General features: G+C 67.4%; 218 protein-coding genes, 3 tRNA genes, 1 other RNA gene and 1 pseudogene (1 of these 223 only partly in view). 102 read left to right on the top strand and 121 right to left on the bottom strand.

Annotation, left to right across the window (positions count from 1 at the left end):
* Positions 1-225 precede the first annotated feature (225 nt).
* The 5 genes from BP68_RS07415 to BP68_RS07395 form a co-directional block, all read right to left on the bottom strand.
* On the bottom strand, positions 226-3,192 hold the full coding sequence (locus BP68_RS07415) for a KAP family NTPase (RefSeq protein ID WP_496370196.1): 2,967 nt from the start codon (positions 3,190-3,192) through the stop codon (positions 226-228).
* A gap of 517 nt (positions 3,193-3,709) precedes the next feature.
* Positions 3,710-3,928, bottom strand: a complete 219-nt coding sequence (locus BP68_RS07410; RefSeq protein WP_496370194.1) for a hypothetical protein — start codon at positions 3,926-3,928, stop codon at positions 3,710-3,712.
* 317 nt (positions 3,929-4,245) lie between these two features.
* Positions 4,246-5,421: an acetyl-CoA C-acyltransferase gene (locus BP68_RS07405; RefSeq protein ID WP_496370192.1), complete on the bottom strand. Its 1,176-nt coding sequence runs from the start codon at positions 5,419-5,421 to the stop codon at positions 4,246-4,248.
* Positions 5,422-5,469: 48 nt separating this feature from the next.
* Entirely contained in the window at positions 5,470-7,581 is a 2,112-nt protein-coding gene (locus BP68_RS07400) for a 3-hydroxyacyl-CoA dehydrogenase NAD-binding domain-containing protein (RefSeq protein ID WP_496370190.1), read from the bottom strand.
* A gap of 317 nt (positions 7,582-7,898) precedes the next feature.
* Positions 7,899-8,786: a helix-turn-helix domain-containing protein gene (locus tag BP68_RS07395; protein WP_496370188.1), complete on the bottom strand. Its 888-nt coding sequence runs from the start codon at positions 8,784-8,786 to the stop codon at positions 7,899-7,901.
* 168 nt (positions 8,787-8,954) lie between these two features.
* On the opposite strand from BP68_RS07395, the gene BP68_RS07390 reads away from it, so the two are divergent.
* The 4 genes from BP68_RS07390 to BP68_RS07375 are packed head-to-tail and all read left to right on the top strand — an operon-like array spanning position 8,955 to position 13,099.
* A complete protein-coding gene (locus tag BP68_RS07390; protein ID WP_496370186.1) occupies positions 8,955-9,662 on the top strand; it encodes an ABC transporter ATP-binding protein in 708 nt (235 codons plus the stop codon).
* Entirely contained in the window at positions 9,659-11,059 is a 1,401-nt protein-coding gene (locus BP68_RS07385) for an ABC transporter permease (protein ID WP_496370184.1), read from the top strand. Before BP68_RS07390 ends, BP68_RS07385 begins: the two co-directional genes overlap by 4 nt.
* A 10-nt stretch (positions 11,060-11,069) precedes the next feature.
* Entirely contained in the window at positions 11,070-11,840 is a 771-nt protein-coding gene (locus tag BP68_RS07380; protein WP_496370182.1) for an outer membrane lipoprotein-sorting protein, read from the top strand.
* Positions 11,840-13,099 carry a hypothetical protein gene (locus BP68_RS07375; protein WP_496370180.1) on the top strand — a complete coding sequence of 420 codons (1,260 nt, stop codon included), beginning with the start codon at positions 11,840-11,842 and terminating at the stop codon, positions 13,097-13,099. Before BP68_RS07380 ends, BP68_RS07375 begins: the two co-directional genes overlap by 1 nt.
* Positions 13,100-13,162: 63 nt before the next feature.
* Here the strand turns inward: BP68_RS07375 and BP68_RS07370 are convergent, their stop codons facing one another.
* From BP68_RS07370 to BP68_RS07345, 6 genes are all read right to left on the bottom strand, one after another.
* Complete coding sequence (locus BP68_RS07370; protein WP_496370178.1) at positions 13,163-13,858, bottom strand: ABC transporter ATP-binding protein; 696 nt, start codon at positions 13,856-13,858, stop codon at positions 13,163-13,165.
* 2 nt (positions 13,859-13,860) lie between these two features.
* On the bottom strand, positions 13,861-14,658 hold the full coding sequence (locus BP68_RS07365) for an ABC transporter ATP-binding protein (protein ID WP_496370176.1): 798 nt from the start codon (positions 14,656-14,658) through the stop codon (positions 13,861-13,863).
* The gene (locus tag BP68_RS07360; RefSeq protein ID WP_496370174.1) at positions 14,658-16,001 is read right to left on the bottom strand and encodes a branched-chain amino acid ABC transporter permease; all 1,344 of its coding nucleotides are present in this window, start codon (positions 15,999-16,001) and stop codon (positions 14,658-14,660) included. Before BP68_RS07360 ends, BP68_RS07365 begins: the two co-directional genes overlap by 1 nt.
* A 5-nt stretch (positions 16,002-16,006) precedes the next feature.
* Positions 16,007-16,960 (bottom strand): branched-chain amino acid ABC transporter permease, encoded by a 954-nt coding sequence (locus BP68_RS07355; protein WP_496370172.1) that lies wholly within the window; start codon positions 16,958-16,960, stop codon positions 16,007-16,009.
* Positions 16,961-17,035: 75 nt separating this feature from the next.
* A complete protein-coding gene (locus tag BP68_RS07350) occupies positions 17,036-18,271 on the bottom strand; it encodes a branched-chain amino acid ABC transporter substrate-binding protein (protein ID WP_496370170.1) in 1,236 nt (411 codons plus the stop codon).
* Positions 18,272-18,419: 148 nt separating this feature from the next.
* Positions 18,420-20,057, bottom strand: a complete 1,638-nt coding sequence (locus tag BP68_RS07345; RefSeq protein WP_496370168.1) for a 3-(methylthio)propionyl-CoA ligase — start codon at positions 20,055-20,057, stop codon at positions 18,420-18,422.
* 189 nt (positions 20,058-20,246) lie between these two features.
* Between BP68_RS07345 and BP68_RS07340 the strand changes: the two genes are divergently transcribed.
* From BP68_RS07340 to BP68_RS07320, 5 genes are all read left to right on the top strand, one after another.
* A complete protein-coding gene (locus BP68_RS07340; protein ID WP_496370166.1) occupies positions 20,247-21,737 on the top strand; it encodes a protein adenylyltransferase SelO in 1,491 nt (496 codons plus the stop codon).
* On the top strand, positions 21,734-22,147 hold the full coding sequence (gene msrB / locus BP68_RS07335) for a peptide-methionine (R)-S-oxide reductase MsrB (RefSeq protein WP_496370164.1): 414 nt from the start codon (positions 21,734-21,736) through the stop codon (positions 22,145-22,147). Before BP68_RS07340 ends, msrB begins: the two co-directional genes overlap by 4 nt.
* Positions 22,144-22,704: a septation protein A gene (locus tag BP68_RS07330; RefSeq protein WP_496370162.1), complete on the top strand. Its 561-nt coding sequence runs from the start codon at positions 22,144-22,146 to the stop codon at positions 22,702-22,704. The genes msrB and BP68_RS07330 overlap by 4 nt, the downstream gene beginning before the upstream one ends.
* Complete coding sequence (locus tag BP68_RS07325; RefSeq protein WP_496370160.1) at positions 22,701-22,976, top strand: BolA family protein; 276 nt, start codon at positions 22,701-22,703, stop codon at positions 22,974-22,976. The genes BP68_RS07330 and BP68_RS07325 overlap by 4 nt, the downstream gene beginning before the upstream one ends.
* Positions 22,977-23,042: 66 nt before the next feature.
* Positions 23,043-23,828 carry a peptidylprolyl isomerase gene (locus BP68_RS07320; protein WP_496370158.1) on the top strand — a complete coding sequence of 262 codons (786 nt, stop codon included), beginning with the start codon at positions 23,043-23,045 and terminating at the stop codon, positions 23,826-23,828.
* 93 nt (positions 23,829-23,921) lie between these two features.
* On the opposite strand, the gene BP68_RS07315 is transcribed toward BP68_RS07320, so the two are convergent.
* Positions 23,922-24,644 carry a heparan-alpha-glucosaminide N-acetyltransferase gene (locus BP68_RS07315; RefSeq protein ID WP_496370156.1) on the bottom strand — a complete coding sequence of 241 codons (723 nt, stop codon included), beginning with the start codon at positions 24,642-24,644 and terminating at the stop codon, positions 23,922-23,924.
* Between the two features lie 403 nt (positions 24,645-25,047).
* Here BP68_RS07315 and BP68_RS07310 point away from each other — a divergent pair, with 403 nt between their 5' ends.
* Positions 25,048-25,323, top strand: a complete 276-nt coding sequence (locus BP68_RS07310) for a hypothetical protein (RefSeq protein WP_496370154.1) — start codon at positions 25,048-25,050, stop codon at positions 25,321-25,323.
* A 78-nt stretch (positions 25,324-25,401) separates the two neighbouring features.
* On the opposite strand, the gene BP68_RS07305 is transcribed toward BP68_RS07310, so the two are convergent.
* The 18 genes from BP68_RS07305 to BP68_RS07220 form a co-directional block, all read right to left on the bottom strand.
* Positions 25,402-25,737, bottom strand: coding sequence for a hypothetical protein (locus BP68_RS07305; protein ID WP_496370152.1), 336 nt, complete (start codon positions 25,735-25,737; stop codon positions 25,402-25,404).
* A 41-nt stretch (positions 25,738-25,778) separates the two neighbouring features.
* Positions 25,779-26,297 (bottom strand): hypothetical protein, encoded by a 519-nt coding sequence (locus BP68_RS07300; RefSeq protein WP_496370150.1) that lies wholly within the window; start codon positions 26,295-26,297, stop codon positions 25,779-25,781.
* Complete coding sequence (locus BP68_RS07295) at positions 26,294-26,875, bottom strand: lysozyme (protein ID WP_496370148.1); 582 nt, start codon at positions 26,873-26,875, stop codon at positions 26,294-26,296. The genes BP68_RS07300 and BP68_RS07295 overlap by 4 nt, the downstream gene beginning before the upstream one ends.
* Positions 26,872-27,177, bottom strand: a complete 306-nt coding sequence (locus BP68_RS07290) for a holin (RefSeq protein ID WP_496370146.1) — start codon at positions 27,175-27,177, stop codon at positions 26,872-26,874. Before BP68_RS07290 ends, BP68_RS07295 begins: the two co-directional genes overlap by 4 nt.
* Positions 27,178-27,217: 40 nt before the next feature.
* Positions 27,218-27,739 (bottom strand): hypothetical protein, encoded by a 522-nt coding sequence (locus BP68_RS07285; protein ID WP_496370144.1) that lies wholly within the window; start codon positions 27,737-27,739, stop codon positions 27,218-27,220.
* Between the two features lie 2 nt (positions 27,740-27,741).
* Positions 27,742-28,233 carry a hypothetical protein gene (locus BP68_RS07280; protein WP_496370142.1) on the bottom strand — a complete coding sequence of 164 codons (492 nt, stop codon included), beginning with the start codon at positions 28,231-28,233 and terminating at the stop codon, positions 27,742-27,744.
* A 12-nt stretch (positions 28,234-28,245) separates the two neighbouring features.
* The gene (locus BP68_RS07275; protein WP_496370140.1) at positions 28,246-28,578 is read right to left on the bottom strand and encodes a hypothetical protein; all 333 of its coding nucleotides are present in this window, start codon (positions 28,576-28,578) and stop codon (positions 28,246-28,248) included.
* A gap of 4 nt (positions 28,579-28,582) precedes the next feature.
* Positions 28,583-29,092 carry a hypothetical protein gene (locus tag BP68_RS07270; protein ID WP_496370138.1) on the bottom strand — a complete coding sequence of 170 codons (510 nt, stop codon included), beginning with the start codon at positions 29,090-29,092 and terminating at the stop codon, positions 28,583-28,585.
* Positions 29,093-29,101: 9 nt separating this feature from the next.
* A complete protein-coding gene (locus BP68_RS07265) occupies positions 29,102-29,632 on the bottom strand; it encodes a hypothetical protein (RefSeq protein ID WP_496370136.1) in 531 nt (176 codons plus the stop codon).
* Complete coding sequence (locus BP68_RS07260) at positions 29,629-30,063, bottom strand: hypothetical protein (RefSeq protein WP_496370134.1); 435 nt, start codon at positions 30,061-30,063, stop codon at positions 29,629-29,631. Before BP68_RS07260 ends, BP68_RS07265 begins: the two co-directional genes overlap by 4 nt.
* 58 nt (positions 30,064-30,121) lie before the next feature.
* Entirely contained in the window at positions 30,122-30,667 is a 546-nt protein-coding gene (locus BP68_RS07255) for a hypothetical protein (protein ID WP_496370132.1), read from the bottom strand.
* Positions 30,668-30,670: 3 nt separating this feature from the next.
* A complete protein-coding gene (locus tag BP68_RS07250; protein WP_496370130.1) occupies positions 30,671-32,563 on the bottom strand; it encodes a tudor domain-containing protein in 1,893 nt (630 codons plus the stop codon).
* Entirely contained in the window at positions 32,563-34,584 is a 2,022-nt protein-coding gene (locus tag BP68_RS07245) for a hypothetical protein (RefSeq protein WP_496370128.1), read from the bottom strand. Before BP68_RS07245 ends, BP68_RS07250 begins: the two co-directional genes overlap by 1 nt.
* A gap of 290 nt (positions 34,585-34,874) precedes the next feature.
* Positions 34,875-35,324 carry a hypothetical protein gene (locus BP68_RS07240; protein ID WP_496370126.1) on the bottom strand — a complete coding sequence of 150 codons (450 nt, stop codon included), beginning with the start codon at positions 35,322-35,324 and terminating at the stop codon, positions 34,875-34,877.
* A 20-nt stretch (positions 35,325-35,344) separates the two neighbouring features.
* Positions 35,345-35,782 carry a hypothetical protein gene (locus BP68_RS07235; protein ID WP_496370124.1) on the bottom strand — a complete coding sequence of 146 codons (438 nt, stop codon included), beginning with the start codon at positions 35,780-35,782 and terminating at the stop codon, positions 35,345-35,347.
* An 8-nt stretch (positions 35,783-35,790) separates the two neighbouring features.
* Entirely contained in the window at positions 35,791-38,547 is a 2,757-nt protein-coding gene (locus tag BP68_RS07230; protein WP_496370122.1) for a CAP domain-containing protein, read from the bottom strand.
* A gap of 4 nt (positions 38,548-38,551) precedes the next feature.
* On the bottom strand, positions 38,552-39,151 hold the full coding sequence (locus BP68_RS07225) for a hypothetical protein (RefSeq protein WP_496370120.1): 600 nt from the start codon (positions 39,149-39,151) through the stop codon (positions 38,552-38,554).
* Entirely contained in the window at positions 39,148-40,392 is a 1,245-nt protein-coding gene (locus BP68_RS07220) for a hypothetical protein (RefSeq protein WP_496370118.1), read from the bottom strand. Before BP68_RS07220 ends, BP68_RS07225 begins: the two co-directional genes overlap by 4 nt.
* A 102-nt stretch (positions 40,393-40,494) precedes the next feature.
* Between BP68_RS07220 and BP68_RS07215 the strand changes: the two genes are divergently transcribed.
* Complete coding sequence (locus tag BP68_RS07215; protein ID WP_496370116.1) at positions 40,495-40,665, top strand: hypothetical protein; 171 nt, start codon at positions 40,495-40,497, stop codon at positions 40,663-40,665.
* Here BP68_RS07215 and BP68_RS07210 read toward each other — a convergent pair.
* Genes BP68_RS07210 through BP68_RS07170 form a run of 9 tightly spaced genes read right to left on the bottom strand, consistent with a single transcriptional unit; the run spans position 40,655 to position 48,359 of the window.
* Positions 40,655-43,225, bottom strand: coding sequence for an LPD38 domain-containing protein (locus BP68_RS07210; protein WP_496370114.1), 2,571 nt, complete (start codon positions 43,223-43,225; stop codon positions 40,655-40,657). The two genes, BP68_RS07215 and BP68_RS07210, sit on opposite strands and share 11 nt — an antisense overlap.
* Positions 43,206-45,203, bottom strand: coding sequence for a hypothetical protein (locus tag BP68_RS07205; RefSeq protein WP_496370112.1), 1,998 nt, complete (start codon positions 45,201-45,203; stop codon positions 43,206-43,208). The genes BP68_RS07210 and BP68_RS07205 overlap by 20 nt, the downstream gene beginning before the upstream one ends.
* Entirely contained in the window at positions 45,200-45,658 is a 459-nt protein-coding gene (locus BP68_RS07200) for a hypothetical protein (RefSeq protein ID WP_496370110.1), read from the bottom strand. The genes BP68_RS07205 and BP68_RS07200 overlap by 4 nt, the downstream gene beginning before the upstream one ends.
* The gene (locus BP68_RS07195) at positions 45,655-46,155 is read right to left on the bottom strand and encodes a hypothetical protein (protein ID WP_496370108.1); all 501 of its coding nucleotides are present in this window, start codon (positions 46,153-46,155) and stop codon (positions 45,655-45,657) included. The genes BP68_RS07200 and BP68_RS07195 overlap by 4 nt, the downstream gene beginning before the upstream one ends.
* Before the next feature lie 30 nt (positions 46,156-46,185).
* Positions 46,186-46,443, bottom strand: coding sequence for a hypothetical protein (locus tag BP68_RS07190; RefSeq protein ID WP_496370106.1), 258 nt, complete (start codon positions 46,441-46,443; stop codon positions 46,186-46,188).
* Positions 46,440-46,979 carry a hypothetical protein gene (locus BP68_RS07185; protein ID WP_496370104.1) on the bottom strand — a complete coding sequence of 180 codons (540 nt, stop codon included), beginning with the start codon at positions 46,977-46,979 and terminating at the stop codon, positions 46,440-46,442. Before BP68_RS07185 ends, BP68_RS07190 begins: the two co-directional genes overlap by 4 nt.
* Positions 46,976-47,128, bottom strand: coding sequence for a hypothetical protein (locus BP68_RS07180; RefSeq protein ID WP_496370102.1), 153 nt, complete (start codon positions 47,126-47,128; stop codon positions 46,976-46,978). The genes BP68_RS07185 and BP68_RS07180 overlap by 4 nt, the downstream gene beginning before the upstream one ends.
* A complete protein-coding gene (locus tag BP68_RS07175; protein ID WP_496370100.1) occupies positions 47,125-47,643 on the bottom strand; it encodes a hypothetical protein in 519 nt (172 codons plus the stop codon). The genes BP68_RS07180 and BP68_RS07175 overlap by 4 nt, the downstream gene beginning before the upstream one ends.
* 2 nt (positions 47,644-47,645) lie before the next feature.
* Positions 47,646-48,359 (bottom strand): hypothetical protein, encoded by a 714-nt coding sequence (locus BP68_RS07170; protein ID WP_496370405.1) that lies wholly within the window; start codon positions 48,357-48,359, stop codon positions 47,646-47,648.
* Between BP68_RS07170 and BP68_RS07165 the strand changes: the two are divergent.
* The 6 genes and pseudogenes from BP68_RS07165 to BP68_RS07140 all read left to right on the top strand — a co-directional run.
* Positions 48,258-48,783: pseudogene (locus tag BP68_RS07165) on the top strand (RecT family recombinase); the annotation flags it as partial. The gene BP68_RS07170 and the pseudogene BP68_RS07165 overlap by 102 nt on opposite strands.
* Before the next feature lie 586 nt (positions 48,784-49,369).
* A complete protein-coding gene (locus tag BP68_RS07160; protein ID WP_496370098.1) occupies positions 49,370-51,064 on the top strand; it encodes a hypothetical protein in 1,695 nt (564 codons plus the stop codon).
* Positions 51,065-51,238: 174 nt separating this feature from the next.
* The gene (locus tag BP68_RS07155) at positions 51,239-51,880 is read left to right on the top strand and encodes a 3'-5' exonuclease (RefSeq protein WP_496370096.1); all 642 of its coding nucleotides are present in this window, start codon (positions 51,239-51,241) and stop codon (positions 51,878-51,880) included.
* Positions 51,877-53,667, top strand: coding sequence for a DNA cytosine methyltransferase (locus BP68_RS07150; RefSeq protein WP_496370094.1), 1,791 nt, complete (start codon positions 51,877-51,879; stop codon positions 53,665-53,667). The genes BP68_RS07155 and BP68_RS07150 overlap by 4 nt, the downstream gene beginning before the upstream one ends.
* A gap of 654 nt (positions 53,668-54,321) precedes the next feature.
* Positions 54,322-54,939 carry a hypothetical protein gene (locus BP68_RS07145; protein ID WP_496370092.1) on the top strand — a complete coding sequence of 206 codons (618 nt, stop codon included), beginning with the start codon at positions 54,322-54,324 and terminating at the stop codon, positions 54,937-54,939.
* On the top strand, positions 54,936-55,961 hold the full coding sequence (locus tag BP68_RS07140) for a site-specific integrase (RefSeq protein ID WP_496370090.1): 1,026 nt from the start codon (positions 54,936-54,938) through the stop codon (positions 55,959-55,961). Before BP68_RS07145 ends, BP68_RS07140 begins: the two co-directional genes overlap by 4 nt.
* 69 nt (positions 55,962-56,030) lie before the next feature.
* Here BP68_RS07140 and BP68_RS07135 read toward each other — a convergent pair.
* The 3 genes from BP68_RS07135 to BP68_RS07125 form a co-directional block, all read right to left on the bottom strand.
* A tRNA-Pro gene (locus BP68_RS07135) sits at positions 56,031-56,107 on the bottom strand.
* Positions 56,108-56,171: 64 nt separating this feature from the next.
* Positions 56,172-56,441: a translation initiation factor IF-1 gene (gene infA, locus BP68_RS07130; RefSeq protein WP_496370088.1), complete on the bottom strand. Its 270-nt coding sequence runs from the start codon at positions 56,439-56,441 to the stop codon at positions 56,172-56,174.
* A gap of 240 nt (positions 56,442-56,681) precedes the next feature.
* The gene (locus tag BP68_RS07125; protein ID WP_496370086.1) at positions 56,682-57,851 is read right to left on the bottom strand and encodes an HPP family protein; all 1,170 of its coding nucleotides are present in this window, start codon (positions 57,849-57,851) and stop codon (positions 56,682-56,684) included.
* A 225-nt stretch (positions 57,852-58,076) separates the two neighbouring features.
* Here BP68_RS07125 and asd point away from each other — a divergent pair, with 225 nt between their 5' ends.
* Positions 58,077-58,928: an archaetidylserine decarboxylase gene (gene asd / locus BP68_RS07120; RefSeq protein ID WP_496370084.1), complete on the top strand. Its 852-nt coding sequence runs from the start codon at positions 58,077-58,079 to the stop codon at positions 58,926-58,928.
* A 57-nt stretch (positions 58,929-58,985) separates the two neighbouring features.
* Here the strand turns inward: asd and BP68_RS07115 are convergent, their stop codons facing one another.
* The 19 genes from BP68_RS07115 to dsdA all read right to left on the bottom strand — a co-directional run bounded on the left by BP68_RS07115 (position 58,986) and on the right by dsdA (position 79,958).
* Positions 58,986-59,246, bottom strand: a complete 261-nt coding sequence (locus tag BP68_RS07115; protein WP_496370082.1) for a hypothetical protein — start codon at positions 59,244-59,246, stop codon at positions 58,986-58,988.
* 17 nt (positions 59,247-59,263) lie between these two features.
* On the bottom strand, positions 59,264-60,091 hold the full coding sequence (gene hutG, locus BP68_RS07110; protein WP_496370080.1) for an N-formylglutamate deformylase: 828 nt from the start codon (positions 60,089-60,091) through the stop codon (positions 59,264-59,266).
* 12 nt (positions 60,092-60,103) lie between these two features.
* Positions 60,104-61,495, bottom strand: a complete 1,392-nt coding sequence (locus tag BP68_RS07105; protein ID WP_496370078.1) for a formimidoylglutamate deiminase — start codon at positions 61,493-61,495, stop codon at positions 60,104-60,106.
* Entirely contained in the window at positions 61,492-62,748 is a 1,257-nt protein-coding gene (gene hutI, locus BP68_RS07100) for an imidazolonepropionase (RefSeq protein WP_496370076.1), read from the bottom strand. The genes BP68_RS07105 and hutI overlap by 4 nt, the downstream gene beginning before the upstream one ends.
* Before the next feature lie 71 nt (positions 62,749-62,819).
* Entirely contained in the window at positions 62,820-63,398 is a 579-nt protein-coding gene (locus tag BP68_RS07095) for a HutD/Ves family protein (protein ID WP_496370074.1), read from the bottom strand.
* A 17-nt stretch (positions 63,399-63,415) separates the two neighbouring features.
* Positions 63,416-64,279: a phytanoyl-CoA dioxygenase family protein gene (locus BP68_RS07090; RefSeq protein ID WP_496370072.1), complete on the bottom strand. Its 864-nt coding sequence runs from the start codon at positions 64,277-64,279 to the stop codon at positions 63,416-63,418.
* A 22-nt stretch (positions 64,280-64,301) separates the two neighbouring features.
* Positions 64,302-65,084 (bottom strand): amino acid ABC transporter ATP-binding protein, encoded by a 783-nt coding sequence (locus BP68_RS07085; protein WP_496370070.1) that lies wholly within the window; start codon positions 65,082-65,084, stop codon positions 64,302-64,304.
* On the bottom strand, positions 65,081-65,749 hold the full coding sequence (locus tag BP68_RS07080; protein ID WP_496370068.1) for an amino acid ABC transporter permease: 669 nt from the start codon (positions 65,747-65,749) through the stop codon (positions 65,081-65,083). The genes BP68_RS07085 and BP68_RS07080 overlap by 4 nt, the downstream gene beginning before the upstream one ends.
* Positions 65,750-65,779: 30 nt before the next feature.
* Positions 65,780-66,529 carry a glutamine ABC transporter substrate-binding protein gene (locus BP68_RS07075; protein ID WP_496370395.1) on the bottom strand — a complete coding sequence of 250 codons (750 nt, stop codon included), beginning with the start codon at positions 66,527-66,529 and terminating at the stop codon, positions 65,780-65,782.
* Positions 66,530-66,583: 54 nt separating this feature from the next.
* Complete coding sequence (locus BP68_RS07070; protein WP_496370066.1) at positions 66,584-67,333, bottom strand: IclR family transcriptional regulator; 750 nt, start codon at positions 67,331-67,333, stop codon at positions 66,584-66,586.
* A 118-nt stretch (positions 67,334-67,451) separates the two neighbouring features.
* The gene (gene hutU, locus BP68_RS07065) at positions 67,452-69,170 is read right to left on the bottom strand and encodes a urocanate hydratase (RefSeq protein WP_496370064.1); all 1,719 of its coding nucleotides are present in this window, start codon (positions 69,168-69,170) and stop codon (positions 67,452-67,454) included.
* Positions 69,171-69,194: 24 nt separating this feature from the next.
* On the bottom strand, positions 69,195-70,763 hold the full coding sequence (gene hutH / locus BP68_RS07060; protein WP_496370062.1) for a histidine ammonia-lyase: 1,569 nt from the start codon (positions 70,761-70,763) through the stop codon (positions 69,195-69,197).
* Positions 70,764-70,881: 118 nt separating this feature from the next.
* Positions 70,882-71,652, bottom strand: a complete 771-nt coding sequence (gene hutC / locus BP68_RS07055; RefSeq protein ID WP_496370060.1) for a histidine utilization transcriptional repressor HutC — start codon at positions 71,650-71,652, stop codon at positions 70,882-70,884.
* A 150-nt stretch (positions 71,653-71,802) separates the two neighbouring features.
* Positions 71,803-73,305, bottom strand: coding sequence for a M81 family metallopeptidase (locus BP68_RS07050; protein WP_496370393.1), 1,503 nt, complete (start codon positions 73,303-73,305; stop codon positions 71,803-71,805).
* 49 nt (positions 73,306-73,354) lie between these two features.
* Positions 73,355-75,019 carry an ABC transporter ATP-binding protein gene (locus BP68_RS07045; RefSeq protein WP_496370058.1) on the bottom strand — a complete coding sequence of 555 codons (1,665 nt, stop codon included), beginning with the start codon at positions 75,017-75,019 and terminating at the stop codon, positions 73,355-73,357.
* Between the two features lie 38 nt (positions 75,020-75,057).
* Positions 75,058-75,963: an ABC transporter permease gene (locus BP68_RS07040; RefSeq protein WP_496370056.1), complete on the bottom strand. Its 906-nt coding sequence runs from the start codon at positions 75,961-75,963 to the stop codon at positions 75,058-75,060.
* Positions 75,964-75,971: 8 nt separating this feature from the next.
* Entirely contained in the window at positions 75,972-76,913 is a 942-nt protein-coding gene (locus tag BP68_RS07035) for an ABC transporter permease (protein ID WP_496370054.1), read from the bottom strand.
* 31 nt (positions 76,914-76,944) lie between these two features.
* Positions 76,945-78,522: an ABC transporter substrate-binding protein gene (locus tag BP68_RS07030; protein WP_496370052.1), complete on the bottom strand. Its 1,578-nt coding sequence runs from the start codon at positions 78,520-78,522 to the stop codon at positions 76,945-76,947.
* 116 nt (positions 78,523-78,638) lie between these two features.
* Positions 78,639-79,958, bottom strand: a complete 1,320-nt coding sequence (gene dsdA, locus BP68_RS07025; protein ID WP_496370050.1) for a D-serine ammonia-lyase — start codon at positions 79,956-79,958, stop codon at positions 78,639-78,641.
* A 126-nt stretch (positions 79,959-80,084) separates the two neighbouring features.
* Here dsdA and BP68_RS07020 point away from each other — a divergent pair, with 126 nt between their 5' ends.
* Positions 80,085-81,098 (top strand): LysR family transcriptional regulator, encoded by a 1,014-nt coding sequence (locus BP68_RS07020; RefSeq protein WP_496370048.1) that lies wholly within the window; start codon positions 80,085-80,087, stop codon positions 81,096-81,098.
* Positions 81,099-81,207: 109 nt separating this feature from the next.
* On the top strand, positions 81,208-81,987 hold the full coding sequence (xth, locus tag BP68_RS07015) for an exodeoxyribonuclease III (RefSeq protein WP_496370046.1): 780 nt from the start codon (positions 81,208-81,210) through the stop codon (positions 81,985-81,987).
* Between the two features lie 17 nt (positions 81,988-82,004).
* Here xth and BP68_RS07010 read toward each other — a convergent pair whose 3' ends face one another.
* Entirely contained in the window at positions 82,005-82,955 is a 951-nt protein-coding gene (locus tag BP68_RS07010) for a LysR substrate-binding domain-containing protein (protein ID WP_496370044.1), read from the bottom strand.
* A 168-nt stretch (positions 82,956-83,123) separates the two neighbouring features.
* Here BP68_RS07010 and BP68_RS07005 point away from each other — a divergent pair, with 168 nt between their 5' ends.
* The 3 genes from BP68_RS07005 (at position 83,124) to BP68_RS06995 (ending at position 86,847) form a co-directional block, all read left to right on the top strand.
* The gene (locus tag BP68_RS07005) at positions 83,124-84,320 is read left to right on the top strand and encodes an acyl-CoA dehydrogenase (RefSeq protein WP_496370042.1); all 1,197 of its coding nucleotides are present in this window, start codon (positions 83,124-83,126) and stop codon (positions 84,318-84,320) included.
* A gap of 207 nt (positions 84,321-84,527) precedes the next feature.
* Positions 84,528-85,793: a CaiB/BaiF CoA transferase family protein gene (locus BP68_RS07000; protein ID WP_496370040.1), complete on the top strand. Its 1,266-nt coding sequence runs from the start codon at positions 84,528-84,530 to the stop codon at positions 85,791-85,793.
* 85 nt (positions 85,794-85,878) lie between these two features.
* Positions 85,879-86,847 carry a tripartite tricarboxylate transporter substrate binding protein BugE gene (locus tag BP68_RS06995; RefSeq protein WP_496370038.1) on the top strand — a complete coding sequence of 323 codons (969 nt, stop codon included), beginning with the start codon at positions 85,879-85,881 and terminating at the stop codon, positions 86,845-86,847.
* 40 nt (positions 86,848-86,887) lie between these two features.
* Here BP68_RS06995 and BP68_RS06990 read toward each other — a convergent pair whose 3' ends face one another.
* On the bottom strand, positions 86,888-87,907 hold the full coding sequence (locus BP68_RS06990; RefSeq protein ID WP_496370391.1) for a linear amide C-N hydrolase: 1,020 nt from the start codon (positions 87,905-87,907) through the stop codon (positions 86,888-86,890).
* 273 nt (positions 87,908-88,180) lie between these two features.
* Here BP68_RS06990 and BP68_RS06985 point away from each other — a divergent pair, with 273 nt between their 5' ends.
* Genes BP68_RS06985 through BP68_RS06975 form a run of 3 tightly spaced genes read left to right on the top strand, consistent with a single transcriptional unit; the run spans position 88,181 to position 90,825 of the window.
* Entirely contained in the window at positions 88,181-89,656 is a 1,476-nt protein-coding gene (locus BP68_RS06985; protein ID WP_496370036.1) for a metal-dependent hydrolase family protein, read from the top strand.
* Positions 89,657-89,664: 8 nt separating this feature from the next.
* On the top strand, positions 89,665-90,432 hold the full coding sequence (locus tag BP68_RS06980) for a porin family protein (RefSeq protein ID WP_496370035.1): 768 nt from the start codon (positions 89,665-89,667) through the stop codon (positions 90,430-90,432).
* A 21-nt stretch (positions 90,433-90,453) separates the two neighbouring features.
* Positions 90,454-90,825 (top strand): hypothetical protein, encoded by a 372-nt coding sequence (locus tag BP68_RS06975; RefSeq protein ID WP_496370033.1) that lies wholly within the window; start codon positions 90,454-90,456, stop codon positions 90,823-90,825.
* A 4-nt stretch (positions 90,826-90,829) separates the two neighbouring features.
* Here the strand turns inward: BP68_RS06975 and BP68_RS06970 are convergent, their stop codons facing one another.
* The 16 genes from BP68_RS06970 to rpsB form a co-directional block, all read right to left on the bottom strand.
* On the bottom strand, positions 90,830-91,609 hold the full coding sequence (locus BP68_RS06970) for a TrmH family RNA methyltransferase (RefSeq protein ID WP_496370031.1): 780 nt from the start codon (positions 91,607-91,609) through the stop codon (positions 90,830-90,832).
* A gap of 37 nt (positions 91,610-91,646) precedes the next feature.
* A complete protein-coding gene (gene rnhB / locus BP68_RS06965; RefSeq protein ID WP_496370029.1) occupies positions 91,647-92,279 on the bottom strand; it encodes a ribonuclease HII in 633 nt (210 codons plus the stop codon).
* Positions 92,254-93,414, bottom strand: a complete 1,161-nt coding sequence (gene lpxB / locus BP68_RS06960) for a lipid-A-disaccharide synthase (RefSeq protein WP_496370027.1) — start codon at positions 93,412-93,414, stop codon at positions 92,254-92,256. The genes rnhB and lpxB overlap by 26 nt, the downstream gene beginning before the upstream one ends.
* A 17-nt stretch (positions 93,415-93,431) precedes the next feature.
* Entirely contained in the window at positions 93,432-94,220 is a 789-nt protein-coding gene (gene lpxA, locus BP68_RS06955; RefSeq protein ID WP_496370025.1) for an acyl-ACP--UDP-N-acetylglucosamine O-acyltransferase, read from the bottom strand.
* A 13-nt stretch (positions 94,221-94,233) separates the two neighbouring features.
* Positions 94,234-94,674, bottom strand: coding sequence for a 3-hydroxyacyl-ACP dehydratase FabZ (gene fabZ, locus BP68_RS06950; protein ID WP_496370023.1), 441 nt, complete (start codon positions 94,672-94,674; stop codon positions 94,234-94,236).
* A gap of 12 nt (positions 94,675-94,686) precedes the next feature.
* Positions 94,687-95,667 (bottom strand): UDP-3-O-(3-hydroxymyristoyl)glucosamine N-acyltransferase, encoded by a 981-nt coding sequence (lpxD, locus tag BP68_RS06945; RefSeq protein ID WP_496370021.1) that lies wholly within the window; start codon positions 95,665-95,667, stop codon positions 94,687-94,689.
* A gap of 25 nt (positions 95,668-95,692) precedes the next feature.
* On the bottom strand, positions 95,693-96,217 hold the full coding sequence (locus BP68_RS06940) for an OmpH/Skp family outer membrane protein (protein WP_496370019.1): 525 nt from the start codon (positions 96,215-96,217) through the stop codon (positions 95,693-95,695).
* The gene (gene bamA, locus BP68_RS06935) at positions 96,217-98,514 is read right to left on the bottom strand and encodes an outer membrane protein assembly factor BamA (RefSeq protein WP_496370017.1); all 2,298 of its coding nucleotides are present in this window, start codon (positions 98,512-98,514) and stop codon (positions 96,217-96,219) included. The genes BP68_RS06940 and bamA overlap by 1 nt, the downstream gene beginning before the upstream one ends.
* Before the next feature lie 45 nt (positions 98,515-98,559).
* Entirely contained in the window at positions 98,560-99,924 is a 1,365-nt protein-coding gene (gene rseP, locus BP68_RS06930) for an RIP metalloprotease RseP (RefSeq protein ID WP_496370015.1), read from the bottom strand.
* Between the two features lie 135 nt (positions 99,925-100,059).
* A complete protein-coding gene (gene ispC, locus BP68_RS06925) occupies positions 100,060-101,232 on the bottom strand; it encodes a 1-deoxy-D-xylulose-5-phosphate reductoisomerase (protein WP_496370013.1) in 1,173 nt (390 codons plus the stop codon).
* Positions 101,233-101,235: 3 nt separating this feature from the next.
* A complete protein-coding gene (locus BP68_RS06920) occupies positions 101,236-102,084 on the bottom strand; it encodes a phosphatidate cytidylyltransferase (RefSeq protein ID WP_496370011.1) in 849 nt (282 codons plus the stop codon).
* A 33-nt stretch (positions 102,085-102,117) separates the two neighbouring features.
* Positions 102,118-102,852 (bottom strand): polyprenyl diphosphate synthase, encoded by a 735-nt coding sequence (gene uppS / locus BP68_RS06915; RefSeq protein ID WP_496370009.1) that lies wholly within the window; start codon positions 102,850-102,852, stop codon positions 102,118-102,120.
* Positions 102,853-102,880: 28 nt separating this feature from the next.
* A complete protein-coding gene (frr, locus tag BP68_RS06910) occupies positions 102,881-103,441 on the bottom strand; it encodes a ribosome recycling factor (RefSeq protein WP_496370007.1) in 561 nt (186 codons plus the stop codon).
* A gap of 51 nt (positions 103,442-103,492) precedes the next feature.
* A complete protein-coding gene (pyrH, locus tag BP68_RS06905; protein ID WP_496370005.1) occupies positions 103,493-104,215 on the bottom strand; it encodes a UMP kinase in 723 nt (240 codons plus the stop codon).
* A 59-nt stretch (positions 104,216-104,274) separates the two neighbouring features.
* Positions 104,275-105,171 carry a translation elongation factor Ts gene (gene tsf, locus BP68_RS06900; protein WP_496370003.1) on the bottom strand — a complete coding sequence of 299 codons (897 nt, stop codon included), beginning with the start codon at positions 105,169-105,171 and terminating at the stop codon, positions 104,275-104,277.
* Positions 105,172-105,278: 107 nt separating this feature from the next.
* Complete coding sequence (gene rpsB, locus BP68_RS06895; RefSeq protein ID WP_496370001.1) at positions 105,279-106,031, bottom strand: 30S ribosomal protein S2; 753 nt, start codon at positions 106,029-106,031, stop codon at positions 105,279-105,281.
* Positions 106,032-106,201: 170 nt separating this feature from the next.
* On the opposite strand from rpsB, the gene BP68_RS06890 reads away from it, so the two are divergent.
* From BP68_RS06890 to BP68_RS06875, 4 genes are all read left to right on the top strand, one after another.
* Positions 106,202-107,572 (top strand): amidase, encoded by a 1,371-nt coding sequence (locus BP68_RS06890; protein WP_496369999.1) that lies wholly within the window; start codon positions 106,202-106,204, stop codon positions 107,570-107,572.
* A gap of 50 nt (positions 107,573-107,622) precedes the next feature.
* Positions 107,623-108,870, top strand: coding sequence for an FAD-dependent oxidoreductase (locus BP68_RS06885; RefSeq protein WP_496369997.1), 1,248 nt, complete (start codon positions 107,623-107,625; stop codon positions 108,868-108,870).
* Positions 108,871-108,912: 42 nt separating this feature from the next.
* Positions 108,913-110,463 (top strand): NAD(P)H-hydrate dehydratase, encoded by a 1,551-nt coding sequence (locus tag BP68_RS06880; RefSeq protein WP_496369995.1) that lies wholly within the window; start codon positions 108,913-108,915, stop codon positions 110,461-110,463.
* A gap of 195 nt (positions 110,464-110,658) precedes the next feature.
* On the top strand, positions 110,659-110,832 hold the full coding sequence (locus BP68_RS06875; protein ID WP_496369993.1) for a hypothetical protein: 174 nt from the start codon (positions 110,659-110,661) through the stop codon (positions 110,830-110,832).
* A gap of 73 nt (positions 110,833-110,905) precedes the next feature.
* Here BP68_RS06875 and BP68_RS06870 read toward each other — a convergent pair whose 3' ends face one another.
* The 4 genes from BP68_RS06870 to BP68_RS06855 form a co-directional block, all read right to left on the bottom strand.
* Positions 110,906-111,598: a hypothetical protein gene (locus BP68_RS06870; RefSeq protein ID WP_496369991.1), complete on the bottom strand. Its 693-nt coding sequence runs from the start codon at positions 111,596-111,598 to the stop codon at positions 110,906-110,908.
* The gene (locus BP68_RS06865) at positions 111,595-112,599 is read right to left on the bottom strand and encodes an MlaD family protein (protein WP_496369989.1); all 1,005 of its coding nucleotides are present in this window, start codon (positions 112,597-112,599) and stop codon (positions 111,595-111,597) included. The genes BP68_RS06870 and BP68_RS06865 overlap by 4 nt, the downstream gene beginning before the upstream one ends.
* A gap of 23 nt (positions 112,600-112,622) precedes the next feature.
* Positions 112,623-113,423 (bottom strand): MlaE family ABC transporter permease, encoded by an 801-nt coding sequence (locus BP68_RS06860; protein WP_496369987.1) that lies wholly within the window; start codon positions 113,421-113,423, stop codon positions 112,623-112,625.
* A gap of 114 nt (positions 113,424-113,537) precedes the next feature.
* Positions 113,538-113,996: a MerR family transcriptional regulator gene (locus BP68_RS06855; protein ID WP_496369985.1), complete on the bottom strand. Its 459-nt coding sequence runs from the start codon at positions 113,994-113,996 to the stop codon at positions 113,538-113,540.
* A 40-nt stretch (positions 113,997-114,036) separates the two neighbouring features.
* Between BP68_RS06855 and BP68_RS06850 the strand changes: the two genes are divergently transcribed.
* The 11 genes from BP68_RS06850 (at position 114,037) to BP68_RS06800 (ending at position 124,738) form a co-directional block, all read left to right on the top strand.
* Complete coding sequence (locus tag BP68_RS06850) at positions 114,037-116,076, top strand: heavy metal translocating P-type ATPase (protein WP_496369983.1); 2,040 nt, start codon at positions 114,037-114,039, stop codon at positions 116,074-116,076.
* On the top strand, positions 116,073-116,468 hold the full coding sequence (locus tag BP68_RS06845; RefSeq protein ID WP_496369979.1) for a DUF3703 domain-containing protein: 396 nt from the start codon (positions 116,073-116,075) through the stop codon (positions 116,466-116,468). The genes BP68_RS06850 and BP68_RS06845 overlap by 4 nt, the downstream gene beginning before the upstream one ends.
* Positions 116,469-116,612: 144 nt before the next feature.
* Positions 116,613-117,236 (top strand): YitT family protein, encoded by a 624-nt coding sequence (locus tag BP68_RS06840; RefSeq protein WP_496369976.1) that lies wholly within the window; start codon positions 116,613-116,615, stop codon positions 117,234-117,236.
* Positions 117,237-117,298: 62 nt separating this feature from the next.
* Positions 117,299-117,733 (top strand): hypothetical protein, encoded by a 435-nt coding sequence (locus BP68_RS06835; protein ID WP_496369975.1) that lies wholly within the window; start codon positions 117,299-117,301, stop codon positions 117,731-117,733.
* 98 nt (positions 117,734-117,831) lie between these two features.
* Positions 117,832-118,173 carry a hypothetical protein gene (locus BP68_RS06830; protein ID WP_496369973.1) on the top strand — a complete coding sequence of 114 codons (342 nt, stop codon included), beginning with the start codon at positions 117,832-117,834 and terminating at the stop codon, positions 118,171-118,173.
* The gene (locus BP68_RS06825; protein ID WP_496369972.1) at positions 118,170-119,606 is read left to right on the top strand and encodes a TolC family protein; all 1,437 of its coding nucleotides are present in this window, start codon (positions 118,170-118,172) and stop codon (positions 119,604-119,606) included. Before BP68_RS06830 ends, BP68_RS06825 begins: the two co-directional genes overlap by 4 nt.
* Before the next feature lies 1 nt (position 119,607).
* Positions 119,608-120,990, top strand: a complete 1,383-nt coding sequence (locus tag BP68_RS06820) for a multicopper oxidase family protein (protein ID WP_496369971.1) — start codon at positions 119,608-119,610, stop codon at positions 120,988-120,990.
* A gap of 14 nt (positions 120,991-121,004) precedes the next feature.
* Positions 121,005-121,490, top strand: a complete 486-nt coding sequence (locus BP68_RS06815; protein ID WP_496369969.1) for a cupredoxin domain-containing protein — start codon at positions 121,005-121,007, stop codon at positions 121,488-121,490.
* A gap of 44 nt (positions 121,491-121,534) precedes the next feature.
* On the top strand, positions 121,535-122,023 hold the full coding sequence (locus BP68_RS06810; RefSeq protein WP_496370389.1) for a DUF411 domain-containing protein: 489 nt from the start codon (positions 121,535-121,537) through the stop codon (positions 122,021-122,023).
* 29 nt (positions 122,024-122,052) lie between these two features.
* Positions 122,053-122,439 (top strand): copper-binding protein, encoded by a 387-nt coding sequence (locus tag BP68_RS06805; protein ID WP_496369967.1) that lies wholly within the window; start codon positions 122,053-122,055, stop codon positions 122,437-122,439.
* 223 nt (positions 122,440-122,662) lie between these two features.
* Positions 122,663-124,738 carry a copper-transporting P-type ATPase gene (locus BP68_RS06800; protein WP_496370387.1) on the top strand — a complete coding sequence of 692 codons (2,076 nt, stop codon included), beginning with the start codon at positions 122,663-122,665 and terminating at the stop codon, positions 124,736-124,738.
* A gap of 84 nt (positions 124,739-124,822) precedes the next feature.
* Here BP68_RS06800 and BP68_RS06795 read toward each other — a convergent pair whose 3' ends face one another.
* Positions 124,823-125,665, bottom strand: a complete 843-nt coding sequence (locus tag BP68_RS06795) for a MetQ/NlpA family ABC transporter substrate-binding protein (protein ID WP_496369965.1) — start codon at positions 125,663-125,665, stop codon at positions 124,823-124,825.
* A gap of 314 nt (positions 125,666-125,979) precedes the next feature.
* Here BP68_RS06795 and BP68_RS06790 point away from each other — a divergent pair, with 314 nt between their 5' ends.
* Both BP68_RS06790 and BP68_RS06785 read left to right on the top strand, forming a co-directional pair.
* Positions 125,980-126,993: a P1 family peptidase gene (locus tag BP68_RS06790; protein ID WP_496369963.1), complete on the top strand. Its 1,014-nt coding sequence runs from the start codon at positions 125,980-125,982 to the stop codon at positions 126,991-126,993.
* Between the two features lie 2 nt (positions 126,994-126,995).
* Positions 126,996-128,333 carry a TAXI family TRAP transporter solute-binding subunit gene (locus BP68_RS06785; RefSeq protein ID WP_496369961.1) on the top strand — a complete coding sequence of 446 codons (1,338 nt, stop codon included), beginning with the start codon at positions 126,996-126,998 and terminating at the stop codon, positions 128,331-128,333.
* A gap of 15 nt (positions 128,334-128,348) precedes the next feature.
* Here BP68_RS06785 and BP68_RS06780 read toward each other — a convergent pair whose 3' ends face one another.
* On the bottom strand, positions 128,349-130,490 hold the full coding sequence (locus BP68_RS06780; protein WP_496369959.1) for a DUF1631 family protein: 2,142 nt from the start codon (positions 130,488-130,490) through the stop codon (positions 128,349-128,351).
* 134 nt (positions 130,491-130,624) lie between these two features.
* On the bottom strand, positions 130,625-132,286 hold the full coding sequence (gene ettA, locus BP68_RS06775; RefSeq protein WP_496369957.1) for an energy-dependent translational throttle protein EttA: 1,662 nt from the start codon (positions 132,284-132,286) through the stop codon (positions 130,625-130,627).
* 244 nt (positions 132,287-132,530) lie between these two features.
* On the opposite strand from ettA, the gene BP68_RS06770 reads away from it, so the two are divergent.
* From BP68_RS06770 to bamC, 4 genes are all read left to right on the top strand, one after another.
* Entirely contained in the window at positions 132,531-134,255 is a 1,725-nt protein-coding gene (locus BP68_RS06770; protein WP_496369955.1) for a DEAD/DEAH box helicase, read from the top strand.
* A gap of 142 nt (positions 134,256-134,397) precedes the next feature.
* The gene (locus BP68_RS06765) at positions 134,398-136,230 is read left to right on the top strand and encodes a M14 family metallopeptidase (protein ID WP_496369953.1); all 1,833 of its coding nucleotides are present in this window, start codon (positions 134,398-134,400) and stop codon (positions 136,228-136,230) included.
* Positions 136,231-136,423: 193 nt separating this feature from the next.
* Complete coding sequence (gene dapA / locus BP68_RS06760; RefSeq protein WP_496369951.1) at positions 136,424-137,335, top strand: 4-hydroxy-tetrahydrodipicolinate synthase; 912 nt, start codon at positions 136,424-136,426, stop codon at positions 137,333-137,335.
* Positions 137,336-137,395: 60 nt separating this feature from the next.
* Positions 137,396-138,484 carry an NlpB/DapX family lipoprotein gene (gene bamC, locus BP68_RS06755; RefSeq protein ID WP_496369949.1) on the top strand — a complete coding sequence of 363 codons (1,089 nt, stop codon included), beginning with the start codon at positions 137,396-137,398 and terminating at the stop codon, positions 138,482-138,484.
* 221 nt (positions 138,485-138,705) lie between these two features.
* Here bamC and BP68_RS06750 read toward each other — a convergent pair whose 3' ends face one another.
* The 3 genes from BP68_RS06750 to BP68_RS06740 form a co-directional block, all read right to left on the bottom strand.
* Positions 138,706-138,978, bottom strand: a complete 273-nt coding sequence (locus BP68_RS06750) for a hypothetical protein (protein ID WP_496369947.1) — start codon at positions 138,976-138,978, stop codon at positions 138,706-138,708.
* Positions 138,979-139,189: 211 nt separating this feature from the next.
* Positions 139,190-139,702 (bottom strand): hypothetical protein, encoded by a 513-nt coding sequence (locus tag BP68_RS06745; protein WP_496369945.1) that lies wholly within the window; start codon positions 139,700-139,702, stop codon positions 139,190-139,192.
* A 38-nt stretch (positions 139,703-139,740) separates the two neighbouring features.
* A complete protein-coding gene (locus BP68_RS06740) occupies positions 139,741-140,868 on the bottom strand; it encodes a JmjC domain-containing protein (protein WP_496369943.1) in 1,128 nt (375 codons plus the stop codon).
* A gap of 53 nt (positions 140,869-140,921) precedes the next feature.
* On the opposite strand from BP68_RS06740, the gene BP68_RS06735 reads away from it, so the two are divergent.
* On the top strand, positions 140,922-141,446 hold the full coding sequence (locus BP68_RS06735; RefSeq protein ID WP_496369941.1) for an FKBP-type peptidyl-prolyl cis-trans isomerase: 525 nt from the start codon (positions 140,922-140,924) through the stop codon (positions 141,444-141,446).
* A 73-nt stretch (positions 141,447-141,519) separates the two neighbouring features.
* Here the strand turns inward: BP68_RS06735 and BP68_RS06730 are convergent, their stop codons facing one another.
* The 4 genes from BP68_RS06730 to coaBC form a co-directional block, all read right to left on the bottom strand.
* On the bottom strand, positions 141,520-142,014 hold the full coding sequence (locus BP68_RS06730; protein ID WP_496369939.1) for an outer membrane lipoprotein: 495 nt from the start codon (positions 142,012-142,014) through the stop codon (positions 141,520-141,522).
* A 195-nt stretch (positions 142,015-142,209) separates the two neighbouring features.
* Positions 142,210-142,656 carry a dUTP diphosphatase gene (gene dut, locus BP68_RS06725; RefSeq protein WP_496369937.1) on the bottom strand — a complete coding sequence of 149 codons (447 nt, stop codon included), beginning with the start codon at positions 142,654-142,656 and terminating at the stop codon, positions 142,210-142,212.
* Positions 142,657-142,754: 98 nt separating this feature from the next.
* Positions 142,755-143,204 (bottom strand): hypothetical protein, encoded by a 450-nt coding sequence (locus BP68_RS06720; protein ID WP_496369935.1) that lies wholly within the window; start codon positions 143,202-143,204, stop codon positions 142,755-142,757.
* A gap of 21 nt (positions 143,205-143,225) precedes the next feature.
* Complete coding sequence (coaBC, locus tag BP68_RS06715) at positions 143,226-144,437, bottom strand: bifunctional phosphopantothenoylcysteine decarboxylase/phosphopantothenate--cysteine ligase CoaBC (protein ID WP_496369933.1); 1,212 nt, start codon at positions 144,435-144,437, stop codon at positions 143,226-143,228.
* Between the two features lie 102 nt (positions 144,438-144,539).
* On the opposite strand from coaBC, the gene pyrG reads away from it, so the two are divergent.
* The 6 genes from pyrG to BP68_RS06685 all read left to right on the top strand — a co-directional run bounded on the left by pyrG (position 144,540) and on the right by BP68_RS06685 (position 149,538).
* Positions 144,540-146,198: a CTP synthase gene (pyrG, locus tag BP68_RS06710; protein ID WP_496369931.1), complete on the top strand. Its 1,659-nt coding sequence runs from the start codon at positions 144,540-144,542 to the stop codon at positions 146,196-146,198.
* Positions 146,199-146,230: 32 nt separating this feature from the next.
* Positions 146,231-147,088: a 3-deoxy-8-phosphooctulonate synthase gene (gene kdsA / locus BP68_RS06705; protein WP_496369929.1), complete on the top strand. Its 858-nt coding sequence runs from the start codon at positions 146,231-146,233 to the stop codon at positions 147,086-147,088.
* A gap of 1 nt (position 147,089) precedes the next feature.
* Positions 147,090-147,380, top strand: coding sequence for a DUF1330 domain-containing protein (locus BP68_RS06700; protein WP_496369927.1), 291 nt, complete (start codon positions 147,090-147,092; stop codon positions 147,378-147,380).
* A gap of 84 nt (positions 147,381-147,464) precedes the next feature.
* Positions 147,465-148,751, top strand: a complete 1,287-nt coding sequence (gene eno / locus BP68_RS06695) for a phosphopyruvate hydratase (protein ID WP_496369925.1) — start codon at positions 147,465-147,467, stop codon at positions 148,749-148,751.
* 27 nt (positions 148,752-148,778) lie between these two features.
* Positions 148,779-149,063: a septum formation initiator family protein gene (locus BP68_RS06690; RefSeq protein ID WP_496369923.1), complete on the top strand. Its 285-nt coding sequence runs from the start codon at positions 148,779-148,781 to the stop codon at positions 149,061-149,063.
* Positions 149,041-149,538 carry a hypothetical protein gene (locus tag BP68_RS06685; protein WP_496369921.1) on the top strand — a complete coding sequence of 166 codons (498 nt, stop codon included), beginning with the start codon at positions 149,041-149,043 and terminating at the stop codon, positions 149,536-149,538. The genes BP68_RS06690 and BP68_RS06685 overlap by 23 nt, the downstream gene beginning before the upstream one ends.
* A gap of 3 nt (positions 149,539-149,541) precedes the next feature.
* Here BP68_RS06685 and hslO read toward each other — a convergent pair whose 3' ends face one another.
* Together hslO and BP68_RS06675 are read right to left on the bottom strand one after the other, a co-directional pair.
* Positions 149,542-150,528, bottom strand: coding sequence for an Hsp33 family molecular chaperone HslO (hslO, locus tag BP68_RS06680; protein ID WP_496369919.1), 987 nt, complete (start codon positions 150,526-150,528; stop codon positions 149,542-149,544).
* 31 nt (positions 150,529-150,559) lie between these two features.
* Entirely contained in the window at positions 150,560-151,084 is a 525-nt protein-coding gene (locus BP68_RS06675; protein ID WP_496369917.1) for a gamma carbonic anhydrase family protein, read from the bottom strand.
* Positions 151,085-151,136: 52 nt separating this feature from the next.
* Between BP68_RS06675 and BP68_RS06670 the strand changes: the two genes are divergently transcribed.
* From BP68_RS06670 to BP68_RS06660, 3 genes are all read left to right on the top strand, one after another.
* Entirely contained in the window at positions 151,137-151,943 is an 807-nt protein-coding gene (locus BP68_RS06670; RefSeq protein WP_496369915.1) for a ferritin-like domain-containing protein, read from the top strand.
* 110 nt (positions 151,944-152,053) lie between these two features.
* Complete coding sequence (locus BP68_RS06665; protein WP_496369913.1) at positions 152,054-153,328, top strand: EAL and HDOD domain-containing protein; 1,275 nt, start codon at positions 152,054-152,056, stop codon at positions 153,326-153,328.
* 49 nt (positions 153,329-153,377) lie between these two features.
* On the top strand, positions 153,378-154,676 hold the full coding sequence (locus BP68_RS06660) for an EAL and HDOD domain-containing protein (RefSeq protein WP_496369911.1): 1,299 nt from the start codon (positions 153,378-153,380) through the stop codon (positions 154,674-154,676).
* Between the two features lie 42 nt (positions 154,677-154,718).
* On the opposite strand, the gene BP68_RS06655 is transcribed toward BP68_RS06660, so the two are convergent.
* The 3 genes from BP68_RS06655 to BP68_RS06645 all read right to left on the bottom strand — a co-directional run bounded on the left by BP68_RS06655 (position 154,719) and on the right by BP68_RS06645 (position 157,706).
* Complete coding sequence (locus tag BP68_RS06655; RefSeq protein WP_496369909.1) at positions 154,719-155,696, bottom strand: Bug family tripartite tricarboxylate transporter substrate binding protein; 978 nt, start codon at positions 155,694-155,696, stop codon at positions 154,719-154,721.
* A gap of 80 nt (positions 155,697-155,776) precedes the next feature.
* Positions 155,777-156,676, bottom strand: a complete 900-nt coding sequence (gene xerD / locus BP68_RS06650) for a site-specific tyrosine recombinase XerD (protein ID WP_496369907.1) — start codon at positions 156,674-156,676, stop codon at positions 155,777-155,779.
* A 67-nt stretch (positions 156,677-156,743) separates the two neighbouring features.
* Positions 156,744-157,706: a tripartite tricarboxylate transporter substrate binding protein BugE gene (locus BP68_RS06645; protein WP_496369905.1), complete on the bottom strand. Its 963-nt coding sequence runs from the start codon at positions 157,704-157,706 to the stop codon at positions 156,744-156,746.
* A gap of 186 nt (positions 157,707-157,892) precedes the next feature.
* Between BP68_RS06645 and BP68_RS06640 the strand changes: the two genes are divergently transcribed.
* The gene (locus BP68_RS06640) at positions 157,893-158,810 is read left to right on the top strand and encodes an AEC family transporter (protein ID WP_496369903.1); all 918 of its coding nucleotides are present in this window, start codon (positions 157,893-157,895) and stop codon (positions 158,808-158,810) included.
* Between the two features lie 66 nt (positions 158,811-158,876).
* Here the strand turns inward: BP68_RS06640 and queG are convergent, their stop codons facing one another.
* Positions 158,877-159,947 (bottom strand): tRNA epoxyqueuosine(34) reductase QueG, encoded by a 1,071-nt coding sequence (gene queG, locus BP68_RS06635; protein WP_496369901.1) that lies wholly within the window; start codon positions 159,945-159,947, stop codon positions 158,877-158,879.
* Between queG and tsaE the strand changes: the two genes are divergently transcribed.
* The 4 genes from tsaE (at position 159,930) to BP68_RS06615 (ending at position 162,622) form a co-directional block, all read left to right on the top strand.
* Positions 159,930-160,457 carry a tRNA (adenosine(37)-N6)-threonylcarbamoyltransferase complex ATPase subunit type 1 TsaE gene (tsaE, locus tag BP68_RS06630; protein ID WP_496369899.1) on the top strand — a complete coding sequence of 176 codons (528 nt, stop codon included), beginning with the start codon at positions 159,930-159,932 and terminating at the stop codon, positions 160,455-160,457. The genes queG and tsaE overlap by 18 nt on opposite strands.
* Entirely contained in the window at positions 160,454-161,875 is a 1,422-nt protein-coding gene (locus BP68_RS06625; RefSeq protein ID WP_496369897.1) for an N-acetylmuramoyl-L-alanine amidase, read from the top strand. The genes tsaE and BP68_RS06625 overlap by 4 nt, the downstream gene beginning before the upstream one ends.
* Positions 161,876-161,912: 37 nt before the next feature.
* Complete coding sequence (locus tag BP68_RS06620) at positions 161,913-162,245, top strand: cupin domain-containing protein (RefSeq protein ID WP_496369895.1); 333 nt, start codon at positions 161,913-161,915, stop codon at positions 162,243-162,245.
* A gap of 143 nt (positions 162,246-162,388) precedes the next feature.
* A complete protein-coding gene (locus tag BP68_RS06615) occupies positions 162,389-162,622 on the top strand; it encodes a YMGG-like glycine zipper-containing protein (protein ID WP_496369893.1) in 234 nt (77 codons plus the stop codon).
* Positions 162,623-162,669: 47 nt separating this feature from the next.
* Here the strand turns inward: BP68_RS06615 and rimO are convergent, their stop codons facing one another.
* From rimO to ompA, 7 genes are all read right to left on the bottom strand, one after another.
* Complete coding sequence (gene rimO, locus BP68_RS06610) at positions 162,670-164,061, bottom strand: 30S ribosomal protein S12 methylthiotransferase RimO (protein ID WP_496369891.1); 1,392 nt, start codon at positions 164,059-164,061, stop codon at positions 162,670-162,672.
* A gap of 27 nt (positions 164,062-164,088) precedes the next feature.
* Entirely contained in the window at positions 164,089-164,658 is a 570-nt protein-coding gene (gene phaR, locus BP68_RS06605) for a polyhydroxyalkanoate synthesis repressor PhaR (protein ID WP_496369889.1), read from the bottom strand.
* A gap of 734 nt (positions 164,659-165,392) precedes the next feature.
* Positions 165,393-166,724: a tyrosine-type recombinase/integrase gene (locus tag BP68_RS06600; protein ID WP_496369887.1), complete on the bottom strand. Its 1,332-nt coding sequence runs from the start codon at positions 166,722-166,724 to the stop codon at positions 165,393-165,395.
* Between the two features lie 218 nt (positions 166,725-166,942).
* Positions 166,943-167,321, bottom strand: a transfer-messenger RNA (tmRNA) gene (ssrA, locus tag BP68_RS06595).
* Positions 167,322-167,333: 12 nt separating this feature from the next.
* Positions 167,334-167,999 carry an HAD family hydrolase gene (locus tag BP68_RS06590; protein ID WP_496370385.1) on the bottom strand — a complete coding sequence of 222 codons (666 nt, stop codon included), beginning with the start codon at positions 167,997-167,999 and terminating at the stop codon, positions 167,334-167,336.
* 8 nt (positions 168,000-168,007) lie between these two features.
* Positions 168,008-168,721: a bifunctional 2-polyprenyl-6-hydroxyphenol methylase/3-demethylubiquinol 3-O-methyltransferase UbiG gene (gene ubiG, locus BP68_RS06585; RefSeq protein WP_496369885.1), complete on the bottom strand. Its 714-nt coding sequence runs from the start codon at positions 168,719-168,721 to the stop codon at positions 168,008-168,010.
* A gap of 80 nt (positions 168,722-168,801) precedes the next feature.
* Complete coding sequence (ompA, locus tag BP68_RS06580) at positions 168,802-169,443, bottom strand: outer membrane protein OmpA (protein ID WP_496369883.1); 642 nt, start codon at positions 169,441-169,443, stop codon at positions 168,802-168,804.
* 237 nt (positions 169,444-169,680) lie between these two features.
* On the opposite strand from ompA, the gene gyrA reads away from it, so the two are divergent.
* From gyrA to mnhG, 16 genes are all read left to right on the top strand, one after another.
* Positions 169,681-172,317, top strand: a complete 2,637-nt coding sequence (gene gyrA / locus BP68_RS06575) for a DNA gyrase subunit A (RefSeq protein ID WP_496369881.1) — start codon at positions 169,681-169,683, stop codon at positions 172,315-172,317.
* A gap of 72 nt (positions 172,318-172,389) precedes the next feature.
* Complete coding sequence (serC, locus tag BP68_RS06570) at positions 172,390-173,499, top strand: 3-phosphoserine/phosphohydroxythreonine transaminase (protein WP_496369879.1); 1,110 nt, start codon at positions 172,390-172,392, stop codon at positions 173,497-173,499.
* A 69-nt stretch (positions 173,500-173,568) separates the two neighbouring features.
* Positions 173,569-174,666, top strand: coding sequence for a prephenate dehydratase (gene pheA, locus BP68_RS06565; protein ID WP_496369877.1), 1,098 nt, complete (start codon positions 173,569-173,571; stop codon positions 174,664-174,666).
* Between the two features lie 9 nt (positions 174,667-174,675).
* On the top strand, positions 174,676-175,560 hold the full coding sequence (locus BP68_RS06560) for a prephenate dehydrogenase (protein ID WP_496369875.1): 885 nt from the start codon (positions 174,676-174,678) through the stop codon (positions 175,558-175,560).
* Positions 175,560-177,593 carry a bifunctional 3-phosphoshikimate 1-carboxyvinyltransferase/cytidylate kinase gene (locus tag BP68_RS06555; RefSeq protein ID WP_496369873.1) on the top strand — a complete coding sequence of 678 codons (2,034 nt, stop codon included), beginning with the start codon at positions 175,560-175,562 and terminating at the stop codon, positions 177,591-177,593. The genes BP68_RS06560 and BP68_RS06555 overlap by 1 nt, the downstream gene beginning before the upstream one ends.
* A gap of 146 nt (positions 177,594-177,739) precedes the next feature.
* A complete protein-coding gene (gene rpsA / locus BP68_RS06550; protein WP_496369871.1) occupies positions 177,740-179,443 on the top strand; it encodes a 30S ribosomal protein S1 in 1,704 nt (567 codons plus the stop codon).
* 119 nt (positions 179,444-179,562) lie between these two features.
* Positions 179,563-179,856 (top strand): integration host factor subunit beta, encoded by a 294-nt coding sequence (locus tag BP68_RS06545; RefSeq protein ID WP_496369869.1) that lies wholly within the window; start codon positions 179,563-179,565, stop codon positions 179,854-179,856.
* 155 nt (positions 179,857-180,011) lie between these two features.
* The gene (locus tag BP68_RS06540) at positions 180,012-180,329 is read left to right on the top strand and encodes a LapA family protein (protein ID WP_496369867.1); all 318 of its coding nucleotides are present in this window, start codon (positions 180,012-180,014) and stop codon (positions 180,327-180,329) included.
* Positions 180,319-181,476: a lipopolysaccharide assembly protein LapB gene (lapB, locus tag BP68_RS06535; RefSeq protein WP_496369865.1), complete on the top strand. Its 1,158-nt coding sequence runs from the start codon at positions 180,319-180,321 to the stop codon at positions 181,474-181,476. Before BP68_RS06540 ends, lapB begins: the two co-directional genes overlap by 11 nt.
* A gap of 73 nt (positions 181,477-181,549) precedes the next feature.
* Positions 181,550-181,879, top strand: a complete 330-nt coding sequence (locus BP68_RS06530) for a ComEA family DNA-binding protein (RefSeq protein WP_496369863.1) — start codon at positions 181,550-181,552, stop codon at positions 181,877-181,879.
* Positions 181,880-182,026: 147 nt separating this feature from the next.
* Positions 182,027-185,002, top strand: a complete 2,976-nt coding sequence (locus tag BP68_RS06525; protein ID WP_496369861.1) for a monovalent cation/H+ antiporter subunit A — start codon at positions 182,027-182,029, stop codon at positions 185,000-185,002.
* The gene (locus BP68_RS06520) at positions 185,002-185,367 is read left to right on the top strand and encodes a Na+/H+ antiporter subunit C (protein WP_496369859.1); all 366 of its coding nucleotides are present in this window, start codon (positions 185,002-185,004) and stop codon (positions 185,365-185,367) included. Before BP68_RS06525 ends, BP68_RS06520 begins: the two co-directional genes overlap by 1 nt.
* Entirely contained in the window at positions 185,364-187,091 is a 1,728-nt protein-coding gene (locus BP68_RS06515; protein ID WP_496369857.1) for a monovalent cation/H+ antiporter subunit D, read from the top strand. The genes BP68_RS06520 and BP68_RS06515 overlap by 4 nt, the downstream gene beginning before the upstream one ends.
* Complete coding sequence (locus tag BP68_RS06510) at positions 187,088-187,579, top strand: Na+/H+ antiporter subunit E (protein WP_496369855.1); 492 nt, start codon at positions 187,088-187,090, stop codon at positions 187,577-187,579. Before BP68_RS06515 ends, BP68_RS06510 begins: the two co-directional genes overlap by 4 nt.
* A complete protein-coding gene (locus BP68_RS06505) occupies positions 187,576-187,857 on the top strand; it encodes a K+/H+ antiporter subunit F (RefSeq protein WP_496369853.1) in 282 nt (93 codons plus the stop codon). Before BP68_RS06510 ends, BP68_RS06505 begins: the two co-directional genes overlap by 4 nt.
* Positions 187,854-188,225, top strand: a complete 372-nt coding sequence (gene mnhG, locus BP68_RS06500; RefSeq protein ID WP_496369851.1) for a monovalent cation/H(+) antiporter subunit G — start codon at positions 187,854-187,856, stop codon at positions 188,223-188,225. Before BP68_RS06505 ends, mnhG begins: the two co-directional genes overlap by 4 nt.
* 67 nt (positions 188,226-188,292) lie before the next feature.
* On the opposite strand, the gene BP68_RS06495 is transcribed toward mnhG, so the two are convergent.
* Positions 188,293-191,958 carry a hydantoinase B/oxoprolinase family protein gene (locus BP68_RS06495; RefSeq protein WP_496369849.1) on the bottom strand — a complete coding sequence of 1,222 codons (3,666 nt, stop codon included), beginning with the start codon at positions 191,956-191,958 and terminating at the stop codon, positions 188,293-188,295.
* Positions 191,959-192,080: 122 nt separating this feature from the next.
* On the opposite strand from BP68_RS06495, the gene BP68_RS06490 reads away from it, so the two are divergent.
* Positions 192,081-193,871: a M14 family metallopeptidase gene (locus BP68_RS06490; RefSeq protein ID WP_496369847.1), complete on the top strand. Its 1,791-nt coding sequence runs from the start codon at positions 192,081-192,083 to the stop codon at positions 193,869-193,871.
* Between the two features lie 7 nt (positions 193,872-193,878).
* Here BP68_RS06490 and BP68_RS06485 read toward each other — a convergent pair whose 3' ends face one another.
* Positions 193,879-194,439: a winged helix DNA-binding protein gene (locus BP68_RS06485; RefSeq protein ID WP_496369845.1), complete on the bottom strand. Its 561-nt coding sequence runs from the start codon at positions 194,437-194,439 to the stop codon at positions 193,879-193,881.
* A 187-nt stretch (positions 194,440-194,626) separates the two neighbouring features.
* Here BP68_RS06485 and BP68_RS06480 point away from each other — a divergent pair, with 187 nt between their 5' ends.
* From BP68_RS06480 to BP68_RS06460, 5 genes are all read left to right on the top strand, one after another.
* Positions 194,627-195,604 (top strand): TRAP transporter substrate-binding protein, encoded by a 978-nt coding sequence (locus BP68_RS06480; RefSeq protein ID WP_496369843.1) that lies wholly within the window; start codon positions 194,627-194,629, stop codon positions 195,602-195,604.
* Positions 195,605-195,628: 24 nt separating this feature from the next.
* A complete protein-coding gene (locus BP68_RS06475) occupies positions 195,629-196,138 on the top strand; it encodes a TRAP transporter small permease (protein ID WP_496369841.1) in 510 nt (169 codons plus the stop codon).
* Between the two features lie 30 nt (positions 196,139-196,168).
* On the top strand, positions 196,169-197,473 hold the full coding sequence (locus tag BP68_RS06470) for a TRAP transporter large permease (RefSeq protein WP_496369839.1): 1,305 nt from the start codon (positions 196,169-196,171) through the stop codon (positions 197,471-197,473).
* 60 nt (positions 197,474-197,533) lie between these two features.
* Positions 197,534-197,929: a fluoride efflux transporter CrcB gene (gene crcB / locus BP68_RS06465; protein ID WP_496369837.1), complete on the top strand. Its 396-nt coding sequence runs from the start codon at positions 197,534-197,536 to the stop codon at positions 197,927-197,929.
* A 146-nt stretch (positions 197,930-198,075) separates the two neighbouring features.
* Positions 198,076-198,939 carry an LOG family protein gene (locus BP68_RS06460; protein WP_496369835.1) on the top strand — a complete coding sequence of 288 codons (864 nt, stop codon included), beginning with the start codon at positions 198,076-198,078 and terminating at the stop codon, positions 198,937-198,939.
* An 18-nt stretch (positions 198,940-198,957) separates the two neighbouring features.
* On the opposite strand, the gene BP68_RS06455 is transcribed toward BP68_RS06460, so the two are convergent.
* The 6 genes from BP68_RS06455 to BP68_RS06430 form a co-directional block, all read right to left on the bottom strand.
* Positions 198,958-200,145: an MFS transporter gene (locus tag BP68_RS06455; protein ID WP_496369833.1), complete on the bottom strand. Its 1,188-nt coding sequence runs from the start codon at positions 200,143-200,145 to the stop codon at positions 198,958-198,960.
* Position 200,146: 1 nt separating this feature from the next.
* Positions 200,147-201,748 carry a DNA recombination protein RmuC gene (locus BP68_RS06450; protein WP_496369831.1) on the bottom strand — a complete coding sequence of 534 codons (1,602 nt, stop codon included), beginning with the start codon at positions 201,746-201,748 and terminating at the stop codon, positions 200,147-200,149.
* A gap of 63 nt (positions 201,749-201,811) precedes the next feature.
* Positions 201,812-202,792: a 2-hydroxyacid dehydrogenase gene (locus BP68_RS06445; RefSeq protein WP_496369829.1), complete on the bottom strand. Its 981-nt coding sequence runs from the start codon at positions 202,790-202,792 to the stop codon at positions 201,812-201,814.
* A 25-nt stretch (positions 202,793-202,817) separates the two neighbouring features.
* Positions 202,818-204,233 (bottom strand): sodium:proton antiporter, encoded by a 1,416-nt coding sequence (locus tag BP68_RS06440; protein ID WP_496369827.1) that lies wholly within the window; start codon positions 204,231-204,233, stop codon positions 202,818-202,820.
* Between the two features lie 74 nt (positions 204,234-204,307).
* The gene (pncB, locus tag BP68_RS06435; RefSeq protein WP_496369825.1) at positions 204,308-205,507 is read right to left on the bottom strand and encodes a nicotinate phosphoribosyltransferase; all 1,200 of its coding nucleotides are present in this window, start codon (positions 205,505-205,507) and stop codon (positions 204,308-204,310) included.
* Positions 205,508-205,657: 150 nt separating this feature from the next.
* Positions 205,658-206,158 (bottom strand): acyl-CoA thioesterase, encoded by a 501-nt coding sequence (locus tag BP68_RS06430; protein WP_496369824.1) that lies wholly within the window; start codon positions 206,156-206,158, stop codon positions 205,658-205,660.
* A 307-nt stretch (positions 206,159-206,465) separates the two neighbouring features.
* Between BP68_RS06430 and BP68_RS06425 the strand changes: the two genes are divergently transcribed.
* Both BP68_RS06425 and BP68_RS06420 read left to right on the top strand, forming a co-directional pair.
* On the top strand, positions 206,466-207,284 hold the full coding sequence (locus tag BP68_RS06425) for a hypothetical protein (protein ID WP_496369822.1): 819 nt from the start codon (positions 206,466-206,468) through the stop codon (positions 207,282-207,284).
* Positions 207,285-207,383: 99 nt separating this feature from the next.
* Complete coding sequence (locus BP68_RS06420) at positions 207,384-208,625, top strand: BaiN/RdsA family NAD(P)/FAD-dependent oxidoreductase (RefSeq protein ID WP_496369820.1); 1,242 nt, start codon at positions 207,384-207,386, stop codon at positions 208,623-208,625.
* Positions 208,626-208,628: 3 nt separating this feature from the next.
* Here BP68_RS06420 and BP68_RS06415 read toward each other — a convergent pair whose 3' ends face one another.
* Positions 208,629-209,351, bottom strand: coding sequence for an ArsR/SmtB family transcription factor (locus BP68_RS06415; protein WP_496369818.1), 723 nt, complete (start codon positions 209,349-209,351; stop codon positions 208,629-208,631).
* Between the two features lie 111 nt (positions 209,352-209,462).
* On the opposite strand from BP68_RS06415, the gene BP68_RS06410 reads away from it, so the two are divergent.
* The 4 genes from BP68_RS06410 to BP68_RS06395 all read left to right on the top strand — a co-directional run bounded on the left by BP68_RS06410 (position 209,463) and on the right by BP68_RS06395 (position 211,091).
* Positions 209,463-209,816, top strand: coding sequence for an NIPSNAP family protein (locus BP68_RS06410; RefSeq protein WP_496369816.1), 354 nt, complete (start codon positions 209,463-209,465; stop codon positions 209,814-209,816).
* Entirely contained in the window at positions 209,813-210,205 is a 393-nt protein-coding gene (locus BP68_RS06405; RefSeq protein ID WP_496369814.1) for an antibiotic biosynthesis monooxygenase family protein, read from the top strand. The genes BP68_RS06410 and BP68_RS06405 overlap by 4 nt, the downstream gene beginning before the upstream one ends.
* A 128-nt stretch (positions 210,206-210,333) precedes the next feature.
* Positions 210,334-210,546 (top strand): 30S ribosomal protein S21, encoded by a 213-nt coding sequence (rpsU, locus tag BP68_RS06400; RefSeq protein WP_007833691.1) that lies wholly within the window; start codon positions 210,334-210,336, stop codon positions 210,544-210,546.
* Positions 210,547-210,644: 98 nt separating this feature from the next.
* Positions 210,645-211,091: a GatB/YqeY domain-containing protein gene (locus BP68_RS06395; RefSeq protein WP_496369805.1), complete on the top strand. Its 447-nt coding sequence runs from the start codon at positions 210,645-210,647 to the stop codon at positions 211,089-211,091.
* A gap of 101 nt (positions 211,092-211,192) precedes the next feature.
* On the opposite strand, the gene BP68_RS06390 is transcribed toward BP68_RS06395, so the two are convergent.
* Positions 211,193-212,098 carry a LysR substrate-binding domain-containing protein gene (locus BP68_RS06390; protein ID WP_496370383.1) on the bottom strand — a complete coding sequence of 302 codons (906 nt, stop codon included), beginning with the start codon at positions 212,096-212,098 and terminating at the stop codon, positions 211,193-211,195.
* Between the two features lie 103 nt (positions 212,099-212,201).
* Between BP68_RS06390 and BP68_RS06385 the strand changes: the two genes are divergently transcribed.
* The 5 genes from BP68_RS06385 to BP68_RS06365 all read left to right on the top strand — a co-directional run bounded on the left by BP68_RS06385 (position 212,202) and on the right by BP68_RS06365 (position 216,041).
* Positions 212,202-213,293 (top strand): tartrate dehydrogenase, encoded by a 1,092-nt coding sequence (locus tag BP68_RS06385; protein ID WP_496369803.1) that lies wholly within the window; start codon positions 212,202-212,204, stop codon positions 213,291-213,293.
* 276 nt (positions 213,294-213,569) lie between these two features.
* Complete coding sequence (locus BP68_RS06380) at positions 213,570-213,842, top strand: HU family DNA-binding protein (protein ID WP_011805814.1); 273 nt, start codon at positions 213,570-213,572, stop codon at positions 213,840-213,842.
* Positions 213,843-213,856: 14 nt separating this feature from the next.
* Positions 213,857-213,932 (top strand) — tRNA-Val (locus BP68_RS06375).
* 59 nt (positions 213,933-213,991) lie between these two features.
* Positions 213,992-215,917: a SurA N-terminal domain-containing protein gene (locus tag BP68_RS06370; protein WP_496369800.1), complete on the top strand. Its 1,926-nt coding sequence runs from the start codon at positions 213,992-213,994 to the stop codon at positions 215,915-215,917.
* A 48-nt stretch (positions 215,918-215,965) separates the two neighbouring features.
* Positions 215,966-216,041, top strand: a tRNA-His gene (locus BP68_RS06365).
* 325 nt (positions 216,042-216,366) lie between these two features.
* Here BP68_RS06365 and BP68_RS06360 read toward each other — a convergent pair.
* Entirely contained in the window at positions 216,367-218,028 is a 1,662-nt protein-coding gene (locus BP68_RS06360; protein WP_496369798.1) for a phosphoethanolamine transferase, read from the bottom strand.
* A 101-nt stretch (positions 218,029-218,129) separates the two neighbouring features.
* On the opposite strand from BP68_RS06360, the gene BP68_RS06355 reads away from it, so the two are divergent.
* From BP68_RS06355 to BP68_RS06335, 5 genes are all read left to right on the top strand, one after another.
* On the top strand, positions 218,130-218,825 hold the full coding sequence (locus BP68_RS06355; protein WP_496369796.1) for a response regulator transcription factor: 696 nt from the start codon (positions 218,130-218,132) through the stop codon (positions 218,823-218,825).
* Between the two features lie 46 nt (positions 218,826-218,871).
* Positions 218,872-220,083 carry a sensor histidine kinase gene (locus tag BP68_RS06350; protein ID WP_496369794.1) on the top strand — a complete coding sequence of 404 codons (1,212 nt, stop codon included), beginning with the start codon at positions 218,872-218,874 and terminating at the stop codon, positions 220,081-220,083.
* A 93-nt stretch (positions 220,084-220,176) separates the two neighbouring features.
* Positions 220,177-220,569: a diacylglycerol kinase gene (locus tag BP68_RS06345; protein WP_496369792.1), complete on the top strand. Its 393-nt coding sequence runs from the start codon at positions 220,177-220,179 to the stop codon at positions 220,567-220,569.
* A 346-nt stretch (positions 220,570-220,915) separates the two neighbouring features.
* On the top strand, positions 220,916-221,506 hold the full coding sequence (locus BP68_RS06340; RefSeq protein ID WP_496369790.1) for a hypothetical protein: 591 nt from the start codon (positions 220,916-220,918) through the stop codon (positions 221,504-221,506).
* Positions 221,507-221,591: 85 nt separating this feature from the next.
* On the top strand, positions 221,592-222,236 hold the full coding sequence (locus tag BP68_RS06335; RefSeq protein ID WP_496369788.1) for a DUF4124 domain-containing protein: 645 nt from the start codon (positions 221,592-221,594) through the stop codon (positions 222,234-222,236).
* 24 nt (positions 222,237-222,260) lie between these two features.
* On the opposite strand, the gene BP68_RS06330 is transcribed toward BP68_RS06335, so the two are convergent.
* Positions 222,261-223,199 carry an NAD-dependent epimerase/dehydratase family protein gene (locus BP68_RS06330; RefSeq protein WP_496369786.1) on the bottom strand — a complete coding sequence of 313 codons (939 nt, stop codon included), beginning with the start codon at positions 223,197-223,199 and terminating at the stop codon, positions 222,261-222,263.
* 68 nt (positions 223,200-223,267) lie between these two features.
* Between BP68_RS06330 and BP68_RS06325 the strand changes: the two genes are divergently transcribed.
* On the top strand, positions 223,268-224,329 hold the full coding sequence (locus tag BP68_RS06325) for a CDP-6-deoxy-delta-3,4-glucoseen reductase (protein WP_496369784.1): 1,062 nt from the start codon (positions 223,268-223,270) through the stop codon (positions 224,327-224,329).
* 38 nt (positions 224,330-224,367) lie between these two features.
* On the opposite strand, the gene BP68_RS06320 is transcribed toward BP68_RS06325, so the two are convergent.
* Positions 224,368-224,718, bottom strand: coding sequence for a four-helix bundle copper-binding protein (locus BP68_RS06320; protein ID WP_496369782.1), 351 nt, complete (start codon positions 224,716-224,718; stop codon positions 224,368-224,370).
* Between the two features lie 171 nt (positions 224,719-224,889).
* On the opposite strand from BP68_RS06320, the gene BP68_RS06315 reads away from it, so the two are divergent.
* Positions 224,890-225,861: a Bug family tripartite tricarboxylate transporter substrate binding protein gene (locus BP68_RS06315; protein ID WP_496369780.1), complete on the top strand. Its 972-nt coding sequence runs from the start codon at positions 224,890-224,892 to the stop codon at positions 225,859-225,861.
* 208 nt (positions 225,862-226,069) lie between these two features.
* Here the strand turns inward: BP68_RS06315 and folK are convergent, their stop codons facing one another.
* A complete protein-coding gene (gene folK, locus BP68_RS06310) occupies positions 226,070-226,591 on the bottom strand; it encodes a 2-amino-4-hydroxy-6-hydroxymethyldihydropteridine diphosphokinase (RefSeq protein ID WP_496369778.1) in 522 nt (173 codons plus the stop codon).
* Positions 226,588-226,618 carry the 3' end of a polynucleotide adenylyltransferase PcnB gene (pcnB, locus tag BP68_RS06305; protein WP_496369776.1) on the bottom strand. It continues 1,556 nt past the right edge of the window, so the window shows 31 of its 1,587 coding nt (coding positions 1,557-1,587); its start codon lies off the right edge, out of view — the gene reads right to left on this strand; it ends in the stop codon at positions 226,588-226,590. Before pcnB ends, folK begins: the two co-directional genes overlap by 4 nt.

Genomic DNA, 226,618 nt, shown 5'->3' with positions numbered 1-226,618 from the left:
GGTGGGTGACGTGCGGGAGGCCTGCTTGCGGCGATTGATTCGGGAATGGACGGCGGGAGCCGACCCGAAGCGGACCTTCGCTGTTTTGAATACGCCGCGCTGGAGCGGCCGTCCAATCGGCGTGCCGACGCACCTCTTGATCGACGATCGGACCCGCGGCATCATCGCAAGGGCCAGCCTCGCAATCACCTTCGAGGAGCGCGCGACAACCTGCCGCCGGCTTCACTATCCAGCAGGGTTTGGAGTTGCTTCCTCAGCCAGTTCATCCAGTACAGCAAAGACCCTATCGAGATCGTCACGATAGAAGGCTGTGTAACTAGGCATAAAGACGCATCGCCCGCTGTCTTTGAGGGCCAGCCCCCGAATGTGATCGCCATGCGTCAGCCAATACCTTCCCACAGCCTTCGGATCCAACCCACCTGGTATTCCAGACTTGGTTGCGACATAGCCCTCTTCGTCTCGCCCCGTATAGAACGGGCTGCTCAAGTGGGCGAGGCAATGGTCAATGAACAGCAGCGCGTTGTTAACGTCGACCTCCGGGTTAAAGCAGAAGCCAAAGACGTACTCGTTCATCAACATGGAGATGCCGCCGCCGTCTTCGGCACCGCTTTCATCGTAGTAACCGCATCCAACACCAGAGCCATTCGGGGGCTGCGAATTGCTGAGCTGATAGATGACGAACGACGTGGCAAAGGACCGTGCGGCCATAACTCGACGGGCAATCGTTGAATCGCCTTGCTCGGATGCGGGGTTGAGCGAAGCCTGCTCATGAAGATGCACAAATGCCTGGCCGAGGAACGCATCGACAGACACTTCACGCGCTTCATCGAAGAGGTTCCTTCCACTCTCAATGTAAGTGCGCTTGAAGTGCGCGAAGACCTGCTGAGACAACGATCTCATCCCCATCAGCGCCAACTGACTGACCAACCCGGACCTTGGAGCAGACATGTCCTGGTGGACGATGAGCGCAGTGTGCAGGTTGTACAACTGGCCCCCGCGATCCGCTGAGCACTGCAACCTGAAGAGCATAAGGTCGTTCCAACCTAGAACGCCGCGGTCTGGGCTAGCAAGCCGCTCCAGCAGGCCTCTTCCAACGAAGGCGTGCTCGCCAAAGATGCGCCACGCGATCTCGATGACGTTCTCCGGACTGTTCACGCGTCGCCGGCCCGCAGTACGCCCCCAGCCCGCGCGATCCAAGAGCCGCAATAGCGAGTAGATCGACCTCGGCCGCAGTCCACGGTCATCGTTGTCAAACGACGAGTAGCGTGGCAGGTACTCAACGAGCGTTTCGATGGCGTCTTCTGCGGTCGGGCTGGTGAAGTCGTGGGCCTGATTGACCAGTACCCGCCAGAACTGGTCGTGTGCGGTCTCTGCTCGCTCCAGGGCGAACTCAGCCTCCGCGAGAACCGAGGCAATCGACCGACCCTTGCGAACCCGATCCACCGCTGTTTGGTAGAGAACAAAGGTCTCCTGCGGCTCCGGCGTGGCAAAGCGAACGATGAGCTTCAGAAAGCCTTCCAGGTTTCTGGTATCGCCCTTGTTGAAGCACGCCCGAGACCGAAGAACGGACTCTTCAATGTTGCGCCCGTCGCCCAGCTCCAAAACCTCCACGTCAAACAACTGCTCCAGCAAGAACCTGGCAGAACCTGGGTGCTCTTCCTTGACCTCTGAAAATCCATCGGCGTTCTTGAAATCTGGTTCGTCGTACTTGCGCCGAATCGAGAAAGTACCACTGCGCCCCTCTGTCTCCTCAGCGTATATGCGCCTGAACAACCCTGGATAGTTCAGGTGCAGCAGCATCAAATTGATGAGGTCACGCTTGTTGAAGTCGGTCCGGCCCAGATTGGTCTTCTCAATCTGCATGAGCACGATCGCGTTGATGAAGCGCTTGACCTTGCGCAGATCACCGAGCAAAGGCAGGTACTTGGCGGCAAGATCACCGCTCAAGATTTCCACTAGCTCATTTAGAACGGCACCAAGCTTCAACATCGTGTCCGATGGCACGGACCCGAGCTGGCTCTCGCTCTTTTCCCAGTCGCGTTGCAAGAAGTTGCGGATGCTGGAGCTGTCCACGAACAAGCTCAGTTTGACTGTCACAAACTTCTCAAGGAACTCACGCGCCCTGGATCCTTCCTCTTTGCCACCGGCCAGTACCTCGGTGTCATAGCAAAGGACGTAGGTCGCTTGCGACAGCTTGAAGGTGCGTCGCGTTGCGAATAGGACGTTGTTGACGGTCTTCGCGTCCAGCCGATCCAGGTCGTCGATGACTACGATCACACGTCGACCGATACGTCGAAGGACCTCGTCAATGTCGTCGAGCAACTCATCGACCGTTTCCTGAGAAGGCTCCAGCGAGAGCTTGAAGCCCAGGAACGAAACGTCAGCCTTACCCTTGATGAGCCGAGAGTATCGGGAGGCCGCAGGACGGAACTCGGGTGCAAAGACCTTGCTCTGAATCGCGGCGGACAGGTCGCGAATCAAGCGATCAGCGAGATCTGGCTCGGATGCGTATCGAAGGGGCTCAAACCGACAAACAATCACCTTGTCCGCGGCTTGTTCCCAGTAACGTTCGGCAAGATTGATGAAGCTTGTCTTGCCTACGCCCCACGGTCCATCCACACCGAACACCAATCCTGCGTGAGCGCCGCTCGCGAGGACGGTTTCCGCGAACGACTTCGCCTGTGACTCGTTGGAGAGCAAGTCGTCCGTCTCGCGCCCGATTTCCTCGTCCGCAAGGAACTGGAGCTGCGAGGCGGTCTGCCGTTTTCTCGGCCAATGACGTTGAACGAGTGGTGACAACAGCACCGTGGAGAGCAGCAGAAGAGCAACTGGCGCCCAATGCGGGTTTGCAGCCTTCAAGGCGGCGTGAAACTTGGAAAGCCAAGGCATGATCAACTCGTTCGCCCAAGCCCCAAGACAAACTGCTATGAGTAGGTCGAGACGGATGCTCCGGCCCATTTGTACGGCGGCAGTGTGTGCGCCACGATTCACCGCGTAGACCACACAGATCGCCAGTCCGGCGAGAACCGCGCTGCCTCTTGCCCAGAAATCCAGATCAGCCACTGCCGGCGCGAATGCGGTCCCCAGGTAATAGGCCGCCCTGCAGACCTCAGCGCCAACCAAGCCAACGACGAACATCCTGGCGAAGACCAGGAGTTCGGGCATCTTCATCGTTGGCTTGGTATCCGCCATTCACCTTTCCTCCCTGTGCAGCGTGCACGCTGTAACCAGCCTGCCATGTCGAGGCGCGTTATGCGCCCCCTATTTACTCAGTGACTACCGTAGCCTAAGTCCCGTGGCAAGCAACAACGCGTTCAATCTGAGTCGCGACCCCTGCCGCTGCGACTAGTGCCGGGGTTTGGGCGCGGCGGCACCGTGACTGATGTACGTGCTCTTCCAGAAAGTCGACCCATAGGTTCTCCAGGGCGTCCCTGATGAGGTGCCCGACCGCTTCTATGGGTTCTTGCGCTGCATGCTTTCGCCTCGGTTGGCGCTTCAGGTGGCTTCATACCCATAACAAATCTGCTCGGCCAGCATGCCGCTTGGGCGTCGATTGACGAAAGTTTACGTTCTGTCGGAGGCCATGGCTGTAGCACGCTTCCGCCAGCGCATGATGGAGCAGACTCGACCGGATTGCTGTAGCGACAGAACGTTCCGTAGCTGCCGCTCGTCGATGGCCGTTAATGGCCGAATCCCGCCACCCCGAAACCTACCCCAGCAGCACATTGCCCGCATCCAAGGACGGCGGCCGCAACAGATCCTCGTTGATGCCCATGGCCTGGCTGGCGCGCTCCACGGCCTGCCACAGCGGGGGCGGCATCTGCAATATGTCCTCGGGCGAGCCAGAGCGCGCAATCCAGGCGCTGATTTGCAGGTGCTGCTCGTGGGTGAGCAGGTCCAGGTGCAGCATCTCGTCTATGGTTTTCATCGTGGTCCGTTGGTGGTGTCTTGCTGGCGCGCAGGGGTGAGTGCGCCAGTCTGCCTACCGAATATGTAGCCCAAAACTCCCAGGTCAAGGTGGACTACGGCCATGGGGCTTGCCCTCAGCGGGGGTCATTCCATGGGTTTGGCCGTCTGTGATGCGCTTGCGCCGGCCCATTTCCGTGTGGATTGATCAAAAAAAATAGTTAAACAAGGCTCCAAGGTCCATTGGGTAAGCGCGAATAGCTATCGTACTAATAGCAAACACCCCGCGCAAACCTTGCGGTCTGCGCGGGGTGCAGGTCTTCAAGGCGTGATCAGCGCCTACAGCACTTCAAACACGCCGGCTGCGCCCATGCCGCCGCCGATGCACATGGTGACGCATACGCGCTTGGCACCGCGGCGCTTGCCTTCGATGAGGGCGTGGCCCGTAAGGCGCTGGCCGCTCACGCCGTAGGGGTGGCCCAGGGCGATGGCGCCGCCGTTGACGTTCAGGCGGTCAGCGGGAATGCCCAGCGTGTCGCGGCAGTACAGCACCTGCACGGCGAAGGCCTCGTTCAGCTCCCACAGGTCGATGTCCTGCACCGTCAGGCCCAGTTTCTTGAGCACCTTGGGCACGGCGAACACGGGGCCGATGCCCATTTCATCGGGCTCGCAGCCGGCCACGGCAAAGCCCAGGAAGCGGCCCAGAGGCTGGAGGTTGTTACGGGCGGCGTAGTCTTCGCCGACCACCACGCAGGCGCCAGCGCCGTCGCTGAACTGGCTGGCGTTGCCCGCCGCGATCACGCCGCCGGGCGTGGCCGGGCGGATGCCGCTGATGCCTTCCTTGGTGGTGCCCTCGCGCGTGCCTTCGTCGCGGCTCACGGTGACCTGCCTGGTGATCAGGCCCAGGGTCTTGTCGGCGATGCCGGCGGTGACGGTGATGGGGGCGATCTCGGCGTCGAACAGACCGGCGGCCTGGGCGGCGCAGGCCCTTTGCTGGCTGGCTGCGCCGTACTCGTCCATGGCGTCGCGGCCGATGCGGTAGCGCTGGGCCACCTGCTCGGCGGTCTGCAGCATGCTCCAGTAGATCTCGGGCTTTTGCTTGGCCAGGGCCAGGTCCTGGATCATGTGCAGGTTCATCTCCTGCTGCACGCAGGAGATGCTTTCCACGCCGCCGGCCACGTACACCTCGCCCTCGCCCGCGATGATGCGCTGGGCCGCGGTGGCGATGGTCTGCAGGCCCGAGGAGCAGAAGCGGTTGATGGTCATGCCCGAGGTGGTGACGGGCAGGCCGGCCTTGAGCGCGATCTGGCGCGCGATGTTCATGCCGGTGGCGCCTTCGGGGTTGGCGCAGCCCATGATGACGTCATCGACCGCCGCCGGGTCAATGCCCGCGCGCTGCACGGCGTGCTGCACGGCATGGCCGCCCAGGGTGGCGCCGTGGGTCATGTTGAACGAGCCCTTCCAGCTCTTGGCGAGCGGGGTGCGGGCGGTGGATACGATCACTGCGGATGTCATGCTTGTCTTCCTGGTTCTATGGCGTTGGGGCGGATGCCGGGGCGGCCATCAGGCGAAGGCCTTGCCTTCGGCGGCGAGCCGGGCCAGCAGCGGCGCGGGCTCCCAGGCGCGGGCGTCGTCCATGGGGTTCTGGGCGAAGCGCTTCATGGACTGCACCACGTTGAACAGGCCCACCTCGCTGGCGTAGTGCATGGGGCCGCCGCGGTGGATGGGGAAGCCGTAGCCGGTCAGGTACACCATGTCGATGTCGCCCGACTTGCCGGCGATGCCCTCTTGCAGGATCTTGGCGCCCTCGTTGACCAGCGCATACACCAGGCGCTGCACGATCTCCTCGTCGCTGATCTTGCGCGGCGCCGTGCCCAGGGCCTGGCGGTGCGCCTCGATCATGGCCTGCACTTCGGCGCTGGGGATGGCGTCGCGCTTGCCGGCCTGGTAGTCGTACCAGCCCTTGCCGGTCTTCTGGCCGAAGCGGCCCATCTCGCACAGCAGGTCTGCCGTCTTGCTGTACTTCATGTCGGGCTGCTCCACGGCGCGGCGCTTGCGGATGGCCCAGCCGATGTCGTTGCCCGCCAGATCGCCCATGCGGAACGGGCCCATGGCAAAGCCGAACTTCTCGATGGCCTTGTCCACTTGGCCAGGCGTGCAGCCTTCGTCCAGCAAAAAGCCGGCCTGCTGGCTGTAGCGCTCGATCATGCGGTTGCCGATGAAGCCGTCGCACACGCCCGACACCACGGCCGTCTTCTTGATCTTCTTGGCCAGCGCCATCACGGTGGCCAGCACGTCCTTGGCGGTCGCCTTGCCGCGCACCACCTCCAGCAGCTTCATCACGTTGGCGGGGCTGAAGAAGTGCATGCCCACCACGTCCTGCGGACGCTGGGTGAAGGCGGCGATCTTGTCCACGTCCAGCGTGGAGGTGTTCGATGCCAGGATGGCGCCGGGCTTCGCCACAGCGTCGAGTTGCTTGAACACGGCCTCCTTCACGCCCAGCTCTTCGAACACGGCCTCGATGATGAGGTCGCAGTCCTTCAGGTCGCCATAAGACAGCGTGGTGGACAGCAGGGCCATGCGCTGCTGGTACTTGTCTTCCTTGAGCTTGCCCTTCTTCACCTGGGCTTCGTAGTTCTTCTTGATGGTGGCGATGCCGCGGTCCAGTGCCTCCTGCTTCATCTCCAGGATGGTCACAGGAATGCCGGCGTTCAGAAAGTTCATGCTGATGCCGCCGCCCATGGTGCCGGCGCCGATCACGCCCACCTTCTGGATGGCGCGCTTCGGGGTATCGGAGGGCACGTCCGCGATCTTGCTGGCCGCGCGCTCGGCAAAGAACAGGTGGCGCAGCGCGCGCGATTCGGGCGTCCACATCAGGTGAATGAACAGCTCTCGTTCCGTGGCCAGGCCCTCTGCGAATTTCTTCCTCGTGGCGGCCTCCACAGCGTCCACGCATTTGGCGGGCGCGGGGAAGTTCTTGGCCATGCCCTTGACCATGTTGCGCGCGAACTGGAAGTAGGCGTCGCCCTCGGGGTGCTTGCACGGCAGGTTGCGCACCAGGGGCAGCGGGCCACCCTTGACGTGTTCTTCGGCCACGCCCCGCGCGAAGGCCAGAGCCTCCTCGGCCAGCGATTCGGGCGAAGCCGCCATCTTGTCGAACAGCTTCTGGCCGGGCACGGCGCCAATCAGCTCGCTCTTGACCGGCTCGCCGCTCACGATCATGTTGAGCGCCGCCTCCACCCCCACCACGCGCGGCAGGCGCTGCGTGCCGCCGGCGCCAGGCAGGATGCCCAGCTTCACCTCGGGCAGGGCCACGCTGCAGCCGGGCGCGGCCACGCGGTAGTGGCAGCCCAGCGCCAGCTCCAGCCCGCCGCCCATGCAGACGGTGTGAATGGCGGCCACCACGGGCTTGGCGCAGTTTTCTACCGCGTTGATGACGGAGTGCAGGTTCGGCTCCTGCAGCGACTTGTCGGTGCCGAACTCCTTGATGTCCGCCCCGCCCGAGAAGGCACCGCCCGCGCCGGTGATGACGATGGCCTGGATGGCGGCATCGGCCTGCGCACGCTCCAGCCCCTCGACGATGCCCTGGCGCGTGACCAGGCCAAGCCCGTTGACAGGTGGGTTGTTGAGGGTGATCACGGCCACGTTGCCGTGGGCCTGGTATTCAGCCGTCATGCTGTTGTTCCTCGGTTGGATGGAAAAAAGTACGGTCGTGCGTTTCTTGTCTCGGCGAATTCTGACCGCTTTACCAGAGAGGATTTGTCCCGCCCGAGACAGAAGTGCTGGACATGGGCCGGCTGGACACAGCCAGCGCTCCCGAAATCACCTATCCATGGGCCAGGTCACCGCTCGGCAGTGCGGGCATTCCGCCACGTAAAGCCCTCCGCAACGCCCAACACCAAAGCGCAAAGAAAGCCAGCCCGCCGCAAAGCACCACGACCAGTGGTGACCGATTGGGAGCTCCAGCGCTCGGAGCATGCCGCCACCCTCTTTCAATCCCCCATCAGCCCCGCACTGAAGGCCCACAACCGGTAGGCCCACAGGCTCTCCTCCGTGGAGATGCGCCGGCGCAGTTCCTCGGGGCTGAAGCCGGTGACGCGCCGCGTCTCGCGGCATAAGTGGGACTGGTCGGCGTAGCCGCTTTGCTCGGCAATGTCGCTCCAGTTCACGGCATCCGACCGGTGGGCTACTGTGCTATGGAAGAACGCGCGCTCCGAGCGGCTCAGTCCCAGCAGGTTGCGGTGGGTCTGGCCGGTCCATTGCTTGATGCGGCGTTCGGCCTGGCGCAGGCTGCGGCCCAGGCCCGAGGTGGCCGCGTGCAGCGCCAGGCTGCGCGACCAGTCGGTGAGCCTGTGGCTCGACAGGGGCGATGCCGGCCGCGCCTGTTGCCAGCGCGGCAGCAGGAAGGCTTCCACCAGCGCCACCCGCTTGTCATCGTCCGCAGCGGCCTCCACCTGCCGGAACATGGCCTGCCAGTCGGAGCCGAACAGCTCGTCGGCCGGGACGATGCGGTCGAGCAGCGCCGTGGTGTCCAGGCCCGTCATGCAAGCCAGGGCGTCGGGCATGAGCAGCACCATGAAGGCGTGGATCGGCCCGGGGTTCCAGCTGACGGTGGGTTGCGTGAAGGGGCCGCAGAACGCAGTGCGTGCAATGGGCACGCGCGGGCTCTCGGGGTGCGCGGGGGCGCCCTGCTCCAGCACCTGGCAGTCACCCTGCAGGTACCACAGCAGCGCACAACTGGGCGCGGCGGGCAGGTGGTTGTAGCGCTGGGCATCGTCCAGCGCCTCGGTGCGGGTGTCGCGCGCCATCACGCCGCGCACGCATGAGGCCAGGGTGCTGCGCGGAATCCACAGCTCCGAGCGCGCGTGGCTGTAGGTCATGCCGGACGTGCGGGGCCAGGGCGCCACCTTGCGCATGTGGCGGGCCGGGCTCGGGGCAGGCACCGCGCGCTGCGATGTCGAAATCATTCAAGCCCCCCGGTGGATCGGTTCCTAGGATGCGGCTTGTCCCGGCACGCCCTCACGCCGGAACCCTTTGATGGAGCAAGCATGCATCCCGTGAGTTTACGCAACGTGACCAAGACCTACCGGCTCGACACCGTGGCGGTGCCGGCTCTTGATGGCGTCAGCCTCGACATCCGGCCCTGCCGGTTCACCGTGCTCTGCGGCCCCTCGGGCAGCGGCAAGACCACCCTGCTCAACATGATGGGCTGCATCGACCGGCCCGACGCCGGCGAGGTCCATGTGGGCGGCCAGGCCGTGCAGGCCCTGCCCGACGATGCGTTGTCGGACTTTCGTGCGCGGAACGTCGGGTTCGTCTTCCAGCACTTCAACCTGCTGCCGGTGCTGACCGCGTTTGAGAATATCGAATACCCGCTGGTGCTGGCCGGCGTGGCGGCGCCGGAGCGCAAGGCGCGCGTGCGCGCGCTGCTCGACGCCGTGGGCCTGACCACGCGCGCGGGCAACCTGCCGGGGCAGCTCTCGGGCGGGCAGCGCCAGCGCGTGGCCATCGCGCGGGCCCTGGCCACCGAGCCGGCGCTGGTGCTGGCCGACGAGCCCACGGCCAACCTCGACAGCCAGACCGGCGCGGAGATCATCGCGCTGATGCGCCGCCTGCAGCGCGCGCGCGGCGCGAGCTTCGTGTTCTCGTCGCACGACCCGATGGTGCGCGCCGAGGCGGACGACGTGGTGCTGATCCGCGACGGCAGCATCGAGTCCATCGCGCAGCGCGACGCGGCCAGGGAGGTTGCGGCATGAACCTCTGGATGCTCGCCCGGCGCAACCTGCTGCGCAATCGCCGCCGCTCGCTCGCCACGCTGCTGGCCATGGTGGTGGGCCTTACCGCCATCCTGCTGTTCGGAGGCTACCGCTCCAACATCCTCTACGGCATGGAAACGGGCTTCGTGCAGTACAGCGGCCATCTGCAGGTCCAGCGGCGCGGCTATTTCCTCGACGGGGGCGACAACCCCACGGCCTATGGCATCGCGGGCTACCAACGCGTCATCGACGCCATCACCGGCGACGCGGCGCTCGCCCCCCTGCTGCGGGTGGCCACGCCCACGCTGCAGCTCGGCGGCATCGCCGGCCACATGGAATCGGGCCCGTCGCGCTCGGTGTTGGCCACCGGACTGGTGGCGCGCGAATACGACCGGCTGCACGAGTGGAACGACTACGGCATGGTCAGCTACGCGCAGTCGCTGGCCCTTGACGGCACCACGCCCGACACCGTGGTGGTCGGCACCGGGGTGGCACGCAAGCTGGGGCTGTGCGCCGCGCTGGCCGTGACAGACTGTCAGGGCACACCGGCGCAGGCCCCCTCCCCGAAGTCCGGAGAGTCCGACGATGCGCCCGACGACGTGATGGCGCTTTCCGCGCTGGAGCGGGCACCAGCCACGGCGGCCTCGGCACGCCGCATCGAGATGCTGGCGGCCACCGCGCGCGGCGCGCCCAACGTGGCCAGCCTGCAAGCGCTCAAGGCGCACAACATGGGCATCAAGGCCATTGACGACACCTATATGGCCATGCACCTGCCCCAAGCACAGCGCCTGCTGTACGGCACGCAGCCGCCCGAGGCAACGGCCATCGTCGTCCAGTTGCACCACACGGCCCAGATCCCGGCGGCGCGTGAGCGGCTGCTGGCGCTGCTGGCCCGGGACTTCGGCGCGCAGGACCTGGAGGTGCAGGACTTCCGGGTGCTCAACCCGCTGTTCGGCCAGACCGACGAGTTCATGGCCTCCATGTTCGGCTTCATTGCCCTGCTCATCGGCATCATCGTGCTGTTCACCATCGCCAACACCATGGGTACGGCCGTGGTGGAGCGCACGGTGGAGATCGGCACCCTGCGCGCCATGGGCCTGCGACGCGGCGGCATTCGGCAGCTGTTCCTGTGCGAGGCGCTGCTGCTGGGCGCGGCGGGCACGGCGCTGGGCCTGATCGCCACGCTGGCGCTGGCATCCGCCATCAACCACAGTGGCTGGACCTGGACGCCGCCGGGCTACTCCTACTCCTACCTGGTTCTGGTGCGCGTCTGGCAGGACATGCCCCTGCTGGTCGGCAGCATCGCGGGCCTGGTGGCGGTGACGCTGGCCTCGGCCTGGTGGCCCGCGCGGCGCGCGGCGCGGCTGGAGATCGTGGACGCGCTGCGCCATGCCTGAGAAACGCCACATGCAACCCCGCCAACTCCTCCTGGGCGCCCTGGCCGCATGGCCGGCCGCCGCTCTCGCACGCCCCAACCCGCAGGACATCCTGATTGCGAGCGACGCCATCCGCAACCCCGGCTTCGCCTTCGGGCTGACGAACACCCTGGTCGAATACCGCCAGGGCCGGCAGACCGACTCCAGCCAGCTTGCCATCTATTCACGGCCCAACGCCGCCGGCGGGCTGTTTCGCAGCCTGGTGCGCTACGTGGCACCGGCGCGCGATGCCGGCAAGCTCATCCTCTACAACGGCAAGGACCTGTGGTTCTACGACCCTGCCAGCCAGGCCAGCATCCGCCTGTCGCCGCAGCAGCGCCTGCTGGGCCAGGCATCCAACGGCGACGTGGTCACGGTGAACTTCGCACGCGACTACCAAGCCACCAGCGCCGAGGAGGAACCCGTGCAGGACGGCGACCGCCAGCCCCGGCACGGCCTGAAGCTGCTCCTGGAGGCAGCCACACCCGACGCCAGCTACCAGCGCATCGAAATGTGGGTGGATGCCGCCAGCCACCAGCCGGTAAAGGCACGCTTTTTTGCGCAGAGCAGCGCACTGCTCAAGACTGCCTATTACCGCCGCTACCAGACCGCTTTCGGCATTGAGCGCCCCACCGAGACCGTGATCATCGACGGGCTGGACCCGGGCTGGGTGACGGTGATGCGCTATTCCGCCTGGGTGCGGCGCGAGGTGCCGGAGGCCTGGCTCCAACGCGACTACCTGCCGCGCTTTCGGCCCGAGTGATGCGCGCGCTGTGCACCGCCCTGCTGCTGTGCGCCTGCCGCGCCGCCGTGGCCGACGATGCGGACCTGGACGCGCTGGCGCTGGCCGATGAGGCGCCCTCCGCCGCCCCCCTTGCCCGCGCCCGCGCCTGGCGCGCCTTTGCCGAGGCGACGGGCGCCACCATCCAGCCCCGGGGCCACGGCCCGACGCGACGCGACGGAAGGCTGTCGCTGGACCTGCGGCTGGAGTATGGCGACAGCGGCCCCTGGCGCGTCGTGGCGGCCAGCCGGATCGACCTGCACTCGCGTCCCGCGGCCTTCGGGGACCATGCGGTGCACACGCTGAAGGAGGCCTACCTGAGCCACGCCGTGGCGCAGGGCACGGTGCTGGACCTCGGCCGCGTCAACGACCGCCAGGGCGTGGCCCTGGGCTACAACCCCACGGACCTGTTCCGCGACGGCGCCGTGCGCTCGGCCGTGTCGATGGACCCGGCCAGCCTGCGCGAGAACCGGCAGGGCAGCGCCATGTTGCGGGCCCAGCACCTCTGGGACGGCGGTGCGCTCACGCTGGCCCTCTCGCCCCGGTTGGCCGGGCGCGGCGCGGCGCGCGGCGGCTGGAATCTGGACTGGGGCGCCACCAACCACCGCCACCGCGCACTGTTGGCCTACACCCAGCGCTGGAGCGAAATGCTCAGCCCACAATGGCTGCTGTTGGCCCGGCAGGGCCAGCCCGTGCAAGGCGGGCTGAACCTCTCCACACTGGTCGGCGACGCCACCGTGGTCTATCTGGAATGGGCCGGCGGCCCCTCGCCAACGCTACTGGACCAAGCGCTGGAGCGCGCAGCACCCACGCCCTGGCGCAACCGCCTGGCCCTGGGGGCCACCTACACCACGGCCTCGCGGCTCTCGTTCACGGCCGAGGCGCACTACAACGGCGCGGCGCCCGAGCGGGCCGCCTGGCAGGCCCTGCGCACGGGGCCGCCCCTGCTCTATGCACGGTATCGGTTGTGGACGCTCAGGGCACAGGAACCACCCACGCGGCATGCGCTGTTCTTCCACGCTGCGTGGAAGGACGCCTTCGTGCAGCGCCTGGACCTGAGCGCCCTGATGTATCTGGACCGCATTTATGCCAGCCGCCGCTTCTGGATTGAGGCCCGCTACCGTGCCGATGGGTTCGACCTCGCCCTGCAATGGCAGCGCAGCCGGGGAGCGCCGCTGAGCCAGTTCGGCGCCTGGCCCGAATCTGGACGCTGGGAGCTGGCGCTGCGGCGCTATTTCTGAGGCCATGAGAAGAAAACGCCCTGCACGCAAGGCGGCTGGGCATCTGCACGGCGCCTCAGGAGCTCAGACCTCCAGCCACTCCTTGCGCACGTAGCTGTTGGCGCGCAGCTCATCCGGCGTGCCCTGGAAGACGATGCTGCCATGGCCCATGACCAGCGCGCGGTCGGAGACCGTCATGGCGATGGTGAGCTTTTGCTCGATCAGCAGCACCGAGATGCCGCGCTCCTTGAGGCGGGTGAGGTACTCGCCCACCAGCTCCACGATCTTGGGCGCCAGGCCCTCGGTGGGCTCGTCGATGATGATGAGGTCGGGGTCGCCCATGAGCGTGCGGCACAGGGTCAGCATCTGCTGCTCGCCGCCGGACATCACGCCCGCCTCGACGTTGCGCCGCTCCTTCAGGCGCGGGAACATGGCGTACATGTCGTCGAACGACCAGCGGCTGCCCTTGCCATTGCCCTTCTGGCCCAGCAGCAGGTTCTGATGCACGGTGAGGTGGGGAAACACGTCGCGGCTTTCGGGCACGTAGCCCAGGCCCAGGTGGGCGATCTCGTAGGCCTTCTTGCCCGCCAGGCTCCTGCCCTTCCAGGTGATGCCGCCCTCCCAGTCCACCAGGCCCATGATGGCCTTGGCCGCTGTGGAGCGGCCCGAGCCGTTGCGCCCCAGCAGCGCGACGATTTCGCCGGGCTGCACGTCGAACGCCACGCCGTGCAGCACATGGCTCTTGCCGTAGTAGGCGTGCAGGTTGTCGATCTTGAGCATGTTCAGTGGCCCTCCGCCTGCTGCGCCGCCTGCTCAGCCGCAATGGCGGAGCCCAGGTAGGCCTCCTGCACGCGCGGGTTGGCGCGCACGGCCTCGGGCGTGTCGAAGGCGATGACCTCGCCATAGACCACCACGGCGATCTTGTCGGCCAGGCCGAAGACCACGCCCATGTCGTGCTCCACGGTGAGCAGCGTGCGTCCTTCGGTCACCTGCTTGATGAGATGGATGAAGCGCGTGGTCTCGCTCTTGCTCATGCCGGCCGTGGGCTCGTCCAGCAGGATCACGCTGGCACCGCCGGCGATGGTGATGCCGATCTCCAGCGCCCGCTGTTCGGCATAGGTGAGGTTCATGGCCAGCGTGTCGCGTTTCTTGTCGAGCTTGATCATCTCCATGAGCTGCTCGGCGCGCTCGTTGGCGTCCTGCAGCCTGGACAGGAAGCGCCAGAACGCATAGCGGTAGCCCAGGCTCCAGAGCACGCCGCAGCGCAGGTTCTCGAACACGCTGAGCTTAGGAAAGATGTTGGTGATCTGGAAGCTGCGCGACAGGCCCATGCGGTTGATCTCGAACGGCTGCTTGCCGTCGATGCGCGCGCCGTGCAGCAGCACCTCGCCGCTGGTGGGCGCAAAACGCCCGCTGATCAGGTTGAACAGCGTGGACTTGCCCGCGCCATTGGGGCCGATGATGGCCACGCGCTCGCCAGGCCGCACGGCCAGTTGTGCGCCGCGGATGATCTCCGTCTTGCCGAAGCTCTTGCGCAGGTCGCGCAGCTCCAGCGCGTAGGTGTTGGCGTCGTGGCCCATCAGCTTGCCTCCCCGCGCTTGATCTCGTGCTCTATCGCCTCCTGGATCTCGCCCCACTGCCGCAGGAACTGGCGCCGGCACAGCTCGAACAGCCCCAGCCCCGTCACGGCCACGAAGCCCGCGCCGAACCAGCTCGTCGCGCTCCTGGCGTTGAGCGTGGCGCCCAGAAACTCCAGCTCGGGCCCCAGCGCGGAGTTGAGCTGCAGGTGGTAGGTCATCTCGACCATCGCGGCAGCGCCCAGCAGCGCCACCAATGCCGTTGCGCCCAGCGCCAGATAGGCGCTGATGATGCCGCGCAGCCTGCCGTACTTGGCCAGGCGCAGGTTCATCATGATCAGGCTGGCGATGCCGCCCGGCGCATACATCACCATAAACAGGAACACCAGGCCCAGGTACAGCAGCCAGGCCTTGGTCAGCTCCGACAGCAGCACCGACGCCAGCACCAGCAGCACCGCGCCGATGATGGGCCCGAAGAAGAACGTGGCGCCACCCAGGAAGGTGAACAGCAGGTACGAGCCCGAACGCAGCACGCTCACGCTGTCGGCGCCGGTGACGATCTCGAAGTTGATGGCCGCCAGCGCCCCGCCAATGCCGGCGAAAAAGCCCGCGATGATGAAGGCGAAGTAGCGCACACGCTGGGTGTTGTAGCCGATGAACTCCACACGCTCGGGGTTGTCGCGCACGGCGTTCAGGATGCGCCCGAGCGGCGTGCCGGTGAAGGCGAACATGGCCGCCGTGCACAGAAAGCAGTACACCGCGATCAGGTAGTACACCTCGATGCCCGGACCGAAGGTGAAGCCCAGCAGGCCCTGGCCGTACACCCGATCGGTGGTCACGCCGCCCTCGCCGCCGAAGAACTCGGGGAACATCAGCGCCATGGAAGCCACCAGCTCGCCAATGCCCAGCGTGATCATGGCGAAGGTCGTGCCCGACTTCTTGGTCGTCACGAAGCCCAGCAAGATGGCGAAAAACATGCCCGCCAGCCCGCCCACGAGCGGCATCAGCACCAGCGGAATGGGCAGATCGCCCCGGCCCGCCATGTTGATCGCATGGACGGTGATGAACGAGCCCAGCCCCGTGTACACCGCATGGCCGAAGCTCAGCATGCCGCCCTGCCCCAGCAGGATGTTGTAGGACAGGCAGATGATGATGATGTAGCCGATCTGCGAGAGCATGGTCAACGCCAGGCCGCTGGTGAACAACTGGGGGGCGATGATCAGCGCGATGGCGAACAGGCTCCAGATGAAGATGCGGCCCACGTTCAGGGGCTTGAAGCGGTAGTAGCGCGTGGAGCCATGCGCTGCGGCCCTGGTCGCAGTGGGCAAGGTGGTGGTCGTTTGCATGGCCTTCAGTCCTCCCGCGTGCCCAGCAGGCCCTTGGGGCGGAAAATCAGAATCAGGACGAGGAACAGGTAGGGCAGGATGGGCGCCACCTGCGAAATGGTGAGCTTGAGCACCGGGTAGCCGAAGGTCTGCTCGGTAATGGACAGCCCCAGCCCGGCAAAGGCGTGCACCAGCGAATAGTCCAGCGCCACGGCGAAGGTCTGCACCAGGCCGATGAGCAGCGAGGCCAGGAACGCCCCCGCCAGCGAGCCCATGCCGCCCACCACCACCACCACGAAGATGATGGAGCCCACCGATGCGGCCATGGCCGGCTCGGTCACGTAGGTGTTGCCGCCGATCACGCCGGCCAGCCCGGCCAGCGCACAGCCGCCGCCGAACACCAGCATGAACACGCGCGGCACGTTGTGCCCCAGCGCCTCCACCATGTGGGGGTGCTTGAGCGCCGCCTGGATCACCAGGCCAATGCGTGTGCGCGTGAGCAGCAGCCACACCGACAGCAGCATCAGCACAGCCACCAGCATGACGAACGAGCGCGACTTGGGAAACTGCGTGCCATACAGCGTGAACAGCGGGCCCTGAAGCTGCTCGGGCAGGCCGTAGGGCACGGTGGAACGCCCCCACACCAGCTGCACGACCTCGAGGATCAGGTACGACAGGCCGAAGGTGACCAGCAGCTCGGGCACATGGCCGAACTTGTGCACGCGGCGCAGCGCATAGCGCTCGAAGGCGGCCCCCAGGGCGCCCACCAGCAGCGGCGCCAAAACCAGCGCCGGCCAGAACCCGACGACGCCGGAAATCGTGTAGGCGAAGTAGGCCCCCAGCATGTAGAAGCTGGTGTGCGCGAAGTTGAGCACCCCCATCATGCTGAAGATGAGCGTCAGGCCTGAACTCAGCATGAACAGCAGCAGCCCGTAGCTGATGCCGTTGAGCAAGGAGATCACGAAAAACTCAAGGTTCATCGGGAAGCACCGTGACAGATAAAAAAAAGGCCCGAGACAAGTCGGGCCTCGAAGGTCATCCCACCAGGAACAACGTCAAGAGGGCCGCTTCATCTGGCACGCCGTGGGCGTGCTCGCGACATACGGCTCGAAATACTTTACCGGGACGAAGGTGTGGCCCGTGTTCTCGGAGTCGAGCGGGTGCTTGGCATCTGCCTTCTCCCAGCGGGTGATGTACAGGCCCTGCTGCAGTTGGTGGTCGGACTTGCGCATCTCGACCTCGCCGTTGAAGCTGTTGAACTTCATGCCCTCCATCACGGCGGCCACCTTCACGGGGTCGGTGCTCTTGGCGCGCGCCATGGCCTCGCTGAGCATGGAAAAGCCGTGGTACACGGACGACGTGTACATGTCGTCATTGAACTTGGCCTTGAAGTCCTTGACGATCTTGTTGAGCGGCCCGGGGGCGTTCAGGTGGCCGTAGCTCACCATGTAAACCTTGCCCGCGGCGGCAGCGCCCAGCGCCGTCGGCGCGCCGGTGGCGATGCCGTAGTAGGTGTAGAACTTCACGTTGTTCAGGCCCGCATCGTTGGCCGCCTTGATAAGCAGAGCCAGATCGGAGCCCCAGTTGCCGGTGATCACGCTGTCGGCGCCCGACTGCTTGATCTTGGCGATGTAGGGCGCGAAGTCGCGCACCTGGGCCAGCGGCGCCATGTCGTCGCCGACGATCTCCACGTCGGGGCGCTTGCGCTTGAGCATCTCCTTGGCGTACTTGCTGACCTGGTGGCCGTGCGCGTAGTTCTGGTTGATCAGGTAGACCTTCTTCACATCGGGAAGGTCCTTCATGTAGGTGGTCAGCGCCTCCATCTTCATGGAGGTGTCCGCGTCCAGGCGGAAGTGCCAGTAGCTGCACTTGCTGTTGGTGAGGTCCGGGTCCACGGCGGCGTAGTTCAGGTACACCACTTCCTTGCCCTTGTTGCGGGCGTTGTGCTTTTCCAGCGCGTCCATGATGGCCAACGCCGGGCCGGAGCCGTTACCCTGCACCACGTAGCGCACGCCCTGGTCCATCGCCGAGCGCAGCGCGCTGGTGGTTTCCTGCGGGCTGAGCTTGTTGTCGATGGGCACGATCTCGAACTTCACGCCGGCGGCGTTGTTCTTGCTGAACTCCTCGGCCAGGAACTGCCAGCTCTTCATCTGGTTGGTGCCCAGCGCCGCCATCAGCCCGGACAGCGGATCCAGCCAGGCGATCTTGACCGTCTCCCCCTTCTGAGCAAATGCGGCCCCAGCGCACGCAACCAAAGCGCCAGCAGCTACCATTTTGATAGTAAACCTCATGCCTTGTCTCCTCTTATAAGAATGGGTATGCCGCAGAGTACAGGCTTGCATGGGCCCCCCATTCAGGGATTGCCCCTAGCAGCTATCGCCCAAGTGACTGACGCGCCGCCGGGCCGTGCCGATGCCGGCTGGCGGCGCGTGGCGGCGCTTACAGCCCCGGCAGCTTGTAGCCCGCCAGTTGCTCGCGCAGGCGGGTCTTGAGCATCTTGCCGGTGGCGCCCAGCGGGATCGCATCGACGAACACCACGTCGTCCGGGATCTGCCACTTAGCCGTCTTGCCCTCGTAGAACTTGAGCAGCTCCTCGCGCGTGACCTCGGCGCCCGGGCGCTTGGCCACGGCGACGATGGGGCGCTCGTCCCACTTGGGGTGCGGCATGCCGATGCACGCCGCCATGGCCACGGCGGGGTGCGCCATGGCGATGTTCTCGATGTCGATGGAGCTGATCCACTCCCCGCCGGACTTGATCACGTCCTTGCTGCGGTCGGTGATCTGCATGAAGCCGTCTTCGTCGATGGTGGCCACGTCACCCGTGGGGAACCAGCCCACGCCGTGCTCGTCCTTCACCAGCGGGCTCTCGCCCTTGTAGTACGTGTCCAGGATCCAGGGGCCGCGCACCAGCAGGTCGCCGTAGGTCTTGCCGTCCCAGGGCAGCGAACGCCCTTCGGCATCGATGATCTTCATGTCCACGCCGTAGATGGCCCGGCCCTGCTTTTGCAGGATGTGCATCTGCTCGTCCTTGCCCATCTGCAGGTGCTTGTTCTTGAGCGTGCACAGCGTGCCCAGCGGACTCATCTCGGTCATGCCCCAGGCGTGGAGCACCGACACGCCGAACTCATCCTGGAAGGCCGTGATCATGGCCGGCGGGCAGGCCGATCCGCCGATCACCGTGCGGCCCAGCGTGCTGAACTTCAGGCAGCCCGCCTTCACGTGGTTGAGCAGCATCTGCCACACCGTGGGCACGCCGGCGGCAAAGGTCACGCCCTCGGCCTCGACCAGCTCATAGACCGACTTGCCATCGAGCGCCGGGCCGGGGAACACCACCTTGCAGCCCGTGAGCGCGGCCGAGTACGGAATGCCCCAGGCGTTGACGTGGAACATGGGTACCACCGGCAGCACCGCGTCGCGCGCCGACAGGTTCATCACGTCGGGCAGCGCGGCCGCATAGGCATGCAGCGTGGTGGAGCGGTGGCTGTACAGCGCCGCCTTGGGGTTGCCCGTGGTGCCGCTGGTGTAGCACATGCTGGACGCCGAGTTCTCGTCGAACGTAGGCCACTGGTATTCGCTGGAGGCGCCGCCGATCCAGTCCTCGTAGCTCACCAGGCCCGGAATGCCGGAATCCGCGGGCAGCCGGTCGGCGTCGCACAGCGCCACCCATTTCTTCACCGTGGGGCACTTGGCGTGCACAGCCTGCACGATGGGCAGGAACGTCATGTCGAAGCACAGCACCTGGTCTTCGGCGTGGTTCACGATCCAGGCGACCTGATCGGGGTGCAGGCGCGGGTTGATGGTGTGCAGCACGCGGCCCGAGCCGCTCACGCCAAAGTACATCTCCATGTGGCGGTAGCCGTTCCAGGCCAGCGAGGCCACGCGGTCGCTGAACTGCAGGCCCATGGTGTCGAGCGTATTGGCCAGCTGACGCGCGCGCCGCGCGAGATCACGGTAGGTGTAGCGGTGAATGTCGCCCTCCACCCGGCGCGAGACGATTTCCCCGTCGCCATGGTGCCGCTCGGCAAACGAGATCAGCGAGGAAATCAAGAGGGGTTGGCTCTGCATCAGGCCCAGCATGGGTGCTCCTTTGGAATTGTGTGAGAAACCGCATCATCGTAGCGGCGAACGGGCGCCGCTTTGCCCACGCCGCCCTCGGGAGAAACCCAGCGCGCAGCCGCCGCCCATAGCGCCGCTGCATGCGCCGCCGGGTGCCTGCGCAAGGCCCTTGCGCGGGCGGGACATCGTCGCGCAGGGGACAATCCTTTCATGACTTCGCCCCTGGTCACACCCTCCTCCTTCGCGCCAAGGCCTCTGCTGGCCGCCTGGCACAACGGCTTTGCCGCGCTGGGCCCGGCGTTCCATACCGAATTGCGCCCCACGCCCCTTCCCGCACCCTACTGGGTGGGCACGAGCGCCGACGTGGGTGCGTTGCTGGACCTGCCCGAGGGCTGGCAGCAGTCCGACAACGCCCTGCACGCCTTCACCGGCAACGCCGCGCTGCCGGGCAGCCGGCCGCTGGCCAGCGTGTACAGCGGCCACCAGTTCGGCGTGTGGGCCGGCCAGTTGGGCGACGGCCGCGCCATCCTGCTCGGCGAGACCGCCGGCGGCCAGGAGCTGCAGCTCAAGGGCAGCGGGCGCACGCCCTACTCCCGCATGGGCGACGGCCGCGCCGTTCTGCGCTCGTCCATCCGCGAGTTTCTCTGCAGCGAAGCCATGCACGCGCTGGGCATTCCCACCACCCGGGCGCTGTGCGTGACCGGCTCGCCCGCGCCCGTGCAGCGCGAAGAGGTGGAAACCGCCGCCGTGGTCACGCGCGTGGCGCCAAGCTTCATCCGCTTCGGCCATTTCGAGCATTTCGCCGCGCGCGGCCAGCACGGCGAGCTGCGCGCCCTGGCCGACTACGTGATCGACCGCTACTACCCCGCCTGCCGCGCCACCCAGGCCTTCGGCGGCAACGCCTATGCCGCGCTGCTGCAGGCGGTGAGCGAGCGCACGGCCCGGCTGCTCGCGCAATGGCAGGCCGTGGGCTTTTGCCACGGTGTGATGAACACCGACAACATGAGCATCCTGGGCCTGACCATCGACTACGGGCCGTTCCAGTTCCTCGATGCCTTCGATCCCGGCCACATCTGCAACCACAGCGACTCCATGGGCCGCTACGCGTTCGACCGCCAGCCCGGCGTGGCCTACTGGAACCTGCTGTGCCTGGCGCAGGCGCTGCTGCCGCTGATCGACGATGTGGACACGGCCCGGGCGGCACTGGAGTCCTACGAGCCCACGTTCTTGGCGCAGTTCCTGGAGCGCATGCGCGCCAAGCTGGGCCTGCTGCAGGCGCGCGACGGCGATGCCGCCCTGGTGGACAGCCTGCTGCAGCTGCTGGCCGCCGGCCGCGTGGATTACCCCATCTTCTGGCGCCGCCTGTCGCACGCCGTGGCCTCCAACCAGTTCGAGCCCGTGCGCGACCTGTTCGCCGATCGCGCCGCCTTGGATGCCTGGTTGCTATCGTATCGAGAGCTGCTAGCGCATGATGGACAAGCGCAATCGGCCGATTTGATGCTCAAATCCAACCCCCGGTTCGTGCTGCGCAACCACCTGGGCGAGCAGGCCATCCGCGCCGCGAAACTGGGTGACTTCCGGGAACTCCAAACCCTGCAGACGCTGCTGGCGCGCCCGTTCGACGAGCACCCGGGCCACGAGGCCTACGCCGGTTTTCCGCCCGACTGGGCGTCCACCATCTCCATCAGCTGCTCCTCATGACCTACCCCATCCAGAAAACCGATGCCGAATGGCAGGCCCTGCTGCAGGCCAAGGGCGCCGAGCCCGCCGCCTTCCAGGTCACACGCCATGCCGCCACCGAGCGGCCATTCACCGGCAAGTACGAGGGCCATTGGGCCGACGGCAGCTACCACTGCATCTGCTGCGGCACCAAGCTTTTTGACGCCGACACCAAGTTTGACGCAGGCTGCGGCTGGCCCAGCTTCTGGCGCGCCGTGCCCGGCGCCATCCAGGAGATCGAGGACCGCAGCCACGGCATGGTGCGCACCGAGACCGTGTGTGCACAATGCGGGGCGCATCTGGGCCATGTCTTCCCCGACGGCCCCGGCCCCACCGGCCTGCGCTACTGCATGAACTCCGCCTCGCTCGCTTTCGACCCCTCGGCGCCATGAAACTGCTCATCGACTTCTTCCCCATCATCCTGTTCTTCGCCGCCTACAAGGTGTGGGGCATCTATGCGGCCACGGGCGTGGCCATCGTCGCCACCATCGCGCAGATCGCCTACATTCGCTTCAAGCACGGCAAGGTCGAGCCCATGCAGTGGCTCAGCCTGGGCGTGATCGTGGTCTTCGGCGGCGCCACCTTGCTGGCCCACAGCGAGACCTTCATCAAGTGGAAGCCCACGGTGCTGTACTGGCTCATGGGCGGCACGCTGCTCATCGGCCAGCTGGTGTTCCGCAAGAACTTCATTCAGTCGCTCATGGGCGCGCAGATCGAACTGCCTGCCCCCGTGTGGCGCAACCTGAACTGGGGCTGGGCGGGCTTCTTCGCCGCCATGGGCGTGCTCAACCTCTGGGTGGCCTACAACTTCGACACGGACACCTGGGTCAACTTCAAGCTGTTCGGCGGCATCGGTTTGATGTTCGCCTTCGTCATCGCCCAGGCGCTGTACCTGAGCCGCCACATCAAGGAAGGCGACGCCGCCGCGCCCAAGGACGCCCAGCCATGACCGCCGCCCCCGTCGCCATCACCGCCGAAGCCATGGCCGCCCGCCTGCAGGAGGCCTTGGCCCCCACCCACCTCGAAGTGCTCGACGAAAGCTGGCAGCACGAGGGCCATGCGGGCGCCAACGGCACCGGCTCCGGCACCCATTTCCGGGTGCGCATCGCGTCACCGTTGTTTACAGGCAAGCGCCGGGTGGCGCAGCATAGGCTTGTGTATGATGCGCTGCAGATTTTTATTGACCATGGCGCGCACGCCATCGCCATTGAAACTCTCTGACACAGCCCGATCTAAAGGGCTTGCGGGCCAGTCGCCCGCAACCCATTTCCTATTTGTGGATTCCCAATGAAGAAAAAGCTCTTGTCCGGCCTCGTGGCCGCAGCCGTGCTGGGCACGATGGCCTTGCCCGTTGCCGCGCAAAACCTCGCCATCGTCAATGGCAAGGCCGTTCCCAAGGAACGCGCTGAAGTCCTGAAGCAGCAAGTGGAGCGCTCGGGCCGTCCCATCACCCCTGAGATCGAAGGCCAGATCAAGGAAGAAGTGATCGCCCGCGAAATCTTCATGCAGGAAGCGCAAAAGCGTGGACTGGAAGGCTCGGCCGACTACAAGGCCCAGATGGAACTGGCCCGCCAGACCATCCTGATCCGTGAACTGTTCGTCGACTTCCAGAAGAACAGCCCGGTGACCGACGCCGAAATCCAGGCCGAATACGACAAGTTCGTGGCCGCCAACGCCGGCAAGGAATACAAGGCCAGCCACATCCTGGTCGAGAAGGAAGAAGAGGCCAAGGCCATCATCGCCTCCCTCAAAAAGGGCGGCAAGTTCGAAGACATCGCCAAGAAGCAGTCCAAGGACCCCGGATCCGGCGCCCGTGGCGGCGACCTGGACTGGGCCAGCCCCAACAGCTATGTGCCCGAGTTCACCGAGGCCCTCGTGAAGCTCGAAAAGGGCAAGCTGACGCAAGCCCCCGTGAAGAGCCAGTTCGGCTGGCACGTGATCCGCCTGGACGACGTGCGCGAGGCGCAGCTGCCCAAGCTGGACGAGGTCAAGCCCCAGATCGCCCAGCAGCTGCAGCAGCAAAAGCTGGTCAAGTTCCAGGAAGACCTGCGCGCCAAGGCCAAGGTGGAGTAATCCTCTCCCGCCATCACGCGAGTGGTTGGCGGGCTGCTTCGCACAACGCGGCCCCGTGCCGCGTTTTTTATTGCCCGGCTCTCAGGGCCGCCGCTAGAGCCAGAGCCAGCCCCAAAGCATCAACGCACCGATCATCACCGGCTGGTGCAGCATGTAGTAACTCAGGCTGTAGCGCCCCAACACCACCAACGGGGCCGCAACGCGCGGCAAAGGCCGGGAAAGCCAAGACGCATGGCGGGCCAGCAGCCACTGCCCGCAGGCCATGCCCCACCACATCACCCCCAGCCAGGGAAAAACAGGCACGTAGTCTTCGGTGAAGGGTTTCTGCGACACCCATCCCAGCCAGTTCAACGCCCGGCCGTTGAACGCCCCCGACAGCATCGCCAACGGTCCCTCCAATGCCCACGCCGCCAGCCAGGGCGACGCCACGGCCAGCCCCCCCGCCAACCAGAGCCAACGCCCCCATCCCGCCGTCAGACGCACGATGAGCAGCATGATCGCCATGCCGTGCAACACGCCGAAATAGATGAAGCTGCGGGGAAACATGAGGAAGGAGCCGGCCGTCACCAGCAATGCGCAGCCTGCGATCCGTCCCCAGCGCCGGGCAAACCGCTCCCAGCCCAGGCCCCGCTGCCAGGCCACCGCCTGCCCCAGACCGGCACAGAACAAGAACAGACTGACGATCAGCGTGCGCTGCACCGTCCAAAAGGCATCCGCGCGAAAGTCCTGCGGCCAATAGCCAAAGTGGCTGAGATCGAAGCAGAAGTGGAAGACCGTCATCCACACCATGGCGAAACCGCGCAGGGCGTCGACCATCCCATACCGTGCGGCGGATTCGGCGCCGCCTTTTCGTCCACTCAGACTGGCAATGTTCACCCTGCCCCCTTGATGATCCGAGCCAAAACGAAAAAGGGGTTAGCTCTTCAGAGCTAACCCCTTGCGTTCGATGGTCGGAGCGGCGGGATTCGAACTCGCGACCCTCTGCTCCCAAAGCAGCTGCTCAGACCAATGAAATCAATGCTTTAGCGAAATTCCTTCTAACGCGCAGCTATCTGAGGTTGGCTCGTTTTCAGAGTAGCGGCAAAACTTCGTTAGACAGGATTATGCCAACCGAATCTTGCCAACAATATGTCGACCCAACCATTCTTCTCGAGCGATTCTGAGCGCCCGCATGGCGCGCGACAATCGGGCCATGAATCTCCCTCCCTACCGCCCCTCCATGGCGACCATCTTCCGCATCGCAGGAAGCGCCATCAGGGCCCACTGGAAAACCCACAACAACGCTTACCACCAGAAGCTGGTCTTGACCCCCGAGCAGGTTGACGACCTGGTGGCCTGCCAGCTCTACGGCCAGGTGGCTTTCCCAGGCGCGATCCCGCCTCGACGTGACATGTACATGGGCCGCCCTATAGAGATCCGCCATGACACCCAGGGCGAGATCGTGGCTCATGACGGGACATCAACCCCGCTTTCCTCCTACGACGCCACTGCGTAAAAAAGCCCGCCGAAGTGGGCAATCTATTCAGGCGCCCTACCCTGCCAGCTTGTCGCGCAGGCGGAAGCCCAGCAGCGATCAGGGCGCGGTTGAGACGTTCGCTGAAGGCTGCCCAACCTTGTCTGGAAACACACGGTCCACGATGCGACCGAGCACCCAAACCAACGGCGTTCCCACCAAGACACATGTGTGGAGTGCGACTCCCAGCACTTGTCCTCGAGTAATAGGCTCAGCCGCTTCGTAGAACAGCCAGAGTCCAGCAATCGAATTCACGATGGCGATCACAGGAAAGACTCGAACTGCCCAGCGCCATGCCACAGAGGCAGTGCGACGAATGCGGACAATCGCCGTATCGCTCAGCCCATAAATGGTCAGCACCAGGGATACCACCGCAATCCACGTCGTCAAATCCATAGCCCCTCTCCTTTGAGGACGGATTTTGCGACAGAGAAAGCCTAATCCAGGAAGATGGCCCGATCCGTGTCAATCTGCCGTCGCAGCAGGGCTACCTCGGCGTCACGCCGCTCAAGATCCGCTCGGAGTCCTCCAACCACTGAGACCCCTTCGACAACGTGACGGTCGAGGGCTTGGTGTCGATCTGCAAGATCGCGGCAGGCAACGGCGCCGGCCTCGGCCATCGCGCGGTAGGTAGCAGCTCGGCGCTCGGCGTCTGTGCGCAGCCGGTCAGCGCGAGCAGCATCAGCGCGAGCAATGGCATCGCGCACAGGCGCGGAAATCGTGAACGCATCGGAGTTCTCCTGGGTCTTGCTGGCATGGCCGAATTCCTTGAGGCCCAGTTGGACCTCGTGCTTGAGCATGCCGGTGACGCGCGCGCGGTCGTTCTCGGCCACCGTCGCGCGGAGCCGGGCGTGATCGCGCTGCTCGGTGTGCAGGCGCCAGGTCTGCGTCAGCAGCAGGCCTAGCAGCACGGCGCAGGCTACCTGCAGCGCGTAGGCTTTGATGGCTGCGATCACAGCAGGTCTCCCATGCACTTAGCCGTCTCGTCGCCCCGGCGGTTGGCCAGGCCCTGCACGAACGTGTAGACCTTCTGGCCGGTCTTCGGGTCAATGTGGCTGGTGAAGCTCCAGACGACGCGGCCGTCATCTCCGCGGCTGATGCGCTGACAGCCGCGCTCCCACTCGCCGCGGTTCCAGGCCAGCATGGCGCCGCTGGTGCAGGTGCTGGCGGCGCCCAAGTTCCACGCATGAGAGCTGGCCATGTCCAGTACCGAGGGTGGCGGCAGGCGCCTGAAGCACGGCAGCAGCGCGCGCTGCACGCGCTCAATTGCCGAAGACTCCTCCTGGATGCACTGATCATCGGTCCAGCGGTCGCCAACGCGGATGGGCGTGGCGGTGACATGGCGGGTGAGGCCATTGCACACGGTGGGCAGGCCGCCGGCCAGCTTGTCGGCATACACGGTGAGCACACGGCCCTTGCCGCTCTCCCACTGCTGTAGGTGGTCGATCAGGGCTGGCGACAGCAGCGTCACGAATCCGCCCAGGGCGGCCACCCACACCACCTTGGGTTGGATGCCGCGGGCTGCGGTGCTCATTCGTCGTACTCCAGCCGGCCCAGGTCCGAGTCTGCCGCCACGCTGATGGGATGGCCCGTTGCGCGCATCATGTCCATGCGCATCTGCCGCTCTTGCTGGCGCAGCGCATGCTCGGCCGCATGACGGCGATTGGCCTCTCGCTTGTAGTACCAGTTCACATACGCGCCGAGCAGCGCAATGCAAAGGCCCAGCAGGCCGACTGCCTGTGAAGATGCGAGCCAGCCAAGAAACCCAACGACAGCTCCGCCGCCGGTGGTGCGACTGCCGGCCGTTGCGATGGCGTCAATGGTTTCGGTTTTCATGAGCCCGGATGATTCCGGGCGGCAGCGTAGCCGTCGAACCCTATACGGGGGCAGCGCGTTTGAGCGCCGCGTACAGCACACATGGGTCAAAGCGCTCCGAGTCATCAAATCCCAGCGCCGCAGCCGAGGCCTCACCACAGGTCCAGCGTGAACGCTTGTGCGGAATGAACCATGCCAGAAATCCCAGGATCATCTGCCAGTCGTACAGCGCACCCTGGTGTGCGTGGAACCAGCGTGCCGCGGCCACAGCGTCGCCGCTCACGGGCACCACATCCCAGTTGCCAGAGTTCAGCACGATGCGCTTGAGTCGCACGCCGCCGGACTCGCCGGCACGGCGCGGTGAGAAGGCTGGCAACCGCTCTGCCGCAACGCTGGAGGCGCACCACAACGCCCCGTTGGCGTCAGGATCGCAAGTGCCATCGGGCATCAGGTGCCCTACCCCGTCACCAGGTTCGAACACCACCTCGCTGTGGCTGTGGATGCCTCGCAGCCGCAGACGGATCAGTCTGTTGGCTATGCCTTGAAACCCTGGGCGAGTGGACTTGTAGGAGGCGAGTAGCACGGCTAGCCCTCCTGCTGGAGGCCCTTGATATGGCGCTCGTATTCAGTTGTTGGCTTCTCTAGGATCAGAGCCTTCTTTTCAGCGATCATAGGCCCACTGCCTGGCGCCCAAGGCTGTGCCGCGGGCTGGCCGGTGGCAATCAGCATGTCGATCATGTCGGAGACCTTCGGATCGCGCAGGTCAATGTACTTGCGTACGCCCGTCAGCGTCTGCACGGCCTTACAAGCACCGTGGTCGCTAGCGGCAATAGCCAAGGCATCGGGCCCAAAGCGGTCGTAGAACGGGCCTACATCGACCCACCACATACGTGGATCATTGAGGGGAGAGGACTGCTGTGGCGCAGTCCACTCGCCACTGGCCTCGTCATAAAGTTTCCCGAGAAGTGACGTATCAAACGACTGCAGAGGTATCAGACGCACCCCCTGCACAGGCAGATGGTGCTGAGTAACAGAGCAGGCTACCCCTGAGTCATTGAGCTGGGCATAAAAATACATGCGTGATCCCGTTCAATAGAACTCGACAACTTCCCAGCTGACTTCCAACGCAGTCGTGCTGTTGGATGAGCGGTTCGCCCTAACAGTCAATGTGGTTCCATTGGTCAGTTCTAGCTGCGCAAGCGAGTTGCTGGACTGGTTTGGCACGGCGTATGAATACGATGTGAGCAGGTTCAGCATTGTTTTTGCAGGATTTACCTCCGCAATCGCCACTGCTGCGGAAGATGACGTACTGGTCTTGCCACGCTGCACTGACTTGACGACCCACCCTCCTGGGAGGGTGTCGCCGTCAGGCAGCTCCTGCACCACTCCGTCAATGACAACCAGCGGACGCCGCTCAGCCATGGCGTCAGGCCAGCGTCACAGCCACGCCGCGCTCGAAGTTCACGGCCGTGGCCGACACCGCCACACCGATCTGCTGCACCACGTTGCCGGCTGCACTGGGCACCGTCGCGCCGCCGGCGCCTGCCGTCGTCTGCAGAAACACGGTGCCCGGCGTCTGGCCAGTCACCTGGGTGTTCGTGCCCTCGAAGTACACGGTAGCGCTGGCGCCGCTGGCCACGGCCGCGAGCACAAAGCCGTGCGCATCCTTGCCGGCAACCGTGGCATCGGCCTTGCGCACCTTGAACGCCCCCGCATCGCTCCAGATGTTCACCCAGTCGCCCGCGGCTAGCGCCTCGCTGGCCTCGATCAGTGCAGTGTCGGCGCCGATGCCGACAGGCATCATGCTGGTGTGCAGGCGCCCCGTGTTATCCAGCGCGGGGATGTCGCCGGCATTCGCCGCTCCAGCGCTGGTCTGGATGCCCAGGACTTCGGTGATGACGCCCCCGACGAGGCGAAGCAGTTTCTTGGCAGCCATGGCGGCCTCCTATGCAATGGTGATGGGTGGTTGAACGTCGATGAGCACGCGCGTCGCTGAGACGGCATAGCCCACGACCTGAGAAAACTTCGCGCCCGCGGGCAGCGCCTGGGTGAGCCCGCCGGCGGCGCCGACGAACACCGGGCCGGAGGCCCAGGCCCAGCCGGCGTGCTCCAGCGGAATGTTGTTGGACACCACGGCGTCGGCGCCCGCGGCATAGGCATTGGCCACGACACCCAGCACGGCGCCGAGGTGCGCAGCCAGCGTGCAGTCGGCCGGCTGCAGCGCGCCGTCGGCACCCAGCGCCACTGCGCTGTGCCCGCTCAATGGCATGGCACCAACAGGGATCAGCGTGGCGCCGCCTGCTGGCCCGGGAACGCCCTGCTGGCCGCGGGGGCCGGGAATGCCGCGCGTGACGAACACCGCCGCCGGCGCGGGCTGGCGCACCACCACCGTCTCGCCGCGCTCGCGTGTGACGACGACGGCCGCTTCCCTGTGGACGACGACCGGCTCCAGGCCAGGGGTGACGGCAACACTCACCGCGTGCCCTCCGGGTGCAGCACGAACGTCAGTTCGTACTGGCGCTCCACCTCGCCGCCGGAGCGCACGACTTCAACATGGCCGATGCAGGTCTCCCAGCCCGGCGGCGTGTGGCCGTACGCAAAGGCAGCCGTCTGCGCCGCGCTCAAGTTCAGGCGCAGCCGTGCGCCATCCAGCGCGATGCCGTCGTTCTCCGTGGTCAGCTCGGCAATCACGGCTGGCGCGTCGATATCGCGCCGCAGCTGCATGCGCGCCGTGCAGCCGGTGTAGTCCTCGGCCGTGGCATCCGCCAGCGGCGCCGGCGTGCCGCAGTCCTTGACCAGCCGGCCGCACTCCCACCGCACCGGGTAGGGGTACGTCACGCGCTCCAGGGACTCCGAGAAGGTCGCGCCCTGGTAGATATCGAAGGTCAGCCGTGCCGGGGTGGTCATGCCCGCCACTGTCGCGGGCAAAGCCGATGGCGTCGAACCCTATACGGGGGCCCCGGGATCAGGCCGGCATTTCCTGGCAGTGCCGCAGCCTCGTCCAGAACTGTGGCGCTGGGGGCGCCGCTCCGGGGCCAAAGATCTTGAGCGTGTACTCGGTCCCCAGGGGCAAAGTGTCCGGGAACAGTATTGCGTTGCCCCCCTCGTACAAGATCCCCTGCTCATCACCAACCCGAATCCCCGAGAGGTCTTGCCCCTCTACGCTGATGAACGTAGCGCCCTTGCTGACTTCCGCCCCGCTTCCTTCATCCTCTGGAACCTGTTCTCCGACAAGGATGTCCGTGAACCCCGCCTCCGAAGCATTTTTCTGCCCGATCCACCCGCTGCGCAGGACTATTGGGTAGAACGCCTGAGGGTTCTCGTCGGGCAGAACAGGCCGGTCAGGAATCAGAAGCCAATCGCTGCTGGGAGTGCCTTGCTCGCCTGGGACAAACTCGCGCACAGCGGTGCACGACAGCAGCAAGTTCCCCATGGGCACCTCCGACTGCAGCGCCTCGCGCGCCTGCGTCGTCCACCTGTCCTCACTGAAAAACCGGAAGTACTTGGCCATGCTTTACCCCAGCGGCATCGAATGATTGACTTGGCTGCTCCCGCTGGCCGTCGTGCCCGCGCTGCCATTGAGCGAAGACCCGAACGACACGCCCGCCGTCGCCCCGGCCGCCAACGTGCTGTGCGCCTGCGCGATGGCCTTGAATCCGTCCATCTGCAGGCTGGCAACGCGGATCATCTGCTCCATGTCCGCAAGCACCTTGCGCATTTCCACCTCATACAGCGCCACCGATGTCCGCATCTGCGCCTCGTAGGTCTTTTGCTCCAGCTCGGCTGCGGCCTGGTGCGCCTGCACCTGGGCGGTGTAGCGAGCGACATTCGTGCGGTGCGCCTCCGCGTTGGCCTGAACGGCCGCCACCTGCGACTGCAGCATCGCCTTGTCCGCGTCCAGTCCGGCAACGAACGCCCGCAGCGCCAGCTCCTGCTGATCGATCTCCGCGCGCTGGTTCTTGATGCCAATCTCGGCCACAGTGCTCTTGCCGGACACCAGTGCTCCATAGGCCCGTGCCTGGCTCTCCAGCAACCCGGCCTTGGCCGTCTCGCCCTTCACGCGCGAGTCGTAGGCGTCATAGCGCAGCTTGTCCGCCTGGATCGTCTCGGCCGTGGCCTGCACCTGCGCCTTGTACTTCTCCACCTCATTACGCTGCAGCTCCGACTCGAGCTTCGCCCCTTCCATTTCGGCCTTGTACAGCTCCACGTCCGCCTGCAGCGCACGGTACAGCTCAGCGAACACCTTCACCCGCTGCTCGTTGATCTGGCCCTTGGCCAGCTCGGCATCGAGCTGCGCCTTGTGCGCCTCCAACCCCAGCCGGCGCTCATCCAGCTCAAGGCGCCGCACGTTCGCCGCGTTCTGCCACGCACCCTGCCGGGCGTTGAAGATGGCGACCTGGGCGTTGAGCATCGCCAGCTCGCTATCGAGCTGGTACTTGGCCGCCTCCAGCGCGCGCTGCGCCATCTGGCTCCACAGCCCGATCAGCACGTTCTCGGCCGCCAGCGCCTGAGTGCAGGCGAAGCGCAGGTTCTCGACATGCGTGTCGGTGACCTTGATCAGGATCTCCCGCCCCAGCCCTTGCTTGCGCAGCGCCCCTTCCGTGCGGATGGCGTCAACGCGCGCCACCAGCGCCCCCGGCGGCAGTGTGTAGCCACGCCCGGAGAACTCCACGGCGGCGGCCGACACGTCGCGCGCGATGGCCACATCCTCGCGGCTGGCAGCGCGCTCCCACAGCGCCTGCTCCACGGCGGGCGGCAGGCCCGTGCCACCGGCCCACATGCGGCGGATGACGGCGATCTCCTCATCGATCAGCACCGTCTGGTAGGGCCGCTCTGCCCACTGCAGCACCGCAGACACGGAAGACCCCTGAAACTCCGGGCTGCTCTCATTCCATGGCGCCAGCGGCGTGAACGTGAAGCCCGGGATCGCCAGCTCCACAAGATTCGGCATGGCCGGCCGGTTCAGCACGGGCTTGTCCGGCAGCGCAACCGCCTGGCCCACGGGCGCCGCGGGAAACACGGGGTCGGGGCGCGGCGCCGGCGCGTCCGGGATCTGGAGCTGGTCGAACGCCGGGTCGAAATCAGGGATGTGCACTGGGGCGACAGGGCTCACCGGCTGCAGCACGAACCGCTGGCGCCCCAGGGGCGTCACCGTCCCGAAGCTGTCCGTTCCCAGCTCCGGCAAGTCGGCGTTGTAGAAGCGCATGCCCGGGAACCTGGGCGCCTCGGGCGGCGTGATGCCGCTGAGGTTGAGCCGGGGCAGCGCCTTGGCCAGGTTGTCCACCGCATTCTTTGCAGCATCCCCCAGCGCGCGCGCACGCTCCACGGCCGCAAGCTGCTGCTCCATGACATGGGTCTTGATCTCGCGCGTCAGGATCGGCGCGTCTTCAAACGGATTGAGCGACATCAGAGTCTCCTCGAACTGGTTGCGATTTCCGCGGAAATGGAGTGCACCTCAAAGGCGCATCCGCAGGCGTTCTCCACGCCGATGCGCCAGTAGCGGCTGTTGAGCCCCTTGCCGACCTGGATGCGGTTGTTGCGCGGCTGGCGGGCCGCGCGCGGCTCCATCGCGTAGCGATAGACCCCGTAGCCCTGCCCGTAGGTCTCCACCGTGGCGCGCAACGCGCCCGCCGCGTGATAGCCGAACCACAGGGACGGCAAGCGCTTCTTCGGCTCCGATGGCTTCGGGCTGCCATCCTGGTGGTAGCCCCCGAACTCGCTGAACCCATACTCCACGCGCGCGTCAATGGCGTCACTGCCGTCGGCATCGCCGCCCAGCACCACCAGCCCATCCGGCCCGCTGGCGAACACCTTCCCGCCTACCACAGCCATGTCCGTGAAGGCCCAGTTCCCGTACCAGGACACGGCGCCCGTATCGGCGTTCATCACCCAGGCCACCAGGCCCGGCTGCTTCATAAGCAAGTCGTCGCCGGCCAGTGCCGCGTCCTGCACATCGGCCACGGCCACCGTCGTGTGCAATGCCCCATCGCCAGCCTCGGCCCCGTCCTGCACCCACAGCACCGTCGCCCAGGACTGCACACTGGCCGTGTCACCCGCCTGGGCGCCGTCTTCCACCCAGGCGCTGGCCGCGATCTCCACGGCATCCCCAGCGGCCGCGGCGTCCTGCACCTCGACCAGCAGGAAAGGTGCAGCCGCGTCACCCGCCAGGGCTGCATCGCCCACCAGCACCCACGCATCGGACTGCGCTGCCGCCGCATCCCCCGCCAGAGCCCCATCCACGGCCAGTACGTCCGCATCCGCGCTGGCCGCATCACTGGCCAGGGCCACGTCGCTCACCACCACGATGGCCGACAGGCGCACCATGTCGCCCGCCATGGCCTCGTCCGCGCACGCGGCCTGCACCTGCACACTGCCCCAGGCGGCGTCGCCCGCGACGGCCGTGCTCTGCGCCAGCACATAGCGCTGGGCACTGGCGCCATCACTCGCCCATGCGCCATCCACCGCGTCCATCGGCGCCGGCAGGTCCCCGGACAGCCGGGCGAACTCGCCATCAAACTTCGGCCCTCCGCTCGCATGCCCCGCAGAGCGCACGCGCATCGGCGGCAGAAAAACGAACCCTTCGCTGAACGCGGCATCCGCGGCGCTCACCAGCAGCGGATGCGACACGATGTCCACGGCGGCCGTCCCCGGCCCGGATCCGCTCGCCACCGGGTACTGCAGGGAGACATCCACCCCCTGCAGCGTTGGCGGCCCATAGACCGCCCGCGCCGTCATGGGCTCGAACCGAAGCACCGCGGCATGGTGCTGCACCTGCGAAGCGCGCACCTGCGGCGCAAGCATGGACAGATCCGCGCCCTGACCGTTGTCCGCAACCACCTGCGGCGCAAGGAACTCCACGGAGACTCCCGCCCCCGAGCCCTCGGAGGCCGACACCTGCAGCGGCTCAAGCGCCACCTGGCACCCGGCGCCAATCAGCGTCAGCGAGGCGTCGCGCACCTCGTCCCCACCGGCAAGCAGCGCGGCATCCAGGAACAAGGGCGCACCCGTCGTCCAGGCCTCCAGGCCAGGCGCCCAGGCACGGCCGGCAGGGGGCACCCAGTCCAAGGCGTTCGCATGCACCGTGCGCAGCACCGTGCCGGGCAGCGCGAAGGGAACGCCGGGCACATGCACGGGCGTGCTGCCGATGCAGTAGTAGAACGTGTCCGCGTGCCGGGCCAGATGGAACACCTGGCCGTCCGAATACAGCACCGCCGTGGATCGGGCGACGCCACGCTCCACGAGCTTGTAGGTGCCGCTGCCGAACACGAATCCGAGGAGCGGTTCATCTGGGTCTTCGGACTTGTCGTCCTGCACCAGGCCCACGCTCACGCCGCTGGCGCCCACGGGCACGGCGAAGCTGAACCAGCCATCGCCCTCGAGGGGCTCCATGCTGTGCGCGCCGGCAGTCCAGGAAGGATTGTTGGTCATGGTCGTCTACATGGGAATGATGGTGAACCCATCCCCGAAAAGCTCCCGCGGGTCCTGGTCGGCGTCGATCTCGAAGTCATCGCAAGTCGTCGTCGTGTGGTGCACGGGCTTGCCGTTGCGGAAGAAGACAGAGGTATTCTCACTACACACCCGCACCTTCCTCTTGCGCTTTTGCGGCTCCCCCCCCCCGCCGCCGCCAACGGGCGGCTTCGGCGGTGGTGGTGGAGGCGGCGGGGGCGGAGGGGGTGGCGGCGGGGGCGGAATGACGTCCCGCGTCAGGACTGCCATGGCTACATCGTCGGCAGGCCGACGTTGAAGTAGTTGAGCGTCCATGGCGTGCCCGCGGTGACGTTCAGGCTCGTCAAATTCATATCCGCGCCCACCACCCCCACATTGCCCTGCACGCGCGGCGCCGTCGTGCTTTGCGTCCCGTCGTCGCCCTGGGCCACGAAGCGGAAGTACGCGCACTGGCCAGAGGCATCGACGGAGCTCGTCATCCAGACCTGCGCCACGCTCTTGCTGATGACGCCATCCGCCGGGTCGCCGAAGGTCAGGCCCGTCACGCCATCGCCGCCGGCCGTGAGCGTCATGAGCAGCGTGCCGGTTTCCGCGTCGTCGGCCGTCGTGGGGATGCTGCCCGCCGGTGCCGCGAAGATCTTGAGCAGCCCGCCGTCCAGAGCCGGCTTGAGCCCCGCCGCGTTGAGCATGCCGTTGCGCAGCCCGGTAGAAAACTTTGCCATGGTGAAACTCCTTCGGTAGGTCAGGCAGGAAAGCGCAGAGAAAAGCCTTCGACGACCAGGGTCGTCGCGGCGGTAATGGAAGGGGGAATGCTCAGCAGGCTCTCGCCCACGGCGCCGTCGATGCGGCAGGCCGTCGTGGATTGCTGACCGGGGTCGATGTCCAGCGCAACGAAGCGCCACCACCCGGGCGTGCCGGGCGCCACGCCCTTGAGCACCCATTCGCCCAGGTTGGCGAGCTCTCCGGTCCGGGCGCCGGCCTTGAGCTGCAGCCCGCCCGCGTCGCTGCCAGGCACGGGGGCGGGCAGACCGTTCTGGGTCACGCGCGCCACCAGCGTGCCCGGTGGCGCATCGTCGGCCGATGCGGGCTGTGCGCCCGAGAAGATCAAGATGTGGCCGTACTGCATCATGATGCCGACGCCGTAGTTCGTCACCACCGCGGTGCGCAGCCCAGAGCTCATGCGGATGGTCATGCAACCCCCATGGGAAAAATGTTGTCCTTGAGATCCGGCAGGCCCGTGATCGCCTTGAGGTCCAAGGAGGCCTCCAGGAAATAGGCCTCATCGCCCGTCCAGCCGCGGCCGTCCAGCCTCAGCGGGCTGCCGATGCGGCCCGCCGCGATAACCTCGCCGCCGTAGAACTCGACCTGGCACACGTCGTCGCTGGCGCGCAGCGGAGCGAAGATCTCCGGCCCCACTAGGTCGTAGAAGTGGCCCGGCTCGCCATAGCCGCGCCGCATGTAGTCGAACCCGATGCCGCCCTTGACCAAAGCCGCCTTGTAGGGCCGCGCCGGCGAAAGCCGCTCCACGCCACTCGCCCCGCCGCCGCTGATCGCGCCGATCAGTGGGACGAAGGAAAACGCCGTACTCGAGAGCCGCCGGTAGGTGCCCAGACCGGCCACGAGCCGGACATCGGGCATCCCGGCATTGGCCAGCACATCCAGCCCGCGGTCGTGGCCGCTCTCCTCGATCACGTCCTCCTTGACGCGCAGCACCTTGCCGCGCGCAACCACGCTGCAGCGCGACGCCGGGCGCAGGCCCTTGCGCGTGCCGTAGATATCCGTGATGGTGGTTTCCTCGCAGCGCCATTCGTGGCGCAGGTACACCATGTCCTGCGGGCGCAGGATGTCCAGCCACAGGATCTGCGCGAAAGTGCCCGACTCCCCCACGCTCCAGCCCATCTGGCCGGCGTTGAAGACGAACTCCGTGCCATCGGGAAACACCAGCCGGCTGTTGAGCGTGCGGTGCCCCGAAGGCTTGCTGCCGGTCGCCATCTGCAAGGCGAACTCGGAATCGACGTGGACGCGGGCATACACCAGTTCCTCCCCGTCGTAGTCCGCAAACAGCCGGTAGCTCCCCCGGCACGCCACGGTTGCCAGCAGCGAATCCTGCCCGCTGTTCGAAGGCACGATGTCCAGGGACTCGGTGAACAGTTCGGCAAACCCAGCGCCGCCGCGCCACTCGATGAAGTGCAGCTCATGCCCCCACACGAACCGCTTGTAGGTGGCATACGGGTCATCGAAATCCAGCACGTCCGTGACGATCTCCGACTCGTCCCATTTGGACCCCCTGAACCGCTGCAGGTTCGGCACCGGCACGGTGTAGCAAAACACCGCCTTGGCGCCGGACAGCGACACCTTCACCGTCGAGGTCTCGCTGGTGTCGTCGGGAAAGCGGAAGCTGTCCACCACCCGCTGGGTGTTCTCGTAGTCGTGCAGCAGGCCCTCGCGCACGACGATGTGCGCCGGCGGGAGCGAGGCCGCATTCACCGCGCGCTCCAGGGTGAAGATCCGCAGCCAATCCTTGCCCTCTGCATCCACGACATGGTGCGCGGCAAGCACCGTGACGATGGGACCGTCAATATCGGTCTGCACGGTGATGTCCCGCCCCTTGCATGCGACGTACACCGGCAAGCGGAACATGTCGCTCGCGCTGGTCGAGAAGTCGAACGGCGAGAAGAACGTCGCGCAGTGCGACACATGCGACTCCAGGCCCAAGCGGACCCGCACCCCCTTGCGCTCCCTGCCGCACCGGCCGAAGTGAACGAAGTTCCAGTCGGCCCCGAAGATCTGCACCGCCATGGAGCCCCGCACCGGCGGCTGGAGCGGCGCGGTCGGCGCGTCCAGGCCGTAGGGCGGCAGCTGCTCCGTGTGGACGGCGGCGCCCGCGAGGTGGCGGGTGGCCGAATCCAGCGAGGCATACAGGTACGGGTCCCCGTGCAGCAGCCCCCTCCAGTCATTGATGATGTTGGCGTAGTGCCCGGGCGAATTCCTCCAGCTCGCCATGGCATGGTCGGTGAACGCCTTGCCCGTCTCCATGGACGCCAGGTGCAGGTTCTCGCCCGCCGCGTTGCCGTGTGCGCTGCGGCGCTGGTGCCGGAACTCGAAGCTGATGTGCCCGTCGCGGAAGCGATAGCTGTCGTGCCCGATCACGCCAGACCACCTGGCCATGTAGATGGGCGACTCGCTCAGCTCCCCCTCGCGCCCCCGCAGGACGGGGAACAAAGGCTCCATGTCCGCGGCGGCGCGGAGCAGGTTGGTCTGCTCGCGCAGATAGAGGTCTTCGGCCCGCTCGTGCGCGAATTGTGGCCGGTGGCAGTGCCATGCAGCGCTCGGCGGCTCCTGGAAGTTCACGTCGAATCGGCCCGCGAACTGGGCACGCCAGACCATCCGCCCCTCCTGGGGCAGCGGCATACCGATGCCGAACTTCCCCTTCTCCATCTCCCAGTCCATGAAGAACAGGTTCGCCGCGCACACGCGCGTGCCCGCCTCCGGCGCACCGTGGACGCGGCGGTACAGCGCATCCGGGTACTGGTTGTCATAGAACCGGTTGATGATGACCTCACGCACCGGCCCGCCGGCGGTGCCCCGGCCGTTGGGCGTCGGCGGCATGCCATAGCCCTGCGGCGCCTCGGCCGTGCGCGGCGTGATGACGAAGCCCTCGGGCAGCCAGACCAGCCGCACAAGCGCGGGCACCGGCTCGTCCTCGAGTTCCTCGTCCTCCGGCTCCGCGCTCGCCCCCTTGAACGCCAGCAGCCCGTGCACAGAGGCCGTGGCCTCGCCATAGGGCGTCTGCCTGCGCAGGCCGAACACCGGCACGCCGGCCGACTCGGCGAGCAGGTTGGTGAAAAACAGCAGGCGCGCAGCATCCCCCACGGCCTCGTCAGGGGCCTCCGGGTCCATGCGCGTGCCATGGACGGGAAACGGGAGCCGCGGCGCGTCGGTCACTGCATCACTCCGGGCGCAGGCGCACCAGGTAGCCCAGGTTGAACACGTTGCCCGCGCTTTCCTTGCGGTCCGCGGCAAAGCGGACGATGGAGATCAGCACACCGTTCGTGCCGCCCTTCACCGGGTCGGACAGCAGCGCCGCGCCGCGGATGGTCAGCTCCGTGGCCGTGGCGATGGTGAACGCCGCGCGGTCGGCGGCGTTGTCCATCACCCCGTTCGTGGCCGCAGCCGGCGTCCACGGGCGGCGGGTGTATTCCGTGTAGCCCTCCGTCGCCGAGGTGATCTCGGTGGCGGTGGCGGAGAACGTCGCCGCCGTCACGCTGTCCGTCGGCGTGTAGGCCCCGGAGAACAGCGCCAGGTGAAACTGCGTCTGCGCAGCGCCGCCGCGCAGCCCCGTCTCCAGCAGGTAGTTCAGCCCCTGCACCGGAATGCGATTGCGCGCCGTGCCGGGGCGCTCGCCCTCGTTCGTGTCGAAGGAGTATTCGCCAAAGGCCAGGGCCCCGGCCTTGGGAAACAGGATGCCTTCGGGCCCCACCTCGTACTGGTGGCGGTCGAGGTAGCCCTTGAATTCGCCGGCGTGGCGGGTCAGGTCGCGGTCGATCATGGTGTGCCTTTCGTATCCACGGCAGCACCGAAGACGTGCGCCGGCCCATGGGAAGCAGTCAGCGTGATGACCTGGGCAATGCCATCGCGCTGCAGAAAAACGGAACGCCCCGCCTGGCCGGGGGCGATGCGGATGCGGTCGCTGTTGAGTGCGGAAACGGAGCCATCGGCCATGCCGACCATGTGCCCCTCGGTGCTGAGCCACACGGCGCAGTCGCGCGTGGAGCGGCTCTCCAGCACGCCCAGCAGGTGGGCCGGCACCAGCACGCTGGAGCGCGCCACGGCCTGGGCCTTGCTGGCCGGCTCGGCCGTCCATGCGGTCGGGTCCGTTCCAGCGAGCCACCACACGCCGCGGTCGTCACCCACGAAGGCGCCGCCGGCCAGGAACTCCATGAAGCGGATCGCGCCGACAAAGCGCACGAAGTTGTGCTGCGGCGCCGTGAGGTGCGGGCGCAGCGCGTCGGAGTACCACAGCGTGTCGCCCGCGGCCACGTACAGGCGCCCGGCCCAGCCGCGCACGAAGTGGCCGCCCGGCATGCTGGCGCGGTGCAAGGTCTCGCAAGGCGCGCCGCCGGGATACACCGTCACCGCATACTGCGGCCACACCGCGGCGAACTCCTCGGCCAGGTACAGCACGTCGCCATCGGGCGGCGAAACGTAGACGCGCCAGCGGCAGTCCGGCAACACGGGCAACCCTTCCAGCCGCAGGCCTGCCGCAGATTGCACGGCCCCCAGGAGCCCGGCGGGCGATTCCTCGCCGCGCCCGTCCACCAAGGCCACGGCCACCATGTAGCGGCCCGGCGTCAGCGTCCCCGCATCGGAGGCCTTCAGGTCGGGCAGCGTGTCCGGCAGGCGCACGCCCGCAGGGTGCGCCTCGTCCTCGCCCGCGCGCAGGCGCCACAGACCCGCGGGACTGCACAAGTACAGATCGCCGTTGTATTCGGCAAAGTCCACGGGCGCATCGCTGCCCAGCACGCCCACCACGGCCTCGGCCATCGTGTCGGGGTCGATGCGCAACACCTGCGCGCCGCGCTGCGCCATGAGCCGGCCGGCCCAGGCGTGCAGCGAAGACCAGGGCGCGGCCCCGGGCGTGGCACTGGCCCACCCGCCGCGCCGGCGGAACTGGCCCGCGCGGTCGATGTCCACGTTCACCGCCGCACGCACGGCCCCCGCGCGCATCTGCGTCTCGTCGGAGACGAGATCGATGCCGAGGCGAGGCAGGGGCACGGGGATGCTGCTCATGCCCGGCAGTGTTCCGGCTGCCCGGTTTTCGCGCACTCCCTACGGGGGTGCATCCACCGTGTGCGGATTGCCCCGGCGCCGTCGCCCGCCTACGATCCCGGCATGCCCACCCTGATCTTCTGGCTGCTGGTGATCGCGGTCATCCTGTTCTTCAAGCTGACCACGAAGGAAGAGCGCCGCTCGATGGTCGAGACCTACTGGGTCGTCATCATCCTGGTCGGCGCCGTCGGGTTCATCTGGCAGCTCCTCGAATGGAGCGGGCTCACCCGGTGACCGCAACGCGCTGGGCAATCTGGTGCTTGCGCGCTTCGATCGCGTCCAACTGCCGCCGCTTCTCCTCGGCCGGCAGGAGCCTGTTGGCCTCGATGCGCTTGGCCTGCTGGCCCAGCTCCGCGAGCTGGCCCTTGGCATTGGCCACCACAAGCCGGTTGCGCAACTTCGGGGCATCCTTCGCCTGGATGGCTCCGGCCTTCTCCATGTCGCCGGACTTCACGGCCGCCTGGTACGACGCCCAGGCCTGCTCCACATCGCGCGCCTGCTCATACATCGCCGACACGTAGCGGCTGCTGCCGGTGGGCAGAGACTCCACGAAATTCCCCGCCAGGAAGGTGTCGCGCATGCGCATCGCAGGCCGCTCGCCGCGATCAAGCAGCGGCCGGGCCGCCATGTCCGTCGCCGTGGTGGTCACCGTAGCCAGCCAGCCGAAATACCCGCGCATCAGGAAATCAATCTGCTTCGGGCTCAACCCCGTGTACTCGCCCTTGGCCAGGCGCACAGGATCCGGCAGGCCCCACGATCCCAACAGCCGCGCGATCTCCGAAGTGCGCTCGTTGTAGCGATCCTGGGGGCGCTGCCGCTCATCAGCCATGCCCTCGATGGCCCGGCCGCTGAAGCTATCCTTGTTCGCGTAGACGTCGATGAATGGCTTGATGAACTGGGGTGTCGGGTCCATGGCAAACGTGTTGAACACCATGTCGCTGATGCGCTGTCCGAAACGCTTGCCCGTCATCTCCTCGCTCATCATGAGCTCGGCGGTACGCTCGGCCAGCGTGCCGATGGAGCCCAGCTCGAAAGGCTTGGGGACGCGGAATGCGGTGTTGCCGACCTTGAACCACCAGTAGGCATCCCTGTCCCAGTCCTCGCGCTTCTTCCAGTCGTCGTCATCGCCGTAGGCCGCCAACAGACCCAGGCTGGCCATCGACACCGCGCCGGCCATGGCGGCGAAGCGCCGCGGATCTTCTTTGGCTGCGCGGCCCAGCTTGTAGAGCCCCTGCAGGCGCGCGTTCAGAAACGGCACCGTCTGCGCCAGAAAGCGCACCGTCTCCCACTTGCCGGACATGCTGAAGTCCATGAGGTCGCGCGCCATGAACGACGCCTCGGCGTGGCTGTGCCCCTTGGCGATCAGGCGCTCGTACAGCGCTGCCCGGTTCACGTTCTCCGTTCGGTCGCCGAACTCTTCGTAAGCGTCCCACAGGGATCGCATCTGGCCCTTGAACTTGTCGAAGCCCTGCTTGTCCAGCATCTGGCCGCCCAGCTTTTCGATCTGCGCGCGCACGCGGCCGGTGTTCTCCTGCGTTCCGAACTTGATGACACCCCCGCTGGCCAGCATTGAGGCATAGGTCTGGCTGTCGCGCGCCGTGGCCTTCCAGCCGCCTGCCACGTTGGCGAGCGGGTTGTAGCCCAAGTCGCTCTGGGACACCGCCGACAGGCTGTCGCGGATCAGGTTGCGAATCTTGAAAGTGGGGTTGACGGTCACACCGAAGGTCAGCAGGCGCTTGAAGGGCGCCATCACCTTCACCAGCCCGCCGGGGGCGTAGCTCATCGCCATGATGGCATCCAGCAGATGCGGGTCCTCCACGGCCCAGTGCTCGGCCACGCCATCGCGCATCACCTTCACGGCGCCCTTCGTGTCGGCCGGCACCTGGTAGGCGATGCCCATCTTGTCCGCCGCGGCCATCGTTTCCAGCGACGCCCGGTTGCGCGCCGCCGCCGCGTACAGGTGGCTCCAGTTCATCAGCGTGTTCTGCAGCAGGTCCGCGTTGAGCTGCTGCGTGCCACCCTTGAGCTTCTTCCAGGCCTGCTGGTTCACCAGGCCGGAGCTGAAACGCGGACCCCGCATGTCGCCGTCCTCCATCAGGCGGTAGAACGGCACGTAGGGCTGCTCCTTCATCAGCTCGAAGGCGGCCTGGTCGATCAGGCCCGATTCCATAGCCACCTTCAGCGTCGCCTCGTTGAAGGCGTTGAGCTCGCGCAGCGCCGCTGCGTAGGCCGGCATGCGCGCCGTGCCGTCCGCCATGCGCCCGGCATTCAGGCTCTTGAGCGCCGTGATGTCCTGGTCCGTCAGCAGGTTCTCCTTGCCCTCCGCCTTCAGCCGCTCCGCGCGCTGGGCCGCCACCCACTGAAAGAAGCGATCGTGCTCACCCTTCAGGCCAGCCAGCACCTGGGAGAAACCGCCGTCCTTGATATCCACGTCGTACACGCCATCACGCAGGAAGGGCTTGCCGTACAGCAGCGCAGCCTCGACGGCGCCATCCGCCCCCTTGGACATCCGCGCCAGCATGTATGCATGCTCGCTCACCTCCTTGATGGGCGCAAACTGGTCGAACAGCCCTTGGCGCATCTTGGTGCCCAGGTTGGCCCGGAAGGAATGGGCGCGCTCGGCCCAGGTCTGCTTGGCCATGGCGCCGAAGACGCGCTCGGCGGCCTGCTGCTGGGATGGGGTGTAGCCGGACGTCGCTGGCGCGGCGGTACGGCTGAACAGCGGCTCACCGCGCACCGCGGCCAGCGAACGCTCCAGCGCCTGATCCGTCGTTTCATTGCTGCGCGTCTCCATGGCGAGCCTCGATGTGCGTCAGCCCCCACGCCTCATTGCCCTGGCGCAAGCGAATCTTCCCCACCTGCCTGCGCATCTCCTTGCCCATCGCTGGCGTGATTTCTCCGTAGTCCAGCCCGCCGTCGGCGTTCGGCACGAAGTCCGTGGACTTGCGCAGGCCACGGCTGAACTTTGGCGCCTCAGGTGAGCGCCCCCGCGCCGCCTTCAACCTCTCCATCCCCAACTTCTGCCCGGCCGCCGGCTCCCGCCCCACCACGGCGAAGCCGTTCTTCAGGGAGGAGTCCTCCTCCACCGTGTAGATCACGCCCGGGTTCTTGCGCGCCAGCTCGGCCCGCACCTGGTTGGCGCGGAACTCGCTCAAGCCCTCCTTGTACCTGCCGACCTCACGCGATACCTCGCGGCCCTGCGCCGCTACGCCGGCAGTCTGTTGGCCGGCGCCACCTGCAGCAGGTACACCTTCTCGCACAGCGGTGCGAGGCTGGGCGGTACCACCTCCCTGCCGCTGTCCAGCAACGACAGCAGGTGTCGCACCTCCAGCCGCTGGGCTTGCCCCGTTCGGCGCAGCAACGCCAGCGCCCGATGCGCGCTCATCTGCCAGCCGTAGATCTCGTGCAATTGCATTCGGTTCTCCTGGGGACGCGCCGGCCGCTGTACTGATGCTTGGGAATTCACCCACTTGAGCGAGAACCTCGCGAATGGGGGCCTGCAGCCGAATCACCCTCACCGCCTCGCCATTGGCGCGCTTGGCCAGCCACTGGTGATGGCCGTCCACCACGTAGCCGTCCGACGACACCAGGATGGAGCGATCGCCCCCCTGGAACACGCGGGCCTTCGCCACTTTGGACGGCGAGAACTCCGCCTGCGTCGGCTTGAGGTCATTGGCCGGCACCTCGGCGGCGCGGCTGCCGATGCCACGTGCCTTGAGGAAGTTCACCAACGCGCCGCGGTGCTCGGCCCGGATCTGCGGCATCTCGGCGCGCGGCACGCCCAGGGTGCCGGTTTCCGGCGCGAAGGCGCTCCACTCGCGGTCGATCTGGCCTGCGGACAGGTCGGCCCCGTCCTGCACCACGCCCGCACGCTGCGCGTCCGCTGCATCCACCTCGGCCACCACCTGCGCCAGGCGCTTGCCCTTGGGATCAATGCCCATGCCCTTGGCCACAGGTCCGGCGCGCAACATGCTCGTGCGCCAGTTATCGGGCCGCTCCGCTACCGTTTCCGTAGCTGCTTGCGCTTGTCCCGTCTGCGTTGTCGCTGGCGCTGCTTGCGCTCCAAGGTGCGCAATCGAGGTGCCGCCATCGGTCAGCCCCTGCCCTGCTGGCTGTCCTGCCGGCGCTGCTCGTCCTTGCGCTGGTTGCGCCGCTGCTTGCTGGGCTTGATCGGCTTGAGGGCCATTGGCTACTCCATTGGGGAAGGATTGGGGAATGCTTGCTTCTGAATTAATAGCAACCTGCGCTTTTGGGGTAAGCGCCGCGACCTGCTGCGCATCCACTCCATTGGCTGGCGCAACATCCACGGCCTGAGCAGCAACGCGCGACAGCGGGCCGGCGGCCGGATCAATGCCCATGCGCTGCGACGGCGTGCGCGTGTCCAGTTCCAGCGCGCTGGTGTCGATCTCGGGCACCAGCATGTCCAGGCCCGGCTGGCGCGCGGGTGCAGCCCCTGCGGCGGTATCCCATTGGGGCGTGGCCGCAGTCGGCTCGTAGTCGATGGTGGCGGCACGGGCTCGCGCGACCTCGGCCGGGTCCTCGAGGGTCAGGCCTCCATCATCAAATTCGCGGGTGAAGTCGATGCCGTCGCGCGGCGCCTGCGCACCTGGCGCGGTTTCCGCCTGTAACGCCTCAACACCGACTGCAGTGGGGCCAGTTCGCGCGGCGTCCGGGTCAGCTGCTCCTGGCGAAGTGGTCACCTCGGCAGGCTCCGGCGCGTATCCGGGCCAGTGCGGATCGGTCTGCGCCGCCGTGCAGTTCGGGCACGTCATCGAGTTGCCCTCTGGATGCGGGCCATCTGATCCATGGACCAGCGCGCGGCGCGCTCGGCGATCCCGTGGCGATCCATGCCGATCAGCCCGTCCATCACCTCGGCAGCGTTCTTGGCGATCTGCAGCTCGGGGCCGCTGAGCCCTACCCTGCCGGTGCGCCGCAGCCGCGCGCAGATTGGCTCGTAGGTCTCCAGCTGCAGCGCCAGCGCGGCCATGGCCTCGTCGGTGAACTGCTCGCCGTCCTCGGCCAGCATGCGCATCATCTGGGTGTAGGTGAAGCCGGTCTCCATCCAGTCCCAGAGGTCCCCCACGGAGGCCGTGCCCGTGGCCAGGCGGTTCACCAGGTCGTTGTGCACGATGCGGGCGTCCAGCACCTGGCTCGCGGAGATCTTGGGGCGCCAGAACTTGGGCAGCGCGTGCGGACGGTGCTGCAGGGAAAAGGTGCGAGTCTTCATCGCGCGCCCCCCAGCAGCCCTGCGAACGGGCTGGAATAGTCCCGCCATGACCGGCCCGCCATGATGTCGGCCGCCGCGCTCTGCCCGCAACCGAATGCCGCAGCGGCCGCCCGCGTGGAAAGGCCACTGGCGCGCATCTTGGCCACCGTCTCCTCCGACAGATGGGAGCGCTGGCGGCGCGCCTGGGATAGCTTGGCGCTGCGCGCCAGCGATCGGCCGTACTGCGTCACCTTGGCGGTGCGCTGCTGCAGCTGCTGGCGCGACAGGCCCACGGCGTGCGCAGGCGCGACGCAGCGGTCGTTGAGACATTTCGCGCAGGCCAGGCGCCCCTCGACAGTCTTGCCGCTCAGCTGGAGCACCACACGGCGCACCGGCACCAGCTTGCGGCTGCCAGCCGGGCGCATCACGGGTGCGGTGCCGTCCAAGGCGCCACGCCATTCCCAGCAGTCACCCACCTCGTCGCAGTGGGCGCGTATGGCTTCAAGGGAGACTTCCATTCTTACTCCTGATTTAATAGCTACCAGCGCTTACTGCATAAGCCGTGCAACCGTCACGGATAGCGCATCCAGTTCATCCATCTTTTTGATTGCCCACATACGGCGCTGGCCGTGAAGGCCCATCAGCGCGCCGCGGTGGCAGCTCTCGCACAGAGCCACAGCGGTGTACTGGCGACCCTGCTTGATGTGGTGCGCCTCGCTGGGAGCTGGTGCGTCGCACACGCTGCAGGGAAGCGCCTTGACTCTCCCCAGATGGGCTCGCTCCTTGGCGGTGAGGCGGTTGTTCACGCGTCCTCCTGAGGGGAGGCCAGCACGCTTTCCAGCATCGCGGCACGCCCGCGCGCGTCCAGGTGCGGCCACAGCAGGCGCTGCGCATGCGCGGTGTGCAGGAACGCCACCATGGCCTCATGCACCTCGCGCATCTCGTCATCGCTGCAGCTCTCGTAGCTGGTGGATCGGGGCACGGCCACGATGCCGCCGCGCGGGCCGGGCAGCCAATCCACCCAGCCAGCACCCGTTTTCAGCCAGTCGCGCATCGCCGTCAGCGTCAGCCAGCGCTCCTGGTGGTCGAACAGGCGCTGCTCCAGCGCCATGTGTCGGCGATGGAACTGGCCGGAGCGCTCGACCACGCTGGCCAGCTCGAACACCTCGCCCGGCTCGGCGCGCAGCAGGCGGTTGATGAACCGGCGCCAGCGGCTGTCGTGCGTGCTGTCCAGGCCGCCCACGGCGTCCAGCAGCACATGACGCACCGTGGCGCGCTGGGGCTCGGGCATGCCGGCCAGGGAGGCACGCTTGGTGATGAGGATCGGGCTAGCCTTGGTCACGGCAACACCTGTGCAATCCTGAACGTCACCCCGCCCAGCTCGAAGCGCTGGCCCACGCGCACGAGCATGGGCGGCACATGGCGTTCATCCACCGTGAAGGTCTGGGGCCGCCAGTTGCCACGGCCAACGGGGCGCAGGATCAGGGTCATGCCATCTCCATCTGCGCATACCGCGCGATCAGAATGGATTCGGCCCGGTTGTGGTCCTTCGCGCGGCTGATGTCCGCGCAACTCGGAAAGCAGCGCCGTGCCGTCTCCAGCGCCTTGGCCTTGCGCTCGGTCTGCTTCAGGTTCGGGTCGATGAGCCCGTAGGTGCGCTTCCAGGTCTGGGGCGCCACGTAGACCACCTTGCACTTCAGGCATTCAGCCACCGTCTCGATGGCGCCCAGGGAGCGCAGCAGGGAACCCTGCGTCTGCACGGCGTTGTTCGCGCCGCCCATGGTCCCCACCGCCTCAATGACGATGGTGGGCCGGGCCTCGCCCGCCGGGCAGGTCTTGAGCAGCAGGTCCAGCAGCGCGCGGCCGTCGATCTTGCGCTGCACCATGGCCTTCGGGCCCACGCCCGGAATCGGCATGGTGGGCAAGTCGAAGACACCGCGCAGGCCCTGCGGGCCCACGACCGCGCACGCGCCAGTCAATCCGGGGTCGATTCCAACGAACAGCATGATCAACGCGCGTCCGATTCCAGCGCTGCCGCTTCCGCTTCTTCGTCCGACGGCCCGGAAGCGCCGCCGATGAACAGATCCTCGGCCGTGGGCGCGGGCCCTTCGTCCGCATCCACCGGGAACGGGTTCTCCATCGGCTCCTCGCCCTCCGGTTCGTTCACGGGCACGACAGGCGGGATCAGGCGGATGGCGATCAGGTCCTGCTCCAGCAGCGCCAGCTTGCCGCAGGTCTCCTGATCCAGACGGTCGCCGCTGTACTGCACCTGCCACGACAGATGCACGGTGCCGCCCTCCTTCGTTTCGATGACGCGCCTCACGAGCTTGCAGCAGTCGAACACCATGTTGCTGCGCTCGTCGCCCAGGCCGTACTCGATGAAGAGCTCGTAGCCGGCCAGCTTGTTCTTCTTGTCGTCCAGGGCGAACTTGCCGCCGTTCAAGCGCGGGAAGCGCAGGTTGGGCAGCGTGGCCTCCACGCCTTCGATCTGGCCCTGGCCGGCCGCGGCGTCGGCATTCCAGTACAGGGCCTCGCGCAGGCCCGGCTGGATGGTGTCCAGCAGCGTGTTGGGCACATCCACGGCCATGGTCAGGTCGACGGCCTGGACGTGATCGTCGCCATGCAGCTCCTTGCGGAAATTGACGTGGGTGACTGCTTCGCCGTCTGCCTCCAGTCCATGCAGTGGGGCATGAACCCCTTCTCCGTGGCCCAGAAGACCCACCTCGTGAACGGAACGCTGGGCTATGAGGCACAACTGGTAGCCGCCGTCATCAACAGCAGCGGTGTCGTCAAAGACCGATTTCACTTCGAGTGGTTTGGCGAGTGGGAGAAGATCGTCGGCCGCTTCAAGGAAGTCGAGTCGCGCACCAAGAAGGACGACAACGGCAACCCAAAGAAGTTCATCGTCCCCGACTGGAAGCAGGAAGACGAGCGCGGCCTGGGCATCAAGGTGTGGGCAACGCTGCGCGGCGAATCCCAGCCCCGCGTGCTCACGCTGCTGCTGACTCAAGCCCGCACCCGCAACAGCACGCTCTGGACCGAAGACCCCAAGCAGCAGATCGCCTACCTGGTGCAGAAGCGCTGGGCGCGCCTGTACGCCCCCGACGTGATCCTGGGCGTCTACACCCGCGATGAACTGGAGCTGGGTGGCGAGGTGTTCATGGGAACGGCCGAGGAAGTGCATCCCGGCGATGGATCGCCGCCACCCAGCGAAACGGCGTCCCACGTCGAAGAGCGGAAGACCGACACCTTCAGCTACTACCCCAAGGCCGACTTCGAGAAGAACCTGCCAAGCTGGGTGAACGTGGTCATGAGCGGTCGCAAGAGCATCGATGAAATGGTCACGTTCGTCTGCGCCAAGGCCCAGCTCTCCCCTGAGCAGCAGCAGGCATTCAAGGATGCCGTGAAGGCCGCACAGCAAGCCAGCGCGCAGGACGTGGCCGCCAAGGACGCACCAGCGGTCAGCGTGGAGAAGCTCATGGCCGACATGAAGGCCGCAATGACCATGGACAGCCTCTGCGAAGTGGCGGCCCTAGGCGATGCCATCACCGCCCCCGCCGCTCGCGCGCAACTGGATCAAGCCTTTGATGCCCGCGCGGCAGAACTGAAGGAACAAGCATGACCACCTTCCAAGTCGTCAACCTGAAACAGGGCACTCCCGAGTGGAAGGCACACCGCGCCTCTCATCGGAATGCCTCTGACGCGCCGGCCGCATTGTCCTGCAGCCCGAACATGACCCGCACCGAGCTGATCCGTCAGCTCGCATCGGGCATCGAGCGCGACTTCTCCGACTACGTGCAGGAGCGCATCCTGGACAAGGGCCACGTATTCGAGGCCTATGCGCGCCCCATGGCCGAAGGCATCGTGGGCGAAGAACTCTTCCCGGTGGTGGGCAAGAACGGCAAGTACAGCGCCAGCTATGACGGCCTCACGATGCTGGAGGAAAAGGGCTTCGAGCACAAACGCCTGAATGCCGCGCTGCGCGAAGCCATGCACGAAGACTGCACGGGCGCTGACCTTCCCTTGTGCTACCAAGTGCAGATGGAGCAACAGTGCATGGTGTGCCCCACCATCGAGAAAGTCCTGTTCATGGCCAGCGAGTGGGATGCCCAGGGCAATCTGATCGAAGAGCGCCACTGCTGGTACTACCCCAATCTGCAGCTGCGCGCCGAGATCGTGGCGGCCTGGGAGCTGATCGAACAGGACGTGGCAGCCTATGACCCGGCCGCCGAGTCCGCGCCCGAGGTTGTCGGCCAGGCCCCCGACCTGCTGCCTGCGCTGCGCATCGACGTGCAGGGCATGGTCACGGCGTCCAATCTGGAGTCCTTCAAGGCCGTGGCCTTGCGCACCATCGGCAGCATCAATACCAAACTGGTGACGGACCAGGACTTTGCCGATGCCGAGAAGACCATCAAGTGGTGCGGCAACGTCGAGAGCAGCCTGCACGCGGCCAAGCAGCATGCACTGTCGCAGACCGAGAGCATCGAGCGCCTGTTCCGTACCATTGACGACATCCACGAGCAGGCCCGCCAAGTGCGCCTCAAGCTGGAAAAGCTGGTCAAGAGCGAGAAGGATGCGCGCCGCCAGCAGATCGTCACTGACGCCCAGCAGAAGCTGGACGAGCACATCAACGGGCTGAACGATGCCATGGGCGCGAACTACATCCCACGCCAGTCCGGCGTGTTCGCGCCGGTCATCAAGGGCTTGAAGTCGCTGGACAGCATGGCCGACAAGGTGAATGCCGAGCTGGCCCGCCAGATCACAGCAGCGGATGCCCTGGCCGCACGCCTGAAGGAGAACCGCGATCACCTGGAGCACGAAGACGGAAGCTGGTTGACGCTGTTCCCGGACTTCGCCACCGTAGGCACCAAGGCCGCCGAAGACTTCCAGGCCCTGGCCGCGCTGCGCATCGGCAACCACAAGCAGGCAGAAGCGCAGCGCCTCGAAGCCGAGCGCGAGCGCATCCGCCGTGAAGAGCAAGAGCGGGCCGACCGCGAAGCGCGCGAGAGGCTGATCGCCGAAGAGCATGCAGCCCAAGAGGCCATCGCACAGGCCGCCCGGGAGGGCCAGATCGGCGAGCCCGTGGCGGCCGACCTGGGCGCCCTCGCCGCAGAGCGCCGCGCGGTGGCCGTGTCGCAGATCGACGCTGCCCAGGCCATCAACACCGCTCAGCGCACCGCTGCAGCTGCGCCTGCACTGGCTCCGCAGCGCGCCGCACCTTCGCCAGCCACGCCCGCAACCCTGAAGCTGGGCGTCATCGCCGAGCGCCTGGGCTTCCAGCTGTCTGCCGACTTCCTGCGCTCGCTGGGCTTCGAGCCCGCCGCCAAGGTCGGCGCCCACGGCGTCTATCACGAGACCCAGTTCCCTCACATGCTGGCCGCCCTGGTGCGCCACATCGAGGGTGTGCAGGCCAAGGCCACAGCCTGAAACCGTTTCGGACGAAAGCGGAGCGCGCGCATGACTGGATCTGGCTGGCTAGTTCCCAGCCCGGAAGCAGTGACAACACCCCGGCCTGGCCGGTATCGAGATTGCGCTCAATCACGAGAAGTGAAGGTAGCCCGCGCGCTCCGCAAGTAGTCCACCCATTCACAGAAAGCACCTATGAACATCGCCCTCTTCTACGATTCGGAGACGTCTGGCCTGCCACTTTTCAGCGAGCCCTCCGAGCATCCCGCTCAGCCGCACATCGTGCAGCTCGCCGCTTGCCTGGTTGACCTGGACACGCGCCAGACCATCGCCAGCATGGACGTGATCGTGCGCCCCGACGGCTGGACCATTCCCGACCAGGTCGCAGCCATCCACGGCATCACCACCGAACACGCCTGGGACGTGGGCGTCCCCGAGGCCCAGGCCGTGGACATGTTCATGAGCTTGTGGGGCGGCCGCACGCGCATCGCGCACAACGAGAGCTTCGATGCCCGCATTCTGCGCATCGCCTTGAAGCGCCACGTCGATCCGCGCGACACGAACCTGGCCATCCCGCCCTCTGACGACTGGAAGGCCAGCCGCGCCGAGTGCACGCAGCTGCTCTCCACCCCGATCCTGAAACTTCCACCCACCGAGAAGATGAAGGCAGCCAAGCGCTTCCACCACAAGAGCGCCAACCTGGGCGAGGCCTACAAGCACTTCACCGGCAAGGAGCTGCAGAACGCGCACAGCGCTATGGCGGACGTGCAGGGGTGCATGGAGGTGTACTTCGCTATCAAGGGCACACCCGCCCAGTCGGCAATGGGGGCGGCATGAGCACAGCAGAAGTTCGCCACTTCCACCTCTTTTGCGGCCTCGGGGGCGGCGCCAAGGGATTCAACCAGGCCCGGCCGCGCGTCGGCAACATGGTCGCGCAGTTCCGCTGCATCGGTGGCATTGACGTGGACGCCGCCAGCATTCGCGACTTCGGCCGCCTGGCCGGCGTGCCCGGCACTGTGCTGGACCTTTTCGACCGCGACCAATACCGTGATTTCCACGGCGCAGAGCCCCCGGCAGACTGGCGCGAGGCCGGCACCGCCGACATCCACCGTGCCGCCGGCGGCGAACGGCCGCATATCGTGTTCCTGTCGGCGCCCTGCAAGGGCTTCTCCGGCCTGCTGTCCGAGGGCAAGAGCAAGACCGACAAGTACCAGGCCTTGAACCGCCTCACGCTGCGCGGCGTCTGGCTGATGTTGGAAGCCTGGCGCGATGAGCCGCCGGAGCTGGTGATTTTCGAGAACGTGCCCCGTATCGCGACGCGCGGCCGGCACCTGCTGGACCAGATCGTCGACCTGCTGCGCGCCTATGGCTACGCCGTGGCCGAAACCACGCACGACTGCGGCGAGCTCGGCGGCCTGGCCCAGAGCCGCAAGCGCTTCCTGCTCGTGGGCCGCCACATTGAGAAGGTTCCGCCCTTCCTCTACGAACCTCACAGCCGCCCGCTGCGTGCCGTGGGCGACGTACTGGGCCGCATGCTGATGCCCGGTGACGTGCGCGGCGGGCCCATGCACCGCGTCCCCGCACTGCAGTGGAAAACCTGGGTTCGCCTGGCGTTCGTCGAGGCAGGGAGCGACTGGCGCTCGCTCAACCGCCTGGCGGTCGAGGATGGGCAACTGCGCGACTACCTGATCGTGCCCGAGATGCATGGCGGCATGCTGGGCGTGCAGAGCTGGACGCGGCCCAGCTCCACCGTGACCGGCAAGGGCCGGCCCAGCTGCGGCAATTTCGCCGTGGCAGATCCACGATTCGAGCAGTCGGCCCTGTGGTCCGATGGCCAAGCCTACGGCGTGCGCCGCTGGGATGCCAGCACGGGCACGGTGGCCGGCCAGCAAGGCCCTGGCCAGGGTGCCTACAGCGTGGCCGACCCTCGCACGCCGGTGAAGCACAACAACTGCTTCCGCATCGTGCGCATGGACCAGACCGCGGGCACCGTCACCGGCGGCACCGGACCCAGCGCTGGTGGCCAAGGCGTTGCCGATCCGCGCGGCGGGCCTGACCCAGACCTGCTGCACGGCAAGTACCCGATCACCGGCTGGGACGAGACAGCGCGCACCGTGATCGGTGGCAACGCCAACGGCGCCTTCGCCGTGGCCGATCCCCGCAGCGGCATTCAGCGCGGCCAGGGCGACAGCTATCTCACAGCCGGCCACTACGGCGTGGTGCCATGGACTGGCCCTTCGGGCGCCGTGAGCGCGGCGGCCGGGCACGACAACGGCCGCTGGAGCGTTGCGGATCCGCGCATGCCTTCGGCAAGTGACAAGCTGGTGTGCCGCATCACCGCCGAGGACGGTACATGGCACCGTCCCTTCACGACCCTGGAACTCGCGGCGCTGCAGTCGCTGGTGGACCCTGAGGACCTGCTGGAGCTGGACGGCTTGAGCGATCAGGCGTGGCGAGAGCGGATCGGGAACGCTGTTCCTGCAGCGGCTGCGACGGCGATTGCAGAGGTGATGGGGACGACGCTGCTTCTGGCCTGGTCAGGAGAGACATTCCTGCTTTCGTCTCAGCCGATCTGGGTTCGGCAGGTAGCAGTAGCACTTGCGGTGCAGGGGGCGGGGACATGATGCTCCAAATCGTACCGGCGCCGGTTGCAATTGTTCCTCCAGCAGCTGCCAGCGCTGCGATCATCGTCCACTTGGCTGATAAGCGGGCTGCATCCGCAGCGTCCCTGGCGGCCGTCAGGCCCTTCTCTGCTCGCTCGTCAACGCGGCGAGCTTCCTCCTTTGCTAACCACACATTGGCAAATCGCCGAGACATGTCGTCAGCTTCGGGCCGAGTCAGCCACAAGCGAAGCGCCGGCTCACCCTCTTCTCCATGGCTGCGCACCCACTTCGCCACTTCATCAAGGCTTTTGAACTCCGCCGGAAGTCTTCCTTCGGCCACCGCAGCAGGGACGTTGCGGAAAAAGAATTTGAACAAACTGCCGGATTGCGTTGAGTCTCCGGGCGGGCTTTTTTCACTACTTTCGTCCATCTCACCTCCTTCTGAGGACAGAGTATGACCACCGCCGCCTTCTCCGCCCTCGCCGGCCCCACAGCAAGGGCCATCGCCTCAGTGCGCAACACGCACTGCAAGCCTCCGACCTACCGGCCCAGCTCTCCAGTGTCAGCCCACATGAACTGCCCCAAGTGCGGCAGCCGCCTCAACTTCACGGTGACGGCCGACGGCCACACCTCTGGCCGCTGCGTGGCGGCGGCCTGCGTTCGATGGAGCATGCAATGAGCACACCGATCCAAGACCCTATCGCCCACGCCGTGCGCTTGTTGCGCGAGACCGCCGAAGAACTCAAGAGCGGCCACACGCTCGCGGCAACCGGACATGACTGGACAGGCGAGCCTGAGGCAAAGGCTGCCTATGACGAGCACCACGCCGTCGCTGATGCCCTGGAGCAGTGGGAGTCCGCCATCGGCGCGGGTGGCGTAGAGCCCCTGCGCTCGCGCCAGTGCCTGCACCAGATTGCGGAGCCGGTGGGCGAGCATCCGCCTCAGGTTACCGGCGCGCGGTATGTCGCGGACTACTTCGCCGCGCGCGGGCATTACCCATCGCTGGTGCAGGCTTTCGATGCAGGCCACGCCATGCGGGCACAGGCACCGGAGTGCAACGCCATGAGCATCATCCTCACCGACAACGAAGTCGAGCAGATTACTGGCTACAAGCGCGCCAGCGAGCAGATTCCAGAACTGCATCGCCAGGGCTTCTACCGCGCCCGCCGCTCAAAGACAACCGGCGACGTGATTCTGGAGCGTGCGCACTACGATGCCATTTGCGCCGCCGGCCATGCGGCCAATGACCACCGTGCCCGTGAACCCATGCTGAGAAAGCTGAAGGCGGTATGAGCAAGCGAAGCGATTTGCCCAAGCGGGTGTACGCCAAGAACGGCGCCTATTGGCACGTCGCTGCGAATGGGCCCAAGCGAATCTGGACGCGCCTGTGCTCCATTCGCGAAGGGCTGCCCGCAATGTATCGGGCCTTGGCCGACATCGAGGCGCGCGACGTACTGGACGACTCCATGCCAGGGCTGATCGGTGACTGGCTGCGGGATGTCGGCAGCACGCACAGCAAGAAGACGCAAGCCAACGACGCCTACCAAACGCGCACGATCTCACAGGCGTTCGCGGAATTCAGGGCTCCCCAGGTGCGCGCGCCGCACATCGTGGAGTTCCTGAAGGATTTCCGCGACAAGCCGCGCACGCACAACGCCTACCGGGCGATGCTGCGCGAGTTGCTGCGCTACGCCGAGGAGCGTGGCTTTCGTGAGCCTGGCACGAACCCAGTGGACAGCCTGCGCACCATGTCGATCAAGGCTCGGCGCCGCTACATCACAGACTCGGAACTGCGCAGGATCAAAGTCGGGATCTGCTATGGGAAGGACGGCAAGCGCACGCCATCGGGGCCCATGATCTGCTGCCTGGTGGAAATGGCCTACCTGACGGGCCAGCGCGCCAGCGATCTGCTCTCAATGGAATGGTCAGAAATCGGCAAGGAGGGCATCAGGTTCCAACCCGGCAAGACGCTGGCCTCCACCGGGGTCGCAGTGCTGATTGGCTGGACGCCTCGACTGGAGAAACTGGTCGCCCGACTCAAGGCCTTTCCCCGTTCCAACATGCGCTACGTGTTCTGCAAGCAGGACGGCCAACGGTACACCTATTCAGGGGCGGTGACGGCCTGGAAACGAGGAATCAAGCGCGCCGGCATTCCGGACACCCAGTTCCGAGATCTGCGGGCAAAGGCTTTGACGGACGTCGATTCGAAGCGCGGGATCATCGACGCTCAGCGGATGGGGGCCCACTCGACACAGGCACAGACGGCGGATTACGTGCGCCACAAGAAGGCCATCACAACGCGCGCGACGCGCTAGCCGTTAGACAGGTGCCGTCTGGTTAGACAAAAGGCCTTGCACCAAATTGATGCAAGGCCTTGATTTCATTGGTCGGAGCGGCGGGATTCGAACTCGCGACCCTCTGCTCCCAAAGCAGATGCGCTACCAGGCTGCGCTACGCTCCGACAGCTCGCATTCTAACCCGTCAAACCATGCTGCTCGGCTAAACGGGAGTGATATTTGTCGCGCTCAGCGCTTCTTGCCCGGCGGCGTGCCGGCACCAGGGCCCGGGCCCCGGCCTGCCAGGTGACGGAAGGTGATGCGCCCCTTGGTCAGGTCATAGGGCGACATCTCGAGCGACACCTTGTCGCCCGCAAGAATGCGGATGTGGTGCTTGCGCATCTTGCCGCCGGTGTAGGCAATGAGCTGGTGCCCGTTGTCCAGCGTCACGCGAAAGCGTGAATCTGGCAGGACTTCGGTCACGCTACCCTGCATCTCAATCAATTCTTCTTTGGCCATGTGTGGTCAATCTCTAAATAACAAATGTCTTTGGCGGCACCTGGAGAAGCCGATGCGCCCGTCCACCACCAGGGACCGCCCCAGCCCCTTTGCGGGCTCGAGGCACGGTGCAATGCAGGCAGGAGAGTCGCTGCGCCCAGGGCGCAGGAGGCCAGAAGGCCAGGGAGAAGACGTCTTCAATGGACAGGCGTAGCGCTGTGCATGAGCGGCGCAATTGTACTGCCATGTCAAGACGCTCGCCTATGGCCGTGCCACCGCCGCCGCCAGTGTCTTCACCAGATCGGTCTGGGTGATGATGCCGACCAGTTCCTGCGCCTCGTTCACCACGGGGATGTGATGGTGGCCCGCCTCGGAGAACAGCGGCACCAGGTCCATGACATGCTGGTCGGCCTGCACCTGCTGCACCGGAGAGGACATCAGCCCATGCACCTGATCCGGGCGCTTGGGCCTGCCCATGATGAGCGAGCGCAGGCGCTGCCCCATGCCCTCGTGCATCTCGAGGCTGGCCAGCCGCATGAAGTCCGAGACGGTGACGATGCCGACCACCCTGCGCTGCGCGTCCACCACGGGCAGTGCCTTGACCGCTTCCTTGCGCATCAGCGCCCAGGCCTCTTTCAGCGGGGTGTCGGCCGCCACGGCATGCACGGGTGACGACATGATCTCCTGACAGCGCAGCTCACCCAGCGTGCGCTGGAACGCCGCCTTGCCGGCCAGGTGCAACAGGCCCTCCAGATCGGCACGGCTCACGTCCAGTACCTGGTTGTAGTGCGACAGCGCCGCGTCCAGGTCTGCCGAGGTGAAGGCACCGGAACCCTTGTGCGTGGTGCTTGCACGCCTCTGCGCTTGGGGGTAGCTGCGGCCGGTCAGGTGATTGAACGCGATACCCACCAGCACCAGCATCAGCGCATTGAACACAATGGGAAACACGGCCATGGCCGCCCCCTCGTGCGGATTGAGCACGGCAAACAGCGCCAGGGCGCCCCCGGGCGGGTGCAGGCAGCGCAGCGCCAGCATCACGGCCGCCGCCAGGCCCACCGCCAGCCCGCTGGCCAGGGCGATGTCGGGCACCAGCGACACGCAGGCCACGCCCACCAGATAGGACAGCACGCTGCCCGCCAGCACCGGCCATGGCTGCGCCAGCGGGCTGGAGGGCATGCCGATGACCAGCACGGCGCTCGACCCCAGCGAAGCCACCATCCACGGTGCAGGCAAAGCCGCGCCAAACCAATGCGCCAGGGCAGCCACAACGGCCACGCTGAGGACGATGCCCGACACCATGCGCAGGCGCTCACGCCGGTCGATGCCTACAGATGCCGGCCAGAAGCGGCGCAGCCACGCCAGGACCCGCCGGGCACCAGTGTCTGGCGAGCCGGTATCCGGGTTGGCGTTCGGGGAAGGGGAAGAAGACATGACTCAAAGACACGCTCCGCACCGGCCCCTCAGCCATCCAGGGGGCACTTCCGCGGGAACCGGGGAATTATCGGCACAACGCTCGGGCCACGGGCCTGCATGGCTTTCGCGCACCGCCGCCCTGCCCGCCATGAAACCGCCCAGGCAAGCGACATGATGCCCTCGGCGTCGGCCCCTCGGGCCGCCATTAGAATGGCCCAGCTTTTCTGTAAGGAATGTCGCTACGTGTCTGATCGCCTCGCCGTATTGCCCCAATACCTGCTACCCAAGCAGGCGCTGACCACCCTCGCCGGCCGGCTGGCGTCGGCCCGCGCAGGCAGCCTGACGACGGCGACCATCCGCCGCTTCGTGGCCCGTTACCGGGTGAACATGGAGGAGGCGGCCAACCCCGACATCGCCAGCTACGCCACCTTCAACGACTTCTTCACGCGCGCGCTGCGTCCCGGCCTGCGCCCGCTGGCCGATGCCGCCGCCGTGTGCCCGGTGGATGGCGCGGTCAGCCAGCTCGGCCCCATCGAACGCGACCAGATCTTCCAGGCCAAGGGCCACCATTACTCCACCACGGCGCTGCTGGGCGGCGACGCATCGCTGGCCGCGCAGTTCCAGGACGGCAGCTTTGCCACCATCTACCTGAGCCCGCGCGACTATCACCGCATCCACATGCCCTGCGACGGCCGCCTGCTGCGCATGGAGCATGTGCCTGGCGCCCTGTTCTCGGTGAACCCCACCACGGCGCGCGGCGTGCCCGGGCTGTTTGCGCGCAACGAACGTGTGGTGTGCCTGTTCGAGACCCCGCTCGGCCCCATGGCGCTGGTGCTGGTGGGCGCCACCATCGTGGGCAGCATGGCCACCGTCTGGCATGGCCAGGTCAACCCGCCGCGCACCGGACAGCCGCGCAGGTGGGACTATGCGGACCAGCAGATCCTGCTGCGCCAGGGCGAAGAGATGGGACGCTTCCTGCTCGGCTCCACCGTGGTGCTGCTGTTCCCGCGTGGTGCCCTGCGGTTCGAACCCGGCTGGGCGGCGGCGCGTCCCGTGCGCCTGGGCGAAGCCATGGCGCAGCGGCCCGGCGCCTGAGCCTCGCCTGCGGCGCGCGGCACGGGCCGCTCGCCATCGCACCAGCAGGGGTGAAGATCAGTGCCGGTCCGGCACGCGCACGGTGGTGAACACCGTGGGTTCAAGCTCCAGCTCCATGGGATCGACCGGCTCGGCACGGCCGACCAGGTACACGGAAAGATCATGCCGGCGCAGCGAGACATGGCTCACCGTCTCCCAGCTGCCGGCACATTTCACGCGGGTGCCCGGTCGGTACACCGGCATGCGGAAATGCTTGGACCAGCCCCAGGGCGCCTCGGACGGGTCTTGGACGGCAAGCGATGGCTCGGAAACCTGCATGCCGCCATCTTAGCGCTTCAGGCCTGCGCGCGTTGCCGGGCGAAGGCCAGCGTCGCCTCCACCATGCGCCGCAGCGTGGGCTGCACTCGGGCCGCCACCTCGGGCAGATAGTCGAAGGGCAGCGCTTCCTGCATGTAGCTGCACTGCGTCATCTCCAGCTGCACGGCGTGAATGTTGCGCGCAGGCTCGCCATAGTGGCGCGTGATGTGGCCGCCCTTGAAGCGGCCGTTGAGCACGCTGGTGTGGCCCGGCGCCGTCTTGGCAATGGCCAGCAGCTCGTCGGCCAGGGCGGCATCGCAGCTCGTGCCATCGCCCGTGCCCAGATTCAGGTCGGGCAGCTTGCCCTCGAAAAAGCGCGGCAGCACCGAGCGGATGGAATGCGCGTCCCACAGCACGGCCACGCCATGGGCGGCGCGCAGGCGGTCCAGCTCCGTGCGCAGCTGCGCGTGGTACGGCGCCCAGAGGGCGTCGCGCCGGGCGGCGACCTCGGCCGCCTGCGGCACGTCGTCGCCATGGGCGTAGAGCGGCGTGTCGTCGAACGAGTCCACGGGGCACAGGCCGGTCACGCTCTGGCCGGGGTAGAGGCTGGCGCCGTCGGGCGAACGGTTCAGGTCGATCACGTAGCGCGAATGCGTGGCCACGAGGATGGAGGCGCCCAGCTCCCTGGCAAAGGCGTAGAGGCGCTCCAGGTGCCAGTCGGTGTCGGGCACCTGGCGGGCCTCGTCGGTCAGGCGCGCGGCGATGGCGGGCGGCACATGGGTGCCGACATGGGGCATGGAGATGAGCAGCGGCTCGGTGCCCTGGTGGAAGGTGAAGGCGGGGCGATCGGTCAATGCGGTGGTCATGGCTCTAGGGGTTCACAGGGAGTTCAGCAGCGCCTGGCGCGCCGCGGCAAAGGCCCGGGCCGCCGCGTCGTGCAGCGTGTGGCGGCCGGCGGCGACCTGCCGGACGCCTCCCACCCAGACACTGTACAGCGCCGAGCCGCGCTGGCTGGCAAACACATGGGAGGCCAGCATCTGCTCGGGCGGCAGGCCGGCCAGCGCCACATGCCCGGCATCCAGCACGATGCAGTCGGCGCGCTGGCCCACGGCCAGGCCGGCCACGGCCCGCCCTGCCGCCTGCGCCCCGCCCTGCACCGCCGCCAGCCACTGGGCCGTGGCCACCTGCGGCTGCGCTGCGCTGGCCATCACGTTGCGCTCACGCCGTGCCAGGCGCTGGCTGTATTCCAGCAGCATGAGTTCCTCGGCCGCGTTCACGCAGGCATGGCTGTCGGAGCCCACGCCCCAGACGCCGCCGGCGGCCAGCCAGCGCGGCGCGTCGAAAATGCCGTCGCCCAGGTTGGCCTCGGTGGTGGGGCACAGGCCGGCCACCGCGCCGCTGCGGGCGGCGCGCTCGTATTCGTCGGGCGTCATGTGCGTGGCGTGCACCAGGCACCAGCGCGCATCAACGGGCGCGTGTTCCAGCAGCCACTGCACGGGGCGCAGGCCGCTCCAGGCGATGCAGTCCTGCACCTCCTGCTCTTGCTCGGCCACATGGATGTGCACGGGCGCCCGCGGTGACAGCGCCTGCAGGCCTTCGACGGCCCAGCGCAGGCTGTCCGGCGGCACGGCGCGCAGCGAATGGGGAGCAAGACCCAAATTGGCCTCTTGCGCCCGTGTGGCAGGCGTGAGCAGCTCCAATAATGAGAGCATGTTGTCGGTGGAGCGGATGAAGCGCGCCTGGTCCGCGCGCGGCGGCCGCCCGCCAAACCCACTGGTCTGGTACAGCACCGGCAGCAGCGTCATGCCCATGCCCGCCGCCCGCGCCGCGCGCAGCAGCGCCAGCGACAGGGTGGCGTCGTCCGCGTAGGGCCGGCCGTCCACGTCGTGGTGCAGGTAGTGGAACTCGCAGACACTGGTGTAGCCGGCCTCCAGCATCTCCACATACAGCCAGGTGGCCACGGCCTCGAGCTGCTCGGGCGTGATGCGGCCCGCGAAGCGGTACATGAGATCGCGCCAGCTCCAGAAGCTGTCGCGGCCCGCGCCGCGATATTCGGTAAGCCCCGCGAAGGCGCGCTGGAAGGCGTGCGAATGCAGGTTGGGCATGCCGGGCAGCACCGGGCCTGCCGCGCGGGGGGCGCTGCCGGGCGCGGCGTCCGGCGTGATGGCGGTAAAGCTGCCCGCCGAATCCCACTGCAGCAGCACGTTGTGCGCCCAGCCATGCGGCAGCAGCGCATGTTCGGCAAAAAGCTGGCCTGCCTGCGCGCTCATGCTGCCCCCTTCACCACGCGGCCCTGGCGCACGATGGTGTGCGCCGGGTTGTGGCCGAACCAGTAGGCCAGCTCCGCCGCCTCGCCCACGGACCAGAGCACGAAGTTGGCGGGCCGCCCCGCCGCGATGAGGCCGTGCGTGTCCGAGAGGCCCAGCGCGCGCGCCGCATGCGTGGTGATGCCGGCCAGGGCCTCGGGCACCGTGAGGCGAAACAGTGTGCAGGCCATGTTGGCCATGAGCAGCAAGGAGAGCGCGGGCGAGGTGCCGGGGTTGTGGTCGGTGGACACGGCCATGGGCACGCCCGCTGCACGCAGCTGCGCGATGGGCGGCAGGTGCGTGTCGCGCAGCGTGTAGTAGGCGCCGGGCAGCAGCACGGCCACGGTGCCGGCGGCCTGCATCGCGTCGATGCCTTCCTGCGACAGGTGTTCGATGTGGTCGCACGACAGCGCGCCGTAGCGCGCCGCCAGCTGCGCGCCGCCCATGTCGGAAAGCTGCCCGGCATGCAGCTTGACCGGGAGGCCAAGCTTGTGCGCGGCCTGGAAGACCTGCCCGGTCTCGGCCAGCGTGAAGGCGATGCGCTCGCAGAACACGTCCACCGCGTCCACCAGCCCCTCGGCCGCCAGCGCGGGCAGCATCTCGTGGCAGACCAGGTCGGTGTAGTCCTGGCTGCGACCGGCGTACTCGGGCGGCAGCGCGTGGGCGCCCAGGAAGGTGGTGCGCACCGTCACGCCCAGCGCCTCGCCCAGGCGCCGGGCCACGCGCAGCTGCTTGCGCTCGTGTTCCAGGGCCAGGCCGTAGCCTGACTTGATCTCGATGGCGCACACGCCCTCGTCCAGCAGCGCCTGCATGCGCGGCAGCGCGAGCGCGAACAGCGCGTCCTCGCTGGCCTCGCGCGTGGCGCGCACGCTGGAGACGATGCCGCCGCCGGCCTGGGCCACCTCTTCGTAGCTGGCGCCGGCCAGGCGCATGGCGAATTCGTGGGCCCGCTGGCCGCCATAGACCAGATGGGTGTGGCAGTCCACCAGGCCGGGCGTGGCCAGCCGCCCGCCCCCGCCGTGGCGCGGCAGCGGCGCGTAGCCGGCGGGCAGGGCCGGGGACGGCCCCACCCAGCGCACCACACCGCCCTGCACCACCACGCTGGCGTCCTCATGGGGGGCCACGGGCACATCGGCGCGGGCCAGGCCGGGCGCGAGGCGCAGGCCTTCCCAGACGCCGTCGGCGCTGGGGGGCTGGAAGGTGTTGGTGTCGTCCATGGTCAATTCAATTTGCTACCAAATAAATAGCTGCCAGCGCTTACCCATAAAGCGCTGGAGGCCAATTTCTCTTAAATATGGGGTTCCAGCCCCACCCAGGCGAGCACGGGCGTCTCGCCGCCCTGCTCCGCCAGCGGCGTGAGCGCCGGGCCGGCCTCGGCCGCGCTCCACCAGAAACCCTGGCCCGGCGTCAGCGTGTCGCCGCCCCGGCGCCAAAGGCCCGCGAGCACCATGCACAGGCCCGCCGGCGTGCTGCCGGGCACGCGCGCCTCGCGCACGGGCTCCACGGCGCCCTGCCAGCGGCCGCGCCGCAGCATGAGATTGAAGTCGGTCGAGGCGCCGCCGAGCAGGGTGCAGTCCACGGCCGCCTCGCCCGCGAAGGCCAGCGGCTGCCAACGCCGGTCCAGCCGGTGCTGCAGGCTGCCGTCCTGCGTGCGCAGGTGCACGCCGTCGCCGCCGAGCAGCATGATCTGGCGATCCACGCCCGCGAAGGCCGAGAACGGCCCCGGCGCCGCGATGGTGGCCACGCTCACGCGCCACTCGAAGCCGTCCATGCCGGCGCCGGGCGGCCAGCAGGCCAGTTCGCGCGTGTGGCCGCCGCCGTTTTTCCAGGGGGTGGGCGGCACGGCCGCGAGATCGAAGCGTTGCATGGGCACGTGGTTGGACATCAGGCGGCCTGCGCCACCAGCAGGGGGAACAGGGGGTGGGCCATGGGCGCGCCCGCGGGCAGTTCGCCCGCCAGGCCCGGGAATTCGGGCGAGGTCTTCCAGGCGCGCGGCGCGTGCCGCGTGTCCTCGCCCATGAAGCGCACCGAGAACACGCGCCGCCGCCCCGGCCCCTCGAAGCCGCCGGCGCCGTGCAGCGTGAGCATGTGGAAGCACACCACGTCGCCGGGCTCGGTGGCCCAGCCCAGGATGGGGTGGGCCGCGCGGTCGGCCTCTATGTCGGGCAGGTCCTGCAGGCTGCCTTCGGGGAACCACTTCGCCTGGTGGTCCATGAAGGTGCGCGGCATGAGCCAGGGCCCCCGGTGCGAGCCAGCCACAAATTCAAGCGTGGACGCGCGCGGCACGGGGTCCACGGGAATCCACAGGCTGATGTTCTGGCGGCCCTCGATGTTGTAGTAGGGCTGGTCCTGGTGCCAGGGCGTGCGCTGGCGCGTGCCCGGCTCCTTCACCAGCACATGGTCGTGGTACAGGCGCACGGTGGGCGACTGCATGAGCCGCTGCGCGGCCCAGGCCACGGGCGTCTCGCGCACGAAGCGCTCGAATTCGCCGATGTCCTGCCAGTTGCAGAAGTCCTCGAAGAAGCGGCCCGGGTCGTCGGGCCGGCTGGCCACCTTGGCGCGCGGGCTGGGCGCGGCCAGGTTGGCGTCGATGCCGCTGCGCAGCAGCGCCACCTCGTCCGGCGTGAGCAGTTGGCGGATGCACACGGCGCCGTCGCGCGCGAAGTCGGCCACCAGGGCATCCGTGACGCGCTCTTGCAGCCGGCGCTGCAGATCCGTGCCGGGAACCAAGGGTGCGGTGAATGCCATGGTGACTTGCTCCGTGGTGGGTTCAGGCGCGCGTGAGCACGGCCTGCAGGAAGCTGCGCGTGCGCTCCTGCGTGGGGTTGGTGAAGATGGTGGCCGGCGGGCCGGCTTCGATAATGCCGCCGCCGTCCATGACGACGACCACGTCGCCCACCTCGCGCGCGAAGTCCATCTCGTGGGTCACGACCATCATGGTCATGCCCTCGCGCGCCAGCAGCTTCATGACCTGCAGCACCTCGCCCACGAGCTCGGGGTCGAGGGCCGAGGTGGGCTCGTCGAACAGCATCACGCGCGGCTTCATGGCCAGCGCGCGGGCAATCGCCACGCGCTGCTTCTGGCCGCCCGAGAGGCTGCCCGGCATGGCTTCGGCTTTGTGGGCCAGGCCCACCTTTTCGAGCAGCACGCGCGCCTGCGTTTCGGCCTCGGCGCGCGGCACGTTGTGCAGCTTGCGCGGGCCCAGCGTCACGTTGTCGATCACCGACAGGTGCGGGAACAGGTTGAACGACTGGAACACCATGCCCACCTCTTCGCGCAGCGCGTTGAGGTCGCGGTCGGGCAGCATGCGGCCTTCATCCACCAGCGTGCGCCCGCAGATGTCGATGCGCCCGCCCTGGGGCTGCTCCAGGCCGTTGCAGCAGCGCAGAAAGGTGCTCTTGCCCGAGCCGCTGGGGCCGATCACGACCACCACCTGCGAGGGCTGCACATCGAAGTCGATGCCATTGAGCACCACATGCTCGCCGAAGGCCTTGCGCAGGCCGCGAATGCGCACCATGGGCTCGGCGGCCCGGGAAACAGGTTGCTTTGTCATTGCACCATTCCTCCGGCGCGCAGGCGCAGTTCCATGTGGCGCAGCACCAGCGTGGTGGCGCCCGTGAGAATGAAGTACACGACCGCGATGGCCAGGTACACCTCCAGCGAGCGGTACGACACGCTGATGATCTTCTGCCCCTCGTGCATGAGGTCGTGGATGGTGAGCAGCGACACCAGGGCCGAGTTCTTGATCAGCGCGATGAACTCGTTGCCCAGCGGCGGGATCATGCGCACGATGGCCTGCGGCAGCACCACGCTGCGCATGGCCTGGCCCGACGACATGCCGATGGAGCGCGCGGCCTCCATCTGGCCCTTGTCGATGGACTGGATGGCACCGCGCACGATCTCGGACACATAGGCGCCCGAATAGATGCCCAGGCCGATCACGCCGCACACGAAGGCCGGCAGCAGGATGCCGAACTGCGGCAGGCCGAAGAACAGGATGAACAGCTGCACCAGCAGCGGCGTGCCGCGAATGGCCGCCACATAGGCCGTGCACAGGCCATACACGATGCGGTTCTTGGGGTTGAGGCGGCCGATGCCCACCAGCAAGCCCATGACGCAGCCCAGCAGCAGCGAGGCGGCCGTGATTTCCACGGTCACCGCCGCGCCCTGCAGCAGCTGGGGCCAGCCGGCCCAGACGGGGGAGAAGTCGAGTTCCATCGCTCAGGTCGTCGTCGGTTCAGTCCGGGTTCACTTGGCCGCGGGGGCGCTGAACCACTTCTTCACGATGGCGGCATAGGTGCCATCGGCCTTGAGCTTGGCGATCGCGCCGTTCACGGCCTTCGTCAGCTCGGGCGTGTCCTTGCGCAGGGCCATGCCGTATTCCTCGGTGGTGATCTGCTCGTCCAGCACGCGCAGGCCGGGGCGCGTGCGCACGTACTGGAAGGCCGCGGGCTTGCCGGTCACGGCGGCATCGGCACGGCCGATGTCCACGAGGTTGAACATCTCCTGGTTCTTCTCGACCTCGACGCGCTGCACCTTGGGGTAGTGCTGCGTGAGGTAACCCACCGACTTGGTGCCCACCTGCACGGAGACCTTCTTGCCGTCCAGGTCGGCCAGCTTCTTGATGGAGGTGTTGCCCTCCTTCACCATGGCCACCAGGCCGCCCGCGTAGTAGGGCTCGGTGAAGTCCACCACCTTCTTGCGCTCGTCAGTGATGTAGATGGCGGAGACGGCCATGTCGAAGCGCTTGGAGATCAGGCCCGGAATCAGACCCTTGAAGTCGATGTCCACCCACTCGACCTGCTTGCCCATGGCCTTGCCGATGGCCTCGACCAGTTCGATGTCGAAGCCCGTGCGCTTGCCGTTCTCGACGAACTCCATGGGCGGGAACGTGGCGTCGGTGCCCACGCGCAGCACGTTGTCCTGGGCGTGCACGCTGGCGCCGCCCAGAGCCAATGCGGCCATGCCGGCGAGAAGAAGGTTGCGGCGAATGCTCATCATGGGGAAGTCTCCTGTGGGAAGGTTGAGGGATGGGGAACAAAAAATGGGGGCTCAGTGCAGAACCAGCTGGCGCGATATGCGCGCGGCGGCCACGACGGCCATGCGGATCAGCGCCTGCTCCTGCCCCTGGGCTCGCAAGATCGGTGCCATGAGCGTGATGGCGCCGGCGGCCTGGCGCGAGGCGCCGAACAGCGGCACGCTGCAGCCCCACACGCCGGGGTCCACCTCGCCCGCGCTCACGGCGTAGCCCGCCTTGCGAATGGCCTCCAGCTCGTCCTGCGCGGCCTGGCGCTGGGGCGTGCCGGCACCCCACTGGGCGTCCAGCACGGCCGCGCGCGCGGCCTCGGGCAGGTGGGCCAGCACGCACTTGGCCGATGCCCCCGCACGCAGGGGCACGCTGCGCCCCTTCTCGAACGAGCAGCGCAGCGAATGCTGGCTTTCCACCATGTCGAGGCAGATCGCCTGGTCGTTCACGGCCACGATCAGGCCCACGCTCTCGTGCGACTGCTGCGACAGCTCCACCATGCCGGGGCGCGCCTGGCGCACCAGGTGCGAGGCCAGGTCGAATCCCAGCGCGAGCTGCAGGCTCAGCGGCCCGGGCGCGTAGTCGCCGTCGCTCTCGAGTACGAAGCCCCAGCGCTTGAGCCGCGCGAGCTGGCGGTACAGCGTGCTGCGCGCCAGGCCCGTGTGCTCCATGAGCTCCGCGGCGGACAGCGCCCTGCCCTGCTGGGCCAGCACGGCCAGCACCTGCAGCACACGGTCGGCCGTGGGAATGGCAGCGGACGGAACACTCTTGGACATGGCTGCAGTATCAAAGCAAGCGGCGGCCAATCACAGCCCCTCATTCCCAACTCTTGGGAATGCAGTTCCCTTTTTTGGCGTTTTAAGGGATTACCCTCCCCCTCCTTTTCTCAGCGCCTCAACGCACCATGGGCAGGTTCAGACCATTGCGCTGGGCACAGGCAATGGCGCTCTCGTAGCCCGCGTCGGCATGGCGCATCACGCCCGAGGCAGGGTCGTTCCAGAGCACGCGCGACAGGCGCGCCGCGGCCGCGTCGGTGCCGTCGGCCACGATGACCACGCCCGCGTGCTGCGAGTAACCCATGCCCACACCGCCGCCATGGTGCAGGCTGACCCAGGTGGCGCCACCCGCGGTGTTGAGCAGCGCGTTGAGCAGCGGCCAGTCGCTCACCGCGTCGCTGCCGTCCTTCATGGCCTCGGTCTCGCGGTTGGGGCTGGCGACCGAGCCGGTGTCGAGGTGGTCGCGGCCGATGACGATGGGCGCCTTCAATTCGCCGCTCTTCACCATCGCGTTGAAGGCCAGGCCCGCGATGTGGCGTTCGCCCAGGCCCAGCCAACAGATGCGCGCGGGCAGGCCCTGGAAGGCGATGCGCTCGCCCGCCATGTCGAGCCAGCGGTGTACGTGCTTGTTCTGGGGGAACAGCTCCTTGATCTTGGCGTCAGTCTTGCGAATATCCTCCGGGTCACCCGAGAGCGCCACCCAGCGGAACGGGCCCTTGCCCTCGCAGAACAGCGGGCGGATGTAGGCCGGCACGAAACCGGGAAAGTCGAAGGCGTTCTTCACTCCCTCGTCGAACGCCACCTGGCGGATGTTGTTGCCGTAGTCCACCACCGGGATGCCCATGGCCTGGAAGTCCAGCATGGCCTGCACATGCACGGCGCAAGATCGGGCGGCGGCTTTCTTCAAGACCTCGTGCCGCGTCAGGTCCTGCTGCGCGGCGCGCCATTGCGCCACCGTCCAGCCGCTGGGCAAATAGCCGTTGACAAGGTCGTGGGCCGAGGTCTGGTCGGTGACCAGGTCGGGCCGCAAGCCACCGGCCCTGGCGCGGCGCACCAACTCGGGCAGGATGTCGGCGGCGTTGCCCAGCAGCGCGATGGACACCGCCTCCTTGGCTGCCGTGTGCTGCTGGATGAGTTCAAGCGCATGGTCGATATCGCGCGCCTGCTTGTCCACGTAGCGCGTACGCAGGCGGAAATCGATGCTGCTTTGCTGGCATTCGATGTTGAGCGACACCGCGCCCGCGAACGTGGCCGCCAGCGGCTGCGCGCCCCCCATGCCGCCCAGGCCGGCCGTGAGGATCCACTTGCCAGCCAGAGAGCCGCCGTAGTGCCTGCGGCCGGCCTCGGCAAAGGTTTCGTAGGTGCCTTGCACGATGCCTTGCGTGCCGATGTAGATCCAGCTGCCGGCCGTCATCTGGCCGTACATGAACAGGCCCTTGCGGTCCAGCTCGCTGAAGTGCTCCCAGTTGGCCCATTGGGGTACGAGGTTGGAATTGGCCAGCAGCACGCGCGGCGCGTTCTCATGGGTCTTGAACACGCCCACGGGCTTGCCCGACTGGATCAGCAGCGACTCGTCGGCCTCCAGCTTCCTGAGCGATGCGAGGATCTGGTCGAAGCACTGCCAGTCGCGCGCGGCGCGGCCGATGCCGCCGTAGACCACGAGATCCTGCGGGCGCTCGGCCACCTCGGGATCCAGGTTGTTCTGGAGCATGCGGTAGGCCGCCTCGGCCAGCCAGTTCTTGCAGTGCAGCTCTTGGCCGCGCGGTGCGCGGATCACGCGGCTGGCGTCATGGCGCGGGTCGGCAACAGTGTTCACGGTGGCGTCATTGGCGTTCATCACGGAATCTCCTTCAGGGTGCAATCACTGGTGGCTGGGCAGGCAGGCGGCCAGCGGCGCCGGCCACACGGTGTCCATGGCCCACTGGCGCATGGCCTCGATGTCGGGCGCCAGGTAGCGGTCCTGTTCCAGGAAGGCCACGCGCTCGCGGATGGCTGCCAGCTGCGCCTCCATGAGCGGCGAGCTGTGTAGCCAGGGCCTGGCTGCGGCGCCCGGCGCCGGCACGCGGTCGAAGTCGATGCCCTGGGCCGCGGCCATGGCCTCAATGCCGACCATCACCGCGGCATTGCGCACCATGTCGGCCAGGCGCCTGGCGCCATAGGTGGCCATGGAGACATGGTCCTCCTGGTTGGCCGAGGTGGGCAGGCTGGTCACGCTGCTGGGGTTGGCCAGGCATTGGTTCTCCGCCGCCAGCGCGGCCGCCGTCACCTGGGCGATCATGAATCCCGAGTTCACGCCGCTGTCGCGGATCAGGAAGGCCGGCAGGCCGGACAGGCCGGGATCGAGCAGCAGCGACAGGCGCCGCTCGGAAATCGCGCCGATCTCGGCCACGGCCAGCGCAATGATGTCGGCCGCGAAGGCCACGGGCTCGGCGTGGAAGTTGCCGCCCGAGATCACCTCGCCGGTGTCGGTGAACACGAGCGGGTTGTCCGACGCCGCGTTGGCCTCGATGCACAGCACACGCGCCGCATGCCCGAGGTTGTCCAGGCAAGCACCCATGACCTGGGGCACGCAGCGGATGGAATACGGGTCCTGCACCCGGCCGCAGTGGGGGTGCGAGGGGTCGATCTCGCTGCCTTCGAGCAGGGAACGCACGGCCGCGGCCACCGCAATCTGGCCGGGCTGGCCACGCGCCTCGTGGATGCGCGCATCGAACGGCTTGACCGATCCCTTGATCGCCTCCAGCGACAGCGCCCCCGCCATCAGCCCGGCGGCCAGCACGCTCTCGGCGCCGAACATGCCCGCCAGCGCCAGCGCCGTGGATACCTGCGTGCCGTTGAGCAGCGCCAGCCCCTCCTTCGGCCCCAGCACGAAGGGCTGCAGCCCCACGGCGGCCATGGCCTCGCGGCCTGGCACGACCCGGCCCCCCACCTGCGCCTGGCCCTCGCCAATCAGCACGCAGGCCAGGTGCGCCAGCGGCGCCAGGTCGCCCGATGCCCCCACCGAGCCCTGCGCCGGAATGACCGGCAGCACATTGGCATTGGCCAGCCGCAAGAGCGCATCGACGATCTCGGGGCGGATGCCCGAATGCCCACGCGCCAGGCTCACGGCCTTGGTGGCGAGCACCAGGCGCACCACGCCGTCGGGCAGCGCCTCGCCCGTGCCCACGCTGTGCGAGAGCACCAGGTTGCGCTGCAGCTCCGCCAGACGCTCATGGGCGATCTTCGTGCTGGCCAGCTTGCCGAAGCCGGTGTTGATGCCATAGACCACCTGGTCCTCTTCGACGATCCGATCCACCGTGGCTTTGGCCCCCAGCATGACCGCCACCGCGCCGGCCTCCAGTTCCAGTTGCACTCCGCCCGCACTGATGCGGCGCAATTGGGCCAGCGTCACCCGGCCAGGCTGCAAGACAAGAGGGGGCATCGGCATCATCACAGCTTCCTGTATATACAAGTATTCAGCCAAAAATCCATGCAATCTGGCATTCCTGTAGCTATTGGAACATGGACGGCCAACCCTGTATATACAGGTTTAACCCGTATTGCTGCCGTCACCCCACCAGCGGGTTCCCATCCGCCCGGAAGCGGCTGCCAAGACGGTAGCGCGAACCGGGATGCAGGCAGCGCACCATGGTGACGGGGACGCCATGGGACCAGGTACGCCGCGTGAGCAGCAGGCAGGGGTCGGCAGGCCCCATCTGCAACAGCTGCGCCTGCTCGGCGGTGGGCAGCACGGCATCCACCACATGCTCCATCTGGTCGAAAGGCACGTTGCGCACCAGGAACTCCGAAGGCTGCAGGCGCGAGAAGTCCTGCGCGCCAAAGGCGGGCACCAGCCTGGGGTTCACGTACCGGTCCTCCAGCTGCACCGGCACACCATCCTCCAGGTGCACGCACAGGGTGTGGAAAACCGATGCGCCGGCACGCAGGTCCAATGCCGCGGCCACGTCCACGGGTGCGGAGATGCGCTCCACCACCAGCACCTTGCACTGGTAGTCGTGGCCGCGCTGGCGAATCTCCGCCGCCAGGTTGGCAATCTGCAGCAGCGTGGACTGCGGTTTGTCCTCCGCCACGAAGCTGCCGACCCCCGCCACCCGCACGATGCGGCCCTGCTCCACCAGCTCACGCAGTGCGCGGTTCACCGTCATGCGGGACATGCCGAACTGCGCGACCAGTTCGTTCTCCGACGGCAGGCGATCGCCCGCGCGCCAAGTGCCGTCCTGGATGCGCCGCGCAATGAAGTCCTTGACCTGCGCATACAACGCCAGATCAGGCTGTGCCTGCCGGCTGGCGGATTTTGTGGTGGGATGTCTGGCGCTCATGACGGGATTGTGCCGGCGGCATCAAGCTCCCCGCATCCCACTGCTGCAGCAAGCGGGCTGCCAAGCCACGGACGCCGCTTAAAGGCCGCCGTGCGCCACGGCCTCTTTGGATATAGAGAGGAGAACAGGCCCTGGGCCCGCCCTCCCCTGTCAGGCCATGGCAGGCTCGAACGCCTTGCCGCAGGGATCAATGCGTATGCCGGGCTTCAGCTTGGTCCAGGGCAAGTTTTCCAACACCATCGGCATGGACCCAGGGGCCGTGGCCACGATGATCTCGCGGGCAATCGGCGTGTAGTCCGCACGGAAATGCACGGCACTCTTCACCACGAGAATGTCCTGCGCCGTCGGCTCGATACCCACCACACGGAACATGGCCTGGTCCGCCATCTGCACCTTCTGCGACGCGACCACGATGCGCACGCCATCGATACGCAGGCATGCGGACGGCCCCAGATCCAGCCTGAAGCCCCGGTAGTAAGGCCCCGTGGCGTTGACCTTGCCGTCAGAGATTTTCTCGACCACAAACTCGGCCTCGAATGGCGCATCGCCTTCGACGCCCGATTTGCCGCCCAGCGACAGGCGCACCCGCGCGCCCTCTCCTGCCTGGTGCGCCCTGTCAGCCGATGCCGGATCGACGATGAGCCCGATGGCGGCGTTCTGCGCCTTGCAAGCGACCAGGGCGCGCAGCATGCCGGTCGAGTCGGAATTGCTGCCTGCGCCAGGATTGTCCTGCGCGTCGGCAATGATGGTGGGCTTGCCACCGCCCGCATGTGATTGCGCGTACTGAACGGCCTCCGCAGGCCCATACAGCTTGCCCGCAAAACGCGACTCCGCCTCCAGTGCCGCCTGCGCCAATGGTGCAAGCAGTGCCTCGGCCTGCTCCTGGGTATCCGCATAGGCCCACAGAACAGGAGAGCACTCCTCGAAGTCCGCCGCAGGAAACCCCGTGGCGAATGAGATATGCGTTCCGGCAGTTTCGCGGGCCTCCAGCTGCTGGTACAGGGTCTTGGCCGGCTCGATATCGGTGCATTGCCAGCAGATCGGCACCAGATACGGCAAACGCTGCACCGCCAGCGCGGGCCTGCGCCCCGTCTCCAGGCGACGCTTGAGCTGGTGATAGGCGCGCACGCCCGTGTCGGCCATGTCCACATGCGGATAGGTACGGTAGGCCACCAGGATGTCGGCCTCGCTCAGCATCTGGCTCGTCACGTTGCCATGCAAGTCCAGGCTGGCGACCACGGGCACATGCGCGCCGACCAGCGCACGCACGCGGCGCAGCAACTCACCCTCCCCGTCATCGTAGTGCTGCGCCACCATCGCGCCATGCAGGTCGAGGTAGACCGCATCGACAGGCAACGCGTTCCTGATGCCATCCAGGATCATTCCGGCGATGCGCTCATAGGTCTCCTGCTCCACATGGGCCGATGGGCTTGCCGCACACCAGGCCGTGGGCACTACCTCATCGCCGGCTTCCAGTGCGGATTGGACAAAGCCCGCTGCGGGAATGTTGGATCCCCGGATCGCATCCCACAAGCGATCACCCGAAACCAATCCGGGCCAGCCCCCACCCGCCTGGAATGCCGCCCAATCCGCCAGATCAGGGGCAAAGGTGTTTGTCTCATGCTGAAAACCACCGTACACAATTTTGGCCATGTCTTTTTTCTCAAGGGATAAAGAGGCACCCGCACGGATGCCGACAAACTCAAGCGGCAAGCGCTTCTTCAGATACAGGTCGGAAATTCTGGAAGTCCCAGTGACGGCCGGGTGCGGCATCGATCAATGCCTGGGTGTAGGCCTGCTGTGGCGCTCCGAGCACCTGCTGCACCGTGCCTGACTCCACCACCCGGCCACTCTTCATGACCATGATGGTGTCGCAGATCTGGGCTGCCACGCGCAGGTCGTGCGTGATGAACAGCACCCCGATACCCACGCGCTGGCGTACCTCTTCAAGCAGCTCCAGCACCTGCGCCTGCACCGAGACATCGAGCGCGGAAACCGCTTCGTCTGCCACCAACACGTCGGGTTCCATCACCAGTGCGCGGGCAATGCAGATGCGCTGGCGCTGGCCACCGGAGAACTGGTGCGGAAAGCGCTCCAGCGCCTGCCGCGGCAGACCCACCAGATCCATGGCCTCGATCGCCTTGGCCATGGCCTGCTCACGCGGCATGCCATAGTTCAGCAGGCCTTCGATCACCGAGTCGCCAATGCGGCGGCGCGGGTTCAGGCTGCGGTACGGATCCTGGAACACGATCTGGATGCGCTTGCGCAGCGGCGCCAGCGCGCCGCGCCCCAAATGGGTGATGTCATCTTGCTGCAGACGGATAGCGCCACCACTGGGGTCAATCAGGCGCACGATGCAACGCGCCACCGTGGACTTGCCTGATCCCGATTCACCCACGATGCCCAGGATCTCGCCCCGGCGCAGCGTGAGCGACACGTCGTTGGCCGCATGCACCATCTCGGGCTTGCGCCACAGGCCCTTGGATTTGGGGTATGTCTTTTCCAGGCTGCGCACCTGCAAGATGGCTTCGCCCTCCGGCTGCGCGCGGGAATGCGGCACCAGGCTGGGCACGGAAGACACCAGCATGCGCGTGTAGTCCTGCGCGGGATGGGCCAGGATCTGCTCACGCGTCCCCGACTCCACCACCTTGCCACGGTGCATCACCAGGATGCGGTCGGCGATTTCTGCCACCACGCCGAAGTCGTGGGTGATGAAAATCACCGCCGTACCGTTCTTTTCCTGCAGCTCACGGATCAGCGAGAGGATCTGCTTTTGCGTGGTCACATCCAGCGCCGTGGTCGGCTCGTCCGCAATGAGCAGACGCGGCTTCAGAATCAGCGCCATCGCGATGACGATGCGCTGGCGCTGCCCCCCCGAAAGCTGGTGGGGATAGGACGCATAGATGCGTTCCACATCTGGCAGATGCACCGACTCCAGCATTTCCAGGACCTTGGCGCGGCGCTGCGACGCGGACAGGCTGGAATGGAGCTTCAGCACCTCTTCGATCTGCGCGCCCACGCGATGCACGGGATTCAAGGCCGTCATGGGCTCCTGAAACACCATCGCCAACTGTGATGCACGCAGCGCGCGCATCTGGCTGGCACTCATGCGCAACAAGTCCTGTCCGTCCAGCTCGATGGCGCCCGAAGACACCTGCAGGCTGTCGGCCGGCAGCAGCCCCATGGTGGCCAGCGAAGTGAGGGACTTGCCCGATCCCGACTCGCCCACGATGCACAGCGTTTCGCCTGCGTGCACCTGGAGGTCGAGGTGACTGACCAGCGTTTTGCCTTCGGCTGCACCCTTGAGCTGCACCGAAAGGTTCTTGATGGTGAGCACGGCCTGTTGGGTTGTAGTGGTTTGTGTCATTGCTTGATCCACAAGAAATTGAACATGGCAATGGCGCGTCACATGCGCTTGGCCATGCGCGGGTCGAGCGCATCGCGCAGCGCATCGCCCAGCAGGTTGACACTCAGCACCGTCAGGGACAGCAGCAGACCGGGGTACAGCACCAGCCCCGGGTACAGCTGGAAGTAGGCGCGTCCCTCGGCCATGATGTTGCCCCACGATGAAGTCTCTGGCGGCACCCCGGCCCCGAGGAAGCTCAGGATGGCTTCGGTCAAGATGGCGGAGGCGAAGATGTACGTGCATTGCACGATCAGCGGAGCCATGGTGTTGGGCACCAGGTGGCGCAGCATCAACGTGGGCAGCGGCGTCCCCAGGGTGAGCGCTGCCTCCACATACGGTTCGTTGCGTACGCTCAGAATCACGCCACGCACCAGACGGACCACGCGCGGCACCTCGGGGACCGTGATTGCAATCAACACGGTGAGCAGGCTGGCTCCCGAGATCGACACCAGCGCGATGGCCAGCAGGATGCCGGGAATGGCCATCAGCCCATCCATGACGCGCATGACGATCGCATCGACCCATCGGAAGTAGCCCGCCAACACGCCGATGAACAGGCCAATCACCAGGCTGAATGCCGCCACGCCTAAACCGACCACCAACGAGACGCGGGCCCCGTAGAGGATGCGGCTGAAAACGTCCCGGCCGTAGGCATCGGTGCCCAGCCAGTGCTCTGCCGTGATCGGGCGCAGGCGCTGCGCAGGGTTGATTTCCGTCGGATCGGAGCCCGCCAGCAGCGGCGCGGCCATGGCCATGCACACAACGGCGGCCAGCACGATGAGCGAGAGCATCACCGGCCAGCTCTTGAGCGTGTTCCACAGCTGGGAGCGCTTGGGCGGCGCTTCGTCAATGGCAACCGCGGCGTGGCCCAGGTCGGCAGGATGAGAGGGAGAGAGTTGCGTCATGCCAGACCTCAGTAGCGGATTCGGGGATCGAACAAGGTGTAGGACATGTCCACCACCAGATTGATCAACACATACACCAGCGCGAACAGCAGGATCAGCGCCTGGATGACGGGGTAGTCACGCGCCAGCACGGCCTCCACCACCAGCCGGCCCAGGCCCGGGAGGTTGAAGACCGACTCGGTCACCACCACACCGCCAATCAGCATGGCAATGCCCACGCCAATGATGGTGACGATGGGCACCGCCGCGTTGCGCAGTGCATGGCCCAGCAGTACCCCCCGCTCGTTCAGCCCCTTGGCACGGGCCGTGCGGATGAAGTCCTCGTTCATCACCTCGATCACACTGGTACGCGTGATGCGGGCAATCAGGGCGATATAGACCGTGCTCAGCGCCATGGTCGGCAAGGCGATGGAGCGCAGGAAGGGCCATACGCCTTCCGACAGCGGCTTGTAGCCCTGCACCGGGAACCAGCCCGCGCCCAGCGACAGCGTGAGGATCAGCACATAGCCCGTGACAAACACGGGAATGGAGAAGCCCAGAACCGACAGCGCCATCACGGCGCGGTCCAGCAGCTTGCCCTGCCGCCAGGCGGCGAGCACACCCAGCGGCACGGCCACCACGATGGCCACGACGATGGTGCTCAGGCACAGGGCGATGGACGGCCCCATGCGCTGACCGATCATCTCCACCACCGGCGTTCCCGAAAGCAGCGAGGTGCCCAGGTCACCACTCAGCAACTGAGCGATCCAGTGGAAGAACTGCTGGTGCAGCGGCTGGTCCAGCCCGAGGTTCTGGCGGATGGCATCCAGCTGCTCTGGCGTGGCAGAGTCCCCCGCCAGAATCGCGGCAGGGTCTCCCGGCGTGAGACGCAGGATGGCAAAGACAACGGCAGCAACCACGGCCATCACTGGCAATGCTGCGGCCATGCGTTTGATGACGAATGCGATCATGGCGAAAGACCCTTTTTCATGTGCCGCTGGCTTACTTCTTCTGCAGGTTCCAGAACACCGGCACCGGAGACTCCAAGGCGCCGCTCAGGCTGTTGCGGTACGCAGCCGGCACGTAGTACTGCCCCATCGGCAGGAGCACGCCTTCGGCGATCACCAGCTTCTGAATCTGTCCCGCCAGCTCTTTGCGCTTGGCCTCGTCTGCCGTGCGCGAGAACGCCACGCGCAAGCGCTCGATCTCTGGCACATCGGGCCAACCGAACCAGGCGCCCTTGCCATTGGCCGCCACACCGAAGGCCCGCAACGGATCGGAGGCCTCCGCCATCACGTTGTTGGTGGCGAAGATGTTCCAGCCGCCTTCCTTGGGCGGTGTCTGCACCGCACGACGGGTCACTACGGTCTGCCAGTCCATGGCCTGCATCTCGACCTTGAAGCCTGCGGCGCGCAATGCCTGGCCGATCACCACGGGCTGCGTGTTGACGGAAGGGGTGTCGGTGGGCTGCAGGATCACGACCGGCGTGCCGTCGTAGCCCGCCTCTTTCAGCAACTCCTGGGCCTTCTTGGGGTTGGCCTTGATGGTGACATCGGCCCCCTCCTGGCTGGCGTAGGGCGCATCGCAGCCGAACAGCGCGGCGCAGGTCTTGAAGTACTGCTTGTTGCCGATCATGGCCTGCAGCACCGCTTCCTGGCCCACGGCGTACATGGCAGCCTCGCGGACCTTCTTGTTGTTGAACGGCGCATGCAGGTGATTCATGCGCATGACGGTCTGGTAGCCCTGCGGATCCAGCACCTTCACGGCGATGTCCTTGTTGGGGCGGACGATAGGCTCCAGGTCGAACGGCAGTTGCTCCAGGTAGTCGATTTCGCCGCTGACCAGGGCGTTCACGGAGGTCATCGCGTCCGGCGTAGCGATCCACTTCACGCGCTCGACCAGCACCTTCTTGCCTCCCGCCAGGCCCGATGGCGGCTCGGAGCGGGGAACGTAGTCGGCGTTCTTTTCATAGACGGCCTGCACCCCCGGCTTGAACTCGGCAGTCACGAACTTGAATGGACCGGAGCCGATGTACTGCGTAATGGCCTGCGTGGGAGGCGTTTGCGCGATGCGCTTGGGCATCATGAACGGCGCCACGCCGCTCGGCTTGGCCAGCGCCCGCACGGCCAGGTCACTGGGCTCCTTCATGGTGATGGTGAAAGTCGATGCATCCACCACCTTCATCCCGGCCATCTCGCTGGTCAGCAACTGACCCATCTTGTCCTGGGTGGCCCAGCGCTGGATGGAGGCCACGCAATCCTCGGCGGTCACCGCGCCGCCATCGTGCCACTTCAGGCCGTCACGCAGCTTGAAGGTATAGGTGCGGCCATCGGCCGAAGCCTTCCACTCCTGCAGCATCTGCGGACGGATCTGGTTGTCCTTGTCCGTCGCCAGCAGCGTGTCGTAAATCATGTAGCCGTGATTGCGGGTGATGTGCGCGGTCGTGATGACCGGGTCCAGCACCCGCAGTGGCGAGTGCATGACGGCATTGATCGTCGTCTTGGCCTGCGCATGGCCTGCGCCCATGAGGCCACAGGCCAGCAGCGAAGCCGCCAACGCCGCGCGTGCGAAGGAATTCATTTTTTTACTCATCGCCAGTCTCCTTGGTTGAAATAATGAAAGGCATGGCTTGCATGCCAAGAACGTGAATGGGCTTCCCCATTCAGCGGGCCTGCACAGGTGCTGCCCTGCGCGCTTCAAAGTGCGGGGAAAAGCCGTTGATGGGCCAGCCGGCCCTCTTCGAGCAGGACGCCATACTCCTGCGCGGGCATCAGGGCGCCCCCGGTGGTCCATACGATGTGATTGGCGCTCGACAGCAGCGCATCCAGCCCGTGCCGGGCCAGGTATTGCCGGCCGGCCTCGGTACCCAGCAAGGCGCGCGGCCCGCTGACGGCCGCCGCCGCGGAGGGCTCGACCTGGAGGCCGGCCAGCGCATGCAGCCGCCACAGGTCGGCCCGCATGACATCGTCCGTCACCAGTGCCACGCCCGAAAGCCGCTCACGCATCAGCGGATAGACGAAGTCCGATGCGCAGGGCACGGCCAGGCCGTCGGCAATCGTCTGGTTGCGCTGCCCCACGTCATAAATGCTGATGCCGGGCCTGTCCGGGTGCTGCATCTGCACGAGAAAACATGCGGAATCGGCGGGCTCCACAAAGAAGCAATGGACGGCCGCACCAAACACATGCTTGAGCCCGTAGCACACGCCGCCGGGCGCGCCGCCGACCCCGCAGGGAATGTAGACAAACAGCGGATGCGCGGAGTCGACCTGCACGCCCTGCTTGTCGAACTGCTCTCGCAAGCGAAACGCCGACACCGCATAGCCGCTGAACAGCGAGGACGAATGCTCGTCATCCACGAAGTGGCACATCGGGTCGCGGCCTGCCAGCGCCCGGCCTTGCGCCACCGCCTTGCCGTAGTCGCCCTCGTACTCGTGGACAACCACGCCGTGGTTACGCAGCTTGCGCTTCTTCCATTCCTTGGCCTCGGCAGACATGTGTACCGTGGCCCGGAAACCCAGCGCTGCGGACATGATGCCGATACTCATGCCCAGGTTGCCTGTGGAGCCCACGGCCACCTCGTAGCGGGAAAACACCTCACGCGCGGCGGGCGACCCCAACGCCTCGTAGCTGGTATCGCCCACCAGCAGGCCGGCTGCGCGCGCAACCTTCTCCGCAAACTCCAGCACTTCGTGAAAGCCGCCGCGCGCCTTGACCGAACCCGCCACGGCCAACTGGTGGTCGGCCTTGACCCAGAAACGCCCTGCCGCCAATGCCTCCCTTCCGACCGCTTCGGCCGGCAACGGAATCAGCTGCGACTCGACGATGCCGCCACTGTTCACCAGTTCGGGGAACAGCTGCCGAAGCAAGGGCGCGAAGCGTGCAAGGCGCCTCTCGGCCGCTTCAATATCACTGACAATAATGCAATCAGCATCTGAACAGGCCACCTCACGCACATGCCCCGGATTCACCCAGAGCCGTGAAGCATGATCCATAACGCCTTGTTCATTTTGTAACATAGGTGATTTCCCTATATAAATTCACCACTTGCAAGAGATCAGCGATTTCGTGCGAGAGCCTGCATTCTGTGGATGATGTGCCATACCGACAAGTCAACCTTGTCAATCAATTCATTAGCAACATCAATGAATGAAAACCACCTATCACCCTCTTTGCTCACCTGGTTGCGCTGCTTTGATGCCGTCGCCAGGCACAACAGCTTCACCAGGGCGGCCAGAGAGCTGCACGTCACGCAAGGCTCGGTCAGCCAGCAGGTCAAGAAGCTGGAGGAATACCTGGGCACCCCCTTGTTCCACAGGGAGGGCAAGGCGCTCTCCCTGACACGCGAGGGCACACGCCTGTCCCTGGTGTCCGAGCAATCGTTCGAGGCGCTGAACCACGCCGTGGGCAAACTGCGCCGCGACCAACGCAGCCACAACGCGCCGCTCAACCTCAGTTGCTCACCATCCTTTGCCATGCTGTGGCTCACGCCGCGCGTCAGCGATCTGCTGCAAGGCAAGTCCGGCGTGGCGGTCCGCATCTACGGCGAGTACCACATGCTCGATCGCGTGGGCATGGGGCTGAGCGGGATCCAGGCCGGCATACGCTTCGACCCGGGGCAATACGCGGACCTCAACGCGGAGATGTTTCTTGACGAATGGATCGTGCCCGTCACCACGCCCGAGTTCCTCGCGGGCAACCCACAGATACGCACCGTTGCGGACATTGATCCCCACGTGATGCTGCATGACGAGAACCCATGGCATGCCGCCCCGCAGAACATCGAATGGGACACCTGGCTGCAAGCCATGGGCGAGCCCCCCACCCGGCGTGGCGGCACCTACTTCAACCTCTCGCAACTGGCGGTGGTCGCCGCCCTCACCGGCCACGGCATTGCAATGGGGCGCCTGGCCCTGGTCTACGACGAGCTCAAGAGCGGGCGGCTCGTGGCACCCTTTCCCACGGCGGTGCGATCAAAGGCTAGCTACCACTTCATCAGCAGCCAGAAGTCGTCGGACACCAACGAACATCTGCGCCATTGGCTGCAGGTGACCGGACAGCAGTTCGTGCACGAACGCAATGAACTGCTGGCCCGCCTGAAGATCCAGCAAAGGCCGGGCGCCACCCCGCCGACGGATTCGGCGCCCGGCCGAAGCTGAGCCAGCGCGAAGATACACATGCACCCAGCGACGGCTCCCGCGCACCGCACCGCACCGCAGGGCCGTGGTATACACAACCCATTGAATCGCAAAGAGTTTTTCCAAAGAAATGAACATCGCCACGTGGAACATCAATTCCCTGTCCGTACGCCTGCCCCAGGTGCTGGACTGGCTGGAGGCCAACCCGGTCGATGCCATCGGCCTGCAGGAACTCAAGCTGGTCGACGAGAAGTTCCCGCATGACGCCTTCGAGGCCGCGGGCTACCACGCGGTCTGCTTCGGCCAGAAGACCTACAACGGCGTGGCCATCCTCAGCCGCACGCCGCTGCGCGACGTGGTGCGCAACATTCCAGGCCATGCCGACGAACAGGCGCGCGTCATCGCTGCCACGCTGGACACGGCCAGCGGGCCGCTGCGCCTGGTGAACTGCTACTTCGTGAACGGCCAGGCGCCGGGCACCGACAAGTTCGCCTACAAGATGCAGTGGCTCGACGCCCTGCACCGCTGGCTGCGCGAGGAGCTGCAGGCCCACCCCCGGCTGGCGCTGGTGGGCGACTTCAACGTGGCGCCCGAGGACCGCGACTCCTACGACCCCGTGGGCCTGAAGGACACGATCCACCACACGGTGGAGGAGCGCCAGCATTTCCGCCAGCTGCTGGAACTGGGCCTGACCGACGCCTTCCGCCTGTTCGAGCAGCCCGACAAGACCTTCTCGTGGTGGGACTACCGCATGCTGGGCTTCCAGAAGAACCGGGGGCTGCGCATCGACCACATTTTGGTCAGCGATGCCCTGCGCGCTGCCGTGACGGCCTGCCACGTTGACCGCGCGCCGCGCAAGAACCCGCAGCCCAGCGACCACGCGCCGGTCGTCGCCACGCTGGCGCCCTGACCCCCTGCCCCCCTGCGCTACACGCCCGGGGCCGCGGCCATCTCCTGCAGCCAGCGCGCAAACGCCGCCAGCACCGGCGGCTGGGGCTGCGCGGGGCTGATGAGGTAGTAGCCGCGCTCGCCGCGCAGCGGCCGGGCGCAGGCCACGACGAGGTCGCCGCGCGCGATCTCGGCCTCGATGAGCATGGGCGGCATCAGCGCCACGCCCAGACCGTGCGCGGCCGCCGCCGCCGTCATCGAGAACAGCTCGTAGCGCGGGCCATCGAGGGCACGCGGCGCGTCCGGCACGCCCATGGCATCGAACCACTGCTGCCAGCCATAGGGCCGGGTGCTCTGCTGCAGCAGCGGCAGGCTCGCCAGCGCCTGCGGCGGCAGGCCCTGGTGGGCGCGCCCCGTGCCGCGCGGCATGCCCGACTGCTGCGCGGCCGACTCGAGCAGGCGCGGGCTGCACACAGGCACCACGTCCTCCTGCATCAGCAGCTGCACCTGCACGCCGGGCCAGTTGGCCACCTGCTCGGGCGTGCCCGCGTAGAGCGCCGCATCGAAGGTGGTGTCGGTGAACAGGAACGGACGGGTCTGCGTCTCGATGTGCACCACGATCTCGGGGTGGCGCGCGGCCAGCAGCGGCAGGCGCGGGATCAGCCAGCGCGTGGCGAAGGTGGCCACCGCCGCCAGCGAGATGGCGCCGCCATGGCCCTGGTGGGCCATCACGTCCAACGTGTCGCGCTCCAGCCCCTGCAGCCAGCGCGCCACCTGGCGCCCATAGTGCCGCCCCGCGGGCGTGAGCACCACGCCATGGCGCGTGCGGCGAAACAGCTGCACGCCGAGCTGCTCCTCCAGCGCCAGGATCTGGCGCGACACCGCACTCTGCGTGAGCGACAGCTCCTGCGCGGCGCGCGTATAGCTTTCGTGCCGCGCCGCGGCCTCGAAACAGGCCAGGGCCTGGGTGGATGGCAGATGTCTTCGCATGGGTGCAATCTAACCCATACATTCCAAAAACGCATTTCTGGATGAAAACTACTCGCTTGCATCCCGGATAGTCACAGCCATACGATCCATCCGTCGCCCAATTGCATGCTGTCAACGCATGGATTGCGCCCCCACCATCCACTCAACGCCTTTCGCACCGGAGACACCATGGCCCGCACCGCTTTCCAATGGGATGACCCCTTCCAGCTCGACCAGCAGCTCACCGAGGACGAGCGCGCCGTCCGCGACGCGGCCGCCGCCTACTGCCAGGACAAGCTGGCCCCGCGCGTGCTGGACATGTTCCGCCATGAAAAGACCGACGTGACCATCTTCCGCGAGATGGGCGAGCTGGGTCTGCTGGGCCCCACCATTCCCACCGAGTACGGCGGCGCCGGCCTGAACTACGTGAGCTACGGCCTGGTGGCGCGCGAGATCGAGCGCGTGGACTCGGGCTACCGCTCCATGGCCAGCGTGCAGTCGTCGCTGGTGATGGTGCCGATCAACGAGTTCGGCACCGAGGCACAGAAGCAGAAGTACCTGCCCAAGCTGGCTTCCGGTGAATACATCGGCTGCTTCGGCCTGACCGAGCCCGACCACGGTTCCGACCCCGGCAGCATGGCCACGCGCGCCTACAAGGTGGACGGCGGTTACCGCCTCAAGGGCAACAAGATGTGGATCACCAACAGCCCCGTGGCCGACGTATTCGTGGTCTGGGCCAAGGAAGTGTCCGAGGGCGGCGCCGTCGGCCCGATCCGCGGCTTCATCCTGGACAAGGGCATGAAGGGCCTGTCGGCCCCCGCCATCCACGGCAAGGTGGGCCTGCGTGCCTCCATCACCGGCGAGATCGTCATGGACGACGTGTTCGTTCCCGAAGAGAACGCCTTCCCCGAGGTGCAAGGCCTCAAGGGCCCCTTCACCTGCCTGAACAGCGCCCGCTTCGGCATCGCCTGGGGCGCCATGGGCGCGGCCGAGTTCTGCTGGCACACCGCCCGCCAGTACACGCTGGACCGCCAGCAGTTCGGCCGCCCGCTGGCAGCCAACCAGCTCGTGCAGAAGAAGCTGGCCGACATGCAGACCGAGATCACGCTGGGCCTACAGGCCGCACTGCGCGTGGGCCGCATGAAGGACGAGCACCAGAACGTGGTCGAGATCACCTCGCTGATCAAGCGCAACAACTGCGGCAAGGCCCTGGACATTGCCCGCCTGGCGCGCGACATGATGGGCGGCAACGGCATCAGCGACGAGTTCGGCGTGGCCCGCCACCTGGTGAACCTGGAGGTGGTCAACACCTACGAGGGCACGCACGACGTGCACGCCCTGATCCTGGGCCGCGCGCAGACGGGCATCGCCGCCTTTGCCAACTGAGGCAACGCGCGGCCGCGCCCCCGCTGCGCACCGCGCGCGGGGGACGCCCTGCGCGGCCCCAACGCATGACCGCACGCCCCTGCCGCGCACCGCTCTCAAAATGAGAGCTTTTCGCGCTTTTCATTTGGCCGGTTCAGCATGATTTCATTCTGAACTGGCCACCCACTAAGCGCTGGCAGCTTCTTTTTCCATAGCACCCACACCGCCATGACCACCACTTCCGCCCCCACGCCCCGCGGCGCCCTTGCCGGCATCAAGGTGCTTGACCTGTCGCGCGTGCTGGCCGGCCCCTGGGCCACCCAGATGCTGGCCGACCTGGGCGCGGACGTGGTCAAGGTCGAACGCCCCATCGCCGGCGACGACACGCGCCACTGGGGCCCGCCCTTCCTGCAGGACGCGGGCGGCCGTGACACGCGCGAGGCCAGCTACTTCACCGCCTGCAACCGCAACAAGCGCAGCATCACCGTGGACATGGCCCACCCCGACGGCCAGGCACTCTTGCGCCGCATGGCGCAGGAGGCCGACGTGGTGGTGGAAAACTTCAAGGTCGGCGGGCTGGCGCAGTACGGGCTGGACTACGACAGCCTCAAGGCCCTTAACCCGCGCCTGGTCTACTGCTCCGTCACCGGCTTCGGCCAGGACGGGCCGTATGCCGAGCGCGCCGGCTACGACCTGATGGTGCAGGCCATGTGCGGCCTGATGAGCATCACCGGCCACGCCGACGGCGCGCCCGGCGGCGGCCCGCTGAAGGTGGGCGTGGCCGTGATCGACGTGTTCACCGGCCTGTACGCCAGCAACGCCATCCTGGCCGCGCTCAACGCGCGCGACAACGCCCGCACCGGCACGGGCCAGGGCCAGTACATCGACATGGCGCTGCTGGACGTGGGCATGGCCGTGCTCGCCAACCAGGCCGCGGGGTTCCTGGCCACCGGCCAGGCGCCGGCCCGCGCAGGCAACACCCACCCCAGCCTGGCGCCCTACCAGGACTTCAGGACCCATGACGGCAACGTGCTGCTGGCCATCGGCAACGACGGCCAGTTCGCCCGCTTTTGCGCCGCCATCGGCCAGGGCGCCTGGGCGCAAGACGAGCGCTTTGCCACCAACACCGCCCGCGTGCGCCACCGCGCCGCGCTGCTGGCCCTGATGGAGCCCGTGCTGCAGACCCGCACCACGGCCGCCTGGATCGCGCTGCTGGAAGACAAGGCCGTGCCCTGCGGCCCCATCAACACCGTGGCCCAGGCCTTCGACGACCCGCAGGTGCGCGCGCGCGGCATCCGCGTGGACCTGCCCCGCGATGCCGGCGACGGCATCGCCCGCGTGGCCACGGTGGCCAGCCCCATGCGCCTGTCCGCCACGCCCGTGCGCTACCATCGCGCCCCCCCGGCCCTGGGCCAGCACACGGACGAGGTGCTGCGCGAACTGGGCCTGGACGCCAAGGCCATTGCCGCCCTCAGGGAGGGCAAGGCCGTGTGATTCCCGCGCCGCCTGCCGGCGGCGCCCCATCCCGCCACTACTGGCAATTCACTGCTTGCTTATTTCAACTACAGGAGACAAAAGCATGATCCGTCGCAACGCCCTCACCCTGGGCCTTCTGGCCCTGCTCGGCACCGCTGCCCACGCGCAGTCCGCCTACCCGGCCAAACCCATACGCCTGCTGGTGCCCTTCGCGGCCGGCGGCACCACCGACCTGATCGCCCGCGTCGTGGCCGACCCGCTGGGCCGCGAGTTGGGCCAGCCCGTGGTGGTGGAAAACCGGGGCGGTGGCGGCGGCGCCATCGGCGCGGCCGAGACCGCCCGCGCCACGCCCGACGGCTACCACCTGGGCGTGGCCACCGTGTCCACCACGGCCACCAACCCGGCCATCAACCCCAAGATCCCCTACAACGTGTTCACCGATTTCACGCCCGTCGTGAACATCGCGGCCACGCCCAACGTCATTGCCGCCAACCCGCAGTTCGCCGGCAAGGACTACAAGAGCTTCCTGGCCGAGGTGCAGAAGAACCCTGGCAAGTACTCGTTCGGCTCGCCCGGCACCGGCAGCATCGGCCACCTGATGATGGAAATGTTCATGCTGGACACGAGCACCAAACTGGTCCACGTGCCCTACCGCGGCTCCGGCCCCGCGCTGAACGACGCCGTGGCCGGCCAGATTCCGCTGATCTTCGACAACCTGCCATCGGCCCTGCCCTTCATCAAGGACAAGCGCCTCACCGCCCTGGTGGTGGCCGCGCCCCAGCGCCTGGCCGTGCTGCCCGACGTGCCCACGCTGGCCGAGGTGGGCGCGCCCAACGTGAACCGCATGGCGTACTACGGCATCGTCGGCCCCAAGGGCCTGCCCAAGGACATCGTGGACAAGGTGAACGCCGCCGTGCACAAGGTGCTCAAGGACCCCGCCATTCGCAAGCGCATCGAGGACACGGGCTCGCTGATCGTGGCCGACACGCCCGAGAAGTTCGCCCAGGAAATCAAGGCCGAATACACCGCCTACAAGAACGTGGTGGACAAGCAAAAGCTCACGATGGACTGAGCGGGGAGCGGCAGGCCCGGCCTGGCGCCGGGCCGCCCCTTCACAGGCCCAGGAACTTGAAGGGCGCCGAAGGCTTGAATGCGCGGGTGGCATCGCCCGCAAACACATGGTTCTGGCTCGGCCCCAGGTCGAGCATGAGCACCTTGCCGGTTTCCTTGCTGAAGTCCAGGGCCTTCAGATCCACCCAGAACGTATTGGGCGTGAGCGCCGACTCGAAGAAGTACAGCTTGCGCTGGTGGTCGAACACCGTGCGCCAGCGGGTGGAGGAGATGTTGGGCTCCTCGGGCGTGTTGAGCCCGTAGGGCACGGAGACGTTGCGAATCACGCTGAACACGCTGGCCAGCGCCTTGTTCGGGTCGGTGTCCTTGGGAATGGCATCGACATAAAACGAGGCGCGGGCAAAGCGGTCCGCGGCGCGGTTGGTGCCCGGCAACATGGTGGTGCCGCCGATCCGCTGCCAATAGGTGTTGAGCGCCAGCTGCTGCTCGAACACCGGCGAATTGGTCATCACCTGGTACTTGCGGCTGTGGTGGATGACCTGGCGGCCCTCGATGTACTCGACGATGGCGCTGTCCCCGCTGGCATCCGATATCGACAGGTGCAGCGTCGTCAGCCGGTTCTCGCCGGGCACGTTGTCCGTGACGATGGTGAACGGGTCCAGCTTCAGCGCCGCCACGGCCTCCTCGACGGTGGCGAAGTTGTCCAGCACGTACTGCGCCCAGGCGGCGATGGTCAGGCCCGGCTTGCTGCCGGCGTCGAAGGCCGGGTACTTGGACTCCACCAGCCACAGCAGGTTGGCGTTCAGGCCAGCCTCGTTGACGCCGTCGGTGGTGGACACGTCGTAGCCCGAGGTGACCACGCTGCCGTACCGGGACGTCCAGCGCAGGGAATTGGGCCCAGCCTCGCCCGTGCGCGCCATGCCCCGCGGCAGCACCCACAGGTTGCTGGTGATGTCGCTTTTCCAGTCCATCGAGCGCGCCGTGACCACCTGGCCGTTGGCACCGTGGAAAACCAGCCGGGTGCAGGCCCAGGCACCCGACAGTGCGGACAGACCGGCCATGCCGATCAACAGTGCGCCCGCCAGGGGACGCAGCTTAGGGGATGACTTCATTTTCGGACTCGCTGAAACACAAGGACAAGGGGGAACGGACCGGCAGGATTGTCGAACCCGTCTATGACCGCCTGAAGAAATGCCGTGCGGTGCGCGCAACGCGCCGCGCCCGTGCATGACTCGGCAGTGAAACAAGCACACGTATCATAGGCAACCACATGTACAAGCAAGAGCACACAGACCGCGCCACGCGGCCGTGCTCTTTTTCTGAGGGAGGGACAGATGCAACAAGCCTTGGAACAATCGCGCGATTTCCCCTGGCGCCTGGGCCCCGTCCAGGCCCGTGCCTGCACCTGCGGCAGCGTGGTGTGCCACCTGTTGCACGAGCGGGTGATGCACGACATGTCCCGCAGGGCGTTCATGGGCGGCGTGGCCGCCACGCTGGCGCCCTTTGCCGCCGCGCAGACCGGCAGCGGCGCCACCCGCCAGCCCCGGCAGGCCGACCGACCGCTGCTGTTCACCAACCTCCGGCTCTTCGACGGCTCTGGCAAGGCGCCCACAACCGGCACCCAGGTGCTGGTGCAGGGCAAGGTGATCACGGCCCTGCCATCGGCCACCGAGAAGGTGGAGGGCGCCCAGGTGATCGACTGCCAGGGCCGGCTCTTGATGCCGGGGCTCATCGACACCCACTGGCACACCATGCTGGCCGCCATCGCCCAAACCACGGCCATGACGGCCGATCTGGGCTACCTGTACCTGGCCGCCGCGCAGGAGGCGCAGCGCACGCTGCTGCGCGGCTTCACGTCGGTGCGTGACGCGGGCGGGCCGGCCTTCGCGCTCAAGCGCGCCATCGACGAGGGCATGGTGGCCGGGCCGCGCATCTACCCGAGCGGGGCGATGATCTCGCAGACCTCGGGCCACGGCGACTTCCGCCTGCGCAGCGAGATTCCGCGCGCGGCCAACGAGCCGCTGAGCCTGGTCGAGCGCGTGGGCGTGTCCATGATCGCCGACGGCGAGGCCGAGGTGCTGCGCCGCGTGCGCGAGCAGCTGATGCTGGGCGCCTCGCAGATCAAGATGCTGGCCGGCGGCGGCGTGGCCTCGCTGTACGACCCGTTGGACAGCACGCAGTTCTCCGAGCGCGAACTGCGCGCCGGCGTCGAGGCGGCCGCGGACTGGAACACCTACGTGATGGCCCATGTCTACACGCCCAAGGGCATTCAGCGCGCGATCCGCGCCGGCGTGAAGAGCATCGAGCACGGCCAGCTGGCGGACGAGGCCAGCGTGCGCATGATGCGCGACGAAGGCGTGTGGTGGTGCCTGCAGCCCTTCCTGCAGGACGAAGACAGCAACCAGTACCCCGACGCCGCGCGGCGCGAGAGCCAGCGGCAGGTGGCCCAGGGCACGATCAAGGCCTACGAGATGGCCCAGAAGTACGGCATCAAGACCGGCTGGGGCACCGACATCCTGTTCAACGCCAGGAACACGCCCACGCAGGGCCGGCAACTGGCCAAGCTCACCCGCTTCTACGACCCGCTCACGCTGCTGGGCCAGGCCACCGGCACCAACGGCGAGCTGCTGGCCCTGTCGGGCGAGCGCAACCCCTACCCCCGCCCGCTGGGCCGCATTGCGCCCGGCACCTTCGCCGACATCCTGGTCGCCGACGGCGACCCATCCGCCAACCTCGACTTCCTGGCCGATCCCGAGCGCAACCTGCACCTGGTCATGAAGGACGGGGTGATCCACAAAAACACGCTGTGAGCCTTGCCATGAAGACACCCCTTTCCCCCATCGCACTCCGCACCCTTGCCGCCGGCATGGCCGGGCTGTGCACGCTGGGCGCCGCCTCGGCCCAGACCGGCGCGCAGCACGCCGACGATGCCTGGCGCTTTCAGCTCACGCCCTACGTATGGATGACCGGGCTGGACGGGCATGTCCGGCCGTTCGGCGGCGCTCCCACGGCGCATGTCGACAAGTCCTTCTCTGACATCCTGAGCGACCTGGATGCGGCCTTCTTCCTCACCGGCACGGCCCGCAAGGGGCGGCTGGTGCTGCAGGGCGACCTGAGCCATGCCTCCACCTCCGACGGCGCCACCCTGCCCATGGGGCTGTCGGCGCATGCCAAGGTGCGCCAGACCTCCCTGACGCTGACCGGCGGCTACAACTGGCAGATCGACGAGCGCTCCAGCGTGGACCTGATGGGCGGCCTGCGCCTGTGGGACATCCATGCGAAGGTCCGCGTTCCCGGCGTGGCGTCGGCGCAGTCCAGCACCACGTTCGCGGACCCGATCGTGGCCGCGCGCTGGCGCTATGACTTCGCGCCGCAATGGTCCTCCCTGGTCTATGTGGACGCGGGCGGCTTTGGGCTGGGCTCGGACTTCACCCTGCAGATGCTGGGCACGGTCAACTACCAGTGGCGCCCGAACGTCCACCTGTCGCTGGGCTACCGGCACCTGAGCGTGAACTACCGCAACGATGGCAAGCGCCTGGACTTCAGCCAAAGCGGGCCCATGGTCGGCGCCACCTTCCGTTTCTAGTCATTGACGCAACCCCTCACCATGAAGCAACAACTCCTCGTCTTCGCGACCGCCCTGTGCGCCCTGGGCGCCGCCCATGCGCAGCAGGCGCAGGTGATCGGCCAGTACGGCAGCCAGGTGTACCTCATGGTGCCCGCCGACAAGGCCGGCGACCGCGCCTATGTGCGGCGCGCGGCGGAAAGCGCCTGCGCCAGCAAGGGCGTTTGCTACGCCTCGGTGTGGGCCGAGAGCCTGGACCGCCCCGAGGGCGCGCCGCACCACCCCCGCTACGAAGAAAACAAGCTGGCCCAGTTCCAGCGCAACCGCAATATCGGCGTGGAGGCATCCTTCGCCGCGAACTGCAGGCTGTTCAAGAAGGACATCAACGTGCCCTGCCTGACGGGCACGGATTGAAGGCCTAGACGCGGGCGTGCGCGGCGGCGCTGGCGTGCAGGCAGATGGCCGCCGCCGCGCCCACGTTGAGCGACTCTTCGCCCCCGGGCTGGGCGATGCGGATGAGCTGGCGCGCGCGCTGCTGCAGCGCGTCCGACACGCCCTGCCCCTCGTGGCCCATGATCCAGCCGCAGGGCCAGGGCAGCGCCGCCCGGTGCAGGTAGTCGCCGCCGTGCGAGCTGGTGGCCAGCAGCGGCACGCGCAGGGCGTCGATGTCCGCCAGCTCCAGCCCCTCCGCCAGCCGCAGCGCGAAATGCGCGCCCATGCCGGCGCGCAGCACCTTGGCACTCCACAGGGCCGCCGTGCCCTTGAGCGCCGCGATCTGCGAGAAGCCGAAGGCCGAGGCGCTGCGCAGGATGGAGCCCACGTTGCCCGCGTCCTGCAGGCGGTCGAGCACCACGGTGGGCGCCAGCGGGTCCAGCTGCGCCGCCACGGGCAGATCCAGCACGAAGCCCATGCGCGCGGGCGATTCCAGGCCGCTGATGTCGGCCCACAGCGCATCGGCAATCACTATATTTTTAATAGCTGCTTGCGCATATTCTGCGGGCGCTACAGGCCAAAAAGACTCTGAAAACACCGCCATGGCGGGGCGCTGGCCGCGCGCCAGGGCGGCGCTGCACAGATGGTCGCCCTCCAGCCACACGCGGCCCTGCTTGCGGTAGGCCGTGCTGTCCTGCGACAGGCGGCGCAGGTCCTTGACCAGGGCGTTGTCGCGCGAATGGATGGGTACGGGTGTGGAACGCATGGGAGCAGCAGTGAAGTCGATGGCAATGCCGGGCAGGTCAGGCGCGGGCGCCCTGCGCCTGCAGGGCCCGCGCCACGGGCGCGAACGAGCGCCGGTGCTGCGGGCAGGCGCCATGCGCCTGCAGCGCGGCCAGATGCTCGGCCGTGCCGTAGCCCTTGTGGCCGGCGAAGCCGTAGGCCGGAAACTGGTCGTGCAGCTGCGCGCACCAGCGGTCGCGCGTGACCTTGGCCAGGATGGAGGCCGCCGAGATGGCCGCCACCCGCGCATCGCCCTTGACGATGGCCTCGGCCGGCACCTCGAGCTGCGGCAGCCGGTTGCCGTCCACCAGCACGCGCACGGGCTTGAGGCGCAGGCCCAGCACGGCGCGGCGCATGGCCAGCAGGGTGGCCTGCAGGATGTTGAGCCGGTCGATCTCCTCCACGCTGGCCTCGGCAATGCTGCAGCACAGGGCCTTGGCGCGGATCTCGTCGTACAGCGCCTCGCGGCGGGCGGCGGTGAGTACCTTGGAGTCCGCTAGGCCGGCGATGGGGTGGAGCTCGTCCAGGATCACCGCGGCCGCGACCACGGGCCCGGCCAGCGGGCCCCGGCCGGCCTCGTCCACGCCGGCCACGAGGCCGGGCGGATGCCAGTCGAAACTGGCCTGTTCAAGCGAGGATTTTCTGGATCGCATCGGCGGCCAATCGGGGGGTGTCGCCGCGCAGGTCTTCGTGCAGCGCGGCGAAGCGCCGCTCCAGCGCGGTGATGCGGGCAGGATCGTGGGTGCGCGCGTCCAGCCACTGCTGCACGGCCGCGGCCAGAGCCTGGGGCGTGGCGGCGTCCTGCAACAGCTCGGGCACCACGAACTCGCGGCACAGGATGTTGGGCAGGCCCACCCAGGGCTGCAGCTGCTTGCGCCGCATGAGGCGCCAGCTGATCGGGTGCATGTGGTATGAGATGACCATGGGCCGCTTGAACAGGGCCGCCTCCAGCGTGGCGGTGCCGCTGGCGATCAGCGTGCAGTCGCAGGCCGTGAGCACCTGGTGCGACTGGCCGGTGACGATGGTCAACGCGTCCAGCACCCCGCACTCGCGCGCGATCTGTTCGATGCGCGTGCGCAGCGCCGGCACCGCAGGCACTACCATTTTGATAGCTGGTCGCGCTTTCCTGATAAGCGCTGCGGCCTGAAAGAAGGGTTTGGCGATATAGGCCACCTCGGCCGATCGGCTGCCGGGCAGGATGGCCAGCACCTCGTCGTCGGCCGCCAGCCCCAGCTGCGCGCGCGCGGCCAGCCGGTCGGGCACCATGGGGATGACGTTCGCGAGCGGATGGCCCACGTAGGTGGCGGCGATGCCGTGGCGCGCGAGCAGTTCGGGCTCGAACGGGAAGATGCACAGCACATGGTCGGCACTGGCGCGGATCTTTTCGACGCGGTTGGCGCGCCACGCCCAGATCGACGGGCAGACGAAGTGCACGGTCTTGACGCCGGCGGCGCGCAGGTCGGCCTCCAGTCCCAGATTGAAATCGGGCGCATCCACGCCGATGAACACGTCGGGCCGGTCGGCCAGCAAACGCGCGCGCAGCGCCTTGCGGATCTTGAGAATGCCCAGCAGGCGGCGCACCAGCTCGATGCTGTAGCCGTGCACGGCCAGCCGCTCGCTGGGCCACCAGGCCTCGAAGCCGCGCGCCTGCATCTGCGGGCCGCCGATGCCCTGGCCCACCACGCCCGGCCACTGGGCCTGCAGGCCGTCGAGCAGCAGGCCGGCCAACAGGTCGCCGGACGTCTCGCCGGCCACCATCGCAACGCGCGGGGTGGTGTCGTGGGTCATGCCGCCGCCCTGCGCCGTCAGCGCGCGATGCCGCGCCGCGACGCGGCGATGAAGTCGCGCAGCTGGGCAATGTCCTGCGCGGCCTCGGGGTGCGACTGCGGCACCTCGGCCATGGCCGAGAGTGCGGCCTCCAGCGTCAGGCCCTGGCGGTACAGCAGGCGGTAGGCCTGCTTGATGCCGGCCACGCGCTGCGGCGAAAAGCCCCGGCGGCGCAAGCCTTCGGAATTCAGGCCGCGCACGGCCAGCGGGTTGCCGTCCACCATCATGAAGGGCGGTACGTCCTGCGAGATATGGCTGGCAAAGCCCGCCATGGCGTGGGCGCCGATCCGGGAGAACTGGTGCACGCCCGTCAGGCCGCCGACGATGACCTGGTCGCCCACATGCACATGGCCCGCCAGCGTGGCGTTGTTGGCCAGGATGGTCTGGTTGCCCACCACGCAGTCGTGCGCGATGTGCACGTAGGCCATGATCCAGTTGTCGTCGCCGATGGTGGTCGCGCCGCGGTCCTGCACCGTGCCCGTGTTGAAGGTGCAGAACTCGCGGATGGTGTTGCGGTGGCCGATCTCGAGCCGCGTGGGCTCGCCCGCGTACTTCTTGTCCTGCGGGGCCGCACCCAGCGACGCGAACTGGAAGATGCGGTTGTCCTCGCCGATGGTGGTATGCCCCTCGATCACGCAATGCGCACCCACCGAGGTGCGCGCGCCGATGCGCACATGGGGGCCAATCACCGCGTAGGGACCGACCGAAACGCTGGGGTCGAGTTGCGCGGAGGGATCGACGATGGCTGTGGGATGAATCGCGGTCACGGCATCCAGGGAATCAGGCCACCGTGCGCATGGTGCACATGATCTCGGCCTCGCAGGCCACGCTGTCGCCCACGCGGGCCACGCCCTTGAACTTGTAGATGCCGCCCTTGATGCGGTCCAGCTCCACGTCGAGGATGAGCTGGTCGCCCGGCTCCACGGGACGCTTGAAGCGCGCACCGTCGATGCCGACGAAGTAGAAAACCTTGTCGTCGCCGGGGGCCTCGCCCATCATGTCGAACGACAGCAGGCCCGCGGCCTGGGCCAGGGCTTCGAGTATCAGCACGCCAGGCATGACCGGACGGGTGGGGAAATGCCCCGTGAAGAACGGCTCGTTGATGGTGACGTTCTTGATCGCCTGGATGCGCTTGCCGCGCTCGAGCTCGACCACCCGGTCCACCAGCAGGAACGGATAGCGGTGGGGCAGGAGCTTGAGAATTTGGTGGATATCCATCATTGTTGTTGCGGTCTAGCCGTCTTTTCGTGTTTGTTCGAGAGCCTTGATGCGTTCACGCAGCCGGTACAGCTGCCTTAGTGTGGCCGCGTTCTTCTCCCACTTCGCATTGTCGTCCATGGGAAACACCCCGGTGTACTGCCCGGGGCGCGAAATCGAATGGGTCACCACCGTGTTGGTGGAGATATGCACATTGTCTGCCAACTGCAGATGGCCGACGATGGAGGCCGCGCCGGCAATCGTGCAGTGGGCCCCTATGCGGGTGCTGCCCGCGACCGCCGAGCACCCCGCCATGGCCGTGTGGCGGCCGATGTGCACGTTGTGGGCGATCTGGATGAGGTTGTCGAGCTTCACGCCGTCCTCGATCACCGTGTCGTCCAGCGCGCCGCGGTCGATGCAGGTGTTGGCGCCAATCTCCACGTCGTCACCAATGCGCACAGCGCCCAGCTGTTCGATCTTGACCCAAGCGCCCCGCTGGGGCGCGAAGCCGAAGCCATCGGCACCGATCACCACGCCGGGGTGCAGGATGCAACGCGCGCCGACCGTGCAGCGCTCACCCACCGTGACGCGCGACTTGAGCACCGTCTGCGCACCGATCACGGCCCCGCGTTCGACCACGCACAGCGGGCCGATGGAGGCCGTGGGATCCACCCGCGCCCCGGGATCGACGACGGCACTCGGGTGAATGCCCGCCGGCGAGCCATGGCCATGCGCACGCGCCCACAGTTGCGTGGCGCGCGCGAAGTACACGTAGGGCTCATCCGTGACGATGCAGGCGCCGCGCTCCAGCGCGGCCTCCCGCATCGCGGGCGCCACAATGACGCAGGCCGCCCCGGAGGCGGCCAGCTGCGACTGGTAGCGCGGATTGTTCAGGAAGGACAGATCGCCGCTCTCGGCCGACTCCAGCGGTGCGATGCGGAGGATTTCGGTGTCCCTGTCTCCCCCTTCGAGGCTGCCCCCGAGTGCATCGACGATCTGCCCGAGTCGCAAGCTCACGCGCTACCCGCCCTGTACCGAGGCTTTACTTGCCACTGCCGCCGGCAGAATTCATGGCCTTGATCACCTTGTCGGTGATGTCGTGCTTGGGGTTGATGTAGACGGCTTCCTGCAGGATCACGTCGTACTTCTCGGCCTCGGCCACCTGCTTCACGACGCGGTTGGCGCGCTCGAGCACCTGGCCCAGTTCCTCGTTCTTGCGCGCGCTCAGGTCTTCCTGGAATTCGCGGCGCTTGCGCTGGAAGTCGCGGTCCTGATCGACGAGCTGGCGCTGGCGCGTGGTGCGCTGGCTCTCGGCCATCGTGGGCGCCTCGCGCTCGAACTTCTCGGTGGCGGACTTGAGGGCGTTGCCCATGTCCATCAGCTCTTTCTCCCGGCGGGAGAACTCCTGCTCCAGCTTGGTCTGCGCCGCCTTGGCGGTGTTGGCCTCGCGGAAGATGCGGTCGGTATTCACAAAGCCGGCCTTGAACTCCTGGGCCTGAGCAGGCACGGCAGCAGCCAGGGAGCCCAGCAGGAAAACCAGGGGAATATGGCGGGAAAGGGATTTCATTAGAAAGACGTTCCGATCTGGAATTGCAGTTTCTGGATTCTATCGCCGGCGAACTTGCGCACCGGTTGCGCATAGGCGATACGTAGCGGGCCCAGCGGGGAGATCCAGCTCAGGCCCAGGCCTGCGGAGGCGCGCAGCTCGCTCAGCTCCCATTTCTCATCTTCGCCATACACATTGCCCGCGTCCACGAAGGCGAACCAGCGCAGCGTGCGGTCGTTGCCGGCGCCGGGGAACGGCGCGATGAGCTCGGCATTCAGTGTGACCTTCTTGGGCCCGCCCAGCGACGCACCGGTCACGTCACGCGGCCCCAGCGTGCCCTGGTCGAAACCGCGCACCGATCCCAGGCCGCCCGAATAGAAATTCTTGAACACGGGGAACGGCCGGCCGTTCATGCCCTTGCCCAGACCCAGCTCGCCATTGAAGGCCAGGGTGTACTGCTTGCTCAGCGGGACGTAGTGCTGGTACTGGTAGTTGGCACGCACGTAACGCGCATCCCCGGCCACGGACCATTCCGAGTTCAGGCGCTGGTAGCGTCCCGAATTGGGTGCCAGCGCGCTGTCGCGGTCGTCGCGCGACCAGCCGACCGTGAGCGGTACGGACAGGCTGCTGCTGCCGAACCTCTGGGCGTAAGCCAGATAGGCCGCGGGAATGTTGGTGCCGGCCTTGATGCGGGTCTGCTCCACCCCGCCGCCGAAGAACACGGTGTCCGTCTCGCTGAACGGCACGCCGAAACGCACGCTGGTGCCGGCCGTGACCAGCTCGTAGTTGCCGCCCTGGTCCTCGTACGGCTTGGCGGTGCGGTAGTACAGGTCCAGCGTGCGGGAAATGCCGTCCTGCGTGAAATAGGGATCGGTGGTGGAGAAGACCAGCGTGCGACGGTACTTGCTGGTGTTCACGTCCACGCCCAGGTAGTTGCCGGAGCCGAAGACGTTTTCCTGCTTGATGGCGAACGACACCGAGATTTTCTCGGCGCTGGAGAAACCCGCCCCCAGCTGCAGCGAGCCCGTGGGCTTCTCGGCCACATGCACGACCAGGTCCACCTGGTCGGGTGCGCCCGGCACCTCCTGGGTTTCCACGTTGACCTCGGTGAAGTAGCCCAGGCGGTCCACCCGGTCGCGCGAGAGCTTGATCTTGTCGCCGTCGTACCAGGACGCCTCGTACTGGCGGAACTCGCGGCGGATGACTTCGTCGCGCGTGCGGTTGTTGCCGCTCACGTTGATGCGGCGCACATAGGCGCGGCGCGACGGCTCGGCGCGCAGCACCAGGGCCACGCGGTTGTTCTCGCGGTCGATCTCGGGCACGGCCTCGACGCGTGCGAAGGCGAAGCCGAAGTTGCCGAAATGGTCCGTGAAGGCCTTGGTGGTTTCCGCCACCTTGTCCGCGTTGTAGGGCTCGCCAGGGCGGATGGTGACCAGCGACTTGAACTCGTCGTCGCGCTCGAGGTAGTTGCCCTCCAGCTTCACGCCGGAGACCACGTAGCTCTGGCCCTCGGTCACGTTGACGGTGATCGAGATGTCCTGCTTGTCGGGCGAGATCGCCACCTGCGTGGAGTCAATGCGGAACTCCAGGTAGCCGCGCGCCAGATAGTACGAGCGCAGCGTCTCCAGGTCGGCATTGAGCTTGGCGCGCGAGTAGCGGTCGGACTTGGTGTACCAGCTCAGCCAGCCGCCCGTGTCCTGGTCGAACAGGCCCTTGAGCGTGGACTCACTGAAGGCCTTGTTGCCGACGACGCGGATTTCCTTGATCTTGGCGGGCTCGCCCTCGGTCACGGTGAAGGTGAGGTTGACGCGGTTGCGCTCGATCGGCGTGACCGTCGTCACCACCTCGGCGCCGTACAGGCTGCGGTTGATGTACTGGCGCTTGAGCTCCTGCTCGGCGCGATCGGCCAGCGCCTTGTCGAAGGGGCGACCCTCGGTCAGACCGACATCGCGCATGGCCTTCTTCAGCGTGTCCTTGTCGAACTCCTTGGTGCCGGCGAAGTCCACGTCGGCAATGGTCGGGCGCTCCTCGACCACCACCACCAGCACGTTGCCCGAGGCCTCCAGGCGCACGTCCTTGAACAGGCCCAGCGCGAACAGCGCGCGGATGGCCGCCGCGCCCTTCTCGTCGTTGTATTCATCGCCCACGCGCAGCGGCAGCGACGCGAAGATCGTGCCGGGCTCCACACGCTGCAGACCTTCCACACGGATGTCCTGCACCTTGAAAGGCGCCAGCGCCCACGCTGCGTTGGTGGCAAAGGCCATGGCCACGATGGCCGACGCTGTGCGCACGCCCAGGCGATTGATGTGTTTTCTCATGAGTGAAGCTGGAGCCGACATTGCTGCGCAACAGCGGCAAAAAGGTTAGCCAAAGAGCCGGGTGAGATCGTTGAACAGGGCGATGGACATCATGAGGAGGAGTACCACCACGCCACCGCGCTGCAGCCGTTCCATCCAGGCTTCGGAGACGCCCCGCCCCGTCACCCCCTCCCAAAGATAATACATCAGGTGCCCCCCGTCCAAGACCGGCAGCGGCAGCAGGTTCAGTACGCCCAGGCTGACGCTGATGAGGGCCAGGAACACCAGGTATTGGGTCAGCCCCATGCTGGCCGAGCGGCCCGCGTAATCGGCGATCGTCAGGGGCCCGCTGAGGTTCTTGAGGGACGCCTCGCCGATCACCATGCGGCCCATCATGCGCAGCGTCAGCACCGAGACCTCCCAGGTGCGCACTGCGCCCTTCCAGAGGCCTTCGACGGGACCATAGCGCACGTTCACCATCTCGGGCGGCTCGCCCACGTAGGCGCCGATGCGGCCCACGGGGCCGGCGGTCTCCCGCACCAGTTCGGGCGTCACGCTCACGTCACGCGCCTGCCCATCGCGCTCCACGCGCCAGACCTGCGTGAGCGGCTGGTCCCCCTGCACGGACGCGCGGATGAGCTCGCGCAGCTGCGATCCGTCCACCACCTCGGCGGCGCCCAGCCGCAGCACCAGGTCGCCCGCGCGCAGCCCCGCGCGCTCGGCCGCGCCGCCCGGCACCATCTCGCCCAGCACGGGGCGCGTCCACGGGCCGGCAATGCCGATCTTGCGAAACAGCTGCGCGTCGGCCTCGCTCACATCCATCTGGTCCAGGCGCAGCACCACCTCGCGCTGCCCCACGCCACGCACGGGCTGCACCACCAGGCGCACGTTCTCGGCATCCAGCGCACCGCGCGTGAGCGTCCAGCGCAGGTCTTCGAACGAGCGCACGGGCTCGCTGTCCTGCTCGCCGATGGCGGCGCTCAGCACCAGCTCGCCGCCCTGCAGGCCGGCCTGCTGGGCGATGGAGCCCGCGACGGGGCTGGCCACGTAGGCCTTGGGCTCCTCCACCCCGCTCCAATTGACCAGGGCGTACAGCAGCACGGCCAGCAGCAGGTTGGCCAGCGGGCCCGCGGCGACGATGGCGGCGCGGGAGCGCAGGGGCTGGGTGTTGAAGGCCAGGTGGCGCTCATCCGGTGCCACGGGCGCCTCGCGCTCGTCGAGCATGCGCACGTAGCCGCCCAGCGGGAAGGCGCCGATGACGAATTCCGTCGGCGAGCCCTTGGGCTGCCAGCGCAGCAGCGGCTTGCCAAAGCCCACCGAGAAGCGCAGCACCTTGACGCCGCAGGCCACGGCCACGCGGTAGTGGCCGTATTCGTGCACCGCGATCAGCAGGCCCAGTGCGACGATGAAGGCGACGACCGTGATCAGCATGCAAGGATTCCCTACAAAAATAAGAGCGCTTTGCGCTTGTCCATGAATGGTTTCAGCATCAAAACCTATTGAGTTGCTTCAGTAACAAGCGCTAGCAGCTCACTTTTTTGAAGCCACTTCTCTCGCCATTGTCTGTCAGAGGCGGGCCATCAGCTCCGCCGCGACCGCTCGCGTCTGCGCATCCAGCGCCAGCAGGGCTTCGAGCGAGTCCGGGTTGGACGGCACGACGGCCTCCAAAGTTGCAAGGTTGAGCGCGTGGATCTGGTCGAAGCGGATGCGCCGGTCCAGAAACGCCGCCACCGCCACCTCGTTGGCCGCATTCAGCACGGCCGTGGTGCCCGGCGCCGCGCGCAGCGCCTGCCACGACAGGTGCAGGCCGGGGAAGCGCACCGCGTCGGCCTCCTCGAAGGTCAGCGCGGCCAGCTGCGCGAAGTCGAGCGGCGCGGCGCCGCTTTCCACGCGCTCGGGCCAGGCCAGGCCGCAGGCGATGGGCACGCGCATGTCGGGCGTGCCCAGCTGGGCGATGATGGACGCGTCCACGAACTGCACCATGGAATGGATGATCTGCTGCGGGTGGATCACCACCTTGATCTGCTCGGGCGCCAGATCGAACAGCCAGCGCGCCTCGATCACCTCCAGCGCCTTGTTCATCATGGTGGCCGAGTCGATGGAGATCTTGCGGCCCATGGAGAAGTTGGGGTGGGCGCAGGCCTGTTCGGGCGTCACCTCGCGCAGCGTCGCCGGATCGCGTGTGCGAAACGGGCCGCCCGATGCGGTGAGCAGCACATGCTGCACGCGCCGCGGCCAGGTGGCCGGGTCCTCGGGCAGGCTCTGGAAGATGGCGGAATGCTCGCTGTCGATGGGCAGCAGCGTCGCCCCGCCCTCGCGCACGGCGGACATGAACACCTCGCCGCCCACCACCAGCGCCTCCTTGTTCGCCAACAGCAGGCGCTTGCCGGCACGCGCGGCGGCCAGGCAGGGCGCCAGGCCGGCGGCGCCCACGATGGCGCCCATGACGGCATCCACCTGCGCGTGAGACGCTATCGTTTCAAGAGCATCTTGCGTTTGCAGCACCTCGGTTGCAAGGCCGTTTTGCTTGATCTTCTCGGCCAGCAGGCGCGCGTGGGGCGCGCTGGCCATGACCGCGTAGCGCGGGCGGAACCGGGCGCACTGGGCCAGCATCAGGTCCACCTGCGTGGCCGCGCTCAGCGCGAAGATTTCGTAGCGATCGGGGTGGCGCGCCACCACGTCGAGGGTGTTGGTGCCGATGGATCCCGTGGAACCCAGGACCGTGAGACGTTGTTTCATGCGTCAGGCAAAGTGAGAAAGCATCATGGCCAGCGGCAGCGTGGGCAGCAGCGCGTCAATGCGGTCGAGCACGCCGCCGTGGCCGGGCAGCAGACCGCTGCTGTCCTTGACGCCGGCGCTGCGCTTGATGAGCGACTCCACCAGATCGCCCACCACGCTCATCGCGGCCATGAAGACCGCGCCCAGCAGCAGCAGCCACCAGCCCTGCTGGGCCAGGCGGGTATAGAGGCTGGGCACGCCGGCCTGCCAGGCGGCATCCGCCGCCGCCCAGGCCACGGCCAGGGCGATCACACCCAGCATGCCGCCCCACACACCCTCCCAGCTCTTGCCGGGGCTGATGGAGGGCGCCAGCTTGGTCCGGGTGAAGCGCAGGCCGAAGGCCCGGCCGGCGAAGTAGGCGAAGACGTCTGCCACCCAGACCAAGGTCAGCACGGACAGCAGGAAGTTGATGCCCGCCACGCGCGCCTGGGCCACGGCCAGCCAGGCCAGCCACAGTGCCAGCACGCCGCCCACGATGCGCAGGGCACGCGGCACGCGCGGCCAGCCCTCCACGCCCACGCGCAGCAGCCAGGTGCCGCCCAGGACCCAGGCCGCCCCGCCCAGCGCCCAGAGCCACGGAAGCGGGCTGTGCAGCCAGCCGCCGGCCCAGCTCACGCCGCACAGCGCCACGCACAGCGCGCCCAGGCCCACGCTGGCGCCGCCACCCAGCCCGTTCAGCCGGCCCCATTCCCAGGCCCCGGCCGCCATGAGCACGAGCGTGACCACGGCGAATGGGACAAAGGAGGGATAAAACAGCGCCGGCAGCAGGATGGCCAGCAGGACCAGGGCGGTGATGACACGTTGCTTGAGCATCAGGGCCCCTTGTGCGGTGTGGAAGGCGGTGATTCAGGCACGCCGCGAATCACACTGCGTCGCCTGGATCTGGTCGGAGGTGCGGCCGAAACGGCGCTCGCGCGCGGCGAAGTCGGCAATGGCCTCATCGAGTGCGGCCTCGTCGAAGTCGGGCCACAGGCGATCGCTGAAGAACAGCTCGGAATAGGCGGCCTGCCACAGCAGGAAGTTGCTGATGCGCGTCTCGCCACCGGTGCGGATCAGCAGGTCGGGGTCGGGTACATGGGCCATGCCCATGGCCGCATGCAGGCTGGCCTCGGTGATCGGCTCGCCACGCGCGGCCAGCGCGGCCGCCGCCTGGGTGATGTCCCAGCGGCCGCCGTAATTGAAGCAGACATTGAGCACCAGGCGGGTGTTGCCGACCGTTGCGGCCTCGGCCTGCGCCAGGCCTTCGCGCACCTTGTCGGACAGGCCGGCCTTTTCACCCACGAAGTGCAGGCGCACGCCGTCGCGCCCAAGCTGGGGCACCTCGCGCGTGAGCGCCTTGGCCAGCAGGTCCATGAGGCCCGAAACTTCGTCGGCCGGGCGGTTCCAGTTCTCCGAGGAGAACGCAAACACGGTCAGCACGCCCACGCCGCGCTCGACACAGGCGCGCACGCAGCGCCGCAGCGACTCCACGCCCTGGCGGTGCCCCGCCAGGCGCGGCAGAAAGCGGCGCGTGGCCCAGCGGCCATTGCCGTCCATGACGATGGCGATGTGGTGGGGAATGCCCCCCTGCGCGGTGCTCATGAATTCCGGACCGATCCGCAACGCCGGATCAGATCGCCATGATTTCCTGTTCCTTGGCCGCGGCCAAGGTGTCGATCTCAGCGATGTGCTTGTCGGTGGTCTTCTGGATGTCGGCCTCGGAGCGCTTCTGGTCGTCCTCGGACGCCAGCTTGTCCTTGACCAGCTTCTTGACGGCCTCGTTGGCGTCGCGGCGCAGGTTGCGCACGGCCACCTTGGCGCCCTCGCCCTCGGTGCGCACCAGCTTGGTCATCTCCTTGCGGCGCTCCTCGCTCATGGGAGGCATGGGCACGCGGATCAGGTCGCCCAGCGAGGCCGGATTCAGGCCCAGCTCGCTTTCGCGGATGGCCTTCTCGATCTTGGCGGCCATGCTCTTTTCCCAGGGCTGCACGCTGATGGTGCGCGAGTCCAGCAGGGCCACGTTGGCCACCTGCGACAGCGGCACCATGGAGCCGTAGTAGTCGACGTGGATGGTGTCCAGCAAGGCCGGGTTGGCGCGGCCCGTGCGGATCCTGGACAGGTTGTTCTTGAAGGCGGCGATGGACTGGTCCATCTTGGCTTCGGTGTTCTTCTTGATGTCGGCAATGGTCATGTGTTGTTCCTCTGCAAGCAGGCAGTCACCGCGTCGGGCGCAGCAAAGCCTTTAAGCGTACACCAACGTGCCTTCATCCTCACCCATGACCACGCGCTTGAGCGCGCCGTGCTTGACGATGGAGAACACGCGGATCGGCAGCTTCTGGTCGCGGCACAGGGCGAAGGCCGTCGCATCCAGAATGCCCAGGTTGCGGCTCATGGCCTCATCGAACGTGAGCTTGGCATAGCGCGTGGCCGTGGCATCCTTCATCGGATCGGCCGTGTACACGCCATCCACCTTGGTGGCCTTGAGCACCACCTCGGCACCGATCTCGGCGCCGCGCAGCGCAGCCGCCGTATCGGTGGTGAAGAAGGGGTTGCCCGTACCGGCGGCAAACACCACCACCTTGCCCTCTTCGAGGTACTGCAGCGCCTTGGGGCGCACATAGGGCTCAACCACCTGCTCGATGCCGATGGCGGACATCACGCGCGCCGTCAGCCCCTGCTTGTCCATGGCATCGGCCAGGGCCAGCGCATTCATGACGGTGGCCAGCATGCCCATGTAGTCGGCGGTGGCACGGTCCATGCCCACGGAGCCGCCGGCCACGCCGCGGAAGATGTTGCCCCCTCCGATCACCACAGCCACCTGCACCCCCAGGCGCGTGACCTCGGCGATCTCCTCGACCATGCGCACGATGGTGGCGCGGTTGATGCCGAACGCGTCGTCGCCCATGAGCGCCTCACCAGACAACTTGAGCAGGATGCGCTTGTGGGCTGGTGCGGCGAGGGTCATGGGCAATTCTCCGATGGCAAAAACGAGGGGGTGTGGGGGCGGTGCGGGAGCGCGGGCGATCAGGCGGCCGACTGGGCTGCCGCGACCTGGGCGGCAACTTCGGCGGCGAAGTCGTCTACCTTCTTCTCGATGCCCTCGCCCACCACGTACAGGGTAAAGCCCTTCACGGTGGTGTTGGCGGCCTTGAGCATCTGGGCCACGGTCTGCTTGCCGTCGGCGGCCTTCACGAACACCTGGTCGGCCAGTGAGACTTCCTTGAGGTACTTCTGCACCGAACCTTCCACCATCTTGGCGGCGATGTCGGCGGGCTTGCCGGATTCGGCGGCCTTGCCTTCGGCCACGGCACGCTCCTTGGCGATCAGGTCGGCGGGCACGTCGGCGCTGGTCAGGGCCACGGGCTTCATGGCGGCCACGTGCATGGCCACGTCCTTGGCGGCCACTGCGTCACCGTCGAACTCCACGACCACGCCGATGCGCGAACCGTGCAGGTAGGCAGCCAGGCTGGAGCCGTCGAAGCGCTTGAAGCGGCGGAAGGACATGTTTTCGCCGATCTTGCCGATCAGGCCCTTGCGCACGTCTTCCAGCGTGGGACCGAAACCGTCCTGCTCGTAAGCCAGCTGGCCCAGGGCAGCGAGGTCGGCGGGGTTGTTCTCGGCGATCAGCTTGGCGGCGGCATTGGCCATGGCGATGAAGCTGTCGTTCTTGGACACGAAGTCGGTCTCGCTGTTCACTTCGATCAGCGCGCCCACGTTGCCATTGATGAACGATGCCACCACGCCCTCGGCCGTCACACGGGAAGCGGCCTTGCCGGCCTTGGTGCCCAGCTTGACGCGCAGCAGCTCTTCGGCCTTGGCCATGTCGCCATCGGCCTCCGTCAGGGCCTTCTTGCATTCCATCATGGGGGCGTCGGTCTTGCCACGCAGTTCGGCGACCATGCTTGCGGTAATTGCAGCCATCGGTATTTCTCCAGTCTCAGTTCAGTTCGTTACAGGATCAGAAGCTAAAAAAAAGGGGGCTCACCAGGGGCCCCGCTTTCTTTGCGACAAGTCGCGCGGCCCGGTTATCAGGCTGCGTTCTCGTCCACTTCCACGAATTCGTCGGAGCCTTCGGCGGCAACGGCCTTGACCACATCGGTCACGGCGTTGGCACGGCCTTCGAGGATTGCGTCGGCGATGCCGCGGGCGTACAGCGCCACGGCCTTGGCCGAGTCGTCGTTACCGGGGATCACGTAGTCGATGCCCTCGGGCGAGTGGTTGGAGTCCACCACGCCGATCAGCGGAATGCCCAGCTTCTTGGCCTCGGCCACGGCGATCTTGTGGTAGCCCACGTCGATCACGAAGATGGCGTCGGGCAGCGCGTTCATTTCCTGGATGCCGCCGATGTCCTTCTCCAGCTTGTCCAGCTCGCGGGCGAACATGAGCTGTTCCTTCTTGCTCATGTTTTCCAGGCCGGCTTCCTGCTGTGCCTTCATGTCCTTCAGGCGCTTGATGGAGGTCTTGACGGTCTTGAAGTTGGTCAGCATGCCGCCCAGCCAGCGCTGGTCCACGTAGGGCACGCCGGCGCGCTGGGCCTGCTCGGCTACCAGCTCGCGGGCCTGGCGCTTGGTGCCCACCATCAGGATGGTGCCGCGGTTGGCGGCCAGCTGCTTGGCGAACTTCTGCGCCTCCTGGAACATCGGCAGCGACTTTTCCAGGTTGATGATATGAATCTTGTTGCGATGGCCGAAGATGAACGGGGCCATCTTGGGGTTCCAGAAGCGGGTTTGGTGACCGAAGTGGACACCGGCTTCCAGCATTTCGCGCATGGTGACGGACATGATGTTTCTCCAAAGGTTGGGTCTAAAATCCAGCCCCAATACTTGCGACCTGCAACATCTGTTTGGCAGGCCGCAACACCTTGAGAGGGCTGGTTTGCGATTAGTTTTGCCGCACACCAGCGCCACAAGGCGGCCAGCTCTCGGCAAAACCCAAGGATTCTAGCACACCCATGTTGGCCGACCTCGTCTCCACCCGCAGCCAGATAGCCACCGGACATGCCAGCCCGCACGAGGCGCTGGAGCGCTGCATCGCCGTCGCCGAAGGCCCCGCCTGCGCCCACGTGTTCCACCAGACCTGCTACCCCGAGGCCCGGGCGGCGGCGGCCATGCCGGGCGTGGAGCGCCTGCCGCTGGCCGGCCTGGCGGTGTCGGTCAAGGATCTGTTCGACATCCGAGGGCTCCCCACGGCCGCCAGCTCCGTCGTGCTGGCAGATACTCCCCCGGCGCCGGCCGACAGCACGGCCGTGGCGCGCCTGCGCCGTGCGGGCGCCGCCATCCTGGGCCACACCCACATGGTGGAATTCGCCTTCTCCGGCGTGGGCGTGAATCCGCATTTCGGCACCCCTGCCGCGTACGACGCGCGCTTCGGCGCGCTGCCCGGCCCGGCGCGGGTGTGCGGCGGCTCTTCCTCCGGCGCGGGCGTGTCGGTGGCCACGGGCGCGGCCTTCATCGGCCTGGGCTCGGACACCGGCGGCTCCATCCGCATCCCGGCGGCGCTCAATGGCGTCGTGGGCTTCAAGAACACGGCCCGTCTGGTGCCCCGCGACGGCACCGTGCCCCTGTCGAGCACGCTGGACACGGCCTGCGCGCTCACCCGCACGGTGCGCGACGCCATCGTGGCGCACGAGATCCTGGCCGCGCGGACGGTCACGCGCAGCCCTGCGCCGCTGTCGGCCTGGCGCCTGGCCGTGCCCTCCACGCTGTTCCTGGACGGGCTGGACAGCACCGTCGCCACCGCGTTTGAGCGCACCCTGGCCACGCTGCGCCGCGCCGGCGCGCACATCGCCGAGATCGCCCTGCCCGAGACCGCGCAACTGGCCGAGGTGAACGCCACCGGCGGCTTCTCGGCCGCCGAAAGCTATGCCTGGCACCGCACGCTGCTGGCACAGCGCGGCAGCGCCTACGACCCGCGCGTGAGAAGCCGCATCGAGCGCGGCGCCCAGATGCCGGCCGCCGACTACATCGACCTGCTGCACGCGCGCCAAGCCTGGATCGCGCGCATGGAGGCGGCCATGGCCGGCTTCGACGCCCTGCTCTCGCCCACCGTGCCCATCACCCCGCCGCCCCTGGCCTCGGTGGCACCGGCCACGGGGCAGGACCCCGCCCAGGACGCCCTGCGCGACGCGGAGTTCTTCCGCGTCAACGGCTTGCTGCTGCGCAACACCAGCGTGGTCAACATGCTGGACGGCTGCGCGCTCTCGCTGCCCTGCCACCAGGCGGGCGAGCTGCCCGTGGGCCTGATGGTCTGGCAGGGCGCGCTGCGCGACGATGCGGTGCTGAACATAGGCCTGCTCATTGAGCGGGCACTACAAAAACAATAGCTATCAGCGCTTATCATATAAGCGCTAGAGGCCAATTTCGTCTAAATTTCATGCAGATCGCTATCGTGGGCGCCGGCATCGTCGGCGCGGCCACAGCCTATGAGCTGGCCGCCGACGGCCACGCCGTCACCGTTTTCGAGCAGCGCGGCGCCGCCGCGGAAGAGGCCAGCTTCGGCAACTCCGGCCTGCTGGCCCCCGCTGTGCTGGTGCCCTGGGCGGCGCCCGGCATCGGCGGGCCGCTGCGCCGCCAGCTGTGGGGCAGCGAGACCACGCTGCGCCTGGTGCGCGGCGCCGGCAGCGCGGGGCTGGGCTGGCTGTGGCGCTGGTCCCAGGCCGCGCACCGGCCCGAAGCGCCGGCCCTGCTCGCCGCCCTGGAGCGCCTGGGGCACTACAGCCTGGAGCGCACGCGCGAGCTGACCCGTTTGTTCGACGTGGACATCGAGGCCAGCCGCGGTACCCTGGTGCTGCTGCGCAAACCCGAGGACGTGCAGCGCGTGCAGCCGGCGCTGCAGGTGCTGCGCGACGCCGGCATGGCCGTGCGCGACGTGGACGCCGACACCGCCCGCCTGATCGAGCCCGGCCTGTCCACCGACGCCCCGCTGGCTGGCGCCCTGCACATCCCCGACGGCGAGGCCGGCAACTGCCGCCTGTTCGCCCAGTTCCTGCGCCAGGCGGCCCAGGAGCGGGGCGCGCAGTTCCTGTTCGGCGCCCCCGTGCGTTCGCTGACCACCGCCCCCGCGGGCGTGCATGTCGCAGGCGAGGACGCGCCCCGGCGCTTCGATGCCGTGGTGCTCTGCACCGGCCTGGCCAGCGCCGCCCTGCTGCGGCCGCTGGGCAAGCCACTGCCGATGGCGGCCGTGCACGGATACTCCATCAGCGCGCCGCTGCGCGAGGACACGCATGCCCCGCAGGGTGCCGTGATCGACCCACAGCACCGCATCACCATCACCCGCCAGGGCCAGCGCGTGCGCGTGTCCGGCGGCGCCGAGATCGGCCATGGCAACGGCGCCCACCACGAGCCCACGCTGCAGACGCTGTACCTGGCACTGTCGGGCTGGTTCCCGGGCGGTGCGCTCACCTCGTCGCCGCAGGTGCAGGTCTGGCGCGGCGCGCGGCCCACGCTGCCCGACGGTGCCCCGGTGATTGGCGCCAGCGGCCTGCCCGGCCTGTGGATCAACGCCGGCCACGGCGCCTGCGGCTGGGGCCAGGCCTGCGGCAGCGCGCGCGCCCTGGCCGACCTGATGGCCCAGCGCGGGCCCGCGATCGACCTGCAGCCCTTTGCGCTGCAGCGCTTCTGAAAGCCTGACCGTTCAACGGCGCATAGCGCCACAATGCCGGGCATGCAGCGCATCTCGCCCCACCTGCCCGGCACGCAGCCCCACGCCCTGTTCGACACCGCGGCCACGCGCCGCATCGAGGCCGCTGCCGCCGCGACACTGCCGCCGCACACGCTGATGCAGCGCGCCGGGCATGCCACCGCCCGCCTGGCGCTGGCGCTGGCGCCCCATGCGCGCACGATCTGGATCGCCTGCGGCGGCGGCAACAACGGCGGCGACGGGCTGGAGGCCGCCGCGCTGCTGCACCGCGCCGGCCACCCCGTGGTCGTCACCTGGCTGGGAACGCCCGCCACCGCGCCGGCCGACGCGCAGCGCTCCTGGCAGCGCGCGCACGATGCGGGCGTGCTCTTCGCCGACGCCCCGCCCCCCCTGGGCCCACAGGACCTGTGCGTGGACGCCCTGCTGGGCATCGGCCTGGCCGCCGCGCCGCGCGCTGCACGCCCGCCGCGCCCCCCGGACGAGCGGCTGACGCACTGGCTGGCCCATATGCACGCCAGCGCCGCGCCGACGCTTTGCGTGGACCTGCCCTCGGGCCTGCTGGCCGACACCGGCCAGTTCGCGCCGGGGCTCGCGCCCGCCGCAGCCACGCCCCCCGCGGCGGCCCGCCACACGCTGAGCCTGCTCACGCTCAAGCCCGGCCTGTTCACCGCCTATGGGCGCGACGCGGCCGGCACCGTCTGGCTGGACGATCTGGGCGAGGCACGGCCCGCCGACGCGCCCAGCGCCTGGCTGGCCGGCCCACCCGCCGCGCTGGCACGCGCCCATGCCAGCCACAAGGGCAGCTTTGGCGATGTGGCCATTGTCGGTGGCGAAGGCCTGCAGGCACGCGGCATGGGCATGACCGGCGCGGCCCTGCTGGCCGCCAGCGCGGCCCTGCACGGCGGCGCCGGGCGGGTCCTGGTGGCGCTGCTGGATGGCGGCACCCTCACCTCCACCGCGCAGCAGCCCGAGCTGATGCTGCGCCGCTTCGATGCGCTGGCGCTGGACCAGTCCACCGTGGTCTGCGGCTGCGGCGGCGGAGCGGCCGTGGCGGCCGTGCTGCCGCAGGTGCTGCAACAGGCGCCGCGCCTGGTGCTCGACGCCGACGCGCTCAACGCCGTGGCCGCCGACCCCGCCCTGCAGCGCCTGCTGCACGCGCGCGGCCTGCAGTCCGACCGCGCCACCGTGCTCACGCCGCACCCGCTGGAGGCCGCGCGCCTGCTGGCACGCACCACCGCCGGCGTGCAGGCCGACCGCCTCGCCGCCGCTCAGGCGCTGGCCGACCGCTACGGCTGCACCGTGCTGCTCAAGGGATCGGGCAGCGTGATCGCGGCACCGGGGCGTACCCCGCTCATCAACCCCACGGGCAACGCGCGCCTGGCCACGGGCGGCACGGGCGACGTGCTGGCCGGGCTGGTGGGCGCGCGGCTGGCCGCCGCTGCCGGCCCCCATGCCGACGCGGCCTTCGACGCCGCGGCCCATGCCTGCTGGCAGCATGGCGCGGCGGCCGATGCCTGGCCCCAGGGCCGCACGCTGACGGCGTCGGCACTCGCCGCTGCCCTGCCGCACGGCTGACCGTCCCCGGTACGGCCCACGGCGCTTGGCCGCCCATTGCATCCAGCGGTAAATCTGGTTGCAAGCATCGACAACCAGGCCCTTGTCCGCCTTGTCTGACAGACGGCGCGGGGGGCCGGCGCTTTAATCACGCCATACCCACCACCGTGCTTGCGCCCGTTTGTCCGCCCTTTCTTCGCACCTGAGGTCACTGCCATGAAACGCCATCTCCGCCCCGGATCGCGCGCCTTCGCAGCCTTCGTGGTCACCGTGCTGCTGGCCCTCGCGGCCAGCGTCCTGACGCTGGTGCCGCACCAGACCACACAGGTGGCCGACTCGCAGGTGCACCACCGCTGGGATCAGTTGGTGCCCGCGGGCGTCTTCGACTGACGGCGGCCCGGCATACGCGCCGCAACCCCCTCCCGACCGCCCGTCCAGGGCGGTTGCTTTTTTGGGGCGCGGCTCAGCGCGCCTGCAGCGGCGCGCCTTCGCTTTCGACGAGGGCCATGCGCCTGCGCAGCGCGGCCTCCAGCGGCGCGTCGCCCGCCTCTGCCGCACGCTGCGCGCGCACCAGCAGCCAGGCCAGCAACGGGCGGCGCCAGCCCTGGGCCGACGCGGTGTCGGTGGCCAGCACCAGGGTGGCGGGCGTGGCGCGACCGGCCTGGAGCGCGGCCCCGGCCGCCACCAGCCGCGCCAGCGGGTCGGCAATGCCGGCAATGGCGCCGGGGTCGGCCGCCGCGGTGCGCTGCGCCTCGGGCAGCAGCGCGGCCTGCGCCGGCGTGGCGCGGCCGGCCAGGTAGTCGGCGTAGGCCTGTTCGGGCGGCGCGGCATCGGCGCGCAACGGCTCGAAGGCCGTGCAGGGCCCGGCCTCCAGGCTGGCCACCTGGGCGGCGCAGCGCATCAGCTCCACGCGCGCCAGCAGCTCGGGGCGGCCGGTGCGCGCCACCTCGGCGCGGGCGCGGGTCCATTCCTGCCGGGCCACGCGGGCGTTGCCGGACAGGTAGGCCTCGGCGGCCTTCGCGGCCGCGCCATGGGCGTTCATCTGCCAGTCGGGCACGGGAGGCTGGCTGCCGCAGGCCGCCAGCAGCGCGGCCAGGGCCGGCGCCAGGCACCATGGTCGAAGGAGTGCGGCGCGGCGCAACAGCGTGGGGGTCATGGCAGTTTCAGCTCCGTGTCGCGGGCAAAGGGCCATTTGCGGTTGATCTCGTTGACCAGGCTTTCCACCTTGCGCAGGCTGCTCTCGACCTCGGCGCGCAGCGCGCCCAGGTCGGTCGTGGCCTCGCGCGCGTTGGCGCCCACGGCCTGGGCCTCGGCCAGCACGGCGTCCACCTGGGTCAGGCTCTGGCGCGCGTCGGCCAGCAGGCCTCCCAGCTGCACCACCGCGGCGCGCACCTCGGGCACCAAGCCGGGATCGCCCGCGGCGCCGAACACCTGCTTGTCGGCCTTGGCCGCCATACCGTCGATGCGCGCCAGCAACTGGTTGGTGCGCTCCAGCGTGGTCAGGATCTTCTTCGCGTCCGCCTCGTTGCCCATGAGCACGCCCAGGGCGCCGCCCGGCGCATTGAGCCGCTCGGTGAGCGTGCGCACGTTTGCCATGGCTCCGCCCAGGGCCGAATCCTGCGCCGTCATGGCGTTGAGGTTGTCCAGCAGCTGCCGCACCGACGACATGAGCTGGGGAATCTCCGCCGTGGCGTCGCCGCGCAGCACGGGGCGCTCGGCGCCGTCGTCCAGGGGCGGGTCGGTCAGGATGCCGCTGTAGGCCTTGATGGCGGTGCCGCCGACCAGGCCCCGGACCAGCGTGAACACGCTGGAGCTGCGCAGCCAGTGCGCGTCGCGGCGGGCCACGTCGACGAGGATGCGCACGCTGCCGCTCTCGGCCAGCTCGATGCGCCGCACGCGGCCGATGGGAAAGCCCGAGAAGGTCATGTCCATGCCCACCACCACGCCCTCGGAATCGTCGGCCGTGAGCACCAGGCGCTGCGTGGGCTCGAACGCGCCGCGCGCATACAGCAGGTACAGCCCCGCGCCCACGATGAGCACCAGGGTGAACAGCAGCAGCGCCACGGCCTTGCGCTCCAGGTGGGCCACGGGGCGCAGCAGTTCCGCCGCCGGCGGCTGCGGTGGCGGGGGGGGCGGTGCGTGATGGGGATCGGTCATCTCGGTTGCGGCTGGGGAGAGAGTCAGTAGTAGTTGCCCATGAGCGACACCACCTCGATGAGCAGCAGCACGGCGAACATGCGCGCCAAGCCGCCCAGCTCGGAGTCGGGCTGGCGCGCGTCGCCGCTGCCATAAAGCCCCGAGGCCATGGGAATGAGCGCCACGGTCAGGCTGAAGAGCACCGTCTTGAACGCGAACACCATCGTGATCTGCGGCGCGAACACATGGCCGAACATGCGCGTGTAGCCCGGCAGGCCGGCGGTGTTCAGGCCATACACACCCAGGTAGGCCATGACCAGCGCCACCACGCACGACAGCGCCGCCAGCGTGATGCTGGCGTACACGCCGGCCACCACGCGCGGCAGCAGCTCCATGCGCACGGGGTCGGCGCCGTGCCGGCGCAGGGCATCGAGGTGGCCCGACAGCCGCATCTGCGCCAGCTGCGCGCCGCTGGGAATGGTGGTGCGCATGGCCACGAACAGCGCCGCGGTGAGCGGTATCAGCTCCAGCACCAGCACGCGGATCACCATCTCCAGCGCATAGCGCGACAGGCCGTAGCTGAGCGCCGTGACGACCATGATGCGCGTGATGACCAGGCTGATGAGAGCCGCCAGCACCGTGAAGCCCAGCAGGATGGGCGCCGTGTCCTGGTACATCTGGCGCGCCAGGCGCCAGCGCGTGCCGCGGCCGTAGCTGGAGGGCGAGAGCATCAGCACCAGCACCACCGCGCCCAGGTAAATGATGCGCCACCAGGCCACGGCCCAGCGCCGGGCCAGAACCCAGAGGCGCCGGGGCAGGATGTCGGGGTGAAGGCTGCCGATCATGCGGCCATCATAGAGGAACGCCGCCGGTTTCAGGCAACAAATAGCCACCTACCGCCCACGGAATAAGCGCAGACAGCTATCAAATACATAGTAAACGTCGAGCGGTGGCGCGCATCACACATGGCGCCGCGCCAGGGGTGCCGGGGGCGGAACGGGCTCGGCGTCGGCGCGTTCGTGCAGCGCCTCGATCACATGGCACTGCCCGCCCGTGCCGTCGCAGCGCCCGCGCAGCGACAGCAGCTCGCGCTCCAGCGTGGCCAGCTCGGCCAGGCGCGTGCGCACATGCTCCAGGTGCTCGTCCAGCGTGGCGCAGGCAGCGTGGTCGGCCGTGGCGCCGTTCACGTCCAGGGCCAGCAGCGTGCGCACCTCCTGCAGCGACATGTCCATGGCCCGGCACAGCCGCACGAAGCGCAGGCGGTGCACCTCGTCGTCGCTGTAGAGGCGGTAGCTGTTGCCGGCGCGCGTCTGGGCGGGCAGCAGGCTCTCCTTCTCGTAGTAGCGGATGTTGGCGGGCGGCACGCCCGAGAGCCGGGCGGCATCTCCGATGCGGTGGCGGGGGCTTTGCGTCAGCATGGCTTGACCTTCGAGTGACTTCAAGGTTTCCAATCATGGCATGCGCCACGATCACCCCCCCCATTCCCCCAAGCACCACCACGGGCATGTCGAGGCTGCCGCCGCGCCGGCACCGGCAGCCGCCTGCTGCGGCTGCGGGTCGGCAGACAGCAACGACGCCGACCACGGCCATGACCACGGCACGCTGCCCGGCTGGCCGCGCATCGCCGCCGCGCTCGTCATGGCCGCCGGCGCCGAGGTGGCGCACTGGCTCCAGCAGGACCCTGCGGGCATGGCCCTGGCCGTGGTCGCCATTGCGCTGTCGGGCCTGGGCGTCTACCAGGCCGGCCTGAAGGACCTGGCGCGGCTGCGCCTGGGCATCCATGCGCTCATGGCCGTGGCCGTGACCGGCGCCTTCCTCATCGGCCAGTGGCCCGAGGCCGCCATGGTCATGGCGCTGTACGTGGCCGCCGAACGCATCGAGGACGGCGCCCTGGACCGCGCCCGCCACGCCATCCGCAACCTGCTGCAGCTGGCCCCCGAGACCGCCGACCTGCTGCAGCCCGACGGCAGCGTGCAGCGCGTGCCCGTGGCCCAGGTGCCGCTGGGCGCCACCCTGCGCATCGCCCCCGGCGCCCATGTGCCGCTGGACGGCACGGTCACGCAGGGCAGCAGCGCCGTGAACCAGGCCCCCATCACCGGCGAGAGCCAGCTGGCCGACAAGGCCCCCGGCGACCCGCTGTACGCCGGCAGCGTGAACCAGCACGGCGAGCTGCAGATGCAAGTGACCGCCCCGCCCGGCGACACGCTGCTGGCGCGCATCGTGCGTGCCGTGGAACAGGCCCAGGCCGGCAAGGCGCCCATCCAGCGCTTCGTGGACCGCTTCGCCGCCGTGTACACCCCCGTCGTCTTCGTGCTGGCCCTGCTGCTGGCGCTGCTGGCGCCGCCGCTGCTGGGCTGGCCCTGGCTGCAGGCCGCCTACCAGGCGCTGGCGCTGCTGGTGATCGCCTGCCCCTGCGCGCTGGTCATCTCCACGCCGGTCACGGTGGTCAGCGCCCTCACGGCGGCGGCGCGGCGCGGCATTCTCATCAAGGGCGGCGGCGCGCTCGAATCGGCGCGCGGCCTGCGCACGCTGGCGCTGGACAAGACCGGCACGCTGACCACGGGCAGCCCCACGCTCGTGGACTGGCAGGCGCTGAACGCCACCGATGCCGGCGATGCCGGCGATGCCGCCGTCGCAGCGACCGCGGCCTGGCAGCTGGCCAGCCGCTCCGAGCACCCCGTCTCGCGCGCCATCGCCGCCGGCCTACCGGCCGCCGACGCCAACGGCGTGCAGAACCTGCAGGCCCTGCCCGGCCGCGGCGTGCAGGCCGACATCGACGGCCGCCGCTGGATGCTGGGCAACCTGCGCCTGATGCGCGAAATGAACCTGGCCGACGCCGCGCTCGAAGAGGCCCTGGCCCGCCACGAGCAGCAGGGCCGCACCGTCACCCTGCTGGCCGATGCGCAGGCCGTGCGCGCGCTGTTCGCCGTGGCCGACCCGCTGCGCGGCCATGCCCGCGAGGCCATTGCCCAGCTGCGCGCCCTGGGCGTGCACCCGGTGGTGCTGAGCGGCGACAACTCCGCCACCGTGCAGGCGGTTGCCGCCGAGGCCGGCATCGAGGACGCGCGCGGCAGCCTGCTGCCGCAAGACAAGCTGGACGCCCTGGCCGCGCTGCAGCGCACCCACGGCCCCACGGCCATGGCGGGCGACGGCATCAACGACGCCCCGGCCCTGGCCCGCGCCGACCTGGGCTTCGCCATGGGCGGGGCGCACAGCACCGGCATGGCCATGGAGACGGCCGATGTGGTGCTCATGAACGACGACCTGCGCCGCATCCCCGACACCGTGCGCCTGTCGCGCCGCGCCCACGGCGTGCTGTGGCAGAACATCGCGCTGGCGCTGGGCGTCAAGGCCGTGTTCTTCGCCCTGGCGCTGATGGGCATGGCCTCCATGTGGATGGCCGTGGTGGCCGACATGGGCGTGAGCCTGCTGGTGGTCGCCAACGGCCTGCGCCTGCGCCGCTGGGCCGGCCCGGCCGCCGGGGAGCAGGCGCCATGAGCCAGGCCCGCCAACGCGCCGCCTTCGCGCACCTGCTGCGCCGCTTCCGCGCCAGCGCGGACGAGCCCACGCCCCAGCGCTGGCGCTACCTGGAGGCGGCCCATGTGCTGGGCCAGAACCGCCTGGACCTGCACTGGCGCTCGCACTGGCACATGCTGCGCTTTGCGCTGCGGCTGGGCGACGGACGGGAGGCGCGCGGCCAGCTCGCCCGGCTGGCGCTCACGCCCCTGGGCCACCTGGTGCGCCGCCTGCCCCAGGGCAACATCGGCCGCGCCAGCGTGCCGGCCCTGCAGCCCATGGTGCCCAGCCCGGCGGTGCGCGCCTGCATCACCGCTGCCATGGCCGCCACGCAGCCGCCGGGCGCCGGGGATACAAGTCAAAACAGCCTCTAGCGCTTACCCATCAAGCGCCAAAAGCTCATCTTTCAGGAGCAAAAACACCACAGCCAGCCAGGACGTTGACGCAGCGCAATGCAGCGGCCATGGCGCCATGGTGCAATCGCGCGCCCGCCGGCACCCTATTCGCTTTTGATCGCCATGTCCTCCACCACCGCCCTCCCCGCCACCATGGTCCCCCACACGCGCACCGAAGACACCGTGGCCATCTGCGTGGGTGTCATGCTGATCTCGGTGGGCGTGGCCTTTCTGGCCAGCGCCGGGCTGCTCACGGGCGGCATGGCGGGCCTGGCCTTCGTGCTGCACTACGCCACGGGCATCGGCTTCGGCAAGCTGTTCTTCGTGCTCAACCTGCCGTTCTACTGGCTGGCGCTGCGCAAGCTGGGCCTGCCCTTCACGCTCAAGACCTTCGCCGCCGTGGCGCTGCTGTCCGTGCTGTCGGAGCTGCAGTCGCAGTTCCTGCAGATCAGCCAGCTGCACCCGCTGTACGCCGCGCTGACCGGCGGCCTCATCATGGGCATGGGCTTTCTGGTGCTGTTTCGCCACCGCTGCAGCCTGGGCGGCGTGGGCATCCTGGCGCTGTACCTGCAGGACCGCTACGGCTGGCGCGCCGGCAAGGTGCAGATGGCCGTGGACTGCTGCATCGTGCTGGCGGCCCTGGTCACCGTGGAGCCCATGCGCGTGCTGTGGTCCGTGGTGGGGGCCGTGGCGCTGAACCTGGTGCTGGCCATGAACCACCGGCCCGGGCGCTACATGGCGGTCTGAGCCCCGCGACGCCGCAGCGCGCGCCGGGGAACTTCCGCCCCCGCGCCGGTATCATTCGGGCCATGCGCCGCACCGTTGCCATGATCCTGGGTCTGCTGCTGGTCCTTCGGGGCCTGCTGGGCGACGCCATGGCCATGGGCCTGGCCCCCGTGCCTCCGGTCGGCGGCATGCACGACGCCGTGGCCGCGGCGGCCATGCACGCAGGCCACGCCATGGCGGACAGCCATGCCGTGCCAGACGCCCCTTCCGGCAGCCATGCCACCATGGCCGATGGCGCCGCGCCCGCGCAGCACTGCGCCAGCGACGCCGGCGACTGCCATGCCGAACACCCCGCCGGCTGCTCGGCCTGCGGCATCTGCCATTCGGCCCTGTCGGTGCCGGCCTGCGCCGCGGGTACCCCTGTGGCCGACGCCGGCACGCCCTACCCCCAGCGCAGCGCGCGCTTTGCCAGTGCCCCTGCCGCACTGGCCATCAAACCACCCATCTCCGAGACCTGACGCCCGAAGTGCGTCCGCCGCCCGCCGCAGCCGCCCTTTGGCGGAGTTGCGGCACGGCACTGCGGACGCGGTGTTTGTCATGATCTTGGAGACTCCCCATGCGCCTCGCGCATTTCGCGGCCCTGGCCGCCGCCCTGGCCCCCAGTGCCTGGGCACAGGCCACGGGCACCCCCGCGGCCCGCCCATCCGCCCCCTCGGCCCACGCGGTCGCATCGGCACAGGCGCCCACCGCGCCCCTGCATCACCCGCCCCTGCCCGCCAGCGGCGCCATGGCCGACGGCACTGACGACTGGAAGGCCGCCAACGCCGCCGTGGGCCAATTCCCCCGCGGCCATGCCGATATCGTGCGCTGGGAGGCAGCGCAGCGCCCCGCCAGCGCGCCGGCCATGCCGCGCGGCGGCCACCCTCACCACCACGGCCAGCACGGGGGCCGGCCATGAGGCGCCCCCTGCACACCCTGTCCCTGCTGGCAGCGGCCCTGGCACTGGCCGGCTGCGCCAGCGTGGCCCCGGACGGACTGCGCGACGACGTGCAGGCCCACACGCAAAGCCGCCTGCCCGACGGTGCGCGCCTGCCCGCGCCCGACGCACAGGCCCGCGCCGACGCCCAGGCCCAGGTGGACCAATGGCTGCAGCAGCCCGTGGACGCAGACACCGCCGTGCGCGTGGCCCTGCTGAACAACCCGGCGCTGCAGGCCCGGCTGGCCCAGCTGGCCGCCCAGGACGCCGAGCGCGCCCAGGCGCTGACGCTGTTCAACCCCACGCTCACCCTGGGGCGTTTCACCAGCGGGCATGAGCGCGAGATCGAACGCCAGATCGGCTTCAGCCTGGTCCAGGTGCTCACCCTGCCGTGGCGCACCCGCTGGCAGGGCTGGCAGATGGAGCAGGCCACGCTGACCGCCGCGCAGGACGTCCTGCGGCTGGCCCTGGATACGCGCCGCGCCTGGCTGCGCGCCGTGGCGGCCCGGCAGGTGCTGGCCGCCCACGAGCGCATGCACGAGGCCGCCGACGCCGGCAGCGAGCTGGCGCGGCGCATGGCGCGCGTGGGCAACTTCAGCCGGCTGCAGCAGGCGCGTGAACTCGCCACCGCGCAGGAGGCCGCCGCGCAACTGGCCCGTGCGCGCCTGAACGCGGCGCTGGAGCACGAACGGCTGGCGCGCCTGATGGGGCTGTGGGGCACGCGGGCCGACTTCGCGCTGCCCGAGCAGCTGCCCGCCCTGCCCGCCGCCGAAGGGTTGCACAGCGGCGACGATGCCGAGGCCACGGCCCTGCGCGAGCGCCTGGACCTGCGCGCCCTGCGCCGCGAGCTGGACACCACGGCCGACCGCAGCGGCTGGGCCGGCGTGGGCGCGGTGTTCGGCGACATCGGCCTGAGCTACAGCCGCAACACCGCCACCGACCGGGCCACCGGCCACCACGAGGTCACCCGCGGCTGGGAGATCGACCTGCCCCTGCCCCTGTTCGACTGGGGCGGCTCCGCCACGGGCCGCGCGCGCGCCGAACTGCAGCGCGGCGCGGCGCAACTGCAGGACGCCGCCCTGCGCGCGCGCGGCGAGGCGCGCACCGGCTGGCTGCGCTACCGCACGGCCTGGGACCTGGCACGCCAGCAGCAGGCCGAGGTGCTGCCGCTCGCGCGCCTGATGCAGGACGAGGCCGTGCTGCGCTACAACGGCATGTTCATCAGCGTCTGGGATCTGCTGGCCGAGGCGCGCAAGGCCACCCAGGCCGTGGCCACGGCGACCGAGGCCCAGCGCGACTTCTGGCTGGCCGAAGCCGAGCTGCAGTTCGCCCTTACGGCCGCATCGCCCGGCGAGCCCGCGGCCATGCCCGCCCCCGCCGCCACCCCCACCGCCGCATCCCGAGAAGGCCACTGACATGAACCGCCGCAATTTCTTCACCGGCGCGGCCGTGGCCGCCGCCTCTGCCGCCTCCGTCAGCCGCGTGGCCCTGGCCGCGCTGCCCGAGGCCGCGACCCAGTCCTCGGCCGACACGGCCGAGCCGCTCGTGCCGCCCAACGGCCGGCCCTACCGGCCCGTGGTCACGCTCAACGGCTGGACCACGCCCTGGCGCATGAACGACGGCGTCAAGGAGTTCCACCTGGTCGCCGAGCCCGTGGTGCGCGAGGTGGCGCCGGGCTTCTTCGTCAACATGTGGGGCTACAACGGCCAAAGCCCGGGCCCGACGATCGAAGTGGTCGAGGGTGATCGCGTGCGCATCTTCGTCACCAACCGCCTGCCCGAACACACCAGCGTGCACTGGCACGGCCAGCGCCTGCCCAGCGGCATGGACGGCGTGGCGGGGCTGACGCAGCCGCACATCCCGCCGGGCAAGACCTTCGTCTACGAGTTCACCGTCCGCCGCCCCGGCACCTTCATGTACCACCCGCATGCCGACGAGATGGTGCAGATGGCCATGGGCATGATGGGCCTGTGGATCACCCACCCCAAGGCGAAGCACCCGCTCATCGCCGAGGTGCAGCGCGACTACGCCTTCCTGCTCAGCGCCTACGCGGTGGAGCCCGGCAGCATGACGCCGCGCGTCAACGAGATGACGGACTTCAACATCTGGACCTTCAACAGCCGCGTGTTCCCCGCCATCAGCCCGCTGGTCGCCAGGCAGGGCGACCGGGTGCGCATGCGCGTGGGCAACCTGACCATGACCAACCACCCCATCCACCTCCACGGCCACGAGTTCGAGGTGACCGGCACCGACGGCGGCCCCGTGCCCAGGGGCGCGCGCTGGCCCGAGGTGACCACCGACGTGGCCGTGGGCCAGATGCGGCAGGTGGAGTTCATCGCCGACGAACTCGGCGACTGGGCCCTGCACTGCCACAAGAGCCACCACACCATGGGCGCCATGGGGCACGACGTGCCCACCATGATCGGCGTGCAGCATGCGGGCCTGGTGGGCAAGATCCAGAAGATCGTGCCCGACTACATGGTGATGGGCGAGCGCGGCATGGCCGACATGGGCGCCATGGAAATGCCCCTGCCCGACAACACCTTCCCCATGATGACCGGCACCGGCCCCTTCGGCCCGCTGGAGATGGGCGGCATGTTCACCACGCTGAAGGTGCGCCAGGGCCTGGCCGCGGGCGACTACCGCGATCCGGGCTGGTACCAGCACCCGGCCGGCACCGTGGCGCGCGAATGGACGGGCGCCCCCCACGACGCCACGGCCCCGCGCCAGACCCCGCCCGGCCAGGCGCCCGGCGCGCCCCGCGTGCGCAAGCCGGACGCCGGCCACGCTCACCATTGATCCACGGAAACCCCATGAAAACTATCAAATTAATAGCTATTTGCGCTTTATTGGCGGGCGCTACGGCCAGTTTTGGCCATGAAAACGCCGCGCATGGAGGCCATGCCGCCGTCGCCCCGCAGCAGCAAGACTGGGGCATTGCGGGCCAGGCCCGGGACGCCAGGCGCACCATCACCCTGCGCATGACGGACGACATGCGCTTCACACCATCGCACTTCACCGTCAAGCAGGGCGAGACCGTGCGGCTGCGCGTGGAAAACAAGGGCCAGGTCATGCACGAGGTGGTGCTGGGCACGCAGGGCACGCTCGAGGAGCACGCGGCCATGATGCTCAAGTACCCGGGCATGGAGCATGCCGAGCCCCACATGGCCCATGTGGCCCCGGGCCGCAAGGAAGACCTGGTCTGGCACTTCAACCGCACCGGCAGCTTCGACTTTGCCTGCCTCATCGCCGGCCATTTCCAGGCGGGCATGCGCGGCACGTTCACCGTCACGCCATGAGCCGCGCCCCTCGCCATCACACCCTCAGGAGTCATCCCATGTCCATGCAACACCCCAGCCGCCGCCAATGGATGGCGGCACTCGCCGCCGGCCTGGCCGGCACCGCCCTGCCCGCCCTGGCCAGCGGCAATGCACCGAAGACCGCCGTCGAGGTCTGGAAGGACCCCAACTGCGGCTGCTGCCAGGACTGGGTGGTGCACATGGAGGCCAACGGTTTCACCGTCACCGTGCACGAGGAGGGCAACGCCGCCGTGCGCGCCAAGCTCGGCCTGCCCACGCGTCTGGGCTCCTGCCACACGGCGCTGGTGGGCGGCTACCTGCTCGAAGGCCATGTACCCGCCGCCGACGTGCACAAGCTGCTCAAGGCCAAGCCCAAGGCCCTGGGCCTCACGGTGCCCGGCATGCCCGTGGGCAGCCCCGGCATGGACGGCCCGGAATACAAGGGCCGCAAGGACCCCTACGACGTGCTGCTGGTCACCAAGAACCTGATGAACAGCGACGTCTCGACGCGCGTGTTCACCAGCTACCGCTGATTCACAAATCTCCCCGCAAGGACACAGCCATGCACCTTTCAATCCACCGCTCGACGCGCCACGCCGCCGTGCTGCTGGCCCTGCTGGGCACGGCCTGGACCGGCGCCCACGCGCAGGCCACGGACCATGATGCCCACCATGCCCCCGAGCCAGCGGCCGCCGCGCCGGCCGCCGCCGCTGCGGACGACGCCCAGGCGCTGAGCGACGGCGAAGTCACGCGGCGCGATGCGCGCACCGGCAAGCTGACCATCCGCCACGGCGAGATCGCCAACCTGGGCATGCCCCCCATGACCATGGTCTTCGCACTCCAGGACCCGGCCCAGGGCAGCGCCCTGAAGCCCGGCGACAAGGTGCGCTTTCGCGCCCAGGAGGTGAACGGCGCCCTGCTGATCACCCACATCGAAGCCGTGCGCTGAGCGCATTCCCGCGCGCCCATCCGCCCCGGTGCCTCGGCCCCGGGGCCAACCAGGAGTTCCCATGACCTCCCCGCCCCGGCCACCCGCCCATCCGCACCCGCATCCCGGCGACCAGGGAGCGCGGCCCCACCAGGCACACCACGCAGCCGCCGGCAGCCATGCATCGGCGACACCGCCCGGCCCTGCCGGTGGCGAGCCCGCGGGGACGATCTACACCTGCCCCATGCACCCGGAAGTCCGCCAGGACCACCCGGGCACCTGCCCCAAGTGCGGTATGGCGCTGGAGCCTGAACTGCCCCGCCTGGACGATGACAATCCCGAGCTGCGCGACTTCAGCCGGCGCTTTTGGTGGACGCTGCCGCTGACCGTGGTGGTGGCGGTGCTGGCCATGCTGGGGCACAGGCTGGGCTGGCTGGACATGGCCACGCAAAGCTGGCTGGAGCTCCTGCTGTCGCTGCCCGTCGTTCTGTGGGCCGGCCGGCCGTTCTTCGCGCGCGGCTGGCAGTCGGTGGTTCACCGCAGCCCCAACATGTGGACGCCGATCGCATTGGGCACGGGAGCCGCCTTTGCCTACAGCGTGGCCGCGACAGTGGCACCGCAGGCATTCCCCGCCTCGTTCGTGTCCATGGGACGCGTGGCCGTGTACTTTGAGGCGGCGGTGGTCATCATCTCGCTGACTCTGCTCGGGCAGGTGCTGGAACTGAAGGCCCGCTCCCAGACCTCGGCGGCCATCAAGGCCCTGCTGGACCTGGCCCCCAAGACGGCGCGCCGCATCAATGCCGACGGCAGTGAAGAGGACGTGCCCTTGGGCCATGTGCATACCGGCGACCTGCTGCGCGTGCGCCCCGGCGAAAAGGTGCCCGTGGACGGGGTGGTGACCGAAGGCAGCAGCTCAGTCGATGAATCCATGCTGACCGGGGAGCCCCTGCCGGTCAGCAAACGCGCCGGCGACCCGCTCATCGGCGCCACGCTGAACACCAGCGGCGCGCTGGTGATGCGATCGGAAAAGGTCGGAGCCGCCACCGTGCTGTCGCAGATCGTGCAGATGGTTGCACAGGCACAGCGATCCAAGGCACCGATGCAGCGCATGGCCGACCAGGTGGCGGGTGGGTTCGTGATCGCGGTGGTGGCGATCGCCTTGGTCACGTTCTTTGCATGGGGCCTGTGGGGGCCGCAACCGAGCTGGGTGTATGCGCTGATCAACGCCGTGGCCGTGCTGATCATTGCCTGCCCCTGCGCGCTGGGCCTGGCCACGCCGATGTCCATCATGGTGGCCACCGGACGGGGCGCGCAGCACGGCGTACTGTTTCGCGATGCGGCGGCCATCGAGAACCTGCGCAAGGTGGACACGCTGATCGTCGACAAGACCGGCACCCTGACGGAGGGCCGCCCCGCATTCGACCGCGCCGTGGGCGCGGGCACCACCAGCGCCGACGATGTGCTGCGCCTGGCCGCGAGCCTGGATCAGGGCAGCGAGCACCCCTTGGCCGACGCCATCGTGCGTGCCGCGCGCGAGCGCGGGCTGCCCCTGGAGAAGCCCGAGCACTTCGAGTCAGGCTCCGGCATCGGCGTGCGCGGCCTCGTCGGCGGGCGGCACCTGGCGCTAGGCAACACGGCGCTGATGCAGCAAGAGGGTGTGGCGGTCGATACGCTGCTCACGCAAGCCGAGGCGTTCCGCGCCGAAGGCGCCAGCGTGATGTACCTGGCCGTCGATGGCCAACTGGCCGGCGTGCTGGCGGTGACCGACCCGGTCAAGACCACCACGCCCGAAGCGCTGGCGGCGCTGCAGGCGGCAGGGCTGCGCATCATCATGGCCACGGGCGACGGCGAAACCACGGCGCGCGCGGTGGGCCGGCGCCTGGGCATTGACGAGGTGCACGGTGAAGTCCAACCCGCCGACAAACTGCAATTGGTTGAACGGCTTCAGCGCACAGGCCGCGTGGTGGCGATGGCGGGGGACGGCATCAACGATGCGCCGGCGCTGGCCCAGTCCGACGTTGGCATCGCGATGGGCACGGGCACCGATGTGGCCATGAGCAGTGCCCAGCTCACCCTGGTCAAGGGCGATCTGCGCGGCATCGCCACGGCGCGTACTTTGTCCGAAGACACGGTTCGCAACATGAAGCAGAACCTGCTGTTTGCCTTCATCTACAACGGCCTGGGCATCCCCGTGGCAGCGGGCGTCCTGTATCCGTTCTCCGGCTGGTTGCTGTCGCCCATGATCGCCGCGCTGGCGATGAGCCTGAGTTCGGCGTCTGTGATCGCGAATGCCCTGCGGCTGCGCCATGGAAAGCCCTGACCTGGCAGGAGCTTAGGGGTCCGCCACGCCTGCCTGGCGCACCGCAGACCGCTGCGGCGGACGGTGCGCCGCCGCCGATGGCGTTTACTGCAGGAAGCCGGGCTTGGCATAGCCCGCGAACTTGGTGTCCACCACGGTCTTGAATTCCTGCGAACGGAAGGCCGCCTCCAGGTCCTTGGCCCACTGCGTGTTCCGGTCCTTGGTCTTCACGGCGGCGATGTTCAGGTAATGCTCGGGGGTCTTTTCCAGCAGCACGGCCTCTTGCAGCTTCAGGCCGGAGGAGATGGCGAAGTTGCCGTTGATGATGGCGTACTGCGTGTCATCCAGCGCACGGGGCAGATGGGCGGCATCCAGCGGCACCAGCTTGATCTTGCGGGGGTTGGAGGCCAGGTCCAGCTCCGACACGCGCAGCGGGTTCACGCCCTCCTTCAGCTTCACCAGGCCCGCCTGCTGCAGGAGCAGGATGCCGCGCGCCAGGTTGCTGGGGTCGTTGGGCAGGGCCACACGGTCGCCGTCCTTCAGTTCCGCCAGGGACTTGCGCTGCTTGGAATACACGCCCATCGGAGCAATGGGGCCTTGCACCAGGGCCGACAGATCCAGCTTGCGGTCGCCCTTGAACTGGTTGAAATACACCTCGTGCTGGAAGAAATTGGCGTCCAGCGAGCCATCGGCCAGCGCCAGGTTGGGCTGTACGTAGTCGTTGAACTCGACCAGCTTGACCTTGTAGCCTTTCTTTTGCAGCAGGGGCACGATGCCTGCCTGCAGCTGGTCGATGTTGGAACCTGCGGTGCCGCCGATCACGATCTGCTTCTTGCTGGCGTCCTGGGCCATGGCCGTTGCGGTCAGGCCCAACGAGGCTGCGGTGACGGCGGCGATGGAAGCGGCAATGCTCAGCACGGAGCGGCGGGTATGGAAGCGGGCGGTCATGGGTGTCTATCTCCCGGTGCACAACGGGCACCTGCGTTCTCTGTGAATGTGATCCGGCGGCACGCGCCCTCTGCGGCCTGCCTGCCACCGGGTGCGTGTCGTCCGTGTACGGTGCGGAGCCGGCTTGTGCGGCACCAACGGGACGTAGTATCAAAAGAACAGCTCAGACACACAACAAATATAAAAACTGATGCTTATGCAAATTAATGTATTTGCAATCACAACCCCCATCCCCGCGCAGCCGCCCAACCCGAAATGCCCGTGGCAGCCAGCGCGCCGCCCCGCGCACCGGCTCCCTTGATAATCGGCGCGCTATGCCATTTGACAAACACAACCCGTCGGCCGGTGCGATCACCGATGTGCCCGGAATCGAGGTGGGCCACTACACGGACGCACGCCGCCCCACGGGCTGTAGCGTGGTCATCGCACGCGAGGGCGCCGTGGCGAGCGTGGACGTGCGCGGCGCCGCACCCGGCACGCGCGAAACGGACCTGCTGGCCCCCGGCAACCTGGTGGACAGCGTGCACGCGGTCATGCTGGCCGGCGGCAGCGCCTGGGGCCTGGACGCCGCCACGGGCGCCGTGCGCTGGCTGGAGGAGCAAGGCGTGGGACTGGACGTGGGCGTGGGCCGCCTGCCGCTGGTGCCCGCGGCCGTGCTGTTCGACCTGGCCGTGGGCGACATGAAGATCCGCCCGGATGCGGCCGCCGGCTACGCCGCCTGCGCCGCCGCCACCTGCCTGCCGCCCGCCGAGGGCAACGTGGGCGCCGGCGCCGGGGCCGTGGTGGGCAAGATGTTCGGCATGCCGCACGCCATGAAGGGCGGGCTGGGCACGGCGTCGGTACGCGTGGGCGGCGTGACCGTGGGCGCTCTGATTGCCTGCAACGCCGTGGGGGATGTGGTCGACCCCGGCACCGGCCTGCCCCTGGCGGGCGCGCGCACGGCTGATGGGCAGGCCCTGCGCGATACGCGCCGCGCCCTGCTGCGCGGTGAACCGCCCCACCCGATGCTGGCGGGCAGCAATACCACCATCGGCGTGATTGCCACCGATGCCCGGCTCTCCAAGGTACAGGCCCAGCGCCTGGCCCTGGCCGGCCACGACGGGCTGGCGCGCAGCATCAACCCCGTGCACACCATGAGCGACGGCGACACGCTGTTCACCCTGGCCACCGGCAAGCGGGCGCAGCACCCGGGCATGATGGTGCTGGCCACCATGGCGGCCGAGGCTGTGGCCCGAGCCACCGTGCGCGCCGTGCTGGCAGCACGCACGATAGCCACGGCCGAGGGCCTGGTGCTGCACTGCCACGCCGATCTGGCCGCGAAGGGATAGCCATGGGACAGATGTCGCGCCGCCTGCGCAACCTGCTGCTGTCGCTGCGCGACCTGCTGCTCTCCGCGGGCCCCCTGGCCATCCTGTGCCTGGGGCTGGTTGGCCTGGCCTATTGGTGGCTGAACCCCGCACCGCCCCGCACGGTGACGCTGGCCACCGGCCCCGCGCAAAGCGCCTACGAGGCCTTTGGCAAACGCTACCAGGAAGCGCTGGCGGCCAATGGCATCGAGGTGCGGCTGCTGCCCAGCGACGGCTCCTCCTCCAACCTGCAGCTTCTGCGTGACGGCCGCGCGGACCTGGCCTTCGTGCAAGGCGGAACGGGCGAGTTGCGCCCCGAGGACGGCGATGCCCTGCTTTCGCTGGGCAGTCTGTTCGTCGAACCCATCTGGTTGTTCTACCGCAGCGATGTGGCGCACCGCATCCATCGGTCGGGACGCCTTGACGGACTGCACCAGCTGCGCGGCCTGCGCGTGAACGTGGGCTCTCCCGGCAGCGGCGTGCCCACGCTCATGGAACGGCTGCTGGAGGCCAACCGCGTTCCGCCCGGCGCACTCACGCTCACGCAGCTGGAGCAAACGCCGGCCACGGTGGAGTTTCTGGCCGGCCGGCTCGATGCGCTGGTGTTCGCCTCGGCGCCCGAGTCGCTCATGGTGCAGATGCTGCTGCAGACGCCCGGCGTGCAGCTCATGAGCTTTGCGCAGAACGAGGCCTACAGCCGGCGCTTTCCCTTCCTGACGCCGGTGACGCTGCCGCGCGGCGTGGTCGACCTGGCGGCCAACGTGCCGCCGCGCGACGTACGGCTGGTGGCCTCCACCACCTCGCTGCTGGCGCACGAGGACACGCACCCGGCCCTGCTGCAGCTCTTCGCGCAGAGCGCGCAGACCATCCACGGCAGCGCAGGCTGGTTCAACCGTGCCCGCGAGTTCCCCAGCACACGCCATGCCGAGCTGCCCATCGCCAAGGAGGGAGAGCGCGCCATCAATGAGCCCGCGCCGCTGCTGCAACGCTACCTGCCGTTCTGGATCGCCAACCTGGTCGAGCGCATGTGGCTGGTGCTGGGTATCTTGATCGCGGTGATGCTGCCGCTGTCGCGCGTCGTGCCGCCGCTGTACCAGTTCCGCGTGCGCTCGCGCGTGTTCCGCTGGTACGGGCACCTGCGCGAGGTCGAGGACGACCTGGAGGCCGGCCAGGCCACGCCCGACGAGTTGCGCGAACGGCTCGACCGCCTGGAAGCCCAGGTGGAAAAGGTGAGCGTGCCGCTGTCCTACGCCGACGAGCTGTATGCCCTGCGCAACCACATCCAGCTGGTGCGCAGGCGGCTGCCTCGTTCGGCTGCCTGAGAGGCCTGCCGCCCCTCAGCGCTGCCTGTCCGGCTTGCCGCGCACCGCGCGCAATGCCCGGTCCACCACCGGCTGCGCCGAGATCAACCGGAAGGCGCCCTCGCCCGCCAGCTTGTCGATCATGCGCCGCGTCATCGACTGCGTGCTGCCGTCCGCCGCTGTGAACAGGAACAGCGTGTGGTGCGGGCTGCTCCAGGTGAGCTGGGTGCGCACAGCACGCTGGTTGTTGACGATCTCCACCCACTGCCCGATTCGCAGCGGCGGCTGGGCAGGCGTGGCTGGCGCGGGAGCTTCTTCGGCCACAACCGGCATGTCGTGCGGCGCGATGTCTCCCTCCCTGGTTTCCGGCCCCGTGTCCGCCACTGCCGCGCCTGCGGCCGCATATTCCAGCGCCTCGCGCTGCAGGCCGGCCAGGCGTTCCTGCACCTCGACGATGCGCTCTTCGGGGTAGGCAATGCTCTCCAGCCCGCGGCGCACCGTCGGCGCCATGTCGGCAATGGCATGGCCCAGGCGCTCGGGATCGGCACGCAACTGGTCTGGCTGGGCGCAGCACAACAGCAGCGGCACCAATGCCAGATAGCCTCCCGGATCGTCGCCGCTCCCCGGCGGCTGGCTGCTTTGCGCCAGCGCCACCACATCGGCCCAGGGCCCGGTCACGAAGGCCAGCAAGTCCTGCGGCACCTTGTCGGCATCGGGCAACTGCCCGATGTTGGCGGCGATCTTCTCGGCCAGCAGCTCGCGCTGCTCGCGCTGCAGCAGTTCGCGCTGCTGGGCCTCATGGCGCTCACGTTGCTTGCGTTCCTGCGCCGACCAGGCCTTCTCCAGTGCCTTGAGCACATGCTCGAAAGGCACGGCGTCCTTGATCTCGACCGTGGCCAGGTGCCCCACGGCCTCGTTCACCAGGCGCATGAACCGGCTGAAGCCCGGCTGCCCCTCGCTGTTGAAGGCCAGGCTGCGCTGGGTGAGTTCGTCGAGCAACCGGCGGGCCGGATGCTGCTCATCCGAGAAAAAGCGCGAGTCATGGCGCACCAGCTCCTTGAGCGCCGGCTCCAGGCTTTGCACGGCACGCTGCATGGGAGGCAACAGGCGCGAATCCTGCGCAATGTTGTCCATCATGCGGCCCACGATCTCCTGCGCCGTGCGGTCGGGCGATGCCATGGCAGGAGTTGGAGCCACGGCGGCGCTCCAGCCGCTCACCGGCACCGGAGCCCCGCCCGCCAGGCGCCCCACGATGCGTTCAAGCTGCGCAATGTCTTCCATCGCCTCTGCGGCCGCCAAGGGTACGTAGCCGCCGCCGGCCACGGCGGGCGCATACCCGCCACGCGCGGCATCGTAGGCAAACGGATCGCCCCCGCCCGCCAGCATCTGGCGCAGGATGCCCACGGTCAGCATGGCTTCTTCGGCGGCGGGTGCCAAGGGCACGTTGCCGGACGCCCCCGCCCAGCCCGAGCCATAGCCACGGCCATAGGCACTGTGCGCCCCGTGCTCGCTACCCGGAGCACCATAGGCCGACGGCGCGTAGCCCACGCCCATCTGGCTGCTGCTTGCATACGCACCGCCGTGGACGCTGCGGGCGCCATGCATGCCAGCCACCGCGTAGCCCACCGGCTCCACGCCATGCTCGCGCAGGCTTTGGGCTGCGCGCTTGTAGGTGCTGACGAGCTGCTGACCCAGCAACTCCCGCATGTGGCTCATCCACAGCTGGCGCACCTCGCCGGTCACACCGGTTTCGCCCACCACCTGCTGCAATGCGCGTATGTAGTTCTCGGGCCGGAACGGGTTGCGCTCGGGCTGCACGCTGTGCAGGCCCTGGGCGGAGCTCACCAGGGTATTGAGTTCGGCCAGTGTGGCCTCGGTGGCATGCATGGCTATCTGCTGCGCCCGCGACAGTTCCACCTGCGCCAGAACGTCGGCATCGTCCATCAGCGCCAGCTCGCCAAAGTCCATGCCCGTCTCTTGCCCCGGCCGCATCTTGGGTGCCGACGGCCCCTCGGCAAAGATCTCCAGCAAGGCCATGGGATAGGCCTTGATGAGCGCTGCCTGGTGCTCCTTGAGCAGGCGCAGCGCATCGCCGATCAGGCTGCGCTGCCGGATGTCGCGGCTGGAGGACTCTCCCTCAGTCAACGCGCCGGACGTGACGCTGATCAATTGCCCCATCAGCGCCTCGCCGTCCCTCACGGCATTGACGACGCATGCGCGAAAAACCGTTCTGGCGCGGGACGCTGATAGGGGCATGGCAAGGGAGAGAAAGAATGGGCGGGGACTCGCCCAATGCTACTACCTGTAAGCGGTTATTTGAGTGCCTTGTAGCGCATACGCTTCGGTTGGGCCCCTTCCTCGCCCAATCGTTTTTTCTTATCGGCTTCGTATTCCTGGTAATTGCCATCGAAGAAGACCCACTGGCTGTCGCCCTCTGCCGCCAGGATGTGGGTGGCGATACGGTCCAGGAACCAGCGGTCGTGGCTGATCACGAGCACCGTGCCCGCGTATTCCAGCAAGGCATCTTCCAGCGCGCGCAGCGTTTCGACATCCAGGTCATTGGAAGGCTCGTCCAGCAGCAGGACGTTGCCCCCCTGGATCAACGTCTTGGCCAGGTGCAGGCGGCCGCGCTCACCGCCCGAGAGGTTGCCCACCTTTTTCTGCTGGTCCTGTCCGTTGAAGTTGAAGCGGCCGGCATAGGCGCGCGACGCCATGGTGAACTTGCCCACGTTGATCATGTCCAGACCACCGGAGATGTCCTCCCACACGGTCTTGTCATCGGCCAGCGCATCGCGGTGCTGGTCCACAAAAGCCATCTTCACGGTCTGGCCGATGTCCACCGTGCCGGAATCGGGCTGCTCCTTGCCGGCGATCAGCTTGAACAGGGTCGACTTACCGGCACCGTTCGGGCCGATGATGCCGACGATGGCGCCGGCCGGAATGTTCATCGACAGGTTGTCGATCAGCAGACGGTCGCCAAAGGCCTTGGAGACGTTGTTGAATTCGATGACCTTGGAGCCCAGGCGCTCTGCCACAGGAATGAAGATTTCCTGGGTTTCGTTGCGGCGCTGGTATTCGTAGTCGCTCAGTTCCTCGAAGCGCGCAATACGCGCCTTGGACTTGGCCTGGCGGCCCTTGGCGTTCTGGCGCACCCACTCCAATTCCTTCTTCAGTGCCTTGGCGCGGGCTTCCTCGCCCTTCTGTTCGGCTTCCAGGCGGTTGCCCTTCTGGATCAGCCAGTCGGAGTAGTTGCCCTTGTAGGGGATGCCGTGGCCACGGTCCAGTTCTAAAATCCACTCGGCCGCGTTGTCCAGGAAGTAGCGGTCGTGGGTGATGGCCACCACGGTGCCGCTGAAGCGGTGCAGGAACTGCTCCAGCCAGTCCACGGACTCGGCGTCCAAGTGGTTGGTGGGTTCGTCCAGCAGCAGCATGTCGGGCTTGGACAGCAGCAGCTTGCACAGCGCCACGCGGCGCTTTTCACCGCCGGAGAGCTGGCCAATGATGGCGTCCCAGGCAGGCAGTCGCAGGGCGTCGGCGGCGATTTCCAGCTGGTGCTCGGAATCGGTGCCGGCGGCGGCGATGATGGCCTCCAGTTCACCCTGCTCCTTCGCCAGGGCGTCAAAGTCGGCATCCTCTTCGGCGTAGGCGGCGTACACCTCTTCCAAGCGGGCCTTGGCGTTGTTCACCTCGGCCATGGCTTCTTCCACGGCCTGGCGCACCGTGTGCTCGGGATTGAGCTGCGGCTCCTGGGGCAGGTAACCGATAGACAGGCCAGGCATGGGCAGCGCCTCGCCTTCGAACTCCTTGTCCACGCCGGCCATGATCTTCAGCAGCGAGGACTTGCCGGAGCCATTCAGGCCCAGCACGCCAATCTTGGCGCCGGGGAAGAAACTGAGGGAAATGTCCTTCAAGATCTGCCGCTTGGGCGGCACGGTCTTGGTGACATGGTTCATCGAGAAAACGTATTGGGCCATGGATCTTGTTCAGAAAACGGGCAAAAAAATTCGCGCGGAAGCAGCGATTATCGGCGCATGCGACAATAGCGCTCGCCATGGGCTCCAGTTGCCCGCGGCATCAGCCTAGAAAGGCTGGGGACGATGGAAGCACCTTCCGGGCTCCCACTCTTGAACTCATCTGCCTACTGAACTGGCTCGGCGACCCGTAAAGTCGCCCGCAACAGGCCGATACCCAGCGCCCCGGATGGGCGCATCCAACTACATGACATTTGAAGAACTGAAGCTGGCGCCGGCCATTTTGCGTGCCGTGCAAGAACAGGGTTACGAGACCCCGACCCCCATCCAGGCCCAGGCTATTCCGGCGGTACTCGCCGGCCAGGATCTGCTCGCTGGTGCACAAACCGGCACCGGCAAGACCGCGGCCTTCACGCTGCCCATGCTGCACCGTCTGGCCCAAGGCAGCGTGCCCACCAACAAGTTTGGCGGTAAGGGCGTACGCGCCCTGGTGCTGACTCCCACGCGGGAACTGGCCGCGCAGGTCGAGGAATCCGTGCGTGACTATGGCAAGCACCTGGACATCCGTTCCACCGTGATCTTCGGCGGCGTGGGTATGAACCCGCAAATCGACCGCATCAAGCGCGGTGTGGACGTGCTCGTGGCCACTCCCGGCCGCCTGCTGGACCTGCAGCAGCAGGGTTTTATGGACCTGTCCACGGTCGAGATCCTGGTGCTGGATGAGGCCGACCGCATGCTGGACATGGGCTTCATCCACGACGTGAAGAAGGTGCTGGCCTTGCTACCGGCCGACAAGCAAAGCCTGCTGTTCTCCGCAACCTTCAGCGACGACATCCGCGAACTGGCCAACAGCCTGCTGCGCAACCCGCAAAGCATCCAGGTCACGCCCCGCAACACCACGGTGCAGCGCATCAGCCAGGTGATCCACCCCGTGGGCCGCGCCAAGAAGAAGCAGGTGCTGCTGCACATCATCCAGCAACACGACTGGAGCCAGGTGCTGGTGTTCACGCGAACCAAGTTTGGCGCCAACAATGTGGCCGAATACCTCACCAAGAACGGCGTGAGCGCCATGGCACTGCATGGCAACAAGAGCCAGAGCGCCCGCACGCAGGCGCTGGATGGCTTCAAGACAGGCCAGATTCGCGCCCTGGTTGCTACAGATATTGCAGCACGCGGCATTGACATCGACGACCTGCCGCATGTGGTGAACTACGAGATTCCCAACGTATCCGAGGACTACGTGCACCGCATCGGCCGCACCGGCCGTGCGGGCCGCGAGGGCCACGCCGTCAGCCTGGTCTGCATGGACGAGGAAGGCTTCATGATGGAGATCGAACGCTTCACGAAGCAAGAGATTCCCGTGCAGGTCATCGATGGCTTTGGCCCCGACGAAGGTGAAAAGGCCGAACCCATCGCCATGGGGCGCCAGACCATCTGGGGCGGCGCCGGCAAGCCACCCAGCCGCGAGGTCATGCAGGCGGCCGCCAAGTCTGCGCGCCAGGAGATGATGGAGCGCATCCGCACCAACAAGGCCGCCCAGGGTACGCCACGGGGCGGCCGCCAAGGCGGCCAAGGCGGCCAAGGCGGCCAAGGCGATGGTCAACGTGCCGCCGGTGGCGGGGGCCGTCCCGCGAACGCGAACAGCAATGGCCGCCCCGCAGGTCCGCGTGGCCAGCAGCAGCCGCAGAATGCCGCGGGCGGACGCCGCCGCGGCGGCAGTGGTGTCGGTAATGGAGGGGGCAATCGCCGCTTCGATGACAGCCAGCCGCGCGGCGAAAACGCCCACCTGGGCACCCAGCTCGGCCACATCGGCATTGGCCCGCGCCACGGCGCGGGCGGCCGCGGCGCGCAGCCCGACCCGATGCGCACCAGCGTGGACAGCATGGCCAACAAAGACCGCCGTGGCGGCTTCCGCAACAGCGGCGGCGGAGGCTCGCGTGGTCCGCGCGGTGGCGGTGGCTTCGGCCGCTGACACGCAGCACCCCCAGCAACAAGCCCGGCACCGCCGGGCTTTTTTCTGATGCCACCCACTTTGGCACACGCAGGGTGCGCCACATGACCCGGCACCGTGCCGGGTAACATCTTCCCCCACGAGACCGCTACCGCCACCCACCATGACGATGCCGAAGACCCGCCCCTACAGCTTCACATGCCGGCCCCTGGCCAGCCCCCTTGCACGCCACCGTGGTGCCGCATTACTAGCCGTGGTGATGCTTTCCGCATGCTCGAGCACCCCGTTGCCGCCCTGGCCCGCGCAAGCACCCGCGGCCTCCTCGCCCGCCCCCGTACAGAAGGCGCCACGCACCGTACCTCCACCGCTGGGTGCAGTACAGCCCGGCACGGTTGTCACCTCACCTGTGCCGGCGTCACCACTCACGCCTGGTGTGGCAAGTGCCCCTCCCGTCCAACTGCCCTACAGCGCCGCCGTAGCGGCTCGATTCCCCGACCCATCCGTGCGCTACGAGACGCCCGGCCTGGTCGAAGGACGCCGCGCCTTCACCACCAACGCCGAACTCACGCAATGGCTGCGCAACCTGGCCGCGTCGCAAACCGGCGCCACGCGCGCGGAAATGCTGGACCTGGGACTGTCGCAACGCGGGTCCCCCATTCACGCCCTGGTACTCACCCGAGCCACCGGCACCGATGCAGCCGCACTCGACGCAAGCGGCCGCCCCACGGTGCTGCTGATCGGCCAGCAGCACGGTGATGAGCCCGCCGGCAGCGAAGCGCTGCTGATCGTCGCCCGTGAATTGGCACAAGGCCTGCTGGAACCCATGCTGGATCGCATCAACGTGATCATCGTGCCGCGCGCCAATCCAGACGGCTCCGACACAGGCCAACGCGTGACGTCCAATGGCATCGACATGAACCGCGACCATCTGTTGCTGCAGACGCCCGAGGCCCAGGCGGTGGCCAAGCTGGCGCGCAACTACCGCCCCATCGCCATCGTTGACGCGCACGAGTACACCGTCGCCGGGCGCTTCCTGGAGAAATTCAACGCGATCCAGCGCTATGACGTGCTCCTGCAGCATGCCACCACGGCCAACGTGCCCGAGTTCATGACCGAGGCGTCGCTGAAGTGGTTTCACCAGCCCATGGTGAAGGCGCTTGATGCCGAGGGGCTGAGCCAGGAGTGGTACTACACCACCTCCACACGCCCCGATGACCTGCGCGTCTCCATGGGCGGCACGCAACCCGACACCGGACGCAATGTGCACGGCCTGAAGAACGCTGTCAGCCTGCTGGTGGAGTCCCGCGGCATAGGCATTGGCCGCACGCACATCCAGCGCCGCGTGCACTCGCAGGTGGTCGCCGTCACCAGCGCACTGCGAAGCACGGTGGAGCGTGCCGACAATCTGGAGCAAGTGCGCTCCTTCGTAGCGCGCGACACCGCTGCCCTGGCCTGCCGCGGCGAGATCGTGGTGGAAGCCGGTCCCACGCCTACCCAGCACGATCTGCTCATGCTCGACCCGGCCACGGGCGCGGACCACACGCTGAACGTGGCGTGGAACTCCTCACTCCAGCTGAAAACACTGAAAAAACGCCCCCGCCCCTGCGGCTACTGGCTCGCGGCCAGCGCCGGCGACGCCGTGGAGCGCCTGAAGCTCCTGGGCGTGCAAGTCATGCGCGTGGCCGAGCCAGGGTCCGTGCTGGCAGACATCTACCAGGAAACCAGCCGTGAAACCGCCGAACGGCAAGACGTGCGCGGGGCCGTCGCCGGGGCAAGCCCCATCATCCGCGCACAGGTCACGCCAATGCGCAGCGCCATCGACGTGCCCGGCGGAAGCTACTACGTGCCTCTGAATCAGCCCCTGGCCAACCTGGCCGTGGCGGCACTGGAGCCCGATACGCAGAACAGCTACTTTGCCAACCACCTCATCGCCAACCTCGCCGACACCGCACGCGTCATGGCCACGCCCTCCCTGGTGTTTGAAGAAGGCGACTGAAGGCTTGCGCCTGGGGCAGATCGTTCCCATGAGAGCCACTTATTTGCCGGCACGCATCGACGCCACCAGTTTCATGGCAGCCTTCAGGCGGCCATGAAATCCGGCCAACCGCACAACAGCCCTGGGCCCTCGTTTGATCCACCCGATGACGGGCCATAGTTAGAATGTTCTTTTACCGTTTCTGAACGCGGACATGACCTTTTCCAGCGCCCCCCTGACCGGCAGCATCGTCGCCCTCGTCACTCCCATGCATGACGACGGCAGTGTGGACTATCCCACGCTGCGCAAACTCATTGACTGGCACATCGCAGAAGGTACGGACTGCATCGGCGTCGTTGGCACCACGGGCGAATCGCCCACGGTGAACGTGGAGGAGCATTGCGAGATCATCCGCGTATCCGTGGAGCAAGCAGCCAAGCGTGTGCCCATCATGGCCGGCTGCGGCGCCAACTCCACGGCCGAGGCCATTGAGTTGGCCAGGTTCGCCAAGAAGGTCGGCGCCGACAGCCAGCTGCAAGTGGTGCCGTACTACAACAAGCCCACGCAGGAAGGCCAATACCGGCACTTCAAGGCGATTGCCGAAGCCGTGGGCGACCTGCCCATGGTGCTCTACAACGTGCCCGGCCGCTCCGTGGCGGACATGCAGCACGAAACCGTGTTGCGCCTGACGCAGGTGCCCGGCATCGTGGGCATCAAGGAAGCCACGGGCAACATCGAGCGTGCACAGTGGCTGATCCGCGACGTGCCCAAGGGCTTTGCCGTGTACTCGGGCGACGACCCCACCGCCGTGGCCCTGATGCTCTGCGGCGGCCAGGGCAACATCAGCGTCACGGCCAATGTGGCGCCCCGGCTGATGCACGAGCTGTGCGTGGCCGCCATCGCTGGCGACACCCGCCGCGCCATGGAGATCCAGTTCCGCCTGCTGCCGGTGCACAAGCACCTGTTTGTCGAAGCCAACCCCATTCCGGTGAAATGGGCCATGCAGCGCATGGGCCTGTGCGGCGGCGCCATGCGCCTGCCCATGACGCCCCTGGGCCAAGGCAACGAAGCCGTGGTCGAGGCCGCCCTGCGCGCTGCAGGTCTGCTGCCATCCACCAACGCCTGATGCCACTTCGCCGGGCGTGCCCGCACGCTTGGCCAGTCTCGGACCAATGAGGATTTTCGCGTGAACGCTACCACCCGCTTGGGCCTGCTGGGCCTTGCCGTAACCCTGTCTGCCTGCTCCGTCCTGGAGAACGACAAGATTGACTACAAAAGCGCCACCAAGGGCCCGACGCTGGAGGTTCCACCGGACCTGAGCCAACTTTCGCGCGACACGCGCTACACAGTGCCTGGAGGAGTGGTGTCGGCAGCAGCCTTTGAGGCTGGCCAGGCACAGCAGCCCCGTGGTGCCGCCAGTGCAGCGCCCAAGTCCATCGGAGACGTGCGCATTGAGCGCGACGGCAACCAGCGCTGGCTGGTCGTGGATCGGCCCGCAGACCAACTCTGGGAGCCGGTGCGCGACTTCTGGATCGAAAACGGCTTCGTCTATACCGTGGAACAGTCCAATCTAGGCATTCTGGAAACCGACTGGGCAGAAAACCGCGCCAAGCTGCCGCAGGACATCATCCGCTCCACCATCGGCAAGGTCTTCGATTCGCTGTACTCCACGGGCGAGCGCGACAAGTTCCGCACCCGCCTGGAACGGACTGCCAACGGTGGCACCGAGATTTACGTCAGCCACCGGGGCATGATTGAGGTCTACACCAACAGCCAGAAGGAAAACACGGTGTGGCAACCGCGTCCAGCCGATCCTGAACTGGAGACCGAATTCCTGCGTCGCCTGATGGTCAAGCTCGGTGTGAGCGAGGAGCAATCCAAAGCCGCGGCGGCTGCCCCCATGCCATCCACACCCACTGCCCGCCAGGCCACGGTGAACAACGTGCCCGTGGTGCAACTGGAGGAAGGGTTTGATCGCGCATGGCGCCGTGTTGGCGTGTCGTTGGACCGCACAGGCTTCACCGTGGAAGACCGCGACCGCAGCCAGGGCGTGTACTTCGTGCGCTACGTGGCCCCGACGGAAAAGAAGGAGCAAGGCTTCTTCAGCAAGATCTTCAACAGCTCTCCCGATGCCGTGCCGCCTCTCAAGTACCGTATCGTGGTGCGCAGCGAGGGCAATCAAAGCACGGTTTCGGTGCTAAACGCGGCCGGCGCGCCTGAATCCTCGGCCAACGCACAGCGCATCGTGCGCGTGCTGGTCGACGACCTCAAGTAAGCCCTCCTACGCTGCACCCACCTGCGCAAGTGGGTGCAGCGCTTGCGTGCGCACCTGGCTTGATGCCAGCGTCATCACGCACAGCCCGACACCTCGCGAAGGCGTGTCCCGGCTCAATGCAGGCCGCTCCGCTAACGGACACACTCCAAAAGCACAAAACCCCGACCAGACGGTACGGGGTTTTGCGTGCAAGCGGGCCCTGAGGCCCGGTAGCCGTGCGCTTACTTGGCGGCGGAAGCAGCGCCAGCGGCGGCGCCAGCAGCAGCGTCGGCTGCAGCCTTGGCGGCGTCGGCAGCCGCATCGGTAGCGGCAGCAGCGGGAGCCTCTGCGGAAGCAGGTGCTTCTGCAGGAGCGGGTGCGGGTTCCGGAGCGGGCGCAGGAGCGGGAGCTTCCACGGGAGCAGGTGCCGGTGCAGGAGCGGGCTCTTCCTTCTTGCCGCAAGCGGCGAGAGCAGCAGCAGCGATCAGGGCAGCCAGAACGACGGAGTTCTTCATTGCAGTTTCCTATATGGACAAATGATTGTTATGAAATGCCATGGCACCCGCCTCTTGCAGCGGCAGGCCCGGCAGCGGTGCACAACGACACCAGGGGCTATACCAGCCGGAAATTATAGGAAGATTTCGTCAATAGTGGATAACACGAAGGACTCGCTACCCTTGTTACATCAGGGGCGTTTCGTTGCACATCAGCGGCACGGTTTTCGGCTCACAAACCCAGTACGGAAGCGGGAAAGCCTGGACTGCTTTTGCGCTCTGCCCATTCGTTGATCGACTCGCGCAACAGCACGCGCCGCTCGGGCTCCCGCCCTGTTACGCCATGGCAGCGCAATGGATCATGCCGCTGCAGCACCCAATGCGGCGACCAGATGGCGCTGGGCAGATCCTGCGGGTCCGCCACTGCAGCCCTGCGGCACACGATGATGTGGTCCCATCGCACACGCCATTGAACAAAGCGCGCATGCCGCCGCACGATCTCGTCGAAACCGGCCGCGATCATGGTGAAGCGCCGCCCAGCGCGCGCCCACTGCTGCAGCGAGTCGGCCACCGCGCGCTCGCCCAGGGGCCAGTCGTGGAAAGTCGCGTCGCACAGGAGCAGCTCCGGCCAGCCCTCAAGCGCAGCGCACGCCAGGGCATCGCGCACCAGTTGCTGGAACTCCACGCGTCCTTCGAAGCGTCCCGAAGGCAGCGCCGACTCCACATTGCTAAAACCATTGCCCATATGCCACTCCCATGGCCGGCGTGCCAATGCGCCCCGCGTCAGGCTGGCGGGCCGGCGTGGGCCCATCCCGCCTCGCACCAAGATGACAGCAGCTCCAGCGCCGCGTCGCTGGCCTGCGCCAGATCGCGCGCATCCAGATGGCGCCGATCCGCCAAGCGGCGCATCAGCGCCGCATCCCGTCCCGCGGCGCGGTAGCTGTCGCCATTGATGAAGACATGCTTGTCGTCGTACATCATGCGCGTGCGCCGGTCCAGTACCAGACTCTCCAGCATGCCTGCGACCGCCAAGGGCTCGAACCACACGTTGGGCTTGGGCTCGGTCAGCGCCTCTCCCAGGGCACATTCCAGCGCCAGTGGCTGCTGCAGCGCACGCTGCACCGCATCGCGCGCAAACGCCTGCAGGTCGGCGGGAATGGCGCCCGGCCCGCTCACGGCCTCCTGGCGCGGATCGCGATAGATGAGTGACGCATCGTCGTCCGCCGCGGCGTCTGCCATGCGCAGCAGCACCTCATGGGCCAGCCCCGCGCGATTGGGCGAACGGAAACCGACGGAATAGGTCATGCACTCCCCTTCGGCAATGCCGTCGTGCGCCCAGCGCGGCGGCAGGTAGAGCATGTCGCCCGGCTCCAGCACGTACTCCTCCTCGGGCTCGAAGTCAGCCAGGATCTTGAGCGGCAGTCCCTCGCGCAGCGCCAGGTTTTTCTGCCGGCCGATGCGCCAGCGCCGCCGGCCATGGGCCTGCAGCAGGAACACGTCATAGCTGTCGAAGTGCGGCCCCACGCCACCGCCGTCGCTGGCATAGCTGATCATCAGGTCGTCCAGCCGCGCCTCGGGCACGAAGCGGAACTGCTGCATCAGCGCATGGGTGGTGTCGTCATGCAGATCCACGCCCTGCACCAGCACCGTCCACTCGCGCGTCTGCAGCGACGGCAGGGAACGACGCGGCAGCGGCCCATGGCGCAGCAGCCACTTCCCGTCCTTGTGCTGGATAAAGCGGGACTCGACCTCCTCGCGGCCCGCCAGCTCGAACAGCGCGGCACGTGCCACCGGCGGCTTGAAGCCCGGAATGGCCTGCCGCACGAGCAGCGGCTTCTTGTGCCAGTGGCGGCGCATGAATTGCGCCGGGCTCAGGCCCCCGAGCAAGGCCAGTGGTTGTTGAACATCCATGGAATCGATAAGGCCGCCAGCGCGGCAAGGGAACGAACTGCGACAATTCTCCTATGGAAATTACCGAACAATGTGTGGTCGCCTTGACCTGGGTCTTGAAAGACACGCTGGGCGAAGAACTGGACGTGCTCGACGATCCCGTGGAGTTTCTGGTCGGCGGCGATGACTTGCTCGCCCGCATCGAGCAGGCGCTGCAGGGGCACGGCGTGGGCGCCGAACTTTCGTTGCACCTGGAGCCCGAGGAAGCCTTTGGCGACTACCAGGACAAACTCCTGTTTCTGGAGCCCCGCAAGCTCTTCCCCGAGGACATCGAGGAAGGCATGACCTTCGACGGCACAGCCTTACCCACGGGCATCCACCCCGATGCGCCGCGCGACGCGCTGTACACCGTGGCGCAGCTCTATCCGGAGCATGTGGTGCTCGACGGCAACCACCCCCTGGCCGGCATCGCGCTGCGGCTGCAGATCAAGGTGCACGGCGTGCGCGAAGCCACGGAGGAGGAAATCGGACGGGGCTCGGCCGGCACGGGTTTCTTCCGCATCCAGCCCCAGGCACCAGGCAGCGACCTGCTGCATTGAGTCCACGGCCACCCCTGACAAAACACTACGGGCCCCAAGCGGGCCCGTAGTGCTGCATAGGCCGCCCGGCGGCTCACATGCGCGAGATCTGCCCTCCGTAGAGACGCACCCGGTCGCCCGTGCGCAGGTCGCCGGGCGATGGCACCTCATAGACACGCTGGCCACCACGATCGAGCCGGACGGTGATGCGGTATGCCGCGTAGTCGGAACGGCTGTTGTTGCCCTCAATGGCATGGCCGGCGACGGCGCCACCCACGGCACCAATGGCCGTGGCCGCCGTGCGGCCTGAACCGGAGCCGATCTGGTTGCCCAGCACACCGCCCACCACGGCCCCGAGGATGGCCCCCGCGCCGGATGCGCGGTTGCGCCCCTGCATGCCCTCGATGTAGGCCACGGTGCCGTACTCGGTTCCCTGCTGATCGGGATAGGCGGAATAGCCGGGGGCCGGCTGACCCGAATAGCCCGCCCCCGGGTAGTCGGCATAGCGCGGCTGGTCGGCACAGGCGGCCAGCGCGCCCGCAAGGCACACGGCCCCGGCCCGGGCCACAAAGCGTAAAGAGGGATGCATGGTGTCACTCCTGAATCGTTCAAAAACTGTGGTGCGGGCGGCCTGCCCGCCATCCGGTCGATTGGAGCACCCGCGCGCCGCGCCGCTCGCCGGGATAACCCCGCGCCCGGCGTAGTTCCGCTGCCCCTACCCACGTAGGCGCGCACTGACACGGGGCACGGCTGCGGGCCGTGCCGGTCCGTGAAACGCGCAGGATCAGTGTTTGCCGGTGGAGCCGTAGCCGTTTTCCCCGCGCTCGCTGGCCGGGAACTCGGTCACCACATTGAACTGCGCCTGCACCACCGGCACGATGACGAGTTGCGCCAGCCGCTCCATGGGCTGGAGCGTGAACGCCACGTCGCTGCGATTCCAGGCGCTGACCATGAGCTGGCCCTGGTAGTCGCTGTCGATCAGCCCCACCAGATTGCCCAGCACGATGCCGTGCTTGTGCCCCAACCCCGAGCGCGGCAGGATCAGCGCGGCATAGCCCGGATCCTTCAGGTAGACGGCGATGCCCGTAGGCACCAGTTGCCATGCATTGGGCGCAAGCGTAAGCGGCTCATCCAGGCAGGCGCGCAGGTCCAGCCCCGCGCTGCCGGGGGTGGCGTAGGCGGGCAGTTGATCCGCCATGCGCGGGTCGAGAATCTTGACGTCGATCTTCATGGTGCAGAGGCTCCTGAGGGGCATCGCGGGCGGGCGGAATGCGCACCGCCCCGATGCCCAAAGCCCGCCATCATCGCGCAAACAGCGGGCTGTTCTCTTCAACGCCGGTCGATATCCCTGGCGCGCCTCGACCGCCAGAGGTGGTGGCCCACGCCCGCCGCCAGCACTGCGCCAATGGCCAGGGGCAGCAACGCCGGCGTGAACCACATCAACAGCACGAACAGGCACCACAGCAGCAGCGGCCACTTGGCCCACAGGCCCCGGGGCACGGCCTTCTTCGGCGCAGCCGAGCGCGGCAGCCTTTCCGCAGCTGTGGCGTGTGAGGCCGCGGCGGCGGCAACGCGCACCGGCACTGCCGGCGGAGTGGGCGACGCATCGGCACCTGCATGCGCACCGGCGCCCTGCGCCGCGGCACGCTGCAGATCCGCTCGTTGCAGCAGGCGCTCCACATAGCGGGCATAGTCCCCGTCCGGCGGCCCCTCGGGATCGCCGAGATGCGGCCGCTGCACGATGGTGGGGCGGCCGGGCTCCGGTCGTGGGCTGCTCATGGGAAGCACCAAGGCGGCCGCCTAGCGCAGGCGCCGCGCGATTTCCGCCACCAGCTGGCGGCCCAGATCGGCCTTGGGAGCGCGCGGCAGCTCCCGGTGGCCTTGATCGTCCACCAGCAGCAGCGCGTTGTCGTCCTGCCCGAAGGTGGCCGGGCCGATGTTGCCGACGAGCAGCGGCACGCCCTTGCGCGCACGCTTGGCGCTGGCGTGCGCGAGCAGGTTCTCGCTTTCGGCCGCGAAGCCCACGCAGTACAGCAGCCCCGCGCGTGCGCGCTCGGACCGCGCCACCGCGGCCAGGATGTCCGGGTTCTCCACGAAGGACAGCGCGGGCACCTCGCCCGAGCCATCCTTCTTGATCTTCTGTTCGGCGGCGCTGGCAGGCCGCCAGTCCGCCACGGCGGCAGTCGCTATGAAAATAGTAGCTATTTGCGCTTGTCCTTCAACCGCTGCAAGCATATTTTGTGCAGAACGCACATCGATGCGGCGCACCCCGCGCGGTGTGGGCAGGTGCACGGGACCGGCGACGAGCGTCACCTCGGCCCCCGCTTCGCGCGCGGCGCGCGCGATCGCAAAGCCCATCTTGCCGCTGGACAGGTTGGTGATGCCGCGCACCGGGTCGATGGCCTCGAACGTGGGGCCGGCCGTGATCAGCACGCGCTGCCCCGACAGCAGCTTGGGGGCAAAGAAGGCCACCAGCTCCTCGAAGATCTCGGCCGCCTCCAGCATGCGGCCATCGCCGGTCTCGCCGCAGGCCTGGTCGCCAAAACCCACGCCCAGCACTGTGGCGCCGTCCTGCGCCACCTGGGCCAAGTTGCGGCGCGTGGCCGGGTGGCCCCACATCTCGCGGTTCATGGCCGGGGCGATCAGCAGCGGCACGCGGTCGATGGGCCGTGCCAGGCACATCAGGCTCAGCAGTTCGTCCGCGCGCCCCTGCACCAGCCGCGCGATGAAGTCCGCGCTGCACGGCGCGATGAGGATCGCGTCGGCCTCGCGGCTCAGGTTGATGTGGGGCATGTTGTTGGGCTCGCGCGCGTCCCACTGCGAGGTGTAGACCGCGCGCCCCGACAGCGCCTGCATGGTCACCGGGGTGATGAACTGCTCGGCGGCCTCGGTCATCACCACCTGCACCGTGGCGCCGGCCTTCACCAGCAGGCGGCACAGCTCCGCAGACTTGTAACAGGCCACGCCTCCGCTCAGGCCCAGGACGATGTGTTTGCCAGCAAGCTCATTCATGGGCCGCAATTTAGCAGACGCCCTGCGGGGGCAAGGCCCGGGCCGGCCGGGCCGCGTGCGGGGCGGACTTTATAATCACAATTTCCCACCACCATCAAAGACATGACCAAATTCGTCTTCGTCACCGGCGGTGTGGTGTCTTCCCTGGGCAAGGGAATCGCCTCAGCCTCCCTTGCCGCGATCCTCGAATCGCGGGGTCTCAAAGTCACCCTCATCAAGCTCGACCCGTACATCAACGTGGACCCGGGCACCATGTCACCCTTCCAGCATGGTGAGGTCTTCGTGACCGACGACGGCGCCGAAACCGACCTCGACCTGGGCCACTACGAGCGTTTCATCGAAACGCGCATGAAGCAGGCCAACAACTTCACCACCGGCCGCATCTACCAGTCCGTGCTGGAGAAGGAGCGCCGCGGCGACTACCTCGGCAAGACGGTGCAGGTGATTCCGCACGTCACGAACGAGATCCAGGAGTACATCAAGCGCGGCGCCGGCATCGGCACCGACGATGCGGTGGACGTGGCCATCTGCGAGGTGGGCGGCACGGTGGGCGACATCGAGTCCCTGCCCTTCCTCGAAGCCGTGCGCCAGCTCTCGCTGAAGCTGGGGCCCAACAACTCGGCCTTCGTGCACCTGACCTACCTGCCCTGGATCGCCACGGCCGGCGAGCTCAAGACCAAGCCCACGCAGCACACGGTGCAAAAGCTGCGCGAGATCGGCATCCAGCCCGACGCGCTGCTGTGCCGCGCGCACCACGCCGTGCCCGAGGAGGAGAAGGAAAAGATCTCCCTCTTCACCAACGTGGCCGAATGGGGCGTGATCTCCATGTGGGACGTGGACACCATCTACAAGGTGCCGCGCATGCTGCACGAGCAGGGCCTGGACGGCCTGATCTGCGACAAGCTGCGCCTGAACACGCCGCCGGCCAGCCTCAAGCGCTGGGACGACCTGGTGCACGAGACCGAGCACCCGCAGGGCGAGGTGAAGATCGCCATGGTCGGCAAGTACGTGGAACTGTCCGACGCCTACAAGTCGGTCAACGAGGCGCTCAAGCACGCCGGCATGCAAAGCCATGTGCGCGTGAAGATCGACCATGTCGACTCCGAGGCCATCACCGACGCCAACGCCAGCGACAAGCTGGCGCTGTACGACGCCATCCTGGTGCCCGGCGGCTTCGGCTCGCGCGGCGTGGAGGGCAAGATCTCCACCGCCCGCTACGCCCGCGAGCACAAGGTGCCCTACCTGGGCATCTGCCTGGGCATGCAGGTGGCCACCATCGAATACGCGCGCCACATGGCCGGCCTGGAAGGCGCCAACTCCACCGAGTTCGATCCCCACACGCCCAACCCCGTGATCGCGCTGATCACCGAGTGGAAGGACGAGGACGGCACGATCAAGACGCGCGACGCCAACTCCGACCTGGGCGGCACCATGCGCCTGGGTGCGCAAAGCTCCGACGTGCAGCCCGGCACCCTGGCCCACAGCATCTACGGTGACGTGGTCACCGAGCGCCACCGCCACCGCTACGAGGCCAACGTGCAGTACCTGGACCAGCTGCGCAAGGCGGGCCTGGTGATCTCGGCGCTGACCCAGCGCGAGCAGCTCACCGAGATCGTCGAGCTGCCGCAGTCGGTGCACCCCTGGTTCATCGGCGTGCAGTTCCACCCAGAGTTCAAGTCCACGCCGTGGAATGGCCATCCGCTGTTCAACGCCTTCGTGAAAGCCGCCGTGAACGCCAAGCAGCAGGGCAAGAAGGCCTGAGCGCCCGCCTGCACACCGACAAGGAAACCGCCATGCAACTCTGCGGCTTTGACATCGGCCTTCACCGGCCCTTCTTCCTGATCGCCGGCCCCTGCGTGGTCGAATCCGAGCAGCTGCAAATGGACGTGGCGGGCCAGCTCAAGGAAATCACCGCCTCCCTGGGCATCCCGTTCATCTTCAAGAGCAGCTTCGACAAGGCCAACCGCTCCAGCGGCACCAGCTTTCGCGGCCCGGGCATGGACAAGGGCCTGGAAATTCTGGCCAAGGTGAAGAAGGGCATCGGCGTGCCCGTGCTCACCGACGTGCACACCGAGGCCGAGATCCCCGCCGTCGCTCAGGTGGTGGACGTGCTGCAGACCCCCGCCTTCCTGTGCCGCCAGACCGACTTCATCCGCGCCGTGGCGCAGTCGGGCAAGCCGGTGAACATCAAGAAGGGCCAGTTCCTGGCCCCGCACGACATGAAGAACGTCATCGACAAGGCCCGTGCCGCCGCGCGCGAGGCGGGCCTGCCCGAGGACAGCTTCATGGCCTGCGAGCGCGGCGCCAGCTTTGGCTACAACAACCTGGTGAGCGACATGCGCAGCCTGGCCATCATGCGCGAGACCGGCGCGCCGGTCGTGTTCGACGCCACCCACAGCGTGCAGCTGCCGGGCGGCCAGGGCACGAGCAGCGGCGGCATGCGCGAGATGGTGCCCGTGCTCTCGCGCGCAGCCGTGGCCGTGGGCGTGGCGGGCCTGTTCATGGAAACCCACCCCGACCCATGCAACGCCCTCTCCGACGGCCCCAACGCCGTGCCGCTCAAGCACATGAAGGCGCTGCTGGAAACGCTGGTGGCCCTGGACGCCGTCACGAAGAAGAACGGATTTCTCGAAAACGATTTCGGAGCCTGACATGCCCTCTGGTTACATCATCGCCTCGGTCACCGTGACCAACCCCGAGCAGTACGAGGAATACCGCAAGTGGAGCAGCGAGGCCATGCGCGTGCATGGCGCCGAGGTCTGCGTGCGCGGCGGCAAGGTCGAGGTGCTGGAGGGCGACTGGAACCCGGGCCGCACCGTGATCCTCAAGTTCCCCAGCTTCGAGGCGGCCCAGTCCTTCCACGACTCGCCCGAATACCGCAAGGCCCGCGCCGCGCGCGAGGGCGCGGCCATCATGCGGCTGGTCGTGGTCGAAGGCCTTTGATACTACGTTTTTGATAGCTGCTAGCGCTTGCTGGTAAAGCGCTTTCGGCCCAATTGGTTTGAAACTCCCGCAAAAAGGAAACCCATGAGTGCCATCGTTGACATCGTAGGCCGCGAAGTGCTGGACAGCCGCGGCAACCCCACCGTCGAATGCGACGTGCTGCTGGAATCGGGCGTGATGGGCCGCGCCGCCGTGCCCTCGGGCGCATCCACCGGCTCGCGCGAGGCCATCGAGCTGCGCGACGGCGACAAGGGCCGCTACCTGGGCAAGGGCGTGCTCAAGGCCGTGGAGCACATCAACACCGAGATCAGCGAGGCCGTGCTGGGCCTGGACGCCTCCGAGCAGGCCTTCCTGGACAAGACCCTGATCGACCTGGACGGCACCGACAACAAGAGCCGCCTGGGCGCCAACGCCATGCTGGCCGTCTCCATGGCCGTGGCCCGCGCCGCTGCCGAAGAATCCGGCCTGCCCCTGTACCGCTACCTGGGCGGCATGGGCGGCATGCAGTTGCCCGTGCCGATGATGAACGTCATCAACGGCGGCGCGCACGCCAACAACAGCCTGGACCTGCAGGAGTTCATGATCATCCCCGTGGGCGCGCCGAGCTTCCGCGAGGCCGTGCGCTGGGGCGCCGAGGTGTTCCACGCCCTGAAGAAGATCATCCACGACAAGGGCATGAGCACCGCCGTGGGCGACGAGGGCGGCTTTGCGCCTTCCGTGGAAAGCCATGAGGCCGCCATCCAGCTGATCCTGCAGGCCATCGAGGCCGCCGGCTACACCGCAGGCGAACAGATCGCCCTGGGCCTGGACTGCGCCGCCAGCGAATTCTTCAAGGACGGCCAGTACGTGCTGGAAGGCGAAGGCGGCCTGCGCCTGTCCGCCCAGCAGTGGACCGACATGCTGGCCACCTGGTGCGACAAGTACCCCATCATCTCCATCGAGGACGGCATGGCCGAGGGCGACTGGGACGGCTGGAAGGTACTGACCGAGCGCCTGGGCAAGAACGTGCAGCTGGTGGGCGACGACCTGTTCGTCACCAACACCAAGATCCTGAAGGAAGGCATCGACAAGGACATCGCCAACTCGATCCTCATCAAGATCAACCAGATCGGCACGCTGACCGAGACCTTCGCCGCCATCGAGATGGCCAAGCGCGCGGGCTACACGGCCGTGATCTCGCACCGCTCGGGCGAAACCGAGGACTCGACGATTGCCGACATCTCGGTGGGCACCAACGCCGGCCAGATCAAGACCGGCTCGCTGTCGCGCTCGGACCGCATCGCCAAGTACAACCAGCTGCTGCGCATCGAGGAAGACCTGGGCGACATCGCCCACTACCCCGGCCGCGCCGCGTTCTACAACCTGCGCTAAGACGCAGCCGCGCCACGGCGCACCGCCATGGTCACACGCATCGTTCCGCTCGTCCTGCTGCTGCTGCTCGTGGGCATCCACGCGCAGCTGTGGACGGGGCGCGGCAGTGTCGGCCATGTGGAAGACATGCGCCGCCAGATCGCCACGCAGCAGGCGGCCAACGCCCAGGCACGCCAGGCCAACGAACGCCTGGCCGCCGAGGTGAACGACCTGAAGGACGGCCTGGAAATGGTCGAGGAAAAGGCGCGCAGCGAGCTGGGCATGGTCAAGCAGGGCGAGATCTACGTGCATGTCACGCCCGCCCGGCGCTGAGGCCGCGCCCAACCCCGACCGGCCAGCCCCGCCCATGCTGCGCATCGCCGTGCTGGGCGCCGACCGCGCGCTCTGCACGGGCCTGGCGCAAGAGCTGGCGCGCCTTCGCCCCCAGGCCTCCGCTTGGGCGGGCGACCACCTCCCGCAAAACCCGGCCTTCGACCTGACGCTGCTGTGCGCGCAGGACCGGCCCGGGCCCGCCGAGATGCGGCTGCGCGCGGCACTTGCCGATGCGGGCCTGGCCTTCCAGGTGCTCTACGGGCCGCAGGCGGCGCGCCTGCGCAGCGCCCTGAATGCTATCGACTTAATAGCTACAGGCGCCTATCCAGAGGGCGCCCGAGCCACTTTTCCCTTAAAAGAACCCGACTGCGCCGGTGCGCAGCGCCAGCGCCTGCGCGCCCTGGGCTGCGAGAAATGCAGCGACCCCGTGTGCGAGCACCGGCTGTTCACCGCGCTGCGCGGCCTGGGCCGCTGAGGTTCACTGCACGCGCGAGGGTACCGGGGGCTGCTTGTCCCGCCCGGTGAACAGCTGCGCCGCGTCCACCGCGTCGAAGTGGTATTGCTGGCCGCAGTATTCGCAGCCGACCTCGACGGATTCCCGCTCGGCCAAGATGCTCTCGACCTCCTCCACCCCCAGGTTGCGCAGCATGTTGCCCACGCGCTCGCGGCTGCAGGAGCAGGCGAAGCGCGGCCCGTCCTCGCCCCGCCGGGGGACGAAGCGCAGCAGCTTTTCCTCCCAGAACAGACGGTGCAGGATGGTGTCCACGTCCAGCGTGAGCAGCTCCTCGCGCGTGAGGCTGGCGGCCAGCGTGGCGATGCGGTTGTAGTCCTCGTTGCGGCCGATCTGGTCCTCGTCCTCGCGCCCCAGCCCCCGGGCCAGGTTGCCCTCGCCCTTGAGGGGCATGCGCTGGATCAGCAGGCCCGCCGCCACCTGGTCGTTGGCGGCCAGCACCAGCGTGGTGTCCAGCTGCTCGGACTGCAGCATGTAGTGCTGCAGCACGTCGCTGAGCTTGTGCAGCTTCTCCTGGTGGTCGCCATGCAGCGGCACCACGCCCTGGTAGGGCTGCTGGCCCGGCAGGCGGTCCTTGGGGTCCAGCGTGATCGCGCAGCGGCCGCCGCCGCCCACGTTCACCATGTCCGGCAAGCCGGCGCCCGCGGGCAGCTCGCCCGTCACCGAGGCCGTGGCGCGCAGGCTCAGGTCGGACTGCACCTCGGCCACGGCCAGCTTGACCGGGCCGTCGCCGAAGACCTGCAGCACCAGCGCGCCGTTGAACTTGATGTTCGACTGCATCAGCACGCCGGCAGCGGTCATCTCGCCCAGCAGCTCGCTCACGGGGGGCGGGTAGGCGCCGGTCTCGGTGTTGCCGGCGCGGCGGCGCAGCAGCTCCGTCCAGGCGTCGGTCAGGCGCACGATCATGCCGCGCACGGGCAGGCCATCAAACAAAAACTTGTGCAGTTCGGACACGCAGAAAACCCCAGTCAAAACGCCGGGCGGTTCAGCCCAGCTTGCGCAAACCCGCCTGGAAGCGGCGCGCGTTCTCCATATAGTGCCGCGCGCTCTGGCGCAGCCCTTCGATTTGCTCCGGCGTGAGCTGGCGCACCACCTTGGCGGGACTGCCCAGGATCATGGAGCCGTCGGGAAACTCCTTGCCCTCGGTGACCAGCGAGCCGGCGCCCACCAGGCAGTTCCTGCCGATCTTGGCGCCGTTGAGCACCACGGCGCCGATGCCGATGAGCGACTCATCGCCGATCATGCAGCCGTGCAGCATGACCTGGTGGCCCACCGTGACGCGCTCGCCGATCACCAGCGGCTTGCCGATGTCGGCATGCAGCACGCTGGCGTCCTGCACATTGGTGCCGGCGCCGATGGTGATGCGCTCGGTATCGCCGCGCACCACGGTGCCAAACCACACGCTGGCCCCCTCCCCCACCGCCACATCGCCCATCACCTGGGCGCTGTCGGCCACCCAGGCCGATGCCGCCACCTCGGGTGCCACGCCATCCAGTTCATAGATCGCCATCGCGCTACCGTCTCCGTTGGTTATTGATATAGGGAAACCTAGAATTGTAGGGATGGAGCTTCGCCAACGTGCCCTGGAGGTCTTGTGCCTCGCAGACCCTGAAGAAAAATCGGCTGCAGCGCTTGATATGCAAGCGCAGGCAGCTATTTTTTCAATAGCATCAAAAACACCCATCCCGCCGCCGGACCCGCAGGCCCTGCCCGGCCGCCCCGCGCGGCCCGAGCTGCTGCACCACACGGCCGTGGCGCGCCGCTCTCCGGCCACGCCCGAGGGCCGCGCGGTGCTGATCCACGCCATCGCCCACATCGAGTTCAACGCCATCAACCTGGCGCTGGACGCCATCTGGCGCTTTGGCGGCATGCCCGACCCGTTCTACCGGGACTGGCTGCGCGTGGCGGCCGAGGAGGCGCAGCACTTTCGCCTGCTGCGCGACCACCTGCGCCAGCACCTGCACCACGACTACGGCGACTTTCCCGCGCACCAGGGCCTGTGGAGCATGTGCGAGAAGACGGCGCACGACATCGTGGCGCGCATGGCCCTGGTGCCGCGCACGCTGGAGGCGCGCGGGCTGGACGCCACGCCCCTGATCCAGCACAAGCTGCGCAGCGTGGGCACGCCCGACGCGCTGGCGGCGGTGCAGATCCTGGACATCATCCTGCGCGAAGAGGTGGGCCACGTGGCCATCGGCAACCACTGGTACGGCTGGCTGTGCGAGCGCCAGGGGCTGGATCCGGTGGCGCACTACGCGGTGCTGGTCGAGCGCCACGAGGCGCCGCGCCCCAAGCCCCCGCTCAACGAGGCCGCCCGGCGCGCCGCCGGCTTCAGCGAGGCGGAAATGCTCTGGCTGCAGCACGGCTGAGGGACCGCTGCGGCCCCATGCTTCTTACCTACAATGCCAAGCAGCGCCATGCGGCGGCCAAGGCCCCTTGGATGACCGCACCGCCGCCCGTTGCCCCGCCCCAGCCTTCCATGTCCACCATCCCCCCCGCCTCCCCCCAACCCCGCCCGACCGGCCCCGTCCAGGGCGGCAGCACCGGCGCCATGATCGCGCGCCAGGCCATCATGAACGGCCAGCAGGCGGTCATCGGCTACGAGCTCTTCAACCGCTCCCGTGCGCACGCGGCGCACACGGCCGCCAGCGACATGGTCCTGGTGTTCACCGCGCTCTCGCACGCCGGCACCGAGGAGCTGGTGGGCAAGATGCTGATCTTCGTGAACTGCACCCACGAGAGCCTGGCCGGCGGCCACCTGGAGCTGGTGAACCCCGACAAGGTGGTGCTGGAGATCCCCCCCCTGGGCCATGTGGCCGCAGCCGAGGTGCACGCCCGCCTGCCCATCTTGGCCGGCCTGCGCAACCGCGGCTTTCACCTGGCCTTCAACCACACGGTGCTGGAGTCGGCCTACGCCCCGTGGCTGCCGCTGGCGGACTACATCAAGCTCGACCTGTCGGTGCTTGCGCCCGACCAGCTGGCCGTGCTCGTCAACTACGCCGGGCGGCACTCGCAGGCCGAACTGATCGCCGAGAAGATCGAGACCGCGCAGCAGTACGACACGGTGTCCTCGATGGGCGTGGAGCTGTTCCAGGGCTACTGGTTCTCCCGCCCCACGCTGGTCGAGGCCAAGCTGCTCACCCCCGCGCAGGCCAGCATCGTGCAGCTACTCAACCTGGTGCGCAGCCAGGCCAGCACCGACGAGATCGAGGAAGCGCTCAAGAAGGACGCGGGCCTGGCCTTCAACCTCATGCGCCTGATCAACTCCGCCGGCCTGGGGTTGACGCGCGAGATCACCTCCTTTCGCCAGGCGGTGCTGCTGCTGGGCCTCAAGAAGCTGTTTCGCTGGGCGGCGCTGCTGCTCACCGCCGTGCGCACCGGCGGCACGCCGCCCGCCGTGGGCCAGACCGCCGTGGTGCGCGGCCGCTTCATGGAACTGCTGGCCCGGGAGATCCTGCCGCCCGAGGAGGCGGACCAGGCCTTCGTGATCGGCATCTTCTCCATGCTCGACCAGATGCTGGGCATGCCCATTGCGTCCGCCGTGGGCCTGCTGAACCTGCCCAGCGACCTGGCCGCCGCGCTGCTGCAGCGCAGCGGCGTGCATGGCGAACTGCTCACGCTGGTCGAAACCTGCGAGGCCGGCAACGACACCACCTTCGACCAGGCCGCGCAAACGCTGCAACTGAGCAGCCAGCAGATCAACTGGGCGCACCTGCAGGCGCTGGCCTGGGCCGACCAGATGGCCCAGCCGTGAAAGCCTGTTGACCTCCTAGAATCCCACGAACACTTCGCCCCCAAGAGCCATGTCGAGCACACCCGATTCCGTTGCGCAGCAACCCTCCGCCGCCACCACGCCGCAGCCCAGCCACACGGCCGACGCGGGGGATCTGGTCGTCATTGCCCGCCAGGCCATCCTGGACGAGCAGCGCGCGGTCTTTGGCTACGAGCTGTTCGACCGCTCCACCTCCGCCGACGCCCACACCGCCGCCAGCGACGCGGCCCTGCTGTTCAATGCCCTGTCCTATGCCGGCTCCGAGGCCCTGGTCGGCAGGAAGACCGTCTTCATCAATTGCACGCACGACAGCCTGGCCGGCGCCCACCTGGAGCTGATCCACCCCGAGAAGGTGGTGCTGGAGGTGCCCACGCTGGCCGCCGACGCCACGGCCGAGCAGATCGAGCAGTGCATCCCCACGCTGCAGTCGCTGCGCACCCGCGGCTTTCGCCTGGCCTTCAGCCAGAACGTGCTGCGTCGCGCCTACGCCGCCTGGCTGCCGCTGGCATCGTTCATCAAGCTGGACATGCAGGCCTTCAAGCCCGAGCTGGCCGAACCGCTGGTGAACTTCGCGCGCGCGCACACGCAGGCCACCCTGGTGGCCGAGAAGGTGGAAACGGCCGAGCAGCACGAGCGCATGGCCGCGCTCGGCGTGAAGCTGTTCCAGGGCTACTGGTTCGCCCAGCCGTCGCTGGTCAAGGCCCAGACCATCCGCCCATCGCAGGCGACCATCATCCAGCTCATCAACCTGGTGCGACAGCAGGCCAGCACGGCCGAGATCGAGGACCTGCTCAAGAAGGACCCCACGCTGTCCTTCAACCTGCTGCGCTTCATCAATTCCTCGGGCTTCGGCCTGTCGTGCGAGATCACCTCGTTCCGCCACGCGGTGATGATCCTGGGGCTCAAGAAGCTGTTCCGCTGGGCCGCGCTGCTCATGACCACCTCGCGCGCCAGCGGTTCGCCGCCGGCCGTGGGCCAGACCGCCGTGGTGCGCGGGCGCCTGATGGAGCTGCTCGCGGCCGAGCTGCTGCCGCCCGAGGAGTGCGACAACGCCTTCGTGGTGGGCGTGTTCTCGCTGCTGGACACCATGCTGGGCGTGCCCCTGGAGCGCGCGCTGGAAACCGTGGCCCTGCCCCAGCCGGTGCTGGATGCGCTGCTGCACAACAAGGGCGTGTTCGCCCCGTTCCTGGAACTCACCAAGGCCTGCGAAAGCGGCGACGATGCCGCTTTCGCGCGCACGGCCGAGGCGCTGCACCTGTCCAACCGCCAGGTGAACTGGGCCCACCTGCAGGCGCTGACCTGGGCCGAAAACCTGGCCGTCGAGGACTGACGCCCCAACCCGCAAGGCCGCGCCCGGCCTTGCGATGCCGCCTCAGTTCAGGCGGATGTGGGCCGCGCGGATGATGCGCGCGTTGCTCTGCGACTCCGCAGCGATCTGCTTGCGGAACTCCTCGGCGCTTCCACCCGTGGGCAGATTGTCCGAAGCCTCCAGGCGCGCCTTGATGTCGGGCAGCGCCAGCGCGCGGTTGATCTCGGCATTCAGGCGCTCCAGCACGGGCGCGGGCGTGCCCGCCGGCGCGAAGACCCCGAACACCGAGTTCAGGTTGGCGGCGGGCAGGCCCAGCTCGGCCAGCGTGGGCACGTCCGGCAGGGTCTCCAGGCGCGCGGGCGCTCCCACGGCCAGCGGATGCAGCTTGCCGGCCTTGATCTGCTGCATGACGGCCGGGCCGGCGTTGGTGGACAGCACCTCGAACTGACCGGAGAGCGCATCGTTGAGCTGCTGGCCGCCGCCCTTGTAAGGCACATGCGTGATCTGCACGCCACTGCCCTGCATGATGTGCTCGAGCATGATGTGGCCCAGCGACGCCAACCCCGACGTCGCCCAGCGCACCTGCCCCGGATGCGCCTTGGCGCTGGCCAGCAGGCTGCGGAAGTCGCGCTCCTTCGCTGCCTGCGTGCCCAGCAGCAGCACGGGCGAGTACATCACGCTGGCCACGGGTGCGATGTCGCGCGCCGCGTCGTACGGCGGCGTGCCCAGGTGCGGGTTGAGCACCAGCGGGCTGATCGCGGAAAAGCCCAGGGTGTAGCCATCCGGTGCGGCCTTGGCCACCGCGTCCATGCCGATGGTGCCGCCGGCGCCGGCCTTGTTTTCCACCACCACGGGCGTCCCCAGGCGCTCGGCCAGCTTGTCGCCCAGCGCGCGCGCCACCACGTCGCTGACGCCGCCCGCAGGATAGGCAACGACGATGCGGATGGGCTTGGCGGGCCACGATTGGGCCTGCGCCCCCAGGGGCAGCGCCACAGCCAGCGCGAGGGAGGCCAGCACACGCCGGCGCACGGAATCCTTCATGAAAACTCCAGAGATTCAAAAAAGAGCGCGATTTTTCACCGGATCGCCGCCGCCCCGCCAGCGCACGGCTCCAAGCCCCTTCAGCCGCGCGGATGGTGCTGCGCGTGCAGCGCCTTGAGCCGCTCGCGCGCCACATGGGTGTAGATGGTGGTGGTGGAGATGTCGGCATGGCCCAGCAGCAGCTGCACCACGCGCAGATCCGCACCATGGTTGAGCAGATGCGTGGCGAACGCATGGCGCAGCGTGTGGGGCGACAGCGGCGCGGTGATGCCCGCGGCCTGCGCGCATTTCTTGACGATGACCCAGAACGTCACGCGCGACATGGCCGCGCCGCGCTGGGTGACGAACAAGTCATCCGTCTGCTGCCCGGCCAGGATGGCGCCCCGGCCCTCGGCCAGGTAGCGCTGCAGCCAGCGGTGCGCCTCGTCGCCGAAGGGCACCAGCCGCTCCTTGCCGCCCTTGCCCATGATGCGCAGCACGCCCTCGGCCAGTCCCAGGTGGAAGATCTTGAGCGTGACCAGCTCGCTCACGCGCAGGCCGCTGGCGTACATCAGCTCCAGCATGGCGCGGTCGCGCAGGCCCAGCGCGGTGGCCGTGTCGGGGGCGTGCAGCAGGGCCTCCACCTGCGCCTGCGTCAGCGTCTTGGGCACGCGCAGCGGCTGGCGCGCGGCCTGCAGGCGCACCGTGGGGTCGGCGGCGATGCGCCGCTCGCGCAGCGCCCAGTGAAAGTAGCGGCGCAGCACCGTCAGGCGCCGGTTGGCCGACGTGGCCCGCGTCTGCGCATGGCGGGCGGCAAAGTAGCCGTGCAGATGGTGCTCGGCCGTGGCATCCAGGGTGAGCGGCGGCTCCTGCTGCGCCAGCCACTGCGCGTACAGCGTGAGGTCGCGCCGGTAGGCCGCCAGCGTGTTGCGCGACAGGCCATCCTCCAGCCACAGGGCGTCGATGAACAGGTCGATGGCGTTCTGGCTTTCTGGCAGCATGCGAAAACCATAGCATCAAAAAAACCGCCCGCGAACGGCGGGCGGCTTTCAGGGACGTTCGGTGCGCTTATTCCAGCGACAGTTTCTGCTTTTGCACCACCTGCTTGTAAACCTCGAACTCGGCCTTGATCTGCTCCGCGAACTGCTCGGGCGTGTTGGCGACGATGATGGAGTCGGTGTCCTCGATGCGCTTGCGCACTGCCGGGTCTTCCAGCGCCTTGCGGGTGCCGGCGCTGATCTTGTCCACCACCTCCTTGGGCAGGCCCTTGGGCCCGAGGATGCCGTAGTAGGCCATGCGGTTCACGGGCTCCAGGCCGACTTCCTTGAAGGTGGGCACGTTGGGCAGGGCCGCCACGCGCTGCGGCGCCGAGACCACGATGGGCACCAGCTTGCCGCTCTTGATGAAGGGCAGTGCCGAGGGCAGGTTGTCGAAGATGATCGGCACCTGGCCGGCCACGGTGTCGTTCAGCGCCGGACCCGCGCCGCGGTAGGGGATGTGCGTGACGAAGGTGTTGGTGAGGCTCTTGTACAGCTCCATCAGCAGGTGGCCGATGCCGCCCGTGCCGGAGGAGGCGTACGAGTACTTGCCGGGGTTCTTCTGGATCTCCGCCAGGAAGGACTTGTAGTCCTTGGCCGGGAAGCTGGGGTGCACCGCGATGATGTTGGGCGTGGCCGCGATGTTGATGATGGGCGTGAAGTCCGTGATCGGGTTGTAGGGGATCTTGGCGTTGATCGCGGGGTTGGCCGCCGTGGTGGACACAGTGGCCACGCCCAGGCTGTAGCCGTCCGGCACTGCGCGCGCCGTTTCCTGCGCGCCGATCACACCGCCGCCGCCGCCGCGATTTTCGACCACGACCGACTGGCCCAGGGCCCGCGACAGCGGGTCAGCAATGACGCGGGCGATGATGTCTGTCGTGCCGCCCGGAGCGAACGGGACCAGCAGCTTGACAGGCTTGCTGGGATAGCCCTGGGCAAAGGCCGTGCCGGCGGTGACCGCCAGAACCAGGGCCAGACAATTGCGACGATGCATGCGAAATCTCCTCATCAAATCGTGTTTGGTGAAAAAAAGCGGGGGTAGACGGCAATCCTAAAACGCTGAAGGCACCGCACAGGTCGATCCAAACCATTGATCTGTCAGTGATTTCCCCAATCACCAGCCCCTGACTCGCCCCCCGACCCACCCCGGCGCGGCCAGCGCCACCGACGGTGCCACGGTATGCTGCGCGCCGTGAATTACGCGCAGCTTCTTCTTCCGGATTTTTCACTGATTCTGTGCGGCTACCTGATCTGCCGCTACACCCCCCTCAACCGCGCGGTCTGGCAGCCGGTGGAAAGCCTGGTGTACTACCTGCTTTTTCCGGTGCTGCTGTTCCAGTCCATCGTCAAGAGCCCCATCAACGTGGGCGAGGCGGCGGGGCTGATCGTGGCCGGCGTGGTCACCGGCCTGTGCGGCGTGGCACTGGCCTACAGCCTGCCGCACCTGCCCTGGCTGGGCAGGCACATCGACCGGCGCGACCACGCGGCCGCCGCGCAGGTGGCCTTCCGCTTCAACTCCTTCATCATCCTGGCGCTGGCCGAGCGCCTGGCCGGCGCCCAGGGCCTGCTGATGGTGGCCGTGCTCATTGGCGTGTGCGTGCCGCTGTTCAACGTGGCGGCCGTGTGGCCCATGGCGCGCGCCGGCCAGCAGGGCTTTGTGCGGGAGTTGCTGCGCAACCCGCTGATCGTCGCCACGGCCACGGGGCTGATCGCCAACCTGCTGGGCTTTCGCATCCCGCCCTGGCTGGAGCCCACGGTGGGCCGCATCAGCTCCGCATCGCTGGCGCTGGGGCTCATGGCGGCCGGCGCGGGCATGCAGTTCGGCCTGCTCACGCGCGGCAAGCTGCTGTCGGCGGCCGTGCTGTCCATACGCCATCTGGTCCAGCCGCTCATCGCCTGGGTACTGGCACGGCTGCTGCAGCTGGACGCGACCCAGACCACCGTGCTGATGGCCTTCTGCGCCGTTTCCACGGCCTCCACCTGCTACGTGCTGGCGGCGCGCATGGGCTACAACGGCGCCTACGTGGCAGGCCTGGTCACGCTGTCCACCGTGCTGGGCATGGTCAGCCTGCCGTTCGCGCTGGGCCTGCTGCGTTGAGGCTATTTTGCTATTAAATATATAGCATATAGCGCTTGATACACGGGCGCAAAAGCCCTTTTTTCTTCAATTTTCCTGCGCCAGAGCCCAGGCCACATGCTCGCGCACCAGGACGCTCGGGTCCTCGGCACGGGCGAGCAGCGCGGCGCGCACGCCGGCGTCCCCCGTGGCCCGCAGCGCGTTGCCCAGCGCCACCGCCAGGTTGCGCAGCCAGCGCTCGTGGCCGATGCGGCGTATCGGCCCGCCCTCGGTCACGCGCAGGAAGGTGGCCTCGTCCCAGGCGAACAGCTGCACCAGCTGCTGCCCCACCAGGCCGGCGCGTGCGTCGAAGTCGGGCAGGCTGCTGGTCTGGGCGAACTTGTTCCAGGGGCAGATGAGCTGGCAGTCGTCGCAGCCGTAGATGCGGTTGCCCAGGAGCGGGCGCAGCTCCAGCGGAATGGGGCCCGCGTGTTCGATGGTCAGGTAGGAGATACAGCGGCGCGCATCCACGCGGTGCGGCGCAATGATGGCGCGCGTGGGGCACACGTCGATGCAGGCCTGGCAGCTGCCGCAATGCGCGCTCACGGGCGCCGTGGGTTCGAGCGGCATGTCCACGTAGATCTCGCCGAGGAAGAACATGGACCCCGCCTCGCGGCTCAGCACCAGCGTATGCTTGCCGCGCCAGCCCTGGCCGCTGCGGCTGGCCAGTTCGGCCTCGAGCACGGGCGCCGAGTCGGTGAAGACGCGGTGGCCGAACGGGCCCACGGCCTCGGCAATGCGCTCGCTGAGCTTTTGCAGCCGCGCGCGCAGCACCTTGTGGTAGTCGCGGCCCCGCGCATAGACGGAGACAATGGCCTCCTGCGGGCGCTGCAGGCGATCGAATTCGATGGCCTGCCAGCCACCGGAGGTATCCCGCGGCAGGTAGTCCATGCGCGCGGTGATCACGCTCACCGTGCCGGGCACCAACTCCGCCGGGCGCGCGCGCCGCAGGCCGTGCGCGGCCATGTAATGCATCTCGCCATGGAACCCTTGGGCCAGCCATTGCATCAATCCAGGTTCGGCGGCGGACAAGTCCACGCCGGCCACGCCGATTTGGGAAAATCCCAACTCGCGGGCCCAGCCTTGTATCCGAGGAATCAGTTGACTGCTGCACACCATCAACCCCAAATTGTAGAAACCCCGCAAAGGCCCGCAGCCTTGCGGAGCCTGTCGCTGCACTGGCAAGGCGAGGACGACACCGCCCGCTTTGCCGCGCGCCTGGCCGCACAACCGGGCCTGCGCAACGCCTTCATCGCCCTGCATGGCGACCTGGGCGCGGGCAAGACCACGCTGGTGCGCCACCTGCTGCGCGCCCTGGGCGTGCAGGGGCGCATCAAGAGCCCGACCTATGCGGTGGTCGAGCCGCACCAGACCCCGGACCTGGCCATCTGGCATTTCGACTTCTACCGTTTCAATGACCCGCGCGAGTGGGAGGACGCGGGCTTTCGCGACATCTTCGCCGGCCCCGGCCTGAAGCTCGCGGAATGGCCTGACAAGGCGGGAGCCCTTATCCCTCCTGCGGATATTGCTATTTACATTGAAGCAGAGGATGATCAGGCCCGGCATGTGCGGCTGCAGGCCCACACGCCCCATGGCAGTGCCGTACTGCAAGGACTGGACACCCCATGAGCGCTGCTCTCCCCCGACACCACACCCGCCGATCGTTGCTGCAGGCAGGCAGTCTGGTGCTGCTGCTCGGCCGGCAGCAGATCGCACGCGGCGCCACCATCGTCGCCGTGCGCGTGTGGCCCGCGCCCGACTACTCGCGGGTGACCATCGAGTCCGACCGCCAGCTCGTCACCAAACAAACCTTCGTGGCCACGCCGCCGCGCCTGGCCGTGGACATCGAGGGCATTGACCTCCACCCCTCGCTGCGCGAGCTGGTGGCCAAGGTGCAGCCCGACGACCCCAACATCGCCGGCATCCGCGTGGGCCAGAACGCACCGGGCGTGGTGCGCCTGGTGGTAGACCTGAAGCAGGCCGCCCGGCCGCAGGTGTTCACGCTGCAGCCGGTCGCCGCCTACCAGCACCGACTGGTGTTCGACCTCTACCCTGCCGAGGCACCCGATCCCCTGGAGGCTCTGATCACCGAACGCCTGCGCGACACCGCAAAGCTCGCCGCACCGCCGCAGACCGCGCCCGCTGCCGATCCGCTGGGCGATCTGATCACGCAGCGCAGCCTCAAGCCAACCGCGCCCGCGGCACCCTCCCCTACCCCCACGCCGGACGCTGCCATCGCCGCCGCGCCGGCACCGGCAGCACCCGCCACACCCGCGCGCGTGCGCCCATCCGAGCGCACGGCGCCTGCCGTGGCACGCGCCACGGACCGTCTCATCATCGTCGCCCTGGACCCCGGCCACGGCGGCGAAGACCCCGGCGCCATCGGTCCGCGCGGCACGCGCGAGAAGGATGTGGTGCTCAAGGTCGCCCACCTGCTGCGCGACCGCATCAACGCCACCAACGTGAGCGGCAACCCCATGCGCGCCTTTCTCACGCGCGACGGCGACTACTTCGTGCCCCTGGCCACGCGCGTGGACAAGGCCCGGCGCGTGCAGGCGGACCTGTTCGTCTCCATCCATGCCGATGCCTTCACCACCCCTGCCGCGCGCGGCGCCAGCGTATTCGCGCTGAGCCAGAGCGGCGCCTCAAGCTCGGCCGCGCGCTGGCTGGCCAACAAGGAAAACGAGGCCGACCTGATCGGCGGCGTGAACGTCGGCACGCAGGACCGGCATGTGCAACGCGTGCTGCTGGACATGAGTACCACGGCGCAGATCAACGACAGCCTCAAGCTCGGCCACGTGCTGCTGGGCGAGATCGGAGGCATGGCGAAATTGCACAAGCCACGCGTGGAGCAGGCGGGCTTCGCCGTGCTCAAGGCGCCGGACATTCCCAGCGTACTGGTGGAAACAGCGTTCATCAGCAACCCAGAGGAAGAGGCCAAGCTGCGCTCGGCGGCCTATCAGGAACAGTTGGCCGACGCGCTGATGCGCGGCATCATTGGGTACTTCGCCAAGAATCCACCGCTGGCGCGCAGCCGGTCCGTGTAGCCGGTACGTTGCCCGCGGCAACCGCAAGGAGACCGCCATGGCACTGCCCCACGCCCAGTCCTCCGAAGTCGTCAGCGTCCGCCCCCTGGGCCCGCGCCTGCCCGAAACCACCACGGCCGCCATCATCAAGGCGCGGCAGCTGGAGGTGATCCGCGTGGTGCTGCCCGCGGGCAAGGACCTGCGCCAGCACGACACGCCCGGCGAGATCACCGTCCAATGCCTGGAGGGCGAGGTGGCCTTCCAGGTCGGCCCGGACTCGCACCTGCTGCGCGAGGGCGACTTCCTGCACCTGGCGCCGCGCGCGCCACATGCGCTGCGCGCCGTCAAGGATGCGTCGCTGCTGGTCACCATCTGCCTCGCCCCCGGCTGACAGCCCGCCCGCCAAGTCCTACAGCACGCGACAGGATGGACCTACACCGTCGCGCCGGGATTCACGCCATAGTAGAGGCACAGCCCTGTTGTCAAAGGGCGCAGCGGGTGCCTTGTGGCCCCTCACACGACAAGGAGTTCCTCATGACCTACCGCCACCTTCTCTCCGCCGCCGCCTGTGCTGCAGCACTGGGCATGGCCGGCTGCTCGACCAACCCCACGAATGCACAAATCGGCACGGGCGTAGGCGCCGTGGCGGGCGGCGCCATTGGTAGCGCCCTGGGCGGAACAGCCGCCACGATAGGCGGCGCCGCCGCGGGCGCCCTGATCGGCAATGAGCTGGGCAAGGACCGGGATCAACGCCAAGGCCGCCGCTGATCGGCCACGCCACGCCCGCCCCTATTGAAGATCAGACTTTTGGGTGATTACACCGGCACGCCGACGAGGTCGTGTCCTTGCGTGCCCACGATGCGCGCCTTCACGAAGTCACCCACCTTGTAGGTCTTGCTGAGCTTTTCCGGCGGCAGCAGATGCACCACGCCGTCAATCTCTGGTGCATCGGCATAGCTGCGGCCCACGCCGCCTTTCTTGCCCAGGTTCACCGCCTTGTCCACGAGTACCTGCAGGGTCTGGCCCACACGGCGCTGCAGCTTGGCCGTAGAAACCTCTTCGGCCACAGCCATGAAGCGCGCACGCCGCTCCTCGCGCACCTCCAGCGGCAGCATGCCGGGCAGTTCGTTGGCGACGGCGCCGTTCACATCGCTGTAGGCGAAGCAGCCCGCACGGTCAATCTGCGCCTCGCGCACGAAATCAAGCAGGTGCTGGAACTCGTCTTCCGTCTCACCCGGAAAACCGGCAATGAACGTGCTGCGGATCACCAGCTCCGGGCAGGCCTCACGCCAACGCAGGATGCGCTCCAGGTTCCTTTCACCGCTGGCCGGGCGCTTCATGCGCTTGAGCACATCGGGGTGGCTGTGCTGGAATGGCACATCCAGGTACGGCAAAACCCGCCCCTGTGCCATGAGAGGAATCACCTCGTCCACGCTCGGGTAGGGGTACACGTAGTGCAGGCGCACCCAGGCCCCATGGGCCTCGGCGATCTCACCCAGCGCCTGCACCAGTTCCAGCATGCGCGTCTTGACAGGCTTGCCTTCCCAGAAGCCCGTGCGGTACTTCACATCCACGCCGTAGGCCGAAGTGTCCTGGCTGATGACGAGCAGCTCCTTCACGCCACCCTCGAACAGCGCCTTGGCCTCCTTGAGCACGTCGCCCACGGGACGCGAAACAAGGTCGCCGCGCATCGAGGGGATGATGCAGAAGGTGCAGCGGTGGTTACAGCCCTCGCTGATCTTGAGATAAGCGTAGTGCCGCGGCGTGAGCTTGATACCCGCCTCGCCAAAGGCGCCCGGAACGAGGTCGAGGAACGGGTCATGCGGCTTGGGCAAGTGGGTGTGGACTGCCTCCATCACCTCCTGCGTGGCGTGCGGCCCCGTGACGGCCAGCACACTCGGATGCACATCCCTCACGAGGTTGCCGCCTCCTTCGCTTGCGCGCGCACCCAGGCAACCCGTGACGATGACCTTGCCGTTCTCGGCCAAGGCCTCGCCAATGGTGTCCAGGCTTTCCTTGACGGCATCGTCGATGAAGCCACAGGTGTTGACGATGACGAGGTCTGCGCCCTCGAAGGTCTTGGAGGTTTCGTAACCCTCGGCGCTCAGCTGCGTGAGGATCAATTCGGAGTCGGTCAGGGCCTTCGGGCAGCCGAGAGATACAAAACCGACCTTGGGTGTTTTCGTGGGGGAGAGTGCTTCGCTCATCCCCATATTGTCCCAGTTCCGCCGCTGTCAGCGCTTTTTGAGGCCAAACGCACCGAGCATTTGTTCGGTCTGCTTCTGCATCTGATCCTGCATCTGCAGGAACATACTCTGAGATTGCTCGACGTAATTACCCATCAGGCCCATCATCATCGGAGACTGCATGTTCATGAACTGAGACCACATCTCAGGTGTCAGCCCCTGGGATTGCTCGGCCAGCTTGGCCTGAATCTCGGTGAACATCTGCACATTCCGCTCAAGATACGCCCCCATGAACCCCTGCATGGCATGGCCGTAGAAGCGGATGATGTTGGCCAACGCCGCCTCGCTGAACATGGGCGCTCCGCCAGCCTCTTCCTCCAAGATGATCTGCAGCAGGATGCTACGCGTAAGGTCCTCACCGCTCTTGGCATCGCGCACCACAACTGCCTCACCCCCCATCACCAATTGCTTCACCTCGGCCAAAGTGACATAGGTGGAGGTCGATGTGTCGTACAGACGGCGATTGGGGTACTTCTTGATCACACGCTGTGCGGGCTTGTTCTCATGCGCTGGATTCTTGTCTGGCACAGGCGGCTCCTCGGGTACGTTGCCCGTCATGGTTGTATTGCAGTGCAGCACATTCTAGGCAGGCCGCGTCCTCGCCATGGGCAGGAATACCCTGAGAGATCACTCCACAAATCCAACCAGGCGAGAAAGCAGACGATTGGCACTCTATGGCCGCAAGTTCATCCGAAGATTGCCAACAGCCCCAACCCGAATCGCGCATTCCGGGAAACAAATGGCCCGTGCGAATTCGGTGCGAATTTCAGGACACCACAGCACCCTACGAGGCAAGGAAAAACCTCCAGATACAGACCCAGCGAGTCGGTGAAGCGCGCTCGCTTCTTGTCAGGAAGGCAGGTGGCGTTTTTGCATTGCTTGTCAGTCAACATGCCCAAAGGTCCGAACGGGGAACTGGCAAACCGGCCCCCCCCCGTTACGCACACTTTACAGGGCTTTGTTCCCCGATACGTTCCCCGGTCAGCGCTTGGCTGCCATGGGAAACCATTGGACCAGATAGGACTGTAAGTTATTGATTTAACAAAGAAAAAAGGCATTCACTGGATTTCAGTGAACGCCTTTGGACAGTGTAGTTGCTGGCGTCAATTGAATGAAAGCTGAAAACCCGCATAGAAGCTGGATTTCACTTTTTCATTTTTTGAATTGTTCCCCCGTTTGTTCCCCCAGCGGGTTCACCATAGGCTGCCGCGTGAAAAACTGTGGATGGAGACGGGCCCGTGACCGATCAATTTGGGCAACCCAAGATGCCATCACCACATCGTCAGCGAGCTCTACATTGCTCCATCGGCTACAGACCATCCACACGCCGCGCTATCCAGTTTCGTACTGCCTTGGCTGACCATGAGGTCGCACGCTCCCCGATCTTGATAGAACCCGGAAACTGCCCTCGCGCCATTTGGTCGTAAAGGGCCGAGCGACACATCCCCGTCAAGCGGAGCACCTCCGGCAACCGCAACAGGCGGTCTTCGTCGCGTCCATATTCCAAAGACATCCTTCGCGGCGTGAGCCAGTTGCGCTTCGATGACCAGCGGGTCAACATCCAATCGTTCCGCCAGCATTGTTCGCGCCGTGGCTCGAAAGCCATGCCACGTTTGGATCTCCGGCGTATAGCCCATGGTGATGAGCGCAGTGCGCACTGAGTTCTCTGAAATAGGCCGACTGTGGTTGCGCTCACCAGGAAACACCAAGGCGCTGTGGCCCGTTAATGGATAAAGCTCCCGCAACACTTTCACAGCCTGGGTTGAAAGAGGCACCAGATGTGGGTCCCCGTTTTCCTTCCCGTCCTTCCCCCGCTTCATCCGCGCAGCCGGAATCGTCCAGAGGGCGGCATCCAAGTCCACTTCAGCCCAAGCTGCACCACGCAATTCGCCAGGACGCTGAAACAACAAAGGCGCCAACTGTAGTGCCGCCCGCACGATAGGCCCGCCCTTGTATGCCTGGATAGCGCGCAGTAGCTCACTCAGCTTGGCCGGTTCGGTAATGGCAGCGAAGTGCTTGCCGCGGTACGGAGACAGCGCGCCTTTGAGATCTCCCGTGATGTCCCGTCCTACCCGGCCTGTCGCGACCCCGTAGCGCCAAACTTGGCGAGCCAACATCAATCCACGATCGGCCGTCTCTACAGCCCCGCGCTCTTCCACCTTGCGCAGAGTTGCCAGCAGTTCCACCGGCTCAATCTCAGCTAGGCGACGCCCCCCAAGCCACGGAAAGAGATCACGTTCGAACTGGCGCAGCGAGCGCTCGGCATGAGAATCACTCCATAGAGGCTTCTGTTTGTCGTACCACTCCAGAGCGACAGCTTTGAAGGTATCCCCGGCACTGGCAGAAGCCTTCAGCCTTTCCACCTTTCTGGCATGCACAGGATTTATTCCTGTCGATTTCTGCAGCCTGGCGGTATCACGAGCCTTGCGAGCTGCCGTCAGGCTGACCGAGGGATAGCTGCCCAGAGCCATACGCCCTTCCTTGCCCTCATGCCGATACTTCCAGAACCAGCGCCTCGATCCCCCGGGAGCAACCTCCAGATACAGGCCTCCCGAGTCCGACAAACGCTCCCGCTTCGATGTGGGGGAACAGACGGCGTTACGGCACTGTGCGTCGGTCAACATGGGGGAACACCTCAAGAGGTTTAGCTCGGATTTCCCCTCTGAAACGGGGGAACAAACGTCGCCAGTCTACCCTTTTCGGATTTTGTTCCCCCGTCTGTTCCCCCGCCTCAGCCTGGCTGCCAGGAGACCGCTCCGGACGTCTCCACACCGTAACCCATTGATTTACCAAAGAAAAAGGGCGTTCACCGGATGTTGGTGAACGCCCTTGGACGTCGTAATGGTGGAGCTGGCGGGAATTGAACCCGCGTCCGCAAGCCTTCTTCGAGCAGATCTACATGTTTAGCGTTCTGTTTTAGGTCTCACACTCTACATCGCGCAGACGCACGCTATGCGGAATGCCAGTGCCCTAAATTCTCGCATCGCGCCAAGGCACCCGGCACGACACCAGCTGATGTGAATTCCCTTGCAGCCTGGAGGCTTTGCAGCCCCCTTGCCCAGCCCACCAGCGTGCTGTTGCAAGGCTCACCGGTATTTAAGCGGCGAGTGCGAAACGTTCGTCGTTTGCAGTTAGTTTTGCGAATGGAGATTTACGAGCGTCACTCAAGCTCGACATGCACCACACCGATTCCGAACCCACGTCGAAACCAGGACAGCCCCTCAGTACGCATTTTAGTCCGAACCCATCAATTTCAAGAGTTCCAAAGGGGAATAAATCAACGCATCCGCCCCCCAGCCGGTTGGCGATGCGCCAGATCCCAGATAGCCATACATCGCTGCAACCGTACCCATACCCGCAACACGCCCGGCCTGGATATCTCGCTCATCATCGCCAACGTAGATGCACTCCTGGGGCGCCAAGCCCAGCCGCCGCGCAGCCTCCAACAATGGCCCGGGGTGAGGCTTCGAATGCGGGGTGGTGTCCCCGCTGATTATCGTTCCCGCACTATCAAATAACGCCATGCGCCGCGCGATGAGCGAGGTAAAGCGCGTCATTTTGTTGGTAACGACGCCCCATTTCAGCGAGCGTCTCTCCAAGGTTGCGATGAGATCGGGGACGCCATGGAACGTGCAGGTCTGATCGTGGATGCAGTTTTCGTAGTTGGCAAAGAACTCCTCCCGCAAGCCTGGGAAATCCGGATGGTCAGGAGTGATGCCAAAGGCCACCGACAGCATGCCTCTCGCACCTGCGCCTGCCATAGGACGATAAGCCTGCAGAGGCAACGACGGCAGGCCACGATCGACACGCAATCGATCCGCAGCCGCACCAAGATCTGGCGCGCTGTCTATCAGCGTTCCATCCAGGTCGAACAGAACCGCACGTGCTGCTGCAAGCATTGGCATGCTCATGCCTCGGAGCGCCGGGCGGCGAACAAGTAGTTCACACTAGTGTCGCCACTCAACCAGTAGCGCCCGGTCAGCGGGTTGTATTGCAAGCCACGAGTGTCCAGCACATCCAACTGCGCATTGCGGCATGCTGCGGCCAATTCACTCGGACGGATGAACTTCGCATACTCGTGCGTGCCACGTGGCAGCATCTTCAGCATGTACTCCGCCCCAACAATGGCCAATGCAAAGGCCTTGATGTTGCGGTTAATGGTCGAGAAGAAAACCCAGCCACCAGGCTTTACAAGACGGGCACAGGCCGTGACCACGGATTGCGGGTCCGGCACATGCTCCAGCATTTCCATGCAGGTCACCGCATCAAAGGACGCTGGCGATTCCTGCGCCAGCGCCTCCACGCTGACCTCCCGATACTGAATCCGCGGCGTGTGCGCCTCCAAGGCATGCAGGCGGGCGACCCTCAACGCTTTCGTGGCCAGATCGATACCTGTCACCTCAGCGCCCTTGCGAGCCATGGAATCCGACAGGATGCCCCCACCACACCCTACATCGAGAACTCTCTGCCCCTCAAGCGGCGACAGCCGGTTGATCCAGTCCAGTCGCAGAGGGTTGATTTGATGCAAGGGGCGGAATTCGCTGTCTGGATCCCACCAACGGTGTGCCAGTTCCGAAAACTTGGCCAACTCGGCCGGGTCGGCATTTACAGACTCAGTCATGCTTTCATTGTCCCACTGTGGAAATGCTCCAAGCATAAAAAAAGCCCCGTTGCCGGGGCTCTTTCGATCACGGGAAATGATCAGTTGGTGCGAGTGCCAACCACTTCAATTTCCACGCGACGGTTCTTGGCGCGACCTTCCTTGGTCTTGTTGTCAGCCACAGGCTGCTTTTCGCCCTTGCCTTCGGTGTACACGCGGTTCTTCTCGATGCCCTTGGACACCAGGTAGGCCTTCACGGCTTCGGCGCGACGCACCGACAGCTTCTGGTTGTATGCGTCAGCGCCAACGGAGTCGGTGTGACCCACGGCAATGATCACTTCCAGGTTGATGCCCTTGACCTTGGAAACCAGATCGTCCAGCTTGGCCTTGCCCTCGGGCTTCAGCACAGACTTGTCGAAGTCGAAGAAAGCGTCAGCGGCGTAGGTCACCTTGCTGGCCACTGCGGGAGCGGGCTTGGCGGCCGGAGCGGGAGCGGCAGCGGCGGGTGCTGCGGGGGCGGGTGCTGCTGCGGGAGCGGGAGCTTCCTTCTTCAGGGCGCCGTCGCAGCCTTCTGCTGCAGTTGCGGGCGTCCAGTTGGCATCGCGCCAGCACAGTTCGTTCGTGCCATTCTTCCAGACCAGCTCACCGGTACCGTTCTTCCAGTTGTCCACGGTTTGGGCGCCAGCGGCGGTTGCGAGCGCAGCGGAGGCAAACAACATCGCCACTTTGTTCAGTTTCTTCATGGTTCTCCTCTTGGGGAAAAAGCCGCAGCCGCGCTGCGAATCATGCACGTCGTCAGTGACCATCACCAAAAACGTTGAAATGATTGTGCCATACGTAACAAGCCAAAGGCGGCCTTGATTGAGCGCAGACCGTAGGACAAAAGCGCAATCCCGGGAATATGTTGCTCAGCCGCGACAGGATCTTGCACCTAAAATGATCGGTTCCTGCCGCTTCTTGCCGCTTCCAGCGCAGCCGTCATGACCCAGTTCGCCAAAGAAACTCTGCCCATCAGCCTCGAAGAGGAGATGCGACGCAGCTACCTGGATTACGCCATGAGCGTGATTGTGGGCCGGGCCCTGCCCGATGCCCGCGACGGTCTGAAACCGGTGCACAGGCGCGTGCTGTTCGCCATGCACGAACTCAACAACGACTGGAATCGGCCCTACAAGAAATCGGCTCGTATCGTTGGCGACGTGATCGGTAAGTACCACCCCCACGGCGACAGCGCGGTGTATGACACGATTGTGCGGATGGCGCAAGACTTTTCGCTGCGCCACATGCTGGTGGACGGCCAGGGCAACTTCGGCTCGGTGGACGGCGACAGCGCCGCTGCCATGCGGTACACCGAGATCCGCCTGGCCAAGATCGCGCACGAAATGCTGGCCGACATCGACAAGGAAACGGTCGATTTTGGCCCCAACTACGACGGCAGCGAGAAGGAGCCGCTGGTCCTGCCCAGCAAGCTGCCCAACCTGCTGGTCAACGGCTCTGCCGGCATTGCCGTGGGCATGGCGACCAATATCCCGCCGCACAACCTCAACGAGGTGGTGGATGCCTGCCTGCACATGCTGCGCAACCCGCAGGCGACGGTGGACGAACTCATGGAGATCATCCCCGCGCCTGACTTCCCCACCGCCGGCATCATCTACGGCATCAACGGCGTGAAGGAAGGCTATCGCACGGGCCGCGGCAAGGTGATCATGCGCGCCAAGTGCCACTTCGAGGACATCGACCGCGGCCAACGCCAGGCCATCATCGTCGACGAGCTGCCCTACCAGGTGAACAAGAAAACCCTGCAGGAGCGCATGGCCGAGCTGGTGCACGAGAAGAAGATCGAAGGCATCAGCCACATCCAGGACGAGTCGGACAAGTCCGGCATGCGCCTGGTGATCGAACTCAAGCGCGGCGAAGTGCCCGAGGTGGTGCTCAACAACCTGTACAAGCAGACCCAGCTGCAGGACACCTTCGGCGTCAACATGGTGGCGCTGGTGGACGGCCAGCCCAAGCTGTGCAATCTCAAGGACCTGATCGAAGTCTTCCTGCAGCACCGCCGCGAAGTGGTGACGCGCCGCACGGTGTTCGAGCTGCGCAAGGCGCGCGAGCGCGGCCACGTGCTGGAAGGCCTGGCCGTGGCGCTGGCCAACATTGACGAGTTCATCCGCATCATCCGCGAGTCCCCCACTCCGCCCGTGGCCAAGGCCGAGCTGATGGCGCGCTCGTGGGACAGCCAGCTGGTGCGCGAGATGCTCACGCGTACGCGCGCCGACGGCGGCGTGGTCAGCGCCGACGACTACCGCCCCGAGGGCCTGGAGCGCGAGTTCGGCATGCAGGGCGACGGCCTCTACCGCCTGTCGGAAACCCAGGCCCAGGAAATCCTGCAGATGCGCCTGCAGCGCCTCACTGGCCTGGAGCAGGACAAGATCGTGGCCGAGTACAAGGATGTCATGGCGGTCATCGAAGACCTGCTGGACATCCTGGCCAAGCCCGAGCGCGTGTCCACCATCATTGGCGAGGAACTCTCCACGCTGCGCCAGGAATTCGGCCAATCCAAGGCCGGAGCCCGCCGCAGCACCATCGAGTACAGCGCGCAGGACCTGTCCACCGAGGACCTGATCACGCCCACCGACATGGTGGTGACGCTCTCGCACACCGGCTACATCAAGAGCCAGCCCCTGTCCGAATACCGCGCCCAAAAGCGCGGCGGGCGCGGCAAACAGGCGGCGGCGACCAAGGAAGACGACTGGATCGACCAGCTCTTCATCGCCAATACGCACGACTACATCCTGTGCTTCTCTAACCGGGGCCGCCTGTACTGGCTCAAGGTCTGGGAAGTACCCGCGGGCTCGCGCGGCTCGCGCGGACGCCCCATCGTCAACATGTTCCCGCTGCAGGACGGCGAGAAGATCAACGTGGTGCTGCCGCTCACGGGCGAGATGCGCACCTTCCCGGCCGACCGCTTCGTGTTCATGGCGACCAGCATGGGCACGGTGAAGAAGACGGCGCTGGACGAGTTCAGCAACCCGCGCAAGGGCGGCATCATCGCCGTGAACCTGGACGACGGCGACTACCTCATCGGCGCGGCGCTCACCGACGGCCAGCACGACGTGATGCTGTTCTCCGACGGCGGCAAGGCCGTGCGCTTTGACGAGAACGACGTGCGCCCTCTGGGCCGCCAGGCGCGCGGCGTACGCGGCATGATGCTGGAAGACGGCCAGAGCGTGATTGCCATGCTGGTGGCCGAGGACGAAACGCAAAGCGTGCTCACCGCCACCGAAAACGGCTACGGCAAGCGCACCAGCATCGTCGAGTACACGCGCCACGGCCGCGGCACCAAGGGCATGATCGCCATCCAGCAGAGCGAGCGCAACGGCAAGGTCGTGGCCGCCACCCTGGTGCACGCCGATGACGAGATCATGCTGATCACCGACACCGGCGTGCTCGTGCGCACCCGCGTGTCCGAGATCCGCGAGCTGGGCCGCGCCACGCAGGGTGTGACGCTGATCGCGCTCGACGAAGGCGCCAAGCTCAGTGGCCTGCAGCGCATCGTGGAAAACGACGCCAATCCTGCGGAAGCGGACGCCCCCGAGGACACTCCGCCCCCGGCAGACGCCTGAGATCATCACATCAAAAACCATAGCTGCCAGCGCTTACCCCATAAGCGCTGGAGGCACTTTTGAATCTTGACCATGAAACGCCCTTACAACTTCTCGGCCGGACCGGCCGCCATCCCCGAAGAAGTGCTGCAGCAGGCTGCCGCCGAGATGCTCGACTGGCACGGCTGCGGCATGGGCGTGATGGAGATGAGCCACCGCGGCAAGGAGTTCATCGCCATCTACGAACAGGCCGAGGCCGACCTGCGCGAGCTGCTGGCCGTGCCGCCCGCGTTCAAGATCCTGTTCATGCAGGGCGGCGGCCTGGCCGAGAACGCCATCGTGCCGCTGAACCTCTCGCGCGCCGCAACGGTGGACTTCGTGGTCACGGGCTCCTGGAGCCAGAAGTCGCGCAAGGAGGCCGCCAAGTACGCCGCCGAGGTGCGCACCGCCGCATCGGGCGAGGACAGCCAGTTCACCGCCCTGCCCGCCCCGGCCAGCTGGGAGCTGAGCCGCGGCGCGAGCTATGTGCACGTCTGCAGCAATGAGACCATCCACGGCGTCGAGTTCCAGGAGCTGCCGGACCTGAAGGCCCTGGGCAGCGATGCGCCGCTGGTGATCGACTTTTCCTCGCATGTGGCGTCGCGCCCCGTCGACTGGAGCCGCGTGGGCCTGGCCTTTGGCGGCGCCCAGAAGAACCTGGGCCCGGCCGGGCTCACGCTCGTCGTGGTGCGCGAAGACCTGCTGGGCCACGCTCTGCCCGCCTGCCCCAGCGCCTTCGACTACCGCGTCGTGGCCGAGAACCAGTCGATGTTCAACACGCCGCCCACCTGGGGCATCTACATGGCAGGACTCACCTTCCAGTGGCTCAAGCGCCAGCGCGAGGGCGACGCCACGGGCGTGGCGGCCATGGAGCAGCGCAACATCGCCAAGGCCCGCGCGCTCTACGACGCCATCGACCGTTCGCAGTTCTATGTGAACAAGGTGGCCGCCAACTGCCGCTCGCGCATGAACATTCCGTTCTTCCTGCGCGACGAATCGCGCAACGACGCCTTCCTGGCCGGCGCCAAGGAACGCGGCCTGCTGCAGCTCAAGGGCCACAAGTCCGTGGGTGGCATGCGCGCCAGCCTCTACAACGCCATGCCCATGGCCGGCGTGGAGGCCCTCATCGCCTACATGCGAGAATTTGAGCAGCGCCACGCCTAACGTGCGCCAGCGCCAGCACGCGACAGCGCACCAGAACACACCGACAGACAGCCCCCGCACTCCCCTCTGATGTCCACTCCGCAAGCCTCCCCCGACCTCGCCAGCCTGCGCGTGCAGATCGACAGCATCGATCAGCAGTTGCTCACCCTGTTGAACCAGCGTGCCCACGTGGCCGAACAGGTCGGCGAAGTCAAGAAGCGGGAGGGCACGCCCTACTTCCGGCCCGACCGCGTGGCCCAGGTCATCGACAAGATCCAGACCGCCAACCCCGGCCCGCTCAAGGGCGCCCATGTCGCCGCCATCTGGCGCGAGATCATGTCGGCCTGCCTGGCGCTGGAGTCGCCCCAGCGCGTGGCCGTGCTCGGCCCCGAGGGCACGTTCTGCGAGCAGGCGGCCATCGAATATTTCGGCGGCGCCGCCGACCTGATGTACTGCAACAGCTTCGACGAGGTGTTCCACGCCACGGCCGCCGGCAGCGCGCAGTACGGCGTGGTGGGCGTCGAGAACTCGAACGAGGGCGTGGTCACGCGCTCGCTCGACATGTTCCTGCACACTCCCTGCCATGTGGTGGGCGAGGTGAGCCTGTTGGTGCGCCACAACCTGCTGCGCAGCAGCAACTCGGCCGAGGGCATCGAGGCCGTGCTGGCCCACCCGCAGGCGCTGGCGCAATGCCAGGGCTGGCTGTCCAAGCATCTGCCGCACGCCGAGCGCCGCCCGGTGTCCAGCAACGCCGAGGGCGCGCGCCTGGCCGCCACCAACCCGGCCTGGGCCGGCATCTCCAGCGAGCGTGCCGCGCAGCAGTACGGCCTGCACGTGGTGGCCCACGCCATCCAGGATGACGCCTACAACCGCACGCGCTTCGCCGTCATCTGCCTGCCGCACACACTGGCCACGGCCGCGCCTTCGGGCAAGGATTGCACCAGCCTCATCATCTCGGTGCCCAACCGCCCCGGCGCCGTGCACGACCTGCTGGTGCCGCTGAAGAGGCATGGCGTGTCCATGACGCGCTTCGAATCCCGCCCCGCGCGCACCGGTCAGTGGGAGTACTACTTCTACATCGACATCGAAGGCCATCCGGCCCAGCCCCACGTAAGTGCCGCCCTGGCAGAACTGCAGCAGCTGTGCGCGTTCTACAAGGTGCTGGGCACCTACCCGGTCTCGGCCTGAGGAACGGCCATGTTTGAACAACTCGGACTGATAGGCTGCGGCCTCATGGGCGGCTCGTTCGCCCTGGCCCTGAAGAAGGCCGGCCTCGTCAAGCGCGTGGTGGGCTACAGCAAGTCACCCTCCACCACCGACCGCGCGCGCCAGCTCGGCGTGATCGACGTGGAGGCCCCGTCGGCCCTGCTGGCAGCGGCCGGTGCCGACATCGTGCTGCTGGCGGTCCCCGTGGCCGCCACCGAATCCACGCTCAAGGCCATCAAGCACCTGGTCACGCCGCAGATGCTGATCATGGACGTGGGCTCCACCAAGGCCGACGTGGTGCAGGCCGCACGGCGTGCGCTGCGCGATCAGATCGGCTCCTTCGTGCCCACCCACCCGATCACCGGTCGCGAGGTCTCCGGCGTGGAACATGCCGATGCCGACCTCTACAGCGGCCGCCAGCTCATCCTGACGCCCACGGAGCGCACGCTCACCGCCCACCTGCACCGCGCCGAAGAGCTGTGGCGTGCGCTGGGCTGCCGCGTGAGCAGCATGTCCCCCGAGGCCCATGACGCCGCCTTCGCCGCCGTGAGCCACCTGCCCCACATGCTGGCGTTTGCCATGATCACCAGCATCACCTCGCAGCCGCAGGCCGACGATCTGCTGTCGCTGGCCGGCCCCGGCTTCCGCGACTTCACGCGCATCGCCGCCAGCGACCCGAAGATGTGGCGCGACATCCTGCGCGCCAACCGCGATGAGGTGCTGGCCCAGTCGCGCCTGTTCAAGCAGGCGCTGCAAGGGCTGGAGGACGCCATGCAGGCCGAAAGCGATCAGCCCCTGGAAGACCTGATCACCCTGGCCAGCCACACCCGCGCCCACTGGCGCATGGGCGCACAGCGCACGAACAGGGACACCTGATGTTCTCCACCGCGTTCCTCGATCTGCCGCCCCTGGCCAGCGCCGGCGGCACGGTCCGGCTGCCGGGCTCCAAGAGCATTTCCAACCGCGTGCTGCTGCTCGCCGCACTGAGCGAAGGCACGACCGAGGTGCACGACCTGCTCGCCTCGGACGACACGCGCGTCATGCTGGATGCGCTGCACCAGCTGGGCTGCACCGTCCAGGAAACCGGCGACGGCACGGCGCGCATCACCGGCCTGGGCGGCGCCACGCCGCGCACGCCGACGCGGCTGTTCATGGGCAACGCGGGCACGGCCATGCGCCCGCTCACCGCGGCGCTGGCGCTGCTGGGCGGCGAATACGAGCTGTCGGGCGTGCCGCGCATGCACGAACGCCCCATCGGCGATCTGGTCGACGCCTTGCGCCAGCTCGGCTGCCGCATCGACTACCTGGGCAACGAGGGCTACCCGCCGCTGCGCATCGCCCAGGGCGACGGCCTTCCCCCGCTGCAGCTGCAGGCGCCCATCCGCGTGCGTGGCGACGTGTCCAGCCAGTTTCTGACCGCGCTGCTGATGGCACTGCCACTGGCCGCGCGCGCGCAGGACATCACGATCGAGGTGGTGGGCGAGCTGATTTCCAAGCCCTACATCCACATCACGCTGGAGCTGCTGGCGCGCTTCGGCATTGCGGTGCGGCACGAGCAATGGCAGCGTTTCACCATTCCGGCCGGCAGCCGCTACCAGTCCCCCGGACGGATCCATGTGGAGGCAGACGCCTCTTCCGCTAGCTATTTCATAGCACTTGGCGCTCTCGCACAGGGTCTTGAAGGCCAAAATGGCATCAAGATCCTGGGTGTGGGGCAGGACTCCATCCAGGGCGACATCCGCTTCGTGGAGGCCGCCCGGGCCATGGGCGCCCAGATCGACAGCGGCCCCAACTGGCTGGCCGTGCGCCGCGGTGCCTGGCCGCTGCAAGCCATCGACCTGGACTGCAACCACATCCCCGACGCCGCCATGACCCTGGCCGTGATGGCGCTCTATGCGAACGGCACCACCACGCTGCGCAACATCGCCAGCTGGCGCGTCAAGGAAACCGACCGCATCGCCGCCATGGCGACGGAGCTGCGCAAGCTCGGCGCCCAGGTGGAGGAAGGCGCGGACTACCTCCGCGTCACCCCGCCCGCCCAAGCCAGCGACTGGCGGACGGCCAGCATCCACACCTACGACGACCACCGCGTGGCCATGTGCTTCTCGCTGGCCGCCTTCAACCCGGCGGCCCTGCCCGTGCGCATCGAAGACCCCAAATGCGTGGCCAAGACCTTCCCGGATTACTTTGAAGCACTGTTCCATGTCGCCCAGGCCGACACCGCCCGCATCCCGGTGATCTGCATCGACGGCCCCACCGCCTCGGGCAAGGGCACGGTGGCCGCTGCCGTGGCGCAACGCCTGGGCTACCAGTTTCTGGATTCGGGCGCGATGTACCGCATCACGGCACTGGCCGCGGCGCGCGCCGGCCTGGCCATCGAGGCGTCTGAAGAGCAGCGCATCGCCGACATGGCGCTCCGCCTGCCCGTGCGTTTCGACAGCGGCCGCATCTGGCTGGGCGACGACGATGTCACCGACGCCATCCGCACGGAAGAAGCCGGCATGAGCGCGTCGCGCGTATCCGCCCTACCCGCCGTGCGCCAGGCCCTGGTGGCGCTGCAGCACGGCTTTCGCCGCCTGCCGGGCCTGGTGGCCGACGGGCGCGACATGGGCACGGTGATTTTCCCCGACGCCCCGCTCAAGGTGTTCCTGACGGCCAGCGCCGCATGCCGGGCCGAACGGCGCCATAAGCAGTTGATTTCCAAGGGAATTTCCGCTAGTATTTCCGACCTTCGCGCGGATCTTGAGGCGCGCGACGCGCGCGACAGCAGTCGCAGCGTCGCACCCATGAAGCCCGCGCAGGATGCCCTGGTGCTGGACAATTCCGCGCTCACGATCGACGAGGCCGTGGCGCAGGTGGTTGCCTGGTGGCAGGCACGCCAGCCTTTCGGCGCATCAGCAACGCCTTGAGGCCGGCACATGGCTCACACGGTCCCCTTCCGCGCCCTTGCAGCGCACCGGCCGTGTGGTTCGTTCAACTCTAACCGCGGCGCAATGCCGCACAACCTCCGCACGCAGTCATAGAAACGAAGGCAATAGTGCCGCCGGAAACCTGCATGCGGGCAAGGAAACACATGTCTGAATCTTTTGCCGCCCTGTTTGAAGAATCGCTGCAACGCACCGAAATGCGTCCTGGCGAGGTCATCACCGCTGAAGTCGTGCGCGTGGAGCACAACTTCGTCGTGGTGAATGCTGGCCTGAAGTCGGAGGCCTATGTGTCGATCGACGAATTCAAGAACGACCAGGGCGAGATCGAAGTCCAAGTGGGTGACTTCGTGTCCGTGGCCATCGGCTCGATCGAGAACGGCTACGGCGACACCATCCTGTCGCGCGACACCGCCAAGCGCCTGGCCTCCTGGCTGGCCCTGGAAAAGGCCCTGGAATCCGGCGACTTCGTCACCGGCACGACCAGCGGCAAGGTCAAGGGCGGCCTCACGGTGCTGGTCAACGGCATCCGCGCCTTCCTGCCCGGCTCGCTGATCGACACCCGTCCCGTGAAGGACCTGACTCCGTACGAAAACAAGACGATGGAGTTCAAGGTCATCAAGCTGGACCGCAAGCGCAACAACGTGGTGCTGAGCCGCCGCGCCGTGGTGGAAGCCTCCATGGGCGAAGAGCGCGCCAAGCTGATGGAAACGCTGAAGGAAGGCGCCATCGTCAACGGCGTGGTCAAGAACATCACCGAATACGGTGCGTTCGTGGACCTGGGCGGCATCGACGGCCTGCTGCACATCACCGACATGGCATGGCGCCGCGTGCGTCACCCGTCGGAAGTGGTCACGGCCGGTCAGGAAATCACCGCCAAGATCCTCAAGTTCGACACCGAGAAGAACCGCGTGTCGCTGGGCCTCAAGCAGATGGGCGACGACCCCTGGCTGGGCGTGTCGCGCCGCTACCCCTCAGGTACGCGCCTGTTCGGCAAGGTCACGAACATCGCCGACTACGGTGCGTTCGTGGAACTCGAGCCCGGCATCGAAGGCCTGGTGCACGTCTCCGAAATGGACTGGACCAACAAGAACGTGGCCCCGTCCAAGCTCGTGTCGCTGGGTGACGAAGTCGAAGTCATGGTCCTCGAGATCGACGAAGACAAGCGCCGCATCAGCCTGGGCATGAAGCAGTGCAAGGCCAACCCCTGGCAAGAGTTCGCGCAGAACACCAAGCGCGGCGACCGCGTCAAGGGCCCGATCAAGTCCATCACCGACTTCGGCGTGTTCGTGGGCCTGGCTGCCGGCATCGACGGCCTGGTGCACCTGTCCGACCTGTCCTGGAACGAGCCCGGCGAAGCCGCCGTGCGCAACTACAAGAAGGGCCAGGAAGTCGAGGCCATCGTGCTGGCCGTGGACGTGGACCGCGAGCGCATCTCCCTGGGCATCAAGCAGCTCGACGGCGACCCGTTCACGACCTTCGTGACGGTGAACGACAAGGGCCAGATCGTGTCCGGCAAGGTCAAGACCGTGGACGCCCGTGGCGCCGAGATCGACCTGGGCGAAGACATCGTCGGCTACCTGCGTGCTTCGGAAATCTCCCGCGACCGCGTGGAAGATGCCCGCAACGTGCTGAAGGAAGGCGACGAAGTGACGGCCGTGGTGGTGAACGTGGATCGCAAGACCCGCAACATCCAGCTGTCGATCAAGCAAAAGGACATGGCCGACGAGCAAGGCGCCATGGCCCACCTGTCGGCCCAGTCCGCCAAGGAAAATGCCGGTACCACCAGCCTGGGCGCACTGCTGCGCGCCAAGCTGGACAACTCCGACAAGTAATCCGTCGGAGCCTGGAAAGGCATTGACCTCAGCACCGCTGCCATCTGGCGGCGGACTGACAACAGCGGGCGCCCTGGTAGCGCCCGCTGTCTTATGACCCACCGCATATTTGCTGACCCATGACCCGATCTGACCTCGTCGAAGAACTCGCCGCACGCTTTGGCCAGCTCACCCAGCGCGATGCCGAATATGCCGTCAAGACCATCCTGGACGCCGTGAGCGATGCGCTGGTGCGCGGACACCGCATCGAGATCCGAGGCTTCGGCAGCTTCTCGGTCAACCACCGCCCGCCCCGCATGGGCCGCAACCCGCGCAGCGGCGAGGCCGTTCACATCCCCGAAAAGCGCGTGCCGCACTTCAAGCCCGGCAAGGCCCTGCGCGAGGCCGTGGACCAGCGCACACCGGCGCCATGAGCCTGGCAATCACACAAAAACCATAGCATTCCGCGCTTGATACACGGGCGTTAGTGCCATTTTTTACATCCAAAGCAGCCTGACCCCACAGGCCATGCGCCAGCGCCGACGTTGCGACGCTGCCCGTAGAATCTCGCGCACCACTGGGGAGACGCATGAAATACTTCCTGTGGCTGCTCAAGGCAGCCATTTTTTTCACCCTTTTTGCCTTCGCGCTGAACAACCAGCAAGACGCCACGGTGCACTTCTTCTTCGGCACCCAGTGGACCGCGCCTGCCGTGCTGGTGGTGCTCATCGCCTTCACCCTGGGCGTCGTCGTTGGCGCGCTGGGCATGGTGCCGCGCTGGTGGCACCACCGCAGCGCCGCGCGCCGCGCGCAGGCCGCCACCGCGCAGCCTGCGGCCACCGCCACCGCGGCACCACCTGCCGCCGCGGAGCCTGCCCTGCCTCAGCCCCCCATCCATGGAATTTGACCTCAGCTGGATTCTTCTCGGCCTGCCGCTGGCCTTCGTGCTGGGCTGGCTGGCCTCGCGCTTTGACCTGCGCCAGATGCGCGAGGAAAACCGCCGCGCACCCAAGGCCTACTTCAAGGGGTTGAACTACCTGCTCAACGAACAGCAGGACCAAGCCATCGACGCCTTCATCGAGGCCGTGCAGAACGACCCCGACACCACCGAGCTGCACTTTGCCCTGGGCAACCTGTTTCGCCGCCGGGGGGAATACAACCGCGCCGTGCGCGTGCACGAGCACCTGCTCTCGCGCGGCGACCTGAGCCGCGCCGACCGCGAACGTGCCCAGCATGCACTGGCCCTGGACTTCCTGAAGGCCGGCCTGCTCGACCGCGCCGAGGACGCACTGCGCCGCCTGGAAGGCAGCCCCTTCGAGGCCCAGGCGCGCATGGCCCTGCTGGCCATCTACGAGCGCTCGCGCGACTGGCCCCAGGCCACCGAGATCGCGCTGCGCATGCAGGACGCGCAGCAGGGGGACTTCAGCACCCGCCAGGCCCACTACCTGTGCGAACAGGCGCTGGCCCAGGCCGCCCACGGCGAACTGCCCGCGGCCCAGGCGCTGCTGGAGCGGGCCATCGCCACCGCGCCCCAGGCGCCGCGCGCGCGCATCGAGCTGGCCCGCCTGCAGCAGCGCATGGGCCAGGCCGATGCGGCCCTGGCCACGCTGCGGGCCCTGGCCGAGACCGCGCCCGCGGCCCTGCCCCTGGCGGCACCGCTGCTTGTGGAGACCGCCGTCGCCACCGGACACGAGGAGCAGGCCCAGGCACTGCTGCAACGGCACTACCAGGACATGCCCTCGCTCGACCTGCTCGAAGCGGTCGTGGCGCTGGATGCTGCGTCGGGCCGGCCCGACGCCCCCGGGCACGCCTGGTACGTGCGCCACCTGGAAAAGGAGCCCTCGCTCGTGGCGGCCACCAAATGGCTGTCCGGCGAGCGGCTGGCCCATGAGCAGTTCCACCCCCAGATACAGCGCGCCCTCGAACACGCCGCCAAACCGCTCACGCGCTACCGCTGCGCGGCCTGCGGCTTCGAGGCGCGCCAGCATTTCTGGCAATGCCCCGGCTGCCAGACCTGGGACAGCTACCCCGCACGGCGCGTCGAGGAGCTGTAACCGGCGCGGGCCGCGCCCTGCGCAGCGCCCGGCGGTACACAATGGCCCACCGCACACAGGACAAGGAGGAGCCATGCGCCCGACGAAAGCCCCGCTCTGGCGGGCCATCTGCCTGACCGCCCTGCTCCATGCCACCACAGCGCTGGCCGCCGTTGACGTCAATCGCGCCAGCGAGGCCGATCTGGACGGCATCAAGGGCATCGGCCCGGCGCTGTCCGCCCGCATACTCGCCGAGCGCGCCAAGGGGCCGTTCCAGGACTGGCGCGACCTGATCTCCCGCGTGAAGGGCATCGGCCCCGCCGCGGCCGGCAGGCTGTCGGCCGACGGACTGACGGTGAATGGAGCCGGCTATGCGCCACCGGGCACTGCCGCTCCCCTGCCCGCCGCCGCACCGTCGCGCTGAGCACGGCCGCCCGGCCACGGCAGGCGCCGTGGCCTGCCCTCGCCGAATTCTTCACTCCATTTGGCCTCAGGCACTGAGCCAATGGCCGGAGTTTGCTCGGGTTTTCATAGCAGCCCGCGAACGGCTTGCCCCTAGAATCAGACGCTCATGTCCCTGATTCTCCTCATCATCCTCCCCTTCGTCGGAAGCCTGGTGGCGGCCGTGCTGCCGGCCAACGCGCGCAACACCGAATCCACGCTGGCGGGCCTGATCGCGTTGTTTTGCACGGTGCAAACGGCGCTGTACTTTCCGGAGATCGCCGACGGCGGGGTGCTGCGACAGGAACTCACCTGGCTGCCGGCCCTGGGCATGAACCTGGTCATCCGCATGGATGGCTTTGCCTGGATGTTCAGCATGCTGGTGTTCGGCATCGGCTCGCTGGTGGTGCTGTACGCGCGCTATTACATGTCGCCGGCCGATCCCGTGCCGCGCTTCTTCTCGTTCTTCCTGGCCTTCATGGGCGCAATGGCCGGCGTGGTGCTGTCGGGCAACATCATCCAGCTGGTGTTCTTCTGGGAGCTGACCAGCCTGTTCTCCTTCCTGCTCATCGGCTACTGGCACCACCGCGAGGATGCGCGCCGGGGCGCGCGCATGGCACTCACCGTGACCGGCACCGGCGGCCTGTGCCTGCTGGCCGGCATGCTGGTCATCGGCCACATCGTGGGCAGCTACGACCTGGAGCATGTGCTGGGCGCGGCCGAGCTGGTACGCGACCACCCCTTGTACCTCACGGCCCTGGTGCTGGTGCTGCTGGGGGCCTTCACCAAGAGCGCGCAGTTCCCGTTCCAGTTCTGGCTGCCCAATGCCATGGCGGCGCCCACGCCGGTGTCTGCCTACCTGCACTCGGCCACCATGGTCAAGGCCGGAGTCTTCCTGCTGGCACGCCTGTGGCCCGTGATGGGCGGCACCGAGCCCTGGTTCTGGCTGGTGGGCGGCGCGGGCGTGCTCACGCTGCTGATCGGCGGCTATGCGGCCATGTTCCAGAACGACCTGAAGGGGCTGCTGGCCTATTCCACGATCTCGCACCTGGGCCTGATCACGCTGCTGCTGGGCCTGAACAGCCCGCTGGCGGCCGTGGCGGCCGTGTTCCACATCATGAACCACGCGACCTTCAAGGCCTCGCTGTTCATGGCCGCGGGCATCGTGGACCACGAAAGCGGCACGCGCGACATACGGCGGCTTTCCGGCCTGCGCACCATGATGCCGGTCACGGCCACGCTGGCCACCGTGGCCAGCGCGGCCATGGCGGGCGTGCCGCTGCTCAACGGCTTCCTGTCCAAGGAAATGTTCTTTGCCGAGACCGTGTTCATCGACACCACGCCCTTCGTGGCCACGGCCCTGCCGATTGCAGCCACCGTGGCCGGCATGTTCAGCGTGGCGTACTCGCTGCGCTTCGTGGTCGACGTGTTCTGGGGGGCCCCTGCAACCGATCTGCCGCATGAGCCGCACGAGCCGCCGCACTGGATGCGCGTGCCAGTCGAGTTGCTGGTCTGCGCCTGCTTGCTGGTGGGCGTCCTGCCCGCCTGGTCCGTGGGGCAATACCTCAACGCAGCCGCGCTGCCCGTGGTCGGGGGCGAACTGCCGGCCTTCAGCCTGGCGGTGTGGCATGGCATCAACACCCCGCTCATCATGAGCCTCGTGGCCCTGGCGGGCGGCGCCGCGCTGTACCAGGTACTGCGCTGGCAGCGCAGCCGGGGGCGGATCGATGCGCCGCCGCTGATGCACCGCATCAGCGGGCGCCGCATCTTCGAGGCGGCACTCACCCTGCTCACGCAATGGGGCCGCCGCGGCCGGCGCCTGCTGTCCACCCGGCGCCTGCAGTGGCAGATGCTGTGGCTGGTGCTCTTCACCCTGGTCGCGGGCGCCATGCCGCTGTGGACGCGGGGCCTGCAGCTGGGCGACCGGGGCACGCTGCCGCTGTCGCCCGCCTTCGTGATGATCTGGATGCTGGGCATCGTCTGCGCGATGGCCGCGGCCTGGCAGGCCAAGTACCACCGGCTGGCAGCGCTCACGCTCATGGGCGGCGCGGGGCTGTGCACCAGCGTCACCTTCCTGTGGTTCTCCGCGCCCGACCTCGCGCTCACGCAAATCGCGGTGGAACTGGTCACCACCATTCTCATCCTGCTGGGCCTGCGCTGGCTGCCCAAGCGCGACGAGAGCCTGCCCGCCTCCGGTGCCAGCGCCACGCTGGCGCGTGCGCGCCGCCTGCGTGACCTGGCACTTGCCATGGCCGCCGGCGGTGGCATGGCCTGGCTGGCCTTCGCCATGATGAGCCGCCCCTTCGCGCAGAGCACCTCCACCTTCTTCCTCGAACGCGCGCAGACCGAGGGCGGCGGCACCAACGTGGTCAACGTCATGCTGGTGGACTTCCGCGGCTTCGACACCTTCGGAGAGATCGTCGTGCTGGGCATCGTTGCCATCACGGTCTATGCACTGCTGCGGCGCTTCCGGCCCGCGCGCGAGACCATGGACCTGCCGGAGCAGCAGCGCTACCTGCCCGCCGACCTGCAGACCGACCTGCTGAACCCGCGCAACGCCACCGACACGGCCATCGGCTACCTGATGGTGCCTGCCGTGCTGGTGCGCCTGCTGCTGCCGTTCACGGCGCTGGTGTCGTTCTACCTGTTCATGCGCGGCCACAACCAGCCGGGCGGGGGCTTCGTGGCCGGGCTGGTGTTCTCGGTGGGACTGGTGCTGCAGTACATCGTCTCGGGCACCTCCTGGGTGGAGGCGCACTTACCCCTGTTCCCGCGCCGCTGGATTGCCGCCGGCCTGCTGCTGGCCCTGGGCACGGGCGTGGGCGCTGTAGCGCTGGGCTACCCCTTCCTCACCAGCCACACGGCCCATCTGCATCTGCCGGTGATCGGCGACATCCACGTCGCCAGCGCCATGTTCTTCGACATGGGCGTGTTCTCGCTGGTCGTGGGTTCCACCCTGCTCATTCTCACGGCGATCGCCCACCAGTCGGTGCGCGGCCACCGCTACCACGCCCGCCTCATGGAAGAAGAACAACAAGCCCAGGCGGCGGAGCTGGCAGACGCCGCCACCCCGCCGGCCACCACCACGCCACAAGGAGCTCTCTGATGGAAATCGTGCTGGCCATCTCCATCGGCGTGCTCACCGGCTCCGGCGTCTGGCTGCTGCTGCGCCCGCGCACCTTCCAGGTCATCATGGGCCTGTCGCTGCTGTCCTATGCGGTGAACCTGTTCATCTTCAGCATGGGCCGACTGGGCCTGGCGGTGAACAAGGAGCCCGTGCTCGTGCCCGGCGTGCCACAGGACCTGCAGCATTACGCCGACCCCATGCCCCAGGCCCTGGTGCTCACGGCCATCGTGATCGGCTTTGCCATGACGGCCCTGTTCCTGGTCGTGCTGCTGGCCTCGCGCGGCATGTCCGGCACCGACCATGTGGACGGCGCGCATTCGCGTGAGACGCAGGAGATGCCATGAGCCATCTGGCCGATCTCACCTCCGCGCTCATGCCCCACCTGATGCTGGCGCCCATCGGGCTGCCCCTGCTCACCGCAGCTTTGCTGCTGCTGCTGCGCGAGGAGCAGCAGGGCCTCAAGCTCGGGCTGAGCGTTGCCTCCACGCTGCTGGGCCTGGTCATTGCCGTGGCGCTGCTGCAGTGGACCCACCATTCGGGCGCCCCTGCCACCATGGGGGTGTACCTGCCGGGCAACTGGCCGGCGCCCTTCGGCATCGTGCTGGTGCTGGACCGCCTCTCGGCCATGATGCTGCTGCTGACCAGCGTCATCGCCCTGTGCTCCGTGCTGTTCGCCAGCGCGCGCTGGCACCGGGCCGGCGTGCACTACCAGTCGCTGTTCCAGTTCCAGCTCATGGGCCTGGCCGGCGCCTTCCTCACAGCCGACCTGTTCAACCTGTTCGTGTTCTTCGAGATCATGCTCGCGGCCTCCTACGGCCTGCTGCTGCATGGCTCGGGGCGCACGCGCGTCCAGTCCGGCCTGCACTACATCGCCATCAACCTGGCGGCCTCCTCGCTGTTCCTGATCGGCGCCTCCATGCTCTACGGCATCACGGGCACGCTCAACATGGCGGACCTGGCGCGGGCCATTCCGCAGGTGTCGGCCGCCGACCGCGGGCTGCTGCACGCGGCGGCCGCCATCTTGGCGACGGCCTTCCTCATCAAGGCCGCCGTGTGGCCGCTGAACTTCTGGCTGGTGCCGGCCTACAGCGCGGCCACGGCGCCGGTGGGCGCCCTGTTCGCGCTGATGACCAAGGTGGGCATCTACACCCTGCTGCGCCTGTGGACGCTGATGTTCAGCAGCGAGGCCGGCCCCTCGTCCCTGTTCGGCAGCCTGTGGCTCATCGGCGGCGGCATGCTCACCATGGCCTTTGGCGCCATCGGCATGATGGGTTCGCAGCGGCTCACCCACCTGGCGGGCCATGCGGCCGTGCTGTCCTCGGGCACGCTGCTGGCGGCCGCGGGCTTCGGGCAGAACGCGCTCACGGCCGGCCTGCTGTACTACCTGCCCAGCTCCACGCTGGCGGTGAGCGCCCTGTTCCTGCTGGCCGACCTGATCGACCGCTGGCGCAACGACGGCGCCACGCTGGCGCCGTACGAGCGGGACGACGACGCTCCCTTCCTGACCGCCGAGCTCGTCCCCTCCACGGGCCTGAACCTGGACGACGATGAAGAGGTGCTGGTGGGCCGCGTGATCCCGGCCGCCGCCGCCTTCCTGGGCCTGGGCTACCTGATGTGCACGCTGGTCATCGCCGGCCTGCCGCCGCTGTCGGGCTTCATCGGCAAGTTCGCCATGCTCACGGCCCTGATCAATCCGCTGGGCCTGGGCTCTTCGGCTGGCACGCAGCCGGGCCTGCCGGGGTGGACGCTGCTGGCGCTCATGATCGGCACCGGCCTGCTGGCCCTGATGGCGCTCACGCGCTCGGGCATCCGCCATTTCTGGGCCAGCCATGACCGGCCCACGCCAAAGCTGCGCGTGCTGGAGGGCCTGCCCGTCGCCGCGCTGCTGGGCTCCTGCGTGGCCCTGACGCTGCAAGCCGACGGCGTGATGCGCTTCACCGAGGCCACGGCCAATGCCCTGCACGCGCCCGGCACCTATGTGCAGGCCGTGATGTCCGCCGCACCCCGCCCCAGCCCGGCGGCCGACACCGAAGCCGGCCAGCCCGCAGGCGAGGAGGCCGCGCCATGATGAAGAAGCTCTTTCCCGCGCCGCTGATCTCGCTCGGCCTGTTCGTGATGTGGCTGCTGCTCAACCATTCGGTGAGCGCCGGCCATGTGATCCTGGCCCTGATCCTGGCGCTGGGCCTGCCGGTGATGTTCCGCGAGCTGCGCCCCCAGAGGGTGCGCGTGCGCCATTTCGGCACGGTGCTGCGGCTGTGCTTCACCGTCATGGTGGACACGACGGCGTCCAACATCGCCGTGCTGCGCTTTCTGCTGCTGCCATCGCAGCGCCGCCATCCGCCCGACTTCGTGAAGATTCCGCTGGAGCTGCGCGACCCCAACGGGCTGGCCGTTCTGGCCATGATCGTGTGCATCACGCCCGGCACGGCCTGGGCCGAGCTGTCGCTGGACCGCTCCATGCTGATGCTGCATGTGCTGGAGGTTGACGATGCGCAGGCCATCGTCAACCACGTCAAAACGCGCTACGAGCGTCCCTTGATGGAGATTTTCGAATGACCAGTCCCGTTCTTTCCTGGGCCCTGCCCGTGGCCCTGCTGCTGCTGGCCGCCGCCATGGTGCTGTGCCTGGTGCGCATGCTCAAGGGCCCCGCGGCGCAGGACCGCGTGCTGGCGCTGGACTGCATGTACCTGAACGGCATGCTGTTCATGCTGGTGCTGGGCATCTACTACGGCAGCGCCAACTACTTCGAGGTGGCGATGCTCATCGCTCTGCTGGGCTTCGCCAGCTCCACGGCCATGGCCAAGTTCCTGCTGCGCGGGGAGGTGATCGAATGACCGGGCAGGCACTGCCCCTGTGGCTGGACATCGCCATCTCGCTGGTCGTGCTGTGCGGCGCCGCCATCGCGTTCATGGGCTCGCTCGGGCTGCTGCGCCTCAAGAGCTACTTCGAGCGCGTACACGCGCCCTCCATCATCGCCACCATGGGCTGCTGGTGCATCATGCACGGCACGCTGGTGTACTTCTCGGTGGTGGGCGACGGCCTGGCGCTGCACGCGCTGCTGATCGCGCTGTTCGTGGCCATCACCGTGCCCGTCACCAACATCTTCCTGATGCGTGCCGCGCTGTTTCGCGCGCGCCGCTCGGGGGAGAAGGTGCCGCCCAGCCTGAGCCGCGTCACGGACGGCAACGAGCGCGACTCCTGATATCAAAAGCATAGCCGCCAGCGCTTACTGGATAAGCGCTAGCCGCCAATTTGACTCAAAAAACCCTTCAGGACGCGCCGAAACCACCGCCGCCCGGCGTGTGGATCTCGAACACATCGCCCTCCGCCATCTGCGCCTGGCCGATGTGCTCCAGCGGCTCCACCCGCCCGTCGGCACGCACCACGCGGTTCACGCCCGGCATGCCCGCCTGGCCGCCCGCCATGCCGAACGCGCCATGCACGCGGCCGTTGGAAAGGATGCTGGCGGTCATGGGCTCCAGGAAGCGAATGCGCCGCACGCCGCCGTTGCCGCCCTTCCAGCGCCCCGTGCCGCCCGAGCCGGCCCGCACGGCATAGCTCTCCAGCCGCACGGGGAAGCGGAACTCCAGCACCTCCGGATCGGTCAGGCGCGAATTGGTCATGTGGGTCTGCACCACGCTCGTGCCGTCGAAGCCGCCCACGAGCGCGCCCGTGTCGTCGAAGTCACCGCCCGCGCCGCTGCCGCCCGAGATGGTCTCGTAGTACTGGTAGCGCGCATTGCCGAAGGTGAAGTTGTTCATCGTGCACTGGCTGGCCGCCGCCACGCCCAGCGCCCCCAGCAGCGCATTGGTGATGCAGGTGGAGGTTTCCACGTTGCCTGCCACCACCGAGGCCGGCGGGTTCGGGTTGAGCATGGAGCCCGGCGGGATGATGACCTGCAGGGGTTTGAGGCAACCGGCGTTGAGCGGGATGTCGTCCTCCACCAGCGAGCGGAACACGTACAGCACCGCCGCCATGCACACCGCCGTGGGGGCGTTGAAGTTGTTGTGCTGCTGCGCGCTGGTGCCGCTGAAGTCGATCACCGCGCTGCGCGCCGCCGCGTCGATGCGCACGGCCACGGTGATCTGTGCGCCGTTGTCCAGCGGCAGGGTGAAGCGGCCATCGTGCAGGCGCGCGGCCAGGCGCGTGATGGCGCGGCGCACGGACTCCTCGGCGTTGTCCTGCACATGCTGCATGTAGGCCTGCACCACGGCCAGGCCGAAATGCTCCACCATGCGGCGCAGCTCCTGCACGCCCTTTTCGTTGGCGGCGATCTGCGCCTTCAGGTCGGCCAGGTTCTGCTGCGGGTTGCGGCTGGGGTATTCGCCGCTCTCCAGCAGAGCGATGATCTCGGCCTCGCGCAGCACGCCGGCATCGACCAGCTTCACGTTGTCGATCTGCACGCCCTCTTCCTCGATGCGCGTGGAGAACGGCGGCATCGAGCCCGGCGTGGTGCCGCCCACGTCCGCGTGGTGGCCGCGGCTGCCCACGTAGAACGTGGGCTCGGCCGCCTCATCGTGGCCGTCGCCGATGTAGACCGGCGTGATCACCGTGATGTCCGGCAGGTGCGTGCCGCCGTGGTAGGGGTCGTTGAGCACGAAGACATCGCCGCGCCGCATGCTGCAGCGGTTGCGCGCGATCACCGTGCGGATGCTCTCGCCCATGCTGCCCAGATGCACGGGCATGTGCGGCGCGTTGGCGATGAGCTGCCCTTCGGCGTCGAACAGCGCGCAACTGAAGTCCAGCCGCTCCTTGATGTTCACCGAATACGCCGTGTTCTGCAGCTGCAGGCCCATCTGCTCGGCGATGTTCATGAACAGGTTGTTGAACACCTCCAACAGCACCGGGTCCACCGTGGTGCCCACCGCATGGCGCGCGGCGCGCGGCACATGCCGCTGCAGCACCAGATGGTCCAGCTCCGTGAGCCGTGCCCGCCAGCCGGGCTCGACCACCGTGGTGGCGTTCTTCTCGGCAATGATGGCCGGGCCGTCCAGGCTGTCGCCCGGGCGCAGGTCCTCGCGCACCACGAGTGCCGCGTCATGCCACGCGGGTCGGCCATCCACCCCCACCGTGAAGATGGGCGCCGTTTCGCGCCGCGGCGCCTCGCGCGGCGGCTGCAGGGGCTGCGAACGCTCCGCGGGCGCATCGCCTGCCACCACGGCCTCCACCGACACCGCCTCCACGATCAGCGCCTTGCCCTGCATGAGGAAGGCGAAACGCTGGCGGTAGGCGGCCTCGAACCCGGCGACGATGGTCTCCAGCGTCCCGAAGGGCACGACCAGGGCCGAATCCGTCCCCTCGTAGCGCACATGCACGCGGCGGCGCACCTCGACCGCGCCCTCCGACAGGCGCTCCTGGGCCATTTCGGCCTGCGCCGCCTCGGCCAGGGTATCGAGCGTGGCGGCGATCGCCGGCAGCGCCTCGGCCGTCAGGCGCGCCTCCACGGCCTTCTCGCGCATCACGTTCTGGTCCGCCAGCCCCATGCCATAGGCCGACAGCACGCCCGCCAGCGGGTGCACCAGCACCTGCTCCATGCCCAGCGCATCGGCCACCAGGCAGGCGTGCTGCCCGCCAGCTCCGCCAAAACACTGCAGCGTGTAACGCGTGACGTCATAGCCGCGCGCCACCGAGATCTTCTTGATGGCATTGGCCATCTGCTGCACGGCAATCTGGATGAACCCGTGCGCCACGTCCTCCGCGCAGCGTCCTGTCTGGCCCGCCAGCTCCGCGAAGCGCTCGCGCACCACGGCCGCGTCGAGCGGCTCGTCGGCGCCATGGCCGAACACCCGCGGGAAGTAGGCCGGCTGGATCTTGCCCACCATCACGTTGGCATCGGTCACGGCCAGCGGGCCGCCGCGGCGGTAGCTGGCCGGCCCCGGGTTGGCGCCAGCGCTCTGCGGCCCCACGCGAAAGCGCGCGCCGTCGAACCCCAGGATGGAGCCGCCGCCCGCGGCCACGGTGTGGATGCTCATCATGGGCGCGCGCATGCGCACGCCAGCCACCTGGGTCTCGAACTCGCGCTCGAACTCGCCCGCGAAGTGGCTCACGTCGGTGGAGGTGCCGCCCATGTCAAAGCCGATCACGTGCACCGGCCCGGCCTCCGCACCGAACGCCAGCTGCGCCGTGCGGGCCATGCCCACGATGCCGCCCGCGGGACCGGAGAGGATGGCGTCCTTGCCCTGGAAACGGTGTGCATCGGTCAACCCGCCGGACGACTGCATGAAGTACAGCGGCACACCGGGCATCTCGGACTCCACCTGCTCCACGTAGCGGCGCAGGATGGGCGAGAGATAGGCATCGACCACCGTGGTGTCGCCGCGGCTCACGAACTTCATGAGCGGGCTGGTGCCGTGCGAGGTGCTGACCTGCGTGAACCCGGCCTCGCGCGCCAGCCGGGCCGCGGCCTCCTCATGGGCGGCGTAGCGGTAGCCATGCATGAACACGATGGCCACGCTGCGCAGGCCGGCGTCGTAGGCGGCCCACAGGCGCTCCTTGAGATGCGCCTCGTCCAGCGGCGCTATGACCTCGCCGCACGCGCCCATGCGCTCCTGCGCCTCGATCACGCGGCTGTAGAGCAGCTCCGGCAACTCGATGTGGCGATCGAAGATACGCGGGCGATTCTGGTAGGCGATGCGCAGCGCATCCCGGAAGCCCCGGGTCGTCACCAGCAGCGTGGGCTCGCCCTTGCGTTCCAGCAGCGCATTGGTGGCCACCGTGGTGCCCATCTTCACGCATTCCACCTGCGCGGGCGTCACGGGCTCGCCCGGCTGCAGCCCGAGCAGATGGCGTATGCCGGCCACGGCCGCATCGCGGTACTGTTCGGGGTTCTCGGACAACAGCTTGTGCGTGACCAGGCTCCCGTCGGGGCGTCGGCCTACGATGTCCGTGAATGTGCCGCCCCGGTCCACCCAGAACTGCCAGAGTTTTCTTGTCATGCCCGAATTCCTTCCCGCGTGGCGGTTGCAAGCATTGCAGATAAAGAGCCCACAATTTACCGATAATTTATAGGCAAGTCATGCTGATCCCTACAGGACATTCACCAGCCCCCTCCGCGCCCATGACGCACTCCACAGCCGGCACAGAAGCTTCCCTGCTCGACCTGACGCTGGAACGCACGCTCCATGCCTGGGTCAACCGCTTTTCACAACCGCAATGGCGTGGGCGCCATGTCGAGGGCTGGCTGTTCGAGGGCCTGGCGGAACGCCGGGCGGCCGAGCGGCAACTGGCCGAAGCGGGGGTGCATGCGCGCTTTCACAGCGCCTACAAACCGCTGGCGCAGCATTTCATCGACAACGTGGACCGTGCCGAGCTCGCGGCGGTCCACATCCGCTACCCGGTGCCGGCCACCGGGCCCGCGCAGCGCTTTGCGCTGGAGGCCTATCCGCTGGCGGCGCTGCTGGCGCCCGAGGCCCTGCGCCTGGAGCCCCGCGCCGATGCCCAGCCCCACTACGAGGTGGAGCTGCAGCTACGCGATGGCCGGCGCGTGGAGCAGCGCGTGCGGGCTCCCAACCGCACCCACACCGACGCCACGGGCTCCGCCATGCTGTCGCCCACGGGCTGGCTGCGCGCCGGCAGCCAGGCGGGTGCCGCCGACCTGCTCGACACCGCCGTCTGCACCGATTTCGAGCAGGCCTTCGCACAGGCGGTGCAGGCCGTGCACGGCCATGCCTGGCCGCAGCGCGAACCGTACTTCGAGCGGCTGCACCTGCGCATCGACCTGCCGGGCTTCGAGCAGGCCATCGCCTGGGCGGACGAAACCATCAGCACCGCGGAGGCGCTGCACGAAGACCTGTATTTCTCGCTGCTGGAGTTCTTCCAGCAGCACAGCGGCCGGCCCGCGGGCGACCGCCGGCTGCAGCCCGGCCAGATCGTGCCCGACGTGCGCACCGGCGCCGCCGCCCCGCGCGTGCGGGTCAGCCTGCAGCCCTTCGATGCGGCCGGCCAGGACACGCGGGCCGCGCGCGACTGGCACCATGCCACGGCCCAGCAACCCCTGGAGGCGCTGGACACCGCGCCGCCACCCGATCGCATCCTGCAGACCATGCACGCATGGCCGGCCCAGCGCTTCACCGCCCCATCGCGCCAGGGCCGCACCGTGTGGGGGCAGTACCACAGCGGCACGCAGCACCCCGTGTTCATCAGCGCCGGCCAGCATGCCAACGAGACCTCGGGCATCGTCGGCGCGCTGCGCGCCGCGCAGGTGCTGCAGGCGCAGCCCGGGGCGCACTTTGCGCTGATCGCGCTGGAAAACCCCGACGGCTACGCCCTGCACCGCGAACTGTGCGCGCACCACCCCGGCCACATGCACCACGCCGCGCGCTACACGGCACTGGGCGACGACGTGGAATACCGCGAGAGCGCACCACTGCTGGAGCGCGAGGCGCGCCAGGCCGCGCTGGCCCTGTCGGGCGCGCAGCTGCATGTGAACCTGCACGGCTACCCCGCCCATGAATGGACGCGGCCGCTCTCGGGCTACGTGCCGCGCGGCTTTGCCGACTGGATGCTGCCCAAGGGCTTCTTCCTGATCCTGCGCTACCACGCCGGCTGGCAGCAGCCGGCCCGCGCGCTGCTGGAGGCCGTGTGCGCGGACCTGGAGCAGGTGCCCGGCCTGGGCGAATTCAACGCCCGCCAGCGCGCGCTCTACGAGCGCCACGCCGGGCCGCTTCCCTTCGAGGTGCTCCACGGCATGCCCTGCATGCAGTCGCAAACGACGCGCGACGCGCCGGTGACGCTGATCACGGAGTTCCCGGACGAAACCGTGAGCGGCGACGCCTTCCGCTTCGCGCACACGGTGCAGATGCACACCACGCTGGCGGCCGTGCAGGCCTGGCAGCGGATCATGGGGTGAGGCGCCGCTACATCGATGCAGCGGCGCGCGCCGCCTGGTCGTACATGCCCGAGAGCACGCGCAGCAAGCGTGCCAGTTCGCCGATGTCGCGGTTCAGTCCATCGTCGGCATTGAGGGCGTCGATCAGGCAGCTCTCGCGGATCTCGCGGTAGCGCTGCACATGCGCGCGGCCCTCCTCGGTGGCCGCGTAGGTCACGTCCTTGCCGTTCTTGCTCGATGCCACCACGCCCAGGGCCTGCAGCTTCTTGAGCGAGTAGTTCACGATGTGCGTGTCTTCCACGTTCATGATGAAGCAGATGTCGGCCAGCCGCTTGTCACGCGCGCGGTGCGTCACGTGGTGCAGCACCACCACGTCAAGCGGTGTGAGGTCCCGCAGGCCCGCCGCCGCCATGCAGTGCACCACCCAGCGGTGAAACGCATTGCCCGCGACGATGAGGCCGAACTCGAACTCGCTCATCTCCGCGCTGCTGTCCGACACCAGATGCGCCGACGACACGATGGGCGCATGCGCGGACTTGCCCTTTGCCTGGACTGGCGTCCTGGATGCGGCCTTGGCAGAGGCGTTCATATGGTCGTTCCCCTCGTTGTGCATGGCACTGGCACGGGATGTGCATGCCGATTGATTGTGGGCAGCAGCCCGATGATTTGCCGGTAATTTATCGACATTCAGGTGAATCACCTAGGCGGCAGGCACCCGGACGCCGCTACAGTCAAGCGGCCCAATCCTTCTTCACCACCCACTGCGGAGACCCGAGATGAAGCGTAGAAACCTTGCCGCCGTTGCATTGGCATTTGCCTCCGGCCTGTGCGCGCCGGCACTATACGCCCAGACCAAATGGGACCTGGCTGCCGCCTACCCGGCCACCAACTTCCACACCGGAAACCTGGCGCAGTTCGTCAACGAAGTGGACACGGCCTCTGGCGGCAAGCTCAAGATCACGCTGCACGCCAACGCCGCGCTGTTCAAGGCCCCCGAGATCAAGCGCGCCGTGCAGGGTGCGCAGGCGCAGCTGGGCGAGATCCTGCTCGCCAACTTCCAGAACGAATGGCAGATCTTCGGCGTGGACGGCCTGCCGTTCCTGGCCGACAGCTATGACGCGTCGATGCGGCTGTACAAGGCGCAAAAGCCCTTCCTCGAGAAGAAGCTGGCCGAGCAGGGCATGGTGCTGCTGTACGCCGTGGCCTGGCCGCCGCAGGGCATCTTCACCAAGAAGCCCGTCAACAGCGCGGCAGACCTCAAGGGCATCAAGTGGCGCGCCTACAGCCCGGCCACCGCGCGCATCGCCGAGCTGGTGGGCGCCCAGCCGGTGACGGTGCAGGCGGCCGAGTTCTCGCAGGCGCTGGCCACGGGCGTGGTCGAGTCCACCATGACCTCGGGCGCGACAGGCGTGGACAGCAAGCTCTACGAGCAGCTCAAGTACTACTACGACACCCAGGCCTGGCTGCCCAAGAACGCCCTCATCATGAACAAGAAGGCCTTCGACGCGCTCGACAAGTCCACCCAGGACGTGCTGCTCAAGGCCGCGGCCGACGCCGAGACCCGCGGCTGGGCCGCCAGCAAGCGCGTGAACGAGGAAACATTGGCCAAGCTCAAGGCCGAGGGCATGCAGGTGCTGCCGCCCAGCAGCGCGCTCAAGGCCGACATGGCCAAGGTGGGCGACACCATGCTCAAGGAATGGCTGGACAAGGCCGGCCCCGACGGCAAGGCCCTGATCGACGCCTACCGCAAGTAAGCAGCCGCCGCCACGAAAGCCGCCATGCGACGCCTGTTGAACTTCGTCTACGACGGTGCCGCCGCGCTGGCGGCGCTGTGCATGGTCGCTCTGCTGGGCGCGGTGCTGCTGTCCATCGTGAGCCGGCAGCTGCACTTCCACGTGGCGGGCATCGACGCCTACGCCGGCTACCTCATGGCGGCCGCCGGCTTCCTGGCGCTGGCGCACACGCTCAAGCGCGGTGAGCACATCCGCGTGACGCTGGTGCTGAGCGCCCTCAAGGGGCGCCCGCACAAGGCGCTGGAGCTGTTCGCTCTGTCCCTGGGCACGCTGCTGGCCCTGCTGTTCGCCTACTACAGCGTGCGGCTGGCCTGGCAGTCGCATGCGTTCAACGACATCTCCACCGGCAGCGACGCCACGCCCCTGTGGCTGCCCCAGCTGTCCATGGGCCTGGGCGCTTTGGTGATGGCGGTCGCCTGCCTGGACGAGCTGGTGCTGGAGCTCCTGGGCCGCCGCACCTCGCTGCTTGCGGGCGAGGCCCTGCGCAACGAATGAAGACACCAACAACGCACCGCGAAAGCGCCCATGAGTGACCTCGCCATCACCGGCCTGCTGATCCTGTCGCTGTTCCTGATCCTGGGCAGCGGCGTGTGGATCGGGCTCACGCTCTCGGGCGTGGCCTGGATCGGCATGCAGCTGTTCTCCTCGCGCCCCGCGGGCGATGCCATGGCCGTGACCATCTGGGGCTCGGCATCGAGCTGGACGCTCACCGCCCTGCCGCTGTTCATCTGGATGGGTGAGATCCTGTTTCGCACGCGGCTGTCGCAGGACATGTTCAGGGGCCTGGCGCCCTGGGTGCAGGGGCTGCCGGGGCGGCTGCTGCACACCAACGTGGTGGGCTGCACGATCTTCGCGGCGGTCTCGGGCTCCAGCGCAGCCACCTGCGCCACCATCGGCAAGATGACGCTGCCCGAACTCACGCGGCGCGGCTATCCCGAGAAGATGGTCGTCGGCACGCTGGCCGGCGCGAGCACGCTGGGCCTGCTGATCCCGCCCTCCATCATCATGATCGTCTACGGCGTCACGGCCGAGGTGTCGATCTCCAAGCTCTTCATCGCCGGCGTGCTGCCGGGCGTGCTGCTGGCGGCGCTGTTTTCGGGCTACATCATGCTCTGGGCGCTGCGCCACCCGGATCAGGTGCCGGCTGCCGACCGCCGCATGAGCCTGCGCCAGAAGCTGCACGAATCGCGCGCGCTGATCCCCGTCGTGCTGCTGATCGCCGCGGTGCTGGGCTCCATCTACACCGGGCTGGCCACGGCCACCGAGGCCGCGGCCGTGGGCGTGGTGGGCGCGCTGATGCTCTCCGCGGCGCAGGGCTCGCTCACTCGGGCCAGTTTCCGCGACGCCCTCATGGGCGCCACGCGGCTGTACTGCATGATCGCGCTGATCCTCGCGGGCGCCGCCTTCCTCACGCTGGCCATGGGCTACATCGGCCTGCCGCGGCACCTGGCGCAGTGGATCTCGTCGCTGGGACTGACGCAGGCCCAGCTCATCGTGGCGCTGGGCGTGTTCTACATCGTCCTGGGCTGCTTCCTGGACGGCATCTCCATGGTGGTGCTGACCATGGGCGTGCTCATGCCCACGGTGAATGCCGCGGGCATCGACCCCATCTGGTTCGGCATCTTCGTCGTGATCGTTGTGGAGATGGCGCAGATCACGCCGCCGGTCGGCTTCAACCTGTTCGTGCTGCAGGGCATGACGGGCAAGCAGTTGCCCTGGATTGCCCGGGTGGCGCTGCCCATGTTCCTGCTGATGTGCGGCGCGGTGACGCTGATCTACCTGTTCCCGGCCATCGTCACCTGGCTGCCGCAGCAGATGACGGCACGCTGACGCCCCCGCGCCGCGCCGGCACCGGCCAGGCGCGCCGCGCGGCCTTTCTACAATGCCCCGATGCTCAACGTCCTTGCCATCTGCATCGGTGCCAGCTTCGGCGCGCTCGCGCGCTGGCGGCTCGGCCTGTGGCTCAACGCCCAGGGCACGCTGCTGCCCTGGGGCACGCTGGCGGCCAATCTCATCGGCGGCTATCTCATCGGCCTGTGCCTGGCGCTGTTCCAGGCCCTGCCGCAGCTCGACCCCCTGTGGCGCGCCCTGCTCATCACCGGTTTTCTGGGCGCGCTGACCACCTTCTCCACTTTCTCCGCAGAGGTAGTCGGGCTGCTGCAGCAGCAGCGCCTGGCGCAGGCCCTGGGCCTGTGCGCCCTGCATGTGGCGGGCTCGCTGTGCATGACCTGGGCCGGCTTGCACAGCCTGCCCCTGCTGTGGGCCGGCGCCCGCACAGGAGCCTAGAGCGGCGCACTTATGCTATTAATTACATAGCTTAAAGCGCTTGACCCACAAGCACCAAAAGCCCATTTGATTAAAATTCCGTTCATCCACCCGCGGTACCGATGGCGGCCCCTGGCCGACCAGCCCTCCCTTCCCTACCAAGAACCATGCAAGCCAATACCGACCTCCAAGACAGCCGCCTGGCCAACGCCTGGGCCGAGCTGCACAACTACGCCGTGGCCGGCAACCCGCTGCACGCCGACTCCTACCGCCTCGCCTTCGCCGACCCCGAATTCATGCTGCGCCGCGAGACCCGCGGCATCCGCTTCCAACTGGAGCTGCTCAAGCCCGACCTGAGCCAGGCGGCGCAGGGCATCGAGCACACCGTGGTGGTGTACGGCAGCGCGCGTTTCGTATCCCCCGAGGATGCCGCCCAGCAGCTCGCCGACGCCCAGGCCAGCGGCGATGCCGAGCGCATCGCGCGCGCCGAGCGCGCCGTGAAGAACGCCTACTACTACCAGCAGGCCCGCCAGTTCGCACACCATGTGGCTACGTACAGCGAAAGCCGCCCGCCGGCCGAGCGCATGTACATCTGCACGGGCGGCGGCCCCGGCATCATGGAGGCCGCCAACCGCGGCGCGCACGACACCGGCGCGCTCAACGTGGGCCTGAACATCTCGCTGCCGCACGAGCAAAGCGGCAACCGCTACATCTCGCCCACGCTGTCGTTCAAGTTCCACTACTTCGCGCTGCGCAAGATGCACTTCATGATGCGCGCCAAGGCACTGGTGCTGTTCCCCGGCGGCTTCGGCACGCTGGACGAGCTGTTCGAGGTGCTGACGCTGGTGCAGACCGGCAAGGCCAAGCCCGTGCCCATCGTGCTGTTCGGCTCCGCGTTCTGGAAGCGGCTCATCAACTTCGAGGCCCTGGTGGAGCAAGGCACGATCTCGCAGGACGACCTCAAGCTCTTCCACTACACCGACGACCCGGCGCAGGCCTGGGGCATCATCCGCAACTTCTACGAACTCTGAGCCCCGCGCGCCGCGCGGCTAGGAATGCCGCGGCGGCGCCGCGGCGTCGCCCTGCAGCCGCCAGGCCACGCGCGAGCCCAGTCCCACCGTGGCGCCCACCGCCCAGAACAGGCCGCTCACGCCGATCAGCGCGCCGGCCGTGCCGAACAGCACCGGCATGCACACGCTGGAGGCATTGATGGCCATGAGCCGCAGGCCCAGCGCCTCGCCATGGCGGTGCGGTGGCGTGAGCTGGTGCAGCATGCTCATGATCATGGGCTGCACCGAGCCCAGCGCGAACCCCAGCAGCACCGAACACACGCCCAGCGCCATGGCCGTGGGCAGCAGCGGATACACGCCGAACAGCAGCGCCGCCACCACCATGGCCCAGGCCACCACGCTGGCCTCGCGCAGGCGGTCGGCCACCAGCGGCATGAGCACGCGGATCACCGCCGCCGCAATGGCGAAGGCCCCCAGGATGCTGCCGATCACCGAGGCCGACAGCCCCCGCTCATAGCCCAGCAGCGGCACGACGAAGGTGTGCACGTCCCAGCAGGAGGACAGCAGCCAGTTGACGATGAGCAGCCGACGGAAGCCCGGCTCGGCCAGCAGGTCCCAGGCGCGCGAGCGCACCTGGCCCTCGGCGGCGATCACGGGCGGCAGCTCCTGCGTGCCGCGCACCCAGAACCAGGTGGCCAGCGGCAGCAGGGCCATGAGCGCGAACGCGGCGCGGTAGCCGGAAGTCGCGCCCGCCTGCGCGCCCGCATGGTCGATGAGCAGGCCCGCGCAGAACGGCCCGATGAAGTTGGACACCGCCGGCCCGATGGCCAGCCAGCTGAATACCCGGCGCAGCTGCGTGCCGTCGTGCGCGGCCCGGCCCACATGGCGCTGCAGCGCGATCGTCGCCGCGCCCGTCGCACCGCCCGTGAGCAGCGCCGCCACGCACAGCACGGGATACACGGGCCACACCAGCGCCGCGCCCGCCCCCAGGGTGGCGACCACCACCGCGTGGCGCACCGGGCGCTTCAGGCCATGCCGGTCCGCATAGCGCCCGGCTGGCAAGGCCAGGAACACCTGGGTGAGCGCGAACAGCGCCAGCAGCACGCCCACGGCCGCCGCGCTGTAGCCCTCGCGCAGCGCCAGCAGCGGCGCGGCCATGCGCATGCCGGCCATGCAGGCGTGGATGCACACCTGCCCCGCGATCAGGCGCGCGAGTGCCAGGTCCACGCTACTCGCCTTCGTCCTCGATCAGCAGCCCGGATGCGGGCGCGGGCGTCCCTTCGGACGGCTCGGGCGCGGGCAGCTCCTGTACCCCGCGCAGCCGGCGCTGGATGGCGCGCGTGCGCACGTCCACCTGCTCGAACTTCTTGGCCGCCGCGTCGATGGAGCGGCGCGTGGCCTCCACCACGTCACCGAACTTGGCGAACTCGGTCTTCACCTGGCCCAGCACGCTCCACACCTCGGAGGAGCGCTTCTCGATGGCCAGCGTCTTGAAGCCCATCTGCAGGCTGCTGAGCATGGCGGCCAGGTTGGCCGGCCCGGTGATCATCACGCGGCAGTCGTTTTGCACCGCCTCCACCAGGCCGGGGCGGCGCATGACCTCGGCGAACAGCCCCTCGGTGGGCAGGTAGAGCACGGCGAAGTCGGTGGTGTACGGCGGCGCCACGTACTTGCTGAAGATCTTCTTGGCCTCGAACTTGATCGACGACTCGAACGCATTGCCGGCCGAGGCGATGGCCGCCTTGTCCGCCGTGTCCTGCGCATCCAGCAGGCGCTGGTAATGCTCCACGGGATACTTGGAGTCGATGGGCAGCCACACGGGCTGGTCGTCGCTGCGGCCCGGCAGGCGAATGGCGAACTCCACCAGTTCGTCGCTGCCGGGCATGGTCTTGACGTTCTTGGCGTACTGCTCGGGCGTGAGCACGTTGTCGATGATGGCGCCCAGCTGCAGCTCGCCCCAGGTGCCGCGCGTCTTCACGTTGGTCATCACGCGCTTGAGGTCGCCCACGCTGCCGGCCAGGGTCTGCATCTCGCCCAGGCCCTTGTGCACCTGCTCCAGCCGGTCGCTCACCAGCTTGAAGGATTCGCCCAGGCGCTGCTCCAGCGTGGCGTGGAGCTTCTCGTCCACGGTGCGGCGCATCTCCTCGAGCTTGGTGGCGTTGTCGCTCTGGATGGCGGCCAGGCGCTCGTTGAGCGCGCCGCGCAGCGCCTCGGCATTGTTCTGGCTGCTGGCCACCAGCCCCGTGAGCTGCTGCGAGACGGCCTCCTGCAGCCCCGAGAACTGGCTGCGCAGCTGGTGCGTGTTGCCCTCGAGCTGGTCCTTGAGCGCCCCCGACATGGCGCCCAGCTGCCCCTGGATGTCGCCCTTGAGCGAGTCCAGCGTGCCGCGCGTGGAAGCGGTCAGCGCCTCAAAGCGCTCCTGGATGCGCTGGCCGAACAGCTGCGTGCTCTCGGCCATGGCGTCGCGCGACTTGAGGCTGTCGGCCGTGAGGGCCTGCGCCGTCTGCGTCAGCTCGGCGCGGAAGGCCGCCAGCGCCTGCGCCAGCTCGGTGCGGGCCACGGCGGCGTCGGAGCGCGCCTGCGCCAGCCGCTCGTCCAGCAGGGCCTGCGTGGTCTGCGTGAAGCCGCGCAGCTGCTGACCCATGCCGTCGAGCGCGCCGTCGTTCTTGGCCACGGCCAGTTGCGTGGCCTGCGCGGTGGCCTCCAGTGCCTGCAGGCGCTGCAGCCACTCGGGCGGCAGCTCCACGCGCGGGCGGCGCAGCAGCAACGCGCACAGCAGCACCGCGATCAGCACCAGCAGGGCCAGTGCGACGAGCATTTCCAGGGTCATGTTTTCACTATCAAATTAATAGCTGTCAACGCTTATCCATCAATCGCTACAGCCGTTTTGCACTCAAACCCCGACGGGCGCATTCACCGGCGTGAGCGCGGCGCGGCCGCCCAGGTAGGCGATGAGGTTGTCCGCCGCCAGCTGCGCCATGGCCAGGCGCGTGTTCACGGTGGCGCTGGCGATGTGCGGCGTGAGCACCACGTTGGGCACCTCCAGCAGGCCGGGGTGCACGGAGGGCTCGCCCTCGAACACGTCCAGCCCCGCGGCGGCGATGCGCCGCTCCTTCAGCGCCGCGGCCAGCGCCGCGTCGTCCACGATGCCGCCGCGCGCGATGTTGATCAGCGTGGCCGTGGGCTTCATGCGCGCCAGCTCCGCCGCGCCGATGGCGTGGTGCGACTCGCTCGTGTAGGGCAGCACCAGCACCAGGTGGTCGGCGTGGGCCAGCAGCTCGTCCTTGCCCACGTAGCGGGCCTTGCACTCGGCCTCCAGCGCGGGCGCCAGGCGCGAGCGGTTGTGGTAGATCACATTCATGCCGAAGCCGTGCGCGCCGCGCCGGGCGATGCCCTGGCCGATGCGGCCCATGCCCAGGATGCCCAGCGTGCTGCCATGCACCTCGCGGCCGGCGAACATGTCGTAGCTCCAGCGCGTCCACTGGCCGGCGCGCAGGTAGTGCTCGCTCTCGGTGATGCGCCGCGCCGTGGCCATGAGCAGGGCGAAGCCGAAGTCGGCCGTGGTCTCGGTCAGCACGTCCGGGGTATTCGTGCCCTGCACGCCGGCGGCCGTCATCGCGGCCAGGTCGAAGTTGTTGTGGCCCACGGTCATGTTGGCGGCGATGCGCAGCTGCGGGCAGGCCGCCAGCAGCTCGGCGTTGACGGGCTGCGTGCCCGTGAGCAGCGCGCCGTCCTTGCCCTGCAGGCGCTCGATGAGCTCGGCCTGCGACCACAGCACGTCGTCCTGGTTGGCGTACACCTCGAAGTGCTGCGCCAGGCGTTCGATGACCTCGGGAAAGATCTTGCGTGCGACAAGAACATGGGGCTTGGACATGGAACGACCGCCTTTCTTGAAAAAGTCAACGAAGCCAGATGAAGGTCATGACGACAAACAGCGGCACCAGGATGGCGCAGGACCACAGCATGTAGCCGAAGAAGCTGGGCATCTTCACGCCGCGGTCTTCCGCGATGGCCTTGACCATGAGGTTGGGCGCATTGCCGATGTAGGTGTTGGCCCCCATGAACACGGCGCCGGCCGAGATCGCCGCCAGCGTGGCCGCATGCGTGGTCATCAAAGTGGCCGGATCGCCCCCCGCGGTGTTGAAGAACACCAGGTAGGTGGGCGCGTTATCCAGGAACGAGCTGAGCACGCCGGTGGCCCAGAAGTACATGGCCGGGTCGGGCGAGCCGTCAGGCCGCGTGACGGCGGCGACGATGGCGCCGAACGGTCCGTTCCCCCCCGCCTTGAGCATGGCGATGACGGGAATGATGGTCAGGAAGATGCCCGCGAACAGCTTGGCCACCTCCTGCATCGGCCCCCAGCCGAACTGGTTGTCCACATGCACCTGGCGGGGCGTGAGGGCCAGCGACAGCAGCGCGACCGCGATCAGGCCGGCGTCGCGCACCAGGCCCGGCAGGCCCACGGGCGTGCCGGCGATCACCCATTCCACGGGCGACTTCCAGATCCCGCTCATCAGCACCAGGCCCACCACCGCCAGCAGCAGCACGAAGTTGATCTTGCCGTCGAAGCCCAGCGCCGCGGGCGGCGAATCGGGCGTGGGGTCGCTGTGGCTCATCTCCCCCGCCTGGCGAAAGTACCAGCTGTCCAGCGCATAAAACAGCACCAGCAGCACGCCGACCAGGAACAGCGTCTCCGGGAAGATGTGGTGCAGGGTCCAAGAGAAGTCCACGCCCTTCAGGAAGCCCAGGAACAGCGGCGGATCGCCCAGCGGCGTGAGCGAGCCGCCCGCGTTGGAGACGATGAAGATGAAGAACACCACCACATGGGCGACATGCGTGCGGTTGTCGTTGGCGCGGATCAGCGGGCGGATCAGTAGCATCGAGGCGCCCGTCGTGCCCATGAAGCTCGCCAGCACCGCGCCCACGGCCAGGATGCCGGTGTTGAGCGCCGGGCTGCCGCGCAGGTTGCCGCGGATGTAGATGCCCCCGGCCACGGTGAACAGCGCCGTGAGCAGGATCACGAAGGGCAGGTACTCGGCCAGCAGCGCGTGTATCAGGCCCGCCGCCGCCGCCCCCGGCCCGAACACCAGGCCGAACGGCACTAGGAACGCCAACGCCCAGGCCACCGTCACCTTGCCGAAATGGTGGTGCCAGAACAGCGGCGCCATCAGCGGCAGCAGCGCGATGGACAGCAGGATGCCGGCAAAGGGCACGCCCCACAGCACCGACAGCTGGCTGCCGTCGATGTCGGCGGCGCCGGCCAGGGCGGGTGCCAGGCACAGCGCGGTCAGCGCCAGCTTGCGAAAAGGCTTCATGGACATGTCTTCTCGGTTCTTTCCTTGTGGGGTTGCGGGGGTACGCCGCGCCGTCGCGCGGTTGCGGGCCACGCTCACGGCGGGCCGGGGATGTCGAACACCTGGCGCAGGTAGGCCAGGTATTTCTCGTCGTCGCACATGTTCTTGCCGGGCGCGTCCGACAGCTTGGCCACGGGCTGGCCGTTGCAGCGCGTCATCTTGATGACGATCTGCAACGGCTCGCAGCCCAGGTCGTTGGTCAGGTTGGTGCCGATGCCGAAGGCCAGCTGGCAGCGGCCGTGGAACTGGTGGTACAGCTCGATGATGCGCGGCACGGTGAGCGCGTCGCTGAAGATCAGCGTCTTGGTCAGCGGATCGACGCGGTTGTCGCGGTAGTGCTGCAACAGGCGCTCGCCCCAGGCGAACGGGTCGCCGCTGTCGTGGCGCGCGCCGTCGAACAGCTTGCAGAAATACAGGTCGAAGTCGCGCAGGAAGGCACTCATGCCGTACACGTCGGACAGCGCGATGCCCAGGTCCCCGCGGTACTCCTTGGCCCACATCTCGAAGCCAAACACCTGGCTGTCGCGCAGCCGCGGCCCCAGCGACTGGCAGGCCTGCAGGTATTCGTGCGCCATGGTGCCCAGCGGGGTGACGCCGAGCTTCATCGCATACAGCACATTGCTCGTGCCGGCGAACTGCCCCGGCTCGCCCGTGCGCCGCTCATCGGAACCCAGGCGCGCGCACAGCACGCGCAGCACCTCCTCGTGCCAGGCGCGGGAAAAGCGCCGGCGCGTGCCGTAGTCGGCGATCTTCAGGCTCTCCAGCCCGCTTTCCTGCAGCTGCGCGATCTTGGCGTCCAGCCGCAGACGGCCCTCGGGGAAGTTGGGCACCTTCTGCGTGTTGCGGAAGTACACCTCGTTCACGATCGCCAGCACTGGAATCTCGAACAGAATGGTGTGCAGCCACGGGCCGGTGATCGTGATGTCGATCTCGCCCGTGGGCAGGGCGCTCACGCGGATGTATTTCTCGTTGAGCCGGAACAGGCCCAGGAAGTCGACGAAGTCGCTCTTGATGAAGCGCAGCGAGCGCAGGTAGGACAGCTCGGCATCCTGGAACTGCAGGCTGCACAGGGCGCGGATCTCGTCGCGGATCTCGCTGACATAGGGCGCCAGTTCGACGCCCGGGTTGCGGCACTTGAAGCGGTACTCGACCTGCGCCCCCGGAAACTGGTGCAGCACCACCTGCATCATGGTGAACTTGTACAGGTCGGTGTCGAGCAGGCTGGTGATGATCATGGATGCGCGCGGGGCCCGGTACCCCGCCTGTCGTGGACGGCGGGCTGCCGCCGGGGCCGAAAGGGATTTGTCTCTCCCGCGATTCTGGCATCAACACCGGCGCCACGCCGCCGCCGCGCGGGGAAGCCCGCAGCGGCGCTGGATCATCGCTCAGGTCGCCGCGGTAGCCTGGGCGGCCCGGCGGATCTGCTCGAAGCGCTCGGCCTGCTCCTTGCGCAGGGCCTTGCGCAGCAGCGCTGCCTCCCAGCGCCGGCGCTCGTCGTAGCTGGCGGGCGCCAGCGGCGGCACGGGCGTGGGCTTGCCCGCATCGTCCACCGCCACCATCGAGAAGAAGCAGCTGTTCACATGCCGCACCACCTGGGTGCGGATGTTCTCCGCCACCACCTTGACGCCGATCTCCATCGACGACTTGCCCGTGTGGTTGACGCTGGCCAAAAAAGTCACCAGCTCCCCCACGTGGATGGGCTGCAAAAAAGTGACCTGGTCCACGCTGAGCGTGACCACGTAGCGGCCCGAATAGCGGCTGGCGCAGGCATAGGCCACCTGGTCCAGCAGCTTGAGGATGGCACCCCCGTGGACGTTGCCGGAGAAGTTGGCCATGTCGGGCGACATGAGCACGGTCATGCTGAGTTGGTGAGCAGGCAGATTCATGGTCCCGATTCTAAAAAGCGCGAGGCATGCAGCACGCCCAGGAGCCGCCCCGCGCACCTAGAATCCTGCGCTTTGCATATTCACCACCATTTCTATGCCGACACATCCCCGCCGTCTTCACACGCTTGCCGCGCTGTCCGTGATGTCCCTGCTGACCGCCTGCGGAGGTGGTGGCGGAGGCTCTGGTGACCCATCCCTACCCTCGTCTCCCAGCATCGGCTACGCAGAAGGCGACTCGTACACCTACGAGGTGGTCCGGCAGTACTTCTCGAACAGCAGCACCCCCGTGCGCACGGATCGTGAGTACATGACTTACACGATCAGCAACCCCCAGGCCAATCTGGAACACGACCGGATCCAAACGTCCAGCATGTCGCCGCTGCTCGTCTCCCGCATCAGCAGCACCAACACCACCGTCTCCAGTGTGCGCGGCGATATGAAGTGCACCTACTCGAATGCGAAATACAACCCGGGCTTTGCCGCCAATGTGGGCGACGCCTGGAACACCAGCCACGAAATCCGCTGCACCGACGGTACCGAGGTCTTTGTCAATCAGGTGGATGTGAAGGGCAAGGTCACGCTCAAGGAGCCCTACCAGACGGACGCAGGAACCTTCGGCACCTTCAAGGCAGAGTCCGAGCGCCTGATCTGGACCCCTGGCACCTCCGCCACCCAAACGGGAACCTACAGCCGCTACGACTGCTGGTACGACGAGAAGACGGGCGCCCTGGTGACCTGCTCGGGAGACATCAAGCAAGGCAGCGATCCGGGCGCCGCGGTCGGTACCCGCGTCATCACCAAGCTGATCGGCCAGGACGTCAAGGGTCATCCGGTCCGCAGCCTGCGGGTCGAGAGGTTCACCGGCCGATGGAAATGGACGTTCGCCGACCAACAGTTCTGCGACGTCACGATCTACCCCGATGGCGTATTGAACGGAGACTGCTACCAAGGCTCCAGCACCGTGGCGCAGGCCATGGAAGGCACCGTTTCGGTGGACGGCACGGTGACCGCCCAGACCCCGGACGGATCGGCATATGCCGGCTCGCTCAAGAGTGCCGTGACCGGCCAGGGAACATGGCGCAACCCTACCGGCGCCAGCGGCACCTGGACTGCCCGCCACAACTGATGGCCCGTGCCGGTGGCGGCGGCGGCGGCAATCTGCCGGCCGCACCCCGCCGCCGGACGGCCATGCACAATCGCGCGTTTGCACTAGAGAGCGAACAGAGTGTCCACTCCCTTCTATGACGCCGTCATCATCGGTGCCGGCGCCGCCGGCCTGTTCTGCGCCGCGCAGGCGGGCCAGCGCGGGCTCAAGGTGCTGCTCATCGACCATGCGGACAAGGTGGCCGAGAAGATCCGCATCTCGGGCGGCGGGCGCTGCAACTTCACCAACCGCGACCTGGACCCGCGCGCGCCGCACAAGCACTTCGTGGGGCAGAACCCGCAGTTCTGCCGCTCGGCCCTGTCGCGCTACCAGCCCGCCGACTTCATCGCGCTGGTGCAGCGGCATGGCATCCCGTTCCACGAAAAGCACAAGGGCCAGCTCTTCGCCGACCGTTCGGCCGAGGACCTCATCGCCATGCTGCTCGCCGAATGCGCCGACGGCCGGGTGGAGCGCTGGCAGCCCTGCGGCGTCAAGAAAATAGGCTTTTCGGCCCCCTGCACTGATGGGGTCAGCGCGCACAGCTATCAAATCGATACCGATCGCGGCCTGGTGGAAGCCGCCAGCCTGGTGATCGCCACGGGCGGCCTGTCCATCCCCAAGATCGGCGCCAGCGACTTCGGCTACCGGATCGCGCAGCAGTTCGGCCTGCCGCTGGTCGAGCGCCGCCCGGGCCTCGTGCCGCTGACCTTCGACGGCGACGCCTGGGCACCCTATGCCCAGCTCGCGGGCCTGGCCCTGCCCGTGGAGATCAGCACCGGCGCCAAGAAGGAACGCATGGCCTTCCACGAGGACCTGCTGTTCACGCACCGCGGGCTCTCGGGCCCCGCCGTGCTGCAGATCTCGAGCTACTGGCAGCCCGGCCAACCGCTGGCCATTGACCTGGCCCCGGGCATTCAGCTTTCCGCCGCGCTGGCCCAGGCCAAGGCGCGCTCCAGAAAGCTCATCGCCAACGAACTCGCCACGCTGGTGCCCGGCCGCCTGGCCGACGCCTGGGCCGGCCAGAGCCCGGATTGGCAACGCCCCATCAACGAGGCCGCCGACAAGGCCCTGGCGCGTCTGGCCGAGCGCCTGGCGCGCTGGGAACTCACGCCGACGGGCACCGAGGGCTACAAGAAGGCCGAGGTAACGCTGGGCGGCGTGGACACGCGCGCGCTGTCGCAGCAGACCATGGAATGCCGGGCACGGCCGGGCCTGTACTTCATCGGCGAGGTGGTGGACATCACGGGCTGGCTCGGCGGCTACAACTTCCAATGGGCCTGGGCCAGCGCCCATGCATGCGCGCAGGCGCTGCCGGTGCACTGAAGCTCAATCGCCCACCACCTCGTACCAGCGCGCCACGCCCAGCCAGTCGCGCAGCGCCACGGCGCCCAGCGGTGTGATCTCGAGCGCACGCGAGCCCGTCGCGCGCCGCAGCCAGCCACGGTCCAGGCAATGCGCGCACAGCATGGCCCCCAGCCGCCCCGCCATGTGCGGGCGGCGCTCGCTCCAGTCCAGGCAGGGCCGGCAGAGCGGGCGCCGCGCGGTGCCGGCGGCCCACGCATCCTGCGGCGCGAGGCCCAGCGGCCGCAGCACGGCATCGGCGCGCTCCGTGACCTGGCCGCCCGCCTCGTCGTCGAAGGCGATGGCGCCCTGCTCCAGCAGATGCGCCGCGATGGCCACGCCCAGGCGCCCCGCGATGTGGTCGTAGCAGGTGCGCGCCTGGCGCAGCGCCGCATCGCGCGGGCCCACGGCCACGGGACGCGGGGCCGGTGCCTGCCGCACGGCCAGTTGCATGAGCCCCTCGAGCAGGCGCGCCACTTCGGGCGAGGCCAGGCGGTGGTAGCGGTGGCGCCCCTGGCGCGCAAGCGTCAGCAGCCCTGCCTCCACGAGCAGCCCCAGATGGCGGCTGGCCGTGGCGGCCGACACGCACCCGGCCTCGGCCAGCTCGCGCGCCGTGAGCGCGCGCCCGTCCATCAGCGCGAGCAGCATGCCGGTGCGGGCCGGCTCGCCCACGAGCGCGGCGATGTGCGCAATCTGGTTGGTGTTCATGCGGACAGTGTGCCGCAGGGAACGGCCCGGAATGCTTCGCTCCAGGGCGAAGCATGGGCCGCCCGGCGGCGCGCACGATGGGCACATGCGCAACCACTGGAGCCACATTCCATGCCCCTCACCTGCTTCATCCGCTACGAGCTCGACCCTTTCCAGCACGATGCCTTCCGCGCCTATGCCGAGGCCTGGGGGCGCATCATTCCGCGCTGCGGCGGCCACCTGCTCGGCTACTTCCTGCCCAGCGAGGGCACAAACTACGAGGCCTGGGGCCTGATTGCCTTTGACAGCCTGGCCGCCTACGAGGCCTATCGCGCCCGGCTGCGCACCGACCCCGAGGGCCGCGCCAACTTCGAATGGGCGCAGCGCCAGCGCTTCATCCTGCGCGAGGAGCGCACGTTCACCGAGGTGGTCGATGGCACCTTCGAACGCGCGGCCCAGCCCGTGGCCACAGAGGCCCGGCCGTGATCGCCGTGATCTTCGAAGTGGAGCCCAGCCGCGACGGCCGCCAGACCTACCTGGACCTGGCAGCGGGCCTGCGCGATCGGCTGGCGGCCATGGATGGCTTCGTCTCCGTGGAGCGCTTCGAAAGCCTGTCCACGCCCGGCAAGCTGCTGTCGCTGAGCTTCTGGCGCGACGAGGCCGCCGTGGCCCGCTGGCGCGCGCTGCCCGAGCACCGCCAGGCCCAGTCGGCGGGCCGCGCGGGCGTGTTCGCGGGCTACCGGCTGCGCGTGGCCGCCGTGCTGCGCGACTACGGCCTGCACGAACGCGGCCAGGCCCCGGCCGATTCGCGCGCCAGCCACGCGCCGCAGGCGTGCCCGGACGGCGGTTTGCCAGGAAGCGCCAAGCCGCTATAATGTCGGGCTCTGCTGGCATGCCCCGTCGGCCGGATACTAGTTACAGACGGGGAAAACCGCCGCGCAAGGCTTTTGGGCCCGATCTTCCCGAAAACCCTCTGCGGGCACAAATTTGGAAACATTAGCTAATGACCACCATCCGTGTAAAAGAAAACGAACCCTTTGACGTGGCGCTGCGCCGCTTCAAGCGCACCATCGAAAAGCTGGGCCTGCTGACCGACCTGCGCGCCCGCGAGTTCTACGAAAAGCCCACGGCCGAGCGCAAGCGCAAGAAGGCCGCTGCCGTCAAGCGCCACTACAAGCGCGTGCGCAGCATGCAGCTGCCCAAGAAGCTGTACTAAGCACAGCCCGGCGTTCTCACTAACGCCCACAAAACCCGCGCTAGGGACGCCAAGCGCGGGTTTTTTGTTTTTGATCGTGTTTTGACCGGAGAAAAACCATGAACCTCAAGGACCAGATCACCGAAGACATGAAGACCGCCATGCGCGCCAAGGACAGCGAGCGCCTGGGCACCATCCGCCTGCTGCAGGCCGCGATGAAGCAAAGGGAAGTAGACGAGCGCATCACGCTCGACGATGCGGCCATCGTCGCCATCGTGGACAAGCTCATCAAGCAGCGCAAGGACAGCATCACCGCCTTCGAGGGCGCGGGCCGCCAGGACCTGGCCGACAAGGAAAAGGCCGAGATGGCCGTGCTGCAGGCCTACCTGCCCGAGCGCATGTCGGCCGAGGAAACCGTGACCGCCGTCCAGGCCATCGTGGCCGAACTGGGCGCCGCGGGCCCTGGCGACATGGGCAAGGTGATGGGCGTGGTCAAGACCCGCCTGGCCGGCAAGGCCGACATGGGCCAGGTCTCGGCCGCCGTGAAGGCAGCGCTGGCGGGTTGACCAACGCTACCCATTCGATAGCTGATTGCGCTTCTTGAACGCCGGTTTCAGATGGTTTTCATCATGAAACCATTGTCAGGAAAGCGCAGGCAGCTATCGTTTTATTCAGCGCGCTCCGCCCAGGCGCCGCGAAAGAACTCCTGCAGGAATTCCACGCACACGCGCACCTTGGCCGAGCGCTCCAGCCGCGTGGGGTAGACGGCCCACACATTGGCCTCCTGCCGCCATTCGGGCAGCACCTGCACCAGCCGCCCCGCGCGCAGGTGCGCACCCACGTCCCACAGCGAACGCAGCGCGATGCCGCGCCCATCCACGGCCCACTGCACCACCATCTCGCCGTTGTTGGCCGACAGCGGCCCCGTCACCTTCACGCCCTGCTCCACCGCGCCCGCGCGCAAGCGCCACACGCCGAACGGGTGGTCGCGCTCCTTGATGACCAGGCAGTCGTGCGCGGGCAGCTCGGCCGGCGTGCGCGGCGTGCCGCGGCGCGCCAGGTAGGCGGGCGATGCGCAGAGCACGCGGTGGTTGTCGGCCAGGCGCCGCGCGATGAGGTGCTGCGCGATCTCGTCGCCCACGCGCACGTCCAGATCGAACCCCTCGCCCGCCACGTCCACCAGCCGGTCGAACACCTCCAGCCGCACCTGCAGGCCGGGGTGGCGCTCCACCAGGCGCGAGAGCGCGGGCGCGACCAGGTTGCGCCCAAATCCGAAGCTGCTGGAGACGCGCAGCAGCCCCCGCGGCTCGCGGCGCGTGACGGCCACCTCCTGCAGCAGCTGGTCCATGTCGTCCAGGATGCGCTGCGCCCAGTGGAATACGCGCTCACCCTGGTCGGTGACAGCCACGCGGCGCGTGGTGCGGTGCAGCAGGGGCACGCCCAGCTCCCGCTCCAGCAGGCGGATGCGCTTGCTCACGTAGGCGGGCGAGGCCGCCAGCTCCTGCGCCGCCGCCGCAAAACCGGCCTTGCGCACCACGGTGCAGAAGACGCGCAAATCGTCGGCGAGCGGAATTTTGTGCACGAGTCGTGAACAGTGGAACCACGGGAGGCCGCATTGTAGGGACCCGTGACCATAGAACAATGGCGGACCAAACACCCCGCCTCCTGGAGACAACATGCAGCAACGCACTTACCAGATCGCCGTGATCGCCGGCGACGGCATCGGCCGCGAAGTCATGCCCGAAGGCCTGCGCGCCGTGCAGGCCGCCGCCCGGCGCTTCGACCTGGCACTCGAATTCCACCATTTCGACTGGGCGCACTGCGACTACTACGCGCAGCACGGCCAGATGATGCCGGACGACTGGAAGGCGCAGCTCTCGGGCATGGACGCCATCTTCTTCGGCGCCGTGGGCTGGCCGAGCGCCGTGCCCGACCATGTCTCGCTGTGGGGCTCGCTGCTGAAGTTCCGCCGCGAGTTCGACCAGTACATCAACCTGCGCCCCGTGCGCCTGTTCGAGGGCGTGCCCTGCCCCCTGGCCGGCCGCAAGCCCGGCGACATCGACTACTACGTGGTGCGCGAGAACACCGAGGGCGAGTACACATCGCTGGGCGGCATCATGTACGAGGGCACGGACCGCGAGATCTGCATCCAGGAATCGGTCTACTCGCGCAAGGGCGCCGAGCGCCTGCTCAAGTTCGCCTTCGACCTGGCCCAGAGCCGCCCGCGCAAGCATGTGACCCTGGCCACCAAGAGCAACGGCATCGCCATCAGCATGCCCTGGTGGGACCAGCGCGCCGAGGAAGTGGCCCGCGCCTACCCGGGGGTGACGCTGGACAAGCAGCACATCGACATCCTCACGGCGCGCTTCGTGCTACAGCCGGGCCGCTTCGACGTGGTCGCCGCCACCAACCTGTTTGGCGACATCCTCTCCGACCTGGGCCCGGCCACCACGGGCACCATCGGCCTGGCGCCGTCGGCCAACCTCAACCCCGAGCGCAGCTTCCCCAGCCTGTTCGAGCCCGTGCACGGCTCGGCACCCGACATCTACGGCCAGAACATTGCCAACCCGATCGCAATGATCTGGTCCGGCGCGCTGATGCTGGACTTCCTCACCCAGGGCCAGGGTGCGGGCCGCGCGGCGCACGACGGCATCGTGGGCGCGATTGAAGAGGTGCTCAGAAGCGGGCCGCGCACGCCGGACCTGGGCGGCACGGCCAACACCACGCAGGTGGGCGATGCCATTGCAGCGGAGATTGCCAAGGGCTGAAGACAACAACACCGCCTGGCGTCAACGTTTGCGAGACAAAACCGTCCACGACCCGCGGCAGACGGTCAAATACGACTAGAATCCGCTCCCATGCTGTCGCCCAGGCGGTACGTCTTATTGACACCCTGCAGAGCGATGGTTTTAATCTGAAACAGCATTTCTAGCGCTGTTTCAGCCCCTTCCGATCTGCCAGCCATTGGCCATCCGCCGGCGCAGAACCGTGAAGGCCAGATTTGCATAGGGCATTCCATCCACTCTTTTCCCGAGAGGCTTCTTGTGAATAAAACCGAACTGATTGAGCACATTGCCAACAACGCAGACATCTCCAAGGCCGCCGCAGCACGCGCCCTGGAGTCCACGATCGAGGCGGTCAAGAAGACTTTGAAGAAGGGCGGGACGGTGTCGCTGGTCGGTTTCGGTACTTTCGCCGTTGGCAAGCGCGCCGCTCGCACCGGCCGCAATCCCCGTACGGGCGCTACGATTAAAATCAAGGCTGCTAAAGTGCCGAAGTTCCGTCCAGGCAAGGCGTTGAAGGATGCCCTGAACTGATTGTGAGATATGGGGGGTGCTTAGCTCAGTTGGTAGAGCGGCGCCCTTACAAGGCGTAGGTCAGCGGTTCGACCCCGTTAGCACCCACCACCCCAAACAAAGGCGAACGCGAGTTCGCCTTTTCTTTTGCAGCCGTTGAAAGATTGACCATGTTTGAATCCATCCGCAAGCACTCCAAGATCGTGATGTTCTTGCTGTTCTTGCTGATCATTCCTTCGTTCATCCTCGTGGGCATCGATAGCAACTACTTCACCGGAGGCAGCCCGGTAGTGGCGCGGGTGGATGGCAAGGACATCACGCAAGCCGACTGGGACAACGCACACCGCATGGAAAGCGACCGCATTCGCGCGCAATCTCCAGGCATTGATGCCAAGTTGCTGGATTCGCCGCAGGCACGCTACGCCACCCTGGAACGCCTGGTGCGTGACCGCGTGCTGCAGGCGTCGGCGCAGAAGATGCACCTGCTGACCAGCGACGCGCGCCTGGCACGAGAGCTGCAGAACATTCCCCAGATTGCGGCGCTCAAGCGACCCGATGGCTCGCTCGACGGTGAGGCATACCGCGCCTTGGTCGGCTCGCAGGGCCTGACGCCGGAAGGGTTTGAGGCCCGCATGCGCCATGATCTGTCGGTCAGCCAGGTCATGGGAAGCGTGATGGCATCGGCATTCAGTGGCACGCAAGAGGCCCGGTTGGCGCTGGATGCGCTGCTGCAACGCAGGGAAATCCAGGTCGCGCGCTTCAACGCGCAAGACTTTGCCTTGAAGGTTGTCGTGACGGACGCAGACCTCGAGACCTACTACAAGGCCCATCCCGCCAAGTTCCAGCAGTCGGAGCAGGCGTCGGTCGAATACGTCGTGCTGGATCTGGACGCGGTGAAGGCAGGCCTCACGCTCAGCGAAGACGATTTGCGCACCTACTACAAGGAAAACCTCAGCCGGCTGGCCGGCAAGGAAGAGCGCCGCGCAAGCCATATCCTGATCAATGCGACCAAGGATGCCCCGGCCGCCGACCGGGAGAAGGCCAAGGCCAAGGCGCAAGAACTGCTGGCGCAGGTGCGCAAGGCACCCGGCAGCTTTGCCGAGGTGGCCAAGAAGGAATCCCAAGACCCTGGCTCGGCTCCGTCCGGAGGCGATCTGGGATTCTTTGGCCGTGGCGCCATGGTCAAACCATTCGAAGAAGCGGCCTTTGCACTGAAGAAGGGCGAGATCAGCGACGTCGTGGAAACGGATTTCGGCTACCACATCATCATGCTTGCCGACATCAAGACGCCGCCGCAGCCCAGCTTCGAGGAACTGCGCCCCTCCCTGGAGGCAGAACTCAAACAGCAGCAGGCACAGCGCAAGTTCGCCGAGGTGGCCGAGTCCTTTGCCAACGGGGTGTACGAACAAGCCGACAGCCTGCAGTCCGTGGCAGACAAGCTCAAGCTCAAGATCCACACCGCAGCAAATGTGACGCGGACGCCGGTTCCGGGCGCCAAGGGCCCCCTGGCCAATCAGCGCTTCCTGGAGGCGCTGTTCCAGCCCGATTCGCTGGAGAACAAGCGCAACACCGAGGCGGTGGAAATTGGCACCAGCACTCTTGCCGCCGGCCGCATTACAGCCTATCAGCCCGCCATGACGCTGCCGCTGGACAAGGCACGCGACCAAGTACGCGCGCTCTACGTTGCCGAGAAATCGGCCGAGCTGGCACGCCAGGAGGGCGAAGCCAAGCTGAACGCCTGGAAGGCGGCTCCGAACAGCGCCACCGGCCTGCCCGCCGCCGTGACCGTGTCACGTGATCGGCCTCAGGATCAGCCCCGTCGCGTGGTGGATGCCGCGCTGCACTCTCCGGTCGACAACCTGCCCGCCTGGGTCGGGGTGGATCTGGGGGCCCAGGGATATGCCGTACTGAAGGTCAACCGCATCCTCCAGCGCGATGCTGCCGATGACGCCATGGCACAGATGGAACGCCAACAGTATCTGCAGTCCTGGACCTCGGCCGAGGCACTTGCGTACTATGAACTGCTCAAACAGCGCTTCAAGGTACAGATCAAGGCCCAACGCCCCTCCACCGAAGAAACCGCCCCACAAAACTGACAAAGTTTTCACCAGGGGAAGTTTATCGAGCTATAATTCAAGGCTACGGTGGCTGTAGCTCAGTTGGTAGAGTCCAGGATTGTGATTCCTGTCGTCGTGGGTTCGAGTCCCATCAGCCACCCCAAATAAACAAATGCGCTGCAACTATCAAGTTGCAGCGCATTTTTTATTCCTGAGTGGAAATATTCTCCCTGCAGGGGGCTTCGCGTCAGACCTCCCTGTTTCGGTCGTAGACCACTGCCGTCAACCGCTGCAGCATGTACTTCACTGCCGTGCGGTTCCGCCCCCGATGGCTGTATTTGCCTGTGCAGACGCCGAGCTCGATACCAGCGGCGGATTGGGTTCAGCGGCGACGCTTCAGGCGTGCGAGCCGCCATGTCATCTCCAGCAACAGAGGGGCACCTTCGTTCCAGAAGGAGCCAAGAGGCCTGCTCCGGTGCAATTGCAGCTCACGAAGCCCGGAGCGGCGTGCGGCAAGCGGCAAACAAGTCCAGCTCTGCTCGGTAAACGCTGCTTTGAACGTCAAACAGGCCCAGCATGGAATGGTAAAAATTGTCGTGGCTGTAGTCCATGTGGTCCGCGTTCTTGCGCAGGCACAGCAAATCGAGGCGGGCATTCTGCGCGAACTCCGTCGAGAACCACATCACCATGGGCACCTGCGTTTGCTCGTCGGGGGCAATGATGTATGGCGTGCCGTGCAAGTACATGCCGCGTTCTCCCAGCGACTCGCCATGATCAGACAGGTAGACCATCGCCACGTCGCGCAGCTCTGCATAGGCTTGCAAGAGATCGATGGTTTTGCCCAGCATGCGGTCTGTGTAGATCAGCGTGTTGTCATAGGTATTGATCAGCGCTTCGTTGCTGCATTTCTGAATCTGGTTGCTGTCGCAGGTGGGGCTAAAGACCGCCACCTCTGGAGGGTACCGTTCGAAGTAGGTAGGCCCATGGCTGCCGAGCTGGTGCAGCACGATCAGGGCGTCGCCATGCATGGCATTGATGCGTGTGCTGAGCTCATGTAAAAGTACGTCGTCGTAGCAAGTGCCGTCCTTGTTGACGCATTGCTCTGCAACTTTCCACGCCGGCATGTCGTCGGTAAGTACGCGCGCGCACACGCCCTTGCACCCTCCATTGTTGTTGTTGCGCCAGAGTATCTGCAGACCAGTGCGGCGCAGAATGTCGAGTAGGTTTTCCTCCGTCGCCGCACGCACATCATCGTATTGCGGACGAGCCATGCGCGAAAACATGCAAGGCAATGAAATGGCGGTGGCCGTGCCGCAGGACGAAACGCTCTTGAAGCTGATGATGTCTTGGCGCCGTGATAGGTAAGGGTTGGTCGCGCGTGGATAGCCATTGAGCTGGAAATTTTGTGCCCGCGCGGTTTCTCCCACCACGACCACTACGAGCTTGGGCCGCGCGCCCGCAGCCACCGCAGGGCGCGTGGCATCCTCGGCCACGGCACGCAAGGGCTGCGATCTCGCGTTGTGCTTGCGTTTCAGGTAGCTGCTGGCGCTGCGCACGAAGTTGAAGGGCAACACCTGGTCCTTGATCTGGCGATTGTTGCGCAGCAGCGAGGCGTAGTCCTTGTAGAACGCCATGGTTACGGCGACCAGCACGGCCAGGGTCACGAGCACATTGCCAGCCCACCACAGCGCACTGGACAAGGGAGTGCCGATCTTCTTGGTGCCAGGGAGAAGCATCGCGGCCGCAGGCAGTGCACCCAGCGCAAGAATGCTGAGCAGCAAGGGAACTGAAAAGTACGAACTGAATTCCGCCTGATTGGTCTCGAAAAAGTTCTGCACCATGCTGCGGTCGATCAGCACCTTGTAATGAAGCATGAAATAGCTGCAACTGGCGCTGATGACCAAGAGCAGCGCCAACAATGGCTTGCGCACATACGGCAAGGCCAGCACAGGCGTGAGCAAGAGGTTGAAAAAGCAAAACATGAAGACCGGCAGGCTGAGTAGGAACAGCAAGCCCCGCAGGCTTTCAATCGCCACATGTGGCCACAACGTTTGCCACAGCACGCCGTTGCCCACGGTGGTGAAGAACAGCGCGGCTACCCAGGTCAGTTGCACCGGGTTGAGCCGCACGGATATCAGACGTTGAAACACGCGCAGTTCCCAAGGAGTGAAAAGTGCGCGCAGTGTGGAAAAGCGCTTGTGAGGAAATTGTTAGAATTTTTCTCGCGCTCGACCTCGCTGGCGCCTCTTTCATGACACGCCTGCTCATCATCGAAGACAACCCCGAACTGGTCGCCAATCTGTACGAGTTTTTCGAGCCACTGGGCTATGTGCTGGACGATGCCCGTGACAGTGCTACCGGCCTGCGCATGGCCACGCAGAACGACTACGACGCCATCCTGCTCGATCTGATGCTGCCGCGGCTGGATGGCATGACGCTGTGCCACCGACTCCGCCAGGACTTTCAGAAACCAGTTCCGGTGCTGATGCTGACCGCGCGCGATCCGATCGATGACCGCGTACAGGGCCTGGCGCTCGGGGCGGACGATTACCTGGTCAAACCCTTCTCACTCAAGGAGCTGGACGCACGCATCAAGGCACTGGTGCGCCGTGCGCAGGGCCGCCAGGTGCAGGGCACGCTGGCCTGGGAAGACCTGCAGGCAGACACCCGCGCGCCACAGGCTTGGCGCCAAGGCCAGGCCATCAGCCTGACACCGACCACGCACAAGCTGCTGCTGCAGTTGATGCGTGCCGCACCTGCGGTCGTCAGGCAGCAGGAAATGAAATATCTGCTCTGGGGTGACGAACCGCCCGAAAGCGGTGCCTTGCGCACCCATATTCATGACTTGCGCCAGCAGGTTGACAAAAACTTCACAACTGCGCTGATAGAAACGGTGCACGGCGTAGGCTGGCGCCTGCACAAGCCCCAGGAGTCCGCGCCAGAGTAAGCGCCCCGGCCCAAGAATCAGCCCCATGAAGTCCACTTACCAGCAGATGACGCTCAAGACGCGCATCACGGTTTCTTTCGTGTTGCTGATGGTGGCTGTCATGGCGTTTATCGTCTTGGCAGAGCAGGTGGACTACGACGAGGTCAGAGCCTACGGCATCTCGGAAAGCCTGGGCAAGGAAGCGCAGCGGCTGAAAGCAGATCTCGCCAGAGGCGATACGCCAGCGCTGGCTGCGAACAGCCAGCTGTATGACGCACACACGGTGCCCAATGCCCTGCGCCAGTACGCGCCCGGCTACCACAGCGCCAAGGAACTCGGCGACTGGCACCTGCTGGTGTTTGAAGTCCATGCCCAGCGCTACTACCTGCTGCAGCATCGCGAACATTACGAATATCTGGAGCACCTGATCGACGGCTTTGCGCTGACGGTCATCCTGCTGTGCATTCTGTTTGCGTTCTGGATTGGGCGTCTGACGGCAACGCGCGTCATTGCGCCCATCACCCGCCTGGCCGATGCCGTGCAGCACAAGCAAAAGCCCTTTCCTTTCCAGGATGCCCCCGACGAAGTCGGCGTGCTGGCACGCGCGTTTGCGCAGCACAGCGATGAACTGGAGCAGTTTCTGCAGCGCGAGCGATGCTTTGCCGGCGATGCCAGCCATGAGCTGCGCACGCCGCTGGCCATCATTGGCGGTGCGGCGGAAACCATCGTTCACCAATTGCCCGCCGACAGCCACCTGCAGACCAGCGCAGAGCGCATCGTGCGCACCACGCAAGAAATGCAACGCCAGCTGGCGTGTCTATTGCTGCTGTCGCGCGCCCCGCAAACCCTGGCCCGCGCTGATGTGCCTCTACGTCCCTTGATCAGGGAATGCATGGCGCGCTGCCACCCCTGGCTGGCCAGGAAGCCGGTGGCGCTGGTCCTGGATGCTACGCAAGACACCCACGCGCACACCAATGCCGAACTGGCGCGCAGCGTGGTCTGGAACCTGTTGCGCAATGCCTGCCAGTACACGGATACCGGCGAAGTGCGCATTGCCCTGCATGGCACAACGTTGGTCATTTCCGATACCGGCCCAGGCCTGCCGCCCAGCATCGATCCACAGCAGTTCCAACGCTTTTTGCCCAGCGCGCGCCACAGTGGAGAGGGACTGGGCCTGTCGATCGTGCAACGTATCGTCGAGCACCTGGGCTGGCGCATCGTGGTCGAGAGCTCGGACCAAGGCTGTCGCTTCACGATGGAAATGCACCGCGCCGCGTAGCCGAATCGTTCCACCCGGGCTGAGCGAGGCCTTGACGATTTCCTGACATCTGTTTTCCGATATTTCGTCCAGATGGTTTTTCAGGAGATGCCCATGCCCCCATCCAACCCGGCTGGTGCCGGCAAATACCCGCACGGCAAGACCGGCCTGGCTCGGATCTTTCATACCTTGATCTATTCGCGCGACGGCTTTCTCGCCGCCGTGCGCGGCGAAGCCGCATTTCGCCAGCTGCTGGCCTTGCATGGCGCACTCATACTGCTGGCCTTTGTACTGGAGGTCAGCCCGGTGGAGCGGGCACTGATGCTGGCGGTCTGCTTCATCAGCCTGCTGGGGGAACTGCTCAACTCCGCCATAGAGGCCGTGGTCGACCGCATCTCACTTGAGCGCCATCCGCTGTCCAAAAACGCCAAGGACATGGGCAGTGCGGCTCAGACCGTGGCGCTTTTGATGGTGGGCGCCGTCTGGGCGGTGGTATTGCTGGGGTAGCCACTCCGTTGCTGTCATCCACGGGCGCATGCGACTCGACCCTGCGGCCCGTCGACACCGACGAGAGAACGTGTGCAGCGACTGCCGAGGCAATGCGCTGTGGGCGTGCTGCTGGCGGCGGACTCCTGGTGTGGGATCGCACACCCCGGCGCCGCACGGCCCGGTCGGCAACATTGCGACACAATGGTGAAGAAACGGCAAAGGCTGACAAAGTTATCGCCGTCCAGTCAACCAAAATGCCCAAACGGGCGTCTCACACTCAGGCGTGAGTGGGTTGCCTCCACCACAGACCATGACCTTCACGACACCGGCGCCATGTGCCCGGTGCGTACACCGGGAGACCTCCATGCCCCATTTCCGATTGACCCGCCTTCGCATCGTCGCTGCCGGAGTGCTCGCTTCTCTGTCCGTGGGCTGCGCCAGCGTGCCTGGCGACCCTTATTACGATGCCGGTGGCTACTACCCTGCCCCATCGTCCGTGACTGTCTATGAGCAGCCTGGTGTGATCTACACCGCCCCACCGATGGGCTGGCGCGACTACCCCCCGCCGCCCTCGGGATGGCGCGAGGATGCCTGGCGCGAACGCCAATGGCGTGAGCACCAGTGGCGCGAGTCGCGTGAACGCGAGGCACGCGAACGCGCGCGCCGCGACGCCGACCGCCGACGCGAGGCAGAACGCCGCCGGGACGCCGAGCGCTGGGAGGCCGACCGCCGGCGCGAAGCCGACCGCCGTGATGCAGAGCGCCGTGATGCGGAGCGCCGCCGCGAGGCGGAACGCTGGGACGCCGACCGCCGACGCGACATGGATCGCCGCATCAAGGAAGAGCAGCTCCTGCGCCACCCCAACCCCGATGTCGCGCGCGAGCGCCGCCTGCAGTTCGAGCGTGACCGGCGTGCCGAACGCGAGGCCGAGCGCGAGCGCGAGCGCCGCGACTAAGCGCTCCCGGCCGGGCGATTGACCCCACCCCTACCGATGGGCGCTGACCACACCCGCTGTGAGCACTCCCGCTGAAAGGCTTGCCATGAACCTCCTGATCCAGGGTGCCGCAGGTGCGGCGCTGGCGCTCATCGCATGGCTCCCGCTGGCCGCCACGGCGCAGGTCACTCGCTGCACCGACCCGGCCACCGGGAAGGTCACCTATACCGATGGCGACTGCCGCGGGGGCGAAGCCGCCCGCGAGGTCGAGGCGCGCAAGACCCCGCAGGAAATCCAGCAGGAACGCGATCAGGCCGCCGAAGCCCTGGAGCGCAAGTACGAACGCCAGCAGTACGAGGCCCAGCAGCGCCGCGATGCCGAGCGCACCACAGGCAACGCGCCCGCCGCCGCCCCGGGCATGAGCGGCGCCGACGATCCCGCGCGCTCCCCGGATTGCCTGCGCGCCCGCAAGAACCTGCAAGACGTATTGAGCACCATGGGCCGGGGCATGTATGACGAGCAGGCCCGGCTCGACACCGCGCAGCGCCAGGCCGACCTGGCCTGCCTCAGCCCCGCAGACTATGCGCGCGCAGAGCGCGCCCGCTCCCATCGCTCCGTTCAATCACCACCCTACTACGCGCCCCCCGTGATGGTCGTGCCGCCGCGCCCCGTGCCGCAGCCACGGCGCGAGATCACGCACTGCAATGTGTTCCGCTGCTACGACAAGCAGGGCAACGTCTATCCCCGCTGATGCGGCCTGCGGCCCGCCCAGCGCTCAGGGGCGCAGCCCTTCGTGCACCGTGGGGTAGCGCAATCGCACGCGCAGCTCGCGGGCCATGCGGGCGGTGAGCAGCCTGCGCGACTCGCCCATGAAGCTCAGCAGCGACAGCGGTAGCTGCTGCTGCGCCATGCTGCGCGACACGCGCGGCGGGCGTGGCAGGCCGTAGAGGTCGGCCGCCAGGTCGAAATAGTCGCCCATCTTCAGCTGGCTGTCGTCGGCCACGTTGTAGCTGCGCTGCGGCAGCCCCCGCCACAGCGCCGCCGTGCAGGCACGCGCCAGGTCGTCGGCATGGATGTGGTTGGTATAGACATCATCCTGCGCCTCCAGCACGGGCGTGCCGCGGCGCAGCCGCCCCTCGGGTGTGCCGCCCTCGCGGTCCGGCGCGTAGATGCCGGGTACGCGCAGGATGCTGGTGCGCACGCCCGCACGGCCCAGGTGGCGCATCACCCGCTCGGCATTCACCCGGCGCTGGGCGCGCGGCGTGGCCGGCGCCACCGGCCGCGACTCCGCCACCCATTCGCCCGCACAGTCGCCATACACGCCGCTGGTGGAGACATAGACCAGCGCCTGCGGCAACGCACGCCGGCGCAGCGCGCGCGCCAGTGCCGTGCTGCGCGGGTCCAGCCACCACTGCCGCCCGGCCTCGCCTTCTCCCGGCGGCGGCGCCAGATGCAGCACACGCGTCGCCAGGCCCGCCAGGCGGGCGAGCGAGCCCGCATCGTCCAGGTTGCCCACCAACGGCGTGATGCCGGCGGCGCGCAACGCGGGCACGCGCGCCGCCGTGGACGTGAGCGCCAGCACGCGCGGGCGCGGGCCGCCCGCGCCCAGGGCGCGCGCCACGCGCAGGCCCACATCGCCGCAGCCGACGATGAGCACACGCTGGCGGCGAAAGCGCGCCGGCAAGGCGCCAAGGGGGTTTTGGTTTGAGGGCAAAATCGGCTCCGTCGAGCGATGAGCGAGGCATGGCCTCGGGAAGACAGACCTCCAAGGATACCCACAACATGACGAGCGCAGAGACCGCAGCGGCGGCATTTCAGATCACCGTGCAGCCCAGCGGCCGCGCATTCGAGACGCAGGCCGGCGAATCCATCCTGGCGGCCGCCATCCGCAGCGGCGTGGGCATGCCCTACGGCTGCAAGGACGGCGCCTGCGGCTCGTGCAAGTGCAAGAAGCTCAGCGGCTCGGTGGCGCATGGCGAGCACCAGCACAAGGCGCTGAGCGCCGAGGAAGAGGCCGCCGGCTACGTGCTGACCTGCTGCGCGCGGCCGCTGACCGACGTGGTACTGGAATCGCGCCAGGTGACGGACGAAAGTTCCTACCCCATCAAGAAGCTGCCGGTGCGCGTCTCCACGCTCACCCGCGCCTCGCACGACGTGATGCAGGTGCGCCTGCAACTGCCCGCGGCCGACACCTTCCGCTACCACGCGGGCCAGTACATCGAGTTCATCCTGCGCGATGGCTCCCGCCGCGCCTATTCCATGGCCAACGCGCCGCACACCCAGGAAGCTGCGCCGGGCATGGACTTGCACATCCGCCACATGCCGGGCGGGCGCTTCACCGACCATGTGTTCGGCGCCATGAAGGAAAAGGAAATCCTGCGCATCGAAGGCCCCTTCGGCAGCTTCTTCCTGCGCGAGGACTCGGACAAGCCCCTGGTCTTCCTCGCCTCGGGCACGGGCTTCGCGCCCATCAAGGCGCTGATCGAGCACATGCAGCACAAGGGCATCACGCGCCCCGTCACCCTGTACTGGGGCGGCCGCCGCCCCGCGGACCTGTACATGGACGCCTGGATCCGCGACCGCCTGGCCGAGATGCCCCACCTGCGCTACGTGCCGGTAGTGTCGGACGCCCTGCCCGAAGACGGCTGGACGGGCCGCACGGGCTTCGTGCACCGGGCGGTGATGGAGGACTTTGCCGACCTCTCGGGCCACCAGGTCTACGCCTGCGGCGCGCCCATCGTGGTGGATTCGGCCCGCGCCGCCTACAGCGCCGAGCGCGGCCTGCCCCCGGACGAGTTCTACGCCGACGCCTTCACCTCCGAGGCCGACAAGCACGGCGGCTGACGGCCCGTTGACTGGCCGCTGACGGGGCGGCCCCTCGCTCAGGCAATCATGTCGCGGCACAGCCGCGCACAGTGCTTGCAGGCATCGGCGCAGTCCTGGCATTGCTCCGGCTCGTGGAGCACGCACTCCTGGGCACAGCTCTCGCACAGCCGCGCGCACAGCTCGCACACCCAGTCCGCGTGCGGACTTTCACGCGCCATGGCGGCCGCTGCCAGATGCGCAGCGCCGGCGCAGTCCATGCACAGCGCGATGCACCGGGCCAGGTGGTGCGGCTCCTGTTCGCGCAGGCAGGCCGCTGCGCAGGCATCGCACGCCGTGGCGCATGCGGTGCAGGCCGCGATGCAGTCGCCATGGCCGGGGGCATCCAGAAGAACGGGTGCATCAAGCATGTCATTCCTTTCTCGCAAAGGACTGGCAGCATGCGTGGTACCCGCACGCTGCCCGGCCCCGCCTTTATAGAAGGATGCTCCGGCATGCGCCGTAGGACATGGCTGGAAACTGCGGCCCGGTGGCTACGCGCGCTCCGGCCTGCTCCATTTTTTTTTGCACAATGAAGACCTATGAACCGTAGAACCCTCCTCCTCTCGGCCGCCGCCATCGGCGCGGCATTCGCAGCCCCCCTGAGCCACGCGCAGGACGCGCCCATCCGCCTGGTGGTGCCCTATGCGCCCGGCGGCCCGCTGGACGTGACATCCCGCGCCCTGGCCGAGCGCGTGCGCGACACGCTCGGGGTGGTGGTCGTGGACAACAAGGCCGGCGCGGGCGGCAACATCGGTGCCGACCTGATCGCCAAGTCCGCCCCCGACGGGCTGACCATCGGCCTGGCGGCCACGGCCACGCACGCGGTGAACCCCTGGCTCTACAGCCGCATGCCCTACGACGCGGCCAAGGACTTCGCCGGCATCACGCAGATGGTGCGCGTGCCCAACGTGCTGGTGGTGAACGCCGCCCGGGCCGAGCAGCTCAAGATCAACGATGTGCAGGACCTGATCGCCTACGCCAAGGCCAACCCCGGCAAGCTCAACTACGGCAGCGGCGGCAATGGCAGCGCCGGCCATCTGGCGGGCGAGATGTTCAAGCAGAAGGCCGGCATCTACGCGCTGCACATCCCCTACCGCGGCGCCAGCCCCGCGCAGCTGGCCCTGCTGGCCGGCGAGGTGGACTTCAACATCGACAACCTGGCGGCCGCCGCGCCCAACATCAAGTCGGGCAAGCTCAAGGCGCTGGCCGTGACCTCGCTGACAGCCAGCCCCATGCTGCCCGGCGTGCCGCCGCTGTCGACCATGTTCAAGGGCTTCGCCATCGACACCTGGTGGGGCCTGGTGGCGCCCGCGGGCACGCCCAAGCCCGTGATCGCCAAGCTCAACAAGGCCTTCACCGATGCGCTCAAGGCCCCGGAGACCAAGGCCCGCTTCGAGGCCCTGATGGCCGAACCCGTGCCCACCACGCCCGAGCAGTTCGACGCCTTCATGGCCGCCGAGCGCGCCAAGTACCAGCAGGTGGTGAAGGCCTCCGGCGCCAAGGTCGATTGAGGACCAGGGCCCGCACGCCCTGGCGGCGGCGGGTCGCTCCTGAAAAGAGAGCTGCCAGCGCTTGATGGACGGGCGCTGGCAGCTTTTTTCATATCAATCGCCAAGGCATGGCCGCAACATCCAGGCGCAGAGCGGTGCGCATGGATATAAGGAAAATCAGCCCCCAGCGCCCGCCCATCAAGCGCCAATAGCTATCAATTCAGGAGCATTAAGACACCACGGCCGCTGGGCACCAGTCCTGCGCAGCCAACACGCGCTCGATACGCTGGCCGGCCACAGCCTGCAGCGCCGCCGCGTCCACCCGCTGCGGCGCCAGCTCGGCCAGCGGCAGCAGCACGAAGGCGCGCTCGTGCATGCGCGGGTGCGGCACGGTGAGCTCTGCGCTCTCCAGGCGCTCGTCGCCGTAGAGCAGCAGATCCAGGTCGAGCGTGCGCGGGGCGTTGCGGTAGGGGCGCTCGCGCCCCGCCGCCTGCTCGATGGCCTGCAGCGCATGCAGCAGATCCAGCGGCGTCAATGTGGTCTGCAGCTGCGCCACGGCGTTGAGGTAATCGGGCCCGCCCGCATCCACGGGGGCACTGCGGTAGAGCGACGACAGCCCCTGCACGCCCGTTCCCGGCAATGCCGCCAGTGCCCGCACGGCGTCGCACAGCGCTGCACGCGCATCGCCCAGATTGGCGCCCAGGCCCACCCAGGCGCTGGCCGGCAGGCGTTGCACTGCGGCGGCGCTCACGCGTCGGGTGCGCCGCCCGCTGCGCCG

It is taken from the genome of Diaphorobacter oryzae DSM 22780, assembly GCF_059568935.1.
This window is presented reverse-complemented; position numbering and strand designations above follow the sequence as displayed.

Coding starts and splice junctions, on each gene's coding strand:
- BP68_RS07415 (WP_496370196.1), bottom strand. CDS start 3,192: ATGGCGGATACCAAGCCAACGATGAAGATGCCCGAACTCCTGGTCTTC.
- BP68_RS07410 (WP_496370194.1), bottom strand. CDS start 3,928: ATGAAAACCATAGACGAGATGCTGCACCTGGACCTGCTCACCCACGAG.
- BP68_RS07405 (WP_496370192.1), bottom strand. CDS start 5,421: ATGACATCCGCAGTGATCGTATCCACCGCCCGCACCCCGCTCGCCAAG.
- BP68_RS07400 (WP_496370190.1), bottom strand. CDS start 7,581: ATGACGGCTGAATACCAGGCCCACGGCAACGTGGCCGTGATCACCCTC.
- BP68_RS07395 (WP_496370188.1), bottom strand. CDS start 8,786: ATGACCTACAGCCACGCGCGCTCGGAGCTGTGGATTCCGCGCAGCACC.
- BP68_RS07390 (WP_496370186.1), top strand. CDS start 8,955: ATGCATCCCGTGAGTTTACGCAACGTGACCAAGACCTACCGGCTCGAC.
- BP68_RS07385 (WP_496370184.1), top strand. CDS start 9,659: ATGAACCTCTGGATGCTCGCCCGGCGCAACCTGCTGCGCAATCGCCGC.
- BP68_RS07380 (WP_496370182.1), top strand. CDS start 11,070: ATGCAACCCCGCCAACTCCTCCTGGGCGCCCTGGCCGCATGGCCGGCC.
- BP68_RS07375 (WP_496370180.1), top strand. CDS start 11,840: ATGCGCGCGCTGTGCACCGCCCTGCTGCTGTGCGCCTGCCGCGCCGCC.
- BP68_RS07370 (WP_496370178.1), bottom strand. CDS start 13,858: ATGCTCAAGATCGACAACCTGCACGCCTACTACGGCAAGAGCCATGTG.
- BP68_RS07365 (WP_496370176.1), bottom strand. CDS start 14,658: ATGGGCCACGACGCCAACACCTACGCGCTGGAGCTGCGCGACCTGCGC.
- BP68_RS07360 (WP_496370174.1), bottom strand. CDS start 16,001: ATGCAAACGACCACCACCTTGCCCACTGCGACCAGGGCCGCAGCGCAT.
- BP68_RS07355 (WP_496370172.1), bottom strand. CDS start 16,960: ATGAACCTTGAGTTTTTCGTGATCTCCTTGCTCAACGGCATCAGCTAC.
- BP68_RS07350 (WP_496370170.1), bottom strand. CDS start 18,271: ATGAGGTTTACTATCAAAATGGTAGCTGCTGGCGCTTTGGTTGCGTGC.
- BP68_RS07345 (WP_496370168.1), bottom strand. CDS start 20,057: ATGCTGGGCCTGATGCAGAGCCAACCCCTCTTGATTTCCTCGCTGATC.
- BP68_RS07340 (WP_496370166.1), top strand. CDS start 20,247: ATGACTTCGCCCCTGGTCACACCCTCCTCCTTCGCGCCAAGGCCTCTG.
- msrB (WP_496370164.1), top strand. CDS start 21,734: ATGACCTACCCCATCCAGAAAACCGATGCCGAATGGCAGGCCCTGCTG.
- BP68_RS07330 (WP_496370162.1), top strand. CDS start 22,144: ATGAAACTGCTCATCGACTTCTTCCCCATCATCCTGTTCTTCGCCGCC.
- BP68_RS07325 (WP_496370160.1), top strand. CDS start 22,701: ATGACCGCCGCCCCCGTCGCCATCACCGCCGAAGCCATGGCCGCCCGC.
- BP68_RS07320 (WP_496370158.1), top strand. CDS start 23,043: ATGAAGAAAAAGCTCTTGTCCGGCCTCGTGGCCGCAGCCGTGCTGGGC.
- BP68_RS07315 (WP_496370156.1), bottom strand. CDS start 24,644: ATGGTCGACGCCCTGCGCGGTTTCGCCATGGTGTGGATGACGGTCTTC.
- BP68_RS07310 (WP_496370154.1), top strand. CDS start 25,048: ATGGCGACCATCTTCCGCATCGCAGGAAGCGCCATCAGGGCCCACTGG.
- BP68_RS07305 (WP_496370152.1), bottom strand. CDS start 25,737: ATGGATTTGACGACGTGGATTGCGGTGGTATCCCTGGTGCTGACCATT.
- BP68_RS07295 (WP_496370148.1), bottom strand. CDS start 26,875: ATGAGCACCGCAGCCCGCGGCATCCAACCCAAGGTGGTGTGGGTGGCC.
- BP68_RS07290 (WP_496370146.1), bottom strand. CDS start 27,177: ATGAAAACCGAAACCATTGACGCCATCGCAACGGCCGGCAGTCGCACC.
- BP68_RS07280 (WP_496370142.1), bottom strand. CDS start 28,233: ATGTATTTTTATGCCCAGCTCAATGACTCAGGGGTAGCCTGCTCTGTT.
- BP68_RS07275 (WP_496370140.1), bottom strand. CDS start 28,578: ATGGCTGAGCGGCGTCCGCTGGTTGTCATTGACGGAGTGGTGCAGGAG.
- BP68_RS07270 (WP_496370138.1), bottom strand. CDS start 29,092: ATGGCTGCCAAGAAACTGCTTCGCCTCGTCGGGGGCGTCATCACCGAA.
- BP68_RS07260 (WP_496370134.1), bottom strand. CDS start 30,063: ATGACCACCCCGGCACGGCTGACCTTCGATATCTACCAGGGCGCGACC.
- BP68_RS07255 (WP_496370132.1), bottom strand. CDS start 30,667: ATGGCCAAGTACTTCCGGTTTTTCAGTGAGGACAGGTGGACGACGCAG.
- BP68_RS07250 (WP_496370130.1), bottom strand. CDS start 32,563: ATGTCGCTCAATCCGTTTGAAGACGCGCCGATCCTGACGCGCGAGATC.
- BP68_RS07245 (WP_496370128.1), bottom strand. CDS start 34,584: ATGACCAACAATCCTTCCTGGACTGCCGGCGCGCACAGCATGGAGCCC.
- BP68_RS07240 (WP_496370126.1), bottom strand. CDS start 35,324: ATGGCAAAGTTTTCTACCGGGCTGCGCAACGGCATGCTCAACGCGGCG.
- BP68_RS07235 (WP_496370124.1), bottom strand. CDS start 35,782: ATGAGCTCTGGGCTGCGCACCGCGGTGGTGACGAACTACGGCGTCGGC.
- BP68_RS07225 (WP_496370120.1), bottom strand. CDS start 39,151: ATGATCGACCGCGACCTGACCCGCCACGCCGGCGAATTCAAGGGCTAC.
- BP68_RS07220 (WP_496370118.1), bottom strand. CDS start 40,392: ATGAGCAGCATCCCCGTGCCCCTGCCTCGCCTCGGCATCGATCTCGTC.
- BP68_RS07215 (WP_496370116.1), top strand. CDS start 40,495: ATGCCCACCCTGATCTTCTGGCTGCTGGTGATCGCGGTCATCCTGTTC.
- BP68_RS07210 (WP_496370114.1), bottom strand. CDS start 43,225: ATGGAGACGCGCAGCAATGAAACGACGGATCAGGCGCTGGAGCGTTCG.
- BP68_RS07205 (WP_496370112.1), bottom strand. CDS start 45,203: ATGACGTGCCCGAACTGCACGGCGGCGCAGACCGATCCGCACTGGCCC.
- BP68_RS07200 (WP_496370110.1), bottom strand. CDS start 45,658: ATGAAGACTCGCACCTTTTCCCTGCAGCACCGTCCGCACGCGCTGCCC.
- BP68_RS07195 (WP_496370108.1), bottom strand. CDS start 46,155: ATGGAAGTCTCCCTTGAAGCCATACGCGCCCACTGCGACGAGGTGGGT.
- BP68_RS07180 (WP_496370102.1), bottom strand. CDS start 47,128: ATGACCCTGATCCTGCGCCCCGTTGGCCGTGGCAACTGGCGGCCCCAG.
- BP68_RS07175 (WP_496370100.1), bottom strand. CDS start 47,643: ATGCTGTTCGTTGGAATCGACCCCGGATTGACTGGCGCGTGCGCGGTC.
- BP68_RS07160 (WP_496370098.1), top strand. CDS start 49,370: ATGACCCGCACCGAGCTGATCCGTCAGCTCGCATCGGGCATCGAGCGC.
- BP68_RS07155 (WP_496370096.1), top strand. CDS start 51,239: ATGAACATCGCCCTCTTCTACGATTCGGAGACGTCTGGCCTGCCACTT.
- BP68_RS07150 (WP_496370094.1), top strand. CDS start 51,877: ATGAGCACAGCAGAAGTTCGCCACTTCCACCTCTTTTGCGGCCTCGGG.
- BP68_RS07145 (WP_496370092.1), top strand. CDS start 54,322: ATGAGCACACCGATCCAAGACCCTATCGCCCACGCCGTGCGCTTGTTG.
- BP68_RS07140 (WP_496370090.1), top strand. CDS start 54,936: ATGAGCAAGCGAAGCGATTTGCCCAAGCGGGTGTACGCCAAGAACGGC.
- infA (WP_496370088.1), bottom strand. CDS start 56,441: ATGGCCAAAGAAGAATTGATTGAGATGCAGGGTAGCGTGACCGAAGTC.
- BP68_RS07125 (WP_496370086.1), bottom strand. CDS start 57,851: ATGTCTTCTTCCCCTTCCCCGAACGCCAACCCGGATACCGGCTCGCCA.
- BP68_RS07115 (WP_496370082.1), bottom strand. CDS start 59,246: ATGCAGGTTTCCGAGCCATCGCTTGCCGTCCAAGACCCGTCCGAGGCG.
- hutG (WP_496370080.1), bottom strand. CDS start 60,091: ATGACCACCGCATTGACCGATCGCCCCGCCTTCACCTTCCACCAGGGC.
- BP68_RS07105 (WP_496370078.1), bottom strand. CDS start 61,495: ATGAGCGCGCAGGCAGGCCAGCTTTTTGCCGAACATGCGCTGCTGCCG.
- hutI (WP_496370076.1), bottom strand. CDS start 62,748: ATGGACGACACCAACACCTTCCAGCCCCCCAGCGCCGACGGCGTCTGG.
- BP68_RS07095 (WP_496370074.1), bottom strand. CDS start 63,398: ATGCAACGCTTCGATCTCGCGGCCGTGCCGCCCACCCCCTGGAAAAAC.
- BP68_RS07090 (WP_496370072.1), bottom strand. CDS start 64,279: ATGGCATTCACCGCACCCTTGGTTCCCGGCACGGATCTGCAGCGCCGG.
- BP68_RS07085 (WP_496370070.1), bottom strand. CDS start 65,084: ATGACAAAGCAACCTGTTTCCCGGGCCGCCGAGCCCATGGTGCGCATT.
- BP68_RS07080 (WP_496370068.1), bottom strand. CDS start 65,749: ATGGAACTCGACTTCTCCCCCGTCTGGGCCGGCTGGCCCCAGCTGCTG.
- BP68_RS07075 (WP_496370395.1), bottom strand. CDS start 66,529: ATGAGCATTCGCCGCAACCTTCTTCTCGCCGGCATGGCCGCATTGGCT.
- BP68_RS07070 (WP_496370066.1), bottom strand. CDS start 67,333: ATGTCCAAGAGTGTTCCGTCCGCTGCCATTCCCACGGCCGACCGTGTG.
- hutU (WP_496370064.1), bottom strand. CDS start 69,170: ATGAACGCCAATGACGCCACCGTGAACACTGTTGCCGACCCGCGCCAT.
- hutH (WP_496370062.1), bottom strand. CDS start 70,763: ATGATGCCGATGCCCCCTCTTGTCTTGCAGCCTGGCCGGGTGACGCTG.
- hutC (WP_496370060.1), bottom strand. CDS start 71,652: ATGAGCGCCAGACATCCCACCACAAAATCCGCCAGCCGGCAGGCACAG.
- BP68_RS07050 (WP_496370393.1), bottom strand. CDS start 73,305: ATGGCCAAAATTGTGTACGGTGGTTTTCAGCATGAGACAAACACCTTT.
- BP68_RS07045 (WP_496370058.1), bottom strand. CDS start 75,019: ATGACACAAACCACTACAACCCAACAGGCCGTGCTCACCATCAAGAAC.
- BP68_RS07040 (WP_496370056.1), bottom strand. CDS start 75,963: ATGACGCAACTCTCTCCCTCTCATCCTGCCGACCTGGGCCACGCCGCG.
- BP68_RS07035 (WP_496370054.1), bottom strand. CDS start 76,913: ATGATCGCATTCGTCATCAAACGCATGGCCGCAGCATTGCCAGTGATG.
- BP68_RS07030 (WP_496370052.1), bottom strand. CDS start 78,522: ATGAATTCCTTCGCACGCGCGGCGTTGGCGGCTTCGCTGCTGGCCTGT.
- dsdA (WP_496370050.1), bottom strand. CDS start 79,958: ATGTTACAAAATGAACAAGGCGTTATGGATCATGCTTCACGGCTCTGG.
- BP68_RS07020 (WP_496370048.1), top strand. CDS start 80,085: ATGAATGAAAACCACCTATCACCCTCTTTGCTCACCTGGTTGCGCTGC.
- xth (WP_496370046.1), top strand. CDS start 81,208: ATGAACATCGCCACGTGGAACATCAATTCCCTGTCCGTACGCCTGCCC.
- BP68_RS07010 (WP_496370044.1), bottom strand. CDS start 82,955: ATGCGAAGACATCTGCCATCCACCCAGGCCCTGGCCTGTTTCGAGGCC.
- BP68_RS07005 (WP_496370042.1), top strand. CDS start 83,124: ATGGCCCGCACCGCTTTCCAATGGGATGACCCCTTCCAGCTCGACCAG.
- BP68_RS07000 (WP_496370040.1), top strand. CDS start 84,528: ATGACCACCACTTCCGCCCCCACGCCCCGCGGCGCCCTTGCCGGCATC.
- BP68_RS06995 (WP_496370038.1), top strand. CDS start 85,879: ATGATCCGTCGCAACGCCCTCACCCTGGGCCTTCTGGCCCTGCTCGGC.
- BP68_RS06990 (WP_496370391.1), bottom strand. CDS start 87,907: ATGGCCGGTCTGTCCGCACTGTCGGGTGCCTGGGCCTGCACCCGGCTG.
- BP68_RS06985 (WP_496370036.1), top strand. CDS start 88,181: ATGCAACAAGCCTTGGAACAATCGCGCGATTTCCCCTGGCGCCTGGGC.
- BP68_RS06980 (WP_496370035.1), top strand. CDS start 89,665: ATGAAGACACCCCTTTCCCCCATCGCACTCCGCACCCTTGCCGCCGGC.
- BP68_RS06975 (WP_496370033.1), top strand. CDS start 90,454: ATGAAGCAACAACTCCTCGTCTTCGCGACCGCCCTGTGCGCCCTGGGC.
- BP68_RS06970 (WP_496370031.1), bottom strand. CDS start 91,609: ATGCGTTCCACACCCGTACCCATCCATTCGCGCGACAACGCCCTGGTC.
- rnhB (WP_496370029.1), bottom strand. CDS start 92,279: ATGCGATCCAGAAAATCCTCGCTTGAACAGGCCAGTTTCGACTGGCAT.
- lpxB (WP_496370027.1), bottom strand. CDS start 93,414: ATGACCCACGACACCACCCCGCGCGTTGCGATGGTGGCCGGCGAGACG.
- fabZ (WP_496370023.1), bottom strand. CDS start 94,674: ATGATGGATATCCACCAAATTCTCAAGCTCCTGCCCCACCGCTATCCG.
- BP68_RS06940 (WP_496370019.1), bottom strand. CDS start 96,217: ATGAAATCCCTTTCCCGCCATATTCCCCTGGTTTTCCTGCTGGGCTCC.
- bamA (WP_496370017.1), bottom strand. CDS start 98,514: ATGAGAAAACACATCAATCGCCTGGGCGTGCGCACAGCGTCGGCCATC.
- rseP (WP_496370015.1), bottom strand. CDS start 99,924: ATGCTGATCACGGTCGTCGCCTTCATCGTCGCACTGGGCCTGCTGATC.
- ispC (WP_496370013.1), bottom strand. CDS start 101,232: ATGAAACAACGTCTCACGGTCCTGGGTTCCACGGGATCCATCGGCACC.
- BP68_RS06920 (WP_496370011.1), bottom strand. CDS start 102,084: ATGCTCAAGCAACGTGTCATCACCGCCCTGGTCCTGCTGGCCATCCTG.
- uppS (WP_496370009.1), bottom strand. CDS start 102,852: ATGAGCACCGCGCAGGGGGGCATTCCCCACCACATCGCCATCGTCATG.
- frr (WP_496370007.1), bottom strand. CDS start 103,441: ATGACCATTGCCGACATCAAGAAGAACACCGAAGCCAAGATGGACCAG.
- pyrH (WP_496370005.1), bottom strand. CDS start 104,215: ATGACCCTCGCCGCACCAGCCCACAAGCGCATCCTGCTCAAGTTGTCT.
- tsf (WP_496370003.1), bottom strand. CDS start 105,171: ATGGCTGCAATTACCGCAAGCATGGTCGCCGAACTGCGTGGCAAGACC.
- rpsB (WP_496370001.1), bottom strand. CDS start 106,031: ATGTCCGTCACCATGCGCGAAATGCTGGAAGCCGGTGTCCACTTCGGT.
- BP68_RS06890 (WP_496369999.1), top strand. CDS start 106,202: ATGTTGGCCGACCTCGTCTCCACCCGCAGCCAGATAGCCACCGGACAT.
- BP68_RS06885 (WP_496369997.1), top strand. CDS start 107,623: ATGCAGATCGCTATCGTGGGCGCCGGCATCGTCGGCGCGGCCACAGCC.
- BP68_RS06880 (WP_496369995.1), top strand. CDS start 108,913: ATGCAGCGCATCTCGCCCCACCTGCCCGGCACGCAGCCCCACGCCCTG.
- BP68_RS06875 (WP_496369993.1), top strand. CDS start 110,659: ATGAAACGCCATCTCCGCCCCGGATCGCGCGCCTTCGCAGCCTTCGTG.
- BP68_RS06870 (WP_496369991.1), bottom strand. CDS start 111,598: ATGACCCCCACGCTGTTGCGCCGCGCCGCACTCCTTCGACCATGGTGC.
- BP68_RS06865 (WP_496369989.1), bottom strand. CDS start 112,599: ATGACCGATCCCCATCACGCACCGCCCCCCCCGCCACCGCAGCCGCCG.
- BP68_RS06860 (WP_496369987.1), bottom strand. CDS start 113,423: ATGATCGGCAGCCTTCACCCCGACATCCTGCCCCGGCGCCTCTGGGTT.
- BP68_RS06855 (WP_496369985.1), bottom strand. CDS start 113,996: ATGCTGACGCAAAGCCCCCGCCACCGCATCGGAGATGCCGCCCGGCTC.
- BP68_RS06850 (WP_496369983.1), top strand. CDS start 114,037: ATGCGCCACGATCACCCCCCCCATTCCCCCAAGCACCACCACGGGCAT.
- BP68_RS06845 (WP_496369979.1), top strand. CDS start 116,073: ATGAGCCAGGCCCGCCAACGCGCCGCCTTCGCGCACCTGCTGCGCCGC.
- BP68_RS06840 (WP_496369976.1), top strand. CDS start 116,613: ATGTCCTCCACCACCGCCCTCCCCGCCACCATGGTCCCCCACACGCGC.
- BP68_RS06835 (WP_496369975.1), top strand. CDS start 117,299: ATGCGCCGCACCGTTGCCATGATCCTGGGTCTGCTGCTGGTCCTTCGG.
- BP68_RS06830 (WP_496369973.1), top strand. CDS start 117,832: ATGCGCCTCGCGCATTTCGCGGCCCTGGCCGCCGCCCTGGCCCCCAGT.
- BP68_RS06825 (WP_496369972.1), top strand. CDS start 118,170: ATGAGGCGCCCCCTGCACACCCTGTCCCTGCTGGCAGCGGCCCTGGCA.
- BP68_RS06820 (WP_496369971.1), top strand. CDS start 119,608: ATGAACCGCCGCAATTTCTTCACCGGCGCGGCCGTGGCCGCCGCCTCT.
- BP68_RS06815 (WP_496369969.1), top strand. CDS start 121,005: ATGAAAACTATCAAATTAATAGCTATTTGCGCTTTATTGGCGGGCGCT.
- BP68_RS06810 (WP_496370389.1), top strand. CDS start 121,535: ATGCAACACCCCAGCCGCCGCCAATGGATGGCGGCACTCGCCGCCGGC.
- BP68_RS06805 (WP_496369967.1), top strand. CDS start 122,053: ATGCACCTTTCAATCCACCGCTCGACGCGCCACGCCGCCGTGCTGCTG.
- BP68_RS06800 (WP_496370387.1), top strand. CDS start 122,663: ATGCACCCGGAAGTCCGCCAGGACCACCCGGGCACCTGCCCCAAGTGC.
- BP68_RS06795 (WP_496369965.1), bottom strand. CDS start 125,665: ATGACCGCCCGCTTCCATACCCGCCGCTCCGTGCTGAGCATTGCCGCT.
- BP68_RS06790 (WP_496369963.1), top strand. CDS start 125,980: ATGCCATTTGACAAACACAACCCGTCGGCCGGTGCGATCACCGATGTG.
- BP68_RS06785 (WP_496369961.1), top strand. CDS start 126,996: ATGGGACAGATGTCGCGCCGCCTGCGCAACCTGCTGCTGTCGCTGCGC.
- BP68_RS06780 (WP_496369959.1), bottom strand. CDS start 130,490: ATGGGGCAATTGATCAGCGTCACGTCCGGCGCGTTGACTGAGGGAGAG.
- ettA (WP_496369957.1), bottom strand. CDS start 132,286: ATGGCCCAATACGTTTTCTCGATGAACCATGTCACCAAGACCGTGCCG.
- BP68_RS06770 (WP_496369955.1), top strand. CDS start 132,531: ATGACATTTGAAGAACTGAAGCTGGCGCCGGCCATTTTGCGTGCCGTG.
- BP68_RS06765 (WP_496369953.1), top strand. CDS start 134,398: ATGACGATGCCGAAGACCCGCCCCTACAGCTTCACATGCCGGCCCCTG.
- dapA (WP_496369951.1), top strand. CDS start 136,424: ATGACCTTTTCCAGCGCCCCCCTGACCGGCAGCATCGTCGCCCTCGTC.
- BP68_RS06750 (WP_496369947.1), bottom strand. CDS start 138,978: ATGAAGAACTCCGTCGTTCTGGCTGCCCTGATCGCTGCTGCTGCTCTC.
- BP68_RS06745 (WP_496369945.1), bottom strand. CDS start 139,702: ATGGGCAATGGTTTTAGCAATGTGGAGTCGGCGCTGCCTTCGGGACGC.
- BP68_RS06740 (WP_496369943.1), bottom strand. CDS start 140,868: ATGGATGTTCAACAACCACTGGCCTTGCTCGGGGGCCTGAGCCCGGCG.
- BP68_RS06735 (WP_496369941.1), top strand. CDS start 140,922: ATGGAAATTACCGAACAATGTGTGGTCGCCTTGACCTGGGTCTTGAAA.
- BP68_RS06730 (WP_496369939.1), bottom strand. CDS start 142,014: ATGCATCCCTCTTTACGCTTTGTGGCCCGGGCCGGGGCCGTGTGCCTT.
- dut (WP_496369937.1), bottom strand. CDS start 142,656: ATGAAGATCGACGTCAAGATTCTCGACCCGCGCATGGCGGATCAACTG.
- BP68_RS06720 (WP_496369935.1), bottom strand. CDS start 143,204: ATGAGCAGCCCACGACCGGAGCCCGGCCGCCCCACCATCGTGCAGCGG.
- coaBC (WP_496369933.1), bottom strand. CDS start 144,437: ATGAATGAGCTTGCTGGCAAACACATCGTCCTGGGCCTGAGCGGAGGC.
- pyrG (WP_496369931.1), top strand. CDS start 144,540: ATGACCAAATTCGTCTTCGTCACCGGCGGTGTGGTGTCTTCCCTGGGC.
- kdsA (WP_496369929.1), top strand. CDS start 146,231: ATGCAACTCTGCGGCTTTGACATCGGCCTTCACCGGCCCTTCTTCCTG.
- BP68_RS06700 (WP_496369927.1), top strand. CDS start 147,090: ATGCCCTCTGGTTACATCATCGCCTCGGTCACCGTGACCAACCCCGAG.
- eno (WP_496369925.1), top strand. CDS start 147,465: ATGAGTGCCATCGTTGACATCGTAGGCCGCGAAGTGCTGGACAGCCGC.
- BP68_RS06690 (WP_496369923.1), top strand. CDS start 148,779: ATGGTCACACGCATCGTTCCGCTCGTCCTGCTGCTGCTGCTCGTGGGC.
- BP68_RS06685 (WP_496369921.1), top strand. CDS start 149,041: ATGTCACGCCCGCCCGGCGCTGAGGCCGCGCCCAACCCCGACCGGCCA.
- BP68_RS06675 (WP_496369917.1), bottom strand. CDS start 151,084: ATGGCGATCTATGAACTGGATGGCGTGGCACCCGAGGTGGCGGCATCG.
- BP68_RS06670 (WP_496369915.1), top strand. CDS start 151,137: ATGGAGCTTCGCCAACGTGCCCTGGAGGTCTTGTGCCTCGCAGACCCT.
- BP68_RS06665 (WP_496369913.1), top strand. CDS start 152,054: ATGTCCACCATCCCCCCCGCCTCCCCCCAACCCCGCCCGACCGGCCCC.
- BP68_RS06660 (WP_496369911.1), top strand. CDS start 153,378: ATGTCGAGCACACCCGATTCCGTTGCGCAGCAACCCTCCGCCGCCACC.
- BP68_RS06655 (WP_496369909.1), bottom strand. CDS start 155,696: ATGAAGGATTCCGTGCGCCGGCGTGTGCTGGCCTCCCTCGCGCTGGCT.
- xerD (WP_496369907.1), bottom strand. CDS start 156,676: ATGCTGCCAGAAAGCCAGAACGCCATCGACCTGTTCATCGACGCCCTG.
- BP68_RS06645 (WP_496369905.1), bottom strand. CDS start 157,706: ATGCATCGTCGCAATTGTCTGGCCCTGGTTCTGGCGGTCACCGCCGGC.
- BP68_RS06640 (WP_496369903.1), top strand. CDS start 157,893: ATGCTGCGCGCCGTGAATTACGCGCAGCTTCTTCTTCCGGATTTTTCA.
- queG (WP_496369901.1), bottom strand. CDS start 159,947: ATGGTGTGCAGCAGTCAACTGATTCCTCGGATACAAGGCTGGGCCCGC.
- BP68_RS06625 (WP_496369897.1), top strand. CDS start 160,454: ATGAGCGCTGCTCTCCCCCGACACCACACCCGCCGATCGTTGCTGCAG.
- BP68_RS06620 (WP_496369895.1), top strand. CDS start 161,913: ATGGCACTGCCCCACGCCCAGTCCTCCGAAGTCGTCAGCGTCCGCCCC.
- BP68_RS06615 (WP_496369893.1), top strand. CDS start 162,389: ATGACCTACCGCCACCTTCTCTCCGCCGCCGCCTGTGCTGCAGCACTG.
- rimO (WP_496369891.1), bottom strand. CDS start 164,061: ATGAGCGAAGCACTCTCCCCCACGAAAACACCCAAGGTCGGTTTTGTA.
- phaR (WP_496369889.1), bottom strand. CDS start 164,658: ATGACGGGCAACGTACCCGAGGAGCCGCCTGTGCCAGACAAGAATCCA.
- BP68_RS06600 (WP_496369887.1), bottom strand. CDS start 166,724: ATGTTGACCGACGCACAGTGCCGTAACGCCGTCTGTTCCCCCACATCG.
- BP68_RS06590 (WP_496370385.1), bottom strand. CDS start 167,999: ATGCTTGCAGCAGCACGTGCGGTTCTGTTCGACCTGGATGGAACGCTG.
- ubiG (WP_496369885.1), bottom strand. CDS start 168,721: ATGACTGAGTCTGTAAATGCCGACCCGGCCGAGTTGGCCAAGTTTTCG.
- ompA (WP_496369883.1), bottom strand. CDS start 169,443: ATGAAGAAACTGAACAAAGTGGCGATGTTGTTTGCCTCCGCTGCGCTC.
- gyrA (WP_496369881.1), top strand. CDS start 169,681: ATGACCCAGTTCGCCAAAGAAACTCTGCCCATCAGCCTCGAAGAGGAG.
- serC (WP_496369879.1), top strand. CDS start 172,390: ATGAAACGCCCTTACAACTTCTCGGCCGGACCGGCCGCCATCCCCGAA.
- pheA (WP_496369877.1), top strand. CDS start 173,569: ATGTCCACTCCGCAAGCCTCCCCCGACCTCGCCAGCCTGCGCGTGCAG.
- BP68_RS06560 (WP_496369875.1), top strand. CDS start 174,676: ATGTTTGAACAACTCGGACTGATAGGCTGCGGCCTCATGGGCGGCTCG.
- BP68_RS06555 (WP_496369873.1), top strand. CDS start 175,560: ATGTTCTCCACCGCGTTCCTCGATCTGCCGCCCCTGGCCAGCGCCGGC.
- rpsA (WP_496369871.1), top strand. CDS start 177,740: ATGCGGGCAAGGAAACACATGTCTGAATCTTTTGCCGCCCTGTTTGAA.
- BP68_RS06545 (WP_496369869.1), top strand. CDS start 179,563: ATGACCCGATCTGACCTCGTCGAAGAACTCGCCGCACGCTTTGGCCAG.
- BP68_RS06540 (WP_496369867.1), top strand. CDS start 180,012: ATGAAATACTTCCTGTGGCTGCTCAAGGCAGCCATTTTTTTCACCCTT.
- lapB (WP_496369865.1), top strand. CDS start 180,319: ATGGAATTTGACCTCAGCTGGATTCTTCTCGGCCTGCCGCTGGCCTTC.
- BP68_RS06530 (WP_496369863.1), top strand. CDS start 181,550: ATGCGCCCGACGAAAGCCCCGCTCTGGCGGGCCATCTGCCTGACCGCC.
- BP68_RS06525 (WP_496369861.1), top strand. CDS start 182,027: ATGTCCCTGATTCTCCTCATCATCCTCCCCTTCGTCGGAAGCCTGGTG.
- BP68_RS06520 (WP_496369859.1), top strand. CDS start 185,002: ATGGAAATCGTGCTGGCCATCTCCATCGGCGTGCTCACCGGCTCCGGC.
- BP68_RS06515 (WP_496369857.1), top strand. CDS start 185,364: ATGAGCCATCTGGCCGATCTCACCTCCGCGCTCATGCCCCACCTGATG.
- BP68_RS06510 (WP_496369855.1), top strand. CDS start 187,088: ATGATGAAGAAGCTCTTTCCCGCGCCGCTGATCTCGCTCGGCCTGTTC.
- BP68_RS06505 (WP_496369853.1), top strand. CDS start 187,576: ATGACCAGTCCCGTTCTTTCCTGGGCCCTGCCCGTGGCCCTGCTGCTG.
- mnhG (WP_496369851.1), top strand. CDS start 187,854: ATGACCGGGCAGGCACTGCCCCTGTGGCTGGACATCGCCATCTCGCTG.
- BP68_RS06495 (WP_496369849.1), bottom strand. CDS start 191,958: ATGACAAGAAAACTCTGGCAGTTCTGGGTGGACCGGGGCGGCACATTC.
- BP68_RS06490 (WP_496369847.1), top strand. CDS start 192,081: ATGACGCACTCCACAGCCGGCACAGAAGCTTCCCTGCTCGACCTGACG.
- BP68_RS06485 (WP_496369845.1), bottom strand. CDS start 194,439: ATGAACGCCTCTGCCAAGGCCGCATCCAGGACGCCAGTCCAGGCAAAG.
- BP68_RS06480 (WP_496369843.1), top strand. CDS start 194,627: ATGAAGCGTAGAAACCTTGCCGCCGTTGCATTGGCATTTGCCTCCGGC.
- BP68_RS06475 (WP_496369841.1), top strand. CDS start 195,629: ATGCGACGCCTGTTGAACTTCGTCTACGACGGTGCCGCCGCGCTGGCG.
- BP68_RS06470 (WP_496369839.1), top strand. CDS start 196,169: ATGAGTGACCTCGCCATCACCGGCCTGCTGATCCTGTCGCTGTTCCTG.
- crcB (WP_496369837.1), top strand. CDS start 197,534: ATGCTCAACGTCCTTGCCATCTGCATCGGTGCCAGCTTCGGCGCGCTC.
- BP68_RS06460 (WP_496369835.1), top strand. CDS start 198,076: ATGCAAGCCAATACCGACCTCCAAGACAGCCGCCTGGCCAACGCCTGG.
- BP68_RS06450 (WP_496369831.1), bottom strand. CDS start 201,748: ATGACCCTGGAAATGCTCGTCGCACTGGCCCTGCTGGTGCTGATCGCG.
- BP68_RS06445 (WP_496369829.1), bottom strand. CDS start 202,792: ATGTCCAAGCCCCATGTTCTTGTCGCACGCAAGATCTTTCCCGAGGTC.
- BP68_RS06440 (WP_496369827.1), bottom strand. CDS start 204,233: ATGAAGCCTTTTCGCAAGCTGGCGCTGACCGCGCTGTGCCTGGCACCC.
- pncB (WP_496369825.1), bottom strand. CDS start 205,507: ATGATCATCACCAGCCTGCTCGACACCGACCTGTACAAGTTCACCATG.
- BP68_RS06430 (WP_496369824.1), bottom strand. CDS start 206,158: ATGAATCTGCCTGCTCACCAACTCAGCATGACCGTGCTCATGTCGCCC.
- BP68_RS06425 (WP_496369822.1), top strand. CDS start 206,466: ATGACTTACACGATCAGCAACCCCCAGGCCAATCTGGAACACGACCGG.
- BP68_RS06415 (WP_496369818.1), bottom strand. CDS start 209,351: ATGAACACCAACCAGATTGCGCACATCGCCGCGCTCGTGGGCGAGCCG.
- BP68_RS06410 (WP_496369816.1), top strand. CDS start 209,463: ATGCCCCTCACCTGCTTCATCCGCTACGAGCTCGACCCTTTCCAGCAC.
- rpsU (WP_007833691.1), top strand. CDS start 210,334: ATGACCACCATCCGTGTAAAAGAAAACGAACCCTTTGACGTGGCGCTG.
- BP68_RS06395 (WP_496369805.1), top strand. CDS start 210,645: ATGAACCTCAAGGACCAGATCACCGAAGACATGAAGACCGCCATGCGC.
- BP68_RS06385 (WP_496369803.1), top strand. CDS start 212,202: ATGCAGCAACGCACTTACCAGATCGCCGTGATCGCCGGCGACGGCATC.
- BP68_RS06370 (WP_496369800.1), top strand. CDS start 213,992: ATGTTTGAATCCATCCGCAAGCACTCCAAGATCGTGATGTTCTTGCTG.
- BP68_RS06355 (WP_496369796.1), top strand. CDS start 218,130: ATGACACGCCTGCTCATCATCGAAGACAACCCCGAACTGGTCGCCAAT.
- BP68_RS06350 (WP_496369794.1), top strand. CDS start 218,872: ATGACGCTCAAGACGCGCATCACGGTTTCTTTCGTGTTGCTGATGGTG.
- BP68_RS06345 (WP_496369792.1), top strand. CDS start 220,177: ATGCCCCCATCCAACCCGGCTGGTGCCGGCAAATACCCGCACGGCAAG.
- BP68_RS06340 (WP_496369790.1), top strand. CDS start 220,916: ATGCCCCATTTCCGATTGACCCGCCTTCGCATCGTCGCTGCCGGAGTG.
- BP68_RS06335 (WP_496369788.1), top strand. CDS start 221,592: ATGAACCTCCTGATCCAGGGTGCCGCAGGTGCGGCGCTGGCGCTCATC.
- BP68_RS06325 (WP_496369784.1), top strand. CDS start 223,268: ATGACGAGCGCAGAGACCGCAGCGGCGGCATTTCAGATCACCGTGCAG.
- BP68_RS06320 (WP_496369782.1), bottom strand. CDS start 224,718: ATGCTTGATGCACCCGTTCTTCTGGATGCCCCCGGCCATGGCGACTGC.
- BP68_RS06315 (WP_496369780.1), top strand. CDS start 224,890: ATGAACCGTAGAACCCTCCTCCTCTCGGCCGCCGCCATCGGCGCGGCA.